A 230,686-nucleotide genomic window follows, 5' to 3' on the forward strand; every position below is an offset into this window, starting at 1 on the left:
TACTGACGTTGGAAGCTGAGCGGGTCAAAAAACTTGATGACGAAAGCAAAGGAAAGATCATTCGGCAGGAACGAGCCTCCGGCAAGTACAGGCGTACCTTCAAGCTGGGCGAGAATGTGCAGGAGTCTGATATCGAGGCGTCATTCAAGGACGGTGTATTGACGTTACAGGCGCCCAAGCAGGTGGAGAAAGTGAAAGAGCGGCGTCGTATCGACGTACACTGAGGAAGGCTAGCTAACGAGCATAGCCCTGATGACTTTGCGTAACAGGTTTTTCTGTCGCGCGACATTCTCAGGATCCAGTAAATCGCCTTCCGCCAGGGAGGCGAAAACACGCTCGGAGAGAAAGTAGCCCGTAGTCAGGTTGAACATGGCGATGAGGTTGATAGCGAGGTCCGCGCGAGCCTGTTGTTTGTCCGGTGCCGGGGAGTCGCTCTCACCGTAGATCGTCATGCTTTGCATGCCTTGATCAAACAGCTTTTCCAGCCATGCGTAAACCATCTGGTTCCCGATCGATGCCGTGTCCCCTTGCAGCGCCCGCTGGAACAGTCCAGCCATGCGGGGGTGATCGTACAGCAGGTCCGTCATGACAGCAGGTAGGTCGGTATACTCGTGCAAGCTCGACGCAGCTGACATATGTCGCGTGAGGGCCTCGGCCATTGGGTTCAGAGCGCGAAACAGGACTGCCTCATAGAGCGCTTCCTTGCCGGCAAAATGGTTGTACAAGCCTGGCTGCGCAATACCAGCGAGCTCGGCGATCTGGCGCAGGCTGGTGCCGTCATAGCCCCGGGTGGCAAACAATTCCTCTGCAACGTCCACGATGCGGTTAGCGGTGCGCTGCCCCTTTGTTTCACGAGGCGTCTGGTTATCATGCCCAGGCATAAATTATCGATCGATTGCTAATATTTGAACAAAAAATAGCACACGGCCCTTCAATTATCGACGGAGGAGTGTATATACTGCAAAAAATTATTAACTGATAATTTATAGGCCGCCAGATGAGTCACCGTATCAGTGAGTTGGTCAGTACCGATGCCTCCCGTATCAGTCGGCGCTGCTGGTCAGAGCAGTGGGTTTACGAGCTGGAAAAAAGAGCAATTTTCGGCCGTTCCTGGCTCTTTCTTGGCCACGAGTCACAGATTCGTGATCCGGGTGACTTTGTGCAGGCTTACATGTGCGAAACGCCGATTATTCTGGCGCGGGGAATGAGCGGTGGTATTCATGCCAGCATCAATAGTTGCACGCATCGGGGGCTTCCCGTCTGCCGCTCCGACCATGGAAATGCCAAGCGGTTTGTTTGTCCCTACCACAGCTGGTCGTATTCAGTAGAGGGTGACCTGATCGCTATTCCGCAGGAAAGCGCGGTGAGCGGCAAGCCCGACAAAAGCAAGCTCGGTCTGAAGCGGGTTCCGCGGGTCGAATCGTGGCGGGGCATGATCTTTGGCAGCTTCGATGAAGCCATCGTGCCGCTGGAAGACTACCTTGGTGATATGCGTTTTTACCTCGACGCATTTTTCGACCGTTTCGAAAATGGCATTGAATTCATGGGTGCTCCGCATCGCTGGGTGCTGGATGCAAACTGGAAGTTGCCGGTTGAAAATCAGCTGGGCGACGTCAACCACGGTGCTTTCCTGCATGCCGCGATTATTCCCCGTGAAGCGCAGGATATTATAGAGCAAATCGGACATAGCGTGGTGACGGCACCAGGGCACGGTGCAACGTTCCGCTTGATGCCGGAGGACGCGCCTGTGGACGAGGTCGCTTGGGGGATGGAGGGCGTGGGTGCTATTCTTGGTGGTGCTGAGGTACAGGAGTATCTGCGCGGTATTCAGGCGAAGGCAGCAGAGCGCGTAGGCGATATTAGAGCCCGAATGAAGGGGCTGACTTACGGCATCTATCCTAACCTGTCGTTCCTCTGGTCCAATACGTCCTTCAAGGTGTCTCATCCGCGAGGCCCCGGTAAGGTTGAATATTGGTCGTGGCCCGCAGTGCCCGCTGACGCTCCGGACACGGTCAAAAAAATACTGCGCACTAATTATTCTTCGTTTTTTGGCCCCGCAGGAATACTCGAGCAGGAGGATGCGGAGGTTTGGGTACAGCAGTTCAATGGCAGCAATATCGATTTTGCCGAGGATCACAAGTACTTCTACGGGCTGGGACTGGGAGAGGAGAAGCCTCATCCTGATTTTCCAGGCCTTGTCAGCGTTACTGCAAATGAGTTTTATGCCCGGCATTTTTTTGCGCGCTGGCGGGATGAATTGATGGCAGTGGAGGATGTGGAATGAGCGCTGTGTCAATGGATACAAGCCCTGAGCAACACCGCGCACTGGAGCGATTTTACTTCCATGAAGCGCGTTTGCTCGACAATCGACAATATAAACAGTGGCTCGCATTGCTCTCGGAGAGCGTGCGTTACGTGGTGCCGTCACGCGTGAACGTGCAGGTCAATAACCGCGACCGGGGTAATGAGGAGATGCTCCACCCCGATCGCGAACTGGAGGGTAGCGACTCCATGGGTGCACCCTTGAGAGAGGAGGGATACAGCTTGCTGATGCTGCGTGCTGAGCGCGCTTATAAAATTAACTCATGGGCGGAGCACCCGCCGGCACGCACCCGTCGGATTGTCGGTAATATCGAGTTAATGGAGAGGGACGGCAACCGGCTTCATGTGCTCAGCAATTTTCATCTCTACTATGCACGTCCTGGCAGTCGCCACACCCTTTACAGCGGTCAGCGCAGAGATCTTTTAAAGGATACCCCGCAGGGGTTCAGGATTGAGGATCGTGAAGTGGTATTGGACTACGCTGACATCGAGCTGCCCACGCTCGGATTGTTTTTCTAGGCGTTCGAAACAAACGGAATCTGTGTGTTAATTTCAAGTAATAGTGGCTTGAAGATGGCCGTTGATCACAGCAATAAAGCTACCACCGTATTTTTGCAGCTTGCGCTCGCCCACACCGGTGAGCTGGCCGAACTGTTGCGGATTTGTGGGTAAGCTTTGGCACATTTCCTGCAGCGTGCGGTCATGAAAAATCACATAGGGTGGTACATCCTGTTGCTCGGCAAGCTCTCGGCGGTGTTCTCTGAGCGCCTCCCACAGCGCAATATCAATGGTGTCTGGTAGCGCAGTGCGCGTGGTTTGTTTTGCGACCTCTGTCGTGGTGTCGCGCCTCAGATTGATTGCTTCGTTGCCTTTCAAAAGCGGGCGACATTTGTCTTCGAGACGCAGTGCTCCAAACCGTTCGAGGTCCACGCTCAGATAGCCCCTTGCTACCAGCTGGCGAAACACAGAGCGCCACTGATTATTATCGATATCGATTCCCAGCCCGTGCAGCGGCAGCAGCTGGTGGTCAAATTGGTGAATTTTGTCTGTGTTGGCGCCTCGCAAAACGTCAATCAGATGGTTTACGCCAAAACGTTGGCCGGTGCGATAGGCGACACTCAAAGCTTTTCGTGCCGCATCCGTGCCATCCCAGGTGGCCACCGGCTGCAGGCAGGTGTCACAGTTGCCACAGGGGTCTGGCAGGTTTTCCCCAAAATATGAGAGTAAAGATTGTCGCCTGCAGCTGGTCACTTCGCACAGACCAAGCATCGCGTTGAGTCGGTGCTGTTCTGCACGTTTAAACGCATCATTGCCCTCGGAGGACGCTGTCATTTGACGCAGTTTGATGACGTCTTGCAGGCCGTACACCATCCAGGCGTTCGCGGGCTCGCCATCGCGCCCGGCGCGCCCCGTCTCCTGATAATAGGCTTCCACGGTTTTAGGCATGTCCAGGTGTGCCACGAAGCGCACATTAGGTTTGTCTATACCCATGCCGAACGCGATAGTTGCGACCATCACCAGGCCCTCTTCGCGAAGAAAGCGTGACTGGTGCTCGGCTCTCAGGTTGCTGTCTAGACCCGCATGATAGGGCAGGGCGTTGAATCCGTGTGATTGCAGCCAAGCGGCGGTTTCGTCGGTTTTTTTACGCGACATGCAATAAATAATGCCGGCGTCAGTTGGATGCTCTTCTTTCATAAAGCGCAACAGTTGTTGTCGAGCATTATTCTTGAGTCCAATTCGGTAGCGGATATTCGGTCGGTCGAATCCGGCGATAAAATGCTGGGCGTCGCCAAGAGCTAGCCGGGTGATAATTTCTTCTCGCGTGCGTTCATCGGCTGTGGCGGTTAATGCGATGCGGGGAATGTGCGGAAACTGCTCGTGCAAGAGACTCAACTGGAGGTAATCGGCTCGAAAATCGTGGCCCCATTGGGACACGCAGTGTGCTTCGTCGATAGCAAACAGCGCGACGGGGGCCTGTTGCAGTAGCGCCAAAGTGCGCGGTTGTTTAAGACGCTCCGGTGCGACGTAAAGGAGATCCAGCCTGCCTGCAAGCAGATCTTGCTCCACCTGTTGCGCTGTCTGCTGATCCAGTGTGGAGTTGAGGTAAGCCGCTGCGACATCCTGTTGTCGCAGCGCATTTACCTGATCCTGCATGAGTGCGATTAATGGCGAAATAACGATACCGCAGCCGTCTCTTACGATAGCCGGTATCTGATAACACAGCGATTTTCCGCCGCCTGTGGGCATCAGTACCAGGGCATTTCCACCGGATACCAATGTCTCGATAATCCTGTCCTGGGGCGGGCGGAAGGCGCGGTAACCAAAGGTGGTGCGCAGAATGTCAGTGGCGGTTGGCATGGGTGCCATTATACCCTGCAATAGTCAGGTCGTGATCGCGATCAGTCGGGGTCATAGGTTATTCGTTGCAGTTTACTCGCGTCGATATGTTCGAAATCGGCGCCGTAAATGTGCAGCGATGTGGTCTCTCTGTAACTGAGTATATCGTCCTGCAGAATCAGTTTCATGGTAAAGGCTCTGGTTTTTGCTTTGTCTTTCATGAAAGGAGATTGCAGTACGCCAAAGGTGTCGTCCCCTGCTGTTGCGCTCACATCGAACACGAGAGCCTGCCCTTCAGTTGCCAGTTTGCCGCCGGCCAAAATGCAGACGCCTCGGGGTATGGTGAGCGAGTGCATGATGGTGTGGGTCGCGGGCTCATAAAGCCAGTGCCCGATCTGGTCGTGGAAGATCAGGCCGCTGCATGATTTGCGCACTACGTGACGGTATCGCACACCGACCAGTTGCTGTTCCTCGGCATTTTCAGCCGCGCCAGCCACTCTGAATGTGAGTTCGTCGGTAAATGCGGTCTTGTCGTCCTGAGCCTGGTTGTCCGGGGAGACATCCATGCCTCTCTTGCCAGACCATTGCCCGAGCAGTCCGGCTAACGGCCCATACTCTATTCCATCGATCACGCTGTCCATAATAGTCATACTCCCCGAATGCGCGTAGCGCGTTAATGTATCAGTTTTCGCGCTTCTACAGTGTGCTTTTGCGATCTTGGCGTAGAGATAGCGTGCGCTGGTCGCGGGAACACGTAGGTTCGCCCCGGCAAGCGAGATAGGATGACGTGCTTCAAGGAAACGGGGAAGCTCTCTATGTGTTAAACCCGGATGTGTGCAGTGTGCAGACCCGCCTCGCGAGCGCGTTTTTCGATAGGTAAAGTTGCATCGATTGGCGTTTACGTTTATCAATGACGTAAGACGTTAGTTCTGTCCGCGCCCGAAGTGGCTGGGCAAGGTTTGGAATAGTGTTGTACAACAGACTGGAATAATATGGAATTCAAGAACTACTACGAGGTGCTGGGTGTAGTACCGGAGGCCGATGCAAAGACGATCAAGTCAGCCTACCGAAAACTCGCTCGAGAGTACCACCCTGACGTGAGTGAGCGCGACGGCGCTGAAGACCGCTTCAAGGAGATATCAGAGGCTTACGAAGTGCTCAAGGATGCTGGCAAGCGCGCTGAGTACGACCAGCTACGGGAGTATGGCGGTGACGGCGGCTTTCAGCCGCCCCCCGGATGGCAGGCCGACCCGCGGTCGTCGGACGGCGGTGAATTTCAGGGCGGATTTTCAGATTTTTTCGAGTCGGCGTTTGGTCAATCAGGCCATGGTTCGCGACAGGGCTTTTCGCGGCAGCACTTCAGCGAGCGCGGTGAGGATATAGAATTTCGACTTGCCGTTTTCCTCGAGGAGGCCCTGCGTGGTGAGGCTCGTACCATTCAGTACGAAGTGCCGTTTTTTACCGATCAGGGCAACCTGGCTCGGCAGAGCAAGACGCTCAAGGTGAAGATACCTCCGGGAGTGATTGACGGTGAGCGAATTCGACTCAAAGGTCAGGGCGCTCCCGGTATTGGCGATGCGCCGTCGGGAGATTTGTACCTCAATATTCAACTGGCGGCGCATCCGCTCTATGCGGTGGAGGATGCTGATCTGTCTATTACGGTACCCCTGGCACCCTGGGAGGCGGCACTGGGCGCGACGGTGACGGTGCCAACGCTCGATGGTGCCATTCGCTTGAGTATTCCTGCGCACAGCCAGACCGGCCGGAAGCTGAAAATTCGCGGCAAGGGATTGGGTCGGGCAGATAATCAAGGGGATCTGTACGCTATCTTATCGGTGGTTATGCCGGAAGCAGATGAGCACTGTGATGAGCTTTGGCAGCAGCTCGCTGAGCGGTCCACTTTTGCGCCGCGTGGGCAGTGGGAGAATAAGGAATGAGTGAATATACTATGAGTATGACCGTTGTGGAGGTTTGCCAGTGCGCGCGGTTGCCCCTTGACACGCTGGTGGAGATTGTCGATACCGGTATTGTCGAACCAACGGGTAGTCGGCCGCAGGAGTGGCTGTTCGACAGCCAGATGGTGGTCGTTATCCAAAAAGCCCACCGCTTGCAGCGGGATCTTGAAACCGACTGGAATGGGGTTGCACTTGCCCTGGGACTGCTGGATGAGCTGCGCTCGGTGCGCGCGGAGAACGATCGCCTGCGACGGCTAATGGTCATCGCAGAATAACTGCGGCGCAGCGCAGACCATCGTCTGAATGCTGGAATGCGAAAGTGTAAACAGGGTTCGTGGCGAGTGGGCGCACTGTGATAATGTATCGCACACTTCAGTAATTTTTGCGGCGTGCAAGAAGCGATGGTTGGTCCGTTTGATTTCTAACGATTCCCCGGGTACTAGAATGGGTCACCGGCTCGCGCGACACGTTTGCCACAGCCTGTCTCTCCTTGCAGTCCTTATGGCTGTGATGCCCCTGACTGGTCAGGCTGCACCCGATGATCAGGCGCGTCGGGACTATGCCATGGCAGTGCAGGCGATGGCATTAGGCGATTGGCAGGCTGTTTCGCAACTGCGGGCTGGCCTGAATGATTACCCCCTCGCGCTGTATCTCGATTATTACCGCCTGACCCAAGGCCCTGACGCGGTGTCAGCGGCGCAGGCCCTCGCGTTTATTGAGTCGAGTGCGGGAACGCCTCTCGCAAACCGTTTTTTGGGTAAATACCTGAGCAGCGCGGGACAGAACAAGCGCTGGCAGGATCTGCTCGCAGTCAAAGCAGAGGAGCCCAACAGTGTAGAGCTCAAGTGCTATTACTATCGCGCGCATCTGGCGCGTGGTAGTCGCGATATTGCCCTGGAGGGGGCAGGGCGCCTCTGGGTGCACGGCAAGTCCAGGCCAACGTCTTGCGACCCACTTTTTGATGCGTGGATGGCGGCAGGCGGACTGACGGATGATATTGTCTGGACGCGACTCCTGAATGCTTTCGATGCGAGGCAGCCCTCTTTGATGCGCTATGTCGGCCGTAAGGCGAGCTCTGCTCTCACGCCCTGGTCAAATACGTTGATTGATGTGTACGGCGATCCTGAATCTGTTGCGCGCCAAAATCTACCGGCAGGAGATCCCCGGTCTGCTGACATCGCGGCGCGCGGACTGGCGTATCTTGCTCGATACAGTCCGCCCAAGGCGCAGGCTCACTGGGCAACTCTGCAAAAGCGTTTGTCTTTCAGTCCCGAACAGGTGCGTGCAGTCGAGTATGCCATTGCTCGCCAGAGCTTATTCGCGCGCGTTGGTCAGGATGATAACTGGCTTGAAGCCGCTCTAGCGCGACTCGAGGACGACACCCTTGTCGGCATCCGGCTTCGCCAGGCGCTTGCGGAGCAGGATTGGGATGCGCTATCGCGCTATCTCGCACTGCTGTCCGCGGGTGCCATGGAGGAAAATGTATGGCGTTACTGGCGTGCGGTATCTCAGGAGCGTGCTGGGGAAAAAGCTGCAGCAGAAGCGATTTACGAACAGCTTGCCGGAGAGCGCGACTATTACGGCTTTTTGGCGGCGGACCGTCTCAAGCGGCCCTACGCCTTCAAGCACGAACGCCCTCAGATGGCACTCGATTCTTCTTCGGTTACGTTGCCGGCCATCGCGAGAATCGAAGAACTCAAGTTCCACGGTGATGACGCGCTAGCGCATTCTGAGTGGTACACATTGTTGCAGCAGACAACTGAAGAAGCGCTGCTCACCGACCTGATGCTGCTCGCCGCTCGCAACGGCTGGGACCGTATGGCGATTGATGCTGCGACACAGGCGCAGGCATGGGACGCACTTAACCAGCGCTTTCCAACAGCATACAGCGATATCTTCGAGCGTCACGCGGCCACGCAGAATGTCTCCGGCACAGAGTTGATGTCTATCGCTCGCCGCGAAAGTGCGTTTTATCCGAAGGCGCGGTCACCGGTGGGTGCACGTGGCCTGATGCAGATCATGCCTGCTACAGGCAAAGCCGTTGCATCGTCTCTGGGTGTATCACATACGACTGCCCGGCTGTTTGATGTTGAGCATAACGTGAGGCTGGGTAGTGCGTATTACCGCCAGTTGCTGGATCGCTTTGGCGGCAATCGAGTGTTTGCGTTGGCCGGGTATAACGCGGGGCCTCACAGGGTCGATCGGTGGCGCCGTGAGTCGGCGGACACATTACCAGTCACTCAGTGGATCGAAACGATTCCGTACCGCGAAACGCGTAACTATGTGCAGGCGGTACTCGCGTACAATGTGGTGTTCCAGTATCTGCTGGGCAATACTCAAAATCTGTTTACTGTCGAGGAGCAGCGCGACCGCTACTAGCGAGTCAACGTCCGGTCGCCCACTTATAATGCAAGACAGCCGCCCCCTACTGTTACAAAGCGATTTTCCACCCATATCACGGGCGAAACTGGATACCCTGCAGGTAAACCTGGGTTATCTGTGCAATCTGTCATGCCTGCATTGTCATGTTAATGCAGGTCCTCAGCGCACCGAGCTAATGGACAGGGCAACAGTCGACAGTGTGCTTGGCTTGCTTGAGAGGGCAGGGCTGGACACGTTGGACCTGACCGGCGGCGCGCCGGAGTTGAATCCTCATTTTCGCTATTTGGTCACAGGGGCAAGAGCGTTAGGTGTGCGCGTTATCGATCGCTGTAATCTGACGATACTGCAGGAGCCGGGACAGGAAGAGCTGGCGGAGTTCCTGGCAGAAAACGAGGTGGAGGTTACCGCCTCCTTACCCTGTTACAGCGAGGACAACGTCAGCGCGCAACGCGGTAAGGGGGTTTATCAACGCAGCATCGAGGCATTACGCTGTTTGAACCAATTAGGTTACGGTGAGACACGGGTGTTGAACCTGGTGTATAACCCGATTGGCCCGGTTTTGCCGCCACCGCAGCAGATTCTTGAGGATGATTATCGACGCGAGCTAGGCGAGCGATTTGGTATTCGTTTTACCCGCCTGCTGACCCTCACAAACATGCCGATCAGTCGCTTTGGCGCAGTCTTGATGGCGCAGCAGCAATTCACGTCATACATGCAATTATTGCGAGACAATTTCAGTGAGGACAATCTGCACACTTTGATGTGCCGGCGAATGCTAAGCGTCGACTGGCGCGGTTATCTTTACGATTGCGATTTTAACCAGATGCTGGACATGCCTTTATTGGCGAGTGACAAGTGGCGGCATATCGACGATTTGCTGGTGGGTGAAGCACTGGAGGAGACGGCGATCGCCATTGGTGAGCACTGCTATGGCTGCGCAGCGGGTCAGGGAAGCAGCTGCGGAGGCGCACTGGGCGTATGAGTGAGCCGTGGGTGACCTTCGTCATTCCGGTGTTGAATGAGGCGGCCCGGATAGGTGTTCTCCTGCGCGATCTGCGGCAGCGTTATCCCGGTTGCCAGTTGATTGTCGTTGATGGTGGGAGTTCAGACGGGAGCGTGAAGGCGGCTCTGCCACTGTGTGATCAATTACTGCTGGCAGAGCGGGGTCGCGCCCGCCAAATGAATCTGGGAGGGCAGGCGGCGGCTGCGCCTTACGTGGCATTTCTCCATGCCGACAGCTCGCCAACGGTGTCACTCGATGTTTTGCGGGCTTGTTTGAAGTCATCCCCTTGTTGGGGTTTTTGCCATGTTAGGCTTGATGGCAACGGCCGGGCAATGCGGATCATCGAATGGTGTATGAACGGACGCTCCCGCTTGACCTCCGTGGCGACGGGGGATCAAATGTTGATGGTCCGCAACGCCGTCTTTCGGGCTACCGGTGGTTTCGCCGACCTGCCTCTCATGGAAGATGTGGAGTATTGTAAACGCCTGCGAAGGCTGGCTTCCCCTGTGATCGTCGCCGCACCCGTGATGACGTCCAGTCGCCGTTGGAAGCAGGGGGGTACCGCGGCCACGGTGGTGCGCATGTGGTTGTTAAGACTGGCCTATTGGCTAGGTGTGTCGCCCGAGACTTTGTCGCGTTTCTATTATGAACGCTGATTTGGCCTCGCCGCGGGTTTGCCTTATCCAATTTTCCCGGGAGCCGGTGCCGGGCCGGGTTAAGACTCGGTTACTGCCTTATCTGTCACCGCAGCAGGCCTGTGACCTTCACTGTGAGCTCACTCAATGGACCGCCACGCAACTTGTGAATAGCGACCTGGGCGAGGTGGAGCTTTGCGTGGCCGGAGGCCTTGATTTCCCCCTGTTCCATAGCTGTCGTCAACTGGGCGTATCCCGGCTGTCGCGGCAGCATGGGAAAGACCTGGGAGAGAGAATGTTCCACGCGCTCTGTGGACGACTCGCGCATTTCGACTGCGTGATCCTTGTGGGTAGCGACTGTCCGTCGATCGATGGTGATTACCTGCGTCAGGCGGTTGTCGCTCTGGAGGAGGCGCCCGTAGTGCTGGGCCCCGCGCTCGACGGGGGCTACGTGTTGATCGGCGCGAGATGTGTTCGAGAGACGATGTTCCAGGATATACCCTGGGGAACCGAGCGGGTGCTCGCCTGTACGCGAGCCGCACTGGATCGCGCAGGGGTACCGTTTACAGAACTACCGGCGCTTGCCGATATCGATCGGCCAGAAGATATGCACTTGTGGCAGTCAATCCGGCAGGGGGTAGGCGCACACATATCGAAATGATGGGGGGCGCAGAGGGATGGAGCTGGCGCCGCCCCGATGCAGTCTTATGCCTGCGCCATTTCGTCAGCAGCCGATGTCTCGGTGAATCCACCCGCGCGCTGTTGCATCAACCAGGCAATCGCTGTGCAGTAGCTGAGATTGGTTTGTAGCTCGCTGTCCGGGTTGGTCAGAAATGCCCGCTGGCTTGCCAGTCCCCTCACCCTTGCCGCGAACTCCGGGTTAAATGCGAGGTAGCGATCCCACAGGTCGCGGTGTTGGGCTGCAGTAATGCGATAAAGCCCCAAGCTGTCCTGCCGCGAGCAAAACAGTCCCACGTCGGGTGGGTTGAGAGCGGTATCCACAAGAAACGCTTCTGCGGCGGGAGTCCAGGCGCCCATATACTCAAGGGTGGGTCTGATGACCTGATCTCTCAGGTGTTCTGCGGTCACGTGCATATCCTACTTCCTCGCAGGGATGACTCATCCGTCAGAGACTGCTGTGCAGTGTTATTGTTCTTTGTGGTCAGGTTATCGAGAGGCGTCTAGTGGAGATGTACCCCTGTTCGCGTCTGTTCCGTGCTCACAGTGTAATTTTTAACACAGATAAAAATTAAATCCAATAAAAATAATAGGTTGTAGGTGAATATTCACAGTAATTTTGGGAAGTGCGCCTAACTGACCGGCGACGCGGTCTGTTCGAGGGCTAATGAGTACGCGGTGAGGCGGAGAATATCTAAAAAAATAGGCTAACATAGCCGATAAAGACGCTAAGTCCGCCTAAATCGACTAGCCCCCCGACAGTCTTACCGTGTATCCGCGGTTTTCCAGTTCCTGCTTTAATAAATCTCGGCGGTCGCCTTGGATTTCGACCGTATCGCCCTTCAATGCGCCACCCGTGCCGCATTTTTTTTTCAACTCGCTGGCCAGCGCCTGCAGTTCTGCCCCTGCAAGGGGCAAGCCCTTGATCAGGGTGACAACCTTGCCTCCCCGTCCTTTGCTTTCGCGCTGCAGGCGCACAATGCCATCGCCCGTTGCGGCGGGTCGACTATTACCGCAGACGCATCCAGCGACAGGTCGTTGACATTGTGGGCAGAGGCGACCGGCCTCTGTTGAATAGACCAGGCGACTATTCGATTTTTTTTGTTTGCTCATGGCGTAAGTCGTGTATTTAAGGAACGTGGGCAGTATATTAGTCCGTCGCCTGAGAGCAAACCGGAAAAACCGGAGATAACGCAGTTATGTCGGAAAAGAAGGAGAGCCTGGAGCAACAGGTTATTGACCTCCAGAGTCAGTTGGCGTTTCAGGAAGATACCATTCGCGATCTGGATGTTGCGCTGGCAGAGCAACAGCGCGATATTCTCCTGTTGCGCCGTCAGTTGGAGTTGCTGCAACAGCGTCAGGAAGAGCAGGCGATGCAGGTCACCACGGAGAATTCCGTTCAGGAAAAGCCGCCACACTATTGAGTAGTTGGCGATCAAAATAGAGACAACGCGGTAACCAGAACGGGGCCTGGGTTAGGGCAGTCCCATCACTAAAGCAGGGGAGTAACAATGACAGAGAGTGCCCACCAGGATACACCGGAACAGGTCGAGTTTCGCGAACATTGCCGCACTTGGCTGGCCGCCAATAAACCCGGGGAGCCCGGTGTGCGACTGCCCCTTTCGCCGCTGGAAATCATGACGCAGGAACAACTCGATTACCTGCAGGCGTGGCAGAAAGCGGCGTACGATGCGGGCATGATTGGCTGTGATTACCCTGTGACAGTGGGAGGTGGTAGTCGTTCCGATTGTCAGCGTATCGCCAACGAAGAAATGAAGGGAGCGCGCACGCCTTTCCTGCCGAACGTTATCGGCCTGGGCATGGCTGCGCCGACCGTTTTTTACCATGCCCAGGACGAGTTGAAAGAGCGACTTCTGCCACGTTTATTTTCCGGTGAAGATATCTGGTGCCAGGGTTTCAGTGAGCCCGGAGCGGGCTCCGACCTCGCCAGTGTTCAGACCTTTGCAGAACGCAAGGGCGACAAGTGGTTAATCAATGGGCATAAAGTCTGGACCTCGCTGGCGCACTTCGCGGAGTGGATGATCCTGTTACTGCGCACCGATCGCTCACACAAGTACGACGGACTGTCCTATTTCGTAGTGCCAATCCGTTCTGCACTGGGCAACGGTGTTACGGTGCGTCCGCTGATCAAGATGACCGGTGAAACCGGCTTCAACGAAGTGATTTTTGAAGACCTGGAGGTCGACGACAGCTACCGTCTGGACGAACTAGGCAAGGGCTGGCAGGTTGCTATGACGACCCTGCTGCACGAGCGCGGAGCAGGCGACCTGAAGACGCCGTCTGCGGGAGGTATGAAGAGCAAGACAACCCACTCTACAACGACAAGCAGCCTTATCGATCTGGCGCGCAACACGATGCGCAATGGCAGGCCTGCGTTGGAGGATCCTCTGCTGCGGGACCAGATTATGCAGCTGATTATCCGCGAGGCGGGATTGGGGATTAATCAGCGTCGAGCCCGGGTGGCGGGCCTGCAGGATCACCCCTCGCGCTTGCTGTTGCAAAACAAACTGCTCGCCAGTGAAATCGCGCAGGATATCGGCGCCTTGGCGCTAGAGATTGCCGGCGCCAGCGCATCGCTGTACCTGGGCGATAGCAACGCTCCCGCGGGCGGACAGTGGCCGCTTTCTTACATGAATTCATACGGCATGACCATTGCTGCAGGTACCAGTGAAGTGCAGCGCAACATACTGGGTGAGCGAGTGCTCGGCCTGGCTAAATCGAAGTAGGAGGAGAGCAGCATGACACAGCCCGATAATTTTGGTTTTGAAGAGGAAGCGGCTCTCCTGAAAGATTCTGCGCGAAAATTTTTTGCGGACAACTTCACCACAGACAAGCTGCATACGATGGTAGCGGCCGATTTCGAACCGGAGCGCATGAGTGGTTGCCACTGGGACGCAGCCTTGTGGCAACAACTGGTGGAGCTGGGCTGGGCCGCTGTAGCGGTGCCGGAATCCGCGGGTGGCCTGGGTATGCCGTTGTCTGCCGTAGCCGGGCTGGTTGAAGAGGTGGGTCGCGCTGCATTTCCTTGCCCGCTTCTGGCGACACTCAACGCGGTCTACGTATTAGCGGCGATCGGCGCTGATGCAGAGACGGCGCTGACTGAAATCGCGGAGGGGCGCACCGCCAGCTTGGCCACGATCAATCGTGATGGCGCGTGGGATGCGGCTCTAACCGAAGTAGTCTGCGACGCTGGTACGCTGAGTGGTACGGCGTGGTTTGTACAGGACGCCCGCAAGGTTGATCGTCTGCTGGTTGCAGCGCGGAACGGAGAGCGAATCGCTCTGTACTGGGTGCCGATTGATGCGCCTGGGGTTACCGTGCAACCTGACGCTATCGTAGATTTGACTCGTGATCAGGCGCACATTGCTTTTGACAGCGTGGCAGCAGAGCCTGTCTGTGCCGACGGCCTGCCGGCATTGCAGCAGGCTATGCCAGCAGTGTGGACATTATTGGCGGCAGACATCACCGGTGCCGCCGAATGGCAGTTGCAGACAACGGTAGATTACGCCAACGCGCGGCAACAGTTTGACCACTCCCTGGGCTTTTTTCAGGCGGTTAAGCACCCCTTGGTCGACGTGATGATACATATCGATCAGTCGAAGTCGCTGGTTTATAACGCCGCGTGCGCTTTTGATTTTGAGCCGGATGAGGCCGCGCGATTTGCGCATATGGCGAAAGCATCGGCGAGTGATCTGGCGGCTTTTGCGTCCGGGCGCGCGGTGCAATTTCACGGGGGTATCGGCTTTACCTGGGAGTGCTTTTTGCACCTGTATTTCAAGCGCCAGACACACAGTCAGATGTTATGGGGGGATGGCCCCTGGCATCGGGCAAGGATGGCGGACATAGTCCTCGGTAAGGTGGCATGAGCCAGGTATCTACGTAACACCAGTCAGGGCGCCGGTCCCTGCACTTAATTGACGATTGGTTGAAACAGGCGACCTTGCGATGAACTGGAAATCTCTTGTTTTCACAGTGCTTTTGCTACTGGCGGGTGTGGCAGTGTTGTTCGTTGTAGCTTTGCGCGGCCCGGCGCCCCCAGCGCATCGAGTGTACGTTAATGGCAGCGTACTGGTGATGGACGAGGCAGGTACAGTAGCGCAGGCCCTGTCCACGCGTGGTGAGCGCATCGACGAGGTCGGCAGCACCGAAAAGATCATGGCGTCGGTCAACCAAGATACTGAGGTTGTCGACTTGCATGGCCGCACGCTATTGCCAGGTTTTATCGATGCTCACGGCCATTTCCCGGGATCGGGTTTACGTGTGATGTCCACGGATTTGAACAGCCCACCCATTGGCGACAAGCAAGCAATGGCTGATGTGTTCGCCGCGATCAGCGCACGAGCCGAAGTGACGGACCACGGCGAATGGGTTACCGGGTTTGGCTACGATGACACCTTGCTCGTGGAAAAGCGCCATCCTACACGCGCGGAGCTTGATGCAATATCTACAGATCATCCTATTGCGCTGCTGCATGTGTCCGGCCATATGTTGGTAGCCAATAGTGCGGCCCTGGAAATCGTTGGTATCGATGCGAGTACGCCTGATCCACAGGGGGGTGTGATTGGGCGCCGCAATGGTTCGAGGGAGCCTAATGGCTTGCTGGAAGAAAACGCGCGGATGACGCTGCTGGATCAGATGCAGAGCACCAGTGTCTTTGATGCCTATCGGCTGTTCAAATTCGCCGCCGACGAATACTCCAGCATGGGTGTTACCACCGCTCAGTCAGGGGGTGTGGGGCCTGCATTGGTCTCAGGCCTTTACTGGTTCAGTCGGCTCGGTGTGGTGCCACAGCGGCTAGTGCTGTTTCCCTGGGAGAGGGATTACGGAAAGGATCTGTTGAATGGCGACTATGATCCCGCCGCTTACACCACTGACAGGGTTTACATGGGGCCGGTTAAGCTCGTAGCCGACGGCAGCATACAGGGGTACACCGGTTATCTGAGTGAACCGTATTTTAAGCCGTATCACGGTGACGAGGATTACCGCGGTTACCCCTCCATTGCCCGGGAGGAACTGTTTGAGCAGGTCGCGGCACTGCACAAAGCGGGTTATCAGCTCGCTATTCACGGCAATGGCGATGCGTCTATTGAAGACATCCTGGATGCGTTTGAGGCGGCGCAGGCGTCCTACCCTCGCCAAGACCCGCGCATGATTCTTATCCACGGGCAGATGGCCCGGGAGGACCAGGTAGCGCGGATGGCGTCGCTGGGCGTTACGCCGAGTTTTTTTACTGCTCATACCTGGTACTGGGGTGATCGGCACAGGGATATCTTCATGGGGCCGCAGCGGGCGCAAAACATCAGTCCTTCTCGCTGGGCGCAGCAATACGGCGTGCGGTTTTCGTCACATCTCGACACGCCAGTGACCCCCATGCAACCCCTGCAGGCGGTTTGGAGTATGGTTTATCGCCAGACGGTTGGCGGCGACGTGTTAGGCCCGGACCAGCGCATCGATCTTATGAGTGCACTGAGGGCGGTGACTATCGATGCAGCCTGGCAAGTATTCCAGGACGATAACCGGGGTTCGCTGGAGCCCGGTAAGCTGGCCGATCTGGTGGTCCTGTCTGGTGATCTGCTGCGGGACCCCTTGGCTATGCGAGCGTTGCAGGTCGACCTGACTGTAATAGGCGGGGCAATAATTTATGAGCGCCGTTAGACAGGCGGTCCTGACTGGTCGTTTTTCAACCACTACGCCCCGCGCGGATGTTTTTTGCATGACCTGATCGGGTGAGTTGCCTTCACTGAGATAGACACGGCGGGGTCATTCAGATATAAATACGCGAACGGCTTAAGTGTTTTCGAACTTACGTTGTTTTCTGACATGAAAGCAGACCGTACCTTATGCATCGCTATACAATCGATAATGCCGTAACGTATTCGCAAGACGACTTGGCCCTCTTCAGGGAGTCGCCTTTTGCGACGTGGATGGAGCGTCTGACCCTCGAAAATCCAGATCACGGTATTCTTCCTGATCGCGGCGCGATCTGGCCGCCCCAGCCCCAGTCACCCCATGCCAACATAGCCGAAACGCTGCGCGCCGAGGGGCGACGTGTCATCGAAATCGATTGTGATACCGATGAGACAGAGCGCCGCGCTGCGACCATCGCCGCGATGAAGGCAGGCGCAGATTTTATTGTGGACGGGCAGTTGGCTGACGGCAATTTCTCTGACCGGCTCGATCTTTTGATGAAAACCAGCGGATACTCCCAGCTGGGCGATTTCCTCTATATTCCCTGCGAGACGCGCTCTGGAGAGATGTCGAGGCTGACCTACCGTCTGGCATTTTTCGCTGAACTTCTTTACCTCATGCAGGGACAGCTTCCTCCCCAGATGCTGATTATTCGTGACAATGCCGATGTGCTCTCCCTGGAAGCTGAGGATCACATCCACTATTACCGGGCAGTATCGAGTCGATTTGTGGCAGCAATGACCGCGTTCCGCAAACACCGTATGCCCAATCCGACTGAGTCTTGCCACTTTGGTCGCTGGGCAGAATGTGCGAGCGAGGTGCTGAAGCAGCGTGCCGGCCGGGATGATTCCCTACCGGAAGAGGTTGCGGAGGAAAATATCCAGAGCGAGGCGCTGGAGATGCAACTCATGCAGGTTGCCGCCGGGGGGGAGCAAGCCTTTGAGAGCAGCGCGCCCGTATCAAAATCAAGCACAAACCCCATTGGAAGAGACGTTCAGCCGGCCTACACGCTGGTCGAACAAGCTCGGCAGCTGGATCCAGAACATTTCAAACCGGGTATGGCTCCGGGTCGTGCGCCCAACCTTGCGGCATTTCCGCTGAAGTCCCGGGTCGAGGAGCAGGAGCGTGCGCACGTGGCGCCTGAACGGGCACCGACCCCGCCCTACGCAGCGCTGGAAAACCTGGAATTTATTGGGCGTGGTGGTACGAGGCAGGAGATCGCTCGAACGGCTGATCCGGCGACGCCGTCTGATCCTGCTGTCGACAGCGGGATGCACGATTCACTGGCACACCCGGAGAGGGATCAGGGAGACGAGGTGGAGTCTGTGGAGATACCGCCGGCCAGCCTTGGTGATTTATCTCCGCTCACTGCAGCGCACAGCGAGTGCGATTTTCCCTCGTCGGACGACGCATCAGAGACGCCCTTGTTTCTGCCGCCAGATACGGTTCCTGTAGAAGAGTTGGCGGGCGCAGCGCCGGGCCGGGAGCCATCACTGACCAGTCGTCCGGCGTTCGCGCCACACCCTATGGTGGATTCCGACAGCGCACCCTCACCAGCGCTAGCGCCAACTCGTCCGTCGCAGGAGCACGTGTCGGAGCCGGGTAGCAGCGATGACGACGAGCGGCAGCCTCAAGGCGCCAACAGTCGTCGCTCTGAGCGCAGGCTTACTGCTGAGAGCGCGTCTCAGCGCAGGGCCGACGAGCCAGCTTTTGATAATAGGTTGAAAACCAGCGAAGATTTCGACTAAGCAGCACACCTAGCGCAATGTTTGAAAACAGGCCCGAACTTCTGCTACGAAAGCCTCCGGCTGTTCCAGTGCTGCGAAGTGACCGCCCTTGTCCAGTTCATTCCAATGGATTAACTGGGTAAAGCGCTTTTCAGCCCAGCGTCGGCTGCAACGAAAAATTTCTTTCGGAAAAATAGAGCAACCCACCGGCATGTGGATGGGCTCCATACTGGCGTTGTTAAAACTTTCCCAGTACAGGCGAGCGGAACTGGCACCGGCATTGTTCAACCAGTACATCATTACGTTATCGAGCAACTCGTCCCGATTCAGGACGTTTTCCGGATGTCGTGTGCCATTGTTTTCACAGTCGGTCCACATGTAAAATTTTTCTACCACCCAGGCCATTTGTGCCACAGGCGAGTCTGCCAGACCGTAGCCCAACGTTTGGGGGTAGGTGGACTGCTGCTTGGAATAGCCCGAGCCGGTTTCTATATAGGCTGACATATCTTCCAGCGCTTTTTGTTCGGCGGCGCTCAGGCTGCTCATTGTGTCGTTGTCCGGTGCGACGATGGGCATATTGACATGAATAGCGGCGCAGTGATCCGTTTCGGTGATGCCCATGCTCTGAGTAATAATGCTCCCCCAGTCTCCGCCCTGTGCTACGTAACGGGCATAACCCAGTCGACTCATAAGTTGCCCCCACATCCGCCCAATTTTCTCGACGCTGGTTCCTGTTTCTGTCGGTTTGCCGGAAAAACCATAGCCCGGCAGGCACGGCGCTACGACGTGAAAAGCGCTTTCAGCGCTGCCGCCGTGTTGTGTAGGATCTGTTAACGCGTCGATTACTTTATGAAACTCAACGATTGACCCCGGCCATCCGTGGGAGATGATCAGGGGCAGGGCGTCCTCATGGGGGCTGCGCTGGTGAATAAAGTGAATATCGATGCCATCGATCTTGGTCATGAACTGTGACCATCTGTTGAGCTTGTTCTCGAAGCGCCGCCAATCATAGGTGTGTGCCCAGTAATCGGCCAGTTCGCGAGTATATTCGAGTGGCATTCCCTGTGCCCAACCCGTGCAGGGTTCCTTGTCGGACCAGCGCGTCTGTTGTAATCGTTGCCTCAAGTCGTCGAGTTCAGTCTGGGGTATGTCTACCACAAAGGGGGTGACGTCAGTGTTCACGTTGTAACTCCATTGCAATCGGTGTGAAGCCATGTTCTGGCGAGGTGTACATAGATTAGTCGTCGGACCAGATGCGACGCAGCGGCTCTCCGAAGTCGTCGTAGATTACCTTGCGTCGCGGTCCCCGGGTTTTACCTTTGATGGTGGACCTGCGGCGATACTTCGACTTGCGTCTCTCCTCGATCGCGGCGACTACCTCTGGAACGAGCGTGCGGGTGGCCTTGGGCTCGACAAACAGCCGGCGGTTTAGGAATATTGATGAGTCGCCCGGATCTTGGCCGGATACTCCTCGGGGAATCTCGTCTACATTCCCTCCCTTCGCAATGAACCGTTCGGTTTCCTCGCGGAGTTTGTCTCTAATGTCAGCTTTGGATTCTGGTTTCTTCAAGACCATTTGGCTCGCACGACTGCCTTCACACAGGCCCGAGTATAACCATGTGTGGGAAAAGTTAAAGCCGAGGAAAAATCAATCAGGCTGCCAGTTTAGCATGCTGTCATCTTTAGTCGTCGCGCAAACCGTTTAACGGGGGGCAAAAGGTTACGTCACTCACTAAGGTTTGGCAGATACGTAATTTGCTGTCGCAACGCCGCACCGGGTCCTGATGTATCCAGTTGTACCTTGCCCTCGATAACGTTGATGCCCAGGTAGGTAAAAATAGACTCGAACCCAGGTACGCGTGTTGATTGGCGTGCCTGATTAAATAAAGTTCCGAACAGTGCCACCCCGTTTAGTTCGTCGAGTTTGCGCGCTATTTCAATGGCGGACAACGAGTCGTCAGCGCAGCAGTTGTTAAGTTTTTGAAGCGCTGTGTCCAGGGAGATCGATTTTTCAGACTGGCGTCGCAGCAACACATCGATAGTGAGGAAGTACCACGCTCCACTCCAGTAGACCCGCATGTATCCTCCATTGACGCGCATTGTGTTGCTAACCTGTTCGAGGCTTTGTCCGTCGAATTCAGTGTCTGCACGCCCGCGCGAGAAGCCATCATAAATACTCTGCCAGGCTTCCTCCTCGCTAAGCACGCCGTTTCTTGCCTGCATGAGATTTTGGTAGTAAGAGGCGAGTCCCTCGCTGAACCAGCTATCCCCCCAACCCTGATAGGGAATCAGTAGGTGGGCGAGTTCATGGTAGCCTGTCCATGCGTGTTTGAGTTGTTCCAGACTCGCCCGGGGCGCAATGAAAAAATCGACTCGATCCACAGTGTTGCGATGAATTTGCGCCCAGGGAATTGGGTCGTCTCCCGCCGCGGCGGCAGGGGTGATCGCTATTTCCCACTGATGGCGTGGCCAGTGCCCAAAAACATTGGCCAGTGCGTCGGAAATATAGGCGACCCAGTCGGTCAGCCGCTCATGTTCGCTGGTGTCGAAGTCAACTCCAATGATCACCTCTAACGTACGACCATCCCGTACCAGTAATTTGCGCACGGGCTCGTCGCTCAAACTGGCCATGGACTGCAGTAGTAGTAATAGGCACAGCAACCGGCGCCAGGCGGGGAGAAAGACGTGCCCGACCCTGTCAGGAGTGCGCATCGAACCCCGCCAGTTCGGCCATTCGTGCCATCAGGTCCAATACGTCGGTGCGAGTATCCTCCCCGGCAAACTCTCGATACAGGCTGTCCACATTAACGGCTATTCGTTCCGGGTCTGACCAAGCAGAATACTCGTTTAGCTCAATATCTTTGGCGGCTTCCTGGGCACCCATACCCTCGTCATAGCGGATTCGGGCCTGATCATGAACGAATTGAAGATACTGCCGTACTTTTACTACGCCGTGTTTGTCCGTGATTGGGCCGTGTCCCGGCACGATGAGGTCAGTATTCATATCCTCTATCAGTTGGCACGCTTTTATCCAGTTGCTAACGGGGCCCTGCCAGATGATCGGCGTGCTTTCTATAAATAGGATGTCGCCGGTAAAAACCACGCTATCTCCGGGAACGTGCACAAGCACATCGCCCCGCGTATGCGCCGGGCCTACTTCAATCAGCTTTACCGACTTGTCACCTACGCGCAGGTCTAATTCGCCGTCAAATGTGCGTGTTGGGGGGGTAAATGGGATACCGTCGAAATTGAATTCGCCAAAACAATGCTGAAAGTATTTTCCTAGGGCGCCAAATTCGCCGGACTGAGCCATTAGTTCGGCCATGGTTTCTGGCGTCAGTTCAGTCATTTCCAGAGCTGAGGCGGTGGACGCAATTATTTCTGCACCACTTACCAGTGCATTGCCATGACAATGATCTCCGTTGGCGTGGGTATTGATCAGTGTGTCAACGTGCTTTGCAAGGGGTTCCGCATCTTGCATTTTTTTCAGCATTTCGCTGGTGAGCGCCAGATCGAAGAGTGTATCGACAAGCATCGATTCTTCGCCATCAACGATCAGGCCGGCATTACTCCAACCCCAGCCGCCCCCGGGGGCAAGCCACGCCCAGGCGCCGTTGGCGAGGGGATGAAGACCAGGTTGTTGGCTCGAAGCCATAGAAGTGCAATCCTTGCAAGCCAGTTGGTTTCCTCGCGGTCCATTATAGCCACAATAGTGGTATTAACGGAAAGTGGGTTTTCGTCGAGGCTGACAATCTGGTTTAATGCTCCCGACCCCCAGTTGGAACCCGTGCATGAATGTCTTGAGATCAATTATCGTTTTTATCTGGATGGTGATTTCCGTGATACCGATCGGGTCGGCGCTTCTGTTGAGCTCACTGTTTCTCGATGACAAGAAACTCTGGTGGTGGTTTGCCGTACCATACCTGAGGGGAGTGGTAGAGGTGGCGCGGATAGTCGGCGGTGTGCGCTACAGAGTGCATGGCGCGGAAAATCTGCCGTCTGCGCAAGACAATCGCCGTGTCATTCTTTGTCCCAAACATCAGTCCACCTGGGAAACGTTTTTCTTTCCAAGCTATACGTCTCACCCGCTGGCGTATGTGTTCAAGCAGGAACTACTGCGGATACCAATTTTTGGTTGGTGCATGGGCCGCCTGAAAATGATTCATATCGATCGAGCAGCGCGTGCGAACGCATGGAACAAGGTTGCGGAGCAGGGGTTGGAGCTTATGGACAGGGGTAAGTGGGTTATCATGTTTCCTGAAGGCACGCGGAGTGAGCGGGGCGAGAAAGGCAGTTATAAAACCGGCGCCTCGCGCTTGGCAGTGGCCACAGGAGCGTATATCGTACCCATCGCCGTGACATCTGCACGATGTTGGCCGCGTCGATCTTTTTCATTTATTCCCGGTGTGGTCGATGTGTCCATTGGCCAGCCCTTGTCATCTGTGGGTAGAGAGCAGGTTGAGTTAATGGCCGAGGTGGAGCGCTGGATTGAGTCGGAGATGCATCGACTCGACCCCGGTGCCTATAATAATGGTTTTAAGGAGTAAAATATGTCACCAATCAAGATAGTAAGTTTACTGATCTACCTCGTGCTCGCCGTTCTTGCGCTCACGCAGGGAGACACCTCTATGGGTGCCTGGTCTTTGCGGATACTCTATATATTGGCTGCAGTGCATCTGGTTGAGGTCGTCGTGTTTTTCCGTTTATGCCAGTCGGCCGGAGGGTCGCTGCCCGTGCATTTGCTGAACGTATTTCTGTTCGGAATTATCCATGCGAATGAGATCAAGTCACGGCAGGGGACTGCTTAAGACGGCAGTCTTGTTGAGTGACGCGGCGAGGTGATGCGGTTGTGTATGGTAAAAATTAGGGTCCCGCTAGTTGGGGTCCAGACGGTGATATTACTACGAAAAGGAGGTTAAACGATGCTAGATGCTTATATTGTGGGTGCGGTGCGCACTGCGGGTGGTCGCAAGAACGGCCGCTTGTCGAAGGTTCATCCGATCGATCTGGGTGCTGAAGTCGTCGACGCCCTGGTTGAAAGGACAGGGGTTGCGGTCGATGAAGTCGACGATGTGATCTTCGGTTGTGTGTCTCAGGTGGGTGCCCAGTCAAGCAATATAGCCCGTAATGTCTGTATCTCTTCGGTGCTCGGTGAGGGCGTGCCGGGCACGACCGTTGATCGCCAGTGTGGCTCAGGCCAACAGGCAATGCATTTCGCCGCGCAGGCTGTGTTATCCGGCACCCAGGACCTTGTGATCGCGGGAGGGGTCGAAAGTATGAGTCAGGTGCCGATTGGCGCCAATATCGTCGACGGTTACAAGATGGAGCACGGACTCCCTTATGGAAAGAAAATCTCCGAGCGCTACCCTGGCGTGCAGTTCAACCAGTTTGCCGGCGCCGAGATGTTAGCCAAGAAATACGAATTAACTTCTGATGAGCTGAACGAATTCGCTCTGGATTCGCACGTCAAGGCAAAGCGGGCGGTAGAAGAGGGTCGTTTCGACAGGGAGATTGTTGCAGTAGAGGTGGAGCTTGAAGACGGTTCACTGGAGCAGCACATAACCGATGAGGGCATTCGTATGGATGCTACGCTAGGCGCTATCGCGGGACTGGAGCCGATGCAGGAGGGTGGTGTGCTCACGGCAGCTAATGCGTCCCAGATTTGTGATGGTGGCTCGGCCGTGATGATCGCTAACGGGGCCACCTGCAAACGTCTCGGCCTGAAGCCGATGGCTCGCATCGTGGCGATGAGTGTCATCGGTTCCGATCCGGTGATTATGCTGGAAGGCCCCATCCCTGCTACTGAAAAAGTCCTTGAGCGTGCGGGTATGACGCTTGAGGATATCGACCTGTTCGAGGTGAACGAGGCCTTTGGCTCGGTTCCCCTTTCGTGGGTGAAAGCATTGGGTGCGGACATAGATAAGCTCAATGTCAATGGAGGTGCGCAGGCTCTCGGTCATCCTTTGGGCGGAACTGGCGCGAAGCTCATGACGACGCTTGTGCATGAGTTGCACCGCACAGGAAAGCGCTATGGTCTCTTGGCGATTTGCGAAGGCGGTGGCACAGCCAATGGCACCATTGTCGAGCGTGTGGACGAGGTTGCCTGATAGCGCGCGGCCGCGGCTTGGCTTTTGCTGGCCCGGCGTCAGTCGGAAGGGGAGCTTGTCTCCCCTTTTTTCGCGCATGTAAATGCAGTTTTTGTCAGTCGATAGCCAGGGTGGCGCTGCGCAGCGTGGCGGATATTGCAATGGTAAAAGAGACGATAGTTGATGCTACTGATGGCGGCCTCTGAGCAGGTGCTGTGTTAGAGGGGAGTGCGATTCCCGCTGTTGAACTCTTTGCAGAACGGGTAGTTGAGTTGTCCTGCCGCGCCGACACCGGAGTGGCTCAGACGTTATTTAAGATGGAAAAATTAAGGGCGGTAAAAGCTACCCATACGGCGAGCAGGAGTGTTGATACCATGCATCACAGGCAGGCCTCACCGGTTGATAGCTGCGGCAAGGCGTCATACCGGTATGTCGGCATAACGCCTCTGCAGAGGGGTGTTTAATGGATCCTTTGTCGCAAGGGGCGCTGGGAGCTGCATTTCCCCAGGCGCTAAGCAACAGGCGCTACGCTGGCAGCGCTGCCCTTTTGGGTTTTCTCGCGGGAATGGCGCCCGACCTGGATGTACTAATCCGGTCCAGCAGCGATCCCATGCTTTTTTTAGAATATCATCGTCAGTTTAGTCACTCGCTAATCTTCATTCCCGTGGGCGGCTTGTTGTGTGCGTTGGTACTGCATGCCCTGATTGGTCGCCGGCGGGGCCTGGCTTTCCCGCAAACTTTGTTGTTTTGCACGCTGGGCTATGCCACGCACGCGCTGCTGGACGCCTGCACCACCTACGGTACCATGCTGTTTTGGCCATTCAGTGACAGGCGGGTAGCGTGGAATACCGTCTCAATCATCGATCCGCTGTTCACTTTGCCCCTGTTGGCCGCCGTAATCTTCGCCGCGAGGCGCAGCAGACCCATGTATACCCGTATCGCGCTTTGTTGGGCGTTGTCATACCTGGCGCTGGGCGTGTGGCAGCGCAACGAGGCGGTGGACATGGGCCGCGCACTGGCGGCTGCTCGCGGGCATGTGCCCCTGCGCCTGGAGGCCAAGCCGAGTTTCGGAAATGTGCTGGTGTGGAAGGTCGTGTACGAGACCGATGACCGTTTTTATGTAGATGCGGTGCGCGCGAGCCTGTCTCCTCGCGTATTTCCTGGCGAATCGGTACAGAAATTGGATATAGATCGAGATTTGCCCTGGTTGGGACAGGGGTCTCAGCAGGCGCAGGATATCGAGCGTTTTCGGTGGTTTAGCAATGGGTATATCGCGAGAGATCCGGTCTATGCTAACCGTATTATTGACGTGCGTTACTCGATGATTCCCAACGAAGTCGCTCCTCTGTGGAGTATCGAATTGCGGCGCGACGTTTCAGACGGGACCCACGCGAATTACCTGGTGCACAGGGAGTCGGAGGGCGCGCCCGTCGAGCGCCTGTGGAACATGCTTACGGGCGATTAGCGGAGCGTGGCTGTCATTACTGGCCCAGTGCGGCTCTGGCCGCGGGAAGTGCCTGGCCTGCGCAGATGGGGGCTCCCTGGCTCTGCAGCACAGCTTCCAGCGCCTGCAGGCAGTACAGAACATTGCGCTCGTTGCTCGCAAAGCCCATTAGGCCGATACGCCACGTCTTGCCTGCCAGTGCGCCCAATCCTGCGCCGATTTCCAGGTCGAATTCGTTGAGCAACGCGCTGCGCAGTGCGGCATCATCGACTCCCTGTGGAATGGTCACTGAATTTAACTGTGGCAGCCGGTGTGCTGCGTCTACTGCCATTGCAAGACCCATGGCCTCCAGTCCGGCTACCAGTGCCTGATGGTTGTGTAGATGTCGAGCGTGTGAAGCCTCTAAGCCTTCTTCCTGCAGTATGAGAAGCGCCTCGTGCAAAGCGTACAAGTCGTTAACTGGCGCGGTATGGTGGTAGGCCCTTTTACCATCTCCGCCCCAGTATTCCATTACAAGCTGCATATCGAGGAACCAACTTTGCACCTTGTGCGTTCGTTGGTTAATACGCGCTACAGCCCGTTCACTAAATGTGACAGGAGAGATACCAGGAACACAGGAGAGGCATTTTTGCGTGCCGGAATACACTGCATCGGCCTGCCAGCGATCTACGGCAACCTCGATACCGGCCAGCGAAGTGACCGTATCGACAATCGACAGCGCTCCATGGCGTGTGGCGAGCTCGCATAACGCGGCGGCATCGCTGCTGGCGCCCGTCGAGGTTTCGGCATGCACAAACGCTAAAATAGACGCCTCGGGATGCGCGATAAAGGCCGACTCGACTTTCGCTGGATCGACAGATCTTCCCCATTCGTCCTGAACCATAACAGCGGTCCCGCCACAGCGCTCAACATTTTCTTTCATGCGTCCGCCGAAAACACCATTTTGGCAGACGATGACAGTGTCCCCAGGGGACACAAGGTTGGCGAAACAGGCTTCCATGCCAGCCGACCCGGGCGCAGAAATGGGCAGGGTCAACGGGTTCTTCGTCTGAAAGGCATACTGCAAAAGAGCCTTGATTTCATCCATCAGTTGAAGGAAGAGAGGATCCAGATGCCCAATGGTTGGTCGCGAAAGGGCGCCTAACACTCTGGCTGATACATCGGACGGTCCGGGCCCCATCAAGGTGCGTAGTGGAGGATAAAAACTGGAAGGCATGGTAGATCAGGCTCCGCTGCTTTACAAAAAGAGGCGCAACGGTAGCAGATTTTCACGCCGACCTTAAGGCGCTATTGAGCAGCCTGCGTGATTTGCCGCGAATTTAGCCTCTTGCTGTGGAGAATAGAGGCGAAGAATTGATAACATCGTCATCTCGCTATCGATGATCGAGGGCACAGCGTGTCCCGGGGGCATACTTATGAACGCGTTTACTGCAGTGCGCCTGCTTATTCTGGTGTGCATTGCGCTTATCCCCGGCCACGCTCTGGCAATGAACGCGACGCAAGCCGAACTCGCTGAGTTTAACAAAACGGGCGACTTTGATCGGGTCAGAACGTTGGTTCAGGAGTCCAGGCCTTTTTATGGCATGGCCAGCTACTACAACAGCATTGCCTTTTATCTTGTGGATATTGATGGCGTGGTCGCTCAGAGCCCGGGTGAAGATGTGCAGCTGGTACAAGGGCAGTGGTTCGCCGCCATGGGCCGTTTTGACACTCTCCTGGTGAGTGGCCCCGGCCTTTCGCTTACAGTGAGTGAGAATACATTCATCACCACGGCTTTTCCCCGCGGTGGCGTGCAGGCAGAGCTGGTTCGCAATGATCGTCTGAGCAGTCAGTATGGCCTGCCACTGGAGGAGTTGCGTTATGCCCACCTGTGGCGGCCCGTTGGTTGGCTGGCAGGGGTGGTGGAATCGTCATTGGTGGCCTTGCAACAGGCTGGGAGCATGAGCTGGGGTCTGGCGATTATTTGTTTCACCGTTGCTTTGAAAGTGCTGTTGGTGCCGCTGGGAGTGGTCACGGTGCGGATGCAGCGCAAGGTAAGCGAGGTGCAACTGGAGTTGGCTCCGCAGTTGGCGAGCATCAAGGCTCAATATGACGGTGAGGAAGCGCATAATCGCATTATGGCTGCGCACAAATCACTGGGCGTGAGTCCGTTTTTCGTCTTGAAGCCCATGCTGGGTATGCTGCTGCAGATACCGATCTGGATTGCCGTGTTTAATGCCCTCGGTGAGATGCCGCAACTGCAGAACTCAGGCTTTCTCTGGATTGAGAGCCTCGCCTACCCGGATTCAATCGCGCGACTCCCCTTTGTGATCCCGCTGTTGGGCGACAGTGTCAGCCTCTTGCCTTGGTTGATGAGCGGCGTAACGTTGCTCTCGGCTCTGTTGTTTCAGGATAGACTTGCGCCGGCAGACGAGCTCAGAAAACAAAAACGCAATCTTTACTTTATAGCGCTGGCGTTCTTTTTACTCTTTTATCCCTTCCCCGCGGCAATGGTGCTTTATTGGACGCTCTCTAACGCCCTGCAGATTGTGCAGCAGCACTTTATTCGAGTCTAGCTTCTGCACATACGCAATCGTTACTGTTTTATGCCTTCGTCAAGGTGCGTCATGCACACTCGCTTGCGTCAATAGGTCTGGTTGCCATCGACATTGGCTTGCGCGGCGGCGATACGTGCGATGGGGATGCGGAAGGGGCTACAGGAAACGTAGTCAAGGCCGATGTCATGACAGAACTGAATTGAGCGAGGATCTCCCCCGTGCTCGCCGCATATTCCATACTTTATGCCCTGTTTTTTGCTCTTGCTTTCGCTTATCGCTATTTTCATCAGTCGCCCCACGGCGCGTTGGTCGAGGGAAACAAAAGGGTCGAGGTCGATTAATTTTTCTTTCAGATACTTGGGGATAAATTTACCCGCGTCGTCCCGTGAAAAGCCGTACGTCATCTGCGTAAGATCATTGGTGCCAAAGCTCATGAATTCGACTTCCGGTGCGAGTCTGTCCGCGCCGAGAGTTGCCCGCGGTGTCTCCATCATGGTGCCGATCTTGTAGGGAATAGAAACGGCTCTTGCACGGGCGGTCTCGTGAATACATTTATCGATAATTCGCGTGATCAGACGAATCTCCCGAACATTGACAACCAGTGGAATCATAATCTCGGGCAGTGGGCGGTATCCTAACGCTATGGCGTCAGATGCCGCACTGATAATAGCCTTGACCTGCATCTCGTTGATTTCCGGGAATACCACCGCGAGACGGCAGCCGCGAAAACCCAGCATCGGGTTAATTTCCGACAGGTTTTCGACAATTTCATGTATTTGCCGTGCAGGTTTGCCAATGCGTTCGGACAGTGCATTGATATCGTCGCTGCTCTGAGGCAGAAACTCGTGCAATGGCGGGTCCAGCAGCCGGATCGTGACGGGCAAACCGTCCATGATTTTAAACAACTCCAGCATGTCGTCATGTTGGAACTGCTGCAATTGGGACAGGTAAGTGCACCGTTCTTCATCATTTTCGGCAAGAATCATGGCCCGCATGATGACAATTCGTTCCGCGTCGAAAAACATGTGCTCCGTGCGGCACAAGCCAATACCTTCCGCGCCGAGCTCTCGAGCCTTGGCTGCGTCTTCAGGTGTTTCGGCATTTGCTCTCACCCTGAGGCGTCGGTGTTTATCGGCCCAGCCCAGCAATATTTGGAAATCGTCGCTTGAGCTGGCCTCAATCTTGCCAATGTCGCCCAGCATGACTTCGCCTGATGTGCCGTCAAGCGTAATGGTATCGCCCCGCTTCAAAACGACTCCGTCGTCGGTGCTAACGTGGCCAGCGTCACAGTCAATCGTGAGTGAGCCGCAGCCGGTGATGGCGCAGACTCCCATGCCGCGCGCAACCACTGCTGCGTGAGACGTCATGCCGCCCAGCTCCGTCAGTACGCCGGCGGCAACTTTCATGCCGTGGATGTCTTCCGGTGTTGTTTCGCGGCGCACCAGGATTACGGAGTGACCAGCGGTGTGCTCCTGCTCAGCTTCTTCAGCCGAAAATACGATTTGCCCCGTCGCGCCTCCCGGGCTCGCGGGAAGGCCGCTCGCGACGATATCGCGCTTGGCGCTTGGATCTATCATTGGATGCAGAAATGCTTCGACGTGTTCAGGAGATACGCGCATGAGTGCCTGCGGTTCGGTGATCATACCCTCGCGCACCATGTCCACTGCAATCTTGATAGACGCCCGACCGGTGCGTTTACCGCTTCGGGTTTGTAGCATGTAGAACACACCGTCCTGTACGGTAAATTCGATATCCTGCATATCGCGATAATGTGTTTCCAGTAGCGCCTGAGTGTCGAAAAGCTGTTGATAGACTGCAGGCAATTGCTGCTCTAATGCCGATAGAGGCAGTGGCGTGCGGATGCCTGCGACAACGTCCTCACCTGCAGCATTTGGCAGGTATTCCCCAAAAAACTGGCGATCACCTGTTGCGGGGTTCCGTGTAAAGGCAACTCCCGAGCCCGACGAATCACCAAAGTTGCCAAAAACCATCGCCTGCACATTGACGGCTGTGCCGAGGCTCTCGTCGATATTATTCATCTCTCGGTAGACAATAGCTCGGGGTGTATGCCAAGAGCGAAACACAGCCTCCACCGCTAGCTTCAGCTGGAGGAAAGGATCCTCTGGCAGATCCACAAGGCGTTTGTAACGTTGCACAAGTTCACGCCAGTCATCCGCCTGCATGTCGACATCATGCACTTTGCCGCGTGTTTTTTTGAATTGTTCCAGTTCCTTTTCGAACAGACCGCCCTCGACGTCCAGCACCACGTTGGCGAACATCTGGATAAACCGCCGGTAGGAATCCCAAGCGAAACGCGGGTTACCGGTCTTTTGCGCCAGGCCTTCTGTTATCTCGTCATTCAGTCCAAGATTCAGGATGGTATTCATCATGCCAGGCATCGAAACCGGTGCGCCGGAGCGGACGGAGAATAACAACGGATTTTCTGGATCGCCGAAGCGGGCGCCCATTTTTCCTTCTACCAGGTCCAGTGCGACCCGGTACTCTTGTTCCAGCAGTGTGGGTAGTTTATTGCCCGCTTGGAAATATTCGCGGCAGGTGCGGGTAGTGATGATAAAGCCGAAGGGCACCGGCAGACCGAGGCCTGTCATCTCGCAAAGATTGGCCCCCTTACCCCCTAGTAGATCACTGTCGTCCTTGGTGCCTTCGCTGAAAAGATAAACGCGCTTTGCCATTGTATGCCGCCGTAGTTATTGCACCGACACAGGAGTATAAGCTGTCACGTGACCGTGAGTCAGCGCGTAAAGCACGGAAACGCTAGATAGTTCGCATTATGGCCTTTCGGTAGCTGCCTGTGCAGCACGCAGCATTACTTACCGTAGGGCTTGTGGCGTGGCGACCGACTAGCGTTTGTCCAGTATCTCGGAGAGTTTGTCTACCTCGCACAGATCAGCCGTCGCCGGTACCATGAACAATTCCTCACAACCGGCCGCCTCAGCGTTGTCCAGGCCCTCTAATATGGAATCCTCCGAGCTGCGATGCACGGACTCCGCCATCATTGTTGCTATCTCGGGGCCGGCGATGGCGAGGTAGTCGTAAACATAGTCATAAAGCTTTTGTTGACCATCGTCGGCCAGCGTATACCAGAAACCACCCATGCGATAAGAGGGCGTGTCTCGCCCGGCTTTTTCCCAGGCCTCATCTGCCATACGAAAAGTATTCGCTAATTCGTGTTGCTCGCCGTTCCCGGACCACGCATACAATCCATCTGCCCATTTTGCACAACGTGCAATACTTTTTGGTCCCATGGCGCCGGCTAGCAGACGAGGTCCGGACGGGTCAGTGAGTGTAGGTCCGATAAAACCGCCTCCGGGAATCATTTCCTCGCCGCGCCATACCTTGCGCATTTCTTCAACCTGTCTGTCCATTTTGCCGTAACGGCCCTTATACTGAGCTCCCACTGCCTCGTAGTCTTTTTCCCGTCCGCCGTAGCCTACGGAGACGTTTCTGACTCTGCCGCCAGAGAGTATATCGAGGGTCGCGAGTTCCTTGGCAACACGGGTCGCACTGTGCATCGGCAATACATAGAGAGTGGGCGTAATCTCGACCCGGCTGGTCGCTGCGGCTGCCGCCGAAAGCACCACGCGCATGTCAAAGGTGGGCCCGTGAATCCGTTCGCCACAGGACAGGGCGTGAAAGGGACCGCTGTCTATTGCCTGGAACCAGGCCAGATAGTCTTGGCGGGTCAGACCAGCTTTCATGTAGGGTAGGCAAATACCGATTTTCATAGCGCGTAGCCCGTAAATGGTGAAAAAAAGAGTGGGATGTTGTGGCTCTAGTGTATCCCATCAATCGCTCCCAGTTGTTCAGCATACTGAACTGCAACCTGATAGCCGTTCCGGAATACTCGCGTCGTTTGGTCGTTGGCATTGGGTGGTGTAAGTTGTGCGACCAGTACTGACGGAAGGGAAGAGTTTTACAATGAAAATAGATGGCCCATTTTATTCGCAGCTTGGTGACGCGGCGCAGGAGGCCAGGCGCCTTGCTGCTATTGGTTATGATGGCGTTTATACCTTGGAGGGAAGCTGGGATCCCTTCTATCCCCTGGTGATCGCGTCAGAACATGCACCACAACTTGATATTGCCACGGGGATTGCCGTCGCATTTCCGCGCAACCCGATGCATCTGGCTTATCAGGCCTGGGACTTGCAAAAGTTCAGCCAGGGGAAGTTCATGCTGGGCATTGGCCCGCAGGTGAAGGCCCACATCGAAAACCGGTTTGGTCGGGAGTTTAGTCCGCCAGCGACACGCATGCGCGAGTACATACGCGCGCTCAAGGCTATCTTTGATTGCTGGCAAAACGGGACAAAGCTTGACTTCCGTGGCGATTATTACCGCCATACTCTGATGACGCCCATGTTCAACCCGGGGCCACTCGATTGTTCTGTGCCGCCAGTGTTGTTGGGTGCTCTGGGTCCGCGCATGACCGAAGTCGCGGGGGAGGCGGCTGATGGATTGATAGTCCATCCCTTCAACAGCATGCCTTTTCTGGAAGACCATGCGCTGCCCGCTGTACAGCGAGGTCTTGAGAAATCGGGTCGTTCCAGAGAAGATTTCCTTCTACAAATCAATGCCATTGTCATTACAGGCGAGACGGAAGCCGAGCGAGAAGCCGCCACGCAGAGCGTGAAGAGCCTGTTGGGCTTTTATGCGTCTACCCCGGCTTACCGCCCCCCGATGGATGCGATTGGCTGCGGGGATTTACAACCCGAATTAAACCGGCTGTCGAAGGAAGGCCGCTGGGACGAGCTGGGTGCACATATCGATGACAGCTTTTTAGACGCATTCACTACCCGGGGGGAGCCTGATGAAATCGCCAGTAAACTGATCGGAAAATACGGACCGTATGCGGATCGTCTGGCGATCTATTCACCCTATGCCGCGCCCGACGCGATGTGGGCTTCGATTATCAGTGAGTTGAAATCGGCAGGCCCGGATCGTTAAGAGTAACGATGTTTGACTCCACGTGGTTGATACGATCTGTTGATTGCATTCAGTCGCCACCCGATAGCGTGCAGGGTACACTCGCGACGTGATGAATAACGTGCGACCTCTTTTTGCCATTGTGTGGCTGCTGTCTCTGTGCTTGGCGGCATGTAGCGACGCGCCCCGACAGCAGACAGGGCTGCAGGCGAAAAGCGACAACGCAGCCGACTTCAGTGGTCACTGGGAGCTCGATTATGGCCAGAGCGATAATACCCAGGAACGCGTTAATGTTTTGGTGAGGGAACTGCGTCAACAAGCGGAGCGTCGGTCGCAGTCGGGACAAGGGCCGGCGGGTGGCCTTGTGATTAATGCAAACGGCTACAACAATGGCGAATCTGTATCGGGCCTGGTGCGATTGACCGATATGATTGCTCGTACTGCATTACTGGAAATAGATCAGAACGAGGATTTTATTCGGGTGAGGCGAGAGGAGGATTCCGATCTCACCTGCGAATTTTATGATGACTCTCTGCGTCAGCTGGAAACCCCCTTTGGCAGCGAATTGTGTGGTTGGAGGGACCACCAGCTAGTGTTTCGGCTCGTGCTGCCGGGCGGGCTCGCTATTCAGCATGTGATGACAACAGGGCCCTCGAGAGCCCGCTTACAATTGACCACCACTGTGAGAACGGATCAGGTGTCCATGCCTTTTACCATTAATCGCGTTTATAACCGGTTCCTGCCTGGTGAAAGAGGTTTTCGTTGTGAAATGACGTTAACGAGGGGAAGGGTGTGTACCACTGGCCCGCGCTAGCGCACACTTTGTGCGGCTTCCTCGTTCTTTGGCTGGTCATGGGCCCGGTGAGCGCTCACGCTCAGGAGGCTTTCCTGGATGTGGGCCTGTTGGTGTTTGACCCTGGAATTCCCGCTGACAAAGCGGCTCGCAGCAGGCTTGGTATTTTTCCTGAGATTAGAAAATCTGAGGCAAAATACATGCCTGTCGTTCTGCGGGATGTGCTGATGCAGCGGGGGGGTTGGGGTGCTGTCCGTGTTCTGCCGGAATTGATGGACTCCTCTGAGTTATTGGTGACAGGCAAAATTCTGCAGTCTGACGGCCAGCAATTGAGCTTGCAGATTCGCGCTCAGGATGCCGCAGGTGTGATATGGCTGGATGCGGTTTATGAGGGTTCAGCCACGCCGGCTGACTACACTGGATCGCTACAAAGGGATCCCTTTGTTCAGGTCTATGAGAACATTGCGTCAGATTTACTACAGGCCAGAGAGCGTCTGGGCGCGGCCCGTACCTCAACAATCCGTGAGATTGCGCTGCTACGCTATGCCTCGGCGCTGGCTCCAGAGGTATTTAGTGAATACCTTGCAGTAGGCGAATCCGCTGAGTACACGCTGCAGAGACTGCCCGCGCGCGGTGACCCCATGCTTGAACGCATTGTTCGCTTGCGAGAGCAGGAATACCGGTTTATCGACACCGTGGATGAGCAATACGTCAATCTCAGTGATGCGATTGCGCCAGCCTACCTTCTCTGGCGTCAGTACAGTGCAGAACAAGCGGTGTTTGTTGGTGACTTTGAAGACCGGGTGCTCGGTCGAGAGAGTCGTGGTCGGCCGGGTTCATTCACTGCTCTTGAGCAAACCTACAACACCTACCGCTTGTCGAGGATTCATGCTCAGGACCTCGACGAACTGGCCCTGGGGTTTAATAATGAGGTCTTACCCACGAGCTTGGATATCAGTGGTACCGTTTATAAACTCAGCGGAACGCTGGAAAACCAGTACGGTGAATGGCGAGACATACTGCAACAGATATTTGTGTTGGAGACAGGCTTAACGCCGAGCCCTTGAATTCTGCTATCCTGCGACTATGGCTGAGGAAGATAACGATAAGGAAACGCTGCTGGAGTCACTGATAAAAGTCAGTGAACAGATTGCCGGCGGCACGGTAGATTTCGCACGAAATACAGCCACATTGACCGCGATGTTTGGCGAGACCTGGTTGCGTAATACGCTGCTCAGCAAGTTGGAGCCTGAGCGCCTGGAGGCTATGGCTGACGCGGGTCATTTTTTGCAGGATGCCCGTGAGACGGCCGGCATGTCGATCGTCGATCTCGCAAACAGCCTTGGTCTTTCGGATCGGTCTTTACTGGAAGATGTCGAGCGCGGCGAAACCATGATGCCGCTGGAGTTGATGTTGCGTAGTGCGGCACTGCTGGCACGGCACGATCCTATTCCCTTCCTTGTCAAATTCATGCGAACGTACAACCCCGCCATGGAAAAGGCGTTGGAGCAATGGGGTGTCATGGCCCTGCCGCGGCAGTATGAACGTGAGCGCCGTTTCGTCAATCTAATGCGACAGCATGATGTCATCAGGGAGCTGGGCGACGAGGAGTTCGATCGATATATACACTACATGGAGAGTTCCAGTAACCTCGTGCTGGAGGTAATGGATAACGAGAAACAGGTGGCATTGCTTGCGCTGTCTCGCTTGGAATCCAGTAGCGCAAAGCGCGCGGTAAAATCCACAACCACGCCTGTCAAGAAGCCCCCTGCCAAAACGAAAGGCAAGCCCCCTTCGCGCACCAAAACAGGCTCTCGTCGCTCTTCTTCAGCGAAGAAAAAATCATCTACCTCCACCAAACGGCAGGACGGCAGGACGCGAACCTGAGCGATTGCTGGCCCGATCTGCGGGTCTTTCCAATAACTTTCAGGCGAATAGTTCCAGAGACGATAGGGGGACATTGCATTGTTGGATGTGAAAGACGAAAAAAACGCATGGTTTGCCACTTGCCCAAAGGGGCTGGAGTCCCTGCTGGCCCATGAATTAAAAACTCTGGGTGCCGATAGCACCCGCGAAACGGTAGCGGGGGTCCATTTCAGTGGCCCACAAGCCGTTATGTATCGCGCCTGTCTTTGGTCGCGATTGGCGAATCGGATACTGCTGCCGCTAGCGGAAATAAATGCCGCCGATGAGGCGCTTTTTTACAAGGGTATGCTGGCGCTGGACTGGGGCAGTATATTTACCGCAGACAAGCGGTTTGCCATTGACTTCGCGGGTCAGAACGACAGTATTCGCCACTCTCGTTTTGGCGCGCAGCGCGCCAAGGACGCTATTGTTGACTGGTTTGTCGCGGACGCTCAGGAGCGCCCTAGCGTCGACCTCGCCCAGCCGGAAGTGCGTTTGGCCGTGCGCTTGCTGCGAAACATCGCCCATGTGTCCATCGATTTGTCCGGCGGCAGTCTGCATCGTAGGGGTTATCGCGCGCGCGCAGGCGCTGCTCCTCTAAAGGAAAATCTCGCGGCTGCCATCCTGTTGCGGGCAAACTGGCCCGGGATCGCTGCGCGGGGTGGGGCCCTGGTTGATCCCATGTGCGGCGCGGGGACTCTGTTGCTGGAGGGGGCCATGATGGCGGCGGATATCGCCCCCGCCCTTGATCGGCCCAGTTTTGGTTTTGAGCACCTGGCTTTACATAACCGTCTTCAGTGGCAGGCAATACTTACGGATGCCCGTGGCAGGTCGGAGCGAGGCAGGGCTGCCACCCTGCCAGAGATACGCGGGTACGACTGGGATCTCGCCGTGATTCGTCAGGCTCAGGCCTGCATCGCCAGTATGGGATTGGAAAAAAGTATCCGGGTAAGTTGCAAGCCCGTGTCCAAGTTACGCAAACCGAGCCATCTTCCCCTGCCGGTTGGCTTGTTAGTGTGCAACCCGCCCTACGGTGAGCGTATCGGGGAGAAGAAACGCCTCGGTGAACTTTACTTGCAGCTGGGTCATACGATGATAGCGGAGTTTGCCGGGTGGCATGCGGCTGTGTTTACCTCTGATCTTGAACTGGGTAAGGCGACTGGTCTGCGCAGCCACAAGCGTTATTCCTTGTTTAATGGCGCGATTCCAACCACGTTGTTGTTGTTCGATCTCAGCAACAATGAGATCCGTTCAGCGCCAAAAATCACGGATAAAGACACTGAGACGGTTGTGCTCAGCGACGGGGCGATCATGTTTGCCAATCGTGTGCGAAAGAACCGCAAACGCTTGGCGTCTTGGCTCAAACGGGAGCAGGTGGAATGTTATCGGCTCTACGACGCCGATATTCCTGAATATGCCGTCGCTGTCGATATCTATGGCGCCTACGCGCATGTGGCAGAGTACAAGGCGCCCGCATCGGTGTCGGAAGACCTTGCTAGGCAGCGTCTGGCTGATGTGCGCAGTGCGTTGCCCGAAGTGCTGGCCATGGATGCTGCGAATATCGTTTATAAGGAGCGCAGTCGACAGCGCGGTGCGGAGCAGTATACCAAGCGAGACGACCGTCGCGATTTCATTACGGTTCATGAAGGTCGGGCCAGTTTGCTAGTGAACCTGCACGATTATCTTGATACGGGATTATTTCTTGATCATCGGCCCTTGCGTTTGCGTGTTGCGCAGGAGGCGGCAGGAAAAGATTTCCTGAACCTGTTTTGTTATACCGGTAGCGCGACAGTGCACGCTGCGTTGGGCCAGGCGCGCAGTACCGTCAGCGTGGATCTCTCCAATACTTATCTCGACTGGTTACGGCGAAATTTTAGTCTGAACAAACTGGAGCAAAACAGCCATGAGGTTTTACGGGCTGATTGCCAAACCTGGCTGGCCGAGTCGTCGCGGCGGTTTGACATCATTCTTCTCGACCCGCCATCCTTCTCAAACTCCAAGTCGATGGACGGTAGCTTCGATGTGCAGCGTGACCATGGAGAGCTAATACGCCTTTGTATGGCGAGGCTACGTCCCGAGGGACAATTGTATTTTTCGAATAACCGACGCAGTTTTTCGCTGGATGAGGGCGTGACAGAAACTTACTCCTGCAGGGATATTACGCGACAAACTCTGCCGCCTGACTTTCAGCGTGGACGGAAGGCGCATCGGTGTTGGGTGCTCACACATCCCGAATGAGAGGCCCGGGAGGGACGACTAAAAAGGCGATCATTACGGGCTTTCAGCCTTTAATTTAAGGGGTTTTAAGCAGTTTTGCAGGCGGTTTACCCTGACCGCTATCCACAAATCTCAGGCGAGACCTGCTAGGCCTATCTACTTTTTGCGGCAGGCCGATAGCGGTTTTCTGGTTTTAGCGTAACACATTGATATTTAAGCATATAGTGTGCGATTTATCGGCACCAAAGCCACATTACGGCAGACACCCTGTGCGCTGGCCGAGGCGGCTGGCGTGTGAAATGTCCCCATAGTTATCCACAAGCCGGGCTGTGGATAACTACTGAGGGTCGGCCAGTTTGAGCAACTGTTTGCCACTATTCGTGCCCTCGAATAGCCGCAGTAAGGTTGTGGGAATATGGTCGAAACCGTTCTGTATATCCTCACGCCAGGCGAGTTCGCCGGCCATGACCCACCCGGTGATGGCATCGATGGCTTCCTGGGTACGATCAAGATAGTCGAGCATGATAAAGCCCTGCATGCGGATGCGCCGGCTGACCAGATACATCAAATTACGCGGGCCCGGGGAAGGCTCCGCATCGTTATATTGGGAAATCGCGCCGCATAATACGATACGTCCGAAATCTGTCATGTGTTCGATACCGGCTTCCAGGGTCGCTCCGCCGACGTTGTCAAAAAAAACGTTAACGCCCTCGGGGCACAGTTCGCCTATGCGTTGTTGGATATTTTCTCGCTTGTAGTCAATAACGGCATCCAGCCTGCACGTGTTCTCAAGCCACCCGCACTTCTCTGCACCCCCGGCAATACCGATAACGCGGCAATCCTTCAATTTTGCGATTTGCGCGACAACCGAGCCGGTCGCTCCGGCTGCGCCTGACACAAGCACGGTGTCGCCTGCTTTGGGTTGTCCTATGTCAAGAAGGCCAAAGTATGCGGTAAGGCTGGTGGCGCCGAACACACTTAACGCGAGGTTCGGTGGAGTACCTTCCGGCAGGGCGACAGGAGGAATGGCACCGGCGGGATCACCGATACTGTACTCCTGCCATCCTGGCAGGCCTTGCACCAATGTGCCTTCGGGGAGGTCTGCGTTTTGCGATTTTATGATCTGCCCTATGCCGCTTGCACGCATGGGCTCGCCAATGGCGACCGGAGGCAGGTAGCTAGGCTCGTCGGCCATCCACCCACGCATGGCAGGGTCGAAGCCCAGCATCAAGGTTTTTACCAGCACTTGCCCGGCGCTTAGATCCGGGTCGGGCATCGGTGCTTCTACGCGTTCAAAATTTGCTGTGCTGACAGCGCCTGCTGGACGCGTTTTTAGTACCCATTGCCTGTTGATATTGTGCATCTGATAATCCCGTAGTGGTGCGTACAAAAAACGACCGTTGCAAGTAAAAGGATCTTGCTTGTTGCGCTATTAGAGCACTGCAGGCCTCAATTTAACAATAGGAGCGCTGCGGTAGAGGTCTTCGCGCGATGGGCATGACACGGCGATTGCGCTGTGTTCCAATCCACGCTGGGAACAGGTCGACTGGTGCTGCTTTGAAATCACTGCTGATTGTCTATCACAGCCAGAGCGGTACCTGTGCGCGTCTTGCCTGTGCGGTGAGGAAGGGGGCGATCAAAGAGGTGTCGCTGCAGGTCACTCTGATGCGCGCCTGGGACGCGGGCGTTCGTCAAATGGCAGCGGCAGACGGGCTGCTGCTGGTAGCGGCGGAGAACTCGGGTACGCTCAGCGGGACGATGAAAGATTTTTTCGATCGGACGCTATATCCATCGATCAGGCGAGAACTGGTATTGCCTTACGCGCTGTTGATCAGCGCGGGGAATGATGGCCGCGGTGCACGTGCTCAGGCGGAGCGGATAGCGTCTGGCTACCCGCTGGTGCGCGCAGCAGAGACCGTAATCGTGCGTGGTGAATATTCTTCAGTGCAGGCTCAGGCTGCAACCGAGCTGGGAGAGGCTTTTGCAACGGGGCTTTCCATGGGCATATTTTAGGAGTATCCGAGGTGACCGACAAAGACAGCATCACGCATGTGCCTGCCGGGTTTCAGCGTTTACCCGAGGGGCTTGGTTTCACCGACAACCTGCAGCCGATTTATCGTCTTGTGGAGGGGGACGGCGCTAGCTTTGGCATTATCGTCGGTGCGCACCATTGCAACACCATGGGGATGTGTCACGGTGGCGCGTTGATGACTTTGGCCGATATCACCGCCGCGACCGGCGCGAATCTCGCCCATGGCGTCATCACGGGAAGCCCCACTGTGCACCTGAATATTGATTTTATATCTGGCGCACGACAGGGAGAGTGGCTGCATGCTGTTGCAGAGCAGGTGACCGCCAAGCGGCGTTTCGGTTTTTGTAGTGGCGGTATCTATAATGGTGAGCGCACGATTGCGCGATTTAGCGGAACGGTCTACTTCCCCGAACACGATGCACGCCGGGCAGGGGCCGAAGCGGGAGATGGCGTTATATTGCCGACGGAGAATGACTAGTAACCTGACCGACGTCATTCAATGCGTTGAGGAAGGCACCGGCGGCGCGTGACAGACTGCGGCTCTCATGATGCAGAGCGCCCAGTGTGCGCTCGATACGCGCGTCGTTGAGGGGCAGTCTTACAAGACTCGTATCGCACATGCTGCGGGGTAGTACGGTCCAGCCCAGTCCCACCGAGGCCATCATGCGTAGGGTTTCCAGATAATTGGTTGTCATTGTTACCTGTATGGGCAGCGAGCGCTGGTCGAACAGCTGCTTCACGATTTGTCCCGTATAGGTGCCTAATCCCGGCAGTATCGCGGGGTGCTCGCTCAATTCAGCCAACCCGAGGCTCTTGCACCTGGCCAGAGGGTGCTCGCCCTGTACCATGAAGTCCAGCGGATCAGGCCAGATGGGATGCGTGATCACCTGATGCACAGGTCGTGGAGCAAGGGTGACTATCGCGAGTTCTGCCTCGCCACGAAGCGTCAGTTCGTAGGCCTGCTCGGAATCCATAAAGGCGATGTCCAGCTGCACAGCGGGGTAGGTCTTGCTAAAAAAATCCAGAACCGGGGGCAGTCGATGCAGGCCAACATGGTGGCTGGTCGCCAGTTTCAGCTTGCCTGCGACCTCGCCTGATAGGTCTCGTACCGACTGCTCTGCAGCCTGTATCTCTAAATGAACGGCCCGGGCATGTGGCAACAGCGCCTCACCGGCCTCAGTTGTGCTTATCGTTCTGCCGATACGATCAAAAAGGGAGGCGTCCAGTTGCATCTCAAGTTGCGCAACCCGTTTACTTATCGCGGGCTGCGTCAGGTGAAGCGCCTCGGCGGCGGCGGAAAAGGATCCGGTTTCCGCCACCAGCAGAAAGGCCCTCAGGTTTTGAGTATCCATTTTATCTATTCCTGCGTGGAATCCATTATATGAAAATAATAAATTTGAGTTATTAAAACTTCAAGCCCATAATTCGCCCCCTGTACCCAATACGATTATTTTACGGTTCGAGAGGATTCCCTCATGGGTGGAAAAACGCTTTACGACAAGTTGTGGCATAACCATCTGGTAGAGCAGCGCGAGGACGGCAGTGCGTTAATCTATATCGATCGACAGTTGATTCACGAAGTGACTTCACCCCAGGCCTTTGAGGGTCTGCGGCTGTCCGGGCGCGACCCGTGGCGCAAAGATGCCAATTTGGCCGTGCCTGACCACAACGTGCCTACGTTGCTAGACGAGCGCAAAGGCGGTATCGCCGGTATTGTTGACCCGATATCCCGGCTGCAGGTTCAAACGCTGGATGACAATTGCAAGGATTTCGATATCACGGAATTCGAAATTAACGATCAGCGTCAGGGTATTGTGCATGTAGTCGGCCCAGAGCAGGGTGCGACGTTGCCGGGCATGACCATAGTCTGCGGCGATTCTCATACGTCCACGCACGGAGCTCTCGGCGCATTGGCGCATGGTATTGGCACGTCGGAAGTGGAGCATGTGCTGGCTACCCAGTGCCTGGTGCAACAGAAAATGAAAAATATGTTGCTGCGGGTCGACGGGGAGTTGCTTCCTGGCGTGACCGCCAAGGACGTAGTGCTGGCTATCATCGGTGAAATCGGCACAGCCGGTGGCACCGGTTATGCCATTGAATTCGGTGGTGATGTTATTCGCGCCCTCACGATCGAAGGACGTATGACGGTCTGTAACATGGCGATTGAAGCGGGTGCCAGGGCGGGCATGATTGCCTGCGATGAAAAGACTATCGAGTACGTCAAGGGGCGCACTTATGCACCAAAGGGTGTTGTCTGGGATCAGGCCGTAAAAGCATGGCGAGATTTACATAGCGATGAGGATGCAGTCTTTGACCGGGTGGTGCAGTTCCGCGGAGAAGATATCAAGCCCCAGGTGACCTGGGGTACTTCACCAGAGATGGTGCTGCCAGTAGACGGCACGATTCCCGACCCCGCCGCCGCAGCGAACTCCACCGAGCGGGAGGCGATAGAGCGCGCGCTTGAGTACATGGGGCTGGACGCAGGGCAGTCGATTACCGATATTAAATTGGACAAGGTATTCATTGGTTCTTGTACGAACTCGCGAATTGAGGATTTGCGGGCAGCGGCTGCGGTGGTCAAAGGCAAGCGGGTCGCCGAGAGCGTAAAGCTGGCCATGGTGGTGCCTGGCTCAGGGAAGGTAAAAGAGCAGGCGGAGTCCGAGGGTCTGCACACCGTGTTCACCGACGCGGGGTTGGAATGGCGTGAGCCTGGATGCTCCATGTGTCTCGCCATGAATTCTGACAAGTTGGGTGAGGGCGAGCACTGTGCTTCCACGTCCAACCGTAACTTCGAGGGGCGACAGGGTTTCGGTGGCCGAACTCATTTGGTGAGTCCAGCCATGGCAGCCGCGGCAGCAGTCACGGGGCATTTTACCGACGTGCGGGATTGGTAGGAGGAGCAGACAATGAAGAGTTTTACGGTATTGCAGGGTGTGGCAGCGCCTATGGATCGCGCCAACGTCGATACGGACTTGATAATTCCCAAGCAGTTTCTCAAGTCGATTCAGCGCAGCGGATTTGGACCCAACCTTTTCGATGAGCTGCGCTACCTGGATCGCGGAGAGCCCGGGCAGGATTGCAGCGGCAGGCCGCTCAACCCCGATTTCGCGCTGAACAAGCCGCGTTATAAGGGAGCTTGTGTACTGCTTGCGCGGGACAACTTCGGTTGTGGGTCGAGCCGTGAGCACGCGCCCTGGGCGTTGGATGACTTCGGTATGCGTTGCGTCATCGCTCCAAGTTTTGCCGATATTTTTTACAACAATTGTTTCAAGAACGGTATCTTGCCTGTTGAACTGGACGCGGGGGTGGTAGACGGTTTATTCGATGAAATGTACGCGATGGATGGATACGAGCTCAAAATTGATCTCGACAAACAGGTCGTGGTAACACCTTCCGGTGCGGAAATCAGTTTTGAGGTAGATGCGTTTCGCAAACATTGCCTGCTCAATGGCCTGGATGATATAGCGCTCACTCTGGAGAGTGAGTCTGCCATTCGTCGCTTTGAGGATAATTGGAAACAATCGTCCCCTTGGCTATTCGATTCCTTCAGCCAGTCGGGCGCCTAGCTTGCCGTCGAGATCAGGGGTAAATCAGTTATGAGTCGTGAGTACGATGTGGCCGTAGTCGGCGCTACCGGGGCAGTAGGCGAGGCCATGATCAGTATTTTGGAGGAGCGCGAGTTTCCTGTGCGGACACTTTATTTGCTCGCCAGCAACCGCTCTGCGGGCAAGACTCTGGAGTTCAAGGGTAAGTCTCTCCGTGTGACCGACTTGGCTGAGTTTGACTTTGCCCAGGTGCAAATTGGTCTTTTCTCCGCCGGCGGGAGCGTCTCTGCAAAATACGCGCCGATCGCGGCCGAGGCTGGTTGTGTGGTGATTGATAATACGTCTCACTTTCGTCAGGACGAGGATATCCCGCTTGTGGTGCCTGAGGTAAATATTGATGCGTTGGCGCAGTACACCAACAGGAATATTATTGCGAACCCCAATTGTTCGACCATACAGATGCTAGTGGCGTTAAAGCCGATTTACGATGCGGTCGGAATTGAGCGGATTAACGTGGCTACTTATCAAGCCGTCTCCGGCACTGGAAAAGAAGCGGTCGAGGAGCTTGCTGGGCAGACAGCCCGGTTACTGAACGGCCAGGAGGTTGAGTGCGAGGCCTATCCGAAACAGATTGCTTTTAACGCTTTGCCGCAGATTGATACGTTTCAGGACAACGGGTACACCCGCGAAGAAATGAAGATGGTGTGGGAAACCCAAAAGATCTTTAGTGATGAAAGCCTGCGGGTAAACCCGACCTGTGTGCGCATTCCTGTGTTTTTCGGTCACTCCGAAGCGGTGCACGTCGAGACCGTCGACCCTATATCGGCTGAGGATGCCCGTGCTCTTTTAACAAGCGCGGCGGGCGTGACTGTGCTGGATACCATGGAAGACGGCGGTTATCCCACAGCTGTCACAGAGGCCGCAGGGGCGGATGGTGTATTTGTGGGGCGAATACGGGAGGACATCTCCCATCCGAGAGGCCTAAACATGTGGGTTGTATCGGATAACGTACGCAAGGGTGCGGCATTAAATAGTGTGCAAATTGCCGAGAGCTTGGTGTCCACCTACCTTGATTAATGCCCGTAATTCACTGATACTGCAGACATTATTCGGTTAGGCGTGGCCGCGCTTGGTGTCCAGCTGGGCCAATCTTCATAGCGGGTATCGCGCGACGTTAAGGGGTCAACTGAACGGGTTATGGTCGAAATTGAGTGGCTGGCGCTAAGGCTGTCAGTCTTCATTCGAGGTATAAAATAATAAGGGGCTGTTATGGCTCGTAAGCAAAAATTGGCGGCTGCGGTGTTGGCCATGGGGTGTCTTCACGCGAGCACAACCATGGCGCTCGGGCTTGGCGACCTGCAGCTTGAATCTTTTTTGAACCAGCCGCTAAAAGCCGTTGTTAACCTGCGGAACCAGGAAGGCCTCTCCGAGGATCAGATTCGCATTCGCCTCGCGACTTCGGAAGATTTTGGCAGGATGGGCATCGACCGCGATTATTTCCTCACCACCATCAATTTCGACGTAGTCGTCGACGATAGCGGTAATGCGCGCATCGTAATTTCCACTGATGAACCTGTACTAGAGCCCTATCTCGATTTTATCGTGGAGGCACGATGGCCCAACGGGCGTCTGCTGCGCGAGTATACAGTGCTCATTGACCCTCCGGTTTATTCTGAAGCGCCAATCATTATCTCCGCCAGCGAAACCGTTGCGGCATTGGAAGACGATCAGGTGGCGACAGGTGCGCCGGACGCCAGGCCTGCAGGTTTATTCGGTGCTGATGCCGTGCGCGTCGAAAAAAAAGTCTCAGGACAGGCACAGGGCAGTGAAGCGAGCTATTCCGGTACGCGAGTCGATATAGCCGACCCCGGTCGCGACTCGGGCCAGATGCCCCAGCGAGACTTTAACGCTAGTGCTTCTGCAGCACCTGCTCCTGGCGCGCGCTACATGATCGGCCGGGACGATACGCTCTGGGATATAGCGAATCGCGCCAAGCCTGCGGGTACTTCGGTGCACCAGGAGATGCTCGATATACAGCGCCTTAACCCGGACGCCTTCGTCAATGGCAATATCAACCGGATAAAGGCGGGTTACATTATTTATCTCCCTGCGCCCGACGATATCAGTTCTGCGGACATGCCTGCAGCACTTGCAGAGGTTGACCGCCAGAACGCCGCTTGGCGTGCGGGCCGAGACGCGGAGTTTTCTGCTGACAGTGGACCCTCTCTGAGAATCTCTGTGGATTCGGAGGATGCTGTTACCGAGGCGCCTGTAAAGACGGCACCAACGAGAGTAGACGAGCCTGGCTTTAATGCGCCTCAGAGCGCTGAGTCATCCGATGCGTCCGGCGATGCAGCTGTCGCGATCGGAATGGACGCGGAGCGCCTCGCAGCGGTTGAGGAGCAATTAGAGACGCTTAAACGAATTATCAGCTTGAAGAACGACCAGATATCGGCCTTGCAGAGCGCCCTTGCCGCAGTAGACGTTGAAGCTGAAACTCTGGTCACAGAGCTTGAACTCAAAACATTGGAGAGCGGGTCCGGGGACGTGGTGGACACAGAGGCTTTCGACGGTGAAATACAGCCACTGGAAGAGATGCCTGCTGGCGAGCAATTTGCAGAGGGGGTGGAGCAGCGACAGGTCGACGAAACAGCGGTTGATTTAGACGTGCTCGCAGCGATGGAGGAGGCTGCTGAACTGAAGCCTGTTCAGGCGCCTGCAGCGAATCCAGAGCCTGTATCGACGATTCCCGCAGCGCAGGAGCAGCAATCCGAGAATCCGCCCGCGGTTGAATCTGGTGGCAGCAATGGACTGCTTTATGGTGCGGGGGCGCTGCTACTGGGTTTGGCCGCCTATCTGTTTCTCCGGCGCCGTAAGACAGCGCCGGAAGAAGAGGATGTATTTACCGACGTCGAATTGAAGCAACAGAGTTTCGACGACGACGAGGAAGATCATGTGCCTGAGGCTACGGAGACTCCATCATTGAGTGAGGCCGAGGTTACGCCCGACAACCGCGGTTATGGTGAGCAAAAGCACGACCACTATGCCTCCGACGTGGATGCCTCAGATGCACTGGCTGAGGCAGATATTTACGTCGCCTATGGCCGTCATCCTCAGGCCATCGATTTGCTGAACAATGCGTTGAATGTCGAACCGAATAATCCGGTCTACCGACTTAAGCTACTCGAGATATACGCCGATGTGAATAACGAGGGCGGTGTTGCCACTCAGCTGGAGCTAATCCGCGCAAGTGGCGACGCAATTGCCATTGAGCGAGCTGACGCTATCGTTGCGGAGGCCAGCATTGGTTTCGCAGGTGCGCCGGCCGCGACCGCTGCTGCGGTGGAGAGTCGCACGGTTGAAACAGATTTCTCCGAGCTACAGATTGAGGAACCCAGCGAACAGGCGAATGGTGACGTCGATTTAGACTTGACCGCTGACTTCGGCACAAGCGACCTCGCGAGTGGCGAGGATGAAGAGCTCATGATCGGCGATGATAGCAATGGTTTATCTACCAAGATGGATCTCGCCCGGGCATACCTGGATATGGGCGACGAAGGCGGTGCTCGCCAGATCCTCGACGAGATCATCGCAGAAGGCGGTGACGAATTGACCGCTGAGGCCCGCAAGTTGCTTGAACGTATTGGTAGCTGAATCACCTTCATCGGACACGCTGCCTGCAGATACGCGTATCGCGTGTCGCATAGAGTATGACGGGAAGGATTTCAACGGGTGGCAGGTTCAACCTCATCCTGGCACGGTCACCGTGCAGGGTGCACTCGAGAGCGCGCTGGGTGAGGTCGCTGACACAACGGTGCGCGTGCATTGCGCGGGTCGCACCGACAGTGGCGTGCACGCTCACGCCCAGATCGTCCACTTCGATATGCCGGCATCACGAAGTTGCAGGGCTTGGATGCTTGGCGGCAATTCAACCCTGCCGCGGAGCGTCCGGATACACTGGGCCATCGCGGTAAACAAGACTTTTCATGCACGGTTTTCTGCATTGTCCCGCAGTTACCGTTACGTGATCGAAAATACGGCGGTACACTCTGCGCTTTTACGCCATCATGTGACGTGGTGCAGTCGTCCACTCGACGCACGCCTCATGCATGCGGCGGCGCAGGCGCTGCTGGGAGAGAGAGACTTTAGCGCGTTTCGTGCGTCATCCTGCCAAGCCGCCACGCCTATGCGAAACGTGCAATCGGTCTCAGTGGAGCGCCGGGGCGATCTGGTAGTCATTGATATTTCCGCAAATGCATTTTTACATCATATGGTCAGGAATATTGCTGGTTCCCTCATTGCGGTGGGGGATGGCCGCAGGCCTTTGGGATGGGTCGATGAACTCATGACGGGGCGTGATCGTACGCTGGCCGCGGAAACAGCGCCGGCCAGTGGACTGTACCTTGCAGATATACAGTATCCTGCGCAGTTCGGTTTGCCCACGACCCCCTATGGCCCTCCCATCATCGCTTCGAAGCACAACTAGATGCGGCTTGATCATGGGTTTCGGACTGGGCTAACAGCGTGACGCCGCGTTTATCGCAAATTGGCGTTATCGGGCAACCCTACACACAGGCAGTTCAGTGGCTGATCTGGTATCATCCGCGCGTGTTTTTTCATAGGGTCTAACGATTCGATGTCCTCTACGCGAGTCAAAATTTGCGGTATTACCCGAGAGGCGGACGCCCGGGCCGCGGCCGCGGCGGGGGCGGATGCGATTGGCCTGGTGTTTTACCCGGGTAGTCCTCGTGCGGTGAGTCTTGAGCAGGCAAAAAAGATCGTGGAGAATGTGCCGCCGTTTGTGACGATCGTAGCTTTGTTTGTGGATGAACCAGCCGACGTCGTTATGCGTACATTAGAGCAAGTAGCCGTAGACGTTATTCAGTTTCACGGTGACGAAACGCCGGAATTTTGCGCTCAGTTCAGCCGGCCTTGGATCAAGGCACTGAGAATGAAGCCGGGACTCGATGTGGCACGGGAGTTCGGCCAGTTTACCGGGGCGAGGGGGGTTTTGCTCGATACCTGGCAGGAGGGTAAGCCGGGCGGTACCGGCCACGCCTTTGATTGGTCTCTCGTTTCTTCGGATAGTTACTCGCTGCCGCTTGTGTTGGCGGGGGGTTTGCATGCAGAGAATGTGGCCGCGGCTATAACGACCGTGCGCCCCGCTGCAGTGGATGTAAGCGGGGGTGTAGAAAGCGCTCCCGGTATCAAGGACGCAGCTAAAATACGTCGCTTTATCAGCGCGGTACGATCTGTCCGTTAAATCAGAAAGGTGAAATTTCATGACAAGTAGTTCTGACCTTAAACGGTTTCAATCGGTTCCCGATGAAGACGGGCGGTTCGGTGGTTACGGGGGCAAGTTCGTCTCGGAGACACTGATGGCCGCACTGGATGAGCTGGAGCACACCTACCGCACGTTGTCGAAGGATCCCGACTTTCAAGCAGAGCTGGACGAAGATTTGCGTCAGTATGTTGGGCGCCCATCACCTCTTTACGAAGCAAAACGATGGACTGAACAGGTCGGCGGTGCGCGCCTGCTGCTCAAGCGGGAAGACCTCAATCACACAGGCGCACACAAGGTAAACAACACCATCGGTCAAGCCTTGTTGGCTAAGTACATGGGTAAGAAGAGGTTGATCGCAGAGACCGGTGCTGGGCAGCACGGGGTTGCAACCGCAACGATTGCAGCCCGGTTGGGTCTGGAATGTCAGGTTTTTATGGGCGAGGAGGACATTCGTCGGCAGGCCCTGAATGTCTACCGCATGCGCCTGCTTGGCGCCGAGGTGGTCTCGGTCACATCCGGCTCCAGAACCCTTAAAGATGCCATGAATGAGGCTATGCGGGACTGGGTGACTAATGTTGACGGTACCTTTTACATCATCGGTACAGTCGCCGGGCCGCATCCATACCCCATGCTCGTGCGTGACTTTCAGTGTGTAATTGGCCGTGAAGCCCGTGCTCAATGTCTCGAGCAAACGGGTCGTTTGCCTGATGCCCTGGTGGCGTGTGTCGGTGGCGGGTCCAACGCGATAGGTCTTTTTCATCCCTTCCTTGATGATAAGGAAGTGGCGATGTACGGGGTAGAGGCGGGCGGCCACGGTATGTCTACTGGTCAGCACGCTGCGCCACTGAGTGCGGGAACTCCGGGCGTACTGCATGGCAACCGCACCTATCTGATGCAGGATGCCGATGGCCAGATCATGCACACACACTCTATTTCCGCCGGCCTGGACTATCCTGGTGTCGGCCCTGAGCACTCCTGGTTAAAAGATATCGGGCGAGTGAATTATGTCGTCGCCGATGATGACGAGGCGCTTGCGGCCTTCCACACGCTCACGCGGGTAGAGGGGATTATGCCGGCACTCGAGAGCAGTCACGCACTGGCTTATGCGGAAAAACTGGCAGCCACTCTGGATAAAGATGCTGTTGTTGTGATCAATTTGTCAGGCAGGGGCGACAAGGACATTCACACGGTTGCGCAACTCGATGGTATTACCGCTTGAGCGCGCGTTTAAGGAGCAATCCATTGTGAGTCGAATAGCCCAGCGGTTCGAGCAACTTGCGCAACAGGGCCGCAAGGCAGTCATCCCCTATATCGTTGCTGGTGACCCCGCTGTTGAGCTCACCGTCCCTGTCATGCACCGCATGGTGGAATGCGGTGCGGATATTATTGAGCTGGGTGTGCCCTTTTCGGATCCCATGGCGGAGGGGCCGGTGATTCAGCAGGGCCACGAGCGCGCTTTGGAAAATGGCGTCACCTTGAGCGCTGCGCTGGCAATGGTCAAAGAGTTTCGTGACAACGATACGACGACACCGGTTTTATTAATGGGCTACGCGAACCCGGTGCTCAGAATGGGCTGTGAGGCGTTTGTCGACAAGGCGGCAACGGCGGGACTCGACGGCCTACTGACGGTCGATATTCCTCCCGAGGAAGTGGATGAAATGAATGCGCAGCTGAAACGGGTAGGGATGGATAACATTTTCCTTGTGGCGCCGACGACGCCCGCGGAGCGAACTGCAAGGATCGCCAAACGTGCCAGCGGATTTATTTACTATGTCGCACTCAAGGGAGTGACGGGGGCAGGTCATCTGGATACGAATGAGGTGACGCAGCGCGTCGCGCAGATCAGGCAGTACAGTGATCTTCCGGTGGCAGTGGGTTTTGGAATCAAAAACGCAGACTCAGCTCGCAGTATCGCGACGGCAGCGGACGGTGTGGTGGTAGGGAGCGCCCTCGTGACCGCCATGGCCGAAGCGGATGGACCGGACGCAGTATTGCAAGCGGCGGCGAATATGATTCGCAATATCCGCGAAGGAGTGGATAGTGTGGCTTCCTAGTTGAGCCCTACAGCGTTTATAATGGCGTCTCGATTACAGGGTGGGGAAGGACATGAGCTGGATAGATAAGATCCTGCCGTCCGGTGTGCGCAAGCAAGCGGGTGACCCGACGTCCAGTAGCGTGCCCGAGGGACTTTGGCGGAAATGCGTTAAGTGCGAGGCGGTTCTTTATCTACCGGATGTGCAGCGCAACGACGACGTCTGCCCGAAATGTGATCATCATATGCGTATCGGGGCGCGAAAACGCCTCGGACGATTCCTCGACGAGCCCGGAGGCAAAGAGATTCTTTCTGATATCGAGTCTGTCGACCGGCTCAAGTTCAAAGATAAGAAGCGTTACAAGGATCGTTTGAGCGCGGCTCAAAAATCTACCGGTGAAAAAGACGCCCTGATTGCCATGCGCGGGCAGCTTCATGGTCTGCCACTCATCGCTCTTGCGTTCGAATTTGATTTTCATGGTGGCTCCATGGGCTATGCCGTAGGGGAAAAGTTTACCCGTGCGGCACAGATTGCTTTGGAAGAGCGTATCCCGCTCGTGTGTTTCTCGGCCTCCGGCGGAGCGCGTATGCAGGAAGCATTGATTTCGCTCATGCAAATGGCCAAGACCAGCGCAGTATTGGAGCGCCTGAAACAGGCAGGCGTGCCCTACATATCGGTTATGACCGACCCGATTTACGGCGGAGTGTCCGCCTCGCTGGCCCTTCTTGGCGATGTAAATGTGGCAGAACCAGATGCTCGGGCTGGTTTTGCCGGCCCCAACATCATCGAACAGACAATCCGCCAGAAACTGCCCAAGGGCTTTCAGCGCAGTGAATTCCTGCTGGAGCATGGTGCGATTGATATGATCATACACCGTACCGAGATGCGCGATACGCTTGCCCGGTTATTGGCTAAGATGACGGGTGCGCCGCTGGAGTTGCCCTTGTCTGAGCCGTTAGCAGAGACGCAAGAGACGCAAGAGGTGCAAGAGGCGCGAGGGGGCGAGGGCGCTCCTGAGCCAGCCGAAAAAGGAGATGAATGACGCGACGCTGGAGGAATGGCTGCAGCGGATAGAGCGTATTCATCCAAAAGCGGTAGAGCTGGGTTTGGAGCGCGTGTCGGCGGTAGCGGGCAGGCTGCAACTACTGCCGGTGAGACAATCCGTCGTGACCGTGGCGGGCACTAATGGCAAGGGTTCAGTGGTAGCGCTGTTGGAAGGCCTGTTTCAGGGGGCGGGCCTCACTACAGGGACGTTCACATCGCCACACTTACTCCGATTTAACGAGAGAATTCGCGTCGCGGGTCGGGAGGCATCCGACGAAGAGATCGTGCGGGCGTTCAAGGACATCGAGCAAGCCCGGGGGGAGACACCCCTTACCTACTTTGAGTTTGCGACGCTGGCGGCACTCCTGGTCTTTGCCGCACGCGACCCCGATGTGATTATTCTAGAGGTGGGATTGGGCGGGCGCCTGGATTCGGTAAATATGGTCGATCCGGACGTGTCGGTGATTACCAGTATTGACCTCGATCACCAGGACTGGCTGGGCGACACCCGGGACGCCATCGCGCGAGAGAAAGCAGGCATCTTGCGTGCCTCAACCCCGGTGGTCATTGGTGAGCCGGAGCCCCCGGCAGCATTGCGACAGGCCGTAAAAGAGTCTGAGGCGACTCCGGTATTATTTACAGGACAGGATTTCAGCGTCTCACTGGAAGCTGGTCACTGGCAAGCGGAGTGGCGGGACAGTTCAGGGGCACTGCAGTCTACGGGTCCAAGGCCATCGGGTTCGCTACTGCCGCAAAATATTGCTACCGCGATACAGGCGGCGTGCTTATTGGATTGGCGTTTCAGCGAGGCCTCCCTCGATAGGGCGCTCCAAAGGGTGGAGCCAGTGGGTCGGTGTCAGCGCTGGGACATCGGAGGACAAGAGTATATCCTTGACGTGGGGCACAATCCGGCAGCGGTGCTGCGGCTTGTAGAGTATCTGGAAGCGTTGCCTAGCGAGGGTAAGACGATTGCGATTTTCTCTGCTCTGGCAGACAAGGACATAGGCGCGATGGTGCGTGCGGCCGGCGGTATTTTTGATGCGTGGTTTCTCGCAGATCAGCCCGATGTTCCGCGTGCTGAGAACGCGCAGGTAGTTGCGGAGTGGCTGCGCAATACGGGCCATTCTCTAATCAGCACCAGCAAAAACCTGCGCCAGGCGCTGCGCAGAGCGCAGCGCCTGGCGGGATGCGACGACCGGCTGGTGGTTTTTGGTTCATTCCATACCGTCGCTGGAGTACTACCGCTGTTACAAAGGCAGCTTGAAGAGTTTGAGGGGACATAGGTGAACGAGATACACAAGCAGCGGCTTGTAGGGGGGTTGATACTGGTGGCGCTGGGCGTGATTTTCTGGCCCATCATTTTTGTACAGTCTGACAGAAATACGATATCGGATATTGGTGAAATGCCGTCAAGACCCGCAGTGCCTCGCGTGATCATCGATCCTCCTTCGGATGAGGGATTGCGGTTCTCCGAAACGTCTGCGCCAGCGGTGGACTCCGAAGAGCGAGACAAGGATAGCGGATTGCCTCAAGCATCAGCGTCGTCTGCCGCCGAGCGTAAGGCGGGAGCCGCTGATGAAGCGACCAGCGCGCACGCGGCAAGAGACGTGCGGCCAGAAAACCTAATGATGGACGAGGATGGCATTCCGATCGCCTGGACGTTACAGGTTGCCACACTGAGCAACAAGGTGGCCGCCGATAAGTTGCTTAAGGAGCTATTGGCGCGTGATTACAAGGCGTACATAACGAAAGTCACACGCAATGAGAAAAACCTGTACCGTGTGTGCATAGGGCCCCAGTTTGAAAAAATTCAGCTGCAGCGGCTCAAATCCGATGTCGATGCCCGCTACGATGTAAAGTCGCTGGTAGCAAGGTATATACCTTAGTGTGTTCCATGGATTCTTACAGTAATGGTTGATTGGACGCTGTTTAATGCGGCTGATTGGGGAATCGTGTCAATACTCGGATTGTCTATCCTACTGAGTTTGTGGCGTGGTTTTGTTCGAGAGGCTATCTCTCTGGCAGGGTGGGTCGCCGCATTTGTCGTCGCGAATATGTTCGTTGGAAACCTTGCGAGTTTCCTTACGCCGTGGATAGACAACGTAACAGGGCGGTACGTTGCATCTTACGCTATATTGTTGGCCGGTACACTGGTTGTTGGTGGTATCACGGGTTTGCTTGCGGCCCAGATGGTGAAGGCGAGCGGGCTCACAGTTATGGATCGCCTGCTGGGTACGGGCTTTGGCTTGGTTAGAGGCATCATCATCGCTCTCGTGCTGATGTACTTGCTCAGGCAGTTGGCGCCGCCGCAAAACCTGGTATGGCTGGAGCAGGCACAGTTGACACCCTATATGGATATGCTGGCGCAGTGGGTGCGGCAACTATTTTCGGAGTACTATGCGGGACAGGCACCCATCAAGGCAATCTGATCGGTTTGGTTAAGTGAGGTGAAAACGGAATGTGTGGTTTAGTAGGGCTGGTCGCGAAATCAGACGTTGCGCCGGAAATCTATGAGGCGTTGACGGTTTTGCAGCATCGCGGCCAGGATGCGGCGGGCATCGTTACGTGTGGTGAAGGGCGTTTCAGCCAGCGCAAGGCGGAGGGTTTGGTGCGCGACGTTTTTCGACAGCATCATATGCAGCGCCTCAGTGGAACCATGGGTATCGGACATGTTCGTTACCCAACGGCGGGAAGTTCGGGAATCGCCCTTGCGCAGCCGTTTTATGTGAACTCGCCCTACGGTATAGCCATGGCGCACAATGGCAACTTGACCAATTCAGACACGCTCACCAGGGAGATTTTTCAGGACGACCTGAGGCACCTGAATACAGATTCTGACTCGGAGGTTCTCCTCAACGTCTTCGCACACGAACTGCAGAGTCTTGGTAAATTGAGTCCCGCCCCGGAGGATATTTTTACGGCGGTAGAAGCGGTGCACCAGCGGTGTAAAGGTGGTTATGCGGTAATCGGCCTACTGGTGAACTACGGCGTTTTCGGCTTCCGGGATCCACTGGGTATCCGTCCGTTAGTAGTTGGTATGAGGGAAACCTCTGATGGCCCAGAATACATGATCGCTTCCGAGAGTGTCGCTCTCGATGTATTGGGTTTCACTCTGCTTGATGATGTTGCCCCCGGCGAAGCCATTTTTATTGACCAGAATGGACAACTCCACCGCCGCAAGTGTGCCGAGGCTGCGATTCTGTCGCCGTGCATATTTGAGCATGTTTATTTCGCCCGCCCCGACTCCTTGATGGACGGAATCTCTGTCTATAAAACGAGAATGCGTCAGGGAGAGGCGCTAGCTCGCAAGGTCCGACGTTTGCGTCCGGATCTCCATATCGATGTCATTATCCCGATTCCGGATACCAGTCGTATTGCCGCCCAGTCCATGGCCTACGAGTTGAATATCAAATTTCGTGAAGGGCTGATGAAGAATCGTTACATCGGGCGAACATTTATTATGCCTGGTCAAAACCAGCGCAAAAAATCTGTGCGACAAAAGTTGAACCCGGTTCCACTGGAATTTTCCGGTAAGAACGTCATGCTGGTCGACGACTCCATTGTGCGTGGGACCACCTGCCGACAAATTATCGAAATGGCACGGGAAGCGGGTGCTGAAAATGTGTATTTTGCGTCAGCGGCACCGGCCGTCAGATATCCAAACGTCTATGGTATTGATATGCCTGCGGCCTCCGAGCTCATTGCCCACGGCAGAACCGACGAGGAAATCTGTGAATTGATCGGAGCCGATTGGCTGGTGTATCAGGATCTGGAGGATCTGGTCGCGTGTTCGCTGGAGGGTAACCCGAAGGTTAGTGGTTTTGATTGTTCGGTGTTCAATGGTGAGTATCTCACAGGGGATATCGACCAAACCTATCTGGATCGGATAGAGTCCCTGCGTAATGATGAGGCCCAGGCGGAGCGACGCATCGAGTTGCAGACCGAAGGTGCCGTAGTCGGGCTGCATAACGATGTATAGGACCTAGTATGAGTGATCAGGACGAACAAGATCCATTGGCTACCGCGCATCCAGATACGCTAGCGGTGCGCAGTGGTATTCACCGTACGCAGGAGGGTGAGCATTCAGAGCCAATATTTGCCACTTCCAGCTATGTTTTTGAGAATGCCGAACAGGCTGCGGCAAGGTTTACGGGTGAGTCTGCGGGAAACGTGTACTCTCGGTATACTAACCCCAGTGTTCGCAGCTTTGAAGAGCGGCTCGCAGCGCTTGAAGGTGCCGAGGCAGCCGTGGGAACAGCGTCCGGTATGTCAGCAATTCTCAGTATATGCATGGCATTTCTCAAAGCGGGTGATCATGTTGTGTGTTCAAGGGATGTTTTCGGCACCTCGGTGAATCTGTTTAGCCGATATATGGAGAAATTTGGCGTTGCGGTGACGTTTGTTCCTTTGCTTGATGCGGCTGGCTGGAAAAATGCTGCTCGACCTGAAACCGCCATGTTTTTTCTGGAGACGCCATCCAACCCTCTATGTGAAGTGGCCGATATACCGGCAATGGCTCGATTGGCGAAAGAGCATGGGGCGTTACTGGTTGTCGATAACTGCTTTTGCACACCCGCACTGCAGCGACCTCTGGAATTGGGAGCGGATATCGTGGTGCACTCTGCGACAAAGTATCTCGATGGACAAGGGCGTTGCGTCGGCGGTGCTGTGGTGGGGAGCGCCGATATGATGCAGGAGATTGTCACTTTTCTTCGTACATGCGGGCCGACCATGAGCGCTTTCAATGCCTGGGTGTTTCTCAAGGGGCTGGAGACCTTGCGCCTAAGGATGGAAGCTCACAGCCGCTCTGCGATAGATATAGCGCGCTGGTTAAAACCTCAGCCGGACGTCGAAAAAGTATTCTATGCGGGCTTGGAGGATCATCCGGGTCATGCCCTTGCTGCTCAACAGCAATCGGCTTTCGGAGGAGTTCTTTCGTTCACCATTCGTGGAGGTCGCGAGCAAGCGTGGCAGTTTATCGACGGCGTCAGAATCATGTCCCTCACCGCTAACTTGGGCGACGCAAAGACAACGATAGTGCACCCGGCGACAACAACCCATGGTCGCTTGTCACCGGAGCAGCGCAAACAAGCAGGTATTAGCGATAATCTCGTACGTGTCGCGGTGGGTCTTGAGCATGTGGAGGATCTCAAGGCTGATTTGCACCGCGGTTTCGACGCGATACGCGCTTGATCGATAGTGCTGACAGTCTTTACGGGGGCAGGCGTGTGACCGGCTCAATGTTTAAGTTCTGCGCGGTGCAAGCGCGAAGCATGACGATGGGATGTGATGTTTTGTTTTGCTGCACTCTTGGAAGCCGATGCGCCTTTATCATGGGCTGGAGTGAGCCGGTAGACGAGCGGAGTCAAAATGGATATCAATCAGCCGGTTAGTGAAATGAATCGCAAGGACGCGTCAGTCAGCAAAAACGTGCGGGGCCTTCAGGGCCTGATTGACGTAGCGGTTTCCGAGATAAGCCAAATTCTTCTTGGCAAAGAGCCGCAGATCAGACTTGCACTGTGTTGTTTGTTTGCGCGTGGTCACCTGCTCATTGAAGATTTACCCGGGATGGGTAAGACGACCCTCTCTCATGCGCTCGCCTCTGTGCTGGGGCTATCCTGGACGCGTGTGCAATTTACCAGTGATCTGCTTCCGGCGGACATTCTCGGCGTATCAATTTTTGATGCCAAAGACTCAACCTTTACGTTCCATCCCGGCCCCGTTTTCACTCAGCTTCTGCTGGCAGATGAGATCAACCGGGCAACCCCGCGCACGCAAAGCGCATTATTGGAGGCTATGGCGGAAGGGCAGGCGACGGTGGAGGGTGAGACCCGACCGCTACCGCAGCCTTTCTTTGTTATAGCGACACAGAATCCGGTCCACCAGTCTGGCACTTATCCCTTGCCTGAATCACAACTGGATCGTTTCTTGATGCGCCTTGAACTGGGCTATCCTCATCCCAAGGCGGAGCGAGAGATGTTTGAGCGGCGTCACAGTGCCGCGCAGGAAATCAGGAATCCCCGGCAATGTATTGATCCTGATCAGCTTGACATGATTCGCCAGGCTGTCAGTCAGGTGCACGCGTCTGAGGACTTACTAGATTATTTGCAGCGACTGGTTGCTCACACCCGCCAATCTCCGGAGTTCGAGGTCGGGTTGTCGCCGCGCGGCGCGCTGGCACTTCTTGATTGTGCGAAGACTTGGGCGGCTATGCATAATCGTGGTCATGTCGTCCCCGAAGATGTACAGCAAGTATTATCTGCAGTTGTGTCACACCGATTAATACCCAGCGGTGACTACGCCGGGGATGGCGACGGGCTTGTCGACCTGTTGTTGCGCGACGTGGACGTCATTGGCAGCTGAGCGAATTTCAGTGGGCTTTCTCTCGCATAAAGGCGGTAAGCGCGAATACAGAAATCGTCTGCGTGTAGGGTTTGAAAAATGGGTCAATCGGCGTATCCCCCCGGCGCGGAAAATCACGCTTAATCAACGACGTATTTTCATTTTTCCCAGTCGTATCGGTTTGTTTTTTAGTGTGTGTCTTTTGGTTATGTTGATAGCCGCGATTAATTTTGAAAGTAACTTGAGTTACGGCCTGACGTTTCTTCTTATGACGCTTTTCATTGTTGCAATTCTGCACACCTACGCTAACTTGTCGGGCCTGACTATTCGAGCACTGCGGGCAACCCCGGTCTTTCCTGGGCAGCTGTCCGATTTTTATCTCATGGTGGAGCGCAGTAAGAGGCGGGATCATTTCGCGCTCTATTTTGCCTGGCCGGACGGCAGCGAGATTCTTGTCAATCTGGTTGATGAGGATAGCATTCGTTTTCAATTGCATGTGCCGGTGGATAAAAGAGGTTGGTTCAATCCCGGGCGATTGTTGGTGGAGTCGACCTACCCACTGGGGCTACTGCGTTGTTGGACATGGATTGATCTCGATATTAGCGCGCTGGTTTATCCGGCCCTTATTGCATCTCCCGATCTGCCGGGGCTGGCGACGGACTCGCCGGATGGCGCCGCGGTGCCTGTGCCAGGTAATGATGATTTCTATGGGTTCAGGGACTACCGCGTTGGTGATTCGCTGCGTCAGGTGCATTGGAAAGGTTTGGCTAAGGGGCAGGGCGTTCAGACTAAGCAATATACCGCCTATGCGGATCGCAGCGTTTGGTTGGACTGGGAGCAATTTCCCGGGGCGGGGGTTGAGCAGCGCCTTTCGCACTTATGCTACTGGGTATTGGCATTCGAGGAGCAGTCGGAAGAGTACGGCCTGCGTCTACCCGGATTGGTTATTCAGCCTGCCAGCGGAGAGAAGCATCGGGATCGAGTGCTCAAGGAGCTTGCACTGTTTGGTTTCGAGGGTGCTGCCTCGTGAGTGTTTTACAACAAGTGCCTCGTAATGCCCTTGTATGGGGAATCATTTGTCTGTTTGCTCTGGTTGCGCCGCACGCGGTGAGACTCCCGCCATGGGTTCTAGTAGTGTATGTGATAGCCGTTGGCTGGCGCTGGCAGGTCTACAGGGGTCGGTGGTCCTTTCCTCGCCGGAAGTTGAAGCTGGCTATGATTGTCAGCAGCTTTGCGGGCATTTACTTTAGCTACGGTTCATTTGTCGGACTAGAGCCCACCGTAGCCCTGTTACTGACCGCTTTTGCTTTCAAGTTTATCGAGTTGGCTCATCGCCAGGATGCATATGTACTAATTTTCCTTGGTTACTTCGTGTGCCTGACCGAATTTCTTTTCAGCCAGGACTTGCTGATTACGTTTTATTCCTTGTTGTGCGTGACGCTGTTGACCACAACTCTGATTGCGCTGCACCAACCGGGTCAGCACCAGTTTAATCGCCGCACTATTCGTCTCGCCTTCGTCATGCTGTTACAGGCATTGCCGCTAATGGTCGTTTTGTTTCTGTTGTTTCCTCGTATCGGCCCACTATGGAAAATGCCGACAAACAGCAATGCGGGCACGACCGGCATGAGTGATTTTATGAAGCCGGGGGATATAGCCAGCCTGACTCAATCCGATGACGTCGCCTTTCGGGTAAAATTTGAGGGTGACATTCCACCCTCATCTGAACTGTATTGGCGTGGACTAGTGATGAGCAAGCTGGAGAATGGCGCTTGGTCTACCCTCGGCTTGTACTCAGTTCCGGCCAGGGAGGCGCGACCCCAGACGGTGTCGACGGTAGGCGAGCCGCTCGCCTACAGTGTCATTATGGAGCCAACGAACCAGCAATGGCTGTATGGATTGCGGTATGCGGTCTCTAACACGCCCGGTGTAATGGCGACGCCAGATTTCCGCCTTGTCTCACCAACACCTGTAGAAGTTGAGTACATTTACCGTGCGCTGAGTTGGACGGGGGCCGAACTTGAGCCCACGTTGTCCGAATGGCGTCGGAAAACAGAAACGAAACTGCCTCCCAATGCGAACCCGCGCAGTCGTACGCTTGCTCTTGAAATGCGGGATTCTGTACAAACTGATGCGGCGTTCGTCTCGTTGGTCATGAATAAGTTCACTACGGAGACTTATGTTTATACCCTGAGGCCGGGTCAACTGCTGGGGCAGCATGCTATTGATCAATTTCTGTTTGATAGCCGTCGAGGCTTTTGTGAGCATTACGCCTCCGCGTTCGTGTTTATGATGCGAGCCGCCGGGATTCCCGCGAGGGTCGTAGCGGGCTATCAGGGAGGCGAAGTGAATCCCGTTAACAGGACAGTCATCGTCCACCAGTTTGATGCTCATGCCTGGGCCGAAGTTTGGATACAGGGAAGAGGTTGGGTGCGTGCCGACCCAACGGCGGCTGTATCACCGACTCGCATTGAAATGGGTCTGGAAGAGGCGATGGAGTCAGAGGGCAGTTTTCTCTCCGATATTCCTCTCTCGCCGGTGCGCTATCGCAGCGTCGCACTGTTGAACGAACTGCGATTGCGTTATGACGCGCTAACCTATGGTTGGCAAAGTTGGGTAGTAGGCTTTGACAGCGGTCAACAAATGCAGCTTCTGCAGCGGGTTTTCGGAGAAATTAGCGCACGAACCTTTATTGCCGCTTTCATTGGCAGTTGGGCGCTGGTGCTGATTCCTGTTGCGATATCGCTGTTTCGCGGAAAAGAGACTTTCCCGGTGAGTCCGGCAGATAAGCATTACCGGTTATTCTGTGACCGGCTTTCGCTTGTTGGCTTGATACGGGTCAATGGCGAGGCGCCGGGTGACTTTGCAGCGCGCGTTGCAGCGGCAATACCTGAGGAATCAGAGCAAGTATGGAATATCACCGCGCTCTACGCCCGCATGGCTTATGAGACACGCGCTGGCGGGAATGGCGATGACCAAAGTGTGCTGAAAGAATTTATCCGAGCTGTCTCTGGATTTAAGCCCAAAGTACAACGCAATGCCGGAGGCGATCTGAATCTTTCCGTCTAGGGTGAGTGAGGCCTCTGCCAGCCCGTGCAATCAGGCTGGCAGAAGCGTCATTGGACTATAGCGCCACTTCCTGAATTTCCGTTGCGGCAATGCGTGCGCCTTGTTCTGCACTGTCCTGAAATTCCTTGATCTGATCAAAGTTCAGGTAACGATAGATATCGTCTGCCATCGAATCAAGGTTCTTCGCATACTCGAGATACTCCTCCGGGGAAGGAAGCTTGCCCATAATGGCACCAACCGCCGCAAGTTCAGCGCTGGTCAGATAGACGTTGGCGCCATCACCAAGACGATTGGGGAAGTTTCTTGTCGAGGTCGATAACACGGTTGAGTTGGCCGCTACGCGGGCTTGATTACCCATGCAGAGCGAGCAGCCGGGCATTTCTGTGCGTGCTCCAGCAGCGCCAAAGATATTGTAATAGCCCTCCTGCATGAGCTGGTGTTCATCCATCTTTGTTGGTGGCACTAGCCACATTCGCGTTGAAATACCGCCTTTGTGCTGTTGCAATAACTTACCGGCGGCGCGGAAGTGGCCGATATTAGTCATGCAGGAGCCGATAAATACTTCATCTACCTGGTCGCCAGCGACGTCGGAAAGTAACCGGGCATCATCCGGGTCATTGGGCGCGCAAACGATGGGCTCCTTAACGTCGGCAAGGTCTATCTCGATTATCGCCGCGTACTCGGCATCTGCGTCTGCTTTCATCAGCGACGGATTGTCCAGCCACTCTTCCATTTTGCGCGCACGGCGCTCTAATGTGCGCGAATCGCCATAGCCATCTGCGATCATGGATCTCAAGAGTACGACATTCGAGCGCAGGTACTCGGTAACAGAGTCTTCTGATAAGTCGATTGTGCATCCTGCGGCCGAGCGTTCGGCAGATGCGTCAGATAGTTCAAAGGCCTGTTCGACGGTGAGGTCACTGAGCCCTTCAATCTCGAGAATGCGGCCAGAGAAAATATTTTTCTTTCCTTTCTTTTCCACGGTCAGCAGGCCTTGCTGTATGGCGTAGTAGGGAATCGCGTGCACGAGATCGCGCAGAGTGACACCGGGCTGCTTTTCGCCCTTGAATCGCACCAAAACCGATTCGGGCATGTCCAGTGGCATAACGCCCGTTGCGGCTGCAAATGCAACAAGGCCTGAACCTGCGGGGAAAGAAATACCCATAGGAAAGCGGGTATGTGAATCGCCACCGGTGCCGACAGTATCAGGGAGTAGCATACGATTAAGCCAGGAGTGAATAATGCCATCCCCCGGTCGCAGAGAGACGCCGCCTCTGGTCATAATAAAGTCCGGCAGTGTGTGCTGGGTATCGATGTCTACGGGTTTGGGATAGGCCGCCGTGTGGCAGAAGCTCTGCATTGTGAGGTCGGCAGAGAAGCCAAGGCACGCGAGATCTTTAAGCTCGTCGCGGGTCATCGGTCCGGTCGTGTCCTGTGAGCCCACAGTCGTCATTTTCGGCTCGCAGTAAGTGCCGGCGCGAATGCCATCGGTACCGCAGGCGCGGCCGACCATTTTCTGCGCGAGGGAGAAGCCCTTGCCCGTATCAGTGGGCTGTTCAGGCTTGCGGAACAGTTCGGATTCGCCGAGAGAAAGCGCCTCGCGAGCTCGAGCAGTTAGTCCTCGGCCGATAATCAGGTTAATCCGTCCGCCTGCCCTGACTTCATCCAGCAAAACGTCGGACTTCAGCTCAAACTCAGACAATACATCGCCGGACTCTGACAATATTTTTCCATCGTATGGCCGAATCTCGATGACGTCGCCCATGCCTAGCTCGTCCACGGGTGCCTCGAAGACTAATGCCCCCGCATCTTCCATGGTGTTATAAAAAATCGGGGCGACCTTGCCTCCGATGCAAATCCCGCCCCCTTTTTTATTGGGCACACCGTCGATGTCATCACCGAAAAACCAGAGAACAGAGTTAGTAGCGGACTTGCGAGAAGAGCCTGTGCCAACTACGTCGCCGACAAAAGCGACCGGGAGGCCTTTCGACTGTATCTCAGCGACCTGCTTCATGGGGCCTGTAACGCCTTGCTCTTGGGGCTCAAGGCCGTCACGAGTCATTTTATACATAGCCAGGGCGTGCAGGGGGATGTCAGGCCTTGACCAGGCGTCCGGCGCCGGAGAGAGATCATCGGTATTGGTTTCGCCGGTGACTTTGAATACGGCTACTTTTATGGAGGCCGGTACTTCATCCTGATTCGTGAACCATTCGCCGTCGGCCCAGGATTGCATCACACCCTTTGCGTTTTCATTGCCCTTTTCAGCGAGCTCTGCGACATCGTGAAAGGCGTCAAACATCAGCAGCGTGTGCTTGAGTTCGCGAGCAGCTTGCTGGCCCAGTTCCTTGTCTCCCAACAAGTGAACCAGCGTTTCGATGTTATATCCTCCGTGCATATTACCGAGCAGAGAAACTGCCCGACTGCGGTCTATAAGAGGGCTTTTGGCTTCCCCTTTGATGATGGCTGAAAGAAAGCCGGCTTTGACGTAGGCGGCCTCATCAACCCCGGGCGGTATACGCGTTGTGATAAGGTCGAGCAGAAACTCTTCTTCCCCGGCAGGTGGCGTCTCAAGAAGCTCTACCAGCCCCGCTGTTTGTTCAGCGCTGAGGGGTTTTGGCGGAATGTTCTGTGCGGCCCGTTCGGCCACGTGTTCGCGATACGCGTCTAGCACCTTGGAACTCCTTTGCAATATTGCCCTGGCCACAGTTGCGCTGTGGCACATTGTCATGAGGTTCAAATCGGGCGGCAGTATAGCTTAGAGTCGAAATAAGATAAACGAATCAAGTGCTTATATCTCGCATTCACCCGAGTGATACCGTACACTCGCAGGCAGCGAGATAGGTCGGATATACCCCTTGAAATGCCTCTGTCAGATCAATCTGTAAAGACCCCCTGCATCGGTGTTTGCTCCACCGGTATTGGCGACAGCGTGTGTCGTGGATGCAAACGCTTTTGTCACGAGGTGATTGACTGGAACAGTTACAGCAGCGCCCAAAAACGGGTAGTCGATGAGCGTCTGTCAGGGTTTCTCTCACAGGTGGTAAGCAATAAATTGCGTGTGATTGATGCTCAGTTATTGAAATGGCAGATGGACACCCAGAACGTGCGTTTTGTCGCCCACCACGACGAGCACTGTTGGGTGTTCAGTCTGTTGAAAGCCGGTGCCGGACAGATCACAAATGTCAAAGACTATGGCTTTGAATTGGACCTGCGTTTTCGGCAGATGTCGCTTGTGGAATTACGTGACTTGATTGACCAGGAGTTCTTCATGCTCTCAGAGGCGCACTATGAGCGTTATATGATGACGCCCGACTTGTTTCAGGATGAACCTCGGTGACTATTGCGGCAGACCTCGACGGTATTCGTGAATTCCTGCTCTGCGCCACCCCCCCGGCTTGGGTAGAGTGGGCGCTGCAAAACCCCTCGACGCTGCTGGTCGATCACGCCAATTGTGAGAAAAAAGCGGCCTCAACGGCATTGAACCTGATGTATCGCTATGTTGAGCATGGTTCTCTCCTGCAGAAACTTTCACGACTGGCGCGTGAGGAGCTGCGTCATTTCGAGCAAGTGATTGCCATTATGCAGGCCCGCGGAGTGGAATATGAGCAGATATCGGCTTCCCGCTACGCCGGGCGGTTGCGCGGGGCGGTGCGCAGTGCCGAACCGCAGCGACTGGTGGATACTCTCCTGGTGGGCGCAGTGATAGAGGCGCGTTCTTGTGAGCGCTTTGAAGCGCTCGCGCCTGCACTGGATGGGGAGCTATGCGCGTTTTATCGTTCGCTGTTGAAATCTGAATCTCGTCACTATATGGATTATCTGAAACTCGCGAGAGAGCTGGGCGCCGCAGAGGACGTTGAAAAGAGGGTGAGGGAATTGCTTGAATTAGAGCGCGTTTTAGTCGAAACCCCCGATACAGAATTTCGCTTCCACAGCGGAATACCCCCACAGAGCGTTCGAGCCTAAACCGCATAAAGGAATGAGGTTATTTCTTTAATATACTGATAAATAAAGAAAAATGGCCACCGATTCCGCATTCAGCGGCGCGGTAGCCCGGATGTGGGTCAGGCCTCGGCGACGACTGATTCGATGATGACGGATTCCAGCGGAACGTCCTGGTGCCCGCCCTGGCTGCCGGTCTCAACGCCGCGGATCTTGTCCAGTACTTCTTCGCCTTCTATGACTTTGCCAAACACGGTGTAACCCCAGCCTTGAGGTGTCTTGCCGCTGTGGTTGAGGAAATCGTTGTCTTTCACGTTGATGAAAAACTGCGAGGTTGCAGAGTGGGGATCGTTGGTGCGCGCCATGGCGAGGGTGCCGAAGTCATTTTTGAGGCCGTTATCGGCTTCGTTATCGACTGGCGTACCATTGTCTTGTTGCTTCATGTCAACATCGAACCCACCGCCTTGTACCATAAAGTTGTCGATTACCCGATGAAAAATGGTGCCATCATAGAATCCCTCGTTGACGTACTTTAGGAAATTCGCCACGGTTTTTGGCGCTTTATCGGCGTCAAGTTCGATTTTCATTTCGCCGAATGTCGTGCGCATGATGACCATATTGCTATCCCTGGGTTCGGTTAAATTTAGAGGCACCTGATCATACGGGCTTTTAGTGCGCAGTAAAATAGCCTCGAAGCCAAAAAAGGTTGTGCAGGGATAGGCCTAGTGGCAGGAATTCGCTACAAGCCGGGCGGGCAAGTCGTTATAATATGTCGCTTTTTAGCGCTTGGCGGCTGACTCAATGGATTCTACTCCGACAAACTTTTTACAGACGATTATCGGCGAAGACTTGGCGGCCGGTCGTGTTGATAAGGTGGTTCTGCGTTTTCCGCCTGAGCCCAATGGTTACCTGCATATAGGCCACGCAAAATCGATCAGCGTTAATTTCGGTCTGGCGGAGGCGAATGGCGGCCACTGTAATCTGCGCTTTGACGACACCAACCCTGAAAAGGAGACGCAGGAGTATATCGAGGCTATACAAGAGGACGTGCGCTGGCTTGGCTATGAGTGGAGCGGAGAGGTGCGTTATGCCTCCTCTTATTTTCAGCAGCTGTATGATTGGGCGGTTGAGCTGGTCGAACAGGGCAAGGGTTATGTTTGCGATTTAAGCGCAGACGAGGCGAGGGAATACCGTGGCACGCTCACTGAGCCAGGCCGTGATAGTCCCTATCGAGAGCGCACTATCGCAGACAATCTGAATCTATTGTCACGGATGCAGGCTGGAGAGTTTAAAGAAGGGGAGAGGGTATTGCGGGCCAAGATCGATATGTCCTCTCCTAATATGAACCTCAGAGATCCGATTCTCTATCGTATTCGCCACGCGACACACCACCAGACGGGAGATGAATGGGTTATCTATCCCACCTACGATTTTGCCCATGGGCAAGAGGATGCGATAGAGGGTATTACGCATTCCATATGTACGCTCGAATTCGAAGATCATCGACCGCTCTATAATTGGTTATTAGAACATCTTCCCGTGGACTCTCGCCCCAAGCAGTACGAGTTTGGTCGTTTAAACCCAAGCTATACCGTTACCAGTAAGCGCAAGTTGCGCACACTTGTTGAAGACAAAATCGTAGCGGGATGGGATGACCCTCGCATGCCGACATTGGCCGGCTTGCGGCGCCGTGGATATACGGCGACAGCAATCCGTCGTTTTTGCGACATGATTGGCACGACCCGCAGTGACGGCGTCGTCGACATCGCGATGCTCGAGTTTGCCATTCGTGAAGATCTTAATGAGAGCGCGGCTCGCGGGATGTGTGTCCTGAATCCGCTAAAAGTTGTACTGACTGATTTTCCTGCAGACACGGTCGAAGAGATAAGCGCATCAGGGCACCCTTCGCGGGAGGACCTTGGTCAACGCGTGTTACCTTTTACTCGCGAGTTGTTTATCGATGCGGCCGACTTTCGGGAGGAGGCGAACAAGAAGTATAAGCGGCTGGTGCTTGGTAAACGCGTTCGCCTTCGCAACGCCTATGTGATCGAGGCAGAGAGTGTGTTGCGTGACGAGAAGGGCGGTGTTGTCGAGGTGCATGCTCGTGTGGTGCCCGATACGGTTGGCAAGGATCCCGCGGATGGTGTAAAGCCCAAGGGCGTTATTCACTGGGTGTCCGCAGTCAGGGGGAAAAGGGCTGAAGTGCGCATTTATGATCGTCTATTCAATGACGAGGCGCCCGATAAGGGCGACAATAACTATCTGGATCACCTTAACCCTACTTCGCTTACCGTCATAGAGAACGCGTGGATTGAGCCGGGTTTGGCTGCAGCGGTTCCGGAGCAGTATTTTCAGTTTGAGCGTGAGGGTTACTTCGTGGCTGACCGCCATGACCATACGCCAGACAAGCCGGTCTTTAACAAGACAATAGGTCTTCGCGATACCTGGGGAGAGGGGCGTTAGGTTCATGAGCCTGAAATTGCACAACACCTTGACGGGAGAGAAGGAACTCTTCGAACCACTTGAGCCGGAAACAGTGCGCATGTATGTCTGCGGACCTACGGTATATAACCTTGCTCATATCGGTAATGCGAGACCGGTCGTCGTCTTTGATACGCTCTTTCGCGTGCTGCAAACGCACTACGAAAATGTCGTGTATGCCCGCAACATTACTGATATTGATGACAAGATCATCAAGGCCGCACGGGAGCAAGACCGAACGATCGATTCGATTACCGAGGAGTATACCGATAAGTTTCGTGAGGACATGGCCCAGCTTAACGCGCTGGCTCCCACCCTTGAGCCTCACGCCACGCACAACATCGCGGCAATGATTGAGTTGACGGAGACGCTTATTGGCAAGGGGCATGCGTATGAAGCGGAGGGTCATGTGCTCTTTGCTGTGGAGTCGATGCCGGAATACGGCAGACTTTCGAATCGCTCGCTGGACGATATGTTGGCAGGCGCCCGCGTAGAGGTCGCTACCTATAAGCGTCACCCGGGAGATTTTGTGCTGTGGAAACCTGCCAAAGCGGAAGATCCGGGATGGGGTAGTCCCTGGGGAAGAGGTCGGCCCGGCTGGCATCTGGAGTGCTCGGCAATGATTCGTGAGCATCTGGGCGACACCATTGACATACACGGGGGGGGCCGGGATTTGATTTTCCCCCACCATGAAAACGAGATAGCGCAGAGTCGCTGTGCGCATGGTGGTGATTATGTGCGTTACTGGATGCACAACGCCTATGTCGATATCGCTGGAGAGAAAATGTCCAAGTCTCTGGGCAACTTCCGCACGGTGCGCGATCTTCTGGGGCGCTATCGGGGCGAAGTGCTCCGTTTCGCTCTCTTGTCGGCCCACTATCGCTCGCCCTTGAGCTTTTCCGTAGAATTACTCGAGCAAGCCCAGGGGACGCTGGACAGCCTCTACAGCACGCTGCGAGACGTGCAGGGTGTTGAGGTTGACGTGGCGGTTGCTTTGGACGGGGAGGCGTTTTATTTGGCGCTTAACGACGATCTCAATACGCCCCTCGCTATTGCTGAAATTCATGTGCTCGCCAAGCAGTTGCACAAGGCGAGAGACGACGAAAAGTCATCTCTCAAAGCGCGCCTGCTGGCTGCGGGGAACATGATAGGTATTCTGCAGCAAGCGCCCTCTGATTGGTTGCAGGGCGATGTTTCTGACGAGTCCATTACTGCTGAGACCATCGAGGGGCTCATAGAAGCAAGAAAGACGGCGAAGCTGGCGAAGGACTACGCTCTCGCTGACCAGATTCGGGAGGAATTGCTGGGCCAAGGCGTTGTGCTGGAGGATTCTCAAGCGGGGACTCGCTGGAGGCGCGGGTGATTCTGGCGTAACGAGCTGAGCAACCCAGTTAGCCTGTCAGGTTGGAGTGCCGCATCACCCGATGCTTTTTTCGCCAGATTCGACAGTTTGCATAATCAAAGTGTTAATCGTCATTGGGCCGACGCCGCCGGGCACTGGCGTATAGGCTGCTGCTTTCTCTGTGAGAGCCGAGAGTTCGATATCGCCGACTCCGCCGGGGTGATAGCCAGCATCGATAACAACTGCGCCTTCCTTGATCCATTCTGCCTTGATGAACTCCGGCCTACCGACTGCTCCGACCACGATATCGGCCTGCGCGACAATAGCGGGAAGATTTTGGGTGCGGGAGTGACAAATGGTCACGGTTGCATGCTTTTGTAAAAGCATCATTGCCATCGGTTTACCCAGTATAGGGCTGCGACCCACGACTACTGCATGCTTGCCCTCGATGGGGACCCCGTAATGCGAGAGAATGCGCATAATCCCCTGCGGAGTCGCGCAGCCATAGGCCTCTTCACCCATGGCCATGCGGCCGAAGCCAAGGCAGGTCACGCCGTCCACATCCTTTGACAGTGCAATGGCGTCGAAGCAGGTACGCTCATCGATCTGAGAGGGCACAGGGTGTTGCAGGAGTATCCCATGTACATCGGGATCGGCATTCAGTTCATCGATTTGGGCTAACAGTGTCTCGGTTGTGGTGGAGGCGGGGAGTTCGACGGCCAGACTTTCCATGCCAATACGGCGGCAGGCATTGCCCTTCATTTTTACATAGGTGGCAGAGGCCGGGTCTTGGCCCACAAGGATGGTTGCCAGTATCGGGATCTTGCCGCCTGATTGGGCCTTGAGCCGTTCAACCCTGGCCAGCAGTGCCGCTTCCGTTTCGGCCGCGAGGGTTTTGCCGTCGAGTAAAAGCGCAGGCATAGACGTGAATCTCCGTAGTGCTGTGTCAAGGGGGCTGCTGCAGGCCTGTCGGCCGGCGGCGCGGCCTATTCTCCCACGAGAGGTTGTGTAAGTGAAAGAGGCAACCTAAAATTTGCACGCCAACGGGCGGCGTTGACGCCTGTATTACGGGTGCGTATGATGCGCCCACGCTCGGGAGTAAGTGGCCGGGCATGCTTTATCGGGGTATAGCGCAGTCTGGTAGCGCGCCTGCTTTGGGAGCAGGATGTCGGGAGTTCGAATCTCTCTACCCCGACCAATTTACAGTTGTTCAGTACGTTGTTTCTGCGCAATGAAAGAAAAAGCTCCGCTCTTGCACTCGTGATGGGCCGAGCTTCCTTGTCCGCCGATCCAAACGCGGCGTTGGGTCGCAGGCCACTCAAGGAGCTATCACATATCTAGTATTGGCTTGCGCAATCGCCTGCTTTACAGCTCAGGCATCGTTAGCTACGCACTCAAGGATGCCGCGATGAGTGCGTTCATCCTGTTTTACTACAAGCAGGTACTCGACCTTTCCGGCACGCTTACCGGTCTTGCGATCGCTATCTCCATCATCTGGGACGGCATCAGCGACCCTCTCGTAGGGGCATGGTCGGACCGGCTACGCTCACGCATCGGGCGCCGCCATCCGCTCATGATTGCCGCAGTTATTCCACTGGCCGTGGGCTTCGTTATGTTATACGGCCCCCCCGCAAGCGTGCTGGATGACCAGGGCGAGTTATTCATCTGGTTACTTGCTAGTATTTTACTGGTGCGTACCGCACTGACATTTTTCATGGTGCCCTACCTGGCTCTCGGGGCCGAGATTACTGACGACTATCACGAGCGCTCACGATTGGCCGGCATGCGCACCAACCTCGGCTGGTTCATTGGCATTCTGGCGTCGGCGATGGCCCTGATGTTCCTGTTTAACGAAGAAAACGGCGTAGACGGTCGTTTCGTGATCGACAACTATTACACGTACGGCTGGATAAACGGGTTTCTGGTCATCCTCTTCAGTGTGCTCTGTATTGCTGGTACCTGGCATTACATTCCTAAACTCGCCGGTAGCGCTGCTCACGCCGGCGGCAACATATTGAGCGAACTCATGAGTACGTTTCGCAACAAAAACTTTCGCTACCTCGTGATATTGGATATGGCGCTCGGCGGCATCGGGGGCATCACGGCTACGCTGCTGATGGTGACCTATACCTATTTTTGGGAGTTAAACGCGACAGAAACGTCCATACTGTTTGCCGGTCCCGTCGTGGCAGCGGTCATACTGGTTGCTGTTTGCTCCGGCTACTTGAATCGCGTCTTCGAAAAGCAACAGTTATTACGACTGACCTGTCTGCTAACGACCATTAACTTGCTTTGGCTGACGCCGCTCAAGTTGCTCGGGCTGCTGCCCGATAACAGTACTTTGGTGTTTATTCTGATCTATGCCAACTGGGCCATTCAGGTCATGATGTCGATACTCCGCATGATCGCTACGCAGTCCTTGTTAGCAGATATCGTGGACGAACATGAGTTGGTCACTGGCAAGCGACAGGAAGGCGTGATGTTTGCTGCCGCGTTCTTCTCTGCCAAGTTCATCAGCGGCTTTGGTTACCTGGTGGCGGGCCCGTTTCTTGATCTGATCGGCCTTGAGGCGGGTGTTCAACCCGGCGATGTCTCCAGCACAGTACTATGGGGACTTGGCCTCATCATGGGACCGGGCCTCGCGTTGATTATGCTGGTGCCGATGTGGATGTCTTTCAAGGTCAACATGAGCCACGCTGGACAATTGGCGGTGCGCCGGGCCCTCACAGAGCGCTCGACGAGTCCGGACTCAAGCTGAACCAAACAGGCGGAGAAGTGCAGCACCGCAGTCTTTCGATGAGCCTGAATTCTGTTGATCCAGTCGGTTTTGAAAGCTCGGATCGCGAGGCTCCGGCGCCTGTCTCGGTTACATCCCTGATCAGGCTGCGCCCCAGTAGACGTCATGCCGGCTGCGGGTGGCGCACGCAAGATTGCCAGGAAACCCGCACTGCACTATCTTGGTGGGCATGACAGGGAGGTGAATCACTATTATTCAGGCAATCGTCAACGGCGTTATCTTCAACGGTGAAGCCGCCATGCAGGGCAAGGCCGTGTTGCTGTCCGGCGATCGCGTGCTTGATGTCGTTGGTGAGTCTGAGATACCGGCCGATGTTCAGGAGCGTTTCGATTTGCAGGGCGGAACCCTTGTTCCGGGTTTTGTCGATCTGCAGGTGAATGGCGGCGGAGGGGTGTTGTTCAACAACGATCCAAGCGTCGAGACGATTCGGACGATCGCCGCTGCGCATCGACGGTACGGCACCACTGCGTTATTGCCGACCTTGATTACTGACGATTTCCCGGTCATGGTGCAGGCCATTGCCGCCGTCCGACAGGCGATAGAAACCGGTGTGCCGGGCGTAATCGGTATCCATATCGAAGGGCCGTTTTTAAGTCCCGAGCGGTCCGGCGCTCACGACGCCGCTAAATTTTGTCACCTGGACGAGCGGGGCATCGAGCTGGTCTGTTCTCTCGATAAAGGGAAAACTCTGCTGACTCTCGCGCCCGAACTGACCACGCCCGCAACGATCCAGTATCTCGTTCGACAGGGGCTGATTATTGCGGCGGGTCACAGTGCTGCTGACTATGAGCAAGCGACTCAGGCATTGAAAGCTGGCGTTGCAGGGTTTACGCATTTGTACAATGCGATGTCGCCGCTGCAGGGCCGCGCGCCGGGTATGGTGGGGGCGGCCCTGGCTGATGAGTCGAGTTGGTTTGGTATTATCGCGGACGGCCATCATGTGCATCCAGCTGCGTTTAAAGCCGCTGTGCGAGCAAAGCGTTCGGGGGGAGCCTTGCTGGTCACCGACGCAATGGCCCCCGTGGGCGCTCCCGACTGCACATTTGCATTGGGGGAGCAGATGTTGCGAGCCTGCGGCGGTCGCATCGTTAACGACGCGGGAAGGTTGGCGGGGTCAGCACTGGATATGCTGTCGGCCGTGAACAACGCGGCGCAGTTTGCCGGTATTGACTGGTTCGAAGCCCAGCGTATGGCCAGTCTGTATCCTGCGCGGGCGCTCGGGTTGGACACAGAGCTCGGCATCATCGCAGCCGGTTGTCGTGCCAGCCTGCTGGCGCTGGACAAGCACCGCTGTATCAGTGCTTGCTGGATTGACGGCATCAGGGGTTAAGTGCGACCCACTCAATACCCTTAAGCACCAGTTCGCGGGCTTGGGGGTGCTCCCAGTTGGCATGGTAGTGCCCCCCTGTATAGCCAAATCCTCGACCGCCGCCGGATCGCTCGTAAACCCAGGCGGTCACTTGCGGCTTACCCTCTGCGACTTGTGCTCGCACCGCATCGTTGCCGCTGTGAGGGCCGTTCCAGCGATCCATCGTAGAGGCTGGAGGAGTCGCAGTGAGTATTGGTGTTACGCCGCTTTCGGCAAAGCGCAGATTGAAATACCACTCGTCTTTCAACTGGAACGGTTTAATACCGCTTGAAACCGGATGCGTTGGCATCGTTAAGAACTCGGCACTCCAGATGGGGTTGACTGACCGCCAGGTCTCAAAATAAGCACCGATAGCCCGCAGCATACTACTTGATGCGGGGCTGTCGCGCGGCACTTCGACACAGTAATGAATGGCGGCGACACCCACACCCGAATCGAGTAACTCGTTGAAGGCTTCCAGCTGGTCACTGATCAGATGTGACCTGCCTCCGTCGCAATACATGACGACGGCATCGGCTTCATCGAATACTGAGGGATCGGCCGGCCAGCCACCATAGATATTGACCGTTTCAATGGTCGGGTTGCGCTTGCGCAGGGCCGCAGCGAGTAACTCGGACCCAGCCCGGTGTTCATGAGCGTCAGTGCTGTGGCTGTCAGCCCCCGCCAGAAATACGACTCTGGCAGAGCGCGGTTCACCGGTCAGCGGCGCTGTAAATTGTATATCTGTGAGAGTATCTCCGCAGCCATGCAGTAGCACTGCCAGTAACGCAGCGGATACGGCGAGGTACAGTCTGCGTTTTGTGTTATTCATCGTGCGCACAACTTGACACCTTTAGATGGCAAAAGCTACCATTCGCGCCGCGGGAGGTTGACCACTCTCGTATTGTGCATTGGTGGCCGTAGCTCATCAGGTAGAGCACCGGATTGTGACTCCGGAGGTGGCGGGTTCAAGACCCGTCGGCCACCCCATTCACCTTTCCTGAACAGCGCGTACTCGACATTCGTTATTATGCGGCAATGTCCAATTGTCGTCCGTTCTAACTTATTTCATCTTCACATAAGCGCTCTCAACGGATGAGTGCGGGCCATTCAGATATTATCAGGGCACACAGAGCGCTGTTTTACATAGGCTTGAATAGAAGTGACGCAAGGCTGTTTATGCAGCCTCTGGCCCTGATCAGCAGTGTACGCAGACATTGTGGCAGACTAGGCACATTATTTTTCTCTCTGCCTTAGATCAAGCGCTGCCTCGCTGATAACGTCAACCAGTTTGGAAGCGGCTACCGGTTTACGGAGTGTTCCGGCAATCGGTGCGCCGTTAAGCCTGTTGAGTATATCCTGTTCGCTATAGCCGCTGATGACTACGACGGGAATATCGCCGTTTAATTCGCGTAGCTCGTTGAAAACCTCTTCTCCGCTCAGCTTTGGCATGCTTAAATCAAGCAAAACACAGTCAAAGCCATCACTGTCTCGACTGAACTGAACGAGGGCGTCCTCGCCGTCTTTGGCTTCCACAACCTGGAACCCGTTCCGTTCCAGAATATGCCGGAATACTGTACGCAGTTCGGCCTCGTCGTCCACCACGAGTATTTTTCGGGCGCCCCCAGCAGTTACACTTTCTCGCGGGCTGAGATCATACTTGGCGGCGGGAGCAGGTACGGTCGGTAATAAAATAGTAAAAGTTGTGCCGACATCCGGCGTACTTGATACGGAGATAACACCGTTGTGCTTGCGGATGATGCCGGTCACAGACGCTAGCCCGAGGCCCCGTCCAGTGAACTTGGTGGAAAAAAATGGATCGAATACTTTCGATTTCGTTATTTCGCTCATGCCGCAGCCGGTGTCAGATATTTTTATCCTGATGTAATCCCCGGAGGGCAATGACATATCCGGGGCGAGGAGTTGCAGAGTGGCTCGATCGTAATGGGCCACAATAGCGGCGATATCAATCACACCCTCATCATCACCAATCGCCTCAGCAGCATTTGTAATCAAATTTAGAATCACCTGAAGCAATTGGTTCTCATCGCCGCGGACGTAAATTGGATCTTTACAGAGTGAGTAATGAAGAAGCGCTTTCTTGGAAATGCCCGCCTGAACCAGATCGCCCACCTCGCGGAGCAGTTGGCCAAATTCAATTTGTTCGAGTTGTATTGTTCCTTTGCCGGCGTAGGTGAGCATCTGGCTGCAGACCCCCGCAGCACGCTGGCTGGTGACGACTATGCTGTCTATTAGCCTGATGGTTGGATCGTCTTCTGACAAATTCATTAATGCAAGTTCAGCGTTGCCGCGAATCGCAGCTAAAAGATTATTGAAGTCGTGTGCGATACCACCTGCCAGTGCACCGAGGGCCTCCATTTTTGCAACCTGTCGAAGTTGCATCTCGAGTTCGGCTTCTCTTTTGCGTTGTTCGCGCAATTCCTCTTCAGCGCGGCCGCGTTCAACAGCAAGACCGGTCATAAGAGCCGCAGAGCGGAGCCGCTCAAGTTGATCCCTGGTGGGCGATTGGGGCCAGGCTGCGTAGAGCGCGAGGGCGCCGAGCACTTCGCCGCTGCTGTTGGTGAATGGATGCGACCAACACGCTGCAACGCCGGCGTTTTTGGCCAGAGGAGCAAGCTTTTGCCATAGTGGATCGGCTTGTATGTCAGAAACAATGACGGGAATGTTCCAGAAGATGGCTGTTCCGCACGAGCCCACATTGGGCCCAATGGCCTCGCCGTCAATGGCGTCGTTGTATTCTTCAGGGAGGCTTGGCCCCGCTCCTCTGACAAAGCGGTTTTGATCCACAAGAAGGATAGAGCACTTGTAATCCGGGTTCTGGCTTTCAACAATTCTGGCGATTGTTTCAAGTGTGCCTGACACCGTTCCTTTGTCAAATTCTTTAACATAGGGATGCAGGGCGTGATCAGTTTCCGCCAGTCGGCCGAGTACAACCGTTCCTTCCGGTGTTGCCTGTACCCTCAAATCGAGCGGGATGGAATGGCGATGACTGGTCCGGTGTCCTATGCGAAAAGAGTCCTTGGGGGGGCTCTTGATCATGGATTTGACGAGGCTCTGATCACTGGGAATGATCCATTCGAGGAGTTCCTGACTTGACAGCTGGGCAGCGGTCAATCCGGTGGCTTCGTAGAAAGCCGCGTTGGCGCGAACGAATGTTCCGGGGCCACGAACTATCATCGGTGGATTGATATCTTGTGCCATAGCTTCCCTCTGCTGGGCATTGTTCGAGAGCCTCGGACATAAAAGGCGAATCGTCGACATGTGTGGTCGCTAAACCCGTGGTCAGTGGGCTCAACTTGGTAGCGCTTTCTATATCGCTCTCGTGATAGTGGCACCTCTCGGTGTGACCAGCAGGGTCTCAAGATACATCGAGTCGGCGTGCACTAATCCAATATGCTGAGACTAGACGTGCTTTATATCTCAACTATTTATTTTTGTAATTTTTTGTAATCGAACAGGCTATTGAACGATGGCCGTCAGCGAGGCCCGCCTCGTGTTATATCGTCCTAAGTTTATGAAAAATAAAGAACAAGTTTTAAATCTGTCCATTGAGAGTCGGCTCGGGAGGGCGCTTGGTGGTGATCGGGGGTAGCGGCCTTCGGCACCGGCGCTCGCTGCATGAGAAAGGCGAGGGGAATCACCGGCCTTAACGCGATTAACGATTTCTTCTCATGCTGTGTTCGCCCTGGGGCAAGTGTATTGAATCATTATCTTGTCGGCAGGGCTGCCCGGCGCAGATAGCGCGGGTTTATTGCGCTCCGGGTAATGGCATCCAGTATTGTCTTTCGGTAAACTCTGCGCCACGCGCCAGTAGCTCAGCTGGATAGAGCACGGCCCTTCTAAGGCTGCGGTCGAGGGTTCGAATCCTTCCTGGCGCGCCAACTCTCTGCATGACTATCGTGAATAGGCTGCAATGTAGTCGGTTTATCCGCCCTCGAACAAAGGCATCGATCAACATTTGATGAGTGTGAGCATTCCGGATGTTTGTGCGGCTGCCCTGCGGCAGAGACAAAAAAACCGGGGTAACCGGCTTTTTTGCATTTGTCAGTGTTTCCTATTGGCAGGGAGGACCGGACAAGCTGGCGATCCACTCGCTTACCAATGCCACACCTTCGGTGTGAATCACGGTGCGCCCAACCTCCGGCATTGCGACGTCTGAATCATTCGAGTCCATACGGTAGACCATGATGGAGGCGTCGGGGTCGCCACGCACGATTGTATAGCTGAGGCCGCCGGAACCTGCGCCGGCCGCAACCGGCGTCTTGCAGACGCCATAGGCGGTATCTACGTCGCGCCAGTACTCCATAAATAGTGCCGAATTACTGGCGAAACCGCCGGGACTATGGCAATGGGCGCAGTTCATATCGATATACGCCTTGGCACGACTCTCAAGGGGTTCGCTAGTGTCTTTCCAGTCGGGGGCCGTGACTATGTCTTGCAGCGCAGGAAGTCCCGCCAGTAGTCCCTTTTGCTCCAGATAAGATAGCTGGTTGAGGGTCTCGCCAGCATACAGGTTGTCCCGATTTAGAAAGCGTGCCTTGGGGCCAATGGGCATGTTTACAGTCTCGGTATTGACGCCCGAACCGGTTTCAGCGCGGGTTACGCCATGGCAGGTTTTGCAGCTGTTTGCATCTGGAACAATGTACTCGGTACTGCGGCTCTGTCCGTCCGAATGTATCCAGCTAATCTCTCGGGTGCCGCCGGCCAGAGTCAGACTGGCCTCGGTCATGTCCTCGTTCCATATGTACGGCAGCGCTTTCCAGCCGTCATTACGGTGCAGCAGCAAACGCGTTTCTATAACGATCTCTTCTGCTGCTGCATTAAGGAAATCCCTGGGCATGGCAAAGGTTTTAGCGATGATAGTGCCGATCGGGAAGTCCAGTGTTTCGGTTGAACTGTATGCAACCTGCTTGCCCTCGGGAATAAAAATCACCCGATACTTTTCGGTATAGTCGCTAAACAGCGGCGTTGTCAGGTCATAGAAAATACCCTCGTTGGCTTGGGCTGTAGGATTGCTGCTGTCCGCAAACAAGTTGTAGCCAGCGAGTTTAGGGCAGTCCACCTCCAGAGCTGCAAAATTCACCGCATCTCCGTCCGCGCTGCAAAGTGCCGCGATTTCTTCTGCAGTGAGGGGGCGTTCACCCTCGATGATTGTTTCCGGAGTATCCAGTACAACCTCCGGTAGGGAGGCGTGCGCGCAATCGAAAAAACTCTGATCGACGCTGGGCAGGCCGTCAATTGGGCTAAACAGCACACCGCGACCGATACTGGGGTCCTCGTCGACACAGATCCGGTCGGCGTCTGTAAACAGTCCCTCGGATTCCCCCAGTCCATCGTAAACAACCTGGGGAAGTTCTTCCTCTCCTGCGAATAACTGAGCGATGGTGTCCGCGAGGTCCTGTGGGTCGTAAGCGTTATTGTCATAGGTGTTGTCGTGGATATAGACGCGGCGGGGTGTGCCATCGTAGTTGGCGTCGTCGGTGGTCTCGCCGCTGATTGCGTAATCTACGACCACGATGGCGGTTGACTGATTTCCGACAATGTTATTGCCTGTCACCTCCACATCAGAAAAGGCCATAATGAGAACACCTGTGCCGGAGGGCACGATACCAACGATATTGCCCTCAGGAGCGAAGTTCGGGGTGTTGTTGTTAATGATTTCGTTGTTGAAGACCCGCGTGCGCTCACCCTCAATAGGCAAATTGGGCAAGTCGAATACCAATATGCCGCCGGTGTTGTTTTCCGCCCGATTGTCGTAAACCTCGGAATTGGTAGAGTTCTCTATTTCGATGCCGGCCACGTTCAGCGAGACCTGGTTGCGCCGCACAATGATCTTGTTGGATTGGCCAACGTAAATGCCTGCGTCAGAGGCACCAATCGCGATGCTGTCTTCAATCAGCACGTTTTCTGTCTGTACGGGGTATATGGCATAAGCGCCGTTTTCTTCGCAGGCGCCGCAGGTCCACTCGACACGCAAGCCCCTCATAGTGGCCCCGTTGCTGAGTTTGAACTTAACGCCATCTGAGGGTGCATCGATCACAGCGAAGTCTTCCAGTGTTACGTTATTGCTGGTGACCAACACGCTCTCACCGCCGCTGAGCTGTCCTCCGAAGTCCAGAATAGTTTTGTCGTGGCCCTGGCCGCGGATCGTGACACTGTCGACATCGAGACTGAGTGCACTGGTCAAGTTGAAAACACCTTCCGGAATTTCGACAATATCGCCGGGCTGGGCACTGATCAGGGCCTCCAACAGCCTGCTCTGAAAGTTTTCACCCGCCTCAACGCGGACAATGTTGTCCTCGCTACCATCGTCATTGCCGGCGGCGCCGGACAGTCCAGAGCCTCCACTATTGCCGTCAGAGCAGGCGGTGAGCAGGGTCAGGGCCACTGCCAGAAAGATCCCTGATGCCGTTTGTTGAGTTGTTGTGAAGTGTTTCATCATCATGCTAGTCCACTCGAATTTGGTGTTTTTCAGGCGTATCTGCATCTGGGCACTCAAAGAGTGCTGAAGCCGTCGCCACCGGCGACTCCACCGCAACGTCGCGTTTATTTTTATCAATCCACGGTTAGACTATCATGTGATGTGCGCTTGGCGAAAGGTGTCGGACGTGGTTCTGCCCTGATCTGTGACTTGCAGCCCCCGCCAGTTTGCCGCAAACTACGGCGCCTCACAGGTGGGCGCTGCTTACCTTTGAGTACTGTGGTGATCCAGGCGGTCCCCTCGCAATGATAGGTAGTGAACTCCGCCAGGCCCGGAAGGGAGCAACGGTAATTACCGACTCGTGTGCCGGGGTGTGGCTGTCTGGGTCGCCTCCAACACCTGTCCGGGGTGATGGCTGTTTCTGTCGTTCCTCTGCTGGTGTATCCTCTTTCTTTTCATTGAGCAGACGGGGCGACCCACCAAATGGGCTACCAGGTACTGGCGCGTAAGTGGCGACCGAAGACATTTAAAGAGATGGTCGGGCAAGAGCATGTGCTGCGTGCACTGATCAATGCGCTGGACAATGACCGCCTGCACCATGCCTATCTGTTCACCGGCACCCGGGGTGTGGGCAAGACGACGATTGGTCGTATTTTGGCCAAGTGCCTCAACTGCGAGACTGGAGTGAGTTCCCAGCCCTGCGGAGAATGCTCCTCCTGTCTCGAAATCGCTGAAGGACGCAGTGTCGACCTGCTCGAGGTCGACGCAGCCTCGCGAACCAAGGTGGAGGACACGCGAGAGTTGCTCGATAACGTCCAATATGCGCCGACACGTTCCCGCTATAAAGTCTACCTGATCGATGAAGTACACATGTTATCAGCCAGTAGCTTCAACGCGTTGTTGAAAACGCTGGAGGAGCCCCCACCGCACGTCAAGTTTCTGCTGGCCACGACAGATCCGCAAAAGCTGCCCGCCACGGTGCTGTCCAGATGTTTGCAGTTCAACTTGAAGCATATGCCGGCGGAACAAATAGTGGGCCACCTCGGCAAAGTACTCACTGACGAGGGCGTAACCCATGAAGAGCCTGCCCTATGGCTTCTCGGCAGAGCTGCTGCCGGCAGCATGCGTGACGCTTTGAGCCTGACCGACCAAGCGATAGCCTTTGGCTCCGGCGCGCTGACTGAGCCCGAGGTACGGTCCATGCTGGGCAGCGTGGACATGGGTTACGTTTTTGAGCTGCTGGAGGCGATCAGTGCGGAAGATCATGCCGCTGTCCTTGATACGGTGGCCCGTATGGCTGAATACGCCCCTGACTTCGAGGGAACGTTGGACGAGTTATTGTCCGTAGTCCACCGAGTTGCTATCGCACAGGCGGTGCCTGATGCGATCGATAACAGTTGGGGCGATGCCCAGCGCGTCGCACAACTTGCGAAGGCGATCACAGCTGAGGATGCACAGCTGTTTTACCAAATGGCATTGACTGGCAAGCGGGATATTGAGCTATCTCCCGATCCTCGCAAGGGGTTTGAGATGATTCTGTTGCGAATCATGGCTTTTCGCCCTGGTGTTGTCATTGATGACAATGTCAAAGCGGAGCAATTACAAGACGTTGATGCGTCTCCTCGCACTGCCGGGGAGGACGGCGCCCCTGTAAAAAAGCACCTTGAGAAGCGGCCCGCGGCTCCCGGTGATGGCGAGGCAGCGGCGTCAGATCAAACGGGCACGAGCGGCGAGAGCGTGGTTTCGACGGCGGCTTCAGCTCCTGGTGATTTCAGATTGACCCATCTGGAGGTCGATAACTGGTACCAGCTGTTCGCGCTGCTTGGGCTCAAGGGTATAGTCCACAATATCGCCTCACACTGCGCATTGGTGAGATGCGAGGGAAACACGCTGCAATTTGTCCTCGACGAGGCTCACACTGCACTTTATAACGAGGGTCACAGCGATAAGTTGCGTATGGCGTTGGAGAATTATTTTGCCGTACCGGTGTCTGTCACGCTCGAAGCGGGCAGGGTGCCCGGTGAAACACCCGCTATGCGTGAAGCACGACTGGCCGAGGCGCGTCAGGCAGAGGCGGTTGAGTCGATCGAGAGTGATGCTCGTTTGCAGGCGTTGATTTCCAGATTTGATGGCGAGTTAGATCGTTCTTCGATACATCCAACGGACAGTTAGTGAGGAGGAAAAGGTGAAAGGCAGTATTTCCGACTTGATGAAACAGGCGCAGAACATGCAGGCCGATATTCAGAAGGCGCAGGAGGACCTGGCGAAAGCGGAAGTTCGCGGTGAAGCCGGGGCAGGTATGGTCTCTGTAGTAATGACCGGCAGGCACGACGTAAAATGTGTGTCCATCGATGACTCAGTTTTATCAGAGGACAAAGAGGTGCTGGAAGATTTGCTCGCAGCAGCAGTCAATGATGCAGTGCGCAAGGTGGAGGCCCGAAATAAGGATACGATGTCCGGCCTCGCTTCTGGTTTGGATTTGCCACCAGGGTTCAAAATGCCCTTTTAAGGGGTCTTGGGCAGCTAATGATCGCCAGTCCTGCATTACAAAAGCTCATCGATGCACTGCGCTGTTTGCCTGGTGTTGGCCCTAAATCTGCCCAACGCATGACGCTGCACCTGCTGGAGCGAGACCGTGAGGGCGCGCGCGTATTGTCCGAAGCGCTGGCTGAGGCGGTTGCTCGTATAGGGCATTGCCGCCTGTGCCGCAATTTTACTGAGTCGGATACCTGTGAAATCTGCAATGACAGTCGCCGCGAGCGGAACCTCATTTGCGTGGTGGAAACACCGGCAGATGTCCTAGCGGTTGAGCAAAGTGCCAGCTTCCGTGGACTGTATTTTGTGCTGATGGGGCATCTCTCGCCGATCGATGGGATAGGACCCGAAGATATCGGGTTGGAAACCTTCCGTCAGCGCGTTATTGACGAGGGTATCGAAGAAGTCATACTCGCAACAAACCCAACGGTTGAGGGGGAGGCAACTGCCTATTACCTGACCGAGATGTTGCATCCAATCGGGGTAAAGGTTTCAAGAATCGCGCACGGTGTGCCGCTCGGTGGCGAACTGGAGTACGTTGATGGGTCGACACTCGCTCACGCTCTCGCGGGGCGCCGCCCGGTGGAGTAGACCATGCAACGTGTACTGATAGAATCTGATGAAGCACTCGCGCAAATTTTTTCCCGTGACACAAGCCCCGGGGCTGTCATGGTCGATACGGAGTTCATGCGACGCAATACCTTCTATCCCGAAGTGGGCTTACTGCAACTTTGCTTCGCCTCTGATCCGCCGGAAAGTGAAACAGCATGGTTGGTTGACCCAACCAAAATTTCGGACGTCTCACCGCTGGTCGACTGTTTCGCCGATACCTCGGTACTAAAGGTTCTGCACTCCGCCAGCGAAGACCTTGAGGTCTTTCAGCGCTGGCTAGGGCAGTTACCCGTTCCCCTGTTTGACTCCCAACGCGCTGCGGCACTCCTGGGGATGGGTTTTGGGCTTGGCTACAGGGCTCTGGTGCAAGAGATCTGTGATGTTGACTTGCCCAAGGGTGAAACACGTTCAAACTGGTTGCAACGTCCGCTTACAGAATCCCAGTGTGAGTATGCAGCGCAGGATGTGACCTGGCTGCTCAGGGTTTGGCGCGAGCTTCATCGGCGTTGTGAACAGGTGGGCAGGCTGGAGTGGGTGCTATCCGATGGAAACAACGCTCTGGCATCACTTAGCCTGTCTGACAGTGAGCCGCATGAAAAAATAAAATCGGCCTGGAAGCTCAACCCTCGGCAGCTCGCTACGCTGGCTGCGGTGTGTCGATGGAGGGAGAAAACCGCAAAACAGCGCAACAAGCCCCGGGCCTGGATTATCGACGACCAGACCTGTTTGCAGGTCGCGTTGAGCCCGGCGATGTCCCCACAGGAGTTGAGCAGCATCGGTGGTCTTCCTGCTGGCGTAATAAAACATCACGGCATGGAGCTGCTCGACTTGATGGAGGAGCAGCGTTCCCTGCCAGAGGCAGCTCTGCCGGAGCCGCTGCCCTCGCCATTGAATGGCGAGCAGCGAGGTCGCATGAAGGAGCTCAAGGCGAGAGTACGAGACGAGGCCCAACGTCTGGGGGTGGAGCCAGAGATTCTGGCAAGCAAGCGAGACTATGAATTATTGCTGCGTGAGGCAGCGGGTGTGGCAATCAGAACGCCGCAGCATTGGTCTGGGTGGCGTCAGGACCTGGTGGTCACACCATTGCGCGAGTTCCTCGCAGGGACAGTCGGATGAAGCTGCTCTGTGAAATATTCAAGAGCAGTCGCAAAGAGGGTATGTACCTGTATGTTGAAAAAAAATGCGGTACACAAGCGGTGCCCGAGGGTTTGCTCGCTTCATTTGGTGCGCCAGAATCTGTAATGACATTGTTGCTGGGTGAGAGTCGCAAGTTGGCGAGAGCTGATGCGGCAGAGGTGATAGAAAGCATCTGCGAGCAAGGGTACTACCTGCAATTGCCGCCCCAACCCGGAAAGGCAGATAAGGAAGCCGCCGGTGAGTGACTGGTGGAACAGTAAGGGGCTTGACGAACTCAATCGCACTGAGTGGGAGGCGCTCTGTGATCGTTGTGCCAAGTGTTGCCTGCACAAACTGGAAGATGAAGATGACGGTGAGGTAGTCTATACCAAGGTGCGATGCAGGTATCTTAACGAAAAGACCTGTCGCTGTTCCGACTACAGCCGGCGCACGTCGCTGGTACCCAGTTGTCTCGATTTGAAGGTGTCGGACTGGCACGGACTAGATTGGTTGCCCAGTACTTGCGCTTATCGTCTGCGTGCCCGCGGTGAACGGCTTCCCTCTTGGCATCCGCTGGAGAGCGGCAGCGCACATACCGTTCATGAGGCGGGAGTATCCATCAGGGGGCGGGCTATATCGGAGGAATACGTACACCCCGATGGCCTCGACGAGCATATCGTTCATTGGGTGGAGTAGAGCTTACATGTTAAATGAGAGTACATACTTGCTGGGGTTATACCTCTACCTTGGCGCGGCAGGCACCCTGGTGCTGTATACGGCATGGTGGTCGTGGCGTTCCTGGCGGCCGTTTTGGGCAGCGCTGGTAGTTCTGATAATGGCGGCGCTGCTATTGACGCCGGCATATCCTGGGCCAGGTGTGGCAACGCTGGCGCCTGCACTCATAGTAGCCGGTTTCCAACTCATGACGGAGGGGCCTGAGGCAGCTCAGCATGCGATAAAACCATTGGTTTTTATGCTCGCAGTTGGTCTCACTATCGCACTCTTGCTGCAAGCCCTCGTGTTTCGCACGCGAGGGCAAGCGCGTCGCGGGGAAAAGACAAAGGTCCAGCCGGACCGCTAATGTTCGCCTGACGGCACGGACACTGGGGCGGATCGGCGCGAGAGTGTTGATTAGCCGACCGGCAATCTGTAATCTGATCGACTTTCGAATTTGGAGTAGAGCTTAAAATGAAGTTTGAAGGCACAGAACGCTACGTTGCTACTGAAGACCTGCGCATGGCGGTCAATGCGGCTGTTTCACTGGAGAGGCCTCTGCTGATAAAGGGGGAGCCCGGTACAGGAAAAACGATGCTGGCGGAAGAGGTAGCTCAGGCTCTCGGCAAACGCTTGATCCAATGGCACATCAAGTCAACGACGAAAGCGCAGCAGGGGCTTTACGAATACGATGCAGTATCGCGGCTCCGGGATTCGCAGCTGGGCGATGACAAGGTTCAGGATATCGCGAACTACATCAAGCGCGGAAAGCTTTGGGAAGCATTCGATGCCGACGAGCAGGTCGTGCTCCTCATTGACGAGGTAGACAAGGCAGATATTGAGTTTCCGAATGACTTGTTGGTGGAGTTGGACCGGATGGAGTTTTTTGTCTACGAAACCGGGGCGACCATCAAAGCAAAGCATCGCCCGATCATTATTATAACCAGTAATAATGAAAAAGAGCTTCCCGACGCTTTTTTGCGTCGTTGTTTCTTTCATTTTATAAACTTTCCCGATAGAGACACGATGCGTGAAATTGTCGATGTGCACTATCCCGATATTGCTAATGAACTTGTGAAGGAGGCGATGGAGGTATTCTTCGATGTGCGGTCAATTCCAGGTCTGAAAAAGAAGCCATCGACATCGGAGTTGATCGACTGGTTAAAGCTGTTAATGGCAGACTCTATTCCAGACGAGATTCTCAAGAATCGCGACCCCAGCAAGGCAATTCCGCCGCTCTATGGTGCATTGCTGAAGAACGAGCAGGACGTGCATTTGCTAGAGCGTCTCGCATTCATGCATCGTAGGGAGACCCGTTAGGGCTTCTGGCGGCGAGCGGGCGAACCATGCTGATCAATTTCTTCCAAGGCCTCCGTGACGGCGGCGTTCCCGTCACTACCCGAGAGTTGCTCGATTTATTGGAGGGGCTCAAACGCAAGGTCGCGTTTTGCGACATCGATGAATTTTACTATTTCAGTCGCACCTGCCTTGTAAAAGACGAAAAATATTTTGATCGGTTTGATCGGGCCTTTGGATTGCATTTCAAGGAGCTCGAAGCACTCGACGATATTATCGAGGCGCTAATACCTGACGACTGGCTGCGCTCAGAGTTTATGAAGAACCTGACGGAGGAAGAAAAAGCCAAAATTGAATCATTGGGCGGTCTCGAAAAGCTGATCGAAGAGTTCAAAAAACGACTGGAGGAGCAAGAAGAGCGGCATGAGGGCGGCGATAAGTGGGTCGGTACGGGCGGCACTTCACCGTTTGGGCAGGAGGGATATCACCCTGAAGGTATTCGTGTTGGCCCAAATGGAAAAAACAAGAAGGCAGTAAAGGTCTGGGACAAGCGAGATTTCAAAAATCTGGATGACTCCGTTCAGCTGGGCACGCGCAACATCAAAGTCGCCCTGCGGCGCCTTCGCAAGTTCGCGCGCACCGGTTCTGCCGAAGAACTCGATCTGGATGACACTATCAGCTCGACAGCCCGCAATGCGGGCCTTCTGGATATAAAAATGGTGCCGGAGCGGCACAACGCGGTGAAAGTATTGCTGTTTCTGGATGTTGGCGGTTCCATGGATCCGCATGTGAAGGTGTGTGAAGAGCTCTTCTCCGCCGCGCGTACAGAGTTCAAGCATCTGGAAAACTTTTACTTCCATAATTTCATCTACGAGAGCGTGTGGCGCAATAACGTGCGGCGCCATAATGAGCGGACCCAGCTGTTGGATATCCTGCACAAATACAGCCACGACTATAAGGTGGTATTTGTCGGTGACGCCTCCATGTCTCCCTATGAAATTGTGCAGCCAGGCGGCTCGGTCGAGCACTGGAACGAGGAGGCGGGGGAGCTATGGATGCGCAGAATGCAGGATGTCTACGATAAGGTTATATGGCTCAACCCGACGCCCGAAGAGGATTGGCAGTACACCCAGTCAGTCGCGATTACCAACCAGCTGCTGGAGGGGAAGATGTATCCGCTGACACTGCAAGGGCTGGAAGAGGGCATGAGCTACCTGTCCAAATAGGTGGAAAAAGCGATCAGGCTAGCCGTCACAGCGACGTTGAGCGATTCCACGCCGTTGTGCATGGGAATTGCAAGGCGCTTGTCCGAGAGTGCTCGGGCCTCCTGCCCCACGCCGTTGGTCTCGTTGCCGAGCACATAAACCCAAAGTCCCTTGTTGCGCTGTTCGAACAGCGAGTCCGTTGCATCGGCGTCCAGTGTGCAAATGATTGCACCTAATTCACGGCAGCGCCGCAGGGCTTGTGGTAGCTCGTCGCAGAGTAAAATGGGGGCTCTGTAAACGGTTCCGGCGCTGGCTTTGATAACCAGTGGTCCCAGCGCCGCGCTTCCTTTGCGGGGCAGCAGAATGCCGTCAATGCCTCCGGCCGTTGCCGAGCGCAGAATCATTCCCAGATTCTGTGGATTAGTAATGCCATCCAGGGCCAGGATCCGCCCCGGTCGCAGTGGTGTGCTTGCCAGAAAATCATCCAGCTGCTGAAAGCCAGGACACAGCACATCAAGTGCTACGCCCTGGTCCTGCTTGCCATTGCGGGAAATGCGGGCCAGTTCCGCGCGCGCGTGAACCCTGATGGGTATGTGTCGCTGCTCCGCTTTCTGTTGAATCTCTGTGACGATGCCGCCTGTCCGATTGCTGTCGGAAAGATGCAGTGCATGGCAGTCGAGGGTGTGATCGTTCAGGACCTCCAGTACAGGTTTCCGGCCGTACACGGTCAGCATGCGCTCGAAGCTGGCTTTCCTATTCTGATAGTCCTGTGAATCGGGCACGTCGAGTTCTATAGGCGCATGTGATGCTGACGCTAGCTGATATCTTCATGGCCACTGGCCAGGGTCGTAATACGGTCTGCGGAGGCCTTGATGCGCGCGGCAATTTCCTCTACCTGATTGCCGCTGATGGGCTTGTCGAAGGACCCCGCGACAAAGCACATCACGGGAAGCTTGTTATTCAGGAACACGGGCACCGTGATTGTGCTCACGTTATAGCGACCCTTCGGGTCCACCCGATCCAGATGAAAGTGCTCATCGCAGAGGTCGTGTTGATAACGATTGGCCGCATCCTCGAGCTCAGTCAGACTCCAGGAATTATGGATTCTTCCAAGTTCCTCCCGCAATGCTGCCTCAGCGTGGGTTTTCAGGCTTACTTCGTACCCCCTCGCGCGGATGGCAATCAGCGACACTCGCAGTTTCTTGTCCAGCTTTTCATCAAAATCGCCTCGTGATTCATGGGCGCGGGTGAGCCAGGCTTCAAGATACTTGGCGTCTGAGAAAGCGGTGAAACAGGCTGCAACCGGTGCGGTATTGGGTAGGCGCAATCCCAGCTGGAAGGAATCTATGAGTGGTGTGGCGTGGCCATACAGGGCCAGCAAGACCTGATGCAACTTGGATCGACCGGTGACTGCGAATCCGATATCGAGGTCATTTTGCAGCGCTTCCAGCTCGGGGCGAGCGTATTCAAGAACCGGGAACTGTGCGAAGGCTGCGTTTCCGGCAGCGATAATAGAGGGTCCAAGGCGATAGGCCTTGGTTTTTGGGTGCTGGACCAGAAACCCGTAATTGGCCATGGTGGTGAGGATAGCATGACAGGTGGCCTTGTTAAGATTGAGCCGCCTCGTCATCTCGGTCAATCCAAAGGCCTGCTGTGGATTGGCCATCAGCAAATCCAGTATGGCCAGTGCTCTGGCGGTCGGTTGGGAGAATAGAGCCACTAATTTACTCCGAGCGCACGCTCAATGGTGTTCAGTATCGAGGGGTGGTCGCGATAGCTAGTTCATATTATTGTACCTGACTAGCAATCTTAATGTCAGGTTACACAGGGTCTCAAATCACCCTGCGATAATCTAAACATGGTGTCATAGCTCGGGCTATAGCGCAAAGCACGGTGAGGAGTAATGCAACGTCTTACACTGTTCAGTACCAGTGGCTGCCACTTGTGCGAGTTGGCGGCCGCCGTCGTCGCCGAGGTGTCGCCATCGGTTGGTGGGATCGCTCTGGAGGTAGTCGATATTGCCGAGTCCGATGCCTTGTTTGAGCGCTATGGCCTGTCGATACCGGTATTGCGTCATGCCGATGGCGATGAACTGAGCTGGCCGTTTGCAGCGGTATCGCTGCAGGGTTTCCTGCGGACGAAAAAGCACTGTTGAGAAAATTTACCCCGTGAGTGCTTGCGATGAGTACTTGTTGATTACTTTCCGACTCTCACTGCCAGGACGTCGCAGCTCGCGCCATGCAGCACGCCGTTGGCAGTAGAACCCATTAGCAGGGCAAGACCATAGCGGCCGTGGCTACCTACGACGATGAGCTGGGACTGGAGCTCTTCGGCTTTGGCGTGTATTTCCACTTCCGGCTTCCCCAGCAAGATATGTTGATTTCCCGAGTCAATGCTGTAGCGTTCAACGAGTTTCTCCATCTGTTGTGTCGCCTGCTGCTGGATTTCTTCCTGGATGCTGGAAAAGTCCATAGGGATATCGCCGCCATATGCGAAACTCAACGGCTCGATAACGTGAAGCAAATGCAGCTCCGCGCCTTCGATATCAGCGATGGCGCGAGCGCGCTCCATGACCACAGTGGAATCTTCACTGAGATCAATCGCCACCAGAATTTTGGTGTACTTGGACATGACAGGACTCCGCCCCGGTTGTGAGTTCGACTCCTTTATAGCATAGAATATGACCCGGACACGTGCATTCAATGCGGCGTCTATAAATTTTTATGAGTGATTGATATGTATCAGGACTTCTCTTTGTGACCTACCTACTTATCCTGTTTGTGGTTGCGCTGGCTCTGGCACCTCTGTCACATTTCCTGCCCAGCAAAAGCCAGCGTAGAACAGCGCGATTGAGAGAGTACGCAGCCCTCAGCGGCTTGTTCGTGGAGTTTCGCGACGTTCCCGGCGCTGCCCTTGCACCGCGCCCGTCCGCCCCCGTAATTTATTACGGTAAGCGGTTGCGGCCCGCCAGAGGCAAACCCTCTGATGCATGCGCATGGCTGTCCTCTGCTCAGGGATGGCAGTCAGTGGGTTCGCGACGTGCAGCCCCGGACGCGCTCGATCACCTGGTGGTTGAGGTGTTGGCTGTCGGAGCCGATGAGTTCAGCTGTGGCATTTACTGGACGGAGTCGGCAGGGGAGGACGCAATCGACCAAATCGTCGCGTTTTTGGAGCAGTGGAGCGTGACGCTGGTCGAGGAATAAAACGCATTTTCCTTGACCCCGGCCGAATTGCGCCTTATATATGCTTTTTTTTTCCGACTGGCCAACGACTGGTTGTTGTGGCAGCGGTCTTACTTCAGGGAACTTATGGGTAAATCACTCGTTATTGTCGAGTCGCCGGCCAAGGCCAAGACTATCAACAAGTATCTGGGGCCCGATTTCGTGGTCAAATCCAGTGTTGGTCATATTCGCGATTTGCCTACGTCTGGCAGCAACACCAAGCAGGTTGATCCGAAGAAGCGCGCCGAGCAGGCGGCCCGCACACGCAAGATGGCTCCCAAGCAAAAGGCCGCATTCAAGAAGAAAAATGCGCGGCAACAGCTGATTCGTCGCATGGGGATAGATCCCGACAAGGGGTGGAAAGCGAATTACCAGGTATTACCCGGCAAGGAAAAAGTCGTTAACGAACTGACCAAACTTGCGGCGAAATCTGACGCTATCTTCCTCGCAACAGACCTTGACCGTGAGGGTGAAGCGATTGCCTGGCATCTGAGGGAGTCCATCGGCGGTGACACCTCACGTTATCAGCGGGTTGTTTTCAATGAGATCACGGAAAAGGCAATAACCGAGGCCTTTAAGCATCCGTCTGAAATCGACATGGACCGTGTGCGCGCACAGCAGGCGCGCCGTTTTCTCGATCGTGTCGTCGGTTTTATGGTCTCGCCACTATTGTGGTCCAAGGTGGCGCGGGGACTGTCAGCGGGACGTGTGCAGTCTGTTGCTGTTCGGCTCATCGTGGAACGTGAGCGGGAAATACGCGCTTTTGTGCCTGAGGAATTCTGGGAAATCCATGCGGACATCGCTACCGGGCAAGATGAGACCGTCCGGTTCCAGGTGCGCAAGCACAAGGGAGAAGAATTTCGACCTGACAATGGAGCAGAGACGCAAGCGGCCGTAGCGGAGCTTGAGGCGCTGCCGATGTCTGTGGTCAAGCGCGAGGACAAGCCGACACGCTCACGACCGACTGCGCCCTATATCACCTCTACGCTGCAGCAGGGCGCCAGCACGCGCCTCGGCTTTAGTGTTAAGAAGACCATGATTCTTGCCCAACGACTGTATGAGGCAGGCTATATCACCTACATGCGCACAGACTCCACCAATTTGAGTGCGGATGCGGTCGCGGCATGCCGGGCTTATATCGGTAAAAATTTCTCCGCGGATTATCTCCCGGCCGAGCCGCGACTCTATGCCTCAAAAGACGACGCACAGGAGGCCCATGAGGCGATCCGTCCCTCTAGTGTCAACGTGCTTCAGACGTCGCTGAAAGGCATGGAGCGCGATGCAGAGCGACTGTATGAGCTGATCTGGCGCCAGTTTGTCGCGTGCCAGATGCCTGATGCGCAATACACATCGACAACGATTACTGCCGGCTCGGGAGATTACCTCCTCAATGTGAAAGGCCGTATTATTCGCTTTGACGGGTTTACTCGCGTCCAGCCGCCTGCGGGTCGTAAAGAAGATGTTGTTCTGCCGGATCTGTCGGAGGGGCAAGTGCTTACCGTACAGGCGCTTGATCCCACCCAGCACTTCACCAAGCCCACGCCTAGATACGGCGAAGCCAAGCTGGTGAGCGAGCTGGAGAAGCGCGGTATTGGCCGGCCCTCGACCTATGCATCCATTATTTCGACCATTCAGGATCGTGGTTATGTCCGACTGGAGAATAAGCGTTTCTACGCAGAGAAAATCGGCGATATTGTGACGCAGCGTCTTCAGGGTAGTTTTTCCGAGCTGCTGGATTACGGTTTTACCGCTTCAATGGAAGAGCACCTCGACGAGGTGGCACAGGGTTCGCTTGAGTGGCACAAATTGCTAGATGACTTTTACGCCGAGTTCAGTGATCTGTTAGGACAGGCTGAACAGGGCGAGCCGGACGGAATGCAGCCCAATGAGCCCACCATGACGGATATTGCGTGTGCTAGCTGCCAGCGACCGATGCAGATTCGAACCGCGGGCACAGGCGTATTTTTGGGATGCTCAGGGTATGCTCTGCCGCCTAAGGAGCGCTGTAAAACAACGCTCAACCTCACGTCTGGTGATGAGGCGGTGCAAGAGGACGCGGATGATGAAGCTGAATCGCGCCTGTTACGCAGCAAACACCGATGCCCTCTGTGTAACACGGCCATGGACAGCTATCTGATAGACGAGACCCGCAAATTGCATGTGTGTGGCAATAATCCAGATTGTTCTGGCTTCGAGATAGAGCCCGGTAAATTCAAGATCAAGGGTTACGAAGGCCCCACGCTGGACTGTGACAAATGTGGCACCGAGATGCAGCTGAAGAACGGTCGCTTCGGCAAATATTTCGGTTGTATGTCGGAAAGCTGCAAAAATACGCGAAAATTATTGCGCAACGGGGAGGCGGCTCCGCCCAAGATGGACCCGGTTCCCATGCCGGAGCTAGAATGTCGCAAAGTGGAGGATCACTACATCTTGCGTGACGGGGCTTCGGGCCTGTTTCTTGCTGCGAGCCAGTTTCCAAGAAATCGAGAGACCCGGGCGCCGCTGGTCAAAGAGCTGTTGCCGCACCAGAGCGAAATCGACCCCAAGTACGCGTTTCTTTTCAGTGCGCCGGTTGAGGACGATGACGGCAATCCGGCGCAGGTACGCTTCAGTCGCAAGACCAAGGAGCAGTATGTCATGACGGAAAAAGGCGATAAGGCAACAGGGTGGAAGGCTTGGTATCGCGCTGGGAAGTGGGAAGAGGAAGTCAGTAAAAAGAGCAGCGGCAGTGCCAGAAAGAAGAAAAAAACCTGAAGTATTGAGACATGGTTCAAGTCCTGGCCAGTGGATACGGGACAGTGTTGGTTGGCCGCGGCACATGCTGCTAGAATAGGAAACACAGCAACCACAGGAGGCCATTTGTGGCTACGTCCCTATTGGAAATAGTTGATTGCGGAGACGGTGAATTTGTCCTGCAGCGCAGCGATGATGAAGATAATCCACTGGTGAGGATTTGTTTCTCGCAGGAGAGCCAAGCCTATATGATGGACAATACGCTGGAGGTCGCTAAAGCGATGATCCAGGCGGGCGTGCAGGCTGCCGCTGAAGCCTCCGAAATGGTTGATGGAGTCGAAGTGACTGCAGAGGCGCCGCCAGTACTTCACTAGTTTGCTGCATCAGAACAGCGCTGACACCGCGTAGCTTCAGCTTGGTCGCTATTTAATTCCGCCGTAAAACACCCACGCTCAAACCTTCAATAGCGAAATCCTGTGCCTTCAAATCTACTTTGATCGGGCTGTAATCCTCGTTTTCCGGCAGTAGGAGAAGGATATGCCGCTTGTTCGTCTTCTTAAGGCGTTTTACAGTCACTTCGTCATCGATGCGAGCGACGACGATGTCGCCATTGGCAGCGACAGGGGTGCTGTGGACAGCGAGCAGGTCGCCGTCGAAAATCCCGACATCGATCATGCTGTCACCGTGAACCGTCAGGAAATAGTCTGCCGAGGGTTTGAAGAAGCTGGCGGGCAACGCACAGTAGTCTTCGATATGCGCCTCGGCCAGGATAGGATTGCCCGCTGCAACACGGCCTATTATGGGAAGCCCCGATGAGGCGGGCAGACGAATGCCTCGCGACGTCCCAGCAATCATCTCGATAGCCCCTTTGCGGGCCAGTGCTTTGAGGTGTTCTTCGGCAGCATTGGCAGATTTGAAGCCAAGATGCTCTGCAATATTCGCTCGCGTTGGCGGGTAACCGGTATCGTCAATGTATTGTCGAATGAGATCGAGAACCTGCTGTTGCCGCTGGGTGAGTTTTTCCATGGCCGCTGCTCTGTTTATTTATACAGTATTGTAAGTATATACAGTTTGCGGTGGGATGCAAGCCCGATGGCGCAGCGTCAGCCTGTGTCCGCAGAGGATCTCCATGGGTCGGTAGGGTGCACACAGCGAATTCTCCGCCTCAAGGCGCTGGCTGCTCGTTCAGATGTCTTCAACGCCATACATAACGTCGGTCTCGATGGAGTTGATCGGGCTACACCACTCCTCGGGTTGCAGCGGTGCATCGGGGTCGCGTGTGTCGTGATCATCCAACTCGAAAGCGGCTCGCCAGTCCTCAGGTGCCTCTGCCTGCTCCAGTCGCATTTCCCGCCAGGCATCCAGATCGTATTCGGATACTTCACCGTCGAGATACTGAGTCTCGATGGTTAACTGATCTGGGTCCCAATCGATGACTTCAAACAACTCGTTTGTTTGTAAATCCTTGTACCAGGTGCCGGGGACAGGGCTCAGCATTTTCATTCGGATACCCCTCGGGGTGTATCAATGCGTGTTCATTCAACATATCACGCTGCGGCGTTCTGTCCACCGCGCGGCAGATCCGTCATGCCCAGCCCCGTAACAAGGCTTTTTCCTTGTCTATCATTTCTTTTCAAACAAGATCAGCTGCTTGCACTGAATTTGCAGAGTTGACTTAAATCCTATTTCGAATGTATATATCCGAAGGGGGCGGTCCCATGATTCGCACATGAATAAATTGTCTAAACAACAGGAAACATTTTGCCAAAAATAACACGTCTGACACACTGTAATAGTCCATCTGAGTTATTCGCTGACGGTGTCGCGCAGCCACTTCATCTGGTTTGTCCGAATGCACAGCAAGCGCTCTTGCTAATCGGCTCTCCAGCCACACTCATGATCGGGCGACCGGTGTGGGGGCCCAGTTAACATGCCGTCGATCGCGATCATCGGTGGTACCGGGGTGGCAGAGCTTGACGGTTTTGAGCGGATAGCAGAGCACCCGGTGAATACCCCCTACGGAGCGCCTTCGCGACCGATACAGGAGGGCCTGCTGGACGGGACAAAAATCTATTTTCTACAGCGGCATGGCAGTCCCGCGGCGATTCCGCCGCACAGCATCAATTACCGGGCAAACCTGTGGGCGCTGCAATCGTTTGATATCGACGCCATTGTGGCGATTAATGCAGTTGGGGGTATTTCTGCATCGATGAAAACAGGCCGACTGTTGCTGCCTGACCAGGTGATCGACTACACCTGGGGCAGAGAGCATACCTTTGACGAGGGGCAGGACGGCCATCTGTTACACATCGACTTTACTGAACCCTACGACTCTGCATTGCGTGATGACCTGCTCGGTGCTGCCGCTGCGGCGGGTATTGGACTCGAACCTCGTGGCGTGCATGGCGTAACACAGGGTCCTCGGCTGGAGTCGGCTGCGGAGGTGCAGCGCATGGCGCGTGATGGTTGCGATGTGGTGGGCATGACCGGGATGCCCGAGGCAGCACTGGCAAGAGAGTTGAATATTCCATACGCAGCGGTATGTATGGTGGTTAACGCGGCAGCGGGCCTCGGTGATATGCCCCTTACGCTCACATCGATGCGCGAGATTTTACAGCGCGAGGCGCAAGTCGTTGCATCACTGTTGCAAAGCTTCCTGCGGGGGCGAGCATAACCTGAGGCGGGGTGTGAGTTTGCTGCGTTACCGCGACGTGCCGGGCAACGGCGTGACCTTGATGACCAACCCGACCATTGGGTGGTCGATGTAATTGATTTCCGTGCTTCGCATACGGCGGATCTGCCGCAGGGTGACCGCATGACGGAAAGGGTAAACCGGTTCTTGCAGGACGTCCGGGTACACGGCCTGTGATCTATCATTGTCCTTCCAGTCATCAAGTGGTTGCGCTGGGGCAGCTAACGACGTGGTTGCATTCGTTGTCGTGGTGGGACTGTCGAGCGAATTGCTAAAGGCTATTCCTCCGGCAAGAGGGTCAGGTGCCCTAGTGAGATCCGCGCTGGAGGTGACAGGGCCCAGTGGCGGCGCGGGCATGCGCCAGTCGCTGTCAAGGTAGTCGCCCGATGTGTTCAGCCAGAGATCGGTTTTCAGGTACAGGTAGCGCGACACATACAACGTCACGGTGCCCTGCAGCCGGGTCCAGTATGCGTCATCTCCCGACGTGTCCAGTACGATAGGTATCGCCCTTGATTGCGGCCCTATAGGCATTAACCAGGCTTGATGGAAGAGGACGTCGTGGCGCTCCTCGCGGGCCAATCGCGCTGCCTCGCTGTTAAACTCTCGTTGGCTTGAGGGCAGCGTTGAAAATGGCATCGCAGACAAGGATGTTGGCACCGTTGCAGACGGTGCGATCCGACTGTGGGGTTGTTCGGCTGCCGATGGTTTGCCAGATGGCCGGGCGAGGGGGTGATCGGGCTCTATCAGGTAGGTTGTTTTGTCAGGGTAGGCGAGTGTCGGCAGTGCTTCCCATTCCTCCGCGTTGGCGCCGGCCGGATTGTCGAAAACCAGGATCTCGACACGATACCATTTGTCATTTTCGGCATGGGCAGCCAGCGCAGGCAGCAACAAGAGGCCGCCGAGCAGGAGGGAAAGTAGAGCAGCAAATGTTTTAACCATTGTTTTTCTCATTCAGATCGGCACAGAAGATATCCATTAGTTGTTCCATGTAGTCGTGTCGTGCTGTGATATCGGAGAGTTCCTTTTCAAATCTCAGTCGCGTTTCTCCTGCGAGTTTGAATGCCCGAGGATCTGACTGGACCAGCTTGACCAGGCTCAATGGATGAACCGGTGTTGTTTCTTTGAAATCGATACTACCACCCTCCAATCCGGCTTCGATAGTACGTATGCCGAGTGCCTGGGCTCGGATGCGCAGGTGCGACACCAGAAACAAATTTTTGACCTGCCCGGGTAGCAAGCCAAAACGATCTATCATTTCTACCTGCAGACTACGGAGCGTACTATCATCCGCAGCGGCGGCAATGCGCTTATACAATATGAGGCGACTGTTTACATCCGGCAGGTAATCTTCGGGGATCAGCGCAGGGGCATGCAGTTTTACCTCGGTACCCTGATCGAGTGGTGCGTCTGCATCCGGTATGTCTCCTCGCCTCAGTGAATCTACCGCTCGCTCCAACATATCCATATACATGGAAAAGCCGACGCTGTGAATCTGCCCGCTCTGCTCGTCTCCAAGTAACTCTCCCGCGCCACGAATTTCAAGGTCGTGGGTTGCCAGTAGATAGCCTGCACCGAGATCGCCTGCAGCCTCGATTGCCTCCAGTCGCTTTTGTGCATCCCGTGTTATGCCCGAGCGGGGAGGGGTGAGAAGGTAGGCATAGGCCTGGTGATGGGACCGCCCAACGCGGCCGCGCAACTGGTGCAATTGTGCAAGGCCGAACTTGTCCGCACGCTCGATAATGATCGTATTGGCGTTGGGAATATCGATGCCGGTTTCGATAATCGTCGTACACAGGAGCACGTGCTGCTGCCGGTGGTAGAAGCTGGACATGACCTGCTCAAGTTGGGACTCGCGCATCTGGCCATGTGCGACCGCAATGTTGATGTCCGGCAGTAATTCGCGCAGTTTCCGTGCCGTTTCTTCAATAGTTTTCACTTCGTTGTGGAGAAAATAGACCTGTCCACCCCTGAGCGTCTCCCGCAGTACCGCTTCCTTGATGAGTGCGACATTGTGCTCTCTGACGAAGGTCTTTATTGAGAGTCTTCTAGCCGGTGGCGTGGCAATGATTGAGAGGTCACGCAGGCCACCCAGTGCCATATTCAAGGTCCTTGGGATTGGGGTGGCGGTCAATGTGAGGATGTCGACCTCTGATCGCATCGCCTTGATGATTTCTTTTTGCTTGACGCCAAATCGGTGCTCCTCATCTATGATCAGGAGCCCCAGGTCGTGAAAGTGAAAGTCGCTCTGCAGTAATTTGTGCGTGCCAATCAGGATATCGATTTCTCCCGCGGCGGCTCTTGCCGTCACGGTGCGGAGCTCACTCGCTGATTTGAACCGTGAAATTACTTCAACGGAGATTGGCCAGCCGGCAAAGCGGTCATTGAATGAACCGAAATGCTGCTGGGCGAGCAGTGTGGTGGGAACCAACATCGCAACCTGTTTGCCATTACTGGTGGCGATGAAGGCGGCTCTCAAGGCCACCTCCGTTTTGCCGAAACCCACATCACCACAAACCAGTCGGTCCATAACGCCGTTGCTGGCCATATCCTTGATAACGGCGGCGATCGTATTTTCCTGGTCGGGTGTTTCCTCAAACGGAAATCCGGCACTGAACTGCGCGTATTCCTGCCCCCGTACCTCGAAGGAATACCCCTCTCGAGATTCACGTCTTGCGTAGACTTCCAGCAGCTGTGACGCCACGTCGCTGGCCTTTGCACTGGCTTTGCGACGGGCTTTTTCCCATTGTTCTGAACCCAATCTGTGGAGAGGCGCGTGGTCCGGGTCACTGCCGGCATAGCGGCTAACCAGATGTAGGGAGGAAACGGGCACGTAAAGTCGCGCGCCTTGGTCATACTCGAGGGTGAGGAACTCGGTGACTTGCGTGTCCACCTCTAACGTTTGCAGTCCAAGATAGCGGCCTACGCCGTGCTCAAGATGCACCACGGGCACGCCCTCACGGAGCTCGTTGAGTTCCTTGAAGGGAGAGGCAGGGGTAGTGTCATCTCCTCGGCTACGTCGCCTTCGCTGGGCGACTCTTCGCCCAAATAGCTGGGATTCACAGATTAGCGAGGGCGCATCCGGTCCGCTGTACAGGCCGCGATCAATGGGTGCTGTGGCGATTGCGAAGGGAAGTTTTGAGGCGATGAAATCGAACCAGTTTGCCACCTCTGGTGGATTCAGTTGTTCCGCGTGCAGGGATTCCAGAAGAATTTCTCGGCGTCCTGCTGATTCGGCGCATAGCAATACCGGCGCTTGCTGGCTCTCGAGGAAAGTAGCGAGTTGTTTGACAGAGCCGCCCCGGTCACTGCCTGCGAGGTCGGGGGGTGGCAGAATACCGGTCTCCCTGTGTACCGTGGCATCGGGGTTGTGGCGCAGCTCCAGCACTGCAAAATCCTTTAGGGCCCGATAGAACTCGTCTACCGGCAAAAAGCAGCGGTCGGGTGGCAACAGGGGGTGCCGGGGATCAATGCCATACTCCTTGTGGCGGATGTTGACTTCACCCCAGAAGCTTTCTGCAGCGCCGTGGTGGTCTCCGGTGGTGATGATTGCGCTATCGGCTGGCAGGTAGTCAAACAGGGTAGCGCACTCGTCAAAAAAGAGTGGCAGAAAGTACTCACAGCCGCCCGGGCTTCGGCCGGCGCTCACCTCACAATAGGTTGGGCATTGGTCGTGGTCTACTTCAAAGCTGTCATACCACTTCATCTGAAATCGATTCACAGCTCCAGGGTCCAGCGGGTATTCCCGCGCCGGGAGCAGGTTAATATTGGCAACTTGTTCTACGGTTCTTTGGTTCTCCGGATCAAATGTCCTGATTGAGTCGATCTCGCTGTCCAGTAAATCGATTCTAAAGGGCAGTGCGCTGCCCATTGGGTATATGTCGATCAGAGAACCGCGCAGCGCGAACTCTCCATGTTCGAAAACGGTTTCAACATTGATGTAGCCGTTGCGCAGCAGGTTGTCCCGGAAGCGCTCTACATCCATGGCCTGGCCTGTCTGCAACACAAGGCTCGAGCCCGCCACGTACTCCGTAGGCGCTAGCCGATGCATCAGCGTGGGTACCGGTGCCAGCAATATTCCGCTGCTCATGCCCGGCAGGCGATAGAGCGTATTCAGGCGCTCTGAAATAATGTCTTGATGGGGCGAAAAATTATCGTAGGGGAGAGTTTCCCAGTCGGGGAAGACCGCAATCTCACAGGGTGCATCGAGGAAAAAAGTTAACTCCCGCTCCAGTGCGAGGCAGGCGCTGGTCCCGGCGGTGACCACAACCAGCAGGTGATCGGGAGAGGCCATTTCGGCGATGCAGCGAGCATCCGCCGAGCCGTAAAATGGTCCGAGTGCCGTACGCGACCCTGCCTGGCTGGGCCAGGGTGTATTGTCAAGCAATGTGCTGAACATGGTGGGAGCGTCACTGTATGGGTTATAGGTAGCGTCAGCGCGGCCCGAGTATAGCGAATTAGGTGCTGGCATGCCCGAACAGAGCGTAAATTTGACTGATACCGGCTTGCACGGTAATTGGCATCAGACGATAATACGCGGCGATCTATAAAACGGTTCCCACGCATAGGTATCTGATGGCCACAACACGTAAAAGAGCACGTCCTGATGACTATTTCCAGGATTGGAAGCAACGCGAGGCCCTGGCGGAGGGAATGATACCCCTCGTCGGCCGGCTGTCTCGCGAAAAAAACGTCAAGTGCTACATGTACGGCCGGCCGCTGGTGAACCGCTCAGTGTATGAGATCATGAAGGCTCATCGCTATGTGCGCCAGGTCGAGGGCAATGAATTGTCTGAGAAGGAGACCTTCCCTGTGTTTAATCGCCTGAGCCAGATGGACCTCGGTCCGGCTCATATCGACGTGGGTCGCCTAGCCGTTGGTTTTGCTGTCGAGGAAGACAGTAAATCTGAATTGTCACTGGAGCAATATCTCAATCGCGAACTGGCGTCACTGCTGGGCTCGCGGGGCAAGCCTCTCGACCAGCCGCAGGATGTAGTGCTGTATGGTTTTGGTCGTATAGGCCGACTCATGGCCCGCATCCTGATCGACAAGACCAACGGAGGTGATGGATTGCGTTTGCGTGCGATTGTGGTGCGCAAGGGTCAGGCGCCTAATGACATCGAAAAGCGCGCCAGTGGCTTGCGGCGTGATTCCGTGCATGGCGCTTTTGAGGGCACCATCCGCATGGATGAAGAGCGCCAGTCATTTGTGGCAAACGGCAACGAGATCAAGGTCATCTACGCCGATGCCCCTGACGAAATAGATTACACAAAATACGGCATCGATAATGCGATCATTATCGATAATACCGGCGTTTGGCGTGATGAGGCGGGCCTGTCCCGACACCTCAAAAGTAAAGGGGCGGGTAAGGTAATCCTGACGGCGCCGGGAAAAGGGAACCTGAAAAACATTGTCGCCGGCATTAACAACGATATTATCGAAGCGTCGGATAAGATTATTTCCGCGGCGTCTTGTACCACGAATGCGATAGCGCCGCCTCTGAAAGCGATGGATGACGAATTCGGTATCGCGGCCGGTCACGTCGAAACAGTGCACGCATACACCAATGACCAAAATCTCATAGATAATTACCACAAGGCGTCTCGCCGCGGTCGATCAGCACCACTTAACATGGTGATTACAGAGACCGGAGCGGCCAAGGCGGTGGGCAAAGTGTTGCCCCAGCTGAATGGTAAGCTGACAGGGAATGCTATCCGGGTCCCCACGCCGAATGTCTCCATGGCGATATTGAACCTCACGCTGGATCGTGAAACGACTGCCGAGGAGGTCAACGAATTCATGCGCGCTCAGGCCCTGCATTCATCACTGCGTAAGCAGATTGATTTTTCCGCGTCTCCTGAGGTGGTCTCCAGTGATTTTGTCGGCTCTCGACACGCCTGCATTTTTGATGCCCGGGCCACGATCGCCAACGGAAAGCAGGTAGTCATGTACCTCTGGTACGACAATGAGTTCGGCTACAGCTGCCAGGTGCACCGGATTCTGGAGCAGATGGCGGGAATGAACTATTCCGTATATCCGGAAGAGGTTTGACGCGCTGGCTGCAGCTTTACGTTGCAGCGCGGTTTGCCACCGATAAAACTGTTAAAAATCAGACTACTTCACCCCTGACGCTGGTTTTTTGCCGAGGCATTCCGTTATAATGCGCGCGGCGTGAATCCTAGAAACAAAGTCCGCGCTGAGGCAGGTGGTTGGAGCGGGTTGGCGTACGCGATTATCTGATTGTTTTCTAGGCATTTTTCAGTTCACACATATGTCAATAACGGTTCTGTAGGCAGACCCTATGATCAAGATCAAGCGGGGCTTGGACATTCCTATTGAGGGTGCTCCCCGGCAGCTGATTGAAGACGCTCCCCGGGTTCGGGCAGCGGGACTGGTGGGATTTGATTATGTAGGGATGAAGCCGACCATGGCGGTGCGTGAAGGCGAGCGCGTCAAGCTGGGACAGTTGCTCTTTACCGACAAAAAGACGCCGGGAGTGCGTTATACGGCTCCAGCAGCGGGGGTCGTTTCCGCCATCAATCGCGGTGAACGGCGTGTTTTGCAATCTGTCGTTATCGATGTCGAAGGCGACGAAGCCGAATCATTTCAAACCTGTTCTGTCGGTGATCTCCCCAGTGCGGAGGTTATAAGAGAGCAAATGGTGGCCAGTGGTCAGTGGACAGCACTGCGCACGCGGCCATTTAGCAAGGTACCGGATCCGGCCTCCGACACTCAGGCTATTTTCGTCACTGCCATTGACACCCAGCCGCTGGCACCGAACCCCGAGGTTATTATCAGTGAACAGGCGGATGCATTCGCTCTGGGTCTCGATCTTCTCGCCAAGCTGACCAGTGGCACGCTTTACCTCTGTGTTGGGCCCGGTGCGCAAGTGCCACGCGGCAGTGCTGGCAATATCGAAGTGGCTGAATTCAGTGGTCCTCATCCTGCTGGATTGGCGGGCACCCATATTCACTTCCTCAAAGGGGTCAGCGCGACGAGAACCGCTTGGACCATGGGGTATCAGGACGTTATTGCGACTGGCAGGCTGTTTCTCGACGGGCGTCTTTACAGCGACCGTATTGTTGCCCTCGCCGGACCTCAAGTGGAAGCACCCCGGTTGCTGCGCACCCGACTTGGCGCAGATTTACAGGCCTTGTGTGCCGGTCAGCTGAAAAACGGCGAGAACCGAGTAATATCGGGCTCCGTGCTGGGCGGGCGGGCGGTCAAGGGTGGCACGGCCTATCTGGGGCGACACCACTATCAGGTGTCGGTGTTGCGCGAAGGTCGCGACCGTGAATTCATGGGGTGGCTTTCGCCCGGTTTCAAGAAGCACTCCAACCTTGGCATCTACTTCAGCAGCTTTTTCGGGGGCAAGCCCCTGCCAATGACAACCAACACCAATGGTAGCGAGCGCGCCATGGTGCCGGTCGGCAGCTATGAGACGGTTATGCCCCTCGATGTGCTGCCTACCCAGTTATTACGCGCCCTGATCGTGGGTGACACCGAGATGGCGCAGGCGCTGGGTTGCCTCGAATTGGAAGAAGAAGATCTCGCGCTCTGTACCTATGTTTGCGCGGGGAAGTATGAATATGGCCCGATACTCAGGGATAACCTCACCCGTATCGAGAAGGAGGGGTAAGGCGTGAGTCTGCGAAAAATTTTAGACGATATCGAACCTCATTTTCTCGAGGGTGGTCGTTTCCAGAAGCTGTTTGCCGTATACGAGGTATTCGATACCTTTTTGTATGCGCCAGCATCGGTTACTCACGCGACTGCTCATGTCCGTGACGGGATAGATCTCAAGCGCATTATGATCACTGTCTGGTTGGCGGCCTTCCCGGCAATGTTTTACGGTATGTATAACCTCGGGTTCCAGGCGACGGACGTCATGCCTGCCGATTATGCGGTAGCGGGCTGGCGGGGATGGCTGATCAGCCTGTTCGGAGGCTATGATGGCAGCAACATCTGGCACTGCCTGTGGTACGGTGCGGTGTTTTTTCTGCCAATTTACATGGTCACTTTCCTGGTGGGGATTTCTTGGGAAATTTTGTTCGCATCTAAACGCGGTCATGAGGTTAACGAGGGGTTTTTCGTTACCTCTATCCTGTTTGCGCTGACCTGCCCGCCGGACATTCCGTTATGGCAGGTTGCCCTCGGTATCAGCTTCGGGGTAGTGATAGGAAAGGAAATATTCGGGGGCACCGGCAAGAACTTCCTCAACCCGGCGTTGACGGGTCGTGCGTTCCTTTATTTTGCGTACCCAGCGCAATTGTCCGGTGATGCTGTGTGGGTAGCTGTCGACGGCTATACGGGCGCGACCGCGCTGTCAGTGGTCGCATCAGAGGGTATGGCGGCCCTGAGAGAGCAATGGACCTGGACCGAAGCGTTTGTGGGTGCGGTGCCCGGGTCTATCGGTGAGACCTCTACCCTGGCGATCTTTATCGGTGGCATCTTGCTGTTGCTGACACGTGTGGCTTCCTGGCGGATCATCAGCGGCGTGTTTCTCGGCATGGTCATTCTCTCTTCACTGCTTAACACGGTGGAGTCATCAAACCCTGCGTTTGCTATGCCCTGGTACTGGCACTTGGTGACGGGCGGTTTTGCCTTCGGCATGGTATTCATGGCGACCGACCCCGTATCCTCATCAATGACAAACGCAGGTAAGTGGTTTTTTGGCCTTTTGATTGGCGTCATGGCGGTGCTGATCAGAGTGGTTAATCCAGCCTTCCCGGAGGGCATCATGCTGGCCATTTTGTTTGCCAACTTGTTCGCGCCGTTGATAGACCACTTTGTGGTTCAGGCAAACATTAAGCGGAGGTTGGCGCGTGTCCAGTAACGATACGATAGGCAAAACCCTAGTGGTCGCTTTTTTGCTGTGTCTGGTGTGTTCAGTGATCGTCTCGACGGCCGCTGTGGTGTTGAAGCCGAAGCAGGAGATCAACAAGGACATCGACAAAAAGCGAAACATCCTTGCAGCTGCCGGACTGTGGGAAGAGGGTGCCAGTGTTGAGGAGCAGTTCGCCAAGGTAACGACCCGCATTGTTGATCTCAGAACAGGCAGGTTTACCGACGCCGTGTCCGTCAAGGATTATGATCAGCGTCGGGCGTCGAAAGATCCCGCCGAGTCCGACCCGCTGGATGCCGAGGAGGACGTTGCCAAGATTTCCCGGCTGGAGCATTACGCGGCGGTTTATTTAGTCGAGAACTCATCGGGCGACATCGAGAAAATTATTTTGCCTATAAGGGGATACGGTCTGTGGTCGACACTCTACGGATTTATCGCTCTTGAGGCCGATGCCAATACGGTTGCGGGGCTTGGTTTTTACGAGCACGGTGAGACGCCAGGGCTGGGCGGTGAGGTCGATAACCCACAGTGGAAAGCGTCCTGGCCGGGAAAGAAAGTGTACCGCGATGATAACGTCGCAATTGCCTTGATAAAAGGAACGGTAAACCCCTCGGACGTTGATGCTGCCTATGAAATAGATGGGCTTGCGGGTGCGACCCTGACGGCGAGAGGCGTGACCAATCTGGTTCAATTCTGGCTTGGCGAGAACGGTTTTGAGCCATTTCTGAATAATCTTACATCCGGGGAAGCCTGATCGTGGACTCTGTTAAAGAAACGCTAACTTCGCCTATTTTCAAGAATAACCCTATCGCCCTGCAGATACTGGGTATCTGTTCGGCGCTTGCGGTGACGTCCTCGCTGCAAGTCACCCTGGTCATGTGTGTGGCACTCACGTTTGTTTGTGCATTCTCAAATCTTGGCGTTTCCCTCATTCGAGATTACATTCCAGGCAGCATCCGCATTATCGTGCAGATGGTCATTATTGCTTCTCTAGTGATCGTGGTGGATCAGTTTCTCAAAGCGTATGCCTATGGCATCAGTAAGCAGTTGTCTGTCTTCGTTGGCCTGATCATTACTAACTGTATCGTCATGGGCCGTGCCGAAGCCTTTGCCATGAAGAATCCGCCACTGCCCAGTTTCATAGACGGTATCGGGAATGGCCTCGGATACAGCGTGGTATTGATCGTTGTCGCTGTCATTCGTGAGCTGCTCGGTGCCGGCAAGCTGCTTGGTGTGGAGATTCTGCCGCTCGTGACTGACGGGGGTTGGTATGTCCCCAATGGCTTGATGCTGCTCCCACCCAGTGCTTTTTTTCTGATTGGTCTGTTCATCTGGGGCTTGCGTAGTTTTCGTAAGGAGCAAGTTGAGGAGCCCGAGTTTAAAATGGCTAAGCACACCGTCGTTAGAGAGGGCGCGTAGATGGAGGCGCTACTTAGTCTTTTTGTACGGGCCATATTCATCGAAAATATGGCGCTAGCCTTCTTTCTAGGAATGTGCACTTTTCTGGCTATTTCCAAGAAAATTCAGGCTGCGCTCGGTCTTGGCATCGCCGTTATCGTGGTGCTGACCATCACCGTCCCGGTCAATAATCTGATATACAACTATTTACTGTCCGACGGTGCACTGGCGTGGGCCGGCCTGCCAGACATGGATCTCAGCTTTCTCGGTCTCTTATCCTACATCGGCGTTATAGCGGCGATTGTGCAAATACTGGAAATGTTCCTCGACAAGTTTGTGCCCGCACTTTACAACGCGTTGGGCGTATTTTTGCCCTTGATCACGGTGAATTGCGCCATTCTGGGCGCGTCCCTGTTCATGGTGGAGCGAGATTACAGTTTTGCTGAAAGCGTGGTGTTCGGGGCTGGGTCTGGTGTGGGTTGGACGTTGGCTATTGTCGCACTCGCAGGTATTCGCGAAAAGTTGAAGTATTCGGATGTGCCTGAAGGTCTGCAGGGTCTCGGCATCACGTTCATTATTGTCGGGCTCATGTCACTGGGCTTTATGTCGTTCGGTGGCATTGACATCTAGAGGTACCCCAAGCGGGATAGAGTTGTTATGGATATAACCATCGTATTTGGCGTCGCTATGTTCACCGGTATGGTTCTTTTGCTGGTGGCAATTATCTTGATGGCACGGTCCTACCTTGTAAGCAGCGGCGATGTCAGCATTCTGATTAACGGAGAAAGGGCGATTACCGTGCCTGCTGGAGGAAAGTTACTGCAGACACTGTCAGAAGCCCAATTGTTTCTTCCCTCCGCCTGCGGCGGCGGTGGCACCTGCGCCCAGTGTAAATGCATTATTTCTGATGGTGGCGGCTCCATGCTGCCTACCGAAGAGGGTCACTTCAGTAAACGCGAGGCACAGGAAGGGTGGCGCCTCAGCTGTCAGACTGCGGTGAAGCAGGACATGGAAATTCAGGTTCCCGAGGAAGTATTCGGCGTCAAACAGTGGGAATGCACGGTGGAATCCAATCCCAACGTCGCTACCTTCATCAAGGAGCTCACGTTGCGATTACCCGACGGAGAGAGCGTAGACTTCCGCGCGGGTGGTTATGTGCAGCTGGAGTGTCCGCCGCACCATGTCAAGTTTTCCGACTTCGATATCGAGGAGGAGTACCGGGGAGACTGGGAGCGCTTTGAATTTTTCAAGCATGAGTCGATTGTGAAGGAAGATGTAATTCGTGCTTACTCTATGGCCAATTACCCGGAGGAAAAGGGCGTCGTCAAGTTCAATATTCGGGTCGCTACCCCCCCGCCTGGCAGCCAGGGCATTCCTCCTGGCGTCATGTCTTCCTGGGCATTCAATCTCAAGCCCGGCGATAAGGTGAACGTCTACGGCCCCTTCGGTGAATTTTTTGCCAAGAAAACCGATGCAGAGATGGTCTTCATTGGCGGTGGTGCTGGCATGGCGCCTATGCGCTCTCACATTTTCGACCAGCTGAAGCGATTGCACAGCACCCGCAAAATTTCTTTCTGGTACGGTGCCCGGTCGCTGCGCGAAATGTTCTACACCGAAGATTACGATCAACTCGCCGCCGAAAATGACAATTTTGACTGGCATGTCGCTTTATCGGATCCGCAGCCGGAAGATGACTGGGATGGCATGACGGGTTTCATTCACAATGTATTGTACGAGGAGTACCTCAAGGATCACCCCGCCCCTGAGGACTGCGAATATTATATGTGTGGTCCACCCATGATGAATTCGGCGGTCATCCAGATGCTGACCGATCTGGGTGTTGAGCCTGAGAATATTATGCTCGATGACTTCGGTGGCTAGACACCGCCTGCCTAATCTAACGGCGAGCCACTTGAGAAAGTGGCTTTTTTGTTTGTGCGTGGCGTTCCTGCCCGCTGCCTGTGAAGTCGTCGAGACGCCGCTCAAGCTGGCGGGTCAGACTATGGGGACGACCTGGCATGTCACTTTAATAGCGCCGGCTGGTTTTTTCATCGATGACATTGAGCCGCAAATCGAGGACATTCTTGGCCGGGTTAACGCGGAAATGTCGACCTATCAGGCAGATTCCCAGATCGTTCGTTTTAACCGGCAGGCGCCCGGTGTCTGGTTCCCTGTATCTCGCGATTTTCTGCGAGTACTGGAGACCGCGCTCGATGTCGGTGCGCGTAGTGGCGATGCCTACGATGTGACCGTAGCGCCTTTGGTTGATATCTGGGGTTTCGGGCCTGCTGATGCGGCGATTATGCCGCCGTCGGAGGAAGCCATCGAGTCTGCACTGGACCGTGTCGGCCAAGACCGTTTGCAACTGGATGCTGAGCATGGCCGAATTATGCAGCGCGAAGCGGTGTCATTGGATTTTTCGTCCTTGGCCAAGGGGTTTGCAGTGGATCGCATTGCAGAAATGCTGCAGCAGCAGGGCATCGACCGATTTATGGTCGAGGTAGGCGGTGAGATCAGGCTGTCGGGCCTCAGCGGCAGAGGGGACCTTTGGCGAATCGCGATTGAGCGCCCGGACGCGAGTGCGCGATCCGCGGTTCAGCCGATTAGTCTGACGGACGCGGCGATTGCCACCTCCGGCGATTACCGCAATTTTTTTCAGCTCGACGGACAGCGCTATTCTCACATGATTGATCCGCGCACCGGTTGGCCCGTGGCACATGACCTGGTGTCTGTGACCGTTGTCCACCCGAGCTGCACGGTGGCGGATGCCTGGGCCACCGCATTGGCGGTAATCGGCGCGGACAGGGCCATGGCGCTGGCGCAGGAGCAGGCATTGGCGGTATATTTCATACGCAGGGTGGGTGATAAACTCGTACACAACCATACCCCCCTGTTTTCCGCTTACCTTGAAGAGAACGACAATACAGGGAAACAGGCTGGCATATGACACTTTTTCTGATCTCGGTATTGGTGATGGGCCTCGTGATCACGGCGATGGCAGTGGGTGTTATTGCAGGAAGGCCGCCTATAAAGGGATCTTGCGGTGGCATGGGTGCACTGGGAGTTGATGCCGCTTGTGACCTGTGCGGCGGTGATCCGCGTCGTTGCGACGAGGAGACCCGCGAGGGGGACGTCGGCAAGCGTAATCCGGGGCGTTATTACCCGGCAGACCAGTGAGTCGAGACGACTCGTCTTCGAGTCTCACTCGTCACGCTATTTCCAATTACGCGCCCTATATTGGGTCCCGCTACAGTTTCAGTCGCCAACGTAATCGCTTTACGTCAGTCATTGCGACCGTTTCCATGCTGGGAATGGTGCTGGGTGTAGCAAGCCTCATTGTTGTGCTTTCGATCATGAACGGCTTCTCCGGAGAACTGCGCGCGAGGATCTTGTCATTGGTGCCCCATGGCTATGTAGAGGGCCGCGGCGATGCGATTGTTGACTGGCAGACATTGAGTTCGCGTATCGAGTCGCAGCCCGGGGTGTTGGCGGTTGCGCCGTACATTACGGAAAAAGTCATCCTGGTCAGTGGCGGCCAGCTGCGCGGCGCAGTGCTGACAGCTATCGAGCCTGATTTGCAAGCATCTGTGTCACGCCTGGCGGATTCAATCGTAGCGGGAAGTCTGGATAGCTTGGAAAAAGATAACTTTGATGTTGTGTTGGGTGTATCCCTTGCAAGCCTGCTGGGCGTATCGCCAGGTGACCATGTCAACGTTACGGTGCCCCGCCTAACGGTAACACCCCTGGGTCTATTTCCGCGGAGCAAGCGGTTACGTGTTGTGGGCCTGTTTGAAATTGGCGCGCAACAGGATGCCTATCAGGCGTATGTTTCATTGAGAACCGGCCGTATCTTGCTCGGGGGCGATGAAGGCGTGCAGGGGCTGCAGGTCGCGACCGCAGGGTTGTTCGAGGCGCCCGGTATTATGCAAGCCTTGGACAAGTCTCTCGAAGAGCGTTACGTCGTCCAGGACTGGAGTCAAACCCAGGGCTCCCTTTTTAGTGCAGTAAAAATGGAAAAGCTGATGGTGAGTTTGTTGTTGCTCAGTGTGGTGGCAGTCGCCGCCTTCAATATTGTGTCTACCTTGGTCATGTCGGTGACCGAAAAGCGCCGCGATATTGCCGTGCTTCGCACTATGGGTGCAAGAGCTATAGGTGTTATGGCTATTTTTGTTGCCCACGGCCTGGTCCTCGCTTGTGTAGGCATTGCCACGGGAGTGATTATCGGTGTGCTGTTGTCCAGTAATATCGCGGCTATTATCGCCGCTATTGAGGCTATGCTGGGCGTAAAATTATTCGATCCTACCGTCTACTTTATTAGTGAGCTGCCCGCACAATTGCAATGGTTTGATGTTGCTGTTGTAGCGCTGGCGTCACTGGTTCTGAGTCTCGTAGCTACGCTCTATCCTGCGTGGCGCGCCTCGCAGATATCCCCGGCAGAGGTGCTTCGCTATGAATGATGTTGTTCTGCATTGCAGTAATTTGTCTCGTGTCTACCAAGACGGCGATAAGTCCGTGGCAGTGTTGCGTTGCGTCAATCTGAGTTTGCTGGCCGGTGAAAAAGTGGCCATTATCGGTGCGTCTGGTTCTGGAAAATCAACCTTGTTGAACTTGCTCGCAGGTCTGGACGAACCCAGTGGCGGCAGCGTTGTGATGGCCGGACAGGACCTATCATCACTGAATGAGGCAGCGCGTTGCGAATTGCGTAACAAGCGTCTTGGATTTGTTTACCAGTTTCATCATTTGCTTCCGGAATTTGATGCCCGGGAAAACGTCTCCATGCCGCTATTAATCGCCGGCATCTCAAGGCGAGAGGCATGCTCCCAGGCTGACGCAATGCTCGCGAGGGTAGGCATGAATCATCGGTTGACGCATCGGCCTTCGCAATTGTCGGGCGGTGAGAGGCAGCGTGTTGCCATAGCACGTGCGCTGGTCGCGAGGCCTGCGTGCGTGTTATTGGATGAGCCCACGGGCAATCTGGATCCCGCCTCTGCGGATCAGGTTCTTGCGCTGATAGATGATCTCGGCGAGGAGCAAGCATCTTTCGTTGTGGTGACTCACGACCCGGCAATAGCGGCGCACATGCACCGGACGCTTGAATTACGCAACGGCGAACTACTGGAGTCCGAATGAGTTGGACCCAGCGTCTCCGTGTCGCTATGCGTTATACCTTCGCGCTGGGGCGGGGTCATTTGTCTGCATTTTTGTCCACTCTTTCAATGCTGGGTCTGGTGCTGGCGATTGCCCTGTTGATTATCGTCCTGTCAGTCATGAATGGTTTCGACAAGGAAATGCGTGAGCGTATCCTGTCACTGGTTCCTCATATTACGGTTTATTCTACCGACCCTCTATCGGACTGGTCAGCACTCGCCGAGCGCCTGAAGGCACATCCCAACGTGAGTCTGGTCGATCCGTTTGCTGAATTTGATGCGTTGGTGATGCATGGCCGTGATATTGAGACAGTGCGTGGGATAGGTCTTTTTTCTGATCAGTCCGATTCCTTTACGATCCTGTCCGGGTATCTGCAACCGGAGGAAGCAGAGCGTTATCGTGATAGAGAGGATGGCTTAATACTGGGAGCCGGAGTGGCCAGACGCCTGGAGGTTAACATCGGCGACCAGCTGGTACTGATATCGCCGGGCGCCAGTTGGTCAGGTAATGCGTCCAGCACCCGCTTTCAGTCCGTCACCCTGAGCGCGATATTGGAAACAGGGACCGAACTGGATCAGGCAATGGCATTGGTGCACCTGCCGCTAGCGTCGCGTCTGGCGAATATCGAGGGGAGGGTTAGCGGGTTTCGTATCGGCACGACGGAACTTTTCGATGTTCAGCGAATCGGTTGGGAACTGATGGATAGTTTGCCCCCGGGTCACTACACGAGCAATTGGATGATGACGCACGGCAACCTGTATGCCGCGATTCAGCTCTCACGTAGCCTGATTTCTATACTGTTGTTTTCGATTATTGCTGTGGCCGCTTTTAACGTGGTCTCCTCGCTGGTACTTGTCGTCATGGACAAGCAGGGCAATATCGCTATTTTGCGCACGCTGGGCGCCTCCTCAGGAGACATTGCGTGGGTCTTTGTTATTCAGGGTGGCATGATTGGTTTCGTCGGTGTGGTGCTTGGCAGTATCGCGGGGGCGCTGGGCAGTATAGCGGTTCCCGGTCTGGTGGCCTCGCTGGAGAAGTTGCTGCAAATACGGTTTTTAAATACAGACGTTTACCCGGTGTCTTTCTTGCCGGTCGACCTGCTGCTGCGCGATGTGGTGGCGGTGGGTAGTGTTGCGTTTGCTATGTGCATTGTTGCTGCAATTTATCCTGCGCGGCGGGCAGCGGGCCTGGCGCCTGCGCAAGTGCTCAGCCAGGACCATTAGTCACTTCTCTCCGCCGGGGTCAGCTTGACCGTGTGGTGCCGGAGCGACGCTGTTTGCGCTGCCGCCACTTGTGCACCACCTGCCACCGCCACAGCATACTGACGGCAAAATAGCCCAAACTTCCCGCGCTGAGGCCACAAACCAGACAGCCCAACAGAAACGGTTTCCAGACAGTGCTGAGGCCGTTGCTCAACCACGCGAAGCTCAGTTCGAAATCGATCGCCTGAACCGGTGCGTCTATGATGAGAGCGCCCACCTTGTAAGCAATGAAGAACATTGGGGCTATGGTGAGCGGGTTGGTAATAAAAACAAGGGCAACGGCCAGTGGCAGATTACAACTCAACCAAAACGCCATGGCCGCGGCGAGCAGTGATTGACCGGGGATCGGCATAAAGGCCACGAATAAACCGACGAAAAATGCCATGGACGCCGAGTAACGGTTGATATGCCACAGGTTGGGTTGATGCAGCCAGTCGCCGAACAGGTGCAGACCTTTAATGCGCTTGAGGTGAGCGGGACTGGGCATGAGCTGTTTGAGAGTCTTTTTTGGCATGCTTTATATGATCAGAACTGAAGTGTTAATTCCCTGAGGGGTGTGTTTGACTGCCTGAGCGAGCCCGGCCCCACCCTGACGGTCCGGTGCTGGACGATCCGCTGCTCAATAGTATGCGCTATCGCCCGTAACATTCAAACTGTCGCCCCAAGATTGAGAAATGGGGCACCCGGGAAGCTGCACGATGCAATCATGGATGATTGGCATGGTTCTGGGGCTGGTACTGACCGGCTACGCTCCCGCACTGCCTCCCTGGTCGCTAGTGATTCCTGTGGTGCTGTGGGTAACTGCTCTGGCGCCCCGGGTGTGTTTGCGCTGGCCGAGCCGGTCTGTGTCGCGTGGTTTACTGAGAGTGTTCGTCGGCTTTAGCTGGGGCGTCTTGGTAGGCGTCTCACATGGTCACTTCCTGCTCGATGATCGTTTGCCGACGTATTGCGTGGGTCAATCCCTTGAGGTAGAGGGGCAAGTTGCTTCATTGCCCAGCCAAAGGGCGGTGCCTGGTATCGGTATACGGCAGACCTTCCGGTTCCGCGTAAATTCAATAGCGCCCGCTGAGTGTGCTGCGCCACGCTATGTGCTACTCAATTATTACGGTGCAAGGCGCATGGTGCCCGGTGATTTCTGGCGGTTTCCGGTGCGCTTGAAAAAACCCTGGGGTCTGTCCAATCCCGGGGGCTACAACGGGCAAGCCTGGCTGGTGCAGGCAGGCATCCACGCGACGGGCAGTGTGCGGCTCTCCAGGCCCCACGAATACCTCGGCCGAGGAGTGAGTGGCACGCACCACCGCCTGCGTCAGCGAATTGCCACGCGAATAGAGGCACTGGGCCTCAAGCCTGATATCGCTGCCGTGCTGCGCGCCGTAACGGTTGCCGATAAATCTGCTATCGACGAACCGCTATGGAGCCTGTTCCAGCAATTTGGAATCAATCACCTGCTGGTCATTTCCGGTTTGCATGTGGGACTTGTGGCCGGCATGGGCTACCTCTTCGGCGCGACCCTTGCCCGCCTCTTTGTTCGCAGCAGATATTCAGGCGCATGTGTCCCCGGGCTATGCGCCTTACTGGCGGCTTTTCTGTTCGCCGCCCTTGCAGGTTTTTCCCTGCCCGCTGTGCGCGCTCTGTGCATGTTGGCGTGCGTACTGACGGCAGTGTGGTCGGGGCGGCTGACGATCGCCTGGAGCCACCTGTTGTTGGCTGCGCTTGTTGTTCTGCTGCTAAACCCCCTTGCGGCGATTGGAAGCGGGTTCTGGTTGTCGTTCGGATCTGTGGCGGGGTTGCTGTGGTATTTGTGTTGGCGCCGATCCGTTGGCAGGGCGCGTGCCGTCGTCGGAACACACGCTTATATGGCTTTGCTGATGCTGCCTTTTGGAGCGTTTTTTTTTCAGGGGGCCAGTTTGGTTGGGGCTCTTGGCAATCTAATTATGATACCGCTGGTGGGCTGGATTGTCGTGCCGGCGGCTCTAGCTGCCAGTGCGAGTTATCTGCTCGAATTGCCATTTGAGACAGTGCTTTGGCGCTGCGCTGCTTGGCCTTTGGAGCAAATATTGCCGCTGGGTGCGATGCTCGCCGACCGCGGCGGCAGCTGGATTTACCTGTCGCGGAATACGGCGCTCCCGGCAATCGTGCTAGCGCTGTGCGGGATAGGATTGTTGGTTGTGCCAGCGGCGGGGTGGTTTCGTATGCTCAGCGTGTTGCTGTTTTTGCCTGTTTTACTGCCAAATAAGCCAAATGGTCAGACGCCATTGCAGAAAACCGAAGTCACTGTGTTCGATGTAGGGCAGGGCACCGCCGTGCTGGTTCGAGCAGGTTCGCACGCGCTTTTGTACGATACAGGCGGAGGGCAGCGCGAGGGCCCCAACATCGCAACACGCGTGATACTACCCTTGCTGCAGAGTGAAGGCGTGAACGTCCTTGATACGCTCATAGTGAGTCACCCTGATTTGGATCACAGTGCAGGACAGCAGGCGGTCATAGCCACGGTGAGTGTACAGCGCCTGCGCTATGGTGGCGTTCCAGCACAGACCCTTCCGGGCCTGCCCTGTGTTGCGGGCGAGGCCTGGCAATGGCCCGGTGGGCCGACCTTCCAGTTTCTGTCCCCGGCTGTTGCCATACCCCTCAAGCGTAACAATGCGTCCTGTGTCTTAATGGTCAGGGTCGGAGGCTCCCGTTTGTTGTTACCCGGCGATATCGAGAGCGTGCAGGAGCGGGCCCTGGTGGAATACTGGGGGCGGGGCTTGGACGCCGATTGGTTGCTGGCGGGCCATCATGGCAGCCAGACGTCCTCCTCCTGGCCCTGGCTCAAGTTCTCCTCTCCCTCGACAGTGATTGTCAGCAGCGGTTACGCCAATCGCTTCGGCCATCCCCACGAGGATATCGTTATGCGTTATAGAGCGCTGGATATACAGGTTCTTGAAACCTGGCGCGCGGGCGCGCTAAGACTGGATTTTTCCCCGACTCAGGCGCCGACCTTCACCTTGTGGCGAGACAAGAAGCGGCGCTATTGGTTGTAATGGTGTTACCTGCGCTTCACGCTTTCGCGCTGGTTTGCTTATAATGGTCGGATTATGAACACAGGGGTGGGAATGCTGTGCTAGAACTGTTGATGGCGGGTGGTTGGCTGATGCTGCCCATTGGGCTCTGCTCTATCCTCATGCTCGCTATATGTATAGAGCGGTCCTATACCCTTAATCCAAAAAAGATTGCGCCACCCCACTTGCTAGCTGCGGTCTGGAAGCAGCTGAAAAAGGGTGAATTTGACGAGGGCAAGCTTCGTACCTTGCGTCAGTCGTCACCGCTGGGGCTTATTCTGGCGGCAGGCTTGGCCAACGCATCGCATGGACGCGAAGTAATGAAGGAAAGCATTCAGGAAGCAGCGGGCCATGTGGTGCACGATCTGGAGCGCTATCTCAATACACTGGGCACCGTGGCGGCGGTAACGCCGCTACTGGGATTGCTCGGCACTGTGTTCGGTATGATCGCGGTTTTTGCCGAGATCATGGTGCAGGGTACAGGCAATGCCAGTGCGCTGGCAGGCGGCATTTCCCAGGCACTAATAACGACTGCGGCTGGTTTGACTATCGCTATTCCCGCACTGGTTATGCACCGTTATTTTGTCGGTAAGATAGATGCTATCGTCGTAGAGCTGGAGCAGGAGACGATCAAGCTGGTGGATGCGCTGCACAGCGAGGAAGGTGAGGGCGTTCCCACTTGAGGTTTCGTCGTCAGCAACGGGAAGACCTTGCCATTAATCTGACGCCACTGATTGATGTGGTCTTTTTGTTGTTGATCTTTTTCATGGTGTCGACTACGTTCACCCGCGAGACTCAGCTGCGTATAGACTTGCCAGAGGCGACCGGTGTTCCGGTTGAAACAGTCGATGAATCCATCGAGATACTGGTGGACGAAAACGGAGGCTTTCGCGTCAATGGGCAAGCGCTGGTCGATGGGCGCATGCGCACGCTGCAAGCGGCTGTGTACAAAATTTCTAGAGGTGACACCACCTTGCCGATGATTATTTCGGCGGATGCTCAGGCCGCGCACCAGGACGTAGTGCTGGCGATGGATGCAGCGGGGCAAATGGGGTTTGTGCATCTCAGTATTACCACTCGCCAACCGGCTGCCGTGTCGGACGGCGGCTAGTCGCACGCTTCGAGGATCTCTCCATGTATACCGTTGTCATCCCATCGCGCTACGGCTCCACTCGACTGCCGGGAAAACCGCTGTTGGATATCGATGGTAAACCCATGGTGCAAAGAGTCTGGGAGCAGGCGACAAAGTCAGGCGCCCAGCGGGTGGTAATTGCTACAGATGATCAACGTATTCAGGCAGCGGCACAGGGCTTTGGTGCGGAAGTCTGTATGACCTCAGCAAGCCATTTGTCAGGTACGGATCGTCTCCAGGAGGTTGCGACTTCTTTAAAGCTCGATGCACAACATATTGTGGTCAACGTGCAGGGCGATGAGCCGCTGATCCCGCCCACGGTGATTGATCAGGTGGCTGACAACCTTGCAACCTACACGGATGCTGGCGTGTCCACATTGTGCGAGGAGATCAGCGTTCGGGAAGACTTGCAAAACCCCAATGTGGTGAAAGTCGTGCGGGATAGCCGCGACATGGCGTTGTATTTTAGTCGCGCGTTTGTGCCTTGGCCACGAGATGCCGAGGCTTCATCTAACGGCACACAGCTCTCGGACGGCCTCTGGTATCGGCACATTGGTCTCTATGCTTACCGCACCGCTTTTTTGCACCAGTACGTAGAGTGGCCGCCGGCACCGATTGAGGTGCTCGAGAGCCTCGAACAACTGCGTGCGCTGTATCACGGTGTTCGCGTACATGTCGGGATTGCGTGCGATCCGGTGCCCGGGGGCATCGATACTGAGCACGATCTGGCGGCGCTGCGAGATACGCTGTCAGGGAAGGGCTGAGCATGCCCGAGGAAGCGAATTCCGCCAGGGTGCTATTTGTTTGTTTGGGGAATATATGCCGCTCCCCGACGGCCCAAGGCGTATTCGAAAGCCTGGCAAAGCAAGCGGGGATGGCCAACGTACAGGCGGATTCTTGCGGCACCGGTGATTGGCACGTAGGCAGTGCGCCGGATAGCCGCACTACTGATGCCGCTGCAGCGCGCGGCTACGCTATCGCTCATTTACGCGCTCGGCAACTACAGTCACACGATTTTGATCGCTTCGATTATATTCTTGCCATGGATAAGGCCAACCTTCATGACGTGCAGATGATGAGCCCGCGCGGCTGTCGAAGTCATGTAGGGCTTTTTATGGACTTTGCCCGCGATCGTTCGCCGGCCGAGGTGCCGGATCCATATTACGGCGGTAACAAGGGCTTTGATCAGGTATTGAATCTCGTTGAAGCGGCGAGCGCTGGCTTGATCCTGACCCTGAAGGCAAGGCGCTGAGCCGTATGACGCCTCAGCAAAATGTGTCTCTTCGACGCTTCAACACCCTTGATCTGGAGGCGCGTGCTGCGGCTTTTGTGACGGTGCACAATGAAGACGACCTGCTGCAGGCCCTGCACTGGGCTAAAAAGCGAAAATTGCCGGTTGTGCCTTTGGGTGAGGGCAGTAATGTGGTGTTGGCGGGTGATCTTGAGGCGTTGGTGCTACACCAGCAAAGCAAGGGTCGCGAGGTGCTGGCTCGAGAGGGCAACTCAGTACTGCTGCGCATCGCTGCCGGGGAGGGCTGGCACGACCTGGTCGGCTGGTGTCTCGCAGCGGGTTACCATGGACTGGAAAATCTTGCGCTAATCCCGGGCACGGTGGGGGCTGCGCCAGTCCAGAATATTGGTGCTTACGGTGTAGAATTGGCATCAATCATTCGCTGTGTGCATGCGCGCAGTCTCGTGGATGGAAGCTTGCTGCGCCTGGATAACGCGCAGTGCGAGTTCGGTTACCGGGATAGCGTTTTTAAACACCGCTTAAAGGAGGCTGTCGTCATTACGGCCGTCGAATTCGAGTTGCGGGTCTCTCCCTGCACGCATACCGAGTATCCATCGTTGAAACAATACCTGCGCGATCATTGCCAGCCCAAGCCCACGCCCCGAGATGTCTATGAGGCAGTTGTGAGCCTGCGCAGCGCCCGCCTTCCTGACCCACGACAGGAACCCAACGCGGGGAGTTTTTTCAAAAACCCGGTGTTATCGGAGAGAAGTTTCGAGGAGCTTAAAATATTGGCTCACGATGTGCCCGGTTTTCCTCAGGCAGGTGGAGCGATGAAAGTACCCGCAGGCTGGCTCATCGACCGATGTGGTTGGAAAGGCAGGCGCCAAAAAAATCAGGGTGTGCATAACGAGCATGCGCTGGTGCTGGTGAACTATGGCAATCGCAGTGGCGCAGACCTGCTGGCATTCGCCGCAGAGATACGGGACTCCGTTGAGCGGACCTACGGGGTTACGCTTGAGATTGAGCCAACATGCTACGGCCAGAGTACATGATTCAGTTCGACCATAAGTCGTTCCTCAAAACGCTGACCAGCCGGCCGGGCGTCTACCAGATGTATGACGGCGAGGGAAAGCTGCTGTACGTAGGAAAAGCGAAGAACCTGAAGAACAGGGTGGGTAGCTATTTTCGTGCCAGGGGACTGACCGATCGCACGGTGTCGCTGGTAGGTAAAATCCGCGATATTCAGGTTACCGTGACCAGTACAGAAGTGGATGCACTGTTGCTGGAGCATAACCTTATCAAGTCTCACCAACCCCCTTATAATATTCTTCTGCGTGATGACAAATCCTTTCCCTATATCTTTCTTTCAAGCGAGGATAAGTTCCCGCGTCTGTCGCTTCATCGAGGGTCGAAGCGGCGCAAGGGCGCCTACTTCGGCCCCTATCCCAGCGCCGGTGCCGTGAGGGAATCGCTGCATTTGATGCAGAAAGTATTCAAGGTTCGTCAGTGTGAGGATTCCTATTTTAGCAATCGTTCACGACCCTGTTTGCAGTATCAGATAGATCGCTGCAGTGGCCCCTGTGTGGACCTCGTCAGTGAGCACGAATATGGGCAACAGGTAGAAAACACCAGTCTGTTTCTGCGGGGAAAATCCCAGGAACTGATGGTTCGGCTGGCTGACGAGATGGAGCGTGCGGCGCAAGCGCTCGCCTTCGAGGACGCCGCCGTTTATCGGGATCAAATAGGCCAGTTACAGCAAGTGCAGGCCAGTCAGGGCATTGAAGGTGTGAGTGGTGATCTGGATATTCTCGCTGCGGCGACCTCTCATGGAAGAACCTGTGTGCAGGTGTTGTTTGTGCGCAATGCCCGTGTCCTTGGTAGTCGCAGCTATTACCCCCCTCTCAAGTTAGAGGAGAGTGTCGCCGAAGTTCTTGCGGCCTTTTTGCCGCAGTTTTACCTCGACGGCGCGCGTGACGTTCCCGGTGAGATCGTCGTCAACGCGGCTCTGGAGGCAGGTGACGTACTGGAACAAGCGCTCTCTGCCGCGGCGGACAGGCGGGTGCGTATTCGACACCGGGTTCGTGAGTCAAGAGGGCAGTGGTTGAAGCTGGCGGTACAGACAGCCGAAACCAATCTGAGGGCACATCTGGCAGACAGGCAGACCATTTTAGGTCGTTATCAGGCGCTGCAGGAGTTACTGGCGCTACCGGAGCGGCCTGAGCGTTTGGAGTGTTTCGACATCAGCCACAGTTCTGGAGAGGCGACTGTCGCCTCCTGCGTGGTCTTCGACCAGCATGGGCCGCGAAAGTCAGATTACCGCAGGTTTAACATCGAGGGGGTCACTCCGGGGGATGACTACGCAGCGATGAAACAGGCGCTGCACAGGCGTTATAAGCGTTTGAAGGCGTCCGAGGCGGCTTTGCCTGATGTGTTGTTTATCGACGGAGGCAAGGGGCAGGTATCGCAGGCGATGGATGTGCTGCAGGAATTGCAGTTAAGCGGTGTTGATGTGATCGGCGTAGCCAAAGGGCCAACGCGCAAAGCAGGGCTGGAGATGCTGGTGAACGGCAATACAGGGGTCGAAAAGCGTTTGCCTGTTGATCATCAGGCCTTGCACCTCATTCAGCAAATCCGGGACGAGGCTCATCGATTTGCCATAACCGGACACCGGGGCCGTCGGGACAAAGCGCGTTCGCGTTCTTTGCTCGAGGACATACCGGGTGTGGGTGGCCAGAGACGGCGTGAACTGCTGCGTCATTTTGGCAGTGCGCAGGGCGTGCAGAATGCAAACGTGGAGGAGTTGAAAAAAATCTCTGGTATCAGTAACCGGCTGGCGCAACAGATTTATGACTATTTGCACAGTTCGCAGTAAATGCTCTTGGGTGATATGGAACGGCTCGGCGTTATGGCTCCGGTAAAACTTTCCCGAAGCCCATAATGGATAATGGCGCGCCCTCTCGCGTTCTCGGTAAACCGTTAAACTCGACGATCTCTGCTGCGCGCAGGTCGAGGATCGCGTTGTCGAAGGCGCGCCCGTCGTAGGAGAAGTAGAAGGCGTCCAAGTCGTCAAGCATGTCGATATCGCGCAATGTTCCGGTCAAAAGTTCGATATCCAATCTACCGGCCTGTGCTGGTATATCTGGCTTTGCGAGCATATCCATAAAGTGTACGTTGCGGTCAAACGGATTTAGGTGGGTAGTGAACCCAAGGCCAAGCGGATCACTGAGCTCGGGAGCAGAGCCTGCTGCATCCGGCGGAACAGGGGACATGGTAAGCAGGGGAACGGTAAAGCGCTTTTCGTCAGCGAGCATGCTCACCGCGTCAGAGGCAACCGTGAGAGAATCCCCATGGAATATCGGTTCCGCGTTCAAGCCTGTTGCCGCGCCGCAGCAATAGACGAGGGTCATAAAAAACGCCGGTCGAACCGCACTTTTCAAAAATAAATACTCACCGCACCACGCGTTCATTGCAGACATCGATAGGGTCATCACGCTAGAATAGCATATCGGCTCAGAATGTTGCTCCCCAGGGCAGAGCCTCGACCGTTTTACCAACGAGAACTGTCTCTTGATCAATATTCCCAACTCATTGACCTTGTTGCGTATTCTGCTGATACCCGTGTTGGTGGCGGTGTTTTACCTGCCATTTGAGAATCATTTGTTGTACGCAGCGGGTATTTTTGGCGTTGCAGCACTGACCGATTGGTTTGACGGTTACCTGGCGCGCCGTTTGCAGCAGATGACGCCGCTGGGCGCATTTCTCGACCCGGTTGCCGATAAGCTGATGGTAGCAACCGCGCTGGTGTTGCTGGTCGAGCGACATGTCTCTGTGTTATTTACGTTGGCGGCGTGCGTGATCATAGGTCGCGAAATCGTAGTGTCAGCTCTGCGCGAGTGGATGGCCGAGCTAGGGGAGAGAACGTCAGTAGCCGTGTCCTATGTCGGCAAAGTGAAGACGGCCTTTCAGATGATTGCGATCACAGGCCTGTTAGCCGTGGGCCCTGCGACCAATGAGAGCTGGATAGTGGCACTTTTCTTCTTGGTGCTTTATACCGCGGCGGTACTGACCCTGTGGTCGATGATGATATACCTGAAGGCTGCCTGGATTGTGATGCGGGACCGAGACAACACGTTATAAAACAATTGCTTAAGAGAATTATTTCAGCGTTTTGCTTGACTCTGCAAGCCTGCTGACTACAATATGCGCGTTCTGTTTGAGGCGGCAGCTCATTGGGCAAAGTGCAGCCTCGACGGTTCCGGCAGCCACGGCGGTGGTTAAACGTAGATGTGCGGGAATAGCTCAGTTGGTAGAGCGCAACCTTGCCAAGGTTGAGGCGGGGCGCGCAGCCTCGACGGTTCCGGCGACCACGGCGGTGTTTAAACGTAGATGTGCGGGAATAGCTCAGTTGGTAGAGCGCAACCTTGCCAAGGTTGAGGTCGCCGGTTCGAACCCGGTTTCCCGCTCCAATCCCCCGATGGCTCGGTGGCAGAGTGGTTATGCAGCGGACTGCAACTCCGTGTACGCCGGTTCGATTCCGACCCGAGCCTCCAATAAAATCAATGACTTAAGAAGATATTAACCCCTCCCGGGGGCCGCTGGTGCGCCTGTGGTGCACGTTTATTTATTCCTCTCTCTGTGATAGCGTCCCGATCTATAGCGAAACAAGGGGCTAACACATGGCACAGATTTATAAGCGCGGCGACAGATGGCGAGCCGTCATTCGTATGAAGGGACACCCCTCTAAATCCAAATCGTTTGGTTTGAAGCGTGAGGCGGAGGCGTGGGCTGCGGAGGAAGAAACCAGGGTCAACCAGGGAGGTGCGTCCTCCACCAAAAAGCAGACGCTGTCCTGGTTGATCGATCAGTATCTGGACGAGCGTGACATCAACGAGTACGACACCGAGGTGCTTGAGTGGTGGCGTGGCAAGCTGGGCGGTGTCCGTGTGACAGAGCTTTATCAAGGCGACTTTAAGACCGCTCGCAAATCGATGATGAAACTCAAAGTTGTCACCGGGCCTAACAAAGGCGAGCTAATCGCCCCTGCTACGGTGAACAATCGCATGGCGATCATATCTGCTGTTTTCAGTTATGCGGAGGATGAGCATTCTGCGCTGATGAAAAACAGAGCGCACCCGATACGAGGCATTCGCCGCCTGAAAGTGCCACCGCCCCGCGATCCTTACAAGCGAGGATGGGATGAAGAGGCCCGCGAGTTACTGCTCGCAGAGTGCGGTGCGCTTACCGTAAAGCGCGGCGGAAGTAACCCCGTCCATGAACCTGCACTGCTGATGCTGGTCAAAATGGCGCTGGCATCAGGCGCAAGGGCAGGGGAACTGCTTTCGCTCAGGTGGCGCGACATCGATTTTGATGAAGGTGTCGCTATTTTGTACGACACGAAAAATGGCGATGACCGAATGATTCCGTTAAAGGACTGCATTGAGGATTTGCTCGAATGGAAAACGCTACGGGCCAGAGGTTCGACTGAGCGAGAGCAACAGAATGATCTCGTTCTCTACAATACGTTCAGCGGTAAACCTTACAACTACCGGCAGCACTGGCAGAAAGTGATGCGTGTATGGATGAAAAAGACAGGCATCACTAATTTTCGTTACCACGACCTGCGCCATGTGGCGGGAACTGAATGGATACGCCAGGGGTTTGATTCCATGACAGTGGGCAAAGGTTTAGGGCATCGATCACCCGCCAGTACCAAACGCTACGTCCATCACTCGTCAGAGATGATTGGTAAACTGGGTGTGAGCGGAAAGTCGGGGTGACACTACAATAAATGCAACTCGTTTATGTCAAGCGCCAAGGCAAACTACAATAAATGCAACAATTTCTACAACACTAATAGCAACGTTTGAGTCTATAAAAATAGGGGTTTTTGTAAAACATTGCTTGTAGGTTTCGAGTAATTCGGTATGATTATTTCAGCGACCAATAAAGAGTCGCTGATACTTTAACGAGTCTTGAGCGAAGTAAATATTTGTCACAGTGGAGCCGGACACTTTAATCGGAGCGGCACCGTAGTAAGCGGTATAGAAACCCAGAGTTGCCACTGGCTAACACAGAAAGCTTAAAATACTACCTTCCTGGTTGTGACGGCCAGACCCTAAGACTCCCTAAAACAGGGAGTACATTATGACGTTTCAAGCCAGTAAGCACATGCGGGAGTTGATCCCCCTGGGCGAATACTATTCCAAAAAGAATGATGAGCTTTACGCGCCGCGCTTTCCCGCCTCTCGCCGCCAGTTCCATTACCAGTGCACAGAAGCAAAAGACAAGGGTTTTATAAACGCTCAGTGTGGCGTTTTTATCCTTGGACAGTGGTTTATCTGGCCGCGGGCTTGTACTGAATATATCCAGGCCCAGGCTGAGAGAACGGTCAAACGCTACGGAACTGCAGCATAAAAAACGCCACCACGGGAACGATCCGAGGTGGCGCAAGGGCTTTATAAAAAGCATTAACGAGTGTCTAAAAGCGACAATCGTAGTGTAACACAAAGCACCCTGCATCCCCACGGTTCATTCCTGTTAACCACAAGGAATAGAACAATGGAAAAACCAATAGTAGATATGGTGCGGCTGGCGTCTTTCTGCGTCACTGATAGCCCCGAACCGGCAGAGCAAGAACGAATCCGACACAACCGCAGCCTGGTGGGCCTGATGTATCTTCACGCTGCCCGTCACGCTTTAACGGTGGCGCTCGATGGGACATTCTGTGAGCGCACTGCGCGTAAGTGCCTGCCCATACTCCCCTACCGAATCGCGTCAGACGGTGAGTTGCTCAACCGGCGGTACGCGCCCCTCAATAGCGAGGAGAAAGATTTCGACCGGCAGGATGATTTCCCGCAACTGAGAATCCCGGCCTGCAAAATTAAGGGTGCGGGTTATCTATTTAGTGATGGCTGCAGCCCCTGGCGCGATCGGCTGTCAGCGCAGCGTTATCTGGAGCGCCTTGAGGACATGATCGATTTTGATCTGGACGATCTGGGGGTGCAGCGTGAGCGATTCTAACGTGGAGCCAATAACACCGCCTATCGATGATGAAGCCTTCGACCTGGCGGTGAGCATTGCTAAACGCCTCAAGGCGGAGCTGTCTTGGCCATCGAAAGATGTATGGGCAAACTCATTCGATATCGTCCAGGATGCAGGCATGATACACAAAACGCTCAACAGTGCATTCTGGTCGAGCCAGAGGGGCAAGATGTATTTCCTCAATGATGTGGGCGACCTGGTCTGTTTTGGCAAGGCGGATATGCGGCATTACTTGCCCAGGACGTTTGGCGAGCCTATGGACTACCAGAAGCTGGACGCGTCACTGGATGCGTGGGCCGCGGATATACCGGAGAAGAAGCGGGAGAAAGCCCGAGCGGCCAAGCGTCAGCACTGCATCGCACTACCGTGGGCGTATATCATCGACTTCCTGCTGTACCGCAATCAGCGCGACACGCTGGAGATGTCCGTGGATATGTTCGCCGAGGAGGGACGCATGGAGATGCTCGACGAGTCGGTGCGCGTGATCTACACGCACAAACCTTTCCCAACCGGGCCTTGTGATCAGGCCATCGTTGATGACTTCCGAGAACACTTCACCCAGTTTGATGCGTTTCTGGAGTGGGTGGTAGCCTCGCGTTTTGCACAGGATCGCAAAAAGGCGTTTCTGTGGTTCAAGTGCGACTCCGACTGGGGAAAAGGCTTCCTGATGTCGGCGCTGGCGGAGTTAGGACTGGTAGTCCCCATCTCAGTTAAGGAAGTGGAGCGACTGTTTGAAGGTGGCCCGGTGGGCAAGTCTATGGGCGATTTCAAACGGGCCTTTGTCCTGTTTGTGGACGAGTTCAAGACCGTGCGTAGCGAGTTGAAGCAGCTACAGAACACGATCCACCTCAATCCTAAAAACCAACTCATGCAATCGGTCGAGGTTTACGCGAAGGTTTTCGCGTCTGCCGAGGATGTGCCATCGCTGGCCGCGGACGGCAGTATCGAGGATCAGTTCGCCAGGCGGTTTAACTACCTTGCCGGTAAAGGCTCGCTGGACGCCCGTGCGCTGCGTAAGTCGGTCGGTTCCAGGGCTTATTACGTCAGCATCCGCAACTACGCCGCAACTAGGCTCAACGCGCTGGTGGAGCAATACATTAGCCTGGGGCCAGATGCGGCGGCGTATAACGCCGAGTCCGTGCTAGAGGCATTCTATGACCAGCACCGCATCACGAAGTCGTTCACGCCCATGTCTGACAAGCTGGAGGAACTTGGCGAGGAGTTTATGGGGTGGCTTATCAGTCGCCGGACGGAGATTCTGCCCGGTGCGCGACTGAGTGATGTGGATCGGCTTATATCCGATTCGCTGGTGTCCTATAACGGCGACTGGTATTTGAGAAACGCCAGCACCCTGGTGGGCAAGTGGATCTCCGCCGTGAAGGATGAATCGACAGCCGGTACGATTAAGTTCAAGCGCCGTCAGATATACGAATCGGTCGCGGTTGAGAAGGATGGGCGTGTCATCAAGTCTTACCGATTGGGCGATGACAGCGCCATTACAAACCCGATTACATGCGTAAAGTTGGCGCTGGAGGATCACGAAAAAGAGGCGCTGGCCCTTTGTAACTAGTTACGGAGGCGCTGTAACCGGGGGATTGGTTACAGCGCCAGCCTCGCAGCGGCGCGGGCTGCGGAGCCTTTGTAATCAGTAATCAACTTTTCTTTATATTAAGTAGTAGTAGTAGTAGTAATAAAAGAGAAGAAGAACGGTAAGTAGGCCGATTTTCTGGTTACGGATTACAACCGCCACCCCCGCACGTTTTACTCCGCCTCCAGGCTGACGGCCTCCAGCCTCTAGGTTCCAGCCTCCAGGTTCCCAAACGTCCCGAAACTCGCCCTATGGTATCCCTCCAGGCGGGAGGATAATGGTATTGCAATTGAGCAACGGAGCATTTGATTATGGCCGTAGAGGTTACAGCTAACGGGCGAAAGTCACTCTTTGACCAGCCCACACGGCGTCCCAGAAAACGCCCAGGGCCAAAACCTGGCGGCTACAACCCTGGCGCTTTCACTGGCGCTGATGACCCGCGCCGATGGAAGCAAGGCCCGTGCATGGAGCGCGCCGCTCTGCGCCGCTCAATCGAGGAGATGGCTAAAGACCACGCAGAAGAGGCCTTACAGGCGATCGCCGCACTGATAGATGACCCCAACGCCACCCCTAAAGTGCGCCTAGAGGCTGCGAGTGAGATCCTAGACCGTAGTTTCGGTTCGGTCGTAAACCGCGCAGTGATAGGTACGATCAGTGAGCAGGGCGCGAACATCGAAGAGTCGAACCGGGAGGCTATCGGTCGCCAGGTGAATGCATTACTGAGCAAGCTGGAAGTCGTTTCGGAGCAGTGATTTGCACCATATCCTGCACCATTCGGCCTTTAACACGATAAATATAGACTAATACAGCGGATAGATAATCCGTGTACGGCAGGAAACGAGCGATGGAAGATGACCAAAACCAGGACGCGCCGCAGGTTGATTGGCATGCAATCGCTGCTGCTGGCGTCGATCGCATGACCCAACTCGCGTCTGCCTTGCGGGCCGAGGCGAAGGGCGACGATGCTACCCACCCCCCGGTCGTTTCTGAAACGAAGTCCGCGCATAGGCCAGACGCTGCGGAAAATATTTCTGAAATTTCAAAAAATTCCAAATGACTCTCCCGTTACCCGATGGCCTCACCCCTGAAGACCTGAGACTTCTGGAACGCTATCAGGACATGCAGCGCGCCCTGAACGATTTCCAATTTTTCGTAGAGGACTGGATGCGGCCCACCGGCCATCCAGATTTCGCTTTTGATTGGCAAGCGCACCACAAGGTTATAGGGCAGACGCTGCAAGACGTAGCGGACGGCAGGCAAAAGCGCGTCATCATTTCAGTATCGCCCGGTGCCGCGAAGACAACGCTACACGTTCAATTTCGGGCGTGGATGGCAGCGCGTAACCCTGACCATCAAAACATTGCGGTAGCGGCCACACAGGCGCTCGCAGAGTCGATAGGCCGGCGAGTGAGATCCGCGCTGCAGACAAAAGAGTGGCAACTGTTATCGAATACCGGCATTCACCAGGATCAGCAAAGCGTTGCGAGTTTCGGTTACGGCAACGGCGGAGTGCAAAATGCGTTTGGTCTGGGGGCGAAGCTAATCGGTCGCCGCGGGCATCTGATACTGGTAGACGATTATGTTGGGTCTTATGAGGATGTCGCTACCGAATCCCAGCGCGAGAAGGCGTGGGAGTGGTTCAGGGGCGCGCTAATGTCACGCCTGATACCCGACAGTCCGCTAGTGGTGATCGGTACGCGCTGGGATCAGGACGATATTATCGGAAAAATTCTCGCTAGCCATGAGGCGGGCGACTGGACGCATATCCGTATGCCGATGGAGGCGGATTCGCCAGACGATCCGCTGGGTCGCGCAGCAGGTGAGCGCCTCTGGGCGAACTATTACAGTCAGGACGAGATCGACTCTTATAAGTTGGACGTTAAAAACTGGCACTGCATGTGGCAGTGCAGGCCACTGCTGGACGAGCAGGAGTGGTTGCCGCTCGAAAATCTGCCCGTGATAGACCAGCGACCCGCAGGGCTGACTTCTACGTTTGCCGGTGTTGATATCGCGCTCACTGAGGGTGATGGCGACTACACCGTCATCCTAGTCGGCGCGTTAACGCCAGACCGCCGCCTGGTGCTGCTGGATTGCATCCGCAAGCGAATATCTCCCGATAAGATCATCGAGGAACTGGTGCAAGTGCATCAAGCGTACAAGATCACCGAGTTTTTGATGGATGATGACAACGCATCGAAGACGCTGATGTCACTCGCAAATGAGATGCTCCGCAGGCGCGGCATTTTTCTACCTTTCCGGAAAATGCCGATGCACGGGCAGAATAAAGAGGTGAGGGCGGCTCCATTCAAAGGATTGGCGCTGCAGGACGGTGTCAGGCTACTCCGCGGCCACTGGAATGAGGCGCTACTGCACGAGGCGAGCCAGTTCCCGAGACAGGCGACCGGCATTCACGATGACATCATCGACGCCGCGGGTTTGTTAGCGAAGCGCATATCCGTTATGTCCAGTGGAGAGATCCCCGCACAAGAAAAGCAGGCGACTCCCATCGAAGGCGCAGTCCGGATGCAGGACGGACAGATGGTCTTAACCGAAACGCTGGAAGAGTTATTCAGCGAAAGAGAGCGAAACCTATCGGCCTCAAGAAGTTTCGGGAGAATTTAGCCGACAATTACACGCATCAACCGTGCTCATCTTCACAGGTAGCGATTGCATCCCAATAAGCCTCATTCCCCTTGTACTGATTCCCAGTGGCCTCCGGGCTCCAAAGATATGATTTACTGTCGAAGCATTTATCAAGAGCAGATTGCCCGCAAGCTGAGAGACCAACTACAAAGAATAACAACATTAATATTCTGGCGATTCTAATCCGTGTGCAGCGTCTTTTCATGCTTCTTTCCTCAACGGACTCCACTGCCCAGAGTGAATTGAGTATTCATCAACCACTGACTCTCGGTCATCTACGATACGAACACATATTTCGTTAGCCAACGGTGACCAGACTGATTCTTTTAGGAATTCCGGCGAGAACGCTTCTTCCAAGAAGCTTTTTTGCCAAACTCCATTCTTCGAATCCCATCGATACCCACTTGCCTTTAGTTGATCTTTTATTGCATAGGTTGCACCCTGGTTATCCCGATTAAGATTTCCCACTCGAACTGTCAGGCGACTGTTTTCATCTTTAATGGGTGGAAATTGCTTCCAATCAAAATATCGAAGTGATTGCTTGGTCATTATTTCTTCAAGGAACGGCGACCTAGTCTGTTGTGAATCTGTCAAGATAATTAAGGTATCTACTGCACGGGTAATCGCCACATAAAATAGCCGCCTTTCCTCTGAAATAATTTTTCCAATGTCGTCTCCAAGAACACGTGTAAAAATCCAATCTGGATGAATAAGCGGATAGCTTCTGTGAACAGCATCCACTACGATTACGGCTTCATTCTGAAGTCCCTTATATTTATGAGCCGTAGACGTTGAAATTCTATCCCTCAATTCTTCGGGAAAATACGATCGCACAAGATCACAATAGCGATCAAGGCCATTTGTCTGGCGAGATTGAGTAGAGGTGTAATTCACGTACCACGGCAATGTGTTTTTTCTAGACAGTAGAACCACATCTTTATCGGTGGCCAGCAATTTTGATACGAGCCTCAATACTGCGGGCGTGATCTCGTCACCATTGTGTCGCTCCTTTTCTCTATCAGATGGAATGAAATCCCAAAGGCTACCGAGTAGGATTGTTCCATTCTCTTCCTTATGTGGGTCAGCAGGTTTGCCAAGGCCTTCCATTAAGGCATTGCCAAGTGCCACGATCGATTTGGATGATCGGTAATTTTTTGAAACGTACAATTCACGTGAAGGGGAAAAGTAATGCTGGAAATTCTCATAAAACTGTAAGTCCGACCCGGCAAACCCGTTTATAGCCTGCCAATCATCTCCAACACAGAAAAACTCGATTTGGCTATTTTGTGAACGTATCGCCTCAATGAGTCTAAGAAATAAATCAGAGAAGTCTTGATACTCATCGATAAACATATAGCGAATATCCCTCAAATCTCCTTGTCCTGATTTTCTTTCAAAGATTGATTGCCCTTCACGTATGCTGATTGCGGCTCTCTGCATCAAGCCGTCGAAATCTTCTTCTCCAGTTGCTTTTAGGCGTGCGAGGTACCCACTATAAAGGGGTGCTGCAATTTCCAGGAACTGCTCCTCGAGCGCACTCAAGTCGTGATGTGAGTCTATAAGGTCAGTCAATTGGCTTCGCGTAAGAGATAGTTTTCTACATCGTTGGATGAAACCAACTGCGGTGGTCGTAAACCTGTCTATTGCCCTTTCTTTTATCTTATTCCATATTTGCTCTTCAGTTAGAGGCGAGCAGCTCACCCCATTTTCTTCTAACATCAGTTTGAATATGGTAAAAAAATGATCTCGCCCTACAGAAACATCGCTGGGGATTACTTCTAAAAGCTCCCAAGAGCGTGTTTGTTTCCAGTATTCTCTTTTTCGCTCCGTTAATTCATCATAGTCAAGGTCACCCCGCAACCCAAAGTATTCAATAATTAAACCGCTTTCCTCAGAAAGAAAAATTGTAAAATCGGGCCGGTAGTTAACGCCTTTCCACCAGTAGTTTCTCTCATACTTATAAGGAATATCATGCTCAAATAAGAAATCTGCTATTAACTTCTCTCCGTAGGATTTCAAATATTCACCACGGAGACTGACATTTGGCAATGACCTTCGATACTCAACGAGTTCTTTTTTCTCTAGATCATAACCACCCCTAACAATCTTTTCCCAATCGGCTCGAAAATGCTCAAGCATCAATGAGCGTATTTTTTCCTTAAATCGAGAATCACGCAGAAAATCGTCGATAACAGACTGGAGTGATCGGCTCTTTGCGTGACTATTGTTCGTCGCATCATCATAGAGCAAGGCTTCTTCCGGGTGTACTGTTGCATAAGCTAGTGCATGGAACGTCATTACGTGCGGAATCCTATCCCCAAAGTGTTTCTCAAGCCGTTCCTTTATCTCCTCTGCCGCCTTTCGATTGAATGCAAGCAAGATTATCTGCCCGGGTGATACATTGCAGTGTTTCTGCAAAAAGATTGCGCGATTTACTAGTGTTGTGGTTTTTCCGCTACCCGCACGGGCTATTACTTGAGTATGCTTTCCATAGCTTGCTATCGCAGCTGATTGTTGACTATCAGGCTCTTTTTTAACTTGTTTACTTACCCAAGCCTGAACAAATCGTATCTTCTCAACCTCATACTCATCGCGAGAAACGACCTCAGAATATTGTTCCTCGTAAAAAAGATCGGCCTTTAGAAAGTCTTTTTGGAAGTGCTCTTGCATGCTGGCAAGAGCGTTTGCGTTCTCCAATCGCTTTCTCTCTATTTCGATTCGTTCTTTTTTTTCTCGCTGTTCAGCGAGCAATCTTTCTTTCTCTTTTCGTTTTTTCTTTTCTTCTAGAGCTTTTGCGTTCTCCAATCGCTTTCTCTCTTTTTCGATTCGTTCTTTTTTTTCTCGCTGTTCAGCGAGCAATCTTTCTTGCTCTTTTCGTTTTTTCTTTTCTTCTTCAGCTTTACGCTCTGCTTCTTGGCGTATCTTTTTTTGTTCTGTATCTCGTAACGTTCCCTCAAGCTTTTCTCTAATCAAATCTGGCAGATCAAGCCATTCGTTATTAGTGAGTATGCCTTTCAGTGATTCAAGAATTGAGCGCTCTATGTCGTCGCCAGATTCAGGAGATTTTGTTAGCTGCGGTGCGAGAGTCTCAAGATAGAACGCTTCATAAGATTCCCAATCGCACCAATGCGAAATCAGCTGATCGAGTAATTCCTCTACTGTTTGTTCTCGCTTCATTGGTTCACGCTTCTTTTTTATGCGAAAAAGATACAGACATGGAGTGGTCTATGTAACACCGATTCCCAGTATGCAGATTTCATTTTTAGATGATCTCTATTCATATCAACGTCTTATTATTGTCGTTGGCTCATATAATAGACATACGAGGCCAAGCTCGCTGCGGTGGGCATTGTATCCGAAAGGACTTAGAAGAGGCGAGAGTATAATAGCTGAGCAAACAGGTAGGACATTCTCTCCGTAAAACTGCCGACGTTCTGAGTAATCGTGAATTCGATTCGCACGCTCAGGCCACTAAGTATACTCACCCTGTGAACCTGCCTGAAAAGACGACCTGTTCATGCCCACAGGATAGAATCTGACGCGAAAGAGTTTATAGTCTTGCTCGATGCATCTGAGGTCTTGTATCCGCAGTTCATGGGAAAGGTAAGCAGGCTATACTAGGGAGAAACTCTCACCCGCTGCCGTTTCAGAGACTGGCCTAGTCTGATTGGAGAACAAAATGAATATCGGAATAAGAGTAATCTTGACCAGCTGCCTAGCGATCTTTTCTGCGACTGCTTTCGCGGAATGCGTGGGTTCAACCGCGCCAGGAGGTGCTTGCTCAACTGCGCCAGGTGGAGGTCTTTCAACCGCACCCGGCGGAGGACTTTCGACTGCCCCTGGAGGCGGCCTTTCAACTGCGCCGGGTGGGGGTCTTTCAACCGCTCCCGGCGGAGGTCTTTCGACTGCCCCCGGAGGCGGCCTTTCGACTGCTCCCGGTGGGGGTCTTTCAACCGCTCCCGGCGGTGGACGCTCGACTGCGCCGGGAGGCGGCCTTTCAACTGCACCGGGAGGCGGGTGCTCAACTGCGCCAGGCAGAAGCCCCGATCGTTGGAATCGGCCTAATCCTGATTGTTAAGCAAACACTAATACTGGCAAACACTGACGTTGGCATAAGCACTCTGAGATGTTTTATGCCCAGTAAGGAAAATATATGCCCGATATTTCTATCACTGATCTTAATAGAAAATTTGATGCTGCTGAAAATGGTAGTAAGGCAATACGCATAATCATACCCTACTATAATTCCAGAGCAGTTAACTCGGAAATCAATACCTTCATAGTCGATAAAACGGTTCAGCATTTCCGAAATAATAACCAACCTGATGGCACCTATAGACTTGGACACGGTCTAGAATTGGTTTTGGGAGAAGATAGTGAAATATGGGAGGAGGCACCTTTCTAATTGTTTACGTAAGTAGGACTTAGGGTCAGAGGAATTAACTTCATGGACGGTATTGAATAACCAGATATCAAGATTTTATAGACTGAGAAGGCTCGCTTTAGTTCTGCTCCTTATAGAGGTTTGCACCCCGATACTCTGTATACTTGTGGCTGGAGCCAACCGCCTCCGGGAAAACAATGCCTAACTGCCTTTTTTGCACGATGGATGATTCGAGAATAATAGCATCCAACGATCTCGCGTATGCTATTCGTGATGGATTTCCTGTTACTGAGGGCCATACCTTGATCATTCCCAATCGTCATGTTGAGGACTACTTCGGCCTCTCCCAAGATGAATTATTGGCCTGCGATGCGCTGCTGAACTCATTGAAAGAGAAGATTCAGCAGGACGACTCAAGTGTTGCTGGGTTCAACGTGGGCATAAATGCTGGCGAGGTTGCAGGACAGACTATCTTCCATTGCCATATCCATCTTATTCCTCGGCGTAAAGGAGACGCAGAGGAACCCAGAGGGGGGGTTAGGCATGTAATCCCAGGAAAGGGGTTTTACTAAGGCCATGACTTGCCGAGAAGTAATCTAGTGATAGATGAGATTAAAGATTCCGTCGTAGCCGACTATCTCCACAAGAGCGAACAAACGCCTGTCGATGTGACTCGATCTATTCTCGTTTTTGGAAAGAATTCGGCAACTTATAAGTTCGCGTTATCAAAGACGTTACTTGAAATGGCTCCAGTGTCTGAAGCCTCTTACGCAGAGATCGGCGAGATTTTTTTGCGTCATCTTGTTGAGCATCACAAAATTTGTCCGCATCAAAACAAGCGCGATGGAACAGATCTTTCTAAGGCTATGGATAAATATGTAGCAAATAACCTGTCTTGGAATGAGGTATTCGGCGTTGCCGAAAAGTCAATTTACAATAATGTCTTCGACGCTTTCCATAACATTGGTGGTGGTTCAATAGACAAGCGCTGCTCGTTGTTTGAGCATGATAAACTGCGTAAAAAAATCGTGTTAACAGACAATCTCAACCTATTGCAATCTAACGACACAGTTAAAGCAGATCTACTGAGTGAGAGCGAGGCAAGGTGGAGAGTTGTCGAGGAGGCGTGGCGTGGCAATCTCTCGCCTCTAATGCTTCTCGATGAGAGAGAAAAGCTATTTTTTACCACGGTTGGCGACCATAGGGTTAATCTGAGATCAGCAGTGCCGACATTAATGCCATATCAGTTTGGAGCCTGTTTTTACTGCGGCTGCGCGCTCAAAGAATCCGTTTCAAGTCACGACGATGAGTTTCCTGATGTTGACCATGTATTACCTATTTCACTATTAGTCAGAGAATTTCCGACAGAAGCACTCAACCCAAATGGAGTATGGAATCTCGTCTTGGCATGCAGGCGATGTAATAGAGGAACTGATGGTAAAGGCGGAAGCATTCCTCACGCTAGATACTTTGAGCGGCTCCTAGCTCGTAATATCTACTTCACAAAAGAACACAAACACGCAATGAAGTATTCCGTGTTGAAAAGTTTGGGTGCTAGAAATCACGTCGACGTAAAGCAGCGTATGCAAGAAATATATAAGCCATTTAGCTTCTTTTATAAATGGAGTCCACGGATCTCTTAATGAACAGTTTCGAGGTAATGTTTGATAACGTTTCGGCCGACAACCATGTTCGGAATGGTCAATCCGAGATTATCTTTGAGTGAAACCCGACACCTGCCAACTAAACCCTATCCTTCCTTTCAAAGACCGCCATGTGCATGAGGAGATATTCATTGAGACTGACCGCTTTAGTTCTGCTCCTAGCTGCCACTGGTGCATTGGCAGACATCACTGGGCGAGTCGTATCAGTCACAGACGGCGATACGATCAAGGTTCTGGACAGCACTAAAACTCAGTACAAAGTTCGACTGACGGGCATAGACGCGCCTGAGAGGGGGCAACCGTTCGGCACTGCCTCCAAGGATAATCTGAGTCGCATGGTGGCAGGTAAAGAAGTCTTCGTAGAGTCAGATAAGAAAGATCGCTATGGCCGAGTCTTGGGCAAGGTCTGGGTGCAGCCTTCGGATTGCCCTGCCTGCGGAAAGACGCTAGACACCAATCATGCTCAGGTACTAGCAGGGATGGCTTGGTGGTATAGGTACTATGCTAGGGAGCAGTCACCGGAAGATCGCGGTAGGTATGAGTCTGCCGAGGATGAGGCTAAGGCCAGGAATTGGGGGCTTTGGGCTGATCCTAATCCGATCAATCCATATGATTGGCGGAAGGGGAAGCGGTGACCAAAATCGACTTGGGCACGATCGCCGCGAAAAGATAGATCGTTATCGGTCACTATGTAGATACTTTCGAGGCAATTCTTAATGAAGTATTTTTTGATTCTAGTATTTTTCTTTCCTGCACTCGCCAGTATGGCGGCAATACCCACAAGAGACCTCAATTGTGTTATCGAAGATTACAAGAGTTTTAGCAGTTATCCAGAGAACCAAAAGGTTAAGGATATCCACATAGGCTCAAATTTCCATGTGGATATGCCAAGCGGTGTAGTGCTCGGTGCACGCGTATCAAACGCCAACAGTGTGTATCGTAGAGATGTGGCTGAGGATACAGAGGCGTATTCAGTGACATGGACAAATACCGGCTTTAAAGAGCCCCCAGCAGTTCTTTTCGTGAGTAAAGATCAAGACCGTTCATTTTGGTACGCCGACCATGTTCGATTCTTCAGCGGCCACTGCACCCCTCTAATTTAAAAGCGGGGCTAAAGAATATCGTCTATCTTTCTTTAAGCCTCACATTGAGGGACGAATCATGAAACTCCTAAACCACACCCCCGACAAAGTCACCCTCGAACTCTCCCTCCACGAACTTCACCTCGCCAATGCCCTGATTCAGGTGGGCCGTATATCGCATGAGTGCGACTCACCAGAGGGTCAGGCGCTTGAGGATGGTTTTAGGTCGATTGTGATTAGGATGGACGAAGCGGCGAAGTCTGAATTTGAATCTGGCGGTACGCATTAAAGTTGCGGGCACAGCCCGCATTGGGGCTTACGCAACACGCTGGTGGCGTTGGGTGTGTGCGGGCTTACCCGGAACGCAGGTGCTGGTTGAACAGAACGCACTCACCGGGGCCACGGGCAGACTGTCACCCGCACAGTAACGCCCCGGTTGGCGCTGTCGTTATTGTTCGAAACAAAAAAGCGCCGAAGGCGAGGTACATCCAACAAACTGGACGTAGGGAAGCCAACCGAGTTGCGCAGTGGAAAATCCAAGGTAGGCAGAACCCGTAGTCCGGCCGAATGTGGCCTGTTCGTCTGTAGAAGAAGTGAACCCAAGGCAACTCCCCACTAAGTACTCGTTGGATCCAGGTATGAGCTGGAACCCCCCCTCCGGTCCGACTGCGGGCCCGTCTGCATTCGTGTTAGTGAAGACAGACGCATTTTTGGTCGTGCCCAGCTCTGTGAGGTTGATCGGAGCTAACAGCCCGTCTGTGAAAGGCCCACCGTAGGGTGGCTGGGGAGCTATCAAATCTTCGTACCCCACTGCGATCACGGTGCCATCAACGAGCGTATACGAGACATAGGGTGATTGTGTGAAGCGCGTATTCGGAGCCTCAATGCCATCCGAAAGCCAAGCTTTATACTCGCCAGACAAACTTGCAGCCGCAGCGAGATCGTTGCACTTCTGATCGGCACCGGCGAGACCGCCGAGGTTGCCAGTGTAGCTTTCGCTCGTCACGAAGACGGTTTTCGACTGCGCTATCGGACAGCCGAAGCCATCGAGATTTGGCCCCTCCAGAGGACAGTTGTCATCAGCATCCAGCACACCGTCATTGTCATCATCAGGGTCGAGGTAATCCTTGATCCCGTCTTCATCGGTATCAACGCCAACAAACGTAAACAATGGCTGTGCGTAGTAAATCGTTCCCGAGGCAAGGACTGTGTCTGCAATTCCTCGCTCTGGCTCCACAAGCGTGTCGATGATAGCAGTCGAAATAGTGCATGTCGGGTTTGTTGAGTCCGGGCAAAGGTAATTTTTGCTACCCTGCCACTTTGAAAACACATACCCGGGTCTGGGCACCGCAGTGAAGGTTTCAATAAAGCTAGTATCAGTAACCTCATATTCACAGAGACTACCCCCAGCACAGTCTCTGTTCCCGCTGAGAGACGTGACATCACCCCCGGAGGTAACGGTCAGTGCGAGCTTGCAACCTGTGGCCAGCATAGCGAGGGATATGATGAGTAGGGCTTTGATGCTGAGTCCGTTCATGATGAGTCCTTTTTTCCAAAAAAAACAGCGCGTCTGGGCGCGGATAATACAGGTTCCTAAGCGCGTTTTAAACGGTGCAGAACACCCGTAATCGTAGGCTATTGTATTTGGACTGCTCAGATAAATAGGGAAAAACCCTATTTCTTAGCTAACAGGAAGGCTTTCAGCTGGCTGTATGAGCAAGGAATTAGGGATTAGCAGAGAGCGCGTAAGACAGATAGAGCAGACGGCCCTGGCGAAGGTGCGTGCGGCGCTAGAGGCTAAAGGCCTAACGGCCACAACGCTGGATTCTGCCGGCACCGAGATCCGCGGCTTTTATGATGTCTGCTCCCCTACGCCGCATTTAATCTATAAAGACTAAATCTTGGCGCACTTGCCGATTTGTACCATAGGGGTGTCGGTTGAAACGCTGCCGTCATCGTCATCCGTCACATACCCGTAAGTCCTAGTTGCGAGGAAATGCCCATTACTGGGGTTAACTTTGAATGTGCCTCCGGGTATTAACCCATCGCAGACGAGGTTTCCTTCACTATATTCGTCGCTCCCAAAGTCACCGCATACCCAAAGTGCTAAATCGTCACCGAACGACTGCACCTGATAGACGTAGCCATCGGATTTGAGATAACTCTCAGCCTCTTTAATGAGGTACTTGTCTCCCGGCGTGATTCTTTCTGACTCCCAACCCCCGTTTTTCAAATTCATCCCTGCCGCGTGATCGGTTATACATAACCAACTATCGGCACTGGACTGCATACTGAATGTGAGGACTAGAGCAGCGAGGATGTACTTCATTGGGTTAACTCCATTTAACGGGGTTTGGGATCGGGCATGTCCGGACAAGTCCGGACAATTTAAACTGACAATTAGCCCGCCAGCACCTTAATAACGTACCAGCCTTGCGGGCAGCTACCGCCATCAAATACCTTTTGGACGCCGGGGTTGGCAAGGCTCTCGCACAGGACATCTGCCTGTGCATTGGCTGCAAACATAGAAGGGATCAGAGCGAGAGTTGCTACTGCAATAATATGCTTCATTGGGTTAACTCCATTTAACGGGATCCCCAGACTACCAGCATGGCCGGGTGTATTCGACCCGGCATCAGGGCTACAATGCGGCCATACCGATAAAACCCAAAGGGAATTGACCTATGAATAAATGGACAATAGCCGCCCTGACTGCCGCCCTGACGTTTGCTGCTGGCGGGCTGCAGGCTGCGGATGCGGATGGCAGATATGCCGCTTATCCGCCTTCCGCCAACAAAGAGAGCTGCGGGTCTTTCAACGCGGCGGTAGCAAAGGGTGAGAATCAATCAGATTGGCGTGATTGGAATGTATTCAATGTCTACACCCGCGGATTCCTGACGGCGGTAAGTTGGCAGGTGGTTAACACCTATGACATAACGGGCGGTAAGGGCCGGGACGCCTATATGGGGTGGCTGGAAAAGTACTGTGCCGAGAATCCGCTTGATTCCTATGCCAACGCAAATGTAGAGCTAGTCGTGGAGCTATACCCAACCCGCACACAGACAGAGCCTAAATAGGGTGGGCCTGCCGTAAAAGGTAAGAGGCATTATTCGAATACTGGTGCAAAAGTGGTGCAAATAATTCGGAATTAGGCGTATATGCCGGGATGATTGGGAGTAGGGCGGAGGACAAAAGCCCAGTATTTAAGCGCTTTTCCGGTATAGCATACCGTATCATCCCGTTATTATTCCGCACTGCAACTCCGTGTACGCCGGTTCGATTCCGACCCGAGCCTCCATCCCTTGACCTTACAAATATTGGCCTGCGGGCCAACGTTTTCTCGCGCCCAAAACAGTCGCTTTGAGCGAGTCGCGGCAAAACCTGTTGTGCATAATGCCGCTAGTCCAACCCTATAAGCGTATCCCGTACTTTTGAATGCGACACGAAAGGGGCGCTGCATCAACTTTAAATTTTGCTTTATACTCTGCTTGCTGTGGACTTGGCCTGCAAAGACCTAACAATACTCTGGTAATTATATATGTTCGAAATTAATTGGGATGCCATTGGGGCTATAGGCGATTTTGCAGGGTCGATCGGCGTCTTTATTTCTCTGGTCTATCTGGCGGTGCAGATGCGCAACAGTGCGGCAGAAACCCGCGACGCCAGTATTCACTCGGTAATGGAGCTGGCAATTCAGTTTCGAGCCGAGTCATACAGCGGCGATCTTGCCGACATTCGGCTGAAAGCAGCGAAGGGAGAAACGCTGACACAGCTCGAATCACTCAAATTCGAAGGGTACCTGTCCGCTTTGTTTGAACTCAACGAGCTGGTCTTTGTGCAGTATCAGAAAGAAAACCTTGATCCTGAGTACTTTGAAGCCTGGGAGCGTCGCACCGGTGCTGCGATGTCAGTGCTGCGCATCCAGCAGTTCTGGGCCAAAACCAAAACTGGCTATCGCTCAAGTTTTGTTCAGTATATCGATGGTCTGATGAAGCAGACAGCTTAGACAAAAACCAGCAGTGACTCGGCTTCTTTCTTGGCGTCGTCCAGAGTGGCATCCTGATCGGATAGTAGGTTCTCCAGAAACCGCTTGCTCAGGTAGTTCTGGATGTGAATTTTAACCCGCGCTTTCACGATAGGTGGGCTTATGGGTTTGCTGATGTAATCGACAGCGCCGGCATCAAGGCCTCGCTCCTCATTTGCCGTATCGGACATGCTGGTAACAAAAATAACGGGGATATCTTTTGTCGTCTCATCAGCTTTCAGCGCCTGGCATACCTGGATGCCATCCATCTCCGGCATGACCATGTCAAGCAAGACGATATCGGGCAGCTGTACCTTCGCTATCTCCAGCGCCTGTGCTCCGCTGATCGCCACACTGAGGGCGTAGTCATCTGCCAACACATTGGACAAAATTTTGATATTGCCTGGTTCATCATCGACGATGAGAATTCGATTTTTATCAGTCGAGTTTGCAGTCATTGCGTTACACTAGTGGCTTCAATATAAGAGTAGTAATTGTGCACTATATTTGGCAACGTAGTATAGCCATAAAGCCTCGTACGATAAGCTAAAAAAGAGAGTTAAGACATTGACTGATACGCCTAAAGGGCTCAGCCCTGAATCGCACCAGTTTGCGAGAATTACGTTTTCCACGTGCTTACTGTTTCTGGCCGTGGGGTCTATAACCTCGGGGTTAAGTTTTTTCTATTCAAGCCCGGTCGCCAGGGGGCTTGGTATTTTAATAATCGCAGTGTTGTTGCCCCTGTCTATTCTTGCTCACTTTCAGGTCAAAAAAGATTATCTCGATCGGGCCGTAGCGCTGGTTACAGTAGTTTGGTATATCATTGCCTTTGGCATGATCATTGTTGGCGATAGGTTATATGGTGTACTAATCGTTACCGCGACGCTGCCGGTTCTTATGGTGTTACCGTTCGCTTCTCAGGCGATGTTTCGGCGGTTAATCATTGGTTCGATCCTGCTAATTTTAGTGGGCAGTGTCACTCGACTGACCGTGACTTTCTACGTCTCAACGGTTCCCGACAACGTCATCGCTAATGTCGAGTCGTTCTCGGTCATGATATTATCGCTGGTGGTTATGCTGTCACTGTGGCAATCCGGGGGTAAGCTGAAAGCCGCTGCCGCGGGCATGCGCAAGGCTATTGTGGCGCTGCAGGAGTCGGAGAAGTCGCTGGAGATCAAGGTGGAGCAGCGAACCACCGAGCTTGAACAAGCCTTTCAGGAAAGTTCCGACCTCAATAAAATTGCAACCATCGTTAACTCGACCCTGGATGTAGACAGGGTGCAAGACATTATTTTCGAAGGCTTGCAGAAGATGTTCACCTTCGACCAGATGGGCGTTTTTCTGGTCGATCCTGCCGACCAACGGCTGAGACTCGCATACCAGCGTGGCAGATCCTGGCCGGAGGTGCTCGACCAATTACTTGTTGATGAAGGCCTACCTCTTGACGCTGGCGATAGCGTTGCAGCGGCTTCTGTCGTCGCGGGAGAATCGATATTTATGGGCAAGATAACCGACGAAGGGCTGGCCCAGGCGGGGCCCAATGATCGGTTGATTTTGAAGCACAATCCTTTTGTTTCGATTTTGTTATGCCCATTGACAATCGAGAATCGCTCAATTGGTTGTATCTTCTTTTCTGCTCGGACGCAGGCGTTTAAACTCAGTGAAAAGGAGATCACTGCTATAGAGCGTTATGTTACCCAGATGGGTACCGCTATCCGAAATGCTCAGTTATTCAAGGCGGCCGAGGAGTCTCGCCATGAAGCCGAGACGGCCAATGAGACCAAAGGCACGTTCCTGGCAAATATGAGTCATGAGATTCGTACGCCTATGAACGCGATTATCGGCTTGACTGGACTTTGCCTGGATACAGAGCTGAATTCGAAGCAGAAAGACTATTTGAGCAAGGTGGATGGCGCGGCTAACGCGCTGCGTACGATCATCGATGACATCCTCGATTTCTCCAAGCTGGAGGCGGGTAAATTTGAGTTTGAGAGTATCCCATTCTCACTCAATGATGTACTGGATAATCTGGCGACTATCTGCATGGTGCGCTGCCAGAATAAACATCTTGAACTTGTTTTCCAACGCGACCCCACACTACCGGACTTACTGTCGGGTGATCCGACGCGCTTGGGCCAAATACTCATCAACCTGGCGGGTAATGCGATTAAGTTTACCGAGGAGGGTGAGATTGTGGTGGAGGTTCGCCAGGCTGAGCGGATTGGCGATAAAGTGAGCGTGCGCTTCGATGTGCGAGATAGCGGTATTGGCATGAACGAAGAGCAACTGGGTCGTTTGTTCCAGTCGTTCTCCCAGGCCGACAGCACTATTAGTCGCCAGTACGGCGGCACGGGTCTGGGCCTTGCAATCTCCCAGCAATTGACCGAGATGATGGGTGGCGAGATAGAAGTGACAAGCCAGCCAGGCGAGGGCAGCAGTTTCCACTTTGAGCTGACATTCGATGTGCTGGAGCGGGCAGAAGAGCCTGAAACAAGAGAAGAGCCCCCGCAGGGCCTCAACGTATTGGTCGTAGACGATAATGAACCGTCTCGTGATATTCTGCAGGAATACCTTTTATCGTTTGGCTATAGCGTCACTCTGGCTGAAAGTGGTGAGCAGGCGTTGGAAATTATGGCCGCTGATGCGACCTTCGACGTGCTCTTGCTGGATTGGATGATGCCTGGCATGACGGGGCTGGATGTCGCTTTGGCGGTTCGCGAGAAAAAATCACCGCCCAAGATCGTACTGCTTTCGTCCTGGGATATGCCCAGCAGCGAGCATCAGGCAATAGTGGACGCATTTCTAGCCAAACCAGTAAAGCCTTCCGCGCTACTCGATACCATTATGCTGGCCTACGGTAAACAGGTGGTTCAGCGGGTACGTAACCTAGGTAGCAAAACCGGGCCAGAAGATCTGGTAGCGATCCGAGGTGCCAGAGTTCTGGTAGTGGATGACTCGCCAATCAATTTACAGATTGCTTGCGAGCTGCTGCAGAAGGTGCCACTGGTTCTGGACACTGCCAGCGATGGCGGGGAGGCTGTGGACAAAGTCAGGGCTGCCGATTACGACTGCGTGCTCATGGATATCCAGATGCCAGGTATGGACGGTTATACGGCCACTCGCATATTGCGCGAACACTATCCGTTCGATGATCTGCCAATTTTAGCGATGACTGCGAATGTGATGGCTGAAGATCGCACGCGCACCCGTGATGCCGGCATGAATGGCCACATTCCCAAGCCCGTTGACCCCGCCGATTTATACAAGGCCTTGTTAGATGCAATTGCTGCTGCCGACTACAGTGCTAATTTGTCAGGCATCGAGATAACAGAGAAGTTAGACGAGGCCGAAGCTCAACAGGCACCTCTGCCAGACACGCTGCCCGGTCTTGATATCAGGCAGGGTTTGAGTCGGCTGGCCGGCAACGAGGCGCTGTTTATGCAGCTGCTCAAGGATCTACTGAATGAATATGCGGGTGCAGCCGATTCGATGCGAGCCTTGGTTGCCGGCGGGGGTGGAGCTGAACTGCGCGAGGCTGCCCATAAGGTTCGCGGTATCGCCAATAACCTTGGTGCCACCGATATTGGTGCGAGTGCGGAAATTATTGAAAAAGTGGCTTTGGCGGGTAACGCTGTGCAAGAAGAGCAGATCGAGGCACTGGCCGATGCTTTGAAAATCACTGGCGAATCACTCGACGTCTTGATGGTGCTCAGGCAAGCATCCGCTTCTAGCACCGCAAACGAAATTGATACAGCGGCTGTTTTTGTCGACCTTCAGGCCGCTGTAGGCGCTTTCGATCCCGGCGCCACTTCGTTTGTCGATCAGCTGATTGCTGCCCAGCCTGCTGGCAGCGGTATCGCGAACCAGTTAACAGAGTTGCGTGAGCTACTGGATAACTTCAATTTTAGTGATGCGGAGCCATTGCTCGCTGGAATCCAGCGGAAACTGCAGGGCCCATCATAATGTGCTCTGTGCTGAGAGTCGGGCGCGATGCCTTACCGGGCGGTGCACCCTGCTGAGCATAAGTCTGGCGGGCTTGATTGCTCGATTGGCGGCCCTCGTGGCGAGCCGGAGGGGTGGTACGAGCTCATTCTAGGGTGCTCTCGCTCCGAACCATGGCTGTAGGGCTAGCCAAGCGCAGCGAAGGGGTAACTCTCCCTAGAGTCATCTAAATTTTCTTCTCTGCGGTGTAAAAACGCCCTGTAGGGCAGTAGTATTGACATCGATGATGCAGCAGAGCGAAAGAAGGGTAGCGGGATTATGGCGAATGAATTCACAGTAAGCAGTTTTTTCGGGCGCTGGATTTTCGCATTACTACTGACGGTCGGCACCTATAACCCCTCCGGTTATTCCTATCTCAACTGGGTTTTGGGAGAGGAGGGGGGGTTGACGCCGCTCATAGCTCTAACGGGGATTGCACTGCTCATAGCCTGGGTGGTTTTCTTGCGTGCAACCCTGCTCGCGCTGGGTTGGTTGGGTATTGTTCTTGGGGCAGCGCTCTTCGGCAGTCTTATCTGGGTTTTTATCGATCTGGGCTGGCTCAGCCTGGATTCAACGGGCGCACTCACCTGGGTATTGCTGCTGCTGCTTTCCCTTATCCTTGCTGCGGGGATGTCCTGGTCGCATATACGTCGTCGTCTTACGGGACAGTTCGATGTAGATGACATAGACGATTGAAAATTCAGAATGAGCCAATTAGGCTTGGGCCGAACGCGAGTATGATGCGGCTTCTGCAGTGAGGGAACATGGTTAAGCGCTGCATCAATGAGCCGCCGACGAACGAGGAAGAGGGTTGTGACGCACTAAGGCGATTACGGCAGCGAGGTATCACAGCGGCCAAGAGTGATGCGAATGTCGAGCATAATGGCGTCGCGGCAAAGGCTGGCGCAGAGTCTTGCACTAACGAAATGAGCGTAAGCGAGTGTTAGAAAACAGGAAATGCGCCGTTTGCGCCACAAAAAACCCAAAGCAGGAAATGCACCGAATTGAAATGCAGGAAAAAGTAACGCGTTCTCATATCGCACTCACGCTGCGAAATGCAGCGGCCATGTTGCTCGGGCAGAGACCGAAGGGTACGGGTCGGCGTTCCTGGCTTTTTGCGCACTACCAGCGCACGCAGTCAAGAAATGTCATGCGTTGGCATTGTTTTAATTGCTATATTCGTCAGTTGACGCCGCAGGAGTATAAACTTTTTCGAAATGCGCATCACGATGATCTCGCAAGCGAGCAGGGTGTCGCACAGGCCAAAACATCTGTCGCTCGCCTTGATGCGCTCTATCACGGTGAAGGAGAATCAAGCTAGTGTATAAGCAGCTGCAAACCGGATTGATCTGCGTCATCGCGTTGGTACTACTGTCGGCCTGCGCCACCGTTACGTCGCAGCTGGATCCGCCAAAAATTAATATCGAGGATTTTCGAAGTTTGCCCACAGAGGGTGGCGCACCTCGCTTCGAAATTACTCTGAGGGTGATCAATCCAAATGCGCAAGCGCTTGATATTGTGGGCATCAGCTACTCTATTGAGTTACTTGGAAGAGAGCTTATTACCGGCGTTTCGAAGAATATTCCCTCTATTGGAGGCTATAGCGAGGGGCTGGTGACGCTTGATGCCGGCTTGCAGTTGTTCGAATTGTTACGTTTGCTGGCCAGCGTGGGAAGTCAGGAAGATGGGCCCCTCGAGTATCGTTTCCTCGCAAAGATCGATTTTGCCGGTTTTGTGCCTACGCAGCGTATCGAAGAGTCAGGCAAGATTGCATTGTAATGCGCTGTGCGCCGTTGTGAAGCGCCGCCGGGTTCAGGCTAAAGTTGCCTGAGCAAAAATGCACAAAATGATGGTCGGGCAGACAAGCCTGACGTACCAGGGCCAGATTTTCCAGAACAGGCTGTGTTCAGCGTCTGGGTTACCTTTTCGCAGTTCTTGCAATACGCCATCGCGCTGCCATATCCAGCCGGCATACAGGCAAAATATAAACCCCAGCAGTGGTTGTCCATATCGTGTCGTGAGCGTTATCACCATGCTGAAAAGATTGCTGAAGTCGAAAATTATAAGGGTGCTGGCAGCCGCAATACCACACGCAATCAACGGGGCCGCCCACCGACGCTTTACGCCTCTACTTTCTGTCGCGTAGGCGACAGACACCTCCAGCATCGAAATTGATGAAGTCAGGGCGGCAATGCTCATCAGAAAAAAGAAAGTAATAGATACGATAACGCCCGTTGTCCCCATTGTTGCAAACAGCTCGGGTAGGACAGTAAAAATGAGTGTATCTTCAGAGATCAACGTGCCATCTTCGCCAAAAATTTCCACTCCATTTTGCAGTGCTACGTACATGGCGGGCATGATAAGAAACCCGGCCAGCACCGCGATGGAGATGTCTATCAAGGTGACAACCCCTCCGAGCAAAGGTAGATTTTCATCGTCCTTTACGTAAGAGCCGTATACCAGCATGGTCCCAACGCCCAACGACAGAGAAAAAAACGCCGCACCGAGCGCTCGAAGAATCAAATCGGGTGACAGGCTTCGTGAAAAATCAGGTAATAGATAGACTCTCAGGCCTTCAGTCGCTCCCTCCAGTGTGAGCACATATGCGATCAGGACAAGGAGTGTGATAATTAATATCGGCATCAGGCGCTCTGACCAGCGCTCGATACCCTGTTTGACGCCAGCGGTAACGATGAGCGCGGTCAAGGCGATAAACAGATAGGTAAACACCAGGTTGCGACCAAGGCCGAAAGCGGTAAGCCATTGGGACGCCTCTTCTGCTCCCATCAAGCCCACCAAAGACGCGAGACAGAACGCTACCATCCAGCCCGCTACAATCGCGTAAAAACTGAGTATAAGGCTTGCGATAACCAATCCCGCCATGCCGCCCGCCGCACCGATGTTTGCCAGGAGCGGTGTGCGTGAAATGGCCCTAAGAGCCTGTACCGGGTTTGAGTGGGCATGTCGACCAATAATCAGTTCTGCCATGAGTGCCGGATAGGCCAATGTGAAGGCAAGAACGAGATACACGGCCAGGAAGGCCGCGCCGCCATTTCCTGCTGCCTGAGTGGGAAAGCCCCAAATATTTCCAAGTCCCACCGCACTGCCGGAGGCCGCCATAATGAACCCAAACCGGGAACTGAACTCTCCACGAGTTGATGCCATGATGAATGCTCGGATCGATTTTTTTGTCGGGCCAGTTTACCATGGAGACAGAAATCAGGGTCCCGAGCTGGCAGCGCCTGCGACACTATTTCTGTGTACGGTGCTCAGTGCCTGATTGCTTTGTGATCGGTAAAATATGCTGCTATGCTGCGCCGATTATGGCGAGGCGCACTGTTTTTTGTCTTCGCCAGAATCAGGTATTTTTTGCGAGTGTGGTGGAATTGGTATACACATCAGACTTAAAATCTGACGGCTTAACGGCTATGCGGGTTCAAGTCCCGCCACTCGCACCATTCTTTTTGGGTAAGCCCGCCCGCTAAGGGGCCAACTCCGCTGATGGTCGTGTCCCTTAAGACGAGGGGCGTCCGTCAGGTACCTGCGCTTACGGCTTCCTCGGAATGCGGCTGATCCCCCGCTGGCTTTTCGGTAGCAATATCTTCTGCGAGAAACGTGTAGATAGCGGGCAATACGAACAGCGTGAAGAGAGTTCCAACGGCCATGCCGACGGAAATTACCAAGCCGATTGAATAGCGACTGTTTGCGCCGGCTCCCGTGGCAACCACCAAGGGTAATACTCCAATAACCATTGCTGCAGTTGTCATGAGAACGGGGCGTAAGCGCACACCTGCAGCCGCCAGAATTGCATCATGTTTGTTCAGCCCCTTGTCTCTCTGCAGATCGTTTGCAAACTGTACGATCAGTATTCCGTGCTTACTGATTAACCCGATAAGCGTGACTAGCCCGACCTCGGTATAAATATTGAGCGTGGCCGCGCCGAAGTAAAGGGGCAGCATTGCGCCGAAAATAGACAAAGGCACCGTGGTCAAAATGATTAGAGGATCGCGAAAGCTCTCAAACTGAGCCGCGAGCACAAGATAGATAATTATGATTGCGAGAAAGAAGGTCGTAATGAGTGAGCTACCCTCCTGCAGGAACTGCCGAAGTTCGCCAGATGAATCAAGTAAGTAAGCGTCAGGAAGTATATCCTTCGCTTGCGCTACCATATAAGTGTGCGCTTCTTGCAGGCTCACCCCAGGCATCATTTTGGCCTCAATAGTCGCGCTGTTGAGCTGCTGAAATTGATTATTCTGTGACGGCTTTATCACTGTTGTGGCATCGACCAGCGCAGACAATGGGATCATGTCGCCGCTGCTTGCTTTGACATAATAGGTCTTGAGAGCCGCCGTATCGAGGCGAGAGTCTCGGCGAACCTCCGGAATCACCTGGTAGCTGCGCCCGTTAAGAGAAAAATAGTTGACAAAGCCTTCACTCAGAAACGTCTGCAGCACTGTGCCTATGTCTTGAGGCGATACGCCAAGAGAGGCCGCTTTATCCCGGTTTATCGCAATTTCGATTTGCGGCCGGTTCATCTTCATATCGTTTTTTATAAAAATAAATTTACCGCTATCCCTGCCTCTTTCCATCAGTTTTTCGACATAGGGATACATGCTTTCAAGATCTTCGGTAGCTGACTTGATGACCAATTGATAGGGGAGCCCCTGCGGCGTTCCAGGAAGCACTGGCGGTGAAAAAGTGTAGGTCTGCAGCCCCGGATAGCTGATCACGGCTTTCTGTAGCTCGTGTTGTATATCCTGAGCGGTACGAGTGCGATCATCCCAGGGAGTGAGAACGTCGACAAGAAACAGGGTCGAATCGTTTTGGTATCCGTAAACGCTGAAAAATGCACTGGTTTCGGGAACCTCGTTCACTTTCTGTTCCAGTGGCTTTGCAGTTGCCTGCAAATAGTCTGTGTTGGCATAGACCGGGCCTGTGGCTGTGAACAGAATAACTCCTTGATCTTCCTCCGGTGCGAGTTCCGAAGCGGTATGAGTGAACATATATACCAGCGAAACAAGGATGGTAATGGCCAAAGGCCATACGTAGAAGCGATTCGCCAGCAGGTAACTCAATAACGTCTCATAGCGTTTACGCAAGGCTTCCAAAACGCTGTTGATTCGCTTCACAAGCGGTGTTTCTACCGCTTCGAGCGTTAAGATACGGGAGCACATCATCGGTGTCAGGGTGAGAGCAATAAAACCTGAAATGAGCACTGCTCCAGCGAGACTAAAGGCAAACTCAGTAAACAAGGAGCCGGTGAGCCCTCCCATAAAACCAATAGGGGCGTAGACCGCTGCCAGAGTTATCGTCATCGAAATGACCGGTATCGCAATTTCCTTGGCGCTGACGATTGCAGCCTGCAAAGCATCCATGCCTTCTTCCAGGTGCCGAGAGGTATTCTCGACCACGACAATGGCATCATCCACCACAAGTGATATAGCGAGCACCATGGCGAGAAGAGTTAGAAGATTGATACTGAATCCTAACGCCAGCATCATAAAAAGCGACCCTATCAGTGACAGAGGAATAGTCACCACCGGAATGAGCACCGCTCTGGGGCTGCCCAAAAAGCTGAAAACCACTAAAATGACGATAACGATCGCTTCCATCAGCGTGCGACTTACCTCGTCGATTGAGGTGCTAATGTAAATCGTGGAGTCGTAGTCCATGTTCACCGTCATGCCGCCGGGCACAGCCTCCTGAATCTGTTTCAGAACGGCGTAGACACCCTTGATAACCTTCAAGGGATTAGAGTCTGCGGTGTTTGAAATAGACACCATAATTGCGGGGGTGCCATTAGCTGCGACTGACTCATCGTAGGAGCTGGCGCCCAGCTCTACTGTGCCGACATCACTAATTCTGACTACACGATCATTGTCACTGAACAATACGATAGATCCGAACTCTTCAGCGGTCTTTAAGTCGGTCATGGCCTTGATGTCGACTTCAATGAACTTGCCTTTGAATTTTCCGGAGGAGCTCACACTGTTCTGGTCCGCGATAGCCTCTCGAACCTGCTTGGCATCGACTGAGAACGCCGCCATTCGCACAGGATCAAGCCATATCCTCATGGCAAAGTCCTTTTCTCCCAGAATATCGACGCTATTTACGCCAGCGACGGTGGAAAACAAGGGAACCGCGACGCGGCTGATGTAGTCAGAGATTTGCTGATTTTCGAGTCGATCCGACTTGAATGAGATATAGCCAATCGGAGGGGAGGACGACGATTTGGTAATGCTTGGGTCCTGTGTGCCGGTTGGTAAGCGGTACGATACCTGCTGTACCAGAGATAACACTTCGGCGAGAGCGGAATCTGTCGGATAGTTGATCTTCAGATACAGTGTAATGATCGAAACGCCCATGTTGTTTTGTGCATACATGTAATCAATGCCTTCAGCTTGAGCAACTTGCTGCTGAATCGGCTGGGTCACGTAGCCTTCGATATCACTTGCGCTGGCGCCGGGATAGATTGTCTTAATGGTTATTACCCCGGTCTCCATCTCGGGATACTGTCTAACTTGAAGATCAAACAATGCTTTTAATCCAAGCACGAGGAGTACCAGGCTAAGTACTGTCGCGAGAACCGGTTTACGAATGAAGATTTCAGTAAAGTTCATCGTTACTGTCCCGTAACCGCGTTTTGATCCAATTTCACCGAGTTGTTAACGGTAATAATGGTCTTCTTGCTGAGCTGTTGCTGATTGGAGGTAATAATCTGGTCGCCGGCCGAAATGCCTTTTGTAATCGCTACTTTAGAATCCTGTTTGTCAAAAACATCGACATATTTTTGTGTAACGGTATATTCCTTGGTTTTACTGCTGTCACTGCTGTCACTGCTGTCACTGGTCGGGTCAGAGACTACAAACACGCTATCGCCGTATAGCGAATAACTAATAGCAACATCGGGTAACGCAAATACTTTGGTTACCTCTTTTGTTTCCAGGGTGACGCTTACATACATGCCAGGGCTCAGCTTTTTACCGGGATCCTGAATTTGTGCTCTTATATCGATATTGCGAGAGTTAGGATCCACTTGTGCGCTGATGGCGACCACGATTGCATTGTAGTTTTTGTCGGGCCTTGCTTCGCTGTCGACCGTTGCTTTCAAGCCATTCTGAAGTAAGGGAAGGTATGATTCCGGTAAGCTGAAATCGACGAAAAGAACACTGGTGTCCTGAAGGTTGACCAGCGTCGTGCCGGGTTGCACGAAGTCCCCTAAATTCACTTCGCGTATGCTGAGTCGACCGCTGAAGGGCGCCTTGATAGCGAGGTAGTCGATCTTCGTTTTGGTTGCGTGCGCGGCTGCCTGGTCTGAGACTAGTTCGGCCTGCACCCGGTCGAGGGTCGCCTTTGCTGCGCTGTTTTCGGTTACCAGCTTGGCGTATCTGTCAGTGTTCAGTTGTGAGAGCCTCACTTTGGCTTCGTCACTTTGCAACTCATCTTGCTCCAGTTGGTCGTCCAGCTGGACCAGAAGATCGCCTGCCTCAACGAGGTCGCCCGATCGGAAATGTATTGATCGAACCTGTCCCGCGATTTGAGGCGTCACATTGACCCCCTCACTGGCGGTAATTTGTCCGAATGCACTGATGCGTGTCGTCCACTCGGACTGAGCCGCCTTGAGGGTCGTCACCGCAACAGTGGGCGGTCGATAAGCGGCGAGCTTTTCTTTGGTAAGGTACCCTTTGAGTAGATCCCAGCCGAATACAGTAATGAGGATAGCGGCAACACCGCCCGCGGTAACTAGTTTCATTCGTCTGTTCACGTGAGGCTCTCTCAGGATTTGGCTTTCAGGAAGCAACGCTACATGGGTGACTCCATTGTAGACTGATTTTGCCGTTAGCGGGAACCACTAGGTGGGGTTGCTCGCCTGTTATTTCGATTTGCTGGCTGGTATCCTCCGGCAACATTAACGCAGAGTCGAAGCGGAGACGTGTTGTGAGAAAAGCGCTTGAAAATATGCTGGTTATGCAGAACCGAATGAATTTACGCGTTCATGAGGATTGGCAAGCACAGGATTTTGAGTGGTATCGGGCTATCTGGACGGAGTGCGCGGAGCTAATTGAGCATTACGGCTATAAATGGTGGAAGAAACAAGAGGCAGATATGGAGCAGGTGCGCCTCGAAGTAATCGATATCTGGCACTTCGGCCTCTCAGCCCTTTTTGGTAACGGTAAGAGTATTGAAACGATAGCCGGGGAGATCGAGGCAGAACTTGCCAACTTTCACGCATCGGATCTCGGTGTGCGTGAAGCTACAGAAGCTCTTGCCTTGCATGCGCTGGACACTCGCGGATTTTCACCCTTGCGTTTCTGGCAGTTGATGCAAGCGTCAGGACTGGACTTCGATGCCTTGTATGCGGCTTATGTTGGAAAAAACGTGCTCAACTTTTTTCGCCAGGACCACGGTTATAAAAGCGGTACTTATACAAAAATCTGGGGCGGAAGGGAAGACAACGAGCATCTTGCAGAGCTTGTACTGACGTTGGACAAAAATGCTGATGACTTCTCGGAACAAGTCTACGACGCTTTGAAGAGGCGCTACCAAGATATCGTGCCTCAGGTGGAGAGCTGATGCGGTGACCTTGCTGGAGGAAAAGTTATCCACTACTGCCTTGGCACGGAAACTGGAAATACCGGCGCAGGAAGTGTTCGGAACTCTCAAGGACTATGGCTGGATCGAGCGAAAGCAGAGTGCTTGGGCATTGACTGCAAAGGGCGAGTATGAGGGCGGTAGTTACCAAAAAAGCAAAAAATACGGTGCTTACATCGTCTGGCCCCACAGTCTTTTGCAGCACCCTCTGCTGCTGGCGATCGAGTCAAGTCAGCGCTTGACCGCGGCTACCCTATGCCGTCATTACTCACATTTTAACACCCGTCAGATGAACCGGGCGCTTGCTGAGCTGGGTTTGCAGAAGCACACGATCATGGGATGGGAGCTTACCGAGCACGGCGGCAAACTGGGCGGACTGCAGGAGGAAAGCACCTCCACCGGCGGGCTGTATGTGACATGGCCAAACGAGTTAATGGATAACCCGGTCGTCCACCGGGAGTTAAATCGACAGGGGGGGCAGGCTGGCGTTATGGCGGGTGAGTCTGACGCTGAGCAAGATCTTTTCGCGGCCCCGGCCGATCACTTTAGTACCTGCAAAGGTATCGACGGGCATATCCTCGCCTCCGCTTTGCAAACACGGGTTTGCGATTGGCTATACCTCGCGCAACTGGTTCATGCGGTGCAGCGAAATTTGCCTGTGGAAGAGGAACTATGCGCAGACTTTTATGTGCCGTCAGGCCAGGTTTATATCGATTGCTGGGAGGCAGATGTGCCAGCAGGTCAGCTGTCGGGTAAACTGCGCAAGCGGGAGCTCTACCGCGACCTTGAGTTGCGCTCCCTTGAAATTAATGCCGATGATGCCGGTCGGCTGGACGAGGTGCTGGGGCGCGGGCTGCTATCATTTGGTGTGCGGCACTGAGCGTTCAGTGTTGTCTTTGTTGCAGTAGCACGCCGCATTCCATGTGGTCCGTGTAGGGGAACTGATCAAACAGCGCAAAATGCTCGACGGTATGGGTCTTGTGAAGCGTGTGAAGGTTTTTCGCCAGCGTATCCGGGTTGCACGAAACGTAGAGAATGCTTGAGAAATTCTTCGCCATATCGGTGGTTTTTTCGTCCAGGCCCGCTCGCGGCGGGTCTAGAAACAGCGTATTTAGATTGTACCGGTCGAGCCGCTGCGGCAGCGCGGCTAGCCGCCGAAAAGTGCGCGCGCCGCGCAGCGCCTCGCTGACCTCCTCTGCAGACATTCTCAGCATTTGCACATTGCGGATATGATTTTCTTCGACGTTGGCCCGCGCGGCGCGAATCGACGTCTTGGAGACCTCTGTCGCTATGACCTGTTGGAAGTGCCGCGATAGCGGAAGGGTAAAGTTGCCGTTACCGCAATAGAGCTCGAGGAGGTCTCCCTGCAGCGCTCGCGCTCGCTCGCACGCCCATTCGACCATGCGGATATTGACCTGCCCATTAGGCTGGCTGAAGGCCTGTTCGTATTGACGATAGCAATATTCCCTGTCATGAATCGGAAGCCGCTCTCGAACGAAGTCACGCCCTATAATCAGCTTTTGGCCGCGACTTCGACCGATGATAGACAGGGTATCTGACCCTTTGTTCAAGTGGTGCGCCAGGTGCCTTGCCGCCTGCTCCCAGTTGTCATCCAGCGCACGGTGATAGATCAGGCTTACCAGAATTTCCCCGGTAAGTGAGCCGAGAAATTCAACCTGGAAAAGTTTTTCTCTCAGGGGCGCACTTTCCCTTAGCTGCGCCTTCAACGTGGGCATCAGGGTGCGTATGGCATCCGAGGCGATCGGAAAGTCCTCGATGGCAATCGGGTGCTTTGGTTCTCCCGGGCGATACATTACATAATCCAGTGCATCGCCATCGTGCCACATGCGAAACTCAGCCCTTTGCCGAAAACCGAGTGTCGCAGATTCAACGATCTGCGGCTGCGGTGGTAAGAAGGGGTGTAGTAGCTTGCATACTCGAGACACTTTCTCATCGAGCAGGGCTCGGTAGCGATCTGGCTGGATGCGAGAGAGGGGCATCAGCCCAGCTGGCTCCGATTGCGCTCCTGCCAAAGTGTTTCTGCCTGAGCGCTGGCGCCTTTCTCAGTGAGCTTGGGGTTGCAGACAACTAGAGCCGCAGCGGTTGTCATCAGTGTGGCCTGTAGACCATAGTCATCCGGCATGTGGTCGCGCCAAAGTGCTAATACAGGTTCACAGGCGGGCGCAGATACACTGGCTACTCGGGCGGGTATCGTGCGAGAAAAACGCACTTCTTCAGACTGTCCATCGTGCAGCAGAAGCAGGCGGGTATCAGCGTGAGGCTTCACTTCTACTTCGCCGCTTTCACCCCTAAACACAATGGCTCTGGATTGCCCTAATAGCCTGTCAGCGCCCTGATGCAGTTGAGCGTAAGCAGGATGGAAAACACTCTGTACACTCGCTTTGGCGCCGAGCGGGTTGAGCATGCGGGCAAGCGTATTCACTGGGGAGCGTAGGCCCAGCAGATTGCGCAATTGCATCAGATCCTCTAGTGGTGTGCAGAACTCCCTCAGAGGCAAGTAGCTCAGATGATATGCATCGAGATGACTGCGGACCTCTGTCCAATTACTGGCAATGGGTAGTCCCATCTCCCTCATGGCCACCTCGGTATAGAGCCGTTCCGGCGTATGACCCATGCTACCGTGCACGAAAACACGATAGCCTGCCTGCGCGAGCAGCAGCATGGACAAAATATACCAGGGGTTCTGATGCTTCTTGCCCGCGTAAGTCGACCAATCCAGATCTGCAGTCGTATCCCCGGGACTCTCCATATGCATTCGGCAGGCATCGACGAAGCCGGCGAGCTCTTCCGGTGATTCTTCTTTTACCCGGAGTAGCATCAAAAAGGCACCGGTTTGCAAAGGTTCCGTTTTACCGTCTAGCAACATCCCAAAAGCGATTCGTGCTTCCTCGCGCGTGAGGGAGCGGGTGCCGGTCTTGCCTTTGCCAAGAATACGAATATATGGCGCGAAGGCATGCTCCTGACGCGAGGCGGCGGATGTATCGGTAACTTTCAATGCATCGCTCTCACAGGCAATTATCAGGTTTGGGTAATCCGGCTATTTTGCTACCTAGTTTAGCGGGTGAACCCGGAAATAGTGACATCAGGTAGATACTTCGGCCTCTATCAGCGCCCAGTTTTAGGCCACAGAATTTCACCAACGGTCGCATCGCCGGAGAGCTGTCATAGAGGTCGTAATACTCGCGGAGTAGATTAATCACTTCCCAGTGAGGGTTGGTGAGCGTCAGCTCTTCAGTTAGTGCAATCTGTATTGCAACCTCAGGGCTCCATTCGCCAAGATCGCGCAAAAAGCCCTCATTATCGAATGCCTCGGCTGGCAGCATCAGTCAGTACCAGGCTTGCTGTTGAGCTATTCGCTCGCTAAGTTGCACCCAGCCAGTCATATCTACGGGCGTTATTCCTTCAGGTGGCGGCCAGGCGCCGGCCAGTCGTGCGTCGGGCTCGAGAATACAGAGACGGGCGCCATTAGCTTGCAGGGTGAGCAGGGCGGGGCTCGCTGTCCGAGCGGCGTAGACGCCTGCACCGAGCAGCAGGATCGTATCGCCCTCACGGGCGATACGAAGACAATCAGAAAAGGCTTCGCTAGCGGGATTGGCGTTCAGCGTATGAAGGATCATGGCTAGAAACCCAACAAGTGGGTGTGCTCCTCCATCAATGTATGAATCTGTATCGCTTGCAGGGCACACACTGGAATCGGTGCCTGCTCAAGGTCGACACCATGCCGTGTCACCGCATCTGCATCTACGTACACCCGCTCGATGCCATAAAGGGGAAATGAGCTGAGCAGGCGACCGATATTTTTAAGACCCGCATGGACACTATCCTGCCCCGGGAGCAGTTGCAGCACTCCCTCGCCGAGAAACAATACATCCAGTGATTGATCCAGCGCAGCGCCGGCTAGTGCCGTATCTACTGCAGACCGCGCCAGACTGCTGTCGTAGGGTGAGCGGCGTATTATGACGAGTAAAGAGGGTTTGTCTGTATTGCTCATGCTACCCCCCGAAGGTGACCAGTCGGTCAACCCCGTTGCAAGCGTCCACGAGGTCGCCAAGACCGGAAATGATAAAGGCGGGATTTATGGTCGCTGCTGCGCATTCATGGCGCGTAGCCTCCGCGGCGTCGAGCATGCCAAAGCGCAGCGCGGAAGTAATACAGATCGCCAACTCTATATTTTTCTCTTCTGCGAGTGCAATCCAATTTGCTATCTGAGCCTCTTCATCTTGCGGTAGTACGCTGCTGGCAGAGCTAGTGAGTGTGCCCGCATCCAGAAAAAATACTCTGCGCAGGGTGTGACCGCGCGCTAGCACCGCTTTTGCAAAATCTGCGGCATGCCGAGACCCGTGTCCCGATACAGGTGACGAGAGCACAAGCAAAGAATAAATCACGCAAGATTCCCTAAAACGAAAAACCCCGGCAAACGCCGGGGTCCTGGTACTGCATGGAGGCGATCAGTCATCACCACCGAATGCAGTCAACAAGTGCAGTAAGTGAATGAACAGATTATAAATATCCAGATACAGCGCGACGGTGGCGCGAATATAATTTGTCTCACCACCATTAATGATGCGGCTGGTGTCGAACAGGATAAGCCCCGACATGATCATCACGACAGCGGCAGAAATCGTCAAGGACAGTGCAGGAATAGCCAGAAATATATTGGCTATCATTGCGACGACCGCCACAAGCAGGCCCACCATGAGGAATCCTCCCATGTAGGAAAAATCCTTCCGGGTGGTCAGCGCATATGCGGACAGGCCAAAAAATACGATGGCAGTGCCACCTAGTGCCTGCATAACCAGCGAGTGACCGCCCGGCATCGCCAAATAATAGTTAAGCATGGGGCCGATAGAGGCGCCCATTACGCCGGCAAAGGCAAAAATCGCCAGCAGGCCCTTCGAGCTGTCAGCCAATCGGTTTACAACAAAAAGCAAACCAAAGCCCACTAGGGTAAGAATCAGCGCCATTCCATGGCCCAGCCCCATCGCCATAGAAATGCCGGCGGTAACAGCACTGAACAGCAGCGTCATGCCCAACAACATGTAGGTATTCTTCAATACTTTGTTGGTGCTCAGGGCAGATTCAATACCCACTGAATCTGTACGGTATAAGCCATTGTCTTGCATAGATTTCTCCATAAAAACCATGAGAGAGATGTCTCGTTGTCTTGGACAGATAATAAGGGCGAAATATCCAAAATCCAAGTGAAATTACTGAGAAAATACCGCGCAGAGTGCCCTGCTGTATTTTTGTTCCTCAGGAAAATCAGGGTGTTGGGTGTTTAGTCAACGTCAGAACGGTGCGCTATCGCGCTAAACTCGCCAAACGGGCGATCTGGAAACATTTGCAGCCAGCCTGCCAGACGCGCTTGCAGCTGTGCTGCGACCGCTGGATGCTCGGCAATGACATTGCGCGTCTCGCGGGGGTCCGCCTGCAGGTCAAACAATTGGTCCGGCGCGAAGTAGTGGGGATTGTGTTCGGCGGCGAAGAAGCCGAGGCTGCTATTCAAGGTGTAATAGGGCCTCTGACGAGGCGCGGTTTTTGCATATTCAAACATGACGCCCTCATCTATCTGCCTTTGCACAGGGTCAGGGTAGCGCAGGGCGATATATTTCCAGCGCTTTGTTTTTACTGCCCTGGCCCAGCCCAGTTCGGCAAACACGGCATCGCGGAATGGCAAGTTGGAACCCTCGAGGACGCGACGAAAAGAGCGGCCATCGACCACACCTTCCGCTACCTCGACGCCGGCGAGGTCCAGCACAGTCGGGGCGACATCGACATTGCTAACCAGCCCCTCGAAACTCCGACCGGCTTGTTGCGACGCGGGCCAGCGAGTGATCAGGGGTATGCGCATCCCGCCCTCGTAGAGTGTGGCTTTTCCTCGTCGCCAGCTACCATGGTCTGACGTCAGAATGACCAGGGTGTTGCTGCCGGCTCCGATGTCGTCAATCTTCTGAAGAATTGCGCCTACACCCGCATCGAGCCAGGTCATGTAGGCCAGTTGTTCAGGAAAGCCTGCTTCGGAATTGCTCTTCTTAATCTCGTCACGGGAAGGCATAAAATTAAAAGTGTCGCGGGTAATCCCCTCCGGCGTAACGCTTATATCGCCGTCGAGTCCGAAAGGAAATATCGGTCCGCCGAGGCCGAATGGATAGGGGCTGGGTTGCTTGCGATAGGGCGCCGGTCCGTGAGGAATTGTCGTGGCGAAATACAGAAAAAACGGCTGTTTACTGCCGCGCGAGCCCTCCAGGAAATCCCGGGCTTTACTGACAGTCCATTCAAGATGATGCTGATTGTTTGCGTCCATGAACAGTTCCAGCAGATTTGCCGGGTAGACACCGTCGACGAAATCGAACCCGTAGGGACGTAACCATTCCCGCCAGCGCGCATGGTTGTGAGCCAGGGCTGCACCTACAGCGGGGTCATAGGGGTCTGCATCCTTGGCGTAGGTGCGCAGCCCCGCGGCTTTCCATGTGGCCTGAGGGTTGCGATGTAAATCATGTCGGATAACGTGGGATTTGCCCACAAACCCCGTGCGATAACCAGACGCTTGCAGGAGTTGTGGCAGGGTAGCCGGGCCGTCTGGCGGATCCAGTTCGACCATGTTGTCAGGTCGACTCATGGTACCTGGTGGATAAAGGGTGAGGAAATGGGGGGCGCTGGAGCGACTTGCATAGCGGCCTGTCAGAAAGTTATAGCGGCTCGCGGTACACACGGTGCTGGCGACATTGGCGCGATCAAAGCGAATGCCCTCAGTCGCCATTCGTTCGATATTCGGCGTGTAGACATCGCTGCCGTAGGGGCTGAAGGCGCTGGGGTCATTGTGCCCGGGGGCTCGATCAATGATGGGGCTCTGGTCGTCGGTAATGATCAACACCACGTTGGGTCTCACTGCGCCGAGAACCACAGGTGCCATCAAGACACTGAGGACAATGGACCACGTGAGTGTTGCCGGGTGTGTCATTGGTTGTATGTGCCTCGACCATTATCGGTGTGGATGCCGTCCATAGGATATATTGCCATTCGGTACCTATTCCGCAAGGTCTGGTGTCGTCATCTGGGAAAAGAAAAATTTGCACTCTCTCGCGCATTAGGCAGGGTCAATGATTAGAACCGTTATACGAAGCGTCATTTGGGCAACGGCGGCCTCAGCAATAAGTATATTGTAGCGCCAAGCACGGGTATCAGCGCGTAAAGCCAGAAGGCGCTATTTATCGGCATCTCCCTTCTGCGCATGTCGTCTGCGAGAATGAGTGCGAACGCAATAGTGAACAGGAAGAAATCGACCGTCATGACATTAACGAAGAAATGGGTTGTCCACGCCTCCCGATATACCAAAAAATCTCCCGCCGTGAAGCCGTAAATAAACAGTGCAAGCGTTAACGCGAGCAGCGCCCCGGCCAGCAACTTAGATTCAGCAAAGCGAATGAGTGGCGTCACTGGGCCCTGAAATTCAGTCTGCGGTTTACGGATAAACAGATAAATATAAAGTGCAGAATTGCCGAGTATCATTGAGCTGAAAGCGAAAGGCCAGGCCTTCAGTCGACCCTGCTCATCTTGCACCAGCATAGCGACCATGATGAGCGGCCAGATACCTAATAGGTTAAAAACCATAAATACGAGCGGGTCTACCTGACGATTCTCTGTTTTCATGACTTCGCTTATAAACGCGAGAGTTGATTGCCCTCCCTCTGGGGCGAAACCAAAAACATGAATCCAGCCGGTCACCCAAAGTATTGCCAGAAAAAGTTTTTTCAAGAACGTTTACTCCAACTGCGGCCGACACACTATTCAGGATGGCACTAGATTCTTTTCAAGGGGTAATCACCTGGCTCAATGACGCCGACGGTAATGGGGTTGCTGAGCAATGTACATGAGAGTCGCACGAGAAAAATCTGCCGCCTGTGCCTAAAAACCCGGGTAGAAGCACAGCATTATCGAAATCGGAGGCTAAATGCTTTCGATCTGCGGATTATGGTGCTACCGGTGAAAACATGAGCATGATTTTCTCGGTCTGGCGAATTTAACCTGGCCTAACCGATGAAGAGAACACTGGCCGATTCCGGGCAAAGAATACGGCACCTCCCTCTGGCAGTATCACTTCTTAAAAACCTCTACTATCCCGGGGTTTGTAGATTCTTCAAGTTCGATCAGTGCGCTTTCATCGCCCAGTAAATGTCCTGCAAAAAACCTCACGCCATACGCCGCCGTAATTTCCAGCCCAACGTCAATGTCGATGTATTCGAATAGCTCGCCCGGTTTGGTTTGACGCTCTCCGTCGCCGCAGCCCGCTTGAAACGCCGGAGTGATACCGGCGATATCAGAGACGGACCAGTGTCCTGCGTCTGCTAATTCAATTTTCCAACTGGGACTTGCTGCAGATTCGAAGTTAGACCTGAGAAGTATGTTACCAAGCTCTGTGATGCTGTTGTCCTCTCGTGCAACAAGATAGAGGGTTGGCTCGGTAATTCGCGCCACTTCAACTCCCGGAATGAGTGGATTCTCTACCGGGGCGGCTATGATGTAACCCGCTTGAAAACGGTCGTCGTCCTGAAGAACTTTTCCGCTGGTAACCGCCCCATAGCTGTGGCCCGCCATGCCGATCCGTGATGCGTCGAAACGGCCCTGTAAATTTTCTGGCAGTGCAGCTGAATTGGGGACCAACAACTCATCAACCATGGCGATGATATCGTTGGTGCGAATAGTGAGGAACTCTCCGGACAGGCTCGCACCGGGATCGAAAAGAGTATTCATGGTGTGATCGGGTGCGGCCACTGCAATACCATGACTTGCGAGGCGCTCGGCCAGCGAAAATGACGAAAACCTTGTGCAATTTGAGCAATGTGAGAAGGCGACAAGTGGAAACTGGGCAAGGGATTTATTGGGTTCCAATCCGTAAGTCGATCGTGTTTTTTTGGTCACGCAGTTTTCCGGGTTATCGCGGAGCAGTGTGCTGATTTCATTGCCTTCGATGTCGCTCGTGACGAAATCCTCGATCGTCTGACCAGCGCCACTCGTAGCTGCTGGATACCAGAGCTCGACATTCAAAACCCGACCATCCGTATAGTTAGTAATACTGATGGTCTGATTGGCAACCGCATACGGCCCCTGACGATCGTAACTGAGGGGTTCGAGAGGAGAGCTGTCACTACTGCCATTGCTGCTGTCCGAGCATGCGGTAAGCGTTGCGATCAATACAGCAATACAGCCCATGCTTGCAATTATTCTGATCAATGATCCTACCTCTTTGACGTGTAGAAAATTTGGCGGCGGGTCAACTGGAAGAGCGGCGCCTGTGGGCCAGGCGATGCCGATCTAGTCTGCAGTTGAGAGTTTACACGCAAAATCTGAAAGCTGTTCACTGATTTCCGCTTTAATGAGGAGGGGAGAGGGGAGCTGATATAGCCAGTTATTCTGACTATGGTTTTACATTAGGCGCAGAGCTGGCTTTTACCCTGCGTATCTGCGTACCGTGTTTTCCCTTGTCACCGATCAGTATGGGCCAAGTAGGGTTACGTTAGTTAAAAAGGCTGCATCTCTGCAACGCTTTGATGTAGGTGGCGGTGGGCGTAGGATTCGAACCTACGGAGGGGATAAACCCTCAACGGTTTTCAAGTGGGAAAAGCGCACGGCGTTAACTGTTAGCCAATAGCCTGAAAGCCTTGCTATCAGTGGGTTTCAAGCAACAGACGTTAACAGTCATTACCACTGAATAACGGCTCCAGACGCTCTGAGTGCGTCTGAAATGCGTCTGAGAAAGGTTGCGTTGAGATCAGAGGTACCCTTCGCGAGAGAGCAGGATTGTTACCCGCGCTTTTTTTTGCGCAGACGCCGTGCGCCGAGCAGCGTTAGCAGGGCGGACATGGTCAGAAGTGACCAAATGGGTGTCGTCGGTATTTGCTGCGGCGCAGGCTTCGTAGGCTTGAATACGGTGGCACTGGCAAGTACGGCGCCCCCTGCGCTTTCGATGCGTATTGATACTTCGCAGCCATCGTTGTCCTCGCTAAACTGGGAGAAAGTCCAGCCCATGTCTGCCTGTAGCAATGCCCCGAAGGGCACTGTCAAGGTGATATCTTGTTGAAGGCGGCACAAGCCCGGTCCATCCGCTGAGCTTGCCGCCAGAAATGTACCGTTGGAGGGGGCGGGGGCAGTGTTAGAACCCTCGAAGCCAATGGGCTGCCCTGCCTGGGCTGTATAGATGTTGCAGTCGTCGGGAATGGCTGACCAATCGTCCAGGCCACTCTCGAATGAACCGTTCGACACTGTGCCCCCGGCAGTCAGTCTCACGTTGTCCACAATGAAGCCAACAGGTGAGCCCTCGCAGGAAGCGGCCTCGGCTACCAGCCTGATGGTCTGACCGTTGTAGGGGTCCACTTCGAAGCTATAGGTGTCAAAGCCCCCCTGGGTGCCGGGCGGCTGTGCGACAACGTTGCTTACAAACAAGGCCAGAATGGACGCCGCGAGTGTTTTTATTTTCATCGCCTTATTTCCTATTATTCTTTTATTGAATCTTAGTGTAGCGGTTCGCCGGCCCCGTGTATGCCCACATGTCAATATTTGCTGTACGATTACCGATCATCCCGGCATATACGCCTAATCACGATCGACCTAAATCCATCCTCAAGCGCCTGACCCTCTGGTGAGTCGCACTCATGCGATATACGGCATTCCTGAATCCAGGGCATTGGCCAGGTGAAGTTCATGGGGGGTGAGTTCGAGGGTGGCTTTGTGGGGGCTGTGCTTTAGGCGTTTCATGAATCACCCCTGGCTGCGGTATTGGGGGAAGAAAAGAGCTTGAGCCAGACACCAGTAAACGTCCACTTTTCCCGATAGCGGACCTCCAGGGCTGGTTCAGGCTAACGGCCGCTTTCACCTCGAAGCAGACCCTTTCGGCAGCACGTTGATGTTGCTCATATCATCTCGCCCCAGTGCGCTGTGCATGTTTGATTTTGCTGGCGGCTTTCGCATAAATTTGCATAGACACGCGAAGAAATGAGGGAATTCGGCTCTGACCTGGCTGGGCTGTACTATACTTACGCTCTGCTCTTTGAAAATAATCCTGTGGAGCGCACCCTTCGCACCGCAGGTCCACGGAGAAGGAGTCAACATGAGCCAACGCGCCCACAAAGCTCTGCTAATAGTTTTCCTGGCTATTCTGGCAACAGGTTGCAAGATCTCATTAATGGTGAGTTCAGGGGGTGATGTGACGTCTCTCTCGGGAACCAACGACTGCGCAGGGGCCAGCCTCTGTGAATATGAAGTCAACGACATGAGTTTTGCTGAAACCTTCACTGCGGTGCCTAGAGAAGGATATGTGTTTTCAAAGTGGCAGGGGGGTGACGATTACCTTTGTCCGAATTCTCCAAACCCGATATGCACCGTCGAGAATGGTTTGTTAGCAGCGCTCCCAGATGGACCGCGAGAAATTGTAGACGCTATTATTGCATCGGGGAGGTTTTACTACCTACAGCCTTTATTCACCTTTGTTGGCATCGATACCGATGGAGACGGGATTCCGAACCATATTGATACCGATGATGACAATGACGGCGTGCTGGATCCCGATGACGACTGTCCTCTGCAAGGGCCAAATCTTGATGGCTCCGGATGTCCGGGCCCGAGGAAAACGGTATTCGTGACGAGCGAACGCTATACCGGTAATCTCGGCGGTCTCACCGGTGCCGATCAAAAGTGTAACGCTCTCGCAGCGGCAGCCAGTTTATCTGGCACCTATAAAGCCTGGCTTTCGACTTCCGAGGCGTCGCCAGACTCACGATTTGTTAAGAGTGCGGTCCCGTATGTCACCGTTGACGATAGAGTTGTGGCGGACGATTGGCTTGATCTCATAGGAAGCTCTGTGTACATCATGAAGTCAGAGACAGGCGTGCTGATTGATCTATTTTCTGGCCGTGCATGGACGGGAACGAAGCCATCAGGCGAACCGGAGAAAGACATCGGCAATTTCTGCGCCGGACCTGGGGGGGCATGGAGCAGTAGCAATGTCTTTGATCAAGCAGCATGGGGTGTTCCTGGCGGCGCAGATTTTTGGTCAACGGCGGCGCCCGCTGGCGTATGGACATTATGTGATAATGTCGATATCGGGTGTGTCCCCCAGGCGGCACCCTGCTCGTATTTGGGCCATTTGTATTGCTTCGAGCAATAACGACAACGCCAACCGGGGCGTTACTGCGCGTATGCCAGTCGGCCCGTGGCCCCGGTGAGTGCGTCTAGAGTGCGTCTGAAGGGTTTTTGGGAAGAGGGGGAACGTCTTGAAAGTGGCGGTGGGCGTAGGATTCGAACCTACGGAGGGGATAAACCCTCAACGGTTTTCAAGACCGCCGCTTTCGACCACTCAGCCAGCCCACCAAATACAAATTGTCTACCTCCCCAGCGGGGCGGTGCGATTATACAGCGATGAAGATGCGACACAAGCCGCAGCGTGTTGCTGCGGCTTGTGTTTTACCTCAGGAATTACTCGCCGCCTGTGCCATTTCCGTGTCGTCTTTGGGTCCGCGTGGATCATTCTCGGCACGCGCTACATTCGCACTGCTGCCCTGTGCGGGCGGCGCTACTGATGCGCCAAACAAAGGCGTACGAGAGGTCTCGATATTCATTTCGAGAATGGGCTTTGACTCCACCCTCGGATCATTACAGGCTCGACCGTCAGTGGTCAGCCCCTCTGTTGAAGGAGGCGTAACGACCGGCTTGGTCTCAGGCTGAGTCGGCTCAGCGGGTACAACCGGAGTTGACGTTTCTGCGTCTGCAGTGACTGTCTCAGGGTCTTGTGCGGCGGCTGTGATCGACTCTGCAGTCGCAGGCTCGCTGGAAGCGGGTGTGAGTTCCGCTGCGGGAGATTCATTTGCAGCCTCCTGCAAGGGTTTCGATGCCAACGTCGTAGCCGAGTGATTTACGACATCAGGCATTTCTTGCACCGCAGTTTGCTCTGACGCTTGGGCGGCCGGTGAGGCAACACTGGCGGTTTGGGCTGAGTCTTCTGCTATCGCCGGGTCTTGCGTGTCCTGCCTGCGACCGCGGTTGCGTCGTCGACGCTGGGGCTCGCCTCGTTTCATTTCAGACGGACGCTTGCGAGGTTTGTTTTGATTTTCCTGCTGCCCAGCCTGCTGATCGACGTTAGTCGCCTCCGTGCTTGCCTCTGACGAACGCTCATTCTCCTGCTGGCCACTGGGGCGCTCCCGTTTCTGCTGGGGCCTCTTTCCGCGGTCGTCCTTATCACCGCGTGCGCTTTGCTCGCGTCCTTTATGCTCCTGAGAGCGAGTCTGCTGCCCCCCTTGGGAGCCGCGCCGACGGTTGCGGTTGCGGCCATTCGATGAGCGTTGATTCGATGAACGGGAGTTTCTCTCCTGCCGTTTCTCCTGAGGTTTCTTTTCTTGGTCTGCGCTGGCGGACTTTTCCGGTGCCGGCTGAGCAACAGCGGACCCACCACCAAATATGCTGCCCCATAGGCGCGTAAATAGCCCCTTCGAGGAGTTGGCTACTGCGCCACTGGCTTGGCGCGATCGATCAACCTGAGGCGCGGCGGTTGCTGGGCGGCTTTGCTGAGGTGCCTGACGCGTTACCCCCTGAACGGCTGCTTCGGGAGCTGCTTGGGGTGTCGCGTGTATTTTGCTGACCGAGTCCGATTCCGGAGCAGGAATGTCAACCTTATAACTGACCTCGTGTTCGCCGTCGATCTCCTCTGTGCGTAGTCGACTGACTTCGAAGTGAGGGGTTTCCAGATTAGGATTGGGAATCACCAGCAGTCGCGTTTTCGTCTCCTGCTCGATCACTCCAAGATCCGCGCGCTTTTCGTTCAATAGGTATGCGGCAACATCGACAGGCACAACAGCGCGCACCTCCGCGCTGCTGTCTTTTATCGCTTCCTCTTCCAGTAGTCTTAGAACGGACAGTGCCAATGACTTAGTCGCTCGGATAGTGCCCTGTCCATTGCAGCGCGGGCAAACGATAGCCGTTGTCTCGCCGAGGGAAGGGCGCAGGCGTTGGCGCGACATTTCCAGTAAGCCGAAGCGAGATATCCGCCCGACCTGGACTCTGGCTCTGTCGATATCCAAGGCATCGCGCATCCGGTTTTCGACGGCACGTTGGTTTCGGGCAGCCAGCATGTCGATGAAGTCGATAACGATAAGGCCGCCCATATCTCTCAATCGCAGCTGCCGGGCAATCTCATCGGCGGCTTCAAGGTTGGTGTTAAGCGCTGTTTCTTCAATATCGCTGCCGCGGGTGGCACGGGCAGAGTTTATGTCGATAGAGACCAGCGCTTCTGTGGGGTCTATTACAAGCGAGCCGCCAGAGGGGAGGCGCACTTCACGCTGGAATGCAGTCTCGATCTGACTTTCGATCTGATAGCGATTGAACAGGGGGATGTTATCCTCGTAAAGCTGTATGCGAGAGAGATACTTCGGCATGACCTGCTCGACAAAGTCGCATACCTGCTTATAGGCTTCCGGGGAATCCACCAGCACCTGGCCTATGTCATCTCGCAGGTAGTCCCGAATGGCGCGGATAATGACGTTACTTTCCCGGTATAACAGTTGTTTAGGCTTGCTGCTGTCCGCGGCTTCTGAAATTGCCTCCCAGAGCTGTAAAAGGTAGTTCAGATCCCATTGCAGCTCCTCTGCTTCCCGGCCCACGCCCGCAGTTCGGATGATGACGCCCATTCCGTTGGGGATTTCCAGGGCTGCCAATGCCTCTTTCAGCTCGGTGCGCTCGTCTCCCTCGATACGTCGGGAAATACCGCCAGCTCTGGGGTTATTGGGCATCAGCACCATGTAACGACCGGCGAGGCTGATAAAGGTGGTAAGCGCAGCGCCTTTATTGCCTCGCTCCTCCTTGTCCACCTGCACGACGATTTCGGTGCCTTCCCGGACCAGCTCTTTGATCTTGAGGCGACCGTCACCAGAGGGTTTGCGGATAAAATACTCCCGCGCAATCTCTTTGAGGGGCAAAAAGCCATGGCGCTCCGCGCCAAAGTCGACAAAAGCGGCTTCGAGACTCGGCTCTACCCGTGTGATTTTACCCTTATAGATACTCGCCTTTTTTTGCTGGCGGGTGCGATTTTCAATATCGAGATCGTACAGGCGTTGCCCGTCGACCAAAGCGACACGCAACTCTTCAGGTTGGGTGGCGTTGATTAGCATTTTCTTCATAGTATTATTGCCTTGCGGCAACAAGGCTGGCGGGGCGTTGATTCAGGCAGGCGCCGACCTTGGCCGGCGAAATAAACAGCTAGTGCTTCACGGCTAGGCCGCTGCAGCGGTGGTGACCCTCCCGAACACCGTAAAAAATGTGCGGGCAATGGGTGTCGCCGGTGGCGATGACCAACCATCATTGGGTGGTCCTTCCCGGCAGAAGCACAGTCTTGGTGGTGCGGCTCCCGCCTTTTTGCTAGTGTCGCGACCGTGGCCGCAACAACGCTGAATATCGTCTGTATACCGAATCTTTGTCCCGACAGCGTTTGCTGCTCGGTTAGTGTCATCGCCGGATGACCTGCTGGGGGCGGTTTTACAACGCTCTCCCGGTGCCAGTGCGCCGGCTCCATCTCATTCACGTGGTTAAACTGGCGGAACCGTGCGTATCATGTGCAGGCCCAAACAATCGCCAGGGGTTCGATTTAGTCATCGGCACCGGCTTACCTATCGCGGGCGGATGTCAACCACAGGATGCAAGATAGCAGGATATGGATAAAATTGATACAGACGGAGACTTTCGTGGCTGATAGCCCCCAAAATGATGAGGCCCGCAAAGCCCGCCTGCTGTCTGTAGATGAGCACGGCGCAGGGCAGCGACTGGACAATTTCCTGATGCGTGAGATGAAGGGTGTCCCTCGTACCCGGCTCTACAGGGCGCTCCGTAAGGGAGAGGTGCGCGTCAATAAGGGCCGAGCGAAGGCCGATTACCGGTTGAAGGAGGGCGACACGGTGCGTATCCCGCCCCTGCGCGTCCCAGCGGTCGGTGCGCCCGCAGTTGTGCCAGCCCATCGCCTCGACGCTTTGGCGAAAGCCGTTATCTATGAGGACGGCGACCTGCTGGTCGTTAACAAGCCATCGGGACTGGCCGTGCATGGTGGCAGTGGCATCAGTTTTGGTTTGATAGAGTCATTGCGCCAGCTACGTCCGGATCAGGCATATCTCGAGTTGGTTCACCGCCTCGACCGCGATACTTCAGGCCTGATTTTGCTCGCAAAGCGTGCCGTGATCCTGCGGGAACTGCACCGTCAGTTGCGGGAGAAGCACATCGACAAACGTTACCTCGCCCTGGTCGAGGGCAAATGGCCTGCTGCGTCACGCTTGATCAGCGCGCCACTCGAGAAAAATGTTTTACAGTCCGGTGAGCGTATGGTGAGAGTCACGGCGGAGGGCAAGGCATCGATGACGGAATTTTCTGTGCTGGAGCGCCTGCAGGGGGCCACGCTGCTTGAGGTTCGCCCAATAACGGGTCGGACCCACCAGATTCGCGTCCATGCGCGGCATGCGGGTCATCCTCTGCTGGGCGACGAGAAATACAGTAATTCGGTAGCGGAGGACTTAGCGCGGCGGCTCGGTTTGAAGCGCTTATTCCTGCATGCGGTATCGCTGCGCTTCACTCTGCAGGGGTCGGGCAAGTTCGATTTACACGCACCGTTGGATCAACTCCTCGAAAATACATTGGAAAAGCTCCGCAAATAACTAATTTAAATGAATATATTACAGCCTCAAGGGATCCAACCCCACCGCCCGTAGTAAGCGGGCCGTGAGGATCAGTGGCAGCCCCTCCAGCGCGGTCGGGTCATCGCCGTTGATCCGCTCAAACAGTGTAATGCCCAATGCCTCCGCCTTGAAACTGCCCGCACAATCCCATGGAGCCTCCAGTTGCAGGTATCTCTCGATGTCAGCTGCCGTCAGTTTTCTGAACCAGACTGCGGTTTGTAGCGTCTCCACCTGCGCTGGGTGGTCCGGGGCAAGGACAGCGACACTGGTGTAAAAAAGCACCTGGCGCCCTGAACTGGCCTGCAGTTGCTGCCTGGCGGCGGCTGCCCCCCCCGGTTTGCCTAATATCCGGTCGCCACATATGGCGACCTGGTCGCTGCCAATGACGACGGCAGTCGGATTCCTGTCGGCCACGGCAGCCGCTTTAGCGTGAGCCAGCCGGCGTGCCAGATCTGCCGGGGTTTCGGCCGGGAGTGGTGCTTCAGTGATGTTGGGTGCCAGGCAGCGAAACGATATCTGCAGTCTCTCCAGCAAGGCTTTTCGATAGGAGGAGGTGGAAGCAAGGATAAGGTCCATAGACAAAGTCAAAAACCAGTGAGTGGGTGAACTGTTTGTATTCTAAAGAATTTTTTGACAAAGGCCCAATCCGCACCTATGATGCGCGCCTATGTTGATTGAGCCCCTTCCGGCCAGCCTCGATGTCCGTAAGGCAGCAGCCCGAGAAGCGGTCGTTAGCGGCATTTTAAAGCCCTTCGACTTGCTTAGGCTTCGACCCTTGCTGGCGGGTAGTGAGGGCGTAATAGCGGTTGAGATGCGCTTCTCTCGCGATGAGGTGGGCAGGTACCTCGTCGAAGTAACAATAGAGGCTGATGTGCAGGTGGAGTGCCAGCGTTGTCTGAGCAGTATGTCTGAGCATCTTTCCTGTGATAGTTCGCTGGCGGTGGTCTGGACTGACGAAGAAGCGGCAACGTTGCCGCGGTATCTGGACGCGCTGGTTGAGACAGAGACCAACAGTAACCTCTGGGAGCTGGTGGAGGATGAGCTGATTCTGGCGAGACAGCCATTCAGCTATCACGATACGGATGATTGTAAACGCACGACAGTGGCTTATGCGGATCCGGACGCTATTGAGGATGCAGGCGAGAGTAAGCCAAATCCTTTCGCCGTTTTGGGTCAGTTGAAGTCGGACAAATAAACATCAGGAGGTTCAGCTAATGGCTGTCCAGAAGAGTAAAAAGACACGTTCGCGCAGGGGTATGCGCCGGTCACACGATAGTTTGCAGGCCCCGACTCTGTCGGTTGACGAAACGTCTGGCGAATCACATCGCCGGCACCACGTCACTGCTGACGGATTTTACCGCGGCAAAAAAGTCGTCGAAACGGGCGCCGACGAGTAATCCGCCTTCCCGGCGCTCTGCTTACTGCCTGTCCGAACAGTCCGTGGTGGAAATCTGTCGGCTGAGAGTCAGTACAGCTGCAATCGCAGTGGGCGTCGAGCGCCTCGTTCCTGAATTTGCTATAAAAAAAATCGCAGTCAGTTAACAATGTCTAATGCAAAAACAGTGGTGTAATGATGACACAGGACAGTCTCGCACTGGTTTTTCCGGGACAGGGCTCCCAGAAAGTTGGCATGATGACCGACGCGTATGCGTCGTTTGAATCCGTACGTGATACCTTCGAGGAGGCCGCTGAGGTTGTTCATTACGACATGTGGGCGTTGGTCAAGGACGGTCCGCAGGAGGCATTGAATCTCACCGAGACCACCCAGCCGGTGCTCTTGACCTGCAGCGTAGCGCTCTGGCGCGCATGGCAGGAGCAGGGCGGTGTGATGCCGGGCATTATGGCGGGCCATAGTCTGGGAGAGTTCTCGGCGCTGGTTTGCGCGAGTGCGCTGTCATTCACAGATGCTGTAGCGCTGGTTCGTCGCCGTGGCCAGTTTATGCAGACTGCGGTGCCGGTGGGCATGGGCGCAATGGCGGTCGTGCTCGGCCTCGACGATTCAGTGATCAACGAAATCTGTGCAACGTTAACGGGGGAGGAGGGTAGCGTTAGCCCAGTCAATTACAACTCGCCCGGCCAGGTAGTCATAGCAGGGCATAGCGCTGCCGTGGAAGCCGCCTGTGTGGCATTGAAGAAGGCCGGTGCAACCCGCACGCTGCCGCTGCCAGTGAGCGCGCCATTCCATACCAGTTTAATGAAGCCCGCCGGCGAGCAACTGGCGCAGGCGATTGCTGACATTACTATCGCGATACCGTCGATACCGGTGGTCCATAACGTGAACGCGCAAATTCAGAACGACCCTGAAAAAATTCGCAGCGTGCTGGTAGAGCAGATCTACAGCCCCGTGCAGTGGACAGACTGTATGCGTTTTATGATAAATCGTGGCACCACTCGTTTGGTGGAGTGCGGGCCTGGCAAGGTATTGAGCGGACTAGCGCGACGTATTGATAAGTCCTTGACTGTCGCATCGATCGAGCGTCCTGATGCCTTGACTGCTGCTATCTCAGAAATTACCTAGCCGGGAAAAATTGCGATGAGTGAAGAGCGGAAAGTAGCACTGGTCACAGGAGCCAGCAGAGGAATAGGTAAGGCGATCGCTGAGGCGCTGGCCGGCGATGGCCATCTGGTCGTGGGCACCGCTACCAGCGAGAAAGGCGCTGACGCCATTACATCGTACCTTGCTGAAAGCGCCAACGGGGGCTGCGGCATGTTACTGGACGTGGTCGATGCAGAGAGTGTTACTGCAGTCGTCAAGACCATCACGGAGCGTTTTCAGGCACCACTTATCCTCGTAAACAATGCCGGTATTACTCGCGACAACCTACTGATGCGTATGAAGCATGATGAGTGGGACGACGTGATCCAGACAAACCTGAGTGCACTCTACCGTGTCAGCAAGGCATGCTTGCGGGGCATGACAAAGGCACGTTGGGGGCGCATCGTGAATATCACTTCTGTTATCGGTTCGATGGGCAATGCCGGCCAGAGCAATTACGCGGCAACCAAGGCCGGTGCCGAGGGTTTTTCAAGGGCATTGGCACGAGAGTTGGGTTCCCGCTCTGTTACCGTAAACTGTGTCGCGCCTGGATTTATCGACACCGATATGACGCGTGAATTGCCAGAGGAGCAGCGTGCTATGTTACTGCAACAAATACCGTTGGGAAGACTCGGGGAGGCGCAAGAAATTGCTTCACTGGTGAGCTTTTTGTGCGGCCCTTCTGCGGCGTATATAAGCGGCGAAACTGTGCACATTAATGGCGGGCTTCACATGGCATAAGCCTATGAAAATCAAGAAGTAAACACTGCACTGCGTGCGTCGCCAAAAAAACCTTATTACTCATTTGAAAAACAGAGTAAACTTCGCGTTCAGGCAGTATTATTCGGGTGAAAACCAGTACTAAAACCTCAGGAGTATAAGACAAAATGAGTAGCATTGAAGAGCGCGTTAAGAAGATTGTGGCTGAGCAACTTGGCGTAAAAGAAGAAGAAGTTCAGACCGGTGCTTCCTTTGTAGAGGATTTGGGTGCGGACTCCCTCGATACAGTGGAGCTCGTTATGGCGCTGGAAGAGGAATTTGAAACAGAAATTCCCGATGAGGAAGCCGAAAAAATCACCACTGTGGCGTTGGCGATCGACTATATCAATACAAACCTCGCCTGAGCTAAATGTCGTTAGCAGAGAAGCCGTCTCTATCAGGTAGAGCGGCTTTTCTTGCATTTGATATTGCACTGCGTCGCCGAGTAAGGGAGTCATTTTTTTGAACGGCAGAAGGGTAGTAGTCACAGGGCTCGGTATGGTTACCCCGGTTGGTAACACGGTACAAGAGACATGGCAAAACATCCTGGCGGGCAAGAGTGGAGCTGCCACCATTGAGGCGTTCGACGTTTCCGCCTTCAGCACCCAGTTCAGTGCCAGCGTCAGGAACCTGGATGTCTCTGAATATTTGGCCCCGAAGGAAGCGAGAAAGCAGGACGTATTCGTTCAGTACGGAATGGTGGCCGGCATACAAGCGCTGGCGGATAGCGGACTGGAAATAACCGAGGAAATTGCGCCCCGTGTTGGAGCCTCAATAGGGTCCGGCATAGGCGGTATCGGCCAAATCGAGAAGAACAGCGAGATCATTAAGGAATCCGGTCCCCGCAAGATCTCACCGTTCTTCGTGCCAGGCTCCATCATTAACATGATTGCCGGTAACCTGTCGGTAAAGTTCAATCTGCGAGGTCCTAACCTTGCTATCGTCACGGCCTGCACCTCTGGAACACACAATATCGGTCTTGGCGGGCGACTCATCGCACAGGGCGATGCGGACGTCATGTTGGTTGGGGGGGCAGAAATGGCGACGACGCCAGTTGGTCTGGGTGGCTTCGCTGCCGCCAGGGCGCTGTCTACCCGCAATGCTGACCCCGCAGCGGCCTCTCGTCCCTGGGACAAGGATCGCGATGGTTTCGTGCTCGGCGACGGCGCGGGCGTTATCGTACTGGAAGAATATGAATTTGCCAAAGCCCGTGGCGCCAGAATTTATGCTGAACTGAGCGGCTTTGGAATGAGCGGCGATGCGCATCATATGACGTCACCTCCCGAGGATGGCAGAGGCGCAGCCGACTCCATGCGAAATGCGATTCGGGACGCTGGCATTGACGTCGGCAAGATTCATTATGTAAATGCTCATGGCACCTCTACCTCTGCGGGTGACCTCGCAGAGAGTAGGGCGCTTGAAAGCGTGCTTGGAAGCGCGGCTGAAAAGGTTGCGGTGAGTTCCACCAAGTCGATGATAGGACATCTTTTGGGAGCCGCTGGTGCTGTCGAGGCTATTTTCACTATTCTTGCACTGCGGGATCAGGTGGCGCCGCCCACGATCAACCTAGATACGCCTAGTGAAGGGTGTAATCTCAACTATGTCCCTCACACAGCGCAGGAGATGAAAATAGAAAGAGCTCTCTCCAACTCCTTCGGCTTCGGCGGCACTAACGGCTCTTTGTTGTTCTCTCAGGTCAGCTGACGCCCAACTATGGCATCAAACATCGCAGTCTGGTTGGATGGTGTTCCGGGCTCATCACTCCCCTTACCTGATCGAGGCCTGGATTTTGGTGATGGTCTCTTCGAAACGCTTTTGCTGGAGAACGGCAGGGCACTTTTCAGGCAGGCACACCTCGAGCGTCTTCGCTTAGGGCTGGGGGCGCTGGCTCTGCCCGATTGCAGCTCGATAGCAGAGCAATATCTGGACTTGGTTTGCGCAGACATTGTGAGTCGAGGTTGGCCGTGGGCCGCATTGCGAATTACCGTAACGCGCGGAGCGGGGGAGAGGGGCTACGCAGCACCTGCGCAGGTTACGCCGAGGATCATTATTACTGTTTCGCCCCTACAGCACGACTGTCGTCAAATGCCGCAACCTGCCGCACTGGTGCTTGCCGATCTGCGGCTGTCGTCCGAGCCCTTCCTAGCGGGCGTAAAACACCTCAATCGTCTGGAGCAAGTAATCGCTGCTACGCAGGCTCGGCAGGCGCAGGCGGATGAAAGCGTGCTGCTCGACCATTCCGGACAGGTGGTTTCGGTAGCCGCCGGGAACTTGTTTCTGGTCGTTGGCGGAGAATTATTGACGCCTCCGCTTGCCGTCTGCCCAATTCACGGAACCCGACGCCGGCTGGTTATAGAGCAACTGGCGCCGGCGCTTGGTCTTGATATACGAGAAGCGCGCGTTGACCTGGAGGTTTTTTTCAGCTGCGATGAGGTATTTTTCACCAATAGCCTGCAAGGTTTAAGACCGGTGAAGGCGCTGGGTTCCGCTAGCTGGGAGACATACCCCGTTTGCCAGGCGCTCTTCGAGGAGTACATCCGGGAGATAAATTCATGCGCTGGTTAATTGCCAGCGTTCTGCTCGCTTTGCTCACGGCGGTGCTCGTTGCAACGGAGTTGCAGCGTCGTTGGGAGCTGCCTCTCGCTGTTCCTGCGGGAGGCTTCCCGCTGACTATTGAACAGGGCGATTCGCTGCGCTCGGTCGTGCGTGATCTGAACACTGCTGGCGTGGTACCGCATCCTTTACTGCTAATAGCGTATGGCCGCTGGTCTGGTCTCGATGCGGAAATTAAGCGGGGCGAGTATCAGCTGCCTCGTGAGCTGACAGGAAAAACTCTTTTACTGTTTTTACAAAGAGGCCGGGTTATTGAATATCAGGTGACCCTCCCCGAGGGTATTACCTTGGCGGCGGCGCTGGAGATACTGGCTGGGGCGGAGGCCCTCGAGACTGTCCTAGAAGGCGTAAACGATGAGCGCCTGTTGTCGCTGGCCAGTCCTCACGCCTCACCGGAAGGACTGTTTTTCCCCGATAGCTACCGCTATGTCCGCGGTGATACAGATTGGAGTATTTTACAGCGCGCTTATACGCAGATGCACCAGACACTGCAGGAGGCATGGGCTCGGCGCGCGCAAGACAGCGCGGTAACAACGCCTTACGAGGCCTTGATTATGGCCTCGATCATTGAACGGGAGACAGGCCTGCCTTCGGAACGCGGGGATATCTCCGGTGTCTTTGCGCGAAGAATGAGGCGAGGTATGCTGTTGCAAACAGATCCGACGGTGATTTACGGGCTGGGCCGCGAATTCGATGGCAACCTGCGCAGAGTGCACTTGACCGACGGTGGTAACCCCTACAACACTTATGTTATTCGGGGTTTGCCACCCACTCCAATAGCTTTACCCGGGCGCGAGTCTATTTTAGCGGCGCTCAACCCTGAGCCTGGCAATGCATTGTATTTTGTTGCACGAGGAGATGGGGGACATGTGTTCAGCGACACGTTGAGTCAGCACAATCGCGCGGTTCGCGACTACCAGTTAAGGCGTCGCAGGGATTACCGATCATCACCAGAGGTATCACAATAGTATGGCTGCGAAGGGGCTATTTATCACCTTGGAAGGAGGCGAGGGGGTTGGCAAAACAACCGGTATGGACTACCTGGAGCAATATTTGCTTGAGCAAGGGGTCGATCTTATTGTGACGCGTGAGCCAGGGGGTACACGCTTTGGCGAGCGTGTTCGAAATTTATTGCTCGAGGTGCAGCAGGAATCGATGGACGATATGGCCGAACTATTGCTGATTTTTGCGGCCCGCGCCCAGCACCTGCGGGAGGTTATAGAGCCGGCGCTTGAAAAGGGCCGATGGGTGCTGTGTGATCGATTTACCGATGCCACCTATGCCTATCAATGTGGAGGTCGGGGAATTGATCCTGCTGCGGTTAGCCTCCTTGAAACTCTGGTGCAGGGCGCGTTGCGTCCGAATGCCACCATTCTTTTCGACGCCCCGGTCTCGGTAGGGATGGCCCGGGCGAAGGACCGCGGCGAGCTTGACCGGTTTGAGCGTGAATCTAATAATTTCTTTGACGCGGTGCGAGAGAATTATCTGGCACGAGCCGCACAGGACGGTGAACGTTTTCGCGTCATTGATGCCAGCCAGCCCTTGGCAACAGTAAAAGAGTCACTCGAGACGGTTGCGGTGCAGATTGTTGAAGCTGCGCGATCACGGGGCGCGCTGTAGTGGCGCTAGTCGACCTCCCCGAGGTTAGCACGCCCTTGCCTTGGCACGCGCCTGTGTGGGAACAGTTGTCCAGTCAGGTCGCCGCAGAGCAATTGCCCCATGCGCTGTTATTCGCCGGCGAGCATGGCTGTGGTGTGTCTCGTCTGGCGCTCGCGCTGGCACGTATGCTGTTGTGCGCCAGTCCCACGGGCACTTTCAACTGCGGCGAGTGCCAGGCGTGCATGCTCAGCGCGAGAGGTTCACACGGAGATTTTAATTGGCTCGAACCAGAGGAGAAAAGCCGATTCATCAAGGTTGGGCAGATTCGCGAGGCGGTTCAGTTCGCGACACTGACTTCTAGCTTTGGCCCACGCAAAGTCATCGTTGTCAGCCCTGCAGACAATATGAGCCTCAGCGCTTACAACTCACTTCTCAAAACGCTCGAAGAGCCGGCGGACGACACCTACTGGCTGTTGGTCTGCGGCCGTATGCTAGGGGTGCCGGCGACCATTCGCTCACGATGCCGACATTGGCAGTTGGCGCGCCCTAACGGAAGTGCGGCCCTCGAATGGCTCGATGTCATCACCGGAGAGCGCTCGACCAGTGAAAAGCTGTTTCGACTCGCAAATGGCCGCCCATTGGATGCACAGCAGTTGTTCGTCGAGGGGCGCGCGGACGCCATGGTTGGCAGACGCGAATTATTAAACGCAGTGATAGCGGGGCAGATAGAAGTGACAGAGGCCTCGCCATTGTGGGAGCAACACGGTCCTGACGTCTTCCTTGATGATCTCATCGAGAGTCTGCAATCTCTGGTCGGATCGCTGCCCCTTACCCTGTTGAAATCGCGCTCGGGACGCGCGGCATTTGGGATCCTTGAGGAAATGCAGCGTTTGCGTCGGGCTGTCAGCGCAGGCTCCAACCCAGGTAAGCAATTGCTGATAGAGACAACTTTGTTAAAAATTCGCAGAGAGTTGGGCGGCCTCGGACATGGTGATATCATGTCGTGGCCATCTGGAGATGCCAGCCCATGAGTGATGCCAGACAAAATAATCGCAACGGGATTTTGTCGTTAACAATCAAAGACAAGGCGGTGTTGTATTCCGCTTACATGCCCTTTCTCAAAAATGGCGGATTGTTTGTTCCCACTAACAAGGCCTATGACATTGGCGACGAAGTCTTCATGTTGCTCACCCTCATGGATGAGGGCGAGAAAATGCCGATTTCCGGTAGGGTAATCTGGGTGACACCGCGTGGTGCCCAAGGCAACCGCACTGCGGGGATAGGGGTTCAATTCAGCGAACAGGATGCAGTTGCGAATGCCAAGATTGAAAATCATTTGGCGGGATCACTGACCTCAGACCGTCCGACCCATACGATGTAGTCCTACACAGCGGTCGCCAGGTGCGGCCTCGGGTGCAAATCTATCACTTTCCATGGCGTTTTTATCACGCATAAAAAAATGGGTCCCGAAAGGGACCCAACAAGACCATTAGGAGTGAAACATAAAGGAATTGCTTCCAATATTGGAGCACGGGTATGCTCCTGTGACCGCCCGATTAATCTAGGGGATAGACAGTCACAATTCAGTATCGCTAATAATTGGTAATTTTCCACATATTTTGGCCCTATTTTAATATCATTTAGCTATATCCAGATATTTTTTTATCGTTTTATAGATGCAAGGGGGCAGCGTGCCTGCTAGTGATCAGTTTTTAACTGGGATCGTCGAAGGCTTTTATGGCCGCGCTTGGACCACAGAGACGCGCATTGCCTACGCAGGCTACCTCTCCCTCGCGGGTATGAATACCTGCATCTACTGCCCGAAAGAGGACGTTTATCTGCGCAAGGAGTGGTCGTCTGTTTGGCCTGATGAGCAGTGGCGAGACTTAAAGTCGGTAGCGGCTGCCTACCGCAAAAAGTCGCTTAACTGGGGGGTCGGGCTCTCGCCCATGGAACTGTACCGGCGCTATGGTGCGTTCGAACGCGAGCAACTGCGAGTAAAAGTCGATCAGCTCGGAGAGCTGGAGACGCCGCTACTGGCTATTTTGTTTGATGACATGCCTGGGGATCTCGCCAGTCTTGCCTCGCGGCAGGCAGAAATCGTCGCGGACGTGTGCCGCTGGTCGGCTGGTACCCGTATCATTATTTGTCCGACTTACTACTCATTTGACCCGGTCTTGCAAACCTATTTTGGCAAAATGCCGGTCAATTACTGGTCGGACCTGGGTGCTGAACTACCGGCGGACGTTGACGTTTTCTGGACAGGTAACGAGGTGTGCTCCACTGCGATCTCTGCAGCGGACATCCGCCGCATAAGTGACCAGTTAGGTAGGCGGGTTATGCTCTGGGATAATTACCCGGTTAACGACGGGGCTAAGCGTTGTGATTATCTCTATACGGATGCATTGGCGCAGCGCGGCCCTGCCTTGCGGGAATCGTTGACGGGGCATCTCTGCAACCCTATGAATCAGGGTTTATTGTCCCTGCCTGCGCTGAACGGGCTGGCGGACTTATACGGACTCTCGGGGCTAACTGAAAATGCGCTCCGTGACGTTCTGGGGGCGCACGTTTGGAAAAAACTGTCACGCGATAAGTCGTTGTTTCAGACGCAAGGTCGCGTCGGGTTGGAAGAATCCGTGTGTCGGGATCTGGCCGATGAGTACGCCGCATGCCCGGGTCAGGCCGCGCTGGAGATTGCTGGCTGGTTGCGCGGGGACTATGTATTCGATCCGGCCTGTTTGACCGGCTAGACGCAAAAGCTGATTTCTCCAGCGGTTGCGCGGCTTTCAACCCTCCGGGAGCGGTTGAAAGCGAGTGGGGTTTATGGCAAGATTCGCGCCCTTGACCCCGAGCTTGGTTGATTATTTTTTGGCTATAAAAATCAATTAAAATCAACATTTTAGGGTGCCTGGAGCGCGCTTTTTTAGCCCTCCTGGCAAAGTCGTTTTGCGGAAGTGGCGGAATTGGTAGACGCGCTGGATTTAGGTTCCAGTGCCGCAAGGTGTGAGAGTTCGAGTCTCTCCTTCCGCACCACATTGATAATACTGGTAGTTCGTTTGCCGTTTTTTGGTTGTTATGGCCGTGAACTGGCAAATCCGGTCGTTAATACACGAAGGTTTTAAGAGGAATTTCTATGCAGGTTACAGTCGAAACAACGTCGAGCCTCGAGCGGCGATTGACCGTTGGCGTGCCTGCCGAGCAGGTTGACGGAGAGGTGGTCAACCGGCTGAAAAAAGCGGCAAAAAATGTCCGTTTGCCTGGTTTTCGTCCCGGCAAGGTGCCCATGAAAGTGATGCACCAGCGCTTCGGGGCCAACGTTCGGCAAGAGGTATTGGGCGAGGTTGTCAGTCAGTCATTTCGTGAAGCGGTTATGCAGGAGAAACTGCGTCCGGCAGGAGAGCCTGTATTCGAACCCAAAGCGGTCGAGCAGGGCAAGGACATCCAGTACGTAGCGACGTTTGAGATTTTTCCGGAAGTCGAATTCAACGACATGGCCGGGGTCGAAATCGAGCGGCCAATAGCAGAGGTTACCGAGGGCGATCTAGACCAACTGATCCGTTCTTTTTGCGAGCAGCAGGGCACTTGGCCTGAGGTGGACAGGGCGGCAAAACTCGAAGACAAGGTTGTTATCGATTATACCGGTACCCGAGATGGTGAGTCATTTGATGGAGGTAGCGCAGACGGGCAAGAACTCAGTCTCGGCTCGGGCAGCATGATTCCGGGCTTTGAGGATGGAATCGTGGGCATGAAGCCCGGCGAAGAGCAGACGCTCCAGCTGACATTTCCTGAGGATTACCACAACGACGATCTGAAGGGCGCCGCGGTTGAGTTTGTGGTCACACTCAACGCGGTGAAAGAGTTGGTGCCTGCGCCCGTGGATGATGAGTTGTTTTCTAAGTATGGCGTTGAAGGCGGCGACGAGAAAAAGTTTCGCGCAGAAATCGAAGCAAATATGAACCGTGAGCTCGCCAATGTCGTACAGTCAAAGGTTAAGCAACAAGTGATGGATGCAGTAGTTAGCGCGCACGACGGTTTGGAGTTGCCACAGGGCTTGATAGACCAAGAAATCACCGCATTGCGGCAACAAATGTTTCAGCAGTTTGGTGGTGCTGGCCAACAGGACATGGACTTGAATTCTCTCTTGCCCGACACCATGTTTGAAGAGAATGCGGTGCGCAGGGTTCGGCTCGGGTTGCTGCTCTCGGAGTTTGTCACAAGGCATAATCTGAAAGCGGACGCAGACAAGGTAAGAGCGGAGATTGAAGCGCTTGCGGCTACTTACGACAAGCCTGAAGAGGTCATAGAATATTATTATTCCAACCAAGAACAACTTTCTGCGGTAGAGTCGAAGGTAGTGGAGGATATGATTGTAGATAAGCTGCTCGAGGATGCCACTATCACGGAGAAGGCATGTGATTACCAGGAAGCGGTCAGCCGCTAAACTGGACGTTAGTTTAACCACGACACACCACAGCAGGGATTTAACGCATGGCAACGCACAACGATTCTCAGATGGATACGGTCAAGAGCCTGGGCCTGGTGCCCATGGTGGTAGAGCAGACCTCGCGGGGTGAGCGCTCCTACGATATCTACTCGCGTCTGCTGAAGGAGCGAGTTATCTTTGCCGTGGGCACTGTCGAGGATCATATGGCGAATTTGATCGTGGCACAGTTGCTCTTTCTCGAGTCGGAGAACCCCGACAAAGACATACATCTGTACATCAATTCTCCGGGCGGTTCGGTCACAGCGGGCTTATCAATATATGACACAATGCAATTTATAAAGCCGGACGTAAGCACCATGTGTATCGGTCAAGCCGCATCGATGGGTGCCTTTCTACTTGGCGGCGGAGCCCCCGGCAAGCGCTACTGCCTGCCCAACGCGAGGACCATGATTCACCAACCAAGCGGTGGAGCGCAGGGACAAGCCACAGATATCGATATCCAGGCGAGGGAAATATTGATTATCAGAAAGCGACTCAACGAACTTATGGCGGCGCATACTGGTCAAGCTCTCGACGCGATAGAGCGCGACACAGAGCGCGATCGTTTTATGGATGCGCAGCAGAGCAAGGAGTACGGCCTCGTAGACGAGGTCATTAACAGCCGGGTGCCAGATACATCACCCGATGAAGACGCATCAAGCGCCTCGTCCTAGAAAAACTGGGAATAACGTGATTTAGTTCCCTTTGGGACTTGCAAAAGCCGCCCAGAAACATCATCTTGGGGTGGCATAGTAACGAAATGTGCATATATAGCGGGGCGTAGGGCGTTCGGATGAGTGAAAACACCACCAGTTCAGGGGACGATGGCAGCAAGCTGCTGTATTGCTCTTTCTGCGGCAAAAGCCAGCACGAGGTGCGCAAGCTGATTGCAGGGCCTTCTGTGTTTATTTGCGACGAGTGTGTCGATCTATGCAACGACATCATTCGTGAAGAGGTGCAGGAAGGCGCCAGCAGTGAAAGCCAGGATCATCTCCCGGTTCCGCAGGAGATCAAGGGTATCCTCGATGACTATGTGATTGGGCAGCAGCGCGCCAAGAAGGTACTCGCTGTCGCCGTCTACAATCATTACAAGCGTTTGCGCCACGGCAAAGATCGAGATGATGTGGAGCTTGGAAAGAGCAACATACTGCTCGTGGGTCCGACCGGCAGTGGCAAAACGCTGCTCGCGGAAACCCTCGCGCGACTGCTTGACGTGCCGTTTACGATAGCCGATGCCACCACGCTGACAGAAGCCGGGTACGTCGGCGAAGATGTAGAAAACATCATTCAGAAGCTGCTGCAGAAATGCGACTACGACGTCGACAAGGCGCAGGTAGGCATTGTTTACATTGATGAAATAGACAAGATTTCTCGTAAATCGGACAACCCCTCAATTACTCGCGATGTCTCCGGTGAAGGTGTCCAGCAAGCCCTGCTCAAGCTCATTGAGGGGACAATTGCGTCGGTACCACCGCAGGGTGGGCGAAAGCATCCCCAGCAGGAATTTCTGCAGGTCGATACTTCCAACATTCTTTTTATCTGCGGCGGTGCGTTTGCCGGCCTGGAAAAAGTCATTCGCGATCGCTCTGAAAAGGGTGGCATTGGGTTCAGCGCTGAGGTCAAGAGCAAAGACGAGAAGCGAAATCTCGGAGAGCTACTGTCGAGACTGGAGCCTGAAGATCTGGTTCACTATGGCCTGATACCTGAGTTCGTTGGGCGACTGCCGGTCATAGCGACGCTGGAAGAGCTCGATGTTGACGCACTGGTCAAAATATTGACAGAGCCTAAAAACTCCCTGACCAAGCAGTACAGCAAGCTGTTTGAGATGGAAGGTGTGGAAGTCGATTTTCGGGAGGATGGGCTGCGCGCTATTGCCGAGAAGGGCATGGAACGCAAGACCGGGGCCCGCGGGTTGCGCTCTATTTTAGAGGGTGTTTTGTTGGAGTCCATGTACAACATTCCTTCTCTGGATGACGTTGGCAAGGTCGTTATCGACGAATCGGTGATACGCGGAGATTCAGAACCTCTGCTCGTGTTCCAGAACAGCGAACCGGCGGCCCGGGTAGCGTCTACAGACGAATAACGAGTCTCTCTCGAGGCGTTCTTCGCTCTGTAAAATACTCTCAGTAGGCGCACGGCCCCTTGAATTATTGGGTTAGCGCCTCCATATCAAGAATCTAGATTAATTGGATTCCACAGCCCGGAGATTTTTATGGGTTCTTCCTCGCTTATAACGTTACCTCTATTGCCGCTGCGCGATGTGGTGGTTTACCCCCATATGGTTCTGCCACTTTTTGTTGGGCGAGAAAAGTCTATAGAGGCTCTCGAGGACGCCATGGCAGACAGCAAGCAGGTGCTTCTGGTTGCGCAACGTAACCCCGCCGACGACAATCCCTCTGCAGACGGTATTTACCAAGTGGGGACGGTGTCAAACATTTTACAGCTGTTGAAATTGCCCGATGGAACGATAAAAGTTCTCGTTGAGGGCAGTTATCGAGCCGTTGTCGACAGCGTGGAAGAAGAAGGTGCATTTCTGCTGGCGGGCGTGCGGGAAATCCTCAATGAGGAAATCTCTGGCGCGGAGTCTGAAACCCTGCTGCGCTCGACCATCACTCAATTTGAGAAATATGTAAATCTAAGCAAGAAAGTGCCTGCGGAAGTGCTCACTTCTTTAACCGGCATCGATGAACCGGGGCGCCTGGCCGATACTATCGCCGCCCACATGAGCGTGTCCCTGGAGGAGAAGCAGAGCATTCTGGAGATGTCTGGTATTCGGGCGAGGCTCGAGCACCTGACGAGCCTAATGGATGCTGAAATTGACCTGTTCCAGGTTGAAAAACGTATCCGCGGGCGAGTCAAGAAGCAAATGGAAAAAAGCCAACGCGAGTACTACCTCAATGAGCAAATGAAGGCCATTCAGCGTGAGTTGGGGGATATGGACGAGGCACCCAATGAGATGGATGAGCTGCAGGAGCGTATCGAGCAAGCGAAAATGCCGGATGAGGCAAAGAGCAAAAGTTTAGCCGAATTGAATAAGCTCAAAATGATGTCGCCCATGTCAGCCGAGGCCTCGGTGGTGCGCAGCTATATCGACTGGATGGTCAGTGTACCCTGGGCCAAGCGCAGCAAGGTTAAGCACGATTTAAAGCGTGCGGCAGCAATTCTAGATGAAGATCACTACGGTCTCGAAGAGGTTAAAGATAGGATTCTCGAATACCTTGCCGTGCAGAAGCGAGTGCGCAAGGTTAAGGGCCCGGTCCTGTGCCTTGTCGGCCCGCCAGGTGTTGGCAAAACGTCACTGGGAGAATCACTGGCAAGGGCTACTAACCGAAAATTTGTACGCATGGCCCTCGGGGGCGTGCGTGACGAAGCCGAAATACGCGGACACCGTCGAACCTACATCGGCTCTATGCCGGGCAAATTATTGCAAAAGATGTCCAAGGCAGAGGTCAAAAACCCGCTATTCCTGTTGGATGAAATCGACAAAATGGGAATGGACCATCGTGGAGATCCTGCATCAGCTATGTTGGAAGTTTTGGATCCGGAGCAGAATCACGCATTTAACGATCACTACCTGGAGGTTGATTATGACCTGTCGGATGTAATGTTCATTTGTACGTCAAATACAATGAATATCCCTGCGCCACTGCTGGACCGGATGGAAGTGATACGTATTCCTGGCTACACAGAGGATGAGAAGCTCAACATCGCTGAGCGGTATCTTGTGCCCAAGCAATTAAAGCTGAACGGTTTGAAAGCAGGCGAAATCAGCCTTCCGGAAGACTCAGTACTCGATATCATTCGCTACTACACACGAGAGGCTGGGGTCCGAGCGCTGGAGAGGGAGATCGCCAAGGTCTGTCGCAAGATGGTCAAATCACTCACGGTAGACGAAGCACCTGCCGGTCAGGCAGTCACTCCGGTGATACTGGCTGACCTACTCGGCGTACGCAAGTACAACTACGGTATTGCAGAGGAGACAAACAAGATTGGCCAGGTGACCGGGCTTGCATGGACATCTGTAGGTGGGGAGTTACTTACTATCGAATCGGTGTCAGTGCCTGGTAAAGGACGTCATGTGCAAACTGGCTCCCTGGGCGATGTCATGCAGGAGTCGATTCAGGCCGCAACAACCGTGGTTCGAAGTCGTTCGCAAATGCTTGGCATTCCCGCGCATTATCACGAAAAGCACGATGTTCACATTCACGTGCCGGAAGGAGCGACGCCAAAGGATGGTCCAAGCGCTGGCGTTGCTATGTGCACCGCGCTGGTGTCTGTCCTTACAGGGATTCCCGTATTGTCCGAAGTGGCGATGACTGGCGAAATTACGCTTCGCGGCGAGGTTCTGCCCATCGGTGGTCTTAAAGAGAAATTATTGGCTGCACGGCGCGGCGGTATAAAGACTGTTCTCATTCCTAAAGAGAATGAAAGAGACCTGAAAGAAGTGCCGGATAATATAAAAGAGCACTTGAAAATATGCCCGGTTAAGTGGATCGATGAGGTGCTTGCACTAGCCCTTGAGTCGATGCCAGAGCCACTTAGCGACGAAGCGTTTCTGGACGGTAGTATGGCGGGAGGAGACGGTGACGCTGACGGTGCAAACCGAATAAATACACACTAACGCGGGCCCCTATTATTGACCGGTGATCGCGCTGTAGTATACAGTTTCAGGACCGGGCAACCGGGGGCCGGATTAGTCAGGAGGACGTGCAATCCGGCGTTCTATTGGCCAAAAAACGGCGGCTAGGGCTGGATTAATGCCGTCACCCGTGATACTTAAAGAGAGGTATCACTACTAGTAAGAAGCAACATACCACTTCTGCGGTAATAATCTTCGAGGGGAAGAATATGAATAAAACGGAACTAATCGACCAAATAGCTGAAGCAGCTGATTTGCCCAAAGCGTCCGCTGGCCGTGCACTGGACGCAGTGCTTGACACAATCACTAATCAGTTAAAAGCGAAGGAGCAGGTTTCCCTGGTTGGATTTGGCACCTTTTCGGTAAAAGAACGCAGTGCGCGCACCGGTCGCAATCCTCAGACGGGAGCGGCTATTGAAATTAAGGCCTCGACAGTTGCGAGTTTCAAAGCAGGGAAAGCATTGAAAGATTCGGTAAATTCCTGACATCACTGATGTAAGGGCACCCCTACCCGCGGGCTGAGCTGGTTCTCCGGTATCCCTGCGGACGGGCAAGAAAAGGCGCACTCCCGTGCGCTTTTTTTTTAGTTTTAGCGAGAGATAGCTATGTTACAAAGTATTCGTCAGTCTACTAAGGGCACCACGGCAAAAATTATTATTGGCTTGATTGTAATTTCGTTTGCGTTCTTCGGGATTCAATCCATTTTAGTGGATGGCGGTGGCAACGCAGTTGCAGAGGTGAACGGCGAGCCCGTATCCCCGAATGAGTTAAATCAGGCTGTATTAGCTCAGCAGCAGCGATTGATTTCAAGGTTCGGCGATCAGCTTGATCCATCGATGCTGGAAAGGAGTCGTATAGAGCCACGCGCACTGGATGAGCTCATCAACCGCAAATTGTTGGTGCAAGCAGCTGAGTCGATGCAACTTGCCATCTCTGAGCCAGAGATCGGGTCGATCGTTGCCGATATGGAGCAGTTTCAGGTCGACGGAGTATTCTCGCCTGAGCGTTACAAGATGATGATTTCGCAGGCTGGATACTCTCCCGGCTCCTACAAGTTATTGCTACGCAATGATTTATTAATCAATCAGATGAGCGCGGGATTGGCTGGCAGCGAATTTGTTACACAGGCGGAGATGGATATCTCTGCGAGTATCTTGGCTGAACAGCGCGATTTTAGTTACTTCACTATTCCGGGTGAAGCGATCGGCGACGCAGAAGCCGTCTCTGAAGCAGAAATTGAAAGTTACTACGCCGCCAACGAGACGCTGTTTCGCACGAAGGAGTCCGTAGACGTCGACTATATCGAGCTTGAAATCGATGATTTTCGCCAATCCGTTGAAGAGAGTGTTTTAAGAGAAGCCTATGAGCTGGGCCTGGAGGATGCAGTGCTACAGGACGAGAGCCGCGTCTCCCATATTTTATTTCAAGACAGTGGCGAAGCTGAGCTGCTGCAGCGCGTCGAGGATGCGCAGGATCGATTGGCGAAAGGAGAGGCTTTTGCGGTGTTAGCCGAGGATATTTCCGACGATGTGGGATCGGCGGATCGCGGTGGTGATCTTGGCTATACCAGTGGTGCGATGTTTCCCGATAATATGGAAGCAGCTATCGCCGCTCTGGAGCCAGGGTTTGTCTCGGAGCCTGTTGAAACGTCAGCTGGCACCCATCTGCTGCTGGTAACGGAGCGTAAGGCAGCAAAAGTCACAACGTTTGAGGAAATGCGTGCCGAGTTGGAGGAGCGTGTATCGGGGGAGGACGCTCGCTCGGAACTACTCCGAACGGTGGAAACATTGCGCGATCTTTCTTTCAATGCGGAAGACCTGGAAGGTCCGGCCGCTGATCTTGACTTACAGGTTCTGCGAGAGGAAGGGGTCATTCGTGGTGACGCCGACAGTCTGTTTGCCAGCGCCGCACTTAATGAAGCCGCCTTCTCGGATGATGTATTGGTGGCTGGGCATAACAGCGAGGTCTTCGAGCTATCAGGCGGACGGTTTGTTGTGCTGCGGGTGCGCAAGCACGATTTACCACAACTACTGCCCGTGGATACGTTTCGCGATCAGATTCTTGTCGCAGTTCAGCGGGAAAAAGCAATCGCTGAGATGACGCGGCAGGCTAGTGCCAGTCTGAAGTTATTGAGAGAAGGGGAAACAGTCTCTGACGTGGCACAGGCCCTTGGCTACGAGGTGCTTATAGAGCTTGGTGTAGACCGTAAAAATAGCGCCGCTCCTGTGGATGTTCTTTCCCATGCGTTTCAGATGGCGGCACCTTCAGGTGCCTCTGCCACGGTCGATTTTTTTATATCACCGGTTGGTAATGCCGTGGTTATCGAATTACAACGGGTTGAGCCCGGCAAACTTGCGATGCTACCAGAAGCCGAACGCACGCAATTGGGTCAGATGTTGACTAATGAGCAGGGGGGGGTGGTTTTTCGAGAGTTTCAACGCCAACTCCGAAATAATGCTGAAATTACCGCGCTGTAAATAGGCCGACCAGAGGATCACATGGCAAAACAGATTTTGACGCTGAACCAGATCTCCATGAAAGGGTTGGAGCGCCTGCCACGTAAAACGTATGAAATCGCGAGTGAATTCGCTGAACCGCACGCGATTCTGCTGAGAAGCCATAAACTGCTAGAGGCGGAAATACCAGAGTCTGTCCTAGCGATAGGCAGGGCAGGGGCGGGTGTAAATAATATTCCGGTTGACGCCTGCACTGCTCGCGGCATACCCGTATTCAATTCGCCAGGCGCTAACGCTAACGCCGTTAAGGAATTAGTCGCTACAGGCTTGTTGCTGGGCTCGAGGGGCATTGTAGAGGGCATCGGCTACGTCGAGTCGTTAGGGGATATGAATGACGGCGCCGAATTGAACAAAACACTGGAGGCGCAGAAGAAACAGTTCAAGGGAAGTGAGCTGGTGGGCAAGACCTTGGGTGTAGTAGGGCTTGGCGCCATAGGGTCGATGGTAGCGGAAATGGGTTTGACGCTCGGCATGGACGTAGTTGGTTTCGATCCGGCGCTGTCCGTTGAGGCGGCCTGGCGCTTGTCCAGCAGAGTGCGAAGGGCGGATAATCTAGCGGCGCTATTCTCTAAGTGTGACTATGTCAGTTTGCATCTCCCAGTGCTGGACTCCACTCGTGGTCTTGTTAATGCGGAATTATTGAAGACCATGCGAAGCGGTGCATGTTTGCTAAATTTCGCTCGTCAGGAAATCGTCGATGAGCCTTCAGTGATTGATGCGCTGGACAGCGGCTTGTTGCGCAAGTACATCGCAGACTTTCCCTCTCCTGCGTTAATCGGTAGAAATGATGTCGTCTTGATGCCCCATATTGGCGCGAGTACTGAGGAGGCCGAAGATAACTGTGCCATCATGGCGGCTGATCAACTGGTTGATTTTCTTGAGAATGGAAATATTCGTAATTCAGTTAACTTTCCTACTCTGCAGCTAGATCGTGTGAGCGGCTGCAGGCTTTCGCTCACAAATGAGAACGTTCCTAAAATTCTAGGCAGTGTGCTGTCCATACTGGCTGACGAGAATATTAATGTAATCGATATGTTGAACAAGAGCCGCGACGAAGTCGCGTACAACCTGATCGATATTGGCAACCAGCCTTCAAAGGCCGTGCTAAATAAAATGCATCAGTTGGAAGGCGTAATCAATGTGCGCCTGATTGGCGATTGTGCGTCCTGACTGCGATGAGCAACCGATTAATGGAAGTTATATCGTTATTTTTCGATGGGTCTGAGCACTTCACTGTGTATCGTCGTTCAACGTCTTGAGGTCCTCCGGGATATTGATATACATCTCTCGCTCCTCCGCGCTAAGCGCTGATGCTCCTTGCCACGGAAGCAGGCGCTGATCCGACTGTTGATGGAAATCCAAAAACGGATATTTGATAATATCAAAGTAAGGAGAGTAATCGAAATCGCTGGGCGTGCAGAGCTTGGGGTTGCGCATATAAAGCTGAAAGCCGCTGCCGGCCTCGCGCTTAACCAGCGGTAACAGCGGGAACTGGATGTGTCCGAACGCTTCGGCAATCATAGTAGAACAGACGGTCTGTGTGTTTTCTCCGGGTCGTTTGCTGAACAGACTGGATCGCCATTTCCTTGGCATAACTGTCCAGGGAAAGAGGAACCTGGCCAAGTCGAATATTTGCCGAACGTTGTAATCGTCTCCGAGTCGACTTATTACGTGCGACACCACTTTTTGACTGTCACTAAAGCCTAGCCCTCGCGGTCGGCAGATACGTAAATGTTCCCCCTCATAAACGGTTAGTGGCCGCACAACAGTACCCATGCCAAGCTCGCTTTCGATAATTAACTGCTTGTCGGGATTTCCAGTGTAGTGCTTTCCTAGCCGCTCTCTTAGCTGCGGATCCTCGATATCATGCAGTCGTCCGATATACATGAAAGCATGCGACCAGTTGCTCTGGGTGATAAGCTTAATCACATCGCTAACTCGTGAACGGCCTTCGACGAGAATGACATCACAGGGCTTTATCTCATGACGTACGCGTTCAAAATCGCTGAGGGGTGTGCGTGGCAGCGGTCGTTTATGTTTCAACCAGTTGACGACTGCATTGCTTATCCATTTCATCATGGTTTTTACTAAATTCTTTGCGATTATTGCTACAGTTATAGCCTAGCCAGAACATCGATACCAGAGGTTTGCGTATGAATGATGCCCTTGATTCTCTCGAGAGCCAAATTGGCAAGACGCGCGATTACGAGTCACCCCCATTGCATCTTTGGCATCCACCGCTCAGCGGTAATATTGCTATTCGTATAGCGAGCGATGGTACCTGGTTTCACGAGGGCAGCGTAATCAAGCGCAACGCATTAGTGAAGCTATTTGCCAGTATCTTGAGAAGAGAAGAGGATGGCAATTATTACCTCGTATCACCGCATGAAAAGTGGCGTATTCAGGTAGAGTCACATCCCCTGATTGTTACCGATTTTGACTGGTCAGAGGAGGGCGGTGAGCGGGTGCTGGTCGCAACCCTCAACATCGATAGACAGTGGACCGTGTCAACGGAGCATCCATTGCATTTCGACGACGTTGCCGGTGCGGTCACGATCACCATACCGCATGGCTTGACGGCCCTGAGCAATCGAGCCGCATGGTATCGCCTCATCGAGATGGCAGATGTGGAACAACATCATGCCGTGTTGCGTTCCGGACATTTCGAGCTGCGAATACCGCTGCAGTAGGCCGCGACGCCTAGACACGCGACCAGGAACAGGTAATAAAACGGGCTGGGGCAGGATCTCTACATGTTGGGGTAGTTTGGGCCACCAAACCCTTCAGGCGTTACCCATACGATATTTTGCGATGGATCTTTGATGTCACAGGTTTTGCAATGCACGCAGTTCTGGGCGTTGATCTGAAAGCGTGGCCCCGATTCTTCTTCTACAATCTCGTACACGCCAGCGGGGCAGTAGCGCTGGGCAGGCTCATCATAAAGAGGAAGGTTACGGGAGATAGGTATTTCCGGATCGATTAGCGTGAGGTGGCACGGCTGGTCCTCCTCGTGGTTGGTATTGGAGAGAAATACTGAAGATAGTTTGTCGAAACTAATTTTCCCGTCAGGCTTGGGGTAATCGATTTTTGGCATCTCAGCAGCTGGCTTCAGGCACTCGTAATCTGGAATCGGATCGCTCAGGGTAATAGGCAACTTGCCCTTGAAGATACCCTGATCAATGAATGCCAGCGCTGGTCCGATAAAGGTCCCAAACTTGTGCAGGTAGGCACCGAAGTTACGCCACTTGTGCAGTTCATCATTGAGCCATGACGTGTCGAAGCGTTTGGCGTAGGCGTTGAGATCACTTTTCCCCTCGGCGCCATCCGCGAGCGCTTCATAGAGCGTCTCGGCAGCCAGAGTGCCGGATTTCAGTGCGGTGTGCGTGCCCTTGATTCTGGCGAAGTTGAGGGTTCCTGCGTCATCCCCAACCAGCAGGCCACCGGGAAAGCTCATCTTGGGGCGAGACTTGGGGCCACCTTTAACGAGTGCGCGCGCGCCGTAGGAGATCCGTGTGCCGCCTTCAAGGTAGTGGCGAATTTTCGGGTGCTGCTTCCATTGCTGAAATTCATCAAAAGGCGAGAGATGAGGATTGTCGTAACTCAATGGCACCACGTAGCCAATAGCGATCTGGTTGTTATCACTGTGGTAGAGATAGGAGCCGGATGCTGTGCCTTTTGCCGCAGGCCACCCGGTAGTGTGAACGACCAGCCCTTCCTTGTGTTTGGCGGGCTCAATATCCCAAATTTCTTTGAAGCCGAGACCGTAATGCTGCGGGTCACAGCCCTTGTCCAGCTCGAACTTCTTTATAAGCTGCTTCCCGAGATGTCCGCGACAGCCTTCAGCGAATACCGTGTATTTCGCATGAAGCTCCATTCCGGGCATGTAGGAGTCCCTGTGGCTGCCATCGGCAGCGATACCCATGTCGCCAGTCGCGATACCTTTTACGCTTCCATCATCGTGATAAAGAATCTCTGACGCGGCAAACCCCGGGTATACCTCGACACCCATGGTTTCAGCCTGTTCTGCAAGCCAGCGGCAAACATTGCCAAGACTGATTACATAGTTTCCATCGTTATGGAAGCCCGGCGCAAGCATCAGAGGAATGCTTGCAGCGCCTTTGTCGCTGGTCATAAACAGTACCTGATCCTCGCTCACAGGAACGTTCAGGGGAGCTCCTCGCTCCTTCCAGTCTGGGAAGAGCTCGGCCATGGCTCGAGGGTCCATCACCGCACCAGATAATATGTGCGCGCCGACCTCGGAGCCTTTCTCGACGAGACAAACGCTAATTTCTTTCTCGTTTTCCTGCGCTAGCTGCATCAGACGACAGGCCGTACCGAGCCCCGCGGGACCGGCACCAACGATTACCACGTCAAATTCCATCGATTCACGTTCCACGGCGGTATCCTCTCGTCTCTGCCTGCTTGATAGCAGTATTTCCATGTCTGTTTAAAAGCGCCGCAAGTATATAATTTCTATGAGATAAAAACCAGATCAAGGCCTATTTCCCAGGGCGCCAGAGCTATCTAAACTCGGCCGTTGCAGTGGCGCGAGAGGCTATTGACCCAGAGCACAATTATGGGCAAGATGTGGCGCCGAAATGGTGTATGCACAACGATTTTTTTACGCTCATTTCAGCTATTTTTTACCCATCTGAAAAATCTATGGAGAATCCATGAAGGTTCTTGTTGCCGTGAAGCGTGTGGTTGACTACAACGTCAAGGTGCGCGCCAAAGCCGATGGCAGTGACGTCGATCTCAACAACGTCAAAATGGCCATCAACCCATTTTGTGAAATCGCTGTAGAGGAGGCAGTTCGCCTCAAGGAAGCGGGTATTGCGACGGAAGTCATTGCTGTGTCTATCGGCGATAAAAGCTGCCAGGAGCAAATACGAACCGCCCTCGCACTGGGTGCCGATCGCGGCATCCAGGTCGATGTAGAAACTGCTGCAGAGCCTCTTGTGGTGGCAAAGTTGCTCAAAGGCGTAGTCGATAAAGAGGCGCCTCAATTGGTTATATTGGGCAAGCAGTCTATCGACGGAGACAATAACCAGACAGGCCAAATGCTTGGCGCCCTGGCCAATATGCCACAGGGTACTTTTGCCTCTGAAGTGGTCATTGACGGTGACAAGGTCAATGTCACTCGTGAAGTCGATGGAGGCTTACAGACTGTATCGCTCACCTTGCCTGCTATTGTCACAACTGACCTGCGTCTCAACGAGCCGCGATACGCCTCGCTTCCCAACATCATGAAAGCGAAGAAAAAACAGCTGGATGTATACAGTGCAGATGACCTTGGCGTCACTGTAACGAAGCATCTCACTCAGGTGAAAGTAGTACCCCCGCCGGAGCGTCAGGAAGGCATAAAGGTTGCTGACGTGGACGAATTGGTTGATAAACTGAAGAACGAGGCGAAAGTAATATCATGAGCACGCTCGTAATTGCAGAACACGACAATAGTAGCCTGAAGGCCGCTACACTGAATACTGTCGCAGCAGCACAGCAGCTGGGCGGAGATATCGATATCCTTATTGCTGGAGCCGGTTGTGGTGATGTTGCAACGGCAGCAGCGGCCGTTCCGGGTGTAGGCAAGGTGCTCGTTGCGGATAACGCGGTTTATGAGCATCAGTTAGCTGAAAACGTCAGCCAGTTGGTCGCTGAAGTAGCAGCCGGATACGATAATGTGCTTGCCCCCGCCACACCCAATTGCAAGAACTTCATGCCTAGAGTTGCCGCCCTGTTGGATGTGGGCCAAATCTCAGACATTATTGCAGTTGATTCACCTGATACGTTTCAGCGGCCTATTTATGCCGGTAACGTCATTGCCACGGTGCAAAGCGCCGATGCAAAAAAAGTGATTACGGTGCGTACTACTGCGTTTGATGGTGTGCCCGCTGAGGGTGGCTCCGCAAGCGTCGAGTCGGTTGATTCAATCCATGATGCGGGTTTATCCTCATTCGTAAGCGAGGAGGTGGCGAAGTCTGATCGCCCTGAGCTGACCTCTGCTTCCGTCGTAATTTCAGGCGGGCGTGGCATGCAGAATGGCGAAAATTTCAAACTGCTGGATGGAATTGCCGACAAGCTAAACGCCGCTATCGGGGCGTCTCGTGCCGCAGTGGATGCAGGCTTTGTGTCTAACGACATGCAAGTCGGGCAAACTGGCAAGATTGTTGCTCCGGATCTCTATGTAGCGGTGGGAATTTCAGGGGCTATTCAGCATCTTGCGGGAATGAAGGACTCCAAGGTGATTGTGGCCATTAACAAGGACGAAGACGCGCCGATCTTTCAAGTCGCAGACTACGGTCTTGTCGCCGATCTCTTTGAGGCTCTGCCTGAGCTAGAATCCAAAATCTAGACCTGTAAATCCAGCGTACAGAGCCGGCCTCTTGGGCCGGCTTTTTTTTGCCTGCGGCCTGCACACCGCCGTGCGAAGTGAATGAGTGCGAAAGCCGTCGGGTTTGCGGTTAGTCTCTTCTCAGACGCTCCGAAATGGCGATGGGCGTGGGGTAGTTCAATACCACGATATAGGAGGAGATCAGCAAGGTAATAATTGTGGTCGCCTGAATAAGCAGTGACGCCTGTTCTGAGATGAGGGCGCCGCCGACCGCCACGTAGGCAATGAGGAGTGAAAATTCACTTGCCTGGCCCAAGCGAAAGCCGAGGTTCCAGGCGAGGCTTCGATGCTCGCTGACACCCTTTAGCAGGTAGCGGTAAGCGACCGGTTTCAGTGTCAATATCAATATTGAAAGCACCAGCGCCGGGGCCAGTACCTGCGCAAGGGCTCCGATATTGAACTGGGCTCCCACTGAAAAAAAGAACAAAATGAGGAAGAAATCACGCAGAGGCTTCAGGCTGACCGCAATGTATTGCGCGATCGGACTGGTGGCAATCGTAATGCCGGCAATAAAAGCGCCTATTTCCGCTGAGAGGCCCAGTAATACTGCAAGTTCAGCGAGCCCCAGGCACCAGCCCAGAGCCAACAGGAAAATATATTCGTGAAAACGGTCGAAACGCCGAATCAATGGCAGGAGCAGAAAACGCACGAAGAGCAGTGCCAGAGCGATGAGCAGGGGTAGGGCAAGTACTGTGTACAACAAGCTTGTCCCCATGCCTTCAGCGCCACCTGACGCGCTGAATAACGCCATTAAAATAAAAATTGCGAGCAGATCCTGGAGCAACAGCAGCCCAATCATCAGCTCTCCGATGTGGCGGTGATGCAGCACCGTTGTGGGCAGTAACTTTATGCCGATGATCGTAGATGAAAACATCATCGCGGCCCCGACGATGAGGCTATCCTGCAATGAATAACCAAAGAGGGCCGTCACGCCGAAGCCGGCCGCAACGAACAGAGCGGAGCTAGAGATAGCTACAACCGTCGATTTCCTCAGCGTTGCCCAAAGCGCCTGAGGTTGCATGTCCAGTCCAAGAAGGAAGAGCAAGAAAATAATGCCGACATGACCTATGTCTGAGAGCAATTTAGTGTCGGTTACCAATGACAATCCATAGGGCCCTATACAAGTGCCTAATGCGATATAGGCAATAATCAGTGGCTGCCGGGTATACAGCGCAATGGAGGCAAAGACGGCCGCCCCGGTAAAAATAAGGAAGAAGGAAAACGTAATGCTGCTAAATTCCATTGGCGCCAGGCTCCCGCCGGTCGTCTTTACAATCTAAACAATGCTGTCGGTGTTAGGCAATTACACCTAGGCGTTTTCCCTACGGCGGAAAAGTGGTTGGGGTGAGTCGATAGATGCCTGGTAGTATTCGCTAAAATCTTTGAGACTGTTTAATGCTTCATGGAGATCTGCGCCTTCTTGCAGATCGAACGCATTAAATCCGCATCGTCCGAGATACGTTAATTGATCACGAATGAAGTGGCCAGTTGCGCGCAACTCGCCGCTGTAACCTTGCTCTCGCAATTCTCGTCCATAAGAAAAACCGCGTCCGTCCGTGAACACTGAAAAATTAATGACAACCAGTTCTATGTCTTCGAGGTCTTGCAGCAAGGGTGTAGGCTCCTGGCCCGGTTCCAGCTGAACCGCACTACCCTGTTTGTGTGTCAGTTTTTGCCACTGCTGCAGTGTGCATATCTGGCCTTGCCCCGGGGAGCGGTCTTCGGAGTCGATGCCGGCGCGATTATCTTCTGTAATCGCGCCGTCCTTAATTATTCTTGGCATAAACGCGCTCCTTGAACGGCTCGATTCCGATGCGCCGATAGGTGTCTAAAAAATTTTCCTCTAGCTGCCTTTGACTGAGGTAGGTCGTCAGGATGTTTTCGATAATGTCCGGCATGTCGTCCTGCTTGAAAGAGGGCCCAAGAATCTTGCCCAGGGAGGCGTCTTTTGCCTGACTGCCTCCAAGGCAGACCTGGTAAAATTCTTGGCCTTTTTTATCCACGCCCAGAATACCGATATGACCAATATGGTGATGACCACAGGCATTCATACAGCCACTGATATTGAGCTCAATGGGGCCTAGATCGTGTAGGTAGTCAATGTCATCGAAGCGAGTTTGTATCGCTTCCGCCACGGGTATGGATTTGGCGTTAGCAAGAGCGCAGAAGTCACCACCCGGGCAGCAGATCATATCCGTGAGTAGGCCGATATTGGCGGTCGCCAGATCAGCTGACTGCAGATTCTGCCACAGAGTATAGAGGTCTGATACAGGAACATCCGCCAGTACGAGATTTTGCTGGTGTGTGGTGCGCAATTCACCAAAAGAATACTTATCGGCCAGACCTGCTACCAGCTCCATCTGTTCAGCGGTTATATCGCCGGGGGTGTAGCCAGTTGATTTGAGCGATAGGGTTACAATACGATACCCCGGCACTCTGTGATCTTCAGTATTATGCGTTACCCACTGTTTAAAAATTCCATCACGCTCGCACTCTCCGTGGAGTATGGCGCTGGTTTCACCTGCGTCGAAAGCGCTGTAATCGGGAGCCCGAAAAGAGGCCCTGGCCTTCTCGAATACGGCATCGTGTAGGGTCGAGGGGCCTTCTTTTGTTGCTTCCCATTCCTTCTCTACCGCCTCCCGGAAAGCTGCTATTCCCATTGCTTTAACCAGTATCTTAATGCGAGCTTTGTATTTGTTGTCGCGGCGCCCGTGCTGATTATAGACACGGAGAATTGCCTCCAAGTATGTCAGCATGTGCTTTTTATCCAGCCATTCGCAGATGACGGAGCCGATTACAGGTGTTCGGCCGAGGCCGCCGCCAACCAGAACTTTTAAGCCGATCTCGTTGCTGTCATTGGTTACCAGTTCGATGCCCACGTCGTGATTGCGTATAGCGGCCCTGTCCTCTTCCGTGCCGCAGACGGCGATCTTGAATTTACGGGGCAAGAACGCGAACTCTGGATGCAGGGTCGACCACTGGCGAATAATTTCGCAGTACGGCCGGGGATCCTGCAGTTCGTCGCAGGCGACGCCGGCAAATTGGTCTGTTGTGGTATTGCGAATGCAGTTGCCGCTGGTTTGAATTGCGTGCATTTGTACAGAGGCTAGATCTGCGAGTATGTCCGGGACTTCCGCCACGAGCGGCCAGTTCAACTGGACATTCTGTCGGGTGCTGATATGCGCATAGCCTTTGTCGTATACCCGTGATATTTCTGCCAATTTACGCAGCTGGGCGCTACTCATGAGCCCGTAGGGGACTGCGACTCGGAGCATTGGGGCCAGACGTTGGACATACAAGCCGTTTTGCAGGCGGAGGGGAAGAAATTCCTCTTCCGAGAGTTCTCCCGCTGTATAGCGGTTGGTCTGGTCGCGAAACTGTGCGACTCGCTCGTCAATAATTTTCTGATCGTGCTGGTCGTAGACGTACATTTAGTTGTATGGCTCCAGGAGTGAACGGTTGCACCGCCCGACTTGGCGAAGCGCTACTTTACCAGAAAAGAGGCGCCTCAAATAGCCATGTTATTCATATGCTTACGCATCAATATCTGGCTCAGACCCTGTTCTTTGCGAGGCTCGTTCTAGGACTTGGCCGCACGGCAAGAACTGCTATAATGCGCACCGCAGCGACACTGTAGACCGAGGTTTAAGATGGTAGAAAATTCAGATCCGAAGAACATGGGCGATGGCGTGGCTGATGCAATGGCCACTACGGCTATCATCTCTATTATTGTACTGAGCATGTACATCTGGCTATCCGGTATGCCCTCCTGATCCTCCCCGGCTTGTCAGGAGCAGATCAGTGGCCTGACGAGTTGAGCACCAGCGTTACAGCGGTCATGACCGCGGCTATAAACAAAAACGTAAACGTGATGCCAGCGGCGAGAAAAATGCCGATACGGCCCCGCTTGAAGTCCCGTTCCCGATTCTTACTACTTTGGATGCCCAGAGCGGCAGCCAGCACACTGCCGATCACCTGCAGTGGTCCGAGAGCATTCTCATCAGCTGACTCGTCTGTAGGGTCTGACATAGCCGTGTTCAGTAATCCAGGTTAGGGCGTAGCCAGCGCTCAATCACGTCTACTGATTCGTCTTTACGCCTTGCTAGGTCTTCTACCTGGTCGCGGCCAATTTTTCCCACGGCAAAGTAACGTGATTCCGGGTGCGAAAAGTAAAACCCGCTGACGGAGGCCGCAGGTGTCATCGCGTAATTTTCGGACAACTCTACCCCGCAGGTATTTTCTGCATCCAGCAGTCTGAAGAGTGTTTCCTTCTCCGTATGATCCGGACAGGCGGGGTAACCGGGGGCAGGGCGGATGCCCTGGTAACGCTCCCGAATCAAGTCGTCTGCAGCAAGCGCTTCATCCGTGTTGTAACCCCATAACTCCTTGCGCACAAGGCGGTGCAGGTATTCAGCAAAAGATTCCGCCAGACGATCCGCGAGCGATTTCAGCAGTATGCTGTTGTAGTCGTCGTGCGCCGCTTCAAACTTTTTCGCGAGTTCGTCAACGCCGAGTCCTGTCGTGACACAGAAGCCACCGATGTAATCGCGCACTCCTTCGTCAGGGGGAGCTATAAAGTCAGCAAGGCAGGCATTGCCTTTACCATTTTTATTCGCCTTCTGCTGCCGCAGATGGTGCAGGGTGGCAATACCCTCAGTACGCGATTCATCCGCATAGACCGTTATATCGTCAGAACCGTTGCGACTGGCTGGCCAGAAGCCGACGGTAGCGCGCGCGGTCAGCCATTTTTCATCAACGATTCGCTTCAGCATGGCCTGAGCATCCGCATAGAGATCGCGAGCCTGGACTCCAACGGTATCATCGTCGAGAATCGCAGGGAATTTTCCAGCCAGTTCCCATGTGATAAAAAACGGGGTCCAGTCGATTGTTTCGATGAGATCCTCAAGCGGGAAATCGTCGAATACTTTCGTTCCTGTAAATGCTGGGCGAGGGGGCGTGTACCCTTGCCAATTCAGGTTGGTTGCATTCGCTATTGCATCGGAATAGGGAATTTGTTTTTCGCCAGGCCTGCGGTTGGCAACCCGCTCACGCACTTGCTCGTATTCGACTAATAGCTCCTCGACGTACTTGGCTTTTCCTCTGCCCATTAGCTGGGTAGCAACAGCTACGCTGCGAGAGGCATCGGGTACGTAGACGATCGCTTCCTTGTCGTACTGAGGTGAAATCTTGACCGCAGTATGCGCTTTTGATGTGGTCGCGCCACCGATCAACAAAGGTACTTCAAAATTCAGGCGCTGCATTTCACTTGCAACATGCACCATTTCATCAAGGGATGGCGTAATCAATCCGCTCAAGCCAACAATATCTACCTCTTCTTCTGCAGCTGCCTGCAGAATTTTCTCACAGGGCACCATGACGCCTAGATCGATAACCTCGTAATTGTTGCACTGTAAGACGATTCCCACGATATTCTTGCCAATATCATGTACATCGCCTTTGACGGTTGCCATCAATATTTTTCCGTTGCTCGATTTTCCGTCCCCTTTTTCTTCTTCAATAAAGGGTTGAAGGTGCGCCACTGCTTGCTTCATAACGCGCGCGCTTTTGACCACCTGGGGCAGAAACATTTTGCCCGATCCGAATAAGTCCCCCACTATATTCATACCATCCATCAGAGGCCCTTCGATCACTTCGATCGGTCGATCGAACTTCAGTCTCGCCTCCTCTGCGTCTTCAACTATCCACGTTGTAACCCCTTTCACCAAAGCATGGGCAAGACGCTTCTCCACGCTTTGCTCTCGCCAGCTAAGATCTTCGACGCGGCTCTCGCTACTACCGCTTCCTCTGTAGTTTTCGGCAACTTCCAGCAGACGTTCCGTACCATCGTCCCGTCGATTCAGAATGACATCCTCGACAGCTTCACGCAGATCCTCGGGCAGGTCGTCGTAGACCGCCAGTTGGCCGGCGTTGACGATTCCCATGTCCATGCCAGCCTTGATCGCGTGATAAAGAAATACTGAATGGATGGCTTCACGTACGGCGTTGTTGCCACGAAAAGAAAACGAAACGTTGGATACACCACCTGAAACAAGCGCGCCGGGTAGTTCTGCTTTGATGTAGCGAGTGCCCTCAATAAAGTCTACGGCGTAGTTGTTGTGCTCTTCGATACCTGTTGCGACCGCAAAAATGTTAGGGTCGAAAATAATGTCGTTCGGATTAAAGCCAAGTTTCTCGAGCAGCAGGTCATAGCTGCGCTTGCAAATTTCCTTGCGTCGCCCCAGCGTATCCGCTTGGCCATCCTCGTCGAAAGCCATAACAACAACCGCTGCGCCATAGCGCTGGCAGAGCCTTGCCTGGTCGAGAAACTCCTCTTCGCCGGCCTTGAGGCTGATCGAATTGACAACGGCTTTACCCTGGATGCACTTCAGGCCTGACTCGATGACGTTCCACTTGGAGGAATCAACCATGATGGGCACGCGGGATATATCCGGCTCTGACGCGAGCAGGTTGAGAAACTTCACCATGGCGCCTTCGGAATCCAGCATGCCCTCATCCATATTGATATCGAGGATTTGTGCGCCATTTTCGACTTGGTCTCTGGCGACTTCGAGGGCTTCATCATATTCCTCTTCCAGAATGAGCCGTTTAAAACGCGCAGAGCCCGTAACGTTGCAGCGCTCCCCTATGTTTACGAAGAGGCTGTCTGCCGTGATATTGAACGCTTCCAGTCCGCTGAGCCGACAGGCACCTTCATGGCTTGGCAACGGGCGGGGAGTGACGTTCTCACACGCATGTGCGATAGCGCGAATATGATCCGGAGTGGTGCCGCAGCAGCCGCCGGCAAGGTTTAAAAACCCACGGGTGGCAATTTCTGCGAAGTCTTTCTCCATAATATCCGGGGTTTCGTCGAATTCACCGAAGGCATTAGGCAGCCCGGCATTGAGGTGAGCACTGAAATAGCAATCGCTGGCGCGGGACAGATCCTCGATGAAGGGGCGTATATCTCGATAGGGGCGGCCACAGTTACTTCCGACAATAAGTGGCTTGCCATGCGCAACGGCATTCCAGAAAGCCTCAGGATTCTGTCCGGACAGTACGCGGCCACTTATGTCAGGAAACGTAACAGAAATCATTAGCGGTAGTTCGTGAGCAAGTTCTTCAAACACTGACTTGACGGCGAATACCGCGGCTTTGGCATTCAGGGTATCGAAGATCGTCTCGATCATGATCAAGTCTGCACCGCCTTCGATGAGCCCGCGTGTCGCCGCAGCATAGTCTGCTTGCAGCGTGTCGAAACTGATGCTGCGCGCGCCCGGGTCGTTCACATCAGGGGAGATCGATGCTGTTTTTGGGGTGGGTCCCAGGACGCCGGCCACAAAGCGAGGCTGCGCGGGTGTTTTGGCAGTTACCTCGTCAGCCACCTGTCGCGCAATGCGTGCAGAGGTCACATTTTGTTCGTAGGCAATGTCACTGAGATTGTAATCAGACTGAGCAACTATGGTGCTGCCAAAGGTGTTGGTTTCTATGATGTCTGCGCCGGCGTCCAGATACGCCCTGTGTATTTTCGCAATAATGTCCGGGCGAACCAGACTCAGCAGTTCATTGTTTCCCTTTAGGTCTGAGCCGTGATTGGCGAAGCGCTCACCCCGGTAGTCCGCTTCTCCAAGCTTTTCAGCCTGGATCATAGTACCCATGGCGCCATCAATGATGAGGATGCGTTCTTTCAGCGCCTGTTCCAGGCGCCCGGGCTTTCTACTCTCGATCGGCATGATATTCCTTTTAAAGTTTGTCAGAAAAGCGCCCATGCTTTCCCGAAAAAGCCAATGATTTTAACAGATTATGAGAGCCAAGAAACAATGTATGGCCTATAGCCTCACACTTTTGAGACAACTTTGATACAATACCTGACTAAATCACTCAGGTAGCACGTTACCATGATTACTATTACCGATTCTGCCCAGGATTACTTAGCCGAATTATTGACGAAACAGGAGGATGCCCTGGGCGTGCGCGTGTTCATCAACCAGCCCGGTACTGCGCGTGCGGAGACCTGTATCGCCTATTGCCGCGAGGGTGACTTGCAAGAGGGTGACGACGTCGTAGAGCTGGAGAAATTCAAGGTCTGGTACGAGGCTAGCAGTCTGCCCTATCTTGAGGACGCTCTGGTCGACTACTCAAAAGATCGCATGGGTGGGCAGCTTACGATCAAGGCGCCCAACGCGAAAATGCCGCGCGTGGATGCCGATAGCCCAATGGAAGATCGCGTTAATTACGTACTGTATAACGAGGTTAACCCCGCCCTTGCAGCGCACGGAGGGGAAGTCAGCCTGGTGGAAATTACCGATGATATGTTTGCTGTTTTGCAGTTCGGCGGTGGTTGTCAGGGCTGCAGTGCTGTCGATGAGACGTTAAAAGGCGGCGTTGAAAAAACGTTGCTGGAACAATTACCCCAGCTGGCAGGTGTGAGGGATATGACGGACCACAGCGATACGTCAAAGGCGTACTATTAACCACTGCCTCGCTATGATGAACGGTTAGCCGTGACATCTCCTGGGCGTCAGGAAATAAAGCTACGTGAGACGCTGTGGCAAGGCATCGCGAAGTGTGTCCCGCAAGTTGCGCAAGCTGGCCTCGGTGGTATCCCAATCAATACACCCGTCCGTTACCGACACACCGTATTCAAGTTCTGAAAGATTGGCTGGAATGGCCTGGTTGCCCGCTTTCAGGTTGCTCTCTACCATTAGGCCGACTATAGAACGGTTGCCTTCCAATATCTGATTTGCCACGTTATCCACCACAAGTGGCTGTAATTCCGGTTGCTTACTGGAATTAGCATGGCTGCAGTCCACCATAATATTGTTGGCTACACCGGCTTTGTCCAGCGCGTCCTCACACAGCTTGATGTGCACTGAATCGTAGTTAGGCCCTTGGGAGCCACCGCGCAGTACGATATGGCCATAGGCATTTCCTCGCGTGGTAAACACAGAGACTTGTCCCTGGCTGTTAATGCCGAGGAATCGATGGGGTCTGGCAACCGAGTTCAGCGCGTTGGTTGCCACCGTCAGTCCGCCATCAGTGCCGTTTTTGAATCCCACGGGGCTGGACAGGCCGCTGGCCATCTCCCGATGCGTCTGGGATTCGGTTGTTCGAGCGCCAATGGCGGTCCAGCTGATCAGGTCTTGCAGGTACTGGGGTGAAATCGGATCCAATGCCTCAGTCGAGGTGGGGAGGCCCATCTCAAGAATATCCAACAGCAGTCTGCGGCCGATATGCAGTCCCTCTTCAATCTTGAACGAGTCGTCGAGGTGAGGGTCGTTGACCAGCCCCTTCCATCCCACAGTGGTTCGGGGCTTTTCAAAGTAAACGCGCATTATAATATACAGCGTGTCCGACAGTTCATCCGCAAGGGCTTTGAGGCGGCGTGCATAGTCAAGTGCCGCCTGTGGGTCATGGATGGAGCAGGGGCCCACCACCACGAATATGCGGTGATCCTTGCGATCCAGAATCGCTTGAATGACCTCGCGACTTCCTGCCAGAGTGCGCTGCACATCCTTGGACATAGGCAGGGCCGTTTTCAGTTTCGCCGGCGTAATCAATACGTCCTGAGAGGTGACGTTGACATTGTGTACTTCGATGTTGCTCATTGGTGCTTACCTGATAAAGTGATTTCTCTGGCAGAGTCACGTGCTAACCGATACCGTGAGGCTCTGCGCGAGGGGGCGCATTTTATAGCAGTATTCGTCCTTTGTGTAGGGACACAGACACGGGCAGGGAGAAAGTATTTGAGCGATCGCCTTTACGACATTGCATTACTTGAGCCCTTCATCGCACGGGGCTGCACTCTCATAACTCCCAACCAGCGCCTTGCGCGACGTATACGAACCGAGTGGGACAGGCAGCAGGCTGAGCAGGGAAATTTGACCTGGCCTCGCCTGCCAGTCTATCCACTGGCAAGTTGGCTACTGGACCGTTGGCAACAGGCTGTGGCCAGTGGTGAATTGCCACCGCAGCTATTGCTTGAGTCTGGGCCAATACTGCAAGTTTGGCGACATGTCATCAAGGAGTCCGCGGCCCGCACTGACTCCTACCACTTACTGCGCGCAGACGATGCTGCAGAACTAGCTGAGCAGGCCCGACAAAATCTGTGCTTGTGGCGGGTTGAGTGGCGGCAGGGCGCACTGCGTGAAGAGTTCGAACAGGAAACCGACAGCCGTATCTACTGGTCTTGGCTAGAGGCGTTCGAGCAGACTCTGCGTGACTCCGGTCAGGTGACTGCAACTGACTGTGCCGAAGCGCTTTTGACGCTGCCGGAAAAGGCGCGCGAGAGCGTGGCGCCGGTGGTGTTGGTGGAGTGTGGTGAGCTGACGCCTCTGCACCGTGCAGTCCTTGAACATACCTGTCCATCAATAGAGTCTGCGCCCTTGCCTTCGCGCCGCGCCGAGCGCCTGCTGCACGAATTCCGAGACCGTCGGGAAGAGTTGCAGGCTGTGTCTCACTGGGCGGTGCAAAGAGTACGTCAGGACCCCCACCAGACGATCGGCATAGTGACTGGCGATAGTGCGTCCGAGCAGGTGGCCCTCGAATATCTGTTGCGACGTGAGTTCGGTTGCCTCGGTGATAATTACGACGCGCTGCCGGTGAACTTTTCCAGCGGAATACCCCTGTCTCAGACGCCTCTGGTGAGGGATGCCCTTGCGGTGCTGTCCCTCGCGCTGAGACACACAAATGTCGGTCAGGTGAGCCGACTGTTGAAATCACGCTTTCTTGACCTTCCCGATGCCGGCGGTTCGCTGGCGCAACTATTTTTGGCCCGACTGTATGATCTCGGCAGGGAGCAATTAGACGTGTCTGAGCTGCGCTTTCATGCATGCGAAACCCGTCTTGCTGAGCATCGTGGTTTGCGGTTGGGCGAGAACCTTCTTGCTATGTACCGCATGGCAGAGTTGAAGCAGCCGGCACTGCCCTCCGTTTGGGTGAGTCGATACAGAACCATACTGGGGCTGTGGGGTTGGCCCGGCAAAGGGCTCGACTCCCTGGAGTATCAGCAGATGGAATCGTGGGGGCGGATACTCGATACGTTCCGGGGCTTTGACGCGGTCTGTGGCCCGCTGGCTTACTCTGATGCCTTATCCTTGTTGCGTGATACGTGTTTGCGTGGCGTCTCCCACCCACAAACGGTCGATGCGGGTGTTCAGGTGCTTGGGCCGCTGGAGGCGGCCGGGCTTAGCTTCGACCACCTCTGGGTGATCGGCGTGCAAGCCTCCGCGTGGCCTGCAGCGGCTCGCCCTAATCCTTTTTTACCGATCCGGCTGCAAGTGCGACACGCAATGCCCCGCGCCACTGCAGAGCATGAGTGGGAGTTCGCCCGTGGCCGAATGGCACAGTATTTACGCAGTTGTAGCACCGTTCACGCCAGCTACAGCGCCTTTGTAGACGGCGTGGCGGACCGCGCCAGCCCGCTGTTGCAGGAATTTGCAGACACGCCCATCGAGGCGCTTCCGGCTGTCACTGGCGGCTGGCTGGCGGCGCAACAGCGGGGCCGCCTGACGTGTGAAGACGACTCCCATGCGCCCCCACTGGACCCCATGGTAGTTGTGCGTGGCGGGAGTAGTTTACTGGAGGCGCAGTCAAACTGTCCTTTCTCGGCGTTTGCGCGCCAGCGCTTGAGCGCTGCCCCCATAGGGACTTCCAGTATTGGACTATCGGCTGCAGATCGGGGCACCCTGCTGCATGAGGCGCTCTACGTGTTATGGGGTGAGCTGGAGGATCACCAGGGCCTCGCTGCACTGCATGCCGCGGCCCAGGATGCAGCGATCTCTCGAGCCGTAGAGGCCGCTGTCCGGGGCGGTCGGCGTAAGATGGGGCCGGCACTCAGTGAGTCGTTTTGGGCGCTTGAATCGGAGCGCATGGCGACTTTGCTGCAGGAGTGGCTTGCGATCGAGCGACAGCGTGGCGCGTTCAAGGTGGCTGCACGCGAGCATTTACTGGAATTGAAGCTGGATCGGTTGCAACTCAAACTGCGTGTCGACCGAATAGATGAATTGCCAGACGGTGGCCGAGTGATCATCGACTACAAGTCATCCAAATCCAAAATCAGCGACTGGATGGGCGAGAGGCCCGCAAGACCGCAATTGCTGCTTTACGGGGTAGCGGAGCCGGAGTCGACTGCGGCTCTGAGCTTCGCACAGCTGCGCCCCGGCGAGTGCCGTTACGTGGGACTGGGGCGGGTGGAGGCGGCAAAGGGTATAAAAACAGATCTTGGTGCCGCGCAGAAGGCAGGCATGCTTGTTGAGAACTGGGAGGAATTAAACGCCCGCTGGCGCGAAATACTGGCCGCCCTCGCAGATGATTTTCTGTCGGGCAACGCAGCGGTAGACCCCCTGTCAGCGTCGACCTGCACCTGGTGCGGACTGCAACCCCTGTGCCGTATAGAGCGAGCAGCGCCCGTGCTGGGGGAGGGCGTATGAGTGTGATCGCAGACCACCCAGAACGCTGCGCTGCCCTTGATCCTCTGCGCAGCTTCTGCGTTGCGGCCCCGGCGGGATCTGGGAAGACCGAGCTGCTGATACAGCGCTACCTTGTCCTGCTGGCTCGCGTGTCGCGGCCGGAACAGGTCGTCACGATTACATTTACGCGCAAAGCCGCGGCGGAGATGCAGGAACGAGTAATTCAGGCTCTACAAGCAGCACGAGACGGATGTCCGGTCGACGGTGAGCACGAGAAGGTAACCCGGAAGCTCGCCCGTGCCGTGCTGTCAGTCGATGATCGCTTGGGATGGCAACTACTGCGTGACCACTCGCGTTTCACGATCAAGACCATCGATAGTTTTTGCGCCTCATTGAGTCGGCAACTGCCCCTATTGAGTGGACTTGGGGGCCGGGCGGGTGGGCAGGATGATGTGAGTGAATATTACGAAGAAGCGGTGCGGGAGCTGTTCCGCCATCTCGATGACGATGGCCCCGGAGCTGATTGTCTTAAAGCGGTATTGCGTTGCTTCGACAACAACTGGGAGCGCTTGGCCCAGCTATTAACCGCAATGCTGGCACGTCGCAGTCAGTGGCGCGGTTATATTGACGTCAACCGTGACCCACTGGCGACTGAGAAATACCTGGTCAGTGCGGTAGACGCCCTGGTCGCTGCAGAGCTCACTGCCTTAAATAGCCTGTTAAACACACATCGTGATGAGCTGCTGGCGCTGCTCCAGTATGCAGCGGAAAACCGATCGGAAGATCTTCCTGTCGACTTTCCCGGGAGCTCCGCAGCAGACATCGGGTCCTGGAGAAAGCTGCGAGAACTGTTTCTTACGGCTTCGGGTAGCTGGCGCGCCAGGGTCGATAAGAGACAGGGCTTTCCCGCAGGTGACGCGACGGCAACGCAGTGGAAGGCGCGTTGGTCGACTCAGCGGGAGTCATTGGAAGCGGTGGAGGGATTGGAAGAAATGCTAGCGCTGCTGGCTATACTGCCCGTAATGACTACTGGGAGTGAGAGCTGGCAGTTGGTGCTGCATCTGTCACGACTTTTGCCTCTGTTGGCTGCTGAATTACTACTGGTTTTTGGACGTCATGGGGTGGTGGACCATACCCAGGTAGCCCAATCAGCCCTGCTCGCCCTCGGCGAAGATGATGAGGTTACCAACCTCGCTCTGCGACTGGACTACCATATCGAACACATTTTGGTAGATGAATTTCAGGATACTGCTGTAACGCAATACGTTCTGCTGCAAAAGCTGACTCGCGGCTGGTATGAACACAATGCGGAGAATCCTGGTGCACCTCGCACGTTGATGATAGTGGGTGATCCAATGCAGTCTATTTATGCTTTTCGAGGCGCCAACGTTGGCTTATTTCTGAACGCTCGGCAGCAAGGCTTTAACGGTATAGTCCCTGAGTATCTGCAACTGGAATGTAACTTTCGCTCTGACGGAGGCGTTGTTCAATGGGTGAACGAGACGTTTCGCAAAGCGTTCCCGAAAAAAAATAATGCACTGATGTCGCAGGTTAAGTACAGCCCCGCCAGTGCAGTTCGTGCAACCAACTTGTCCCCGGCGGTAGATATGCGCGGATTCTGCGGCGATGGCTCACTGGACGCGGAGGTAGCACATATTTGCGACTACATTGAGCGGCACGCTTGTACCGAGCAAACGGTCGCGGTATTGGGGCGTGGGCGCAGCCACCTGCAGCCGGTGATAGATGAGTTGAAACGCAGGCGAATCAATCACTATGCGCAGGATATGGATAGTCTTGCCGCATCATCGGTTGTATCGGATTTGATGCAATTGTGCCGTGCGCTGGCCAGTGACGCGGATCGCCTCGCCTGGCTTTCCGTTTTGCGGGCACCTTGGTGCGCGCTTTCCCTAGAGGACCTGTTGCACGTTGCCCATTTTTCAGACGATGCGCCTTACACGCCGATCTGGCAATCACTTGTCGATGCTGAATGTCGAAAAGGCCTCAGTGATCGGGGCAGCCAGAGCCTCAATCATATCCTGCCGGCCTTAGCTTTTGCTCGGCAAAAGCAGGACAGATTGGGTTTGAGAGTGCTCGTGGAGCAGACTTGGGAGCGAATGGGTGGGCGCGAGTGTGTCGAGCGAGCGGCAGAACTGGCAGACGTAGAACAGTTTATGCAGTTGCTGGAGCAGGCTGAGGCGGAAGGGGTGGGATTACACATACCGTGGCTGGAGCGTCGATTAGAAAAACAGTTTATGAGCGGCGGTGATGCGGCTGCGGCGGTACAGTTAATGACCTTGCACAAGGCGAAAGGCCTGGAGTTCCCCCGCGTGGTGATTCCCCAGCTGGGAAAGTCGACCCGGGGCAACGATAGGGACCTGCTGCGCTGGGAGGAGCATGCCGATGTGGCCGGGACGCACCATTTCCTGTTGGCCGCGGATGACGGAAGCAAGCCGGGGCAGGCGAGCCTTTACAACTACCTGGGATACCTGCAAACAAAGAAAGGGCTGCTTGAAAATACGCGTCTGATCTATGTTGGCGTCACCCGCGCCTGCCATCACGTGCTACTGACGGCGCAGCTCGCTTGGGACGATAAAGCGAATGCACCGAAAGCGCCCGTCAAAGCCAGCTTGTTGCACACAATTTGGCCAACATTCGCTGAACAAATGCAGTTACACGTTACAGAACAGACATTACAGGACGAACATGCCTCCGAAGGGCGGTCGTTTGTGCGCCTGCTGCGGGAGGGAGAAGGCGCGGCCTTCACTCCACCGCCTCCGACTCTGTCCTTTGGCGCACAGGATGACACGGACAATCACGTTGAACGCAGCATTGGTACGGTTGTGCACCGAGCGCTGGAACTGCTATCGCATAGGCGTCCACTACCGTCCGCGCCGAACGAGGAAGATCGAAAACTTTGGCGTTATGAATTGCAAGGGCACGGCTTATTTGGGGATTCTCTTTCTCAGGCACTTACTCGGGTAGATCGTTCCGTCTCCCTGACCCTGTCATCTGCCGCCGGCCGCTGGGTACTCGCAGGCAGCCACGCTCAGATTCGCAACGAGTGGGCAGTCGCTTCGGTGCAGACTGATGGCAGCATAGCCAACCTTATTATTGATCGTACGTTTGTGGATTCAACAACGGACTGCCACTGGATTATCGACTACAAGAACAGTCAGCCTCAGGATGGGGAGTCACTGGAGTTATTTTATGCACGAGAAATGAAGAAGTACGATCAACAGTTGCGAGGCTATGGCAGAGCAATAGAAGGGATGAGCGAAAAAATAGTCTATCGCGCGCTATTTTTCACGGCACTGGGTAGCTTGCAACCGTTCGATAATGCGCCTGTACCCGCGGAGATACGCGTTTGACCTAGATTGATCCCCGAGTCATTCGCAGCGTGCGTCCAGATATTGTTTGGTTCGGTGAGATTCCCTGCAGTATGAACGATATCAGCCGGCGCCTGATCCAGTGCAACCTGTTTGTCTCGATAGGGCCCTCCGGCGTGGTCTATCCTGCGGCACGGCTCGTACGCAAAGCGTGACAGGGCGACGCCATCACTCTTGAGATCAATCGTGAGCCTGGTGAAGTAACCAGCGAGTTTCACCAGCAGCGCCTCGTCCTTGGCAGAGGAACTGCTGGTAGTTTGTTGTGACGCTGTTACTCGGGCGCTTGCGCGGTTTTCTCAAGGCTCATCGCCAGCGCTTCGGTATAGACCAGCACCACGGTTTGCCCCAGGGTAACGCCTTCCATCTTGTCCGGCTCGACATCGCCAATCATGTGCAATTTACCTCGCGAATCCTTTACGGTGACGGTGCCAAACTCGCGATTCATGCCCTCAATTGTAACGACGGCGCGAATGATGCGTGCGCCAGCCACACCGGGAAGGTCGGGATCATCAGATACGGTGCTTTCCTCAAGCACGAGCCAAGGTTCTGCCAGCTCCTCTTCGGTGGGTTCACGCACTTCTCCCTCCAGCGCCGCAAGGTAGGTGACCAGCAAGCGATCACCAATGGATACGTTCTCAAGATCTGTAATTTGTTCCTGCGCAGTGACGGTGAGAGTTTGCCCATTAGGACCCTGCAGACTGACTTCCCGGGTGTCCAGATCTATAGCAGTGACGACAGCCTCTACTTGAATAGCGACTGCGCGACCGCTGGGTTGTTCATCCGTGCTGGTGGCAGGTTGTGCACTTTCATGATGTGCCGCCTGCGCCAATGTGACCAGGGTGAGAGCAAAACAACCAGCCAGAACGCCCGGCAGCATAGGGGTAAACCTGTTGATCAAGTGGTGCATGGAGTAGTTCCTTTCAGTCAGTGGCAGGCAAGAGCGCCTAATCGCCATAAGTAAACACGCTTGCGTAAGGTACGCCCTTCAGTCCCTGCGCTGCAAGCCCCGGCGGACAATCCCTGAGCCTAGCTGCCGCCCGGATAGAGAGTGAGCTTCTGTCCTGGCTGAAGGTAATCATCCGGGTCCAGTTCGTTCCAGGCAATGATATTCCCAACGGATACCCGAAAGCGGTTCGCGATCAGGTAGAGGGAGTCGCCGGCCCGTACCAAATAACCTTGTGCTTTTGCGTCTGATTCCGGTGGTCCAGACTGGCCCCTCCGTGGGTTGAAGCCGGTAATCGTAAGTGTTTGCCCGGCCCGTATCGTGTTTCCTTTGATACCGTTTTCACGCCGCAGTAGCGCGACATCAGTACCGAAACTGCGCGCAATATCCCAGAGCGTATCGCCCGGCTTGACACGGTACTCGTGCCATTGGGTAATCTCGCCCCGGTTCGCTTTTTCCAGATTACTTTGAAAACGTTGGCTTGATCCGTAGGGCAGCAGAAGTTCCGTTGACCGATAGGGTGCAATCGTGCCGCGCAATTGGCCCGGATTGAGGGCGTGCAAAATCGTCACGTCAATCTCGGCCAGCTGCGCCGCGTGCGCGAGGTTCAGGGGCAGACCGGGGTCAGCGACCTCAAACGAGGGACGATTGGGCACGGGAGGGATATTCACGCCATATTTATCGGGGTCCGCCACGATCTGAGACAATGCGATCAGCTTCGGTACATACTCATAGGCCTGTTGTCGCAAGCGTAACGACCAGTAATCCGTGGGCTGGCTGGCGGAAACGTTGACTTTTTGTGCGCGCAGAACCGTGCCCCGACCTGCGTTGTAGGCGGCCAGTGCCAGCAGCCAGTCGTCGTCAAATCGATCGTGAAGCATCTGCAGATAGTCCAGTGCACCCGCAGTCGAGTCGCGCACCGCGTGGCGCCCGTCGTACCAGTTGTTCTGCTCAATGCCCAAGTGCTCGCCTGTGCGGGGCATAATCTGCCATAACCCCGCAGCGCCTGAGTACGATGAGGCCGTTGGGTCGAGCATGCTCTCAATGACTGGAATCAGCGCAATCTCGAGGGGCATATCGCGCTGATCGATTTCCTCAACGATGTAAAACAGGTAATAGTTAGCGCGTTCCGAGACTAAGGGCAGGTAATTTGACTGAGCCAGCAATGCCTGTCTTGCCCGCGCAACTCTCGGGTTATCTATGCTCTGCCAATGCAGTCCCGAGCGGATACGCACCCACAGATCATCTGGCGGTTGGTCATTGACGACGGGGTGTTCATCGGCTCCATCGGACGCTGGCGTGGTGCCCGGCTCGGTTCCGACAGTAGCCGTATCCCGCGTGGCCACAGTTTCGCATGCACTCAGGAAAGCAATTATATAAAATGCTATAGACAATCGCTTTAACTTATTAATAAATATAGCTAAATTCCTATAAATAATAATGCGCGATCGGACTAAAACGAGTCCTTCCAGCCCCGTACCGCAGCAAATACCGCAGCAGGGTCGTCCGATCCGGGTAGCCTGCCCTGACGCTCCAGTGAGGCCCGCAGGTCGGCTTCACGGCAGCGAAGAAAAGGATTGGTTGCCAGTTCCAGTGCGATATCGGATGGTACGGTCGGCCGATGCTGCGCACGGGTTATTTCTGCTTGGGCAACCCGGGACGAAAGTGAGTGATTATCTGGCTCCACCGCACAGGCGAAAGCGAGGTTTGCGAGCGTGTACTCATGTGCACAGTAAACCTGCGTCGACGGCAATAAAGCGGCAAGAGAGTCAAGCGATTTCAGCATCATAGCCGGGTCGCCTTCAAACAGGCGCCCGCAGCCACCTGCAAAGAGGGTATCGCCACAGAAAACTACTGGCTGCTCGCCCTGATGAGCATAGGCAATATGGTCCAGCGTGTGCCCCGGTACTGCCAGCACACTGAAGCGCGTATCCAGCACACTCACCATGTCGCCTGCTGCCACACGGTGAGTAATGCCCGCAATTGCTGGGTTGTGAGGGCCGTACACGACGGGCTGAAAGGCTTCGCACAGCGCTGTCAGTCCCCCGACATGGTCGAAATGATGATGCGTGACAAGAATGCCCGCGAGGCTCAACGAGAGTGATTGCAATGTGTCTATAACGGGTTGCGCATCACCCGGGTCTACCACCCATGCCTCCGGGGAGTCAGGCTTGCTGATTAGCCATATATAGTTGTCAGTAAAGGCCTTGACGGGCTGAATTTTCAACATTTGTCTGCGTTCCAAACTGATAAAAATACAGTAGTATTAGCGCATTGAATTGCGAGCGGCCACGGTATCCCGCCACTTAGGCGGGCGGGGATGAAGCGACTAATGCAGGTGGATTGTAGCGATATTTTACAGGAACTGGAATCCTGGTACGCCCGGGATAATGGTCCTTATCTATTTCGCGCAACTCGCGCCGCGGCTCTGGAGCTGATAGACACGGCGTTCGGGTACCATATCCTTCAGCTCGGGCTGCATGGAGAGCAGGCACTCTGCGACGGCAGCCCTATTAATCATCGCCTTTTTTGCTCACAGCGCTACGGGCCTGGTGTGAATGTGGTAACAGACCCGGATGAATTACCCTTTGATAGCGATAGCGTAGATGTGGTCATTGCTCACCATTGCCTTGAATTCGCACGCAATCCTCATCAGGTCTTGCGAGAAATACAGCGCGTGTTGACGCCTCAGGGGCAACTGTTGGTGATTGGCTTTAACCCCTACAGTCTATCGGGTGCTCGCATGCAAATTCGCAGACTAATGCGAGACCCTCTGTGGACGGCACACCGCCCTGTGGGCGAGCACCGTCTCACGGATTGGTTGCACTTGCTGAATTGTGAAGTGATACAAACCCGGCGGTTGTATGGCCTGCCGCCCATCGGCAGTGGCAGGGTGCGGCAATGGATGACCCGCGCGGATACGTGGACTGCACGGCATAAGCTTCCCATCGACGGCCTGTTCATACTGCACGCGGTCAAGCAGGTGGCTGCTGCGCACAAGCCGAGGAAAGTCTGGCGAGGAAGGCGGGCTCGCCTGATAAGCCTGGTGCCGAAACCGGTAACAACCCCCGTGACACGGAAAGTCTTTTCTGGCGTCAAACCAGCGACTGATGCAGGGAATGCCGCAGCTTGAACAATGTAGAGATTTATACAGACGGCGCCTGTAGGGGCAATCCGGGGCCAGGCGGCTGGGGTGCGCTTCTGCGCTATGGTGGCGTCGAGCGGGAGTTGTGCGGTGGGGAGCCGGATACCACAAATAATCGGATGGAACTGCAGGCAGCGATTGAGGGGTTGAAAGCTCTGAAGCGACCCTGCCAGGTCGACTTAACAACGGATTCCGAGTACGTGCGCAACGGCATCACTCGTTGGTTAGAGGGGTGGAAGAAAAAAGGCTGGAAAACCTCTGCAAGAAAGCCCGTTAAGAACGCAGACCTTTGGCTCGCACTGGATGAAGAAAACCAGCGACATGAAGTGAGCTGGCACTGGGTAAAGGGGCACAGTGGTCACGAGGAGAATGAGCGTGCAGACCAGCTAGCCAATCGCGGCATCGATGAATTACTTCGGCAAAATACTGCCGGGACATAATGAATGGCACCAGCACACCGCATTTGACAGGAGTTTACGCAGCTTGAGACAGATTGTTCTTGATACAGAAACTACAGGACTGGAGGTGTCGCAGGGGCATCGTATCATCGAGATTGGCTGTGTCGAAATGGTCGACCGGAAACTGACCGGCAATCACTTTCATCAGTATATCAATCCGCAGCGGGACATTGATCAGGGTGCAATAGAGGTTCATGGAATCACGATGGATTTTCTCGCAGACAAGCCATTATTTGAGGCGGTAGCAGCTGGCTTTGTCGAATTTGTTCAGGGTGCCGAACTGATTATTCATAATGCGCCTTTTGATCTGGGGTTTCTGAACGCAGAATTGCGTCAACTGACAGAGTCGCCTCGTGACATAGAAGAGTGGTGTGCGGTGATAGATACGCTTGTGATGGCAAGGGGAAAGCATCCTGGTCAGCGCAATAATCTGAACGCCCTGTGTCAACGCTACGAGGTAGATAACTCACAGAGAGATTTGCACGGTGCACTGCTCGATGCAGAGATACTTGCAGATGTCTACCTCGCAATGACCGGCGGCCAGACGGCCCTGCAGCTCACTGAGGATGACAGTGCCCCGGACGGCCAGCAGATGAAAGAGCGCATTCAACGGCTTCCTCAGGATCGCAAGCCACTGCCCGTTATCGAGGCGAGTAAAGAGGAGCGTGCGGCGCATTCCGCGCATCTCGACGCAATAGCGGGAGCAGCTGGCGGAAAGGTGATTTGGCGTCCGGAAACGCTCGAATCCGTGCAGTAGCGCGTGATCCTGCGTTTACCTTGCGACAAGGCTTTACGAGACATACTATAGCCGTCGTTTTATATCCAGTTTGGAGATTAGATGTTCAGACTCCACAATGCGCCCCCAGCCAACAGTGATACCGAATTGCTGGTGATTTTTCAGGGTGGGCAGTTGATTAGCGACATGCGATCCCATGCAGCCTGCCTTATTACGGGTGAGCAGTTTGTGCGGGATGGCTGGACGGAGCGCCGTCGTCACTTTCTGGGTTACTGGGGAAATGAACCGTGTTATGTGCTGGAGATCGACGCTGGCGATCAGCTTGATCCGTTGCAATACCAGAAGGGTAGTCTCTATCATATTCTGGGCCGCGTAGATGAACAGTTATTTGCATTGGCAGGACGGGCGTCGCAGTTGTTGGACTGGGAGCGCGATCATCAGTTTTGCGGTCGTTGTGGGCAGCCAATGACCATTGACCTGCAAGAGCGCGCGATGCGCTGTAGCCCATGTGCTGTCATAAACTATCCGCGAATATCACCTTGTGTCATTGTGCTTGTTACCCGCGGAGATGAGCTGTTATTGGCGCGCAATGCTAACTTTCCTCAACCGCTTTACAGCACGTTGGCCGGTTTTATAGAGGCGGGGGAGACAGCGGAGGATACTCTGCGACGGGAGGTGCGCGAGGAAGTAGGCATAGAAATCGACAACCTGCGTTACTTCAATTCTCAGTCATGGCCTTTTCCAAGCCAGTTGATGCTGGGTTTCTTTGCGGATTACGCCGGCGGAGACATCGAGTGTGACACTCATGAGATTGTCGATGCACAGTGGTTTAAACACAATGAATTACCGATGATACCCCCGTCCGCATCGATATCGGGTCAACTCATACAGCATTACGTTCAATCGATCAGCTAAACAATTTGGAGCAAGCGTTGGAATTTATCTATGAGTACGGCATTTTTTTGGCCCAGGCTGTAACCCTCGTTGCCGCCGTTGTTATTCTGGTCTCCGCAGTGGTCGCTATCGGTGCGCGACAGAGGGCAGATCAGAATGAGGGTTATATCGAGGTACGAAAACTGAACGAAAAATACCAACAATACGGTGAGATTATTCGAGAAGTTATCGAGGACCCGCACACTCTGAAAGAGCGGAAAAAGGCTGAGAAAAAGCTCGAGAAGGCGAAAGCCAAAGCCGCGAAAAAGCGAAAATCCGTCGAGGATGACCCACAGGAGCAACGCAATCGTCTCTTTGTGCTTGATTTTGTCGGCGACATCAAGGCCAGTGCTGTCGAGAGTCTGCGCGAGGAGATATCCTCGGTTCTGCCGCGTATCGAGCCCGGTGACGAGATACTGGTACGCGTGGAGAGTCCGGGTGGCTTGGTGCATGGATATGGCCTGGCAGCGAGTCAGCTGCAGCGTATCCGAGCTGCCGACGTACCCCTTACTATCGCCGTAGATAAAGTCGCGGCGAGTGGCGGGTACATGATGGCTTGCGTGGCAGATCGGATTGTTGCCGCCCCCTTCGCTGTGGTTGGCTCTATTGGTGTCGTCGCGCAGTTGCCTAATTTTCACCGTCTCTTGAAGAAAAACGACATTGATTTTGAAACGTTAACAGCGGGCCAATACAAGCGGACGCTGACCATGTTTGGCGAAAATACAGACACCGGGCGGACGAAATTTCTTGAGGATCTCGAAGAGACTCATGAGCTGTTCAAGGCATTTGTCAGTGCTAATCGCCCGACTCTTGATATAGCCAAGGTTGCCACGGGCGAGGTCTGGTATGGCCAGACCGCACTCGACGAGGGCCTTGTTGATGAGATACTCACTAGCGACGCTCTGGTGCAATCACGCCTGGAAGACTGGGATGTCTTTGAGGTGTGTTTTCGTCACAAGAAAAACTGGCAGGAAAAGCTCGGGGTCGCTGCTGAAGGCGCCGCTGAGCGCGCATTCCTGAAACTCTGGCAGCGCGGATCGAGCCCGCGGAGTTACTGATCGTCCCGATCCATCTCACGGCAGGTTTTCATCCAGTACTCGACCGGGTCCAAGAGATACCGCTTGCGCGGCTGCGCAAAATAGAAGCGACGCCGCATATTACGTCGGGGCAGGGTGAGCGGGACAAGGTCGCCATTGGCAAAGTTTTTTTGTAATACAATCTGTGAAAGGCAGCCTATGCCGAGCCCTGATTCCACTGCGTTCTTGATCGCCTCATTGTGTTTTAGCTCCAGATAAATATTAATGCTGGGGAGCAAGCCGGCGAGCGCGCGATCAAATGTTTGTCGTGCACCCGAATCAGGCTCCCGCAGTATCCAGGGCGCTTCCCTGATATCCTTATTGGTCAGACTTTTCTTCTTTGCCAACGGATGGTCCGCGGCACAGAACACGATTAACTCGTCCTCGCGCCAGGGAATCAGTTCCAGATCCCGGTGATGGACCTCTCCCTCGATCATGCCGATATCCACATCAAAATTGAGCACCTGGGCGACTACGTCGGGTGTATTTGCAATATGCAGGGCCACATCGGCCTCGGGGTAGTGGGCCAGGTACCCTGCAAGGTAACGCGTCGCAAGGTGGTTCCCTATGGTAAAACTGGCACCCACCTTCAAGTGGCCCACGTCGGTATGGTCCAACAGCAACTCTTCGAAGCTCTGGCAATGTGTCAGCAGATACTCCGCTTCCCGGCGGAGTGTCTGACCGATCGCATTTAAGGCCAGCTTGTTGCTTACCCGGTCAAACAAACTCACCTGGTAGGTATGCTCGAGATTCAGAAGAGCCTCACTGGCTGCCGACTGAGACATATGCAAGCTCTGGGCTGCCCTTGAGATATTCTGGTGCTTCGCTACCGCCAGAAAAATCTGCAGCTGTCGCAGTGTAAATTTCATCAACTTCCCCGTTTGCCCGGTGAGTTTGCTCTTCCTACCGGAAAAACCGGCAGAGGCGTCCATAATATCCTGTTTTACATGGGGAGAATATCTCCGTACCCTGTCCGCCTGATAATCAGCGTGCGCTTCAGACGCGGTTGCCCAGAAATACCAAATGGAACGGAAAGGAGAGCAGGGACATGGCGGAACAGAAAGCAACAAACGTGCACTGGCATGAAGGGGATATTACCCGCGAGCATCGCAGCAAGCTGCTGGGACACAAGGGTGCCACTCTGTGGTTTACCGGGCTGTCTGGCAGTGGAAAAAGCACAGTGGCAGTTGAATTGGAAGGCACCCTTATCGAGATGGGTGTACTGTCCTACCGCCTTGACGGTGACAATGTGCGCATGGGTATTAACAAGAATCTCGGCTTTTCCGCCGAGGATCGCACCGAGAATATTCGCCGAATTGGCGAGGTGGCGAAGCTGTTTGTGGACAGCGGCGTAATTGCCTTAAGCAGTTTTATCAGTCCGTACAAGGCGGACCGTGATCAGGTGCGGGCGCTGCACGAAGATGCCGGCATGGACTTTATCGAGGTATTTGTCGATTGCTCGCTGGAGGCGGCTGAGGCCCGAGACCCCAAAGGTCTCTATAAAAAAGCGCGCGCCGGCGAGATCAAGAACTTCACGGGCATTGATGATCCCTACGAGGAGCCCTTCAAGCCGGAGATCCACCTGCACTCAGACAAGCAGTCTCTCAAGGAAGAAGTAGATGAAATTCTCAACGTGCTGCGTGAACGCGGCATAATTAGCGAATAGACAGGAGAATCCGAATGATTAAGCCTCATGGCTCAGACACGCTCAATCCGTTATTTGTGCATGACAAAGATAAACGCCACGCCTTGCTCGCTGAAGCAGAATCTCTGCCCTCCCTGCTAATTAGTTCTGCGGCGGCAGCTAACGCTGTAATGTTGGGTGGTGGTTATTTTAATCCGTTGACTGGCTACATGAATCTTGCGGATGCACTGAGCGTCGCGGAGACGCTTAAGACCACTGATGGTCTGTTTTTCCCAGTACCTGTTATTAATCTCACAACCGAGACGGGCGTAGAAGCCGGGAGTCGGATCGCCTTAAAAGACCCTAATGTCGAGGGGAATCCTGTTCTGGCAGTGATGAACGTTGAGGCAGTAGAGGAAGTCAGTGATGAACAGATGAGCTTCATGGCGGAAAAAATCTTTCGCACGCTCGATCCTGATCACCCCGGTGTTGCTACCTTTCTGGGAATGGGGCGGACCTTGGTGTCCGGCCCTATCGAAGTATTGAACTATTCCTATTTCCAAACTGAGTTTCCCGATACATTCCGCACCGCCGTGGAAATCCGTGACGAGATCGCCAAGCATGGCTGGGAGAAAGTGGTTGCTTTCCAGACTAGAAACCCGATGCACAGAGCTCACGAGGAGCTGTGCAGGATGGCGCTGAACGACTTGAATGCTGACGGTGTGCTGATTCACATGTTGTTGGGCAAGCTTAAGCCTGGCGATATTCCCGCAGATGTGCGCGATGCATCTATTCGGAAGATGGTAGACGTGTACTTCCCGCCAAACACGGTGATGGTAACAGGCTATGGCTTCGATATGCTGTATGCAGGTCCGCGTGAAGCGGTGCTGCATGCTGTGTTCCGTCAGAACTGCGGTTGCACCCACCTGATTGTGGGGCGTGACCATGCAGGGGTAGGGGATTACTACGGTGGGTTCGATGCGCAAACTATCTTTGATGAAGAGGTCCCGGAAGGCGCGCTTGAACTGGAGATATATCGCGCTGATCACACGGCTTACAGCAAGAAGCTTAACAAAGTGGTGATGATGAAAGATGCGCCGGATCACGATAAGGAAGACTTCGTATTATTATCCGGCACAGCCGTTCGTGAAATACTGGGTCGTGGCGAAGCACCTCCGCCAGAATTTTCGCGTCCCGAAGTAGCGAAAATTCTATCGGACTATTACCAGTCCCTCGATCAATAAAACTTTTTAACGGCACCCGCTCGCGGGTGCCGTGCTCAATGGGATTGCTATGAATTACGATCTGTTTAATGGTGATGCAGACGGCATTTGCGCGTTGCTGCAGTTGCGCAAGTTTGAGGCGCTCGAGTCGGAACTGGTGACCGGCGTGAAACGTGACATCAATCTTCTAGCCAAGATCGAGGCCGGCGCAGGAGATCGTGTTACTGTGCTGGATGTTTCGATGGACAAGAACAAGGTGGGCCTGGAAACTGTGTTGTCTGCTGGCGCATCGGTTTTTTATGTTGACCACCATAAGCCCGGCGATATTCCCACCAATAAAAATCTCACCGCTATCATTAATGAAGCCCCCGATGTCTGCACAGCGGCACTGGTAAATGATTACCTGAAGGGCGCGCACCTTGATTGGGCCGTGACAGGCGCATTCGGCGACAATTTGAAAGATACAGCCAGAGCACTGGCGAAGGATCTGGATATCTCCAGTGCCGATCTCGCCTCGCTAGAAGATCTGGGCACCTATATAAATTACAACGGTTATGGCCCAGCCATTGAGGATCTTCACTACGATCCAAAAGCACTTTATTTGAATCTTTTTGCGGCCGATGGCCCGTTGGATTTTGTCGTTAATTCGCCAGATTTCCGTAAGCTGGGGGAGGGATACACATCGGACATGGCCGCGGCGGCCTCGCTCAAGCCGATGAGGGTGGATCAGCATGTGGCTGTTTTTGTGCTCCCCAATGAGGCGTGGGCGCGCCGTGTCAGCGGTGTCTATAGCAATGACCTTGCTACGGATAATCCGGACCGTGCGCACGCGGTGCTCACCGTGAAAGAAAACGGCAACTATTTAGTCAGCGTCCGTGCTCCCATGACAAATAAACAGGGCGCCGCAGACTTGTGTATGCAGTTTCCAACCGGTGGTGGGCGTGCGGGGGCAGCGGGCATTAACGATTTACCTGCGGAAAGCCTCGATGACTTTGTAGCTGCGCTGGGTGTGGCCTACGGCGCCTGACGCCTATGACGGCGGGTTCGGCTCGCGTAAACCTGGTTTTTTTTAACCTCGCTCTTCTTTTGGCGTTATGCCAAAGTTTTTTTTGTATGCGCGGGTCATGTGGCTGTGATCCGCAAATCCGATTTCCTGTGCGATTACCCCGATAGCCTTGTCTGTTTCCCGCAGCAGTTGTCGGACATTGTCGAGGCGCACCTCGTTGATGTATTGCCGAGGCGTCTTGCCAAGATGCTTGCGAAACCGTCGCTCCAGCGCGCTCACAGATATATTGCAGGCACTGGCAAGAGACTTTACGGTGATAGGGTGGTTAAAGTGGCGACTGATGTAGTCGACCGGCGCGCGTAATTCTTGAAATGGCGTGGTATTGCTCTCGGTTCGATTGAGGTGACGACTGAGGCCAAAGGTGCCAAGGATGTCGTTCTGCGGGTCGTGCACAGGCCACTTGGACGTGAGAAACCAGTCGCCGCTGCCACCCGCAGCAAGAATGAGCTCTAGCCGGTTTGATACGATGCCCCCTTCAAGTACATGGCTATCGTCGCTGACATATTTTTCGGCGAGGTGCCGCGGTGCGATATCGTAGTCGCACTTACCCAGCAAGCCTTGCAGAGAGCGAAAACCAAAACGCTCATAGAATAAGCGGTTGCCGTAGACAAATCGTCCATGGTTGTCCTTGAGCCAAGCATGAGTGTCAGGAATAAGATCGAGAACGGCGAAACTTTGCTCCGCCCCGGCGAGGGAAGAAAAGACCAGTTTTGACATTTATTATCGCTCACGCTGATTTTATACAAATTATAGGCCAAAATATTCAAGACTTCCGCCGGTGTGGGGCGGATTATCGTTGGGGAAGGAGTCGCCAAGCGATCTGCGCATGATTTGCGCAAAGCATCGTCAATCAACTCGGTGGCGGGGTTACTGCCAAAAACAAACAACAACGGAGATGCAGGCGTTTGCACGAGAACCTATGACCAGTGCTGCTCTGCCAACAGTGACCGCCTTTTTCCGAGTAGGTCACTAGGCGTGTACCTCGGAATCGATATCGGCACTCAAAGTGTCAAGGCGTTGCTCTATGATCTTGACCGAGCCACAGTGCACGCGACCTCATCCGAACCCCTGCCGCTGCGCAGTGACCGCGATGGCACCCGAGAGCAGGAAGCGAGTTGGTGGATAGTAGCGCTGGAGGCCTGTGTTTCGCGGCTACCAGAGGCGGGCAGAAAAGCGATTCGAGGCGTTGGTGTGTCTGGTCAACAACACGGACTAGTGCCGCTTGGCAGTGCAGATCAGGTATTGGCGCCGGTAAAACTGTGGTGCGATACGACAACCGAGCAACAATGTGGGGAGATTACTCACGCCTTTGGCGGGCGTGAGCGTTGCATCAAGTCAGTGGGAAACGCGATTTTGCCGGGCTACACCGCCTCCAAGATTCGCTGGCTTAAGCAACATCGCCCCGCGGCTTATGATGCTCTCGCTACGGTATTACTGCCTCACGACTACATTAATTTTTGGCTCACCGGTGAGCGGGTTATGGAATATGGCGACGCCTCTGGAACCGGTTTACTCGATATCCGCAAACGGGAATGGCATTCAAAAATGTTGCAAGCGGTCGACTCTGAGAGAGCTCTCGCTGAGGTCATGCCTCCGCTTGTCGGCGCGGAGTCGCCCATCGGTCGGCTGCGTAATTCGGTTGCCGAGCGACTTGGGCTGCCTGCTGATGTTTCGGTGAGCAGTGGCGGCGGAGACAATATGATGGCTGCGATCGGCACTGGAACGGTAGTTGCCGGGCGTATGACCGTGAGTCTCGGCACATCTGCTACGCTATTTTCCTCCGCGCAGCAGGCAGTGATTGACAGCGCGGGCGATATTGCCGCCTTTTGTTCTTCCACCGGTGATTGGCTGCCCCTCCTGTGCACCATGAACTGCACCGTTGCCACCGAGTTAACGCGCAACGCGCTAAACCTGTCGCTGGAGGAAATGGAGGAGGCGGTCGCCGCGGCCCCGGTCGGCGCTGAGGGTGTCGTCACTTTGCCGTTCTTCAACGGAGAGCGCACCCCTGATTTACCCCGCGGTAAAGGTTGTGTGCTGGGTCTGGACGACACCAATTACTCTGCGGGCAACCTGCTTCGATCGGCGATGGAGAGCGCGGTATACGGTTTGCGCTCCGGGCTCGATGCCTTTAGTCGAAATCATTGTCGCGTCGACAGTCTGCGCCTGACGGGGGGAGGGTCGATCAGTGCAGTCTGGCGTCAAATGGTAGCAGATGTCTTTAATTTGCCGGTCACCGTGCAGACCTGCGATGAAGGTGCTGCACTGGGGGCTGCGCTGCAAGCCGCCTGGGTAGACAGCGGGGACGGTTTAGTCGATCTGCTCGATGCGCAGCTGAGCGTGGACGAGTCCCGCTGTTGTCTGCCATCCCCACAACGAACGGTAGCGTATAACGAGCACTACGACAGCTATCGCCGCCACGCAGAGGTGGCTCTGCAGTTGTACACGTAACGCGAAAGGAACTGGACTCATGACACGACAATTGTTTATAGGCGATAAGGAATATTTTCGCGGAATCGGACGCATTCCTTACGAGGGCCAGGAATCTGATAACCCGATGGCGTTCAAGTGTTATGAAGCGAAGCGCATGGTCGGCCACAAGACCATGGAGCAGCACTTGCGTTTTGCTGTCTGTTATTGGCATACATTTTGTGGCGGAGGGGCTGATCCATTCGGCGTCGACACGCAGGTCTTCCCTTGGGATGCGCCCGCTGATCCCGTTGATGCGGCAAGGGCGCGTATGGACGCCGCCTTTGAGTTTTTTACTAAATTGGGTGTTCCTTACTACTGTTTTCACGATCGCGATATGGCTCCAGAAGGAAACACTGTCGCTGAGTCAGAAGCCCTGTTATCCACTATGGTCGAGCTGGCCCGTGAACGACAGGAAGCGACGGGCATGAAGCTATTGTGGGGTACCGCTAACCTGTTCGGGCACCCGCGTTATATGAACGGCGCAGCGACCAATCCAGATTTTGCCGTAGTAACCCATGCGGCAGCTCAAGTGAAGGCGGCTCTTGATGCCACGGTTGCTTTGGGCGGCGAAAACTACGTATTCTGGGGTGGCCGAGAAGGCTACTCCAGTTTGTTAAATACAGAGACACAACGTGAGCTGGATCACCTCGCGCGTTTTTTAGAGACTGCCAGAGATTACGCGCGCGGGATCGGCTTTACCGGGACTTTTCTGGTTGAGCCAAAGCCGATGGAGCCTTCGAAGCATCAGTATGATTTTGATGCACAGACAGTGATCGGTTTTTTACGCCACTATGGGTTGGCGGGTGATTTTAAGGTCAATGTAGAAGCTAACCATGCAACTCTGGCAGGACACAGTTTTTCCCACGAGTTACAGATGTGCACGGACGCCGGGCTGCTAGGCAGTATCGATGCTAATCGAGGCGATCCACAGAATGGCTGGGATACAGATCAGTTTCCGTCGGATCTATATGATGCTGTGCACGCGATGTTGGTCGTGCTTGCAGACGGAGGGCTGACTCAAGGCGGCTTGAACTTTGATGCCAAAGTCAGACGTGAATCTGTTGACCTTGAGGATATTTTTATCGCTCATATCGGCGGCATGGATACGTTTGCCCGTGCTTTGCAGGTCGCCACGCGTCTGCTGGAGGGTAGTGCGATGCCGGTGCACAAAGCCGGGCGCTACCGCAGTTTTGACAGCGGCGATGGCGCCGCTTTTGAACGGGGCGAGCTTGACCTACTTGCTCTGCGAAACCTGGCCGTAGCGGGAGGTGAGCCCAATCACACCAGCGGTAAGCAGGAGTGGTATGAAAATCTTGTTAATCAGTATTTGTAAGAGCACGGAAAAATGCGGAGAGCGTGAGTAATGGCAGTCTGAGGAGAGTGTGACTATGGCGAAAATAAGAATGGGCATGGTCGGCGGCGGTGAGGGGGCGTTTATTGGCGCGGTTCATCGCATGGCGGCGGCGCTCGACGGTGAAATCGAACTCGTCTGTGGTGCGTTTAGTAGCGACTCGCAACGCTCAGCTCGCTCTGGAGCGGCCCTGCATCTGCCTCCGCAGCGAGTGTACAGCGACTACCAGAGTATGATGAATAATGAGCAACAGTTACCGGTGCAGGAGCGCATGCAGTTTGTCTCGATTGTCACGCCCAATCATTTACATGCGCCTGTTGCAACCGCGGCACTGCATGCAGGCTTTCACGTTATGTCGGATAAACCGGCCACCTTTGATTTACAGGAGGCGCTCGCACTGCGTGCGCTTGTGCGCGAGTCAGGCCTGTTATATGGACTCACGCATACCTATACCGGCTATCCACTTGTCAAGGAAGCGCGCGAACGCATTGCTGCGGGTGAACTGGGCGCCATCCGCAAAGTTGTGGTGGAATACCCCCAGGGCTGGCTGGCGGACCGACAGGAAGATACGGACAACAAGCAGGCAGTCTGGCGACTCGACCCTACTCAGGCCGGAGTCAGCAGTTGCATGGGGGATATCGGCGTGCATGCAGCGAATCTTGCCGAGTACGTTACCGGGCTAAACATCAGTGAGATGTGCTCCGATCTCACCGCCTTTGTTGAGGGGCGAAAGCTGGATGATGATGGCGCTGTGCTGCTGCGCTTCGATAACGGCGCACGAGGTGTGCTGCATGCAAGCCAGGTCAGCGTTGGCGAGGAGAACGGAATCAGCGTACGTGTCTACGGTGAGCTCGGGGGGCTAGAGTGGCGCCAGGAAGATCCCAACACGCTGTGGCTCAAATGGCCCGACCGCCCCGCGGAACGCTTGCGTACCGCGGGGGGCTATCTCGGCCCACTGGCTACTGCGAGTGCGCGCACGCCCATGGGGCACCCTGAGGGTTATATCGAAGCCTTTGCCAACCTTTACAGGTCTTTTGCGCAGCAGATTCAAGCAAGGGAGTCGGGAGGTTCGCCCGACCCTTTGGCACTGGACTGCCCGGGTATTGAGGAAGCGGTCCGTGGCATGCAGTTTATTGAGTTGGCGGTAGCTGCCAGCGCCAGTGATGTGAAATGGCACCGTTTCGACAAACAGTAATGACGAGGAATAGCTTATGTCCAAGATGAAAGGCCCCGCCATATTTCTGGCACAGTTCGCCACTCCGGAAGCACCCTTCGATACGCTCGAGAATATCACTCGCTGGGCGGGGGACCTCGGGTATAAAGGTGTTCAGATACCAACATGGGAATCTGGACTTATTAATCTGGAACAGGCCGCCGCGAGCAAGGATTACTGTGATGAATTGAAGGGCATATGTGCAACAAACGGTGTAGAGATAACCGAATTGTCGACCCACCTGCAGGGGCAGTTGGTGGCTGTGCACCCGGCCTACGACGAACAGTTTGATGGCTTCGCGCCACCGGAGGTTCATGGTAACTCCGCGGCACGACAGGCTTGGGCCGTGCAGCAGTTAATGCTGGCTGCTCGCGCCAGTGAGAACCTTGGGCTTGATGCTCACGTGACGTTTTCCGGTGCGCTGTTGTGGCACACCATGTATCCCTGGCCACAACGGCCAGAGGGACTCGTTGAAACAGGCTTCCGGGAGCTGGCCGAGCGCTGGACGCCAATCCTCAATGCTTTTGATGAGGCCGGTGTTGACCTCTGCTACGAGATACACCCAGGCGAGGATCTTCACGACGGAATAACGTTTGAGCGCTTTTTGGAGGCCACTGGCAATCATGCGCGCTGCCACATTCTGTACGACCCCAGTCATTTCTTGCTACAGCAAATGGATTACCTGCAGTTCATCGACATCTATCACGAGCGGATCAAGATGTTTCATGTCAAGGACGCGGAGTTTAACCCCGATGGGCGCCAGGGCGTTTACGGTGGTTACCAGGGCTGGGTAGACCGCGCCGGACGTTTTCGCTCCCTCGGCGATGGGCAGGTAGATTTCAGCGGTATTTTCAGTCAGTTTTCCAAGTACGGTTTCCAAGGCTGGGCAGTATTGGAATGGGAATGTTGCCTAAAGCATCCGGAAGACGGTGCTCGCGAAGGGGTGGATTTTATCAACCACCACATTATCCGAACAACGGACAGGGCGTTTGATGATTTTGCCGGAGGAGGCGCTGACGAAACCACCAACCGGCGTATACTCGGGCTTGATTAATCCTGCTGGCACAGATGACCTTCTCGTATCACGGCAGACGTGGCAAGCTAGGCAATAACATACCTGGCGTGCGATCAATCGGACATAACACAATGGCGCTAGCCCATTGGTTAAACAATAACGATAACCGGGAGTAGGATTCATGACTGGCATCACCATCGACCGCAAGCGACTTTATTACGTCGGCAACCTGTCAATCTTTATGATCGGCCTTGGGTTTGCCGTGCGAGCCAATATCGCCTCAAATTTACAGGCAGAAATATATGACAAGATCGACCTCGCTAATTCTGCGGCGATGCTCGGTGAAGCGCTGGGAGCGACCTTTACGGGTTTTGCGCTGACGCTACTGTTCGGCAGCGCACTGGTTGACCTAATCGGCATGAAGCGCATGCTGTTACTCTCTGCGCTGGGATACATTGCCGGTGCTTTCGGGTTGCTGGCAGCGTCCATGATGGACGTGGGCGCGACGGTTGAAACCCTCGTGTTGGTTAGCCTGCTACTCACCGGGTTGGGATGGGGCGCTGTTGAAGCGGCATCAAACCCGATGGTGGCCGCGCTTTACCCTGAGGAGAAAACCCACCGCTTGAATATTCTGCATGCTTGGTGGCCAGCCGGTATCGTGGTGGGTGGATTACTTGGCGTCGCTATTAGTGGCTTTGGCTTGTCCTGGAAACTCAACATGCTGGTGTTGATGGTGCCTGCTGTGGCCCTGGTGTGGCTGGTGGCGTCCTCGACCTTCCCTGTGACCGAGCGCGTAGCCGCCGGGGTGAGTTATGGCGACATGTTTCTGGAGCTCTTAAGGCGACCGATGTTCTGGGTTTTCTGGGGCTGCATGTATCTCACTGCAGCTGCCGAACTCGCGCCGGGCCAGTGGGTGAATATTTCCCTGTCCAACATTGTGGGTATGCAGGGTATTTTGTTATTGGTCTATGTCAGCGCGCTCATGTTTGTGGGGCGCCATTTTGCCGGCCCCATTGTTGCGCGTATCTCCTCTGTCGGCCTCATGTTCGTCAGCTGCCTTGCTGCGGGTATCGGATTGTACCTGTTAAGCATGGCGTCTTCTCCATCGCTGGCATTTGCCGCCGCCACGGTCTGGGGGCTTGGGGTGTGCTGGATGTGGCCCACCATGCTGGCAATTGTGGCGGAGCGTTACCCTCGTGGCGGTGCAATGGCAATGGGTCTTATGGGGTTTGCAGGCGGTATGTCGATTCAGTTCGTACTGCCAATGATGGGCAGTATTTTCGACTCAGCCAAAGCGGAGGCGGCTGGCGGCGCAGATAAGCTGGCGACACTTGCACCCGACGCACTGCAGGAAGCGATTCGCTATGCGTCGGTAGAGTCCTTTCAGTCAGTAGCAATTGTGCCCCTGTTGCTACTGCCGGTCTTTGGCGTTATCTGGCTCTTCGATCGGCGCAATGGCGGGCAACAAGCCGAGGTAAAAACCTCCAGTAATACAAACGCCGACTGAGGAGCGACTGATGGATGTCAAGATTGGTATGAATATGTTGCTATGGGGTATTCAGATAACACCGGATCATATTCCTGTATTTGAAGGCTTGGCCCAGGCGGGATACGACGGTGTAGAAATTCCCGTCGTTGGACAGTCTCAAACGCAGTTAAAGACCATGGCATCTGCCTGCGACGATCTCGGACTGGAACGCACCGCTGTGGCCTTTGTCGGGGAAGATGTAAATCCTATTTCACCCGACGCGGCGGTACGAGCTGCGGCCATCGACAGTCTGAAAAAAGGCATTGATGATGCTAAATTGATTGGCGCAGATATTATTGTCGGTGGT

The 230,686-nt window shown here is 54.4% G+C and carries 211 protein-coding genes, 8 tRNA genes and 1 other RNA gene (2 of these 220 only partly in view); 156 read left to right on the plus strand and 64 right to left on the minus strand.

All coding sequences use genetic code 11. From position 1 onward, the window contains the following. Positions 1-224 carry the 3' portion of an Hsp20/alpha crystallin family protein gene (locus tag EYC82_RS02625; protein ID WP_279248003.1) on the plus strand. 199 nt of this gene lie to the left of the window's left edge, so 224 of the gene's 423 nt are visible here — the last part of the coding sequence; its start codon lies off the left edge, out of view; its stop codon occupies positions 222-224. A gap of 6 nt (positions 225-230) precedes the next feature. Here the strand turns inward: EYC82_RS02625 and EYC82_RS02630 are convergent, their stop codons facing one another. Next, positions 231-881 (minus strand): TetR/AcrR family transcriptional regulator, encoded by a 651-nt coding sequence (locus EYC82_RS02630; protein WP_279248004.1) that lies wholly within the window; start codon positions 879-881, stop codon positions 231-233. A gap of 116 nt (positions 882-997) precedes the next feature. Between EYC82_RS02630 and EYC82_RS02635 the strand changes: the two genes are divergently transcribed. Together EYC82_RS02635 and EYC82_RS02640 are read left to right on the plus strand one after the other, a co-directional pair. Then, positions 998-2,284: an aromatic ring-hydroxylating oxygenase subunit alpha gene (locus EYC82_RS02635; protein WP_279248005.1), complete on the plus strand. Its 1,287-nt coding sequence runs from the start codon at positions 998-1,000 to the stop codon at positions 2,282-2,284. Then, positions 2,281-2,841, plus strand: a complete 561-nt coding sequence (locus EYC82_RS02640) for an aromatic-ring-hydroxylating dioxygenase subunit beta (RefSeq protein ID WP_279248006.1) — start codon at positions 2,281-2,283, stop codon at positions 2,839-2,841. Before EYC82_RS02635 ends, EYC82_RS02640 begins: the two co-directional genes overlap by 4 nt. A 33-nt stretch (positions 2,842-2,874) precedes the next feature. Here the strand turns inward: EYC82_RS02640 and recQ are convergent, their stop codons facing one another. Both recQ and EYC82_RS02650 read right to left on the minus strand, forming a co-directional pair. Continuing rightward, positions 2,875-4,680 carry a DNA helicase RecQ gene (gene recQ / locus EYC82_RS02645; protein WP_279248007.1) on the minus strand — a complete coding sequence of 602 codons (1,806 nt, stop codon included), beginning with the start codon at positions 4,678-4,680 and terminating at the stop codon, positions 2,875-2,877. 41 nt (positions 4,681-4,721) lie between these two features. Next, positions 4,722-5,300, minus strand: coding sequence for a heme-binding beta-barrel domain-containing protein (locus EYC82_RS02650; protein WP_279248008.1), 579 nt, complete (start codon positions 5,298-5,300; stop codon positions 4,722-4,724). A gap of 351 nt (positions 5,301-5,651) precedes the next feature. Here EYC82_RS02650 and EYC82_RS02655 point away from each other — a divergent pair, with 351 nt between their 5' ends. From EYC82_RS02655 to EYC82_RS02680, 6 genes are all read left to right on the plus strand, one after another. Further along, entirely contained in the window at positions 5,652-6,596 is a 945-nt protein-coding gene (locus tag EYC82_RS02655) for a DnaJ C-terminal domain-containing protein (protein ID WP_279248009.1), read from the plus strand. Continuing rightward, entirely contained in the window at positions 6,593-6,889 is a 297-nt protein-coding gene (locus EYC82_RS02660) for a chaperone modulator CbpM (RefSeq protein ID WP_279248010.1), read from the plus strand. The genes EYC82_RS02655 and EYC82_RS02660 overlap by 4 nt, the downstream gene beginning before the upstream one ends. 226 nt (positions 6,890-7,115) lie before the next feature. Beyond that, positions 7,116-8,993 (plus strand): transglycosylase SLT domain-containing protein, encoded by a 1,878-nt coding sequence (locus tag EYC82_RS02665; RefSeq protein WP_279248011.1) that lies wholly within the window; start codon positions 7,116-7,118, stop codon positions 8,991-8,993. Between the two features lie 28 nt (positions 8,994-9,021). Next, complete coding sequence (arsS, locus tag EYC82_RS02670; protein ID WP_279248012.1) at positions 9,022-9,978, plus strand: arsenosugar biosynthesis radical SAM (seleno)protein ArsS; 957 nt, start codon at positions 9,022-9,024, stop codon at positions 9,976-9,978. Further along, on the plus strand, positions 9,975-10,655 hold the full coding sequence (locus EYC82_RS02675; protein ID WP_279248013.1) for a TIGR04283 family arsenosugar biosynthesis glycosyltransferase: 681 nt from the start codon (positions 9,975-9,977) through the stop codon (positions 10,653-10,655). Before arsS ends, EYC82_RS02675 begins: the two co-directional genes overlap by 4 nt. Beyond that, a complete protein-coding gene (locus tag EYC82_RS02680; RefSeq protein ID WP_279248014.1) occupies positions 10,645-11,295 on the plus strand; it encodes a TIGR04282 family arsenosugar biosynthesis glycosyltransferase in 651 nt (216 codons plus the stop codon). The genes EYC82_RS02675 and EYC82_RS02680 overlap by 11 nt, the downstream gene beginning before the upstream one ends. 44 nt (positions 11,296-11,339) lie before the next feature. Here the strand turns inward: EYC82_RS02680 and EYC82_RS02685 are convergent, their stop codons facing one another. Beyond that, the gene (locus EYC82_RS02685) at positions 11,340-11,729 is read right to left on the minus strand and encodes a hypothetical protein (RefSeq protein ID WP_279248015.1); all 390 of its coding nucleotides are present in this window, start codon (positions 11,727-11,729) and stop codon (positions 11,340-11,342) included. 330 nt (positions 11,730-12,059) lie between these two features. Next, on the minus strand, positions 12,060-12,425 hold the full coding sequence (locus tag EYC82_RS02690; RefSeq protein ID WP_279248016.1) for a translation initiation factor Sui1: 366 nt from the start codon (positions 12,423-12,425) through the stop codon (positions 12,060-12,062). Between the two features lie 86 nt (positions 12,426-12,511). On the opposite strand from EYC82_RS02690, the gene EYC82_RS02695 reads away from it, so the two are divergent. The 5 genes from EYC82_RS02695 to EYC82_RS02715 all read left to right on the plus strand — a co-directional run bounded on the left by EYC82_RS02695 (position 12,512) and on the right by EYC82_RS02715 (position 18,769). Continuing rightward, on the plus strand, positions 12,512-12,736 hold the full coding sequence (locus EYC82_RS02695) for a SlyX family protein (RefSeq protein WP_279248017.1): 225 nt from the start codon (positions 12,512-12,514) through the stop codon (positions 12,734-12,736). Between the two features lie 87 nt (positions 12,737-12,823). Then, positions 12,824-14,059: an acyl-CoA dehydrogenase family protein gene (locus EYC82_RS02700; RefSeq protein ID WP_279248018.1), complete on the plus strand. Its 1,236-nt coding sequence runs from the start codon at positions 12,824-12,826 to the stop codon at positions 14,057-14,059. 12 nt (positions 14,060-14,071) lie between these two features. Continuing rightward, positions 14,072-15,199: an acyl-CoA dehydrogenase family protein gene (locus EYC82_RS02705; RefSeq protein ID WP_279248019.1), complete on the plus strand. Its 1,128-nt coding sequence runs from the start codon at positions 14,072-14,074 to the stop codon at positions 15,197-15,199. A 79-nt stretch (positions 15,200-15,278) separates the two neighbouring features. Continuing rightward, positions 15,279-16,988 carry an amidohydrolase gene (locus tag EYC82_RS02710; protein ID WP_279248020.1) on the plus strand — a complete coding sequence of 570 codons (1,710 nt, stop codon included), beginning with the start codon at positions 15,279-15,281 and terminating at the stop codon, positions 16,986-16,988. Between the two features lie 185 nt (positions 16,989-17,173). Further along, entirely contained in the window at positions 17,174-18,769 is a 1,596-nt protein-coding gene (locus EYC82_RS02715) for a hypothetical protein (RefSeq protein ID WP_279248021.1), read from the plus strand. 9 nt (positions 18,770-18,778) lie between these two features. Here the strand turns inward: EYC82_RS02715 and EYC82_RS02720 are convergent, their stop codons facing one another. The 4 genes from EYC82_RS02720 to EYC82_RS02735 all read right to left on the minus strand — a co-directional run bounded on the left by EYC82_RS02720 (position 18,779) and on the right by EYC82_RS02735 (position 22,403). Beyond that, on the minus strand, positions 18,779-19,930 hold the full coding sequence (locus EYC82_RS02720) for an epoxide hydrolase family protein (protein WP_279248022.1): 1,152 nt from the start codon (positions 19,928-19,930) through the stop codon (positions 18,779-18,781). A 55-nt stretch (positions 19,931-19,985) separates the two neighbouring features. Continuing rightward, positions 19,986-20,318 carry a hypothetical protein gene (locus tag EYC82_RS02725; RefSeq protein ID WP_279248023.1) on the minus strand — a complete coding sequence of 111 codons (333 nt, stop codon included), beginning with the start codon at positions 20,316-20,318 and terminating at the stop codon, positions 19,986-19,988. Positions 20,319-20,473: 155 nt separating this feature from the next. Then, positions 20,474-21,460 carry a M61 family metallopeptidase gene (locus EYC82_RS02730; RefSeq protein ID WP_279248024.1) on the minus strand — a complete coding sequence of 329 codons (987 nt, stop codon included), beginning with the start codon at positions 21,458-21,460 and terminating at the stop codon, positions 20,474-20,476. Then, positions 21,447-22,403 carry an MBL fold metallo-hydrolase gene (locus tag EYC82_RS02735; protein WP_279248025.1) on the minus strand — a complete coding sequence of 319 codons (957 nt, stop codon included), beginning with the start codon at positions 22,401-22,403 and terminating at the stop codon, positions 21,447-21,449. The genes EYC82_RS02730 and EYC82_RS02735 overlap by 14 nt, the downstream gene beginning before the upstream one ends. Positions 22,404-22,539: 136 nt before the next feature. Here EYC82_RS02735 and EYC82_RS02740 point away from each other — a divergent pair, with 136 nt between their 5' ends. The 4 genes from EYC82_RS02740 (at position 22,540) to EYC82_RS02755 (ending at position 26,299) form a co-directional block, all read left to right on the plus strand. Next, a complete protein-coding gene (locus EYC82_RS02740; RefSeq protein WP_279248026.1) occupies positions 22,540-23,295 on the plus strand; it encodes a lysophospholipid acyltransferase family protein in 756 nt (251 codons plus the stop codon). A gap of 3 nt (positions 23,296-23,298) precedes the next feature. Next, a complete protein-coding gene (locus EYC82_RS02745; protein ID WP_279248027.1) occupies positions 23,299-23,556 on the plus strand; it encodes a hypothetical protein in 258 nt (85 codons plus the stop codon). 114 nt (positions 23,557-23,670) lie between these two features. Beyond that, entirely contained in the window at positions 23,671-24,855 is a 1,185-nt protein-coding gene (locus EYC82_RS02750) for an acetyl-CoA C-acetyltransferase (protein WP_279248028.1), read from the plus strand. Positions 24,856-25,297: 442 nt separating this feature from the next. Beyond that, the gene (locus tag EYC82_RS02755) at positions 25,298-26,299 is read left to right on the plus strand and encodes a metal-dependent hydrolase (protein ID WP_279248029.1); all 1,002 of its coding nucleotides are present in this window, start codon (positions 25,298-25,300) and stop codon (positions 26,297-26,299) included. A gap of 16 nt (positions 26,300-26,315) precedes the next feature. Here EYC82_RS02755 and EYC82_RS02760 read toward each other — a convergent pair whose 3' ends face one another. Beyond that, complete coding sequence (locus EYC82_RS02760) at positions 26,316-27,494, minus strand: pyridoxal-phosphate-dependent aminotransferase family protein (RefSeq protein ID WP_279248030.1); 1,179 nt, start codon at positions 27,492-27,494, stop codon at positions 26,316-26,318. A gap of 199 nt (positions 27,495-27,693) precedes the next feature. Between EYC82_RS02760 and EYC82_RS02765 the strand changes: the two genes are divergently transcribed. After that, positions 27,694-28,833: a YidC/Oxa1 family membrane protein insertase gene (locus tag EYC82_RS02765; protein WP_279248031.1), complete on the plus strand. Its 1,140-nt coding sequence runs from the start codon at positions 27,694-27,696 to the stop codon at positions 28,831-28,833. A 68-nt stretch (positions 28,834-28,901) separates the two neighbouring features. Here EYC82_RS02765 and ppdK read toward each other — a convergent pair whose 3' ends face one another. Continuing rightward, complete coding sequence (ppdK, locus tag EYC82_RS02770; protein WP_279248032.1) at positions 28,902-31,508, minus strand: pyruvate, phosphate dikinase; 2,607 nt, start codon at positions 31,506-31,508, stop codon at positions 28,902-28,904. Between the two features lie 168 nt (positions 31,509-31,676). Further along, positions 31,677-32,561, minus strand: a complete 885-nt coding sequence (locus EYC82_RS02775; protein WP_279248033.1) for an LLM class flavin-dependent oxidoreductase — start codon at positions 32,559-32,561, stop codon at positions 31,677-31,679. Positions 32,562-32,754: 193 nt separating this feature from the next. On the opposite strand from EYC82_RS02775, the gene EYC82_RS02780 reads away from it, so the two are divergent. The 5 genes from EYC82_RS02780 to rlmKL all read left to right on the plus strand — a co-directional run bounded on the left by EYC82_RS02780 (position 32,755) and on the right by rlmKL (position 38,692). After that, on the plus strand, positions 32,755-33,777 hold the full coding sequence (locus tag EYC82_RS02780) for a TIGR03617 family F420-dependent LLM class oxidoreductase (RefSeq protein ID WP_279248034.1): 1,023 nt from the start codon (positions 32,755-32,757) through the stop codon (positions 33,775-33,777). A gap of 91 nt (positions 33,778-33,868) precedes the next feature. Then, positions 33,869-34,570 (plus strand): hypothetical protein, encoded by a 702-nt coding sequence (locus EYC82_RS02785; RefSeq protein WP_279248035.1) that lies wholly within the window; start codon positions 33,869-33,871, stop codon positions 34,568-34,570. Beyond that, the gene (locus tag EYC82_RS02790) at positions 34,549-35,616 is read left to right on the plus strand and encodes a hypothetical protein (RefSeq protein ID WP_279248036.1); all 1,068 of its coding nucleotides are present in this window, start codon (positions 34,549-34,551) and stop codon (positions 35,614-35,616) included. The genes EYC82_RS02785 and EYC82_RS02790 overlap by 22 nt, the downstream gene beginning before the upstream one ends. Before the next feature lie 19 nt (positions 35,617-35,635). Beyond that, complete coding sequence (locus EYC82_RS02795) at positions 35,636-36,436, plus strand: helix-turn-helix domain-containing protein (RefSeq protein WP_279248037.1); 801 nt, start codon at positions 35,636-35,638, stop codon at positions 36,434-36,436. 87 nt (positions 36,437-36,523) lie between these two features. Beyond that, complete coding sequence (rlmKL, locus tag EYC82_RS02800) at positions 36,524-38,692, plus strand: bifunctional 23S rRNA (guanine(2069)-N(7))-methyltransferase RlmK/23S rRNA (guanine(2445)-N(2))-methyltransferase RlmL (protein WP_341475069.1); 2,169 nt, start codon at positions 36,524-36,526, stop codon at positions 38,690-38,692. Between the two features lie 316 nt (positions 38,693-39,008). Here rlmKL and EYC82_RS02805 read toward each other — a convergent pair whose 3' ends face one another. After that, positions 39,009-40,034 (minus strand): NADP-dependent oxidoreductase, encoded by a 1,026-nt coding sequence (locus EYC82_RS02805; RefSeq protein ID WP_279248039.1) that lies wholly within the window; start codon positions 40,032-40,034, stop codon positions 39,009-39,011. A 194-nt stretch (positions 40,035-40,228) separates the two neighbouring features. Here EYC82_RS02805 and EYC82_RS02810 point away from each other — a divergent pair, with 194 nt between their 5' ends. Then, positions 40,229-40,684 (plus strand): NAD(P)H-dependent oxidoreductase, encoded by a 456-nt coding sequence (locus EYC82_RS02810; protein WP_279248040.1) that lies wholly within the window; start codon positions 40,229-40,231, stop codon positions 40,682-40,684. 11 nt (positions 40,685-40,695) lie between these two features. Beyond that, positions 40,696-41,181: a PaaI family thioesterase gene (locus EYC82_RS02815; protein WP_279248041.1), complete on the plus strand. Its 486-nt coding sequence runs from the start codon at positions 40,696-40,698 to the stop codon at positions 41,179-41,181. On the opposite strand, the gene EYC82_RS02820 is transcribed toward EYC82_RS02815, so the two are convergent. Continuing rightward, positions 41,156-42,055 carry a LysR family transcriptional regulator gene (locus EYC82_RS02820; protein WP_279248042.1) on the minus strand — a complete coding sequence of 300 codons (900 nt, stop codon included), beginning with the start codon at positions 42,053-42,055 and terminating at the stop codon, positions 41,156-41,158. The two genes, EYC82_RS02815 and EYC82_RS02820, sit on opposite strands and share 26 nt — an antisense overlap. A 123-nt stretch (positions 42,056-42,178) precedes the next feature. Here EYC82_RS02820 and leuC point away from each other — a divergent pair, with 123 nt between their 5' ends. The 17 genes from leuC (at position 42,179) to EYC82_RS02905 (ending at position 62,020) form a co-directional block, all read left to right on the plus strand. Then, positions 42,179-43,597, plus strand: coding sequence for a 3-isopropylmalate dehydratase large subunit (leuC, locus tag EYC82_RS02825; protein WP_279248043.1), 1,419 nt, complete (start codon positions 42,179-42,181; stop codon positions 43,595-43,597). A 12-nt stretch (positions 43,598-43,609) separates the two neighbouring features. After that, on the plus strand, positions 43,610-44,269 hold the full coding sequence (leuD, locus tag EYC82_RS02830) for a 3-isopropylmalate dehydratase small subunit (RefSeq protein ID WP_279248044.1): 660 nt from the start codon (positions 43,610-43,612) through the stop codon (positions 44,267-44,269). Positions 44,270-44,299: 30 nt separating this feature from the next. Then, the gene (locus EYC82_RS02835) at positions 44,300-45,325 is read left to right on the plus strand and encodes an aspartate-semialdehyde dehydrogenase (protein WP_279248045.1); all 1,026 of its coding nucleotides are present in this window, start codon (positions 44,300-44,302) and stop codon (positions 45,323-45,325) included. A 192-nt stretch (positions 45,326-45,517) separates the two neighbouring features. Then, positions 45,518-47,902: a type IV pilus assembly protein FimV gene (locus EYC82_RS02840; RefSeq protein ID WP_279248046.1), complete on the plus strand. Its 2,385-nt coding sequence runs from the start codon at positions 45,518-45,520 to the stop codon at positions 47,900-47,902. After that, positions 47,883-48,734: a tRNA pseudouridine(38-40) synthase TruA gene (gene truA, locus EYC82_RS02845; protein ID WP_279248047.1), complete on the plus strand. Its 852-nt coding sequence runs from the start codon at positions 47,883-47,885 to the stop codon at positions 48,732-48,734. The genes EYC82_RS02840 and truA overlap by 20 nt, the downstream gene beginning before the upstream one ends. A 150-nt stretch (positions 48,735-48,884) precedes the next feature. Then, on the plus strand, positions 48,885-49,511 hold the full coding sequence (locus tag EYC82_RS02850; RefSeq protein WP_279248048.1) for a phosphoribosylanthranilate isomerase: 627 nt from the start codon (positions 48,885-48,887) through the stop codon (positions 49,509-49,511). A 19-nt stretch (positions 49,512-49,530) separates the two neighbouring features. Further along, complete coding sequence (trpB, locus tag EYC82_RS02855) at positions 49,531-50,751, plus strand: tryptophan synthase subunit beta (RefSeq protein WP_279248049.1); 1,221 nt, start codon at positions 49,531-49,533, stop codon at positions 50,749-50,751. 25 nt (positions 50,752-50,776) lie between these two features. Then, positions 50,777-51,586, plus strand: coding sequence for a tryptophan synthase subunit alpha (trpA, locus tag EYC82_RS02860; protein WP_279248050.1), 810 nt, complete (start codon positions 50,777-50,779; stop codon positions 51,584-51,586). A 52-nt stretch (positions 51,587-51,638) separates the two neighbouring features. Next, on the plus strand, positions 51,639-52,607 hold the full coding sequence (accD, locus tag EYC82_RS02865) for an acetyl-CoA carboxylase, carboxyltransferase subunit beta (protein ID WP_279248051.1): 969 nt from the start codon (positions 51,639-51,641) through the stop codon (positions 52,605-52,607). After that, complete coding sequence (locus tag EYC82_RS02870; protein WP_279248052.1) at positions 52,600-53,892, plus strand: bifunctional folylpolyglutamate synthase/dihydrofolate synthase; 1,293 nt, start codon at positions 52,600-52,602, stop codon at positions 53,890-53,892. The genes accD and EYC82_RS02870 overlap by 8 nt, the downstream gene beginning before the upstream one ends. After that, positions 53,893-54,495, plus strand: a complete 603-nt coding sequence (locus tag EYC82_RS02875; RefSeq protein ID WP_279248053.1) for an SPOR domain-containing protein — start codon at positions 53,893-53,895, stop codon at positions 54,493-54,495. Between the two features lie 24 nt (positions 54,496-54,519). Then, positions 54,520-55,038 (plus strand): CvpA family protein, encoded by a 519-nt coding sequence (locus EYC82_RS02880; RefSeq protein WP_279248054.1) that lies wholly within the window; start codon positions 54,520-54,522, stop codon positions 55,036-55,038. Between the two features lie 29 nt (positions 55,039-55,067). Next, positions 55,068-56,588 carry an amidophosphoribosyltransferase gene (gene purF, locus EYC82_RS02885; protein ID WP_279248055.1) on the plus strand — a complete coding sequence of 507 codons (1,521 nt, stop codon included), beginning with the start codon at positions 55,068-55,070 and terminating at the stop codon, positions 56,586-56,588. Positions 56,589-56,596: 8 nt separating this feature from the next. Continuing rightward, entirely contained in the window at positions 56,597-57,802 is a 1,206-nt protein-coding gene (locus EYC82_RS02890; RefSeq protein WP_279248056.1) for an O-succinylhomoserine sulfhydrylase, read from the plus strand. Positions 57,803-58,006: 204 nt separating this feature from the next. After that, the gene (locus tag EYC82_RS02895) at positions 58,007-58,972 is read left to right on the plus strand and encodes an AAA family ATPase (RefSeq protein ID WP_279250639.1); all 966 of its coding nucleotides are present in this window, start codon (positions 58,007-58,009) and stop codon (positions 58,970-58,972) included. A gap of 220 nt (positions 58,973-59,192) precedes the next feature. After that, positions 59,193-59,981 carry a DUF58 domain-containing protein gene (locus tag EYC82_RS02900; protein ID WP_279248057.1) on the plus strand — a complete coding sequence of 263 codons (789 nt, stop codon included), beginning with the start codon at positions 59,193-59,195 and terminating at the stop codon, positions 59,979-59,981. Between the two features lie 14 nt (positions 59,982-59,995). Further along, positions 59,996-62,020 carry a transglutaminase TgpA family protein gene (locus EYC82_RS02905; protein WP_279250640.1) on the plus strand — a complete coding sequence of 675 codons (2,025 nt, stop codon included), beginning with the start codon at positions 59,996-59,998 and terminating at the stop codon, positions 62,018-62,020. 55 nt (positions 62,021-62,075) lie between these two features. Here EYC82_RS02905 and acnB read toward each other — a convergent pair whose 3' ends face one another. Beyond that, positions 62,076-64,691: a bifunctional aconitate hydratase 2/2-methylisocitrate dehydratase gene (gene acnB / locus EYC82_RS02910; RefSeq protein WP_279248058.1), complete on the minus strand. Its 2,616-nt coding sequence runs from the start codon at positions 64,689-64,691 to the stop codon at positions 62,076-62,078. Positions 64,692-64,880: 189 nt separating this feature from the next. On the opposite strand from acnB, the gene EYC82_RS02915 reads away from it, so the two are divergent. Both EYC82_RS02915 and EYC82_RS02920 read left to right on the plus strand, forming a co-directional pair. Beyond that, the gene (locus EYC82_RS02915; RefSeq protein ID WP_423243894.1) at positions 64,881-65,357 is read left to right on the plus strand and encodes a DUF1289 domain-containing protein; all 477 of its coding nucleotides are present in this window, start codon (positions 64,881-64,883) and stop codon (positions 65,355-65,357) included. Beyond that, the gene (locus EYC82_RS02920; RefSeq protein WP_279248059.1) at positions 65,354-65,983 is read left to right on the plus strand and encodes a MiaE family protein; all 630 of its coding nucleotides are present in this window, start codon (positions 65,354-65,356) and stop codon (positions 65,981-65,983) included. Before EYC82_RS02915 ends, EYC82_RS02920 begins: the two co-directional genes overlap by 4 nt. Positions 65,984-66,081: 98 nt before the next feature. Here EYC82_RS02920 and EYC82_RS02925 read toward each other — a convergent pair whose 3' ends face one another. Next, on the minus strand, positions 66,082-66,576 hold the full coding sequence (locus tag EYC82_RS02925) for a peptidylprolyl isomerase (RefSeq protein WP_279248060.1): 495 nt from the start codon (positions 66,574-66,576) through the stop codon (positions 66,082-66,084). Between the two features lie 184 nt (positions 66,577-66,760). On the opposite strand from EYC82_RS02925, the gene EYC82_RS02930 reads away from it, so the two are divergent. Together EYC82_RS02930 and cysS are read left to right on the plus strand one after the other, a co-directional pair. Continuing rightward, complete coding sequence (locus tag EYC82_RS02930; protein ID WP_279248061.1) at positions 66,761-68,422, plus strand: glutamine--tRNA ligase/YqeY domain fusion protein; 1,662 nt, start codon at positions 66,761-66,763, stop codon at positions 68,420-68,422. A gap of 4 nt (positions 68,423-68,426) precedes the next feature. Next, positions 68,427-69,803 (plus strand): cysteine--tRNA ligase, encoded by a 1,377-nt coding sequence (cysS, locus tag EYC82_RS02935; RefSeq protein WP_279248062.1) that lies wholly within the window; start codon positions 68,427-68,429, stop codon positions 69,801-69,803. 54 nt (positions 69,804-69,857) lie between these two features. Here the strand turns inward: cysS and folD are convergent, their stop codons facing one another. After that, the gene (gene folD / locus EYC82_RS02940) at positions 69,858-70,703 is read right to left on the minus strand and encodes a bifunctional methylenetetrahydrofolate dehydrogenase/methenyltetrahydrofolate cyclohydrolase FolD (RefSeq protein ID WP_279248063.1); all 846 of its coding nucleotides are present in this window, start codon (positions 70,701-70,703) and stop codon (positions 69,858-69,860) included. 200 nt (positions 70,704-70,903) lie between these two features. Here folD and EYC82_RS02945 point away from each other — a divergent pair. The 3 genes from EYC82_RS02945 to nagA all read left to right on the plus strand — a co-directional run bounded on the left by EYC82_RS02945 (position 70,904) and on the right by nagA (position 73,909). Continuing rightward, positions 70,904-70,980 (plus strand) — tRNA-Pro (locus EYC82_RS02945). A gap of 150 nt (positions 70,981-71,130) precedes the next feature. Next, positions 71,131-72,540, plus strand: a complete 1,410-nt coding sequence (locus EYC82_RS02950) for an MFS transporter (RefSeq protein WP_279248064.1) — start codon at positions 71,131-71,133, stop codon at positions 72,538-72,540. A 241-nt stretch (positions 72,541-72,781) separates the two neighbouring features. Continuing rightward, positions 72,782-73,909: an N-acetylglucosamine-6-phosphate deacetylase gene (gene nagA / locus EYC82_RS02955; RefSeq protein WP_279250642.1), complete on the plus strand. Its 1,128-nt coding sequence runs from the start codon at positions 72,782-72,784 to the stop codon at positions 73,907-73,909. Here the strand turns inward: nagA and EYC82_RS02960 are convergent. Continuing rightward, positions 73,899-74,759, minus strand: coding sequence for a ThuA domain-containing protein (locus tag EYC82_RS02960; protein WP_279248065.1), 861 nt, complete (start codon positions 74,757-74,759; stop codon positions 73,899-73,901). The genes nagA and EYC82_RS02960 overlap by 11 nt on opposite strands. 82 nt (positions 74,760-74,841) lie before the next feature. On the opposite strand from EYC82_RS02960, the gene EYC82_RS02965 reads away from it, so the two are divergent. After that, a tRNA-His gene (locus tag EYC82_RS02965) sits at positions 74,842-74,917 on the plus strand. A 246-nt stretch (positions 74,918-75,163) separates the two neighbouring features. Here the strand turns inward: EYC82_RS02965 and EYC82_RS02970 are convergent. Continuing rightward, a complete protein-coding gene (locus tag EYC82_RS02970) occupies positions 75,164-77,149 on the minus strand; it encodes a response regulator (protein ID WP_279248066.1) in 1,986 nt (661 codons plus the stop codon). A 603-nt stretch (positions 77,150-77,752) separates the two neighbouring features. Between EYC82_RS02970 and EYC82_RS02975 the strand changes: the two genes are divergently transcribed. Further along, positions 77,753-77,829, plus strand: a tRNA-Arg gene (locus EYC82_RS02975). A 173-nt stretch (positions 77,830-78,002) separates the two neighbouring features. Here the strand turns inward: EYC82_RS02975 and EYC82_RS02980 are convergent. Beyond that, a complete protein-coding gene (locus EYC82_RS02980; RefSeq protein ID WP_279248067.1) occupies positions 78,003-80,435 on the minus strand; it encodes a parallel beta-helix domain-containing protein in 2,433 nt (810 codons plus the stop codon). 223 nt (positions 80,436-80,658) lie between these two features. Between EYC82_RS02980 and ffs the strand changes: the two genes are divergently transcribed. The 10 genes from ffs (at position 80,659) to EYC82_RS03030 (ending at position 87,868) form a co-directional block, all read left to right on the plus strand. Then, positions 80,659-80,755: signal recognition particle sRNA small type (gene ffs / locus EYC82_RS02985), an RNA gene on the plus strand. A gap of 97 nt (positions 80,756-80,852) precedes the next feature. After that, entirely contained in the window at positions 80,853-82,541 is a 1,689-nt protein-coding gene (dnaX, locus tag EYC82_RS02990; protein WP_279248068.1) for a DNA polymerase III subunit gamma/tau, read from the plus strand. Positions 82,542-82,554: 13 nt separating this feature from the next. After that, entirely contained in the window at positions 82,555-82,878 is a 324-nt protein-coding gene (locus EYC82_RS02995; RefSeq protein WP_279248069.1) for a YbaB/EbfC family nucleoid-associated protein, read from the plus strand. A 17-nt stretch (positions 82,879-82,895) separates the two neighbouring features. Continuing rightward, positions 82,896-83,495, plus strand: coding sequence for a recombination mediator RecR (gene recR, locus EYC82_RS03000; protein ID WP_279248070.1), 600 nt, complete (start codon positions 82,896-82,898; stop codon positions 83,493-83,495). Positions 83,496-83,498: 3 nt separating this feature from the next. Next, entirely contained in the window at positions 83,499-84,632 is a 1,134-nt protein-coding gene (gene rnd / locus EYC82_RS03005) for a ribonuclease D (RefSeq protein WP_279248071.1), read from the plus strand. Continuing rightward, entirely contained in the window at positions 84,629-84,898 is a 270-nt protein-coding gene (locus EYC82_RS03010) for a YcgL domain-containing protein (RefSeq protein ID WP_279248072.1), read from the plus strand. Before rnd ends, EYC82_RS03010 begins: the two co-directional genes overlap by 4 nt. Beyond that, positions 84,891-85,328: a YcgN family cysteine cluster protein gene (locus EYC82_RS03015; RefSeq protein WP_279248073.1), complete on the plus strand. Its 438-nt coding sequence runs from the start codon at positions 84,891-84,893 to the stop codon at positions 85,326-85,328. Before EYC82_RS03010 ends, EYC82_RS03015 begins: the two co-directional genes overlap by 8 nt. Before the next feature lie 7 nt (positions 85,329-85,335). Then, a complete protein-coding gene (locus EYC82_RS03020) occupies positions 85,336-85,713 on the plus strand; it encodes a hypothetical protein (RefSeq protein WP_279248074.1) in 378 nt (125 codons plus the stop codon). A 107-nt stretch (positions 85,714-85,820) separates the two neighbouring features. Next, positions 85,821-86,666: an AAA family ATPase gene (locus tag EYC82_RS03025; protein ID WP_279248075.1), complete on the plus strand. Its 846-nt coding sequence runs from the start codon at positions 85,821-85,823 to the stop codon at positions 86,664-86,666. 26 nt (positions 86,667-86,692) lie between these two features. Then, positions 86,693-87,868: a vWA domain-containing protein gene (locus EYC82_RS03030; protein WP_279248076.1), complete on the plus strand. Its 1,176-nt coding sequence runs from the start codon at positions 86,693-86,695 to the stop codon at positions 87,866-87,868. Here EYC82_RS03030 and EYC82_RS03035 read toward each other — a convergent pair. Further along, positions 87,853-88,629 (minus strand): TrmH family RNA methyltransferase, encoded by a 777-nt coding sequence (locus EYC82_RS03035; protein WP_279248077.1) that lies wholly within the window; start codon positions 88,627-88,629, stop codon positions 87,853-87,855. The genes EYC82_RS03030 and EYC82_RS03035 overlap by 16 nt on opposite strands. Before the next feature lie 32 nt (positions 88,630-88,661). Continuing rightward, positions 88,662-89,567, minus strand: coding sequence for an IclR family transcriptional regulator (locus EYC82_RS03040; protein WP_279248078.1), 906 nt, complete (start codon positions 89,565-89,567; stop codon positions 88,662-88,664). A gap of 183 nt (positions 89,568-89,750) precedes the next feature. Here EYC82_RS03040 and EYC82_RS03045 point away from each other — a divergent pair, with 183 nt between their 5' ends. Beyond that, positions 89,751-90,002, plus strand: coding sequence for a glutaredoxin family protein (locus tag EYC82_RS03045; RefSeq protein WP_279248079.1), 252 nt, complete (start codon positions 89,751-89,753; stop codon positions 90,000-90,002). A 41-nt stretch (positions 90,003-90,043) separates the two neighbouring features. Here the strand turns inward: EYC82_RS03045 and EYC82_RS03050 are convergent, their stop codons facing one another. Then, positions 90,044-90,478: a universal stress protein gene (locus tag EYC82_RS03050; RefSeq protein ID WP_279248080.1), complete on the minus strand. Its 435-nt coding sequence runs from the start codon at positions 90,476-90,478 to the stop codon at positions 90,044-90,046. A 125-nt stretch (positions 90,479-90,603) separates the two neighbouring features. Between EYC82_RS03050 and EYC82_RS03055 the strand changes: the two genes are divergently transcribed. From EYC82_RS03055 to EYC82_RS03065, 3 genes are all read left to right on the plus strand, one after another. After that, the gene (locus tag EYC82_RS03055) at positions 90,604-91,050 is read left to right on the plus strand and encodes a hypothetical protein (RefSeq protein ID WP_279248081.1); all 447 of its coding nucleotides are present in this window, start codon (positions 90,604-90,606) and stop codon (positions 91,048-91,050) included. Positions 91,051-91,155: 105 nt separating this feature from the next. After that, complete coding sequence (gene topA / locus EYC82_RS03060) at positions 91,156-93,822, plus strand: type I DNA topoisomerase (protein WP_279250643.1); 2,667 nt, start codon at positions 91,156-91,158, stop codon at positions 93,820-93,822. Between the two features lie 107 nt (positions 93,823-93,929). Then, positions 93,930-94,175, plus strand: a complete 246-nt coding sequence (locus tag EYC82_RS03065; RefSeq protein WP_279248082.1) for a hypothetical protein — start codon at positions 93,930-93,932, stop codon at positions 94,173-94,175. A gap of 52 nt (positions 94,176-94,227) precedes the next feature. On the opposite strand, the gene lexA is transcribed toward EYC82_RS03065, so the two are convergent. Then, positions 94,228-94,827 (minus strand): transcriptional repressor LexA, encoded by a 600-nt coding sequence (gene lexA / locus EYC82_RS03070; protein WP_279248083.1) that lies wholly within the window; start codon positions 94,825-94,827, stop codon positions 94,228-94,230. Positions 94,828-94,986: 159 nt separating this feature from the next. After that, complete coding sequence (locus tag EYC82_RS03075; protein ID WP_279248084.1) at positions 94,987-95,304, minus strand: DUF6763 family protein; 318 nt, start codon at positions 95,302-95,304, stop codon at positions 94,987-94,989. Positions 95,305-95,731: 427 nt separating this feature from the next. On the opposite strand from EYC82_RS03075, the gene EYC82_RS03080 reads away from it, so the two are divergent. Beyond that, positions 95,732-96,475, plus strand: a complete 744-nt coding sequence (locus EYC82_RS03080) for an S-methyl-5'-thioinosine phosphorylase (RefSeq protein WP_279248085.1) — start codon at positions 95,732-95,734, stop codon at positions 96,473-96,475. Positions 96,476-96,502: 27 nt separating this feature from the next. On the opposite strand, the gene EYC82_RS03085 is transcribed toward EYC82_RS03080, so the two are convergent. Both EYC82_RS03085 and mfd read right to left on the minus strand, forming a co-directional pair. Next, complete coding sequence (locus EYC82_RS03085; RefSeq protein ID WP_279248086.1) at positions 96,503-97,432, minus strand: CsiV family protein; 930 nt, start codon at positions 97,430-97,432, stop codon at positions 96,503-96,505. Then, positions 97,425-100,889: a transcription-repair coupling factor gene (mfd, locus tag EYC82_RS03090; protein WP_279250644.1), complete on the minus strand. Its 3,465-nt coding sequence runs from the start codon at positions 100,887-100,889 to the stop codon at positions 97,425-97,427. Before mfd ends, EYC82_RS03085 begins: the two co-directional genes overlap by 8 nt. Before the next feature lie 176 nt (positions 100,890-101,065). Here mfd and EYC82_RS03095 point away from each other — a divergent pair, with 176 nt between their 5' ends. The 12 genes from EYC82_RS03095 to EYC82_RS03150 all read left to right on the plus strand — a co-directional run bounded on the left by EYC82_RS03095 (position 101,066) and on the right by EYC82_RS03150 (position 113,104). Next, the gene (locus EYC82_RS03095) at positions 101,066-102,541 is read left to right on the plus strand and encodes a glyceraldehyde-3-phosphate dehydrogenase (protein ID WP_279248087.1); all 1,476 of its coding nucleotides are present in this window, start codon (positions 101,066-101,068) and stop codon (positions 102,539-102,541) included. 250 nt (positions 102,542-102,791) lie between these two features. Then, the gene (locus EYC82_RS03100; protein ID WP_279248088.1) at positions 102,792-104,129 is read left to right on the plus strand and encodes a Na(+)-translocating NADH-quinone reductase subunit A; all 1,338 of its coding nucleotides are present in this window, start codon (positions 102,792-102,794) and stop codon (positions 104,127-104,129) included. A gap of 3 nt (positions 104,130-104,132) precedes the next feature. Then, positions 104,133-105,326, plus strand: a complete 1,194-nt coding sequence (locus tag EYC82_RS03105; protein WP_279248089.1) for an NADH:ubiquinone reductase (Na(+)-transporting) subunit B — start codon at positions 104,133-104,135, stop codon at positions 105,324-105,326. Next, complete coding sequence (locus EYC82_RS03110; RefSeq protein WP_279248090.1) at positions 105,316-106,089, plus strand: Na(+)-translocating NADH-quinone reductase subunit C; 774 nt, start codon at positions 105,316-105,318, stop codon at positions 106,087-106,089. Before EYC82_RS03105 ends, EYC82_RS03110 begins: the two co-directional genes overlap by 11 nt. A 2-nt stretch (positions 106,090-106,091) precedes the next feature. After that, positions 106,092-106,754 (plus strand): NADH:ubiquinone reductase (Na(+)-transporting) subunit D, encoded by a 663-nt coding sequence (locus EYC82_RS03115; RefSeq protein WP_279248091.1) that lies wholly within the window; start codon positions 106,092-106,094, stop codon positions 106,752-106,754. Continuing rightward, the gene (gene nqrE, locus EYC82_RS03120; protein ID WP_279248092.1) at positions 106,755-107,363 is read left to right on the plus strand and encodes an NADH:ubiquinone reductase (Na(+)-transporting) subunit E; all 609 of its coding nucleotides are present in this window, start codon (positions 106,755-106,757) and stop codon (positions 107,361-107,363) included. Positions 107,364-107,390: 27 nt separating this feature from the next. Then, a complete protein-coding gene (nqrF, locus tag EYC82_RS03125; protein ID WP_279248093.1) occupies positions 107,391-108,614 on the plus strand; it encodes an NADH:ubiquinone reductase (Na(+)-transporting) subunit F in 1,224 nt (407 codons plus the stop codon). 31 nt (positions 108,615-108,645) lie between these two features. Next, positions 108,646-109,680, plus strand: a complete 1,035-nt coding sequence (locus tag EYC82_RS03130; RefSeq protein ID WP_279248094.1) for an FAD:protein FMN transferase — start codon at positions 108,646-108,648, stop codon at positions 109,678-109,680. Next, positions 109,677-109,910 (plus strand): (Na+)-NQR maturation NqrM, encoded by a 234-nt coding sequence (gene nqrM / locus EYC82_RS03135; protein ID WP_279248095.1) that lies wholly within the window; start codon positions 109,677-109,679, stop codon positions 109,908-109,910. The genes EYC82_RS03130 and nqrM overlap by 4 nt, the downstream gene beginning before the upstream one ends. Next, complete coding sequence (locus EYC82_RS03140; protein WP_279248096.1) at positions 109,907-111,190, plus strand: lipoprotein-releasing ABC transporter permease subunit; 1,284 nt, start codon at positions 109,907-109,909, stop codon at positions 111,188-111,190. Before nqrM ends, EYC82_RS03140 begins: the two co-directional genes overlap by 4 nt. Continuing rightward, a complete protein-coding gene (locus EYC82_RS03145; protein WP_279248097.1) occupies positions 111,183-111,863 on the plus strand; it encodes an ABC transporter ATP-binding protein in 681 nt (226 codons plus the stop codon). Before EYC82_RS03140 ends, EYC82_RS03145 begins: the two co-directional genes overlap by 8 nt. Continuing rightward, positions 111,860-113,104 (plus strand): lipoprotein-releasing ABC transporter permease subunit, encoded by a 1,245-nt coding sequence (locus tag EYC82_RS03150; RefSeq protein WP_279248098.1) that lies wholly within the window; start codon positions 111,860-111,862, stop codon positions 113,102-113,104. Before EYC82_RS03145 ends, EYC82_RS03150 begins: the two co-directional genes overlap by 4 nt. Positions 113,105-113,123: 19 nt before the next feature. Here EYC82_RS03150 and EYC82_RS03155 read toward each other — a convergent pair whose 3' ends face one another. Then, positions 113,124-113,657 (minus strand): DUF2062 domain-containing protein, encoded by a 534-nt coding sequence (locus EYC82_RS03155; protein WP_279248099.1) that lies wholly within the window; start codon positions 113,655-113,657, stop codon positions 113,124-113,126. Positions 113,658-113,841: 184 nt separating this feature from the next. Here EYC82_RS03155 and EYC82_RS03160 point away from each other — a divergent pair, with 184 nt between their 5' ends. The 7 genes from EYC82_RS03160 to uvrC all read left to right on the plus strand — a co-directional run bounded on the left by EYC82_RS03160 (position 113,842) and on the right by uvrC (position 121,422). Continuing rightward, the gene (locus EYC82_RS03160; protein ID WP_279248100.1) at positions 113,842-116,166 is read left to right on the plus strand and encodes a DNA internalization-related competence protein ComEC/Rec2; all 2,325 of its coding nucleotides are present in this window, start codon (positions 113,842-113,844) and stop codon (positions 116,164-116,166) included. A 77-nt stretch (positions 116,167-116,243) separates the two neighbouring features. Next, a complete protein-coding gene (locus tag EYC82_RS03165) occupies positions 116,244-116,867 on the plus strand; it encodes a MotA/TolQ/ExbB proton channel family protein (RefSeq protein WP_279248101.1) in 624 nt (207 codons plus the stop codon). Next, positions 116,864-117,295, plus strand: coding sequence for an ExbD/TolR family protein (locus EYC82_RS03170; protein WP_279248102.1), 432 nt, complete (start codon positions 116,864-116,866; stop codon positions 117,293-117,295). The genes EYC82_RS03165 and EYC82_RS03170 overlap by 4 nt, the downstream gene beginning before the upstream one ends. Positions 117,296-117,318: 23 nt before the next feature. Beyond that, a complete protein-coding gene (gene kdsB / locus EYC82_RS03175) occupies positions 117,319-118,080 on the plus strand; it encodes a 3-deoxy-manno-octulosonate cytidylyltransferase (RefSeq protein WP_279248103.1) in 762 nt (253 codons plus the stop codon). A gap of 2 nt (positions 118,081-118,082) precedes the next feature. Next, complete coding sequence (locus EYC82_RS03180) at positions 118,083-118,568, plus strand: low molecular weight protein-tyrosine-phosphatase (RefSeq protein WP_279248104.1); 486 nt, start codon at positions 118,083-118,085, stop codon at positions 118,566-118,568. A gap of 5 nt (positions 118,569-118,573) precedes the next feature. Further along, positions 118,574-119,602: a UDP-N-acetylmuramate dehydrogenase gene (gene murB / locus EYC82_RS03185; protein ID WP_279248105.1), complete on the plus strand. Its 1,029-nt coding sequence runs from the start codon at positions 118,574-118,576 to the stop codon at positions 119,600-119,602. After that, positions 119,599-121,422, plus strand: a complete 1,824-nt coding sequence (gene uvrC / locus EYC82_RS03190; RefSeq protein WP_279248106.1) for an excinuclease ABC subunit UvrC — start codon at positions 119,599-119,601, stop codon at positions 121,420-121,422. Before murB ends, uvrC begins: the two co-directional genes overlap by 4 nt. A gap of 31 nt (positions 121,423-121,453) precedes the next feature. Here the strand turns inward: uvrC and EYC82_RS03195 are convergent, their stop codons facing one another. Then, complete coding sequence (locus tag EYC82_RS03195) at positions 121,454-121,957, minus strand: hypothetical protein (RefSeq protein WP_279248107.1); 504 nt, start codon at positions 121,955-121,957, stop codon at positions 121,454-121,456. 160 nt (positions 121,958-122,117) lie between these two features. Here EYC82_RS03195 and pgsA point away from each other — a divergent pair, with 160 nt between their 5' ends. The 10 genes from pgsA (at position 122,118) to terL (ending at position 129,801) form a co-directional block, all read left to right on the plus strand. Next, positions 122,118-122,687 carry a CDP-diacylglycerol--glycerol-3-phosphate 3-phosphatidyltransferase gene (pgsA, locus tag EYC82_RS03200; RefSeq protein ID WP_279248108.1) on the plus strand — a complete coding sequence of 190 codons (570 nt, stop codon included), beginning with the start codon at positions 122,118-122,120 and terminating at the stop codon, positions 122,685-122,687. A 253-nt stretch (positions 122,688-122,940) separates the two neighbouring features. Beyond that, positions 122,941-123,016: transfer RNA gene (locus tag EYC82_RS03205), tRNA-Gly, on the plus strand. Between the two features lie 10 nt (positions 123,017-123,026). Then, a tRNA-Cys gene (locus EYC82_RS03210) sits at positions 123,027-123,100 on the plus strand. Positions 123,101-123,226: 126 nt separating this feature from the next. Next, positions 123,227-124,327, plus strand: coding sequence for a tyrosine-type recombinase/integrase (locus EYC82_RS03215; protein ID WP_279248109.1), 1,101 nt, complete (start codon positions 123,227-123,229; stop codon positions 124,325-124,327). A 367-nt stretch (positions 124,328-124,694) separates the two neighbouring features. Continuing rightward, positions 124,695-124,964, plus strand: coding sequence for a hypothetical protein (locus EYC82_RS03220; RefSeq protein WP_279248110.1), 270 nt, complete (start codon positions 124,695-124,697; stop codon positions 124,962-124,964). Between the two features lie 144 nt (positions 124,965-125,108). Further along, positions 125,109-125,570, plus strand: a complete 462-nt coding sequence (locus EYC82_RS03225) for a hypothetical protein (RefSeq protein WP_279248111.1) — start codon at positions 125,109-125,111, stop codon at positions 125,568-125,570. Further along, positions 125,557-127,161 (plus strand): hypothetical protein, encoded by a 1,605-nt coding sequence (locus EYC82_RS03230; RefSeq protein WP_279248112.1) that lies wholly within the window; start codon positions 125,557-125,559, stop codon positions 127,159-127,161. Before EYC82_RS03225 ends, EYC82_RS03230 begins: the two co-directional genes overlap by 14 nt. Positions 127,162-127,490: 329 nt before the next feature. Next, on the plus strand, positions 127,491-127,931 hold the full coding sequence (locus tag EYC82_RS03235; protein ID WP_279248113.1) for a hypothetical protein: 441 nt from the start codon (positions 127,491-127,493) through the stop codon (positions 127,929-127,931). 92 nt (positions 127,932-128,023) lie between these two features. Then, entirely contained in the window at positions 128,024-128,236 is a 213-nt protein-coding gene (locus EYC82_RS03240) for a hypothetical protein (RefSeq protein WP_279248114.1), read from the plus strand. Beyond that, positions 128,233-129,801 (plus strand): phage terminase large subunit, encoded by a 1,569-nt coding sequence (gene terL / locus EYC82_RS03245; protein WP_279248115.1) that lies wholly within the window; start codon positions 128,233-128,235, stop codon positions 129,799-129,801. Before EYC82_RS03240 ends, terL begins: the two co-directional genes overlap by 4 nt. 222 nt (positions 129,802-130,023) lie before the next feature. On the opposite strand, the gene EYC82_RS03250 is transcribed toward terL, so the two are convergent. Next, positions 130,024-132,999 (minus strand): UvrD-helicase domain-containing protein, encoded by a 2,976-nt coding sequence (locus EYC82_RS03250; protein ID WP_279248116.1) that lies wholly within the window; start codon positions 132,997-132,999, stop codon positions 130,024-130,026. 596 nt (positions 133,000-133,595) lie between these two features. On the opposite strand from EYC82_RS03250, the gene EYC82_RS03255 reads away from it, so the two are divergent. From EYC82_RS03255 to EYC82_RS03280, 6 genes are all read left to right on the plus strand, one after another. Continuing rightward, entirely contained in the window at positions 133,596-134,051 is a 456-nt protein-coding gene (locus tag EYC82_RS03255; RefSeq protein ID WP_279248117.1) for a hypothetical protein, read from the plus strand. A 352-nt stretch (positions 134,052-134,403) separates the two neighbouring features. After that, positions 134,404-134,778 carry an HIT family protein gene (locus EYC82_RS03260; RefSeq protein WP_279248118.1) on the plus strand — a complete coding sequence of 125 codons (375 nt, stop codon included), beginning with the start codon at positions 134,404-134,406 and terminating at the stop codon, positions 134,776-134,778. A 27-nt stretch (positions 134,779-134,805) separates the two neighbouring features. Then, a complete protein-coding gene (locus tag EYC82_RS03265; RefSeq protein ID WP_279248119.1) occupies positions 134,806-135,849 on the plus strand; it encodes an HNH endonuclease in 1,044 nt (347 codons plus the stop codon). Between the two features lie 152 nt (positions 135,850-136,001). Beyond that, the gene (locus tag EYC82_RS03270) at positions 136,002-136,505 is read left to right on the plus strand and encodes a thermonuclease family protein (protein WP_279248120.1); all 504 of its coding nucleotides are present in this window, start codon (positions 136,002-136,004) and stop codon (positions 136,503-136,505) included. Positions 136,506-136,586: 81 nt separating this feature from the next. After that, positions 136,587-136,973: a hypothetical protein gene (locus EYC82_RS03275; protein WP_279248121.1), complete on the plus strand. Its 387-nt coding sequence runs from the start codon at positions 136,587-136,589 to the stop codon at positions 136,971-136,973. Between the two features lie 58 nt (positions 136,974-137,031). Continuing rightward, positions 137,032-137,241: a hypothetical protein gene (locus tag EYC82_RS03280; protein ID WP_279248122.1), complete on the plus strand. Its 210-nt coding sequence runs from the start codon at positions 137,032-137,034 to the stop codon at positions 137,239-137,241. Between the two features lie 159 nt (positions 137,242-137,400). Here EYC82_RS03280 and EYC82_RS03285 read toward each other — a convergent pair whose 3' ends face one another. Continuing rightward, positions 137,401-138,489 (minus strand): DUF1554 domain-containing protein, encoded by a 1,089-nt coding sequence (locus tag EYC82_RS03285; RefSeq protein WP_279248123.1) that lies wholly within the window; start codon positions 138,487-138,489, stop codon positions 137,401-137,403. Between the two features lie 175 nt (positions 138,490-138,664). Between EYC82_RS03285 and EYC82_RS03290 the strand changes: the two genes are divergently transcribed. Continuing rightward, the gene (locus EYC82_RS03290) at positions 138,665-138,850 is read left to right on the plus strand and encodes a sigma factor-like helix-turn-helix DNA-binding protein (protein WP_279248124.1); all 186 of its coding nucleotides are present in this window, start codon (positions 138,665-138,667) and stop codon (positions 138,848-138,850) included. Here the strand turns inward: EYC82_RS03290 and EYC82_RS03295 are convergent. Both EYC82_RS03295 and EYC82_RS03300 read right to left on the minus strand, forming a co-directional pair. After that, a complete protein-coding gene (locus EYC82_RS03295; RefSeq protein WP_279248125.1) occupies positions 138,847-139,281 on the minus strand; it encodes a hypothetical protein in 435 nt (144 codons plus the stop codon). The genes EYC82_RS03290 and EYC82_RS03295 overlap by 4 nt on opposite strands. A gap of 71 nt (positions 139,282-139,352) precedes the next feature. Next, positions 139,353-139,523 (minus strand): hypothetical protein, encoded by a 171-nt coding sequence (locus EYC82_RS03300; RefSeq protein WP_279248126.1) that lies wholly within the window; start codon positions 139,521-139,523, stop codon positions 139,353-139,355. A 113-nt stretch (positions 139,524-139,636) separates the two neighbouring features. Between EYC82_RS03300 and EYC82_RS03305 the strand changes: the two genes are divergently transcribed. Further along, positions 139,637-140,029 (plus strand): hypothetical protein, encoded by a 393-nt coding sequence (locus tag EYC82_RS03305; protein WP_279248127.1) that lies wholly within the window; start codon positions 139,637-139,639, stop codon positions 140,027-140,029. A gap of 461 nt (positions 140,030-140,490) precedes the next feature. Further along, the gene (locus EYC82_RS03310) at positions 140,491-140,958 is read left to right on the plus strand and encodes a hypothetical protein (protein WP_279248128.1); all 468 of its coding nucleotides are present in this window, start codon (positions 140,491-140,493) and stop codon (positions 140,956-140,958) included. Here EYC82_RS03310 and EYC82_RS03315 read toward each other — a convergent pair. Beyond that, on the minus strand, positions 140,955-141,434 hold the full coding sequence (locus EYC82_RS03315; RefSeq protein ID WP_279248129.1) for a response regulator: 480 nt from the start codon (positions 141,432-141,434) through the stop codon (positions 140,955-140,957). The genes EYC82_RS03310 and EYC82_RS03315 overlap by 4 nt on opposite strands. Positions 141,435-141,543: 109 nt before the next feature. On the opposite strand from EYC82_RS03315, the gene EYC82_RS03320 reads away from it, so the two are divergent. The 4 genes from EYC82_RS03320 to EYC82_RS03335 all read left to right on the plus strand — a co-directional run bounded on the left by EYC82_RS03320 (position 141,544) and on the right by EYC82_RS03335 (position 146,736). Beyond that, positions 141,544-144,939: a response regulator gene (locus EYC82_RS03320; RefSeq protein WP_279248130.1), complete on the plus strand. Its 3,396-nt coding sequence runs from the start codon at positions 141,544-141,546 to the stop codon at positions 144,937-144,939. Between the two features lie 297 nt (positions 144,940-145,236). Next, entirely contained in the window at positions 145,237-145,653 is a 417-nt protein-coding gene (locus tag EYC82_RS03325) for a DUF6524 family protein (RefSeq protein ID WP_279248131.1), read from the plus strand. Between the two features lie 313 nt (positions 145,654-145,966). Continuing rightward, positions 145,967-146,278 carry a hypothetical protein gene (locus tag EYC82_RS03330; RefSeq protein ID WP_279248132.1) on the plus strand — a complete coding sequence of 104 codons (312 nt, stop codon included), beginning with the start codon at positions 145,967-145,969 and terminating at the stop codon, positions 146,276-146,278. Then, on the plus strand, positions 146,278-146,736 hold the full coding sequence (locus EYC82_RS03335; RefSeq protein WP_279248133.1) for an LEA/WHy family protein: 459 nt from the start codon (positions 146,278-146,280) through the stop codon (positions 146,734-146,736). The genes EYC82_RS03330 and EYC82_RS03335 overlap by 1 nt, the downstream gene beginning before the upstream one ends. Before the next feature lie 33 nt (positions 146,737-146,769). Here the strand turns inward: EYC82_RS03335 and EYC82_RS03340 are convergent, their stop codons facing one another. After that, the gene (locus tag EYC82_RS03340; RefSeq protein ID WP_279248134.1) at positions 146,770-148,122 is read right to left on the minus strand and encodes a sodium-dependent transporter; all 1,353 of its coding nucleotides are present in this window, start codon (positions 148,120-148,122) and stop codon (positions 146,770-146,772) included. A gap of 206 nt (positions 148,123-148,328) precedes the next feature. Between EYC82_RS03340 and EYC82_RS03345 the strand changes: the two genes are divergently transcribed. Further along, positions 148,329-148,415: transfer RNA gene (locus EYC82_RS03345), tRNA-Leu, on the plus strand. A gap of 75 nt (positions 148,416-148,490) precedes the next feature. Here EYC82_RS03345 and EYC82_RS03350 read toward each other — a convergent pair. Further along, complete coding sequence (locus EYC82_RS03350; RefSeq protein ID WP_279248135.1) at positions 148,491-151,577, minus strand: efflux RND transporter permease subunit; 3,087 nt, start codon at positions 151,575-151,577, stop codon at positions 148,491-148,493. Between the two features lie 2 nt (positions 151,578-151,579). Then, positions 151,580-152,710 (minus strand): efflux RND transporter periplasmic adaptor subunit, encoded by a 1,131-nt coding sequence (locus EYC82_RS03355; protein ID WP_279248136.1) that lies wholly within the window; start codon positions 152,708-152,710, stop codon positions 151,580-151,582. A gap of 185 nt (positions 152,711-152,895) precedes the next feature. On the opposite strand from EYC82_RS03355, the gene EYC82_RS03360 reads away from it, so the two are divergent. Together EYC82_RS03360 and EYC82_RS03365 are read left to right on the plus strand one after the other, a co-directional pair. Next, positions 152,896-153,531 carry a dUTP diphosphatase gene (locus EYC82_RS03360; protein WP_279248137.1) on the plus strand — a complete coding sequence of 212 codons (636 nt, stop codon included), beginning with the start codon at positions 152,896-152,898 and terminating at the stop codon, positions 153,529-153,531. A gap of 4 nt (positions 153,532-153,535) precedes the next feature. After that, positions 153,536-154,429, plus strand: a complete 894-nt coding sequence (locus EYC82_RS03365; protein ID WP_279248138.1) for a hypothetical protein — start codon at positions 153,536-153,538, stop codon at positions 154,427-154,429. Between the two features lie 4 nt (positions 154,430-154,433). Here EYC82_RS03365 and trmA read toward each other — a convergent pair whose 3' ends face one another. From trmA to EYC82_RS03420, 11 genes are all read right to left on the minus strand, one after another. Continuing rightward, positions 154,434-155,549, minus strand: a complete 1,116-nt coding sequence (gene trmA / locus EYC82_RS03370; RefSeq protein ID WP_279248139.1) for a tRNA (uridine(54)-C5)-methyltransferase TrmA — start codon at positions 155,547-155,549, stop codon at positions 154,434-154,436. Next, entirely contained in the window at positions 155,549-156,565 is a 1,017-nt protein-coding gene (locus EYC82_RS03375; RefSeq protein WP_279248140.1) for a glycosyl transferase family protein, read from the minus strand. The genes trmA and EYC82_RS03375 overlap by 1 nt, the downstream gene beginning before the upstream one ends. A gap of 10 nt (positions 156,566-156,575) precedes the next feature. Beyond that, positions 156,576-156,893: a TusE/DsrC/DsvC family sulfur relay protein gene (locus EYC82_RS03380; protein WP_279248141.1), complete on the minus strand. Its 318-nt coding sequence runs from the start codon at positions 156,891-156,893 to the stop codon at positions 156,576-156,578. Positions 156,894-156,896: 3 nt separating this feature from the next. Next, positions 156,897-157,187 carry a sulfurtransferase complex subunit TusB gene (tusB, locus tag EYC82_RS03385; protein ID WP_279248142.1) on the minus strand — a complete coding sequence of 97 codons (291 nt, stop codon included), beginning with the start codon at positions 157,185-157,187 and terminating at the stop codon, positions 156,897-156,899. 2 nt (positions 157,188-157,189) lie between these two features. Next, positions 157,190-157,561: a DsrE family protein gene (locus EYC82_RS03390; RefSeq protein WP_279248143.1), complete on the minus strand. Its 372-nt coding sequence runs from the start codon at positions 157,559-157,561 to the stop codon at positions 157,190-157,192. Between the two features lies 1 nt (position 157,562). Continuing rightward, on the minus strand, positions 157,563-157,955 hold the full coding sequence (gene tusD / locus EYC82_RS03395) for a sulfurtransferase complex subunit TusD (RefSeq protein ID WP_279248144.1): 393 nt from the start codon (positions 157,953-157,955) through the stop codon (positions 157,563-157,565). 63 nt (positions 157,956-158,018) lie between these two features. Next, a complete protein-coding gene (locus EYC82_RS03400) occupies positions 158,019-158,693 on the minus strand; it encodes a Bax inhibitor-1/YccA family protein (RefSeq protein ID WP_279248145.1) in 675 nt (224 codons plus the stop codon). A 155-nt stretch (positions 158,694-158,848) separates the two neighbouring features. Then, complete coding sequence (locus EYC82_RS03405; RefSeq protein WP_279248146.1) at positions 158,849-160,531, minus strand: sulfatase family protein; 1,683 nt, start codon at positions 160,529-160,531, stop codon at positions 158,849-158,851. 164 nt (positions 160,532-160,695) lie between these two features. After that, entirely contained in the window at positions 160,696-161,325 is a 630-nt protein-coding gene (locus tag EYC82_RS03410; protein WP_279248147.1) for a hypothetical protein, read from the minus strand. Between the two features lie 339 nt (positions 161,326-161,664). Continuing rightward, positions 161,665-162,801, minus strand: coding sequence for an alpha/beta hydrolase family protein (locus tag EYC82_RS03415; RefSeq protein ID WP_279248148.1), 1,137 nt, complete (start codon positions 162,799-162,801; stop codon positions 161,665-161,667). Positions 162,802-163,371: 570 nt separating this feature from the next. Continuing rightward, positions 163,372-164,046 carry an IPTL-CTERM sorting domain-containing protein gene (locus tag EYC82_RS03420; RefSeq protein ID WP_279248149.1) on the minus strand — a complete coding sequence of 225 codons (675 nt, stop codon included), beginning with the start codon at positions 164,044-164,046 and terminating at the stop codon, positions 163,372-163,374. Between the two features lie 628 nt (positions 164,047-164,674). Between EYC82_RS03420 and EYC82_RS03425 the strand changes: the two genes are divergently transcribed. Beyond that, positions 164,675-165,730, plus strand: coding sequence for a hypothetical protein (locus EYC82_RS03425; protein ID WP_279248150.1), 1,056 nt, complete (start codon positions 164,675-164,677; stop codon positions 165,728-165,730). 113 nt (positions 165,731-165,843) lie between these two features. On the opposite strand, the gene EYC82_RS03430 is transcribed toward EYC82_RS03425, so the two are convergent. Beyond that, a tRNA-Ser gene (locus EYC82_RS03430) sits at positions 165,844-165,933 on the minus strand. 98 nt (positions 165,934-166,031) lie between these two features. Next, positions 166,032-168,731, minus strand: a complete 2,700-nt coding sequence (gene rne, locus EYC82_RS03435) for a ribonuclease E (protein WP_279248151.1) — start codon at positions 168,729-168,731, stop codon at positions 166,032-166,034. A 561-nt stretch (positions 168,732-169,292) separates the two neighbouring features. Between rne and rluC the strand changes: the two genes are divergently transcribed. After that, a complete protein-coding gene (gene rluC, locus EYC82_RS03440; RefSeq protein ID WP_279248152.1) occupies positions 169,293-170,249 on the plus strand; it encodes a 23S rRNA pseudouridine(955/2504/2580) synthase RluC in 957 nt (318 codons plus the stop codon). Positions 170,250-170,267: 18 nt separating this feature from the next. Here the strand turns inward: rluC and EYC82_RS03445 are convergent, their stop codons facing one another. Further along, complete coding sequence (locus tag EYC82_RS03445) at positions 170,268-170,846, minus strand: Maf family protein (RefSeq protein WP_279248153.1); 579 nt, start codon at positions 170,844-170,846, stop codon at positions 170,268-170,270. A gap of 91 nt (positions 170,847-170,937) precedes the next feature. Between EYC82_RS03445 and EYC82_RS03450 the strand changes: the two genes are divergently transcribed. From EYC82_RS03450 to EYC82_RS03545, 20 genes are all read left to right on the plus strand, one after another. Next, positions 170,938-171,465: a YceD family protein gene (locus EYC82_RS03450; RefSeq protein WP_279248154.1), complete on the plus strand. Its 528-nt coding sequence runs from the start codon at positions 170,938-170,940 to the stop codon at positions 171,463-171,465. Between the two features lie 19 nt (positions 171,466-171,484). Then, on the plus strand, positions 171,485-171,667 hold the full coding sequence (rpmF, locus tag EYC82_RS03455; RefSeq protein ID WP_279248155.1) for a 50S ribosomal protein L32: 183 nt from the start codon (positions 171,485-171,487) through the stop codon (positions 171,665-171,667). 176 nt (positions 171,668-171,843) lie between these two features. Next, positions 171,844-172,788: an ACP S-malonyltransferase gene (gene fabD / locus EYC82_RS03460; RefSeq protein WP_279248156.1), complete on the plus strand. Its 945-nt coding sequence runs from the start codon at positions 171,844-171,846 to the stop codon at positions 172,786-172,788. A 15-nt stretch (positions 172,789-172,803) separates the two neighbouring features. After that, positions 172,804-173,547, plus strand: coding sequence for a 3-oxoacyl-ACP reductase FabG (gene fabG / locus EYC82_RS03465; RefSeq protein ID WP_279248157.1), 744 nt, complete (start codon positions 172,804-172,806; stop codon positions 173,545-173,547). 146 nt (positions 173,548-173,693) lie between these two features. Further along, the gene (acpP, locus tag EYC82_RS03470; protein ID WP_279248158.1) at positions 173,694-173,930 is read left to right on the plus strand and encodes an acyl carrier protein; all 237 of its coding nucleotides are present in this window, start codon (positions 173,694-173,696) and stop codon (positions 173,928-173,930) included. A gap of 97 nt (positions 173,931-174,027) precedes the next feature. Beyond that, complete coding sequence (fabF, locus tag EYC82_RS03475; protein WP_279248159.1) at positions 174,028-175,269, plus strand: beta-ketoacyl-ACP synthase II; 1,242 nt, start codon at positions 174,028-174,030, stop codon at positions 175,267-175,269. A gap of 9 nt (positions 175,270-175,278) precedes the next feature. Next, positions 175,279-176,130: an aminodeoxychorismate lyase gene (gene pabC, locus EYC82_RS03480; RefSeq protein WP_279248160.1), complete on the plus strand. Its 852-nt coding sequence runs from the start codon at positions 175,279-175,281 to the stop codon at positions 176,128-176,130. Further along, positions 176,118-177,146, plus strand: a complete 1,029-nt coding sequence (gene mltG / locus EYC82_RS03485) for an endolytic transglycosylase MltG (protein ID WP_279248161.1) — start codon at positions 176,118-176,120, stop codon at positions 177,144-177,146. The genes pabC and mltG overlap by 13 nt, the downstream gene beginning before the upstream one ends. 1 nt (position 177,147) lies before the next feature. Beyond that, a complete protein-coding gene (gene tmk / locus EYC82_RS03490; protein WP_279248162.1) occupies positions 177,148-177,798 on the plus strand; it encodes a dTMP kinase in 651 nt (216 codons plus the stop codon). Continuing rightward, a complete protein-coding gene (locus EYC82_RS03495) occupies positions 177,798-178,808 on the plus strand; it encodes a hypothetical protein (RefSeq protein WP_279248163.1) in 1,011 nt (336 codons plus the stop codon). Before tmk ends, EYC82_RS03495 begins: the two co-directional genes overlap by 1 nt. Further along, a complete protein-coding gene (locus EYC82_RS03500) occupies positions 178,805-179,158 on the plus strand; it encodes a PilZ domain-containing protein (protein ID WP_279248164.1) in 354 nt (117 codons plus the stop codon). The genes EYC82_RS03495 and EYC82_RS03500 overlap by 4 nt, the downstream gene beginning before the upstream one ends. Before the next feature lie 310 nt (positions 179,159-179,468). Continuing rightward, positions 179,469-180,527: a beta-N-acetylglucosaminidase domain-containing protein gene (locus tag EYC82_RS03505; RefSeq protein WP_279248165.1), complete on the plus strand. Its 1,059-nt coding sequence runs from the start codon at positions 179,469-179,471 to the stop codon at positions 180,525-180,527. A 198-nt stretch (positions 180,528-180,725) separates the two neighbouring features. Beyond that, a tRNA-Leu gene (locus EYC82_RS03510) sits at positions 180,726-180,810 on the plus strand. Positions 180,811-180,910: 100 nt separating this feature from the next. Continuing rightward, on the plus strand, positions 180,911-182,218 hold the full coding sequence (gene tig / locus EYC82_RS03515; RefSeq protein ID WP_279248166.1) for a trigger factor: 1,308 nt from the start codon (positions 180,911-180,913) through the stop codon (positions 182,216-182,218). Positions 182,219-182,265: 47 nt separating this feature from the next. Then, on the plus strand, positions 182,266-182,934 hold the full coding sequence (clpP, locus tag EYC82_RS03520; protein WP_279248167.1) for an ATP-dependent Clp endopeptidase proteolytic subunit ClpP: 669 nt from the start codon (positions 182,266-182,268) through the stop codon (positions 182,932-182,934). A 119-nt stretch (positions 182,935-183,053) separates the two neighbouring features. Beyond that, on the plus strand, positions 183,054-184,343 hold the full coding sequence (clpX, locus tag EYC82_RS03525) for an ATP-dependent Clp protease ATP-binding subunit ClpX (RefSeq protein ID WP_279248168.1): 1,290 nt from the start codon (positions 183,054-183,056) through the stop codon (positions 184,341-184,343). Positions 184,344-184,472: 129 nt separating this feature from the next. After that, positions 184,473-186,881, plus strand: coding sequence for an endopeptidase La (gene lon, locus EYC82_RS03530; RefSeq protein WP_279248169.1), 2,409 nt, complete (start codon positions 184,473-184,475; stop codon positions 186,879-186,881). Positions 186,882-187,048: 167 nt separating this feature from the next. After that, on the plus strand, positions 187,049-187,384 hold the full coding sequence (locus EYC82_RS03535) for an HU family DNA-binding protein (RefSeq protein ID WP_279250645.1): 336 nt from the start codon (positions 187,049-187,051) through the stop codon (positions 187,382-187,384). 120 nt (positions 187,385-187,504) lie between these two features. Further along, positions 187,505-189,376 (plus strand): SurA N-terminal domain-containing protein, encoded by a 1,872-nt coding sequence (locus EYC82_RS03540; RefSeq protein WP_279248170.1) that lies wholly within the window; start codon positions 187,505-187,507, stop codon positions 189,374-189,376. Between the two features lie 21 nt (positions 189,377-189,397). Further along, positions 189,398-190,585, plus strand: coding sequence for a phosphoglycerate dehydrogenase (locus EYC82_RS03545; protein ID WP_279248171.1), 1,188 nt, complete (start codon positions 189,398-189,400; stop codon positions 190,583-190,585). A 60-nt stretch (positions 190,586-190,645) separates the two neighbouring features. Here EYC82_RS03545 and EYC82_RS03550 read toward each other — a convergent pair whose 3' ends face one another. Continuing rightward, complete coding sequence (locus tag EYC82_RS03550; protein WP_279248172.1) at positions 190,646-191,494, minus strand: hypothetical protein; 849 nt, start codon at positions 191,492-191,494, stop codon at positions 190,646-190,648. A gap of 74 nt (positions 191,495-191,568) precedes the next feature. Here EYC82_RS03550 and EYC82_RS03555 point away from each other — a divergent pair, with 74 nt between their 5' ends. After that, the gene (locus EYC82_RS03555; RefSeq protein ID WP_279248173.1) at positions 191,569-192,105 is read left to right on the plus strand and encodes a DUF1285 domain-containing protein; all 537 of its coding nucleotides are present in this window, start codon (positions 191,569-191,571) and stop codon (positions 192,103-192,105) included. A gap of 59 nt (positions 192,106-192,164) precedes the next feature. Here the strand turns inward: EYC82_RS03555 and EYC82_RS03560 are convergent, their stop codons facing one another. Then, positions 192,165-193,811: an electron transfer flavoprotein-ubiquinone oxidoreductase gene (locus EYC82_RS03560; protein WP_279248174.1), complete on the minus strand. Its 1,647-nt coding sequence runs from the start codon at positions 193,809-193,811 to the stop codon at positions 192,165-192,167. A gap of 277 nt (positions 193,812-194,088) precedes the next feature. Between EYC82_RS03560 and EYC82_RS03565 the strand changes: the two genes are divergently transcribed. Further along, entirely contained in the window at positions 194,089-194,841 is a 753-nt protein-coding gene (locus EYC82_RS03565) for an electron transfer flavoprotein subunit beta/FixA family protein (RefSeq protein ID WP_279248175.1), read from the plus strand. After that, positions 194,838-195,767 (plus strand): electron transfer flavoprotein subunit alpha/FixB family protein, encoded by a 930-nt coding sequence (locus EYC82_RS03570; RefSeq protein WP_279248176.1) that lies wholly within the window; start codon positions 194,838-194,840, stop codon positions 195,765-195,767. Before EYC82_RS03565 ends, EYC82_RS03570 begins: the two co-directional genes overlap by 4 nt. A 109-nt stretch (positions 195,768-195,876) precedes the next feature. On the opposite strand, the gene EYC82_RS03575 is transcribed toward EYC82_RS03570, so the two are convergent. From EYC82_RS03575 to EYC82_RS03585, 3 genes are all read right to left on the minus strand, one after another. Next, positions 195,877-197,049 (minus strand): cation:proton antiporter, encoded by a 1,173-nt coding sequence (locus EYC82_RS03575; RefSeq protein ID WP_279248177.1) that lies wholly within the window; start codon positions 197,047-197,049, stop codon positions 195,877-195,879. A gap of 66 nt (positions 197,050-197,115) precedes the next feature. Beyond that, positions 197,116-197,589 (minus strand): DUF934 domain-containing protein, encoded by a 474-nt coding sequence (locus EYC82_RS03580; RefSeq protein WP_279248178.1) that lies wholly within the window; start codon positions 197,587-197,589, stop codon positions 197,116-197,118. Beyond that, positions 197,573-199,237: a nitrite/sulfite reductase gene (locus tag EYC82_RS03585; RefSeq protein WP_279248179.1), complete on the minus strand. Its 1,665-nt coding sequence runs from the start codon at positions 199,235-199,237 to the stop codon at positions 197,573-197,575. The genes EYC82_RS03580 and EYC82_RS03585 overlap by 17 nt, the downstream gene beginning before the upstream one ends. A gap of 219 nt (positions 199,238-199,456) precedes the next feature. On the opposite strand from EYC82_RS03585, the gene EYC82_RS03590 reads away from it, so the two are divergent. Then, positions 199,457-199,579: a methionine synthase gene (locus tag EYC82_RS03590; protein WP_279248180.1), complete on the plus strand. Its 123-nt coding sequence runs from the start codon at positions 199,457-199,459 to the stop codon at positions 199,577-199,579. Between the two features lie 25 nt (positions 199,580-199,604). Here the strand turns inward: EYC82_RS03590 and EYC82_RS03595 are convergent, their stop codons facing one another. Together EYC82_RS03595 and metH are read right to left on the minus strand one after the other, a co-directional pair. Next, positions 199,605-199,835, minus strand: coding sequence for a DUF2970 domain-containing protein (locus tag EYC82_RS03595; RefSeq protein ID WP_279248181.1), 231 nt, complete (start codon positions 199,833-199,835; stop codon positions 199,605-199,607). A gap of 8 nt (positions 199,836-199,843) precedes the next feature. Then, positions 199,844-203,536 (minus strand): methionine synthase, encoded by a 3,693-nt coding sequence (gene metH / locus EYC82_RS03600; RefSeq protein ID WP_279248182.1) that lies wholly within the window; start codon positions 203,534-203,536, stop codon positions 199,844-199,846. A 165-nt stretch (positions 203,537-203,701) separates the two neighbouring features. Here metH and nfuA point away from each other — a divergent pair, with 165 nt between their 5' ends. Next, entirely contained in the window at positions 203,702-204,277 is a 576-nt protein-coding gene (gene nfuA / locus EYC82_RS03605; protein WP_279248183.1) for a Fe-S biogenesis protein NfuA, read from the plus strand. 60 nt (positions 204,278-204,337) lie between these two features. Here the strand turns inward: nfuA and EYC82_RS03610 are convergent, their stop codons facing one another. Next, a complete protein-coding gene (locus EYC82_RS03610; RefSeq protein ID WP_279248184.1) occupies positions 204,338-205,411 on the minus strand; it encodes a 3-deoxy-7-phosphoheptulonate synthase in 1,074 nt (357 codons plus the stop codon). Positions 205,412-205,549: 138 nt separating this feature from the next. Between EYC82_RS03610 and EYC82_RS03615 the strand changes: the two genes are divergently transcribed. Genes EYC82_RS03615 through EYC82_RS03625 form a run of 3 tightly spaced genes read left to right on the plus strand, consistent with a single transcriptional unit; the run spans position 205,550 to position 211,754 of the window. Then, positions 205,550-208,234, plus strand: coding sequence for a PD-(D/E)XK nuclease family protein (locus tag EYC82_RS03615; protein WP_279248185.1), 2,685 nt, complete (start codon positions 205,550-205,552; stop codon positions 208,232-208,234). Continuing rightward, the gene (locus tag EYC82_RS03620; RefSeq protein WP_279248186.1) at positions 208,231-211,581 is read left to right on the plus strand and encodes a UvrD-helicase domain-containing protein; all 3,351 of its coding nucleotides are present in this window, start codon (positions 208,231-208,233) and stop codon (positions 211,579-211,581) included. Before EYC82_RS03615 ends, EYC82_RS03620 begins: the two co-directional genes overlap by 4 nt. Positions 211,582-211,610: 29 nt before the next feature. After that, positions 211,611-211,754, plus strand: coding sequence for a Sir2 family NAD-dependent protein deacetylase (locus EYC82_RS03625; protein WP_279248187.1), 144 nt, complete (start codon positions 211,611-211,613; stop codon positions 211,752-211,754). A 116-nt stretch (positions 211,755-211,870) separates the two neighbouring features. On the opposite strand, the gene EYC82_RS03630 is transcribed toward EYC82_RS03625, so the two are convergent. The 3 genes from EYC82_RS03630 to gloB all read right to left on the minus strand — a co-directional run bounded on the left by EYC82_RS03630 (position 211,871) and on the right by gloB (position 214,772). Further along, positions 211,871-212,506 carry a hypothetical protein gene (locus EYC82_RS03630; protein ID WP_279248188.1) on the minus strand — a complete coding sequence of 212 codons (636 nt, stop codon included), beginning with the start codon at positions 212,504-212,506 and terminating at the stop codon, positions 211,871-211,873. 119 nt (positions 212,507-212,625) lie between these two features. Next, positions 212,626-213,888, minus strand: a complete 1,263-nt coding sequence (locus tag EYC82_RS03635) for a LysM peptidoglycan-binding domain-containing protein (protein ID WP_279248189.1) — start codon at positions 213,886-213,888, stop codon at positions 212,626-212,628. Between the two features lie 107 nt (positions 213,889-213,995). Continuing rightward, complete coding sequence (gene gloB, locus EYC82_RS03640; protein WP_279248190.1) at positions 213,996-214,772, minus strand: hydroxyacylglutathione hydrolase; 777 nt, start codon at positions 214,770-214,772, stop codon at positions 213,996-213,998. Positions 214,773-214,862: 90 nt separating this feature from the next. On the opposite strand from gloB, the gene EYC82_RS03645 reads away from it, so the two are divergent. From EYC82_RS03645 to sohB, 5 genes are all read left to right on the plus strand, one after another. Then, positions 214,863-215,675 carry a class I SAM-dependent methyltransferase gene (locus tag EYC82_RS03645; RefSeq protein ID WP_279248191.1) on the plus strand — a complete coding sequence of 271 codons (813 nt, stop codon included), beginning with the start codon at positions 214,863-214,865 and terminating at the stop codon, positions 215,673-215,675. Continuing rightward, the gene (rnhA, locus tag EYC82_RS03650) at positions 215,672-216,127 is read left to right on the plus strand and encodes a ribonuclease HI (RefSeq protein WP_279248192.1); all 456 of its coding nucleotides are present in this window, start codon (positions 215,672-215,674) and stop codon (positions 216,125-216,127) included. The genes EYC82_RS03645 and rnhA overlap by 4 nt, the downstream gene beginning before the upstream one ends. Next, positions 216,093-216,902: a DNA polymerase III subunit epsilon gene (gene dnaQ / locus EYC82_RS03655; RefSeq protein WP_279248193.1), complete on the plus strand. Its 810-nt coding sequence runs from the start codon at positions 216,093-216,095 to the stop codon at positions 216,900-216,902. Before rnhA ends, dnaQ begins: the two co-directional genes overlap by 35 nt. A gap of 81 nt (positions 216,903-216,983) precedes the next feature. Then, entirely contained in the window at positions 216,984-217,796 is an 813-nt protein-coding gene (gene nudC, locus EYC82_RS03660) for an NAD(+) diphosphatase (protein ID WP_279248194.1), read from the plus strand. A 17-nt stretch (positions 217,797-217,813) separates the two neighbouring features. Then, on the plus strand, positions 217,814-218,872 hold the full coding sequence (sohB, locus tag EYC82_RS03665) for a protease SohB (protein WP_279248195.1): 1,059 nt from the start codon (positions 217,814-217,816) through the stop codon (positions 218,870-218,872). On the opposite strand, the gene EYC82_RS03670 is transcribed toward sohB, so the two are convergent. Continuing rightward, positions 218,866-219,759, minus strand: coding sequence for a LysR substrate-binding domain-containing protein (locus EYC82_RS03670; RefSeq protein WP_279248196.1), 894 nt, complete (start codon positions 219,757-219,759; stop codon positions 218,866-218,868). The two genes, sohB and EYC82_RS03670, sit on opposite strands and share 7 nt — an antisense overlap. A 179-nt stretch (positions 219,760-219,938) precedes the next feature. On the opposite strand from EYC82_RS03670, the gene cysC reads away from it, so the two are divergent. The 3 genes from cysC to EYC82_RS03685 are packed head-to-tail and all read left to right on the plus strand — an operon-like array spanning position 219,939 to position 222,764. Further along, the gene (cysC, locus tag EYC82_RS03675; RefSeq protein WP_279248197.1) at positions 219,939-220,556 is read left to right on the plus strand and encodes an adenylyl-sulfate kinase; all 618 of its coding nucleotides are present in this window, start codon (positions 219,939-219,941) and stop codon (positions 220,554-220,556) included. 14 nt (positions 220,557-220,570) lie between these two features. Further along, positions 220,571-221,758, plus strand: coding sequence for a sulfate adenylyltransferase (gene sat, locus EYC82_RS03680; RefSeq protein ID WP_279248198.1), 1,188 nt, complete (start codon positions 220,571-220,573; stop codon positions 221,756-221,758). A 49-nt stretch (positions 221,759-221,807) separates the two neighbouring features. Continuing rightward, on the plus strand, positions 221,808-222,764 hold the full coding sequence (locus EYC82_RS03685; protein ID WP_279248199.1) for a DHH family phosphoesterase: 957 nt from the start codon (positions 221,808-221,810) through the stop codon (positions 222,762-222,764). Between the two features lie 42 nt (positions 222,765-222,806). Here EYC82_RS03685 and EYC82_RS03690 read toward each other — a convergent pair whose 3' ends face one another. After that, positions 222,807-223,520, minus strand: coding sequence for a helix-turn-helix transcriptional regulator (locus tag EYC82_RS03690; RefSeq protein WP_279248200.1), 714 nt, complete (start codon positions 223,518-223,520; stop codon positions 222,807-222,809). Between the two features lie 258 nt (positions 223,521-223,778). Here EYC82_RS03690 and xylB point away from each other — a divergent pair, with 258 nt between their 5' ends. The 6 genes from xylB to EYC82_RS03720 form a co-directional block, all read left to right on the plus strand. After that, positions 223,779-225,251: a xylulokinase gene (gene xylB / locus EYC82_RS03695; protein WP_279248201.1), complete on the plus strand. Its 1,473-nt coding sequence runs from the start codon at positions 223,779-223,781 to the stop codon at positions 225,249-225,251. 19 nt (positions 225,252-225,270) lie between these two features. After that, entirely contained in the window at positions 225,271-226,605 is a 1,335-nt protein-coding gene (xylA, locus tag EYC82_RS03700; RefSeq protein WP_279248202.1) for a xylose isomerase, read from the plus strand. A 55-nt stretch (positions 226,606-226,660) separates the two neighbouring features. Beyond that, complete coding sequence (locus EYC82_RS03705; protein ID WP_279248203.1) at positions 226,661-227,818, plus strand: Gfo/Idh/MocA family protein; 1,158 nt, start codon at positions 226,661-226,663, stop codon at positions 227,816-227,818. 16 nt (positions 227,819-227,834) lie between these two features. Then, a complete protein-coding gene (locus EYC82_RS03710; RefSeq protein ID WP_279248204.1) occupies positions 227,835-228,890 on the plus strand; it encodes a sugar phosphate isomerase/epimerase family protein in 1,056 nt (351 codons plus the stop codon). A 142-nt stretch (positions 228,891-229,032) separates the two neighbouring features. Next, on the plus strand, positions 229,033-230,358 hold the full coding sequence (locus tag EYC82_RS03715) for an MFS transporter (protein ID WP_279248205.1): 1,326 nt from the start codon (positions 229,033-229,035) through the stop codon (positions 230,356-230,358). 10 nt (positions 230,359-230,368) lie between these two features. Further along, positions 230,369-230,686, plus strand: the start of a protein-coding gene (locus tag EYC82_RS03720; protein WP_279248206.1) for a sugar phosphate isomerase/epimerase family protein. The gene runs 528 nt beyond the window's last position; only the first 318 of its 846 coding nucleotides appear in the window; the start codon lies at positions 230,369-230,371; its stop codon lies beyond the right edge, outside the window.

The sequence above is a fragment of the Candidatus Marimicrobium litorale genome (assembly GCF_026262645.1).
GTDB lineage: Bacteria > Pseudomonadota > Gammaproteobacteria > Pseudomonadales > Halieaceae > Marimicrobium > Marimicrobium litorale.

What these genes read in the sequence shown, in the direction of transcription:
- EYC82_RS03590 (WP_279248180.1), top strand. Translation starts at nt 199,457, where the DNA reads ATGGTAGAAAATTCAGATCCGAAGAACATGGGCGATGGCGTGGCTGAT.
- EYC82_RS02755 (WP_279248029.1), top strand. Translation starts at nt 25,298, where the DNA reads ATGGATCCTTTGTCGCAAGGGGCGCTGGGAGCTGCATTTCCCCAGGCG.
- EYC82_RS02745 (WP_279248027.1), top strand. Translation starts at nt 23,299, where the DNA reads ATGTCACCAATCAAGATAGTAAGTTTACTGATCTACCTCGTGCTCGCC.
- EYC82_RS03045 (WP_279248079.1), top strand. Translation starts at nt 89,751, where the DNA reads ATGCAACGTCTTACACTGTTCAGTACCAGTGGCTGCCACTTGTGCGAG.
- topA (WP_279250643.1), top strand. Translation starts at nt 91,156, where the DNA reads ATGGGTAAATCACTCGTTATTGTCGAGTCGCCGGCCAAGGCCAAGACT.
- EYC82_RS03155 (WP_279248099.1), bottom strand. Translation starts at nt 113,657, where the DNA reads ATGCCAAAAAAGACTCTCAAACAGCTCATGCCCAGTCCCGCTCACCTC.
- EYC82_RS02870 (WP_279248052.1), top strand. Translation starts at nt 52,600, where the DNA reads ATGAATGACGCGACGCTGGAGGAATGGCTGCAGCGGATAGAGCGTATT.
- EYC82_RS02650 (WP_279248008.1), bottom strand. Translation starts at nt 5,300, where the DNA reads ATGGACAGCGTGATCGATGGAATAGAGTATGGGCCGTTAGCCGGACTG.
- EYC82_RS02840 (WP_279248046.1), top strand. Translation starts at nt 45,518, where the DNA reads ATGGCTCGTAAGCAAAAATTGGCGGCTGCGGTGTTGGCCATGGGGTGT.
- EYC82_RS03350 (WP_279248135.1), bottom strand. Translation starts at nt 151,577, where the DNA reads ATGAACTTTACTGAAATCTTCATTCGTAAACCGGTTCTCGCGACAGTA.
- EYC82_RS03310 (WP_279248128.1), top strand. Translation starts at nt 140,491, where the DNA reads ATGTTCGAAATTAATTGGGATGCCATTGGGGCTATAGGCGATTTTGCA.
- EYC82_RS02735 (WP_279248025.1), bottom strand. Translation starts at nt 22,403, where the DNA reads ATGGCTTCGAGCCAACAACCTGGTCTTCATCCCCTCGCCAACGGCGCC.
- EYC82_RS02740 (WP_279248026.1), top strand. Translation starts at nt 22,540, where the DNA reads ATGAATGTCTTGAGATCAATTATCGTTTTTATCTGGATGGTGATTTCC.
- folD (WP_279248063.1), bottom strand. Translation starts at nt 70,703, where the DNA reads ATGCCTGCGCTTTTACTCGACGGCAAAACCCTCGCGGCCGAAACGGAA.
- EYC82_RS02705 (WP_279248019.1), top strand. Translation starts at nt 14,072, where the DNA reads ATGACACAGCCCGATAATTTTGGTTTTGAAGAGGAAGCGGCTCTCCTG.
- recQ (WP_279248007.1), bottom strand. Translation starts at nt 4,680, where the DNA reads ATGCCAACCGCCACTGACATTCTGCGCACCACCTTTGGTTACCGCGCC.
- EYC82_RS03085 (WP_279248086.1), bottom strand. Translation starts at nt 97,432, where the DNA reads ATGGTTAAAACATTTGCTGCTCTACTTTCCCTCCTGCTCGGCGGCCTC.
- EYC82_RS03220 (WP_279248110.1), top strand. Translation starts at nt 124,695, where the DNA reads ATGACGTTTCAAGCCAGTAAGCACATGCGGGAGTTGATCCCCCTGGGC.
- EYC82_RS03610 (WP_279248184.1), bottom strand. Translation starts at nt 205,411, where the DNA reads ATGAGCAACATCGAAGTACACAATGTCAACGTCACCTCTCAGGACGTA.
- EYC82_RS03095 (WP_279248087.1), top strand. Translation starts at nt 101,066, where the DNA reads ATGGCCACAACACGTAAAAGAGCACGTCCTGATGACTATTTCCAGGAT.
- EYC82_RS02765 (WP_279248031.1), top strand. Translation starts at nt 27,694, where the DNA reads ATGAACGCGTTTACTGCAGTGCGCCTGCTTATTCTGGTGTGCATTGCG.
- EYC82_RS02850 (WP_279248048.1), top strand. Translation starts at nt 48,885, where the DNA reads ATGTCCTCTACGCGAGTCAAAATTTGCGGTATTACCCGAGAGGCGGAC.
- EYC82_RS02750 (WP_279248028.1), top strand. Translation starts at nt 23,671, where the DNA reads ATGCTAGATGCTTATATTGTGGGTGCGGTGCGCACTGCGGGTGGTCGC.
- clpP (WP_279248167.1), top strand. Translation starts at nt 182,266, where the DNA reads ATGGCAACGCACAACGATTCTCAGATGGATACGGTCAAGAGCCTGGGC.
- EYC82_RS03180 (WP_279248104.1), top strand. Translation starts at nt 118,083, where the DNA reads ATGCCCGAGGAAGCGAATTCCGCCAGGGTGCTATTTGTTTGTTTGGGG.
- EYC82_RS03080 (WP_279248085.1), top strand. Translation starts at nt 95,732, where the DNA reads ATGCCGTCGATCGCGATCATCGGTGGTACCGGGGTGGCAGAGCTTGAC.
- terL (WP_279248115.1), top strand. Translation starts at nt 128,233, where the DNA reads ATGACTCTCCCGTTACCCGATGGCCTCACCCCTGAAGACCTGAGACTT.
- clpX (WP_279248168.1), top strand. Translation starts at nt 183,054, where the DNA reads ATGAGTGAAAACACCACCAGTTCAGGGGACGATGGCAGCAAGCTGCTG.
- EYC82_RS03620 (WP_279248186.1), top strand. Translation starts at nt 208,231, where the DNA reads ATGAGTGTGATCGCAGACCACCCAGAACGCTGCGCTGCCCTTGATCCT.
- EYC82_RS03645 (WP_279248191.1), top strand. Translation starts at nt 214,863, where the DNA reads ATGAAGCGACTAATGCAGGTGGATTGTAGCGATATTTTACAGGAACTG.
- rnd (WP_279248071.1), top strand. Translation starts at nt 83,499, where the DNA reads ATGCAACGTGTACTGATAGAATCTGATGAAGCACTCGCGCAAATTTTT.
- EYC82_RS03420 (WP_279248149.1), bottom strand. Translation starts at nt 164,046, where the DNA reads ATGAAAATAAAAACACTCGCGGCGTCCATTCTGGCCTTGTTTGTAAGC.
- EYC82_RS02690 (WP_279248016.1), bottom strand. Translation starts at nt 12,425, where the DNA reads ATGAGCAAACAAAAAAAATCGAATAGTCGCCTGGTCTATTCAACAGAG.
- EYC82_RS03570 (WP_279248176.1), top strand. Translation starts at nt 194,838, where the DNA reads ATGAGCACGCTCGTAATTGCAGAACACGACAATAGTAGCCTGAAGGCC.
- EYC82_RS02805 (WP_279248039.1), bottom strand. Translation starts at nt 40,034, where the DNA reads ATGCACAATATCAACAGGCAATGGGTACTAAAAACGCGTCCAGCAGGC.
- EYC82_RS02630 (WP_279248004.1), bottom strand. Translation starts at nt 881, where the DNA reads ATGCCTGGGCATGATAACCAGACGCCTCGTGAAACAAAGGGGCAGCGC.
- EYC82_RS03405 (WP_279248146.1), bottom strand. Translation starts at nt 160,531, where the DNA reads ATGACACACCCGGCAACACTCACGTGGTCCATTGTCCTCAGTGTCTTG.
- EYC82_RS02820 (WP_279248042.1), bottom strand. Translation starts at nt 42,055, where the DNA reads ATGGATACTCAAAACCTGAGGGCCTTTCTGCTGGTGGCGGAAACCGGA.
- EYC82_RS02970 (WP_279248066.1), bottom strand. Translation starts at nt 77,149, where the DNA reads ATGGCACAAGATATCAATCCACCGATGATAGTTCGTGGCCCCGGAACA.
- EYC82_RS03545 (WP_279248171.1), top strand. Translation starts at nt 189,398, where the DNA reads ATGGCAAAACAGATTTTGACGCTGAACCAGATCTCCATGAAAGGGTTG.
- purF (WP_279248055.1), top strand. Translation starts at nt 55,068, where the DNA reads ATGTGTGGTTTAGTAGGGCTGGTCGCGAAATCAGACGTTGCGCCGGAA.
- kdsB (WP_279248103.1), top strand. Translation starts at nt 117,319, where the DNA reads ATGTATACCGTTGTCATCCCATCGCGCTACGGCTCCACTCGACTGCCG.
- EYC82_RS03550 (WP_279248172.1), bottom strand. Translation starts at nt 191,494, where the DNA reads ATGATGAAATGGATAAGCAATGCAGTCGTCAACTGGTTGAAACATAAA.
- EYC82_RS03075 (WP_279248084.1), bottom strand. Translation starts at nt 95,304, where the DNA reads ATGAAAATGCTGAGCCCTGTCCCCGGCACCTGGTACAAGGATTTACAA.
- leuC (WP_279248043.1), top strand. Translation starts at nt 42,179, where the DNA reads ATGGGTGGAAAAACGCTTTACGACAAGTTGTGGCATAACCATCTGGTA.
- EYC82_RS03150 (WP_279248098.1), top strand. Translation starts at nt 111,860, where the DNA reads ATGAGTTGGACCCAGCGTCTCCGTGTCGCTATGCGTTATACCTTCGCG.
- EYC82_RS03100 (WP_279248088.1), top strand. Translation starts at nt 102,792, where the DNA reads ATGATCAAGATCAAGCGGGGCTTGGACATTCCTATTGAGGGTGCTCCC.
- EYC82_RS02715 (WP_279248021.1), top strand. Translation starts at nt 17,174, where the DNA reads ATGCATCGCTATACAATCGATAATGCCGTAACGTATTCGCAAGACGAC.
- EYC82_RS02915 (WP_423243894.1), top strand. Translation starts at nt 64,881, where the DNA reads ATGCCTCTGTCAGATCAATCTGTAAAGACCCCCTGCATCGGTGTTTGC.
- EYC82_RS02960 (WP_279248065.1), bottom strand. Translation starts at nt 74,759, where the DNA reads ATGAATAACACAAAACGCAGACTGTACCTCGCCGTATCCGCTGCGTTA.
- trpB (WP_279248049.1), top strand. Translation starts at nt 49,531, where the DNA reads ATGACAAGTAGTTCTGACCTTAAACGGTTTCAATCGGTTCCCGATGAA.
- EYC82_RS02785 (WP_279248035.1), top strand. Translation starts at nt 33,869, where the DNA reads ATGAATAACGTGCGACCTCTTTTTGCCATTGTGTGGCTGCTGTCTCTG.
- murB (WP_279248105.1), top strand. Translation starts at nt 118,574, where the DNA reads ATGACGCCTCAGCAAAATGTGTCTCTTCGACGCTTCAACACCCTTGAT.
- EYC82_RS02895 (WP_279250639.1), top strand. Translation starts at nt 58,007, where the DNA reads ATGAATCGCAAGGACGCGTCAGTCAGCAAAAACGTGCGGGGCCTTCAG.
- dnaQ (WP_279248193.1), top strand. Translation starts at nt 216,093, where the DNA reads ATGAATTACTTCGGCAAAATACTGCCGGGACATAATGAATGGCACCAG.
- EYC82_RS03575 (WP_279248177.1), bottom strand. Translation starts at nt 197,049, where the DNA reads ATGGAATTTAGCAGCATTACGTTTTCCTTCTTCCTTATTTTTACCGGG.
- uvrC (WP_279248106.1), top strand. Translation starts at nt 119,599, where the DNA reads ATGATTCAGTTCGACCATAAGTCGTTCCTCAAAACGCTGACCAGCCGG.
- EYC82_RS02660 (WP_279248010.1), top strand. Translation starts at nt 6,593, where the DNA reads ATGAGTGAATATACTATGAGTATGACCGTTGTGGAGGTTTGCCAGTGC.
- EYC82_RS03500 (WP_279248164.1), top strand. Translation starts at nt 178,805, where the DNA reads ATGAGTGATGCCAGACAAAATAATCGCAACGGGATTTTGTCGTTAACA.
- EYC82_RS03330 (WP_279248132.1), top strand. Translation starts at nt 145,967, where the DNA reads ATGCAGGAAAAAGTAACGCGTTCTCATATCGCACTCACGCTGCGAAAT.
- EYC82_RS03145 (WP_279248097.1), top strand. Translation starts at nt 111,183, where the DNA reads ATGAATGATGTTGTTCTGCATTGCAGTAATTTGTCTCGTGTCTACCAA.
- metH (WP_279248182.1), bottom strand. Translation starts at nt 203,536, where the DNA reads ATGCCGATCGAGAGTAGAAAGCCCGGGCGCCTGGAACAGGCGCTGAAA.
- EYC82_RS03030 (WP_279248076.1), top strand. Translation starts at nt 86,693, where the DNA reads ATGCTGATCAATTTCTTCCAAGGCCTCCGTGACGGCGGCGTTCCCGTC.
- nudC (WP_279248194.1), top strand. Translation starts at nt 216,984, where the DNA reads ATGTTCAGACTCCACAATGCGCCCCCAGCCAACAGTGATACCGAATTG.
- EYC82_RS03240 (WP_279248114.1), top strand. Translation starts at nt 128,024, where the DNA reads ATGGAAGATGACCAAAACCAGGACGCGCCGCAGGTTGATTGGCATGCA.
- EYC82_RS03555 (WP_279248173.1), top strand. Translation starts at nt 191,569, where the DNA reads ATGAATGATGCCCTTGATTCTCTCGAGAGCCAAATTGGCAAGACGCGC.
- EYC82_RS02795 (WP_279248037.1), top strand. Translation starts at nt 35,636, where the DNA reads ATGGCTGAGGAAGATAACGATAAGGAAACGCTGCTGGAGTCACTGATA.
- EYC82_RS03355 (WP_279248136.1), bottom strand. Translation starts at nt 152,710, where the DNA reads ATGAAACTAGTTACCGCGGGCGGTGTTGCCGCTATCCTCATTACTGTA.
- EYC82_RS03715 (WP_279248205.1), top strand. Translation starts at nt 229,033, where the DNA reads ATGACTGGCATCACCATCGACCGCAAGCGACTTTATTACGTCGGCAAC.
- EYC82_RS02780 (WP_279248034.1), top strand. Translation starts at nt 32,755, where the DNA reads ATGAAAATAGATGGCCCATTTTATTCGCAGCTTGGTGACGCGGCGCAG.
- EYC82_RS03595 (WP_279248181.1), bottom strand. Translation starts at nt 199,835, where the DNA reads ATGTCAGACCCTACAGACGAGTCAGCTGATGAGAATGCTCTCGGACCA.
- EYC82_RS03020 (WP_279248074.1), top strand. Translation starts at nt 85,336, where the DNA reads ATGTTAAATGAGAGTACATACTTGCTGGGGTTATACCTCTACCTTGGC.
- pabC (WP_279248160.1), top strand. Translation starts at nt 175,279, where the DNA reads ATGGCATCAAACATCGCAGTCTGGTTGGATGGTGTTCCGGGCTCATCA.
- EYC82_RS02640 (WP_279248006.1), top strand. Translation starts at nt 2,281, where the DNA reads ATGAGCGCTGTGTCAATGGATACAAGCCCTGAGCAACACCGCGCACTG.
- EYC82_RS02685 (WP_279248015.1), bottom strand. Translation starts at nt 11,729, where the DNA reads ATGCACGTGACCGCAGAACACCTGAGAGATCAGGTCATCAGACCCACC.
- recR (WP_279248070.1), top strand. Translation starts at nt 82,896, where the DNA reads ATGATCGCCAGTCCTGCATTACAAAAGCTCATCGATGCACTGCGCTGT.
- nfuA (WP_279248183.1), top strand. Translation starts at nt 203,702, where the DNA reads ATGATTACTATTACCGATTCTGCCCAGGATTACTTAGCCGAATTATTG.
- EYC82_RS02925 (WP_279248060.1), bottom strand. Translation starts at nt 66,576, where the DNA reads ATGGTCATCATGCGCACGACATTCGGCGAAATGAAAATCGAACTTGAC.
- EYC82_RS02675 (WP_279248013.1), top strand. Translation starts at nt 9,975, where the DNA reads ATGAGTGAGCCGTGGGTGACCTTCGTCATTCCGGTGTTGAATGAGGCG.
- EYC82_RS02655 (WP_279248009.1), top strand. Translation starts at nt 5,652, where the DNA reads ATGGAATTCAAGAACTACTACGAGGTGCTGGGTGTAGTACCGGAGGCC.
- EYC82_RS03050 (WP_279248080.1), bottom strand. Translation starts at nt 90,478, where the DNA reads ATGTCCAAGTACACCAAAATTCTGGTGGCGATTGATCTCAGTGAAGAT.
- EYC82_RS03160 (WP_279248100.1), top strand. Translation starts at nt 113,842, where the DNA reads ATGCAATCATGGATGATTGGCATGGTTCTGGGGCTGGTACTGACCGGC.
- EYC82_RS02695 (WP_279248017.1), top strand. Translation starts at nt 12,512, where the DNA reads ATGTCGGAAAAGAAGGAGAGCCTGGAGCAACAGGTTATTGACCTCCAG.
- ppdK (WP_279248032.1), bottom strand. Translation starts at nt 31,508, where the DNA reads ATGGCAAAGCGCGTTTATCTTTTCAGCGAAGGCACCAAGGACGACAGT.
- EYC82_RS02680 (WP_279248014.1), top strand. Translation starts at nt 10,645, where the DNA reads ATGAACGCTGATTTGGCCTCGCCGCGGGTTTGCCTTATCCAATTTTCC.
- EYC82_RS02710 (WP_279248020.1), top strand. Translation starts at nt 15,279, where the DNA reads ATGAACTGGAAATCTCTTGTTTTCACAGTGCTTTTGCTACTGGCGGGT.
- nqrM (WP_279248095.1), top strand. Translation starts at nt 109,677, where the DNA reads ATGACACTTTTTCTGATCTCGGTATTGGTGATGGGCCTCGTGATCACG.
- EYC82_RS03585 (WP_279248179.1), bottom strand. Translation starts at nt 199,237, where the DNA reads ATGTACGTCTACGACCAGCACGATCAGAAAATTATTGACGAGCGAGTC.
- EYC82_RS03400 (WP_279248145.1), bottom strand. Translation starts at nt 158,693, where the DNA reads ATGCAAGACAATGGCTTATACCGTACAGATTCAGTGGGTATTGAATCT.
- EYC82_RS03300 (WP_279248126.1), bottom strand. Translation starts at nt 139,523, where the DNA reads ATGAAGCATATTATTGCAGTAGCAACTCTCGCTCTGATCCCTTCTATG.
- EYC82_RS03025 (WP_279248075.1), top strand. Translation starts at nt 85,821, where the DNA reads ATGAAGTTTGAAGGCACAGAACGCTACGTTGCTACTGAAGACCTGCGC.
- acpP (WP_279248158.1), top strand. Translation starts at nt 173,694, where the DNA reads ATGAGTAGCATTGAAGAGCGCGTTAAGAAGATTGTGGCTGAGCAACTT.
- leuD (WP_279248044.1), top strand. Translation starts at nt 43,610, where the DNA reads ATGAAGAGTTTTACGGTATTGCAGGGTGTGGCAGCGCCTATGGATCGC.
- dnaX (WP_279248068.1), top strand. Translation starts at nt 80,853, where the DNA reads ATGGGCTACCAGGTACTGGCGCGTAAGTGGCGACCGAAGACATTTAAA.
- EYC82_RS02760 (WP_279248030.1), bottom strand. Translation starts at nt 27,494, where the DNA reads ATGCCTTCCAGTTTTTATCCTCCACTACGCACCTTGATGGGGCCCGGA.
- EYC82_RS03195 (WP_279248107.1), bottom strand. Translation starts at nt 121,957, where the DNA reads ATGACCCTCGTCTATTGCTGCGGCGCGGCAACAGGCTTGAACGCGGAA.
- EYC82_RS03445 (WP_279248153.1), bottom strand. Translation starts at nt 170,846, where the DNA reads ATGGACCTTATCCTTGCTTCCACCTCCTCCTATCGAAAAGCCTTGCTG.
- tmk (WP_279248162.1), top strand. Translation starts at nt 177,148, where the DNA reads ATGGCTGCGAAGGGGCTATTTATCACCTTGGAAGGAGGCGAGGGGGTT.
- lon (WP_279248169.1), top strand. Translation starts at nt 184,473, where the DNA reads ATGGGTTCTTCCTCGCTTATAACGTTACCTCTATTGCCGCTGCGCGAT.
- mfd (WP_279250644.1), bottom strand. Translation starts at nt 100,889, where the DNA reads ATGTTCAGCACATTGCTTGACAATACACCCTGGCCCAGCCAGGCAGGG.
- EYC82_RS02700 (WP_279248018.1), top strand. Translation starts at nt 12,824, where the DNA reads ATGACAGAGAGTGCCCACCAGGATACACCGGAACAGGTCGAGTTTCGC.
- EYC82_RS03225 (WP_279248111.1), top strand. Translation starts at nt 125,109, where the DNA reads ATGGAAAAACCAATAGTAGATATGGTGCGGCTGGCGTCTTTCTGCGTC.
- rne (WP_279248151.1), bottom strand. Translation starts at nt 168,731, where the DNA reads ATGAAGAAAATGCTAATCAACGCCACCCAACCTGAAGAGTTGCGTGTC.
- EYC82_RS03260 (WP_279248118.1), top strand. Translation starts at nt 134,404, where the DNA reads ATGCCTAACTGCCTTTTTTGCACGATGGATGATTCGAGAATAATAGCA.
- EYC82_RS03340 (WP_279248134.1), bottom strand. Translation starts at nt 148,122, where the DNA reads ATGGCATCAACTCGTGGAGAGTTCAGTTCCCGGTTTGGGTTCATTATG.
- EYC82_RS03390 (WP_279248143.1), bottom strand. Translation starts at nt 157,561, where the DNA reads ATGAGCAATACAGACAAACCCTCTTTACTCGTCATAATACGCCGCTCA.
- EYC82_RS03250 (WP_279248116.1), bottom strand. Translation starts at nt 132,999, where the DNA reads ATGAAGCGAGAACAAACAGTAGAGGAATTACTCGATCAGCTGATTTCG.
- EYC82_RS03295 (WP_279248125.1), bottom strand. Translation starts at nt 139,281, where the DNA reads ATGAAGTACATCCTCGCTGCTCTAGTCCTCACATTCAGTATGCAGTCC.
- EYC82_RS03235 (WP_279248113.1), top strand. Translation starts at nt 127,491, where the DNA reads ATGGCCGTAGAGGTTACAGCTAACGGGCGAAAGTCACTCTTTGACCAG.
- arsS (WP_279248012.1), top strand. Translation starts at nt 9,022, where the DNA reads ATGCAAGACAGCCGCCCCCTACTGTTACAAAGCGATTTTCCACCCATA.
- fabG (WP_279248157.1), top strand. Translation starts at nt 172,804, where the DNA reads ATGAGTGAAGAGCGGAAAGTAGCACTGGTCACAGGAGCCAGCAGAGGA.
- EYC82_RS03325 (WP_279248131.1), top strand. Translation starts at nt 145,237, where the DNA reads ATGGCGAATGAATTCACAGTAAGCAGTTTTTTCGGGCGCTGGATTTTC.
- EYC82_RS03685 (WP_279248199.1), top strand. Translation starts at nt 221,808, where the DNA reads ATGAATTACGATCTGTTTAATGGTGATGCAGACGGCATTTGCGCGTTG.
- EYC82_RS03285 (WP_279248123.1), bottom strand. Translation starts at nt 138,489, where the DNA reads ATGAACGGACTCAGCATCAAAGCCCTACTCATCATATCCCTCGCTATG.
- EYC82_RS03630 (WP_279248188.1), bottom strand. Translation starts at nt 212,506, where the DNA reads ATGCACCACTTGATCAACAGGTTTACCCCTATGCTGCCGGGCGTTCTG.
- EYC82_RS03710 (WP_279248204.1), top strand. Translation starts at nt 227,835, where the DNA reads ATGTCCAAGATGAAAGGCCCCGCCATATTTCTGGCACAGTTCGCCACT.
- lexA (WP_279248083.1), bottom strand. Translation starts at nt 94,827, where the DNA reads ATGGAAAAACTCACCCAGCGGCAACAGCAGGTTCTCGATCTCATTCGA.
- EYC82_RS03580 (WP_279248178.1), bottom strand. Translation starts at nt 197,589, where the DNA reads ATGCCAAGAATAATTAAGGACGGCGCGATTACAGAAGATAATCGCGCC.
- EYC82_RS03315 (WP_279248129.1), bottom strand. Translation starts at nt 141,434, where the DNA reads ATGACTGCAAACTCGACTGATAAAAATCGAATTCTCATCGTCGATGAT.
- EYC82_RS03540 (WP_279248170.1), top strand. Translation starts at nt 187,505, where the DNA reads ATGTTACAAAGTATTCGTCAGTCTACTAAGGGCACCACGGCAAAAATT.
- EYC82_RS03670 (WP_279248196.1), bottom strand. Translation starts at nt 219,759, where the DNA reads ATGAAATTTACACTGCGACAGCTGCAGATTTTTCTGGCGGTAGCGAAG.
- EYC82_RS02980 (WP_279248067.1), bottom strand. Translation starts at nt 80,435, where the DNA reads ATGCAGATACGCCTGAAAAACACCAAATTCGAGTGGACTAGCATGATG.
- EYC82_RS03450 (WP_279248154.1), top strand. Translation starts at nt 170,938, where the DNA reads ATGTTGATTGAGCCCCTTCCGGCCAGCCTCGATGTCCGTAAGGCAGCA.
- EYC82_RS03280 (WP_279248122.1), top strand. Translation starts at nt 137,032, where the DNA reads ATGAAACTCCTAAACCACACCCCCGACAAAGTCACCCTCGAACTCTCC.
- EYC82_RS03565 (WP_279248175.1), top strand. Translation starts at nt 194,089, where the DNA reads ATGAAGGTTCTTGTTGCCGTGAAGCGTGTGGTTGACTACAACGTCAAG.
- EYC82_RS02775 (WP_279248033.1), bottom strand. Translation starts at nt 32,561, where the DNA reads ATGAAAATCGGTATTTGCCTACCCTACATGAAAGCTGGTCTGACCCGC.
- EYC82_RS02665 (WP_279248011.1), top strand. Translation starts at nt 7,116, where the DNA reads ATGGCTGTGATGCCCCTGACTGGTCAGGCTGCACCCGATGATCAGGCG.
- EYC82_RS02835 (WP_279248045.1), top strand. Translation starts at nt 44,300, where the DNA reads ATGAGTCGTGAGTACGATGTGGCCGTAGTCGGCGCTACCGGGGCAGTA.
- rpmF (WP_279248155.1), top strand. Translation starts at nt 171,485, where the DNA reads ATGGCTGTCCAGAAGAGTAAAAAGACACGTTCGCGCAGGGGTATGCGC.
- EYC82_RS02890 (WP_279248056.1), top strand. Translation starts at nt 56,597, where the DNA reads ATGAGTGATCAGGACGAACAAGATCCATTGGCTACCGCGCATCCAGAT.
- EYC82_RS03215 (WP_279248109.1), top strand. Translation starts at nt 123,227, where the DNA reads ATGGCACAGATTTATAAGCGCGGCGACAGATGGCGAGCCGTCATTCGT.
- cysS (WP_279248062.1), top strand. Translation starts at nt 68,427, where the DNA reads ATGAGCCTGAAATTGCACAACACCTTGACGGGAGAGAAGGAACTCTTC.
- EYC82_RS03380 (WP_279248141.1), bottom strand. Translation starts at nt 156,893, where the DNA reads ATGCTGCCAGCCGAGGCATTCGATAATGAGGGCTTTTTGCGCGATCTT.
- EYC82_RS03425 (WP_279248150.1), top strand. Translation starts at nt 164,675, where the DNA reads ATGAGCCAACGCGCCCACAAAGCTCTGCTAATAGTTTTCCTGGCTATT.
- nqrE (WP_279248092.1), top strand. Translation starts at nt 106,755, where the DNA reads ATGGAGGCGCTACTTAGTCTTTTTGTACGGGCCATATTCATCGAAAAT.
- trmA (WP_279248139.1), bottom strand. Translation starts at nt 155,549, where the DNA reads ATGCCCCTCTCTCGCATCCAGCCAGATCGCTACCGAGCCCTGCTCGAT.
- tig (WP_279248166.1), top strand. Translation starts at nt 180,911, where the DNA reads ATGCAGGTTACAGTCGAAACAACGTCGAGCCTCGAGCGGCGATTGACC.
- EYC82_RS03275 (WP_279248121.1), top strand. Translation starts at nt 136,587, where the DNA reads ATGAAGTATTTTTTGATTCTAGTATTTTTCTTTCCTGCACTCGCCAGT.
- tusB (WP_279248142.1), bottom strand. Translation starts at nt 157,187, where the DNA reads ATGATCCTTCATACGCTGAACGCCAATCCCGCTAGCGAAGCCTTTTCT.
- nqrF (WP_279248093.1), top strand. Translation starts at nt 107,391, where the DNA reads ATGGATATAACCATCGTATTTGGCGTCGCTATGTTCACCGGTATGGTT.
- EYC82_RS03690 (WP_279248200.1), bottom strand. Translation starts at nt 223,520, where the DNA reads ATGTCAAAACTGGTCTTTTCTTCCCTCGCCGGGGCGGAGCAAAGTTTC.
- EYC82_RS02730 (WP_279248024.1), bottom strand. Translation starts at nt 21,460, where the DNA reads ATGCGCACTCCTGACAGGGTCGGGCACGTCTTTCTCCCCGCCTGGCGC.
- EYC82_RS03305 (WP_279248127.1), top strand. Translation starts at nt 139,637, where the DNA reads ATGAATAAATGGACAATAGCCGCCCTGACTGCCGCCCTGACGTTTGCT.
- gloB (WP_279248190.1), bottom strand. Translation starts at nt 214,772, where the DNA reads ATGTTGAAAATTCAGCCCGTCAAGGCCTTTACTGACAACTATATATGG.
- xylA (WP_279248202.1), top strand. Translation starts at nt 225,271, where the DNA reads ATGACACGACAATTGTTTATAGGCGATAAGGAATATTTTCGCGGAATC.
- sat (WP_279248198.1), top strand. Translation starts at nt 220,571, where the DNA reads ATGATTAAGCCTCATGGCTCAGACACGCTCAATCCGTTATTTGTGCAT.
- cysC (WP_279248197.1), top strand. Translation starts at nt 219,939, where the DNA reads ATGGCGGAACAGAAAGCAACAAACGTGCACTGGCATGAAGGGGATATT.
- fabD (WP_279248156.1), top strand. Translation starts at nt 171,844, where the DNA reads ATGACACAGGACAGTCTCGCACTGGTTTTTCCGGGACAGGGCTCCCAG.
- EYC82_RS03705 (WP_279248203.1), top strand. Translation starts at nt 226,661, where the DNA reads ATGGCGAAAATAAGAATGGGCATGGTCGGCGGCGGTGAGGGGGCGTTT.
- EYC82_RS02930 (WP_279248061.1), top strand. Translation starts at nt 66,761, where the DNA reads ATGGATTCTACTCCGACAAACTTTTTACAGACGATTATCGGCGAAGAC.
- EYC82_RS03010 (WP_279248072.1), top strand. Translation starts at nt 84,629, where the DNA reads ATGAAGCTGCTCTGTGAAATATTCAAGAGCAGTCGCAAAGAGGGTATG.
- accD (WP_279248051.1), top strand. Translation starts at nt 51,639, where the DNA reads ATGAGCTGGATAGATAAGATCCTGCCGTCCGGTGTGCGCAAGCAAGCG.
- EYC82_RS02635 (WP_279248005.1), top strand. Translation starts at nt 998, where the DNA reads ATGAGTCACCGTATCAGTGAGTTGGTCAGTACCGATGCCTCCCGTATC.
- EYC82_RS03290 (WP_279248124.1), top strand. Translation starts at nt 138,665, where the DNA reads ATGAGCAAGGAATTAGGGATTAGCAGAGAGCGCGTAAGACAGATAGAG.
- mltG (WP_279248161.1), top strand. Translation starts at nt 176,118, where the DNA reads ATGCGCTGGTTAATTGCCAGCGTTCTGCTCGCTTTGCTCACGGCGGTG.
- EYC82_RS02880 (WP_279248054.1), top strand. Translation starts at nt 54,520, where the DNA reads ATGGTTGATTGGACGCTGTTTAATGCGGCTGATTGGGGAATCGTGTCA.